At 73.2% G+C, this 200711-nt stretch carries 118 protein-coding genes, 1 tRNA gene, 1 rRNA gene and 1 riboswitch (1 of these 121 cut by a window edge); of the genes, 32 read left to right on the forward strand and 88 right to left on the reverse strand.

The genetic code is table 11. The features are described from left to right. The 19 genes from AB0D66_RS00960 to AB0D66_RS01050 form a co-directional block, all read right to left on the reverse strand. A protein-coding gene (locus tag AB0D66_RS00960; RefSeq protein ID WP_362294619.1) for a DegT/DnrJ/EryC1/StrS family aminotransferase crosses the window boundary here: on the reverse strand, positions 1 to 57 show its beginning. The gene continues 1104 nt to the left of window position 1, outside the view; only the first 57 of its 1161 coding nucleotides appear in the window; its start codon is at positions 55 to 57; its stop codon lies off the left edge, out of view. A 228-nt stretch (positions 58 to 285) separates the two neighbouring features. Beyond that, on the reverse strand, positions 286 to 1098 hold the full coding sequence (locus tag AB0D66_RS00965) for a shikimate dehydrogenase (RefSeq protein WP_362294622.1): 813 nt from the start codon (positions 1096 to 1098) through the stop codon (positions 286 to 288). After that, positions 1095 to 2348 carry a 3-deoxy-7-phosphoheptulonate synthase gene (locus AB0D66_RS00970; protein WP_362294624.1) on the reverse strand — a complete coding sequence of 418 codons (1254 nt, stop codon included), beginning with the start codon at positions 2346 to 2348 and terminating at the stop codon, positions 1095 to 1097. Before AB0D66_RS00970 ends, AB0D66_RS00965 begins: the two co-directional genes overlap by 4 nt. A gap of 1 nt (position 2349) precedes the next feature. Further along, positions 2350 to 3417, reverse strand: a complete 1068-nt coding sequence (locus AB0D66_RS00975) for a 3-dehydroquinate synthase family protein (RefSeq protein WP_362294627.1) — start codon at positions 3415 to 3417, stop codon at positions 2350 to 2352. A gap of 6 nt (positions 3418 to 3423) precedes the next feature. Further along, positions 3424 to 4767 (reverse strand): NAD(P)/FAD-dependent oxidoreductase, encoded by a 1344-nt coding sequence (locus AB0D66_RS00980; protein ID WP_362294630.1) that lies wholly within the window; start codon positions 4765 to 4767, stop codon positions 3424 to 3426. A gap of 86 nt (positions 4768 to 4853) precedes the next feature. Next, complete coding sequence (locus AB0D66_RS00985) at positions 4854 to 5630, reverse strand: arylamine N-acetyltransferase (protein ID WP_362294633.1); 777 nt, start codon at positions 5628 to 5630, stop codon at positions 4854 to 4856. A gap of 14 nt (positions 5631 to 5644) precedes the next feature. Beyond that, entirely contained in the window at positions 5645 to 16270 is a 10626-nt protein-coding gene (locus AB0D66_RS00990; RefSeq protein WP_362294636.1) for a type I polyketide synthase, read from the reverse strand. 49 nt (positions 16271 to 16319) lie between these two features. Further along, positions 16320 to 21851, reverse strand: a complete 5532-nt coding sequence (locus AB0D66_RS00995) for an SDR family NAD(P)-dependent oxidoreductase (RefSeq protein ID WP_362294639.1) — start codon at positions 21849 to 21851, stop codon at positions 16320 to 16322. A gap of 117 nt (positions 21852 to 21968) precedes the next feature. Continuing rightward, the gene (locus AB0D66_RS01000) at positions 21969 to 32792 is read right to left on the reverse strand and encodes a type I polyketide synthase (protein ID WP_362294642.1); all 10824 of its coding nucleotides are present in this window, start codon (positions 32790 to 32792) and stop codon (positions 21969 to 21971) included. Between the two features lie 36 nt (positions 32793 to 32828). Continuing rightward, the gene (locus tag AB0D66_RS01005; protein WP_362294645.1) at positions 32829 to 43553 is read right to left on the reverse strand and encodes a type I polyketide synthase; all 10725 of its coding nucleotides are present in this window, start codon (positions 43551 to 43553) and stop codon (positions 32829 to 32831) included. A gap of 30 nt (positions 43554 to 43583) precedes the next feature. Continuing rightward, on the reverse strand, positions 43584 to 60623 hold the full coding sequence (locus AB0D66_RS01010; RefSeq protein ID WP_362294648.1) for a type I polyketide synthase: 17040 nt from the start codon (positions 60621 to 60623) through the stop codon (positions 43584 to 43586). Between the two features lie 76 nt (positions 60624 to 60699). Beyond that, the gene (locus AB0D66_RS01015) at positions 60700 to 61893 is read right to left on the reverse strand and encodes a cytochrome P450 (RefSeq protein WP_362294651.1); all 1194 of its coding nucleotides are present in this window, start codon (positions 61891 to 61893) and stop codon (positions 60700 to 60702) included. A gap of 53 nt (positions 61894 to 61946) precedes the next feature. After that, positions 61947 to 62573: an NAD(P)H-dependent oxidoreductase gene (locus AB0D66_RS01020; protein WP_362294654.1), complete on the reverse strand. Its 627-nt coding sequence runs from the start codon at positions 62571 to 62573 to the stop codon at positions 61947 to 61949. A 301-nt stretch (positions 62574 to 62874) separates the two neighbouring features. Next, entirely contained in the window at positions 62875 to 63861 is a 987-nt protein-coding gene (locus AB0D66_RS01025; protein WP_362294656.1) for a Gfo/Idh/MocA family oxidoreductase, read from the reverse strand. After that, a complete protein-coding gene (locus AB0D66_RS01030; protein ID WP_362294659.1) occupies positions 63858 to 64820 on the reverse strand; it encodes a Gfo/Idh/MocA family oxidoreductase in 963 nt (320 codons plus the stop codon). Before AB0D66_RS01030 ends, AB0D66_RS01025 begins: the two co-directional genes overlap by 4 nt. 432 nt (positions 64821 to 65252) lie before the next feature. Further along, positions 65253 to 65903 carry a thymidine kinase gene (locus AB0D66_RS01035; protein ID WP_362294662.1) on the reverse strand — a complete coding sequence of 217 codons (651 nt, stop codon included), beginning with the start codon at positions 65901 to 65903 and terminating at the stop codon, positions 65253 to 65255. Between the two features lie 61 nt (positions 65904 to 65964). Next, on the reverse strand, positions 65965 to 67170 hold the full coding sequence (locus AB0D66_RS01040) for a nucleotide pyrophosphatase/phosphodiesterase family protein (protein WP_362294665.1): 1206 nt from the start codon (positions 67168 to 67170) through the stop codon (positions 65965 to 65967). Further along, positions 67170 to 67769 carry a DUF5998 family protein gene (locus AB0D66_RS01045; RefSeq protein WP_362294668.1) on the reverse strand — a complete coding sequence of 200 codons (600 nt, stop codon included), beginning with the start codon at positions 67767 to 67769 and terminating at the stop codon, positions 67170 to 67172. The genes AB0D66_RS01040 and AB0D66_RS01045 overlap by 1 nt, the downstream gene beginning before the upstream one ends. Before the next feature lie 51 nt (positions 67770 to 67820). Continuing rightward, complete coding sequence (locus AB0D66_RS01050) at positions 67821 to 70694, reverse strand: GNAT family N-acetyltransferase (protein ID WP_362294671.1); 2874 nt, start codon at positions 70692 to 70694, stop codon at positions 67821 to 67823. Positions 70695 to 70878: 184 nt separating this feature from the next. Between AB0D66_RS01050 and AB0D66_RS01055 the strand changes: the two genes are divergently transcribed. Further along, positions 70879 to 71160 carry an HPr family phosphocarrier protein gene (locus tag AB0D66_RS01055; protein ID WP_069922293.1) on the forward strand — a complete coding sequence of 94 codons (282 nt, stop codon included), beginning with the start codon at positions 70879 to 70881 and terminating at the stop codon, positions 71158 to 71160. 225 nt (positions 71161 to 71385) lie between these two features. Here AB0D66_RS01055 and AB0D66_RS01060 read toward each other — a convergent pair whose 3' ends face one another. The 4 genes from AB0D66_RS01060 to AB0D66_RS01075 all read right to left on the reverse strand — a co-directional run bounded on the left by AB0D66_RS01060 (position 71386) and on the right by AB0D66_RS01075 (position 76185). Continuing rightward, complete coding sequence (locus AB0D66_RS01060) at positions 71386 to 72063, reverse strand: GntR family transcriptional regulator (protein WP_362294674.1); 678 nt, start codon at positions 72061 to 72063, stop codon at positions 71386 to 71388. Between the two features lie 221 nt (positions 72064 to 72284). Then, positions 72285 to 73082, reverse strand: coding sequence for a M23 family metallopeptidase (locus AB0D66_RS01065; protein ID WP_362294677.1), 798 nt, complete (start codon positions 73080 to 73082; stop codon positions 72285 to 72287). A 12-nt stretch (positions 73083 to 73094) separates the two neighbouring features. Further along, a riboswitch (cyclic di-AMP (ydaO/yuaA leader) is annotated at positions 73095 to 73254 on the reverse strand. A gap of 193 nt (positions 73255 to 73447) precedes the next feature. Further along, positions 73448 to 74815 (reverse strand): pitrilysin family protein, encoded by a 1368-nt coding sequence (locus tag AB0D66_RS01070; RefSeq protein ID WP_362294943.1) that lies wholly within the window; start codon positions 74813 to 74815, stop codon positions 73448 to 73450. Positions 74816 to 74835: 20 nt separating this feature from the next. Next, positions 74836 to 76185: a pitrilysin family protein gene (locus AB0D66_RS01075; RefSeq protein WP_362294679.1), complete on the reverse strand. Its 1350-nt coding sequence runs from the start codon at positions 76183 to 76185 to the stop codon at positions 74836 to 74838. Between the two features lie 192 nt (positions 76186 to 76377). On the opposite strand from AB0D66_RS01075, the gene AB0D66_RS01080 reads away from it, so the two are divergent. Continuing rightward, a complete protein-coding gene (locus AB0D66_RS01080) occupies positions 76378 to 78834 on the forward strand; it encodes a DNA topoisomerase IV subunit A (RefSeq protein WP_362294682.1) in 2457 nt (818 codons plus the stop codon). Positions 78835 to 78942: 108 nt separating this feature from the next. After that, the gene (locus AB0D66_RS01085; protein WP_362294685.1) at positions 78943 to 80997 is read left to right on the forward strand and encodes a restriction endonuclease; all 2055 of its coding nucleotides are present in this window, start codon (positions 78943 to 78945) and stop codon (positions 80995 to 80997) included. Here the strand turns inward: AB0D66_RS01085 and AB0D66_RS01090 are convergent. Both AB0D66_RS01090 and AB0D66_RS01095 read right to left on the reverse strand, forming a co-directional pair. Then, on the reverse strand, positions 80994 to 82208 hold the full coding sequence (locus AB0D66_RS01090; RefSeq protein ID WP_362294688.1) for a GTP-binding protein: 1215 nt from the start codon (positions 82206 to 82208) through the stop codon (positions 80994 to 80996). The two genes, AB0D66_RS01085 and AB0D66_RS01090, sit on opposite strands and share 4 nt — an antisense overlap. Positions 82209 to 82222: 14 nt before the next feature. Beyond that, positions 82223 to 83374 (reverse strand): citrate synthase/methylcitrate synthase, encoded by a 1152-nt coding sequence (locus tag AB0D66_RS01095; RefSeq protein WP_362294691.1) that lies wholly within the window; start codon positions 83372 to 83374, stop codon positions 82223 to 82225. Positions 83375 to 83444: 70 nt separating this feature from the next. On the opposite strand from AB0D66_RS01095, the gene AB0D66_RS01100 reads away from it, so the two are divergent. Continuing rightward, the gene (locus AB0D66_RS01100; RefSeq protein WP_362294694.1) at positions 83445 to 84671 is read left to right on the forward strand and encodes a citrate synthase; all 1227 of its coding nucleotides are present in this window, start codon (positions 83445 to 83447) and stop codon (positions 84669 to 84671) included. Between the two features lie 107 nt (positions 84672 to 84778). Here the strand turns inward: AB0D66_RS01100 and AB0D66_RS01105 are convergent, their stop codons facing one another. The 6 genes from AB0D66_RS01105 to AB0D66_RS01130 form a co-directional block, all read right to left on the reverse strand. Further along, the gene (locus AB0D66_RS01105; RefSeq protein ID WP_362294697.1) at positions 84779 to 86386 is read right to left on the reverse strand and encodes a glycoside hydrolase family 13 protein; all 1608 of its coding nucleotides are present in this window, start codon (positions 86384 to 86386) and stop codon (positions 84779 to 84781) included. 50 nt (positions 86387 to 86436) lie between these two features. Further along, complete coding sequence (locus AB0D66_RS01110) at positions 86437 to 87312, reverse strand: carbohydrate ABC transporter permease (protein WP_362294699.1); 876 nt, start codon at positions 87310 to 87312, stop codon at positions 86437 to 86439. A 16-nt stretch (positions 87313 to 87328) separates the two neighbouring features. Beyond that, positions 87329 to 88249 (reverse strand): sugar ABC transporter permease, encoded by a 921-nt coding sequence (locus AB0D66_RS01115; RefSeq protein WP_362294702.1) that lies wholly within the window; start codon positions 88247 to 88249, stop codon positions 87329 to 87331. Between the two features lie 77 nt (positions 88250 to 88326). Beyond that, the gene (locus AB0D66_RS01120; protein WP_362294704.1) at positions 88327 to 89724 is read right to left on the reverse strand and encodes an extracellular solute-binding protein; all 1398 of its coding nucleotides are present in this window, start codon (positions 89722 to 89724) and stop codon (positions 88327 to 88329) included. A 219-nt stretch (positions 89725 to 89943) separates the two neighbouring features. Further along, on the reverse strand, positions 89944 to 90954 hold the full coding sequence (locus AB0D66_RS01125) for a LacI family DNA-binding transcriptional regulator (RefSeq protein WP_362294707.1): 1011 nt from the start codon (positions 90952 to 90954) through the stop codon (positions 89944 to 89946). A gap of 145 nt (positions 90955 to 91099) precedes the next feature. Then, positions 91100 to 95386: a discoidin domain-containing protein gene (locus AB0D66_RS01130; protein WP_362294710.1), complete on the reverse strand. Its 4287-nt coding sequence runs from the start codon at positions 95384 to 95386 to the stop codon at positions 91100 to 91102. A 230-nt stretch (positions 95387 to 95616) separates the two neighbouring features. Here AB0D66_RS01130 and AB0D66_RS01135 point away from each other — a divergent pair, with 230 nt between their 5' ends. Both AB0D66_RS01135 and AB0D66_RS01140 read left to right on the forward strand, forming a co-directional pair. Further along, positions 95617 to 97218, forward strand: a complete 1602-nt coding sequence (locus AB0D66_RS01135) for a sensor histidine kinase (RefSeq protein WP_362294713.1) — start codon at positions 95617 to 95619, stop codon at positions 97216 to 97218. Beyond that, entirely contained in the window at positions 97215 to 97913 is a 699-nt protein-coding gene (locus tag AB0D66_RS01140) for a response regulator (RefSeq protein WP_362294714.1), read from the forward strand. The genes AB0D66_RS01135 and AB0D66_RS01140 overlap by 4 nt, the downstream gene beginning before the upstream one ends. 6 nt (positions 97914 to 97919) lie before the next feature. Here AB0D66_RS01140 and AB0D66_RS01145 read toward each other — a convergent pair whose 3' ends face one another. The 3 genes from AB0D66_RS01145 to AB0D66_RS01155 all read right to left on the reverse strand — a co-directional run bounded on the left by AB0D66_RS01145 (position 97920) and on the right by AB0D66_RS01155 (position 102257). Next, positions 97920 to 99512, reverse strand: coding sequence for a cation acetate symporter (locus AB0D66_RS01145; protein ID WP_362294716.1), 1593 nt, complete (start codon positions 99510 to 99512; stop codon positions 97920 to 97922). Beyond that, positions 99509 to 99994 (reverse strand): DUF485 domain-containing protein, encoded by a 486-nt coding sequence (locus AB0D66_RS01150; RefSeq protein WP_362294719.1) that lies wholly within the window; start codon positions 99992 to 99994, stop codon positions 99509 to 99511. The genes AB0D66_RS01145 and AB0D66_RS01150 overlap by 4 nt, the downstream gene beginning before the upstream one ends. Positions 99995 to 100136: 142 nt before the next feature. After that, entirely contained in the window at positions 100137 to 102257 is a 2121-nt protein-coding gene (locus AB0D66_RS01155; protein WP_362294721.1) for a DNA topoisomerase IV subunit B, read from the reverse strand. Positions 102258 to 102704: 447 nt separating this feature from the next. Between AB0D66_RS01155 and AB0D66_RS01160 the strand changes: the two genes are divergently transcribed. Continuing rightward, complete coding sequence (locus tag AB0D66_RS01160) at positions 102705 to 102938, forward strand: hypothetical protein (protein WP_073909852.1); 234 nt, start codon at positions 102705 to 102707, stop codon at positions 102936 to 102938. A gap of 140 nt (positions 102939 to 103078) precedes the next feature. Here AB0D66_RS01160 and AB0D66_RS01165 read toward each other — a convergent pair whose 3' ends face one another. The 7 genes from AB0D66_RS01165 to AB0D66_RS01195 all read right to left on the reverse strand — a co-directional run bounded on the left by AB0D66_RS01165 (position 103079) and on the right by AB0D66_RS01195 (position 113515). Continuing rightward, positions 103079 to 104014: a serine protease gene (locus AB0D66_RS01165; RefSeq protein WP_362294723.1), complete on the reverse strand. Its 936-nt coding sequence runs from the start codon at positions 104012 to 104014 to the stop codon at positions 103079 to 103081. Positions 104015 to 104149: 135 nt separating this feature from the next. Next, entirely contained in the window at positions 104150 to 105748 is a 1599-nt protein-coding gene (locus AB0D66_RS01170; RefSeq protein WP_362294725.1) for an RNA polymerase sigma factor, read from the reverse strand. A 383-nt stretch (positions 105749 to 106131) separates the two neighbouring features. Continuing rightward, positions 106132 to 107019, reverse strand: coding sequence for a FadR/GntR family transcriptional regulator (locus AB0D66_RS01175; protein ID WP_362294728.1), 888 nt, complete (start codon positions 107017 to 107019; stop codon positions 106132 to 106134). A 189-nt stretch (positions 107020 to 107208) separates the two neighbouring features. Continuing rightward, positions 107209 to 109035: an ATP-binding cassette domain-containing protein gene (locus AB0D66_RS01180; protein ID WP_362294730.1), complete on the reverse strand. Its 1827-nt coding sequence runs from the start codon at positions 109033 to 109035 to the stop codon at positions 107209 to 107211. Between the two features lie 170 nt (positions 109036 to 109205). Then, on the reverse strand, positions 109206 to 109952 hold the full coding sequence (locus AB0D66_RS01185) for an NUDIX domain-containing protein (protein WP_362294733.1): 747 nt from the start codon (positions 109950 to 109952) through the stop codon (positions 109206 to 109208). A 102-nt stretch (positions 109953 to 110054) separates the two neighbouring features. Further along, entirely contained in the window at positions 110055 to 112043 is a 1989-nt protein-coding gene (locus AB0D66_RS01190; RefSeq protein WP_362294735.1) for a glycogen debranching N-terminal domain-containing protein, read from the reverse strand. Between the two features lie 209 nt (positions 112044 to 112252). After that, positions 112253 to 113515, reverse strand: a complete 1263-nt coding sequence (locus AB0D66_RS01195) for a DUF4192 domain-containing protein (RefSeq protein ID WP_362294738.1) — start codon at positions 113513 to 113515, stop codon at positions 112253 to 112255. 123 nt (positions 113516 to 113638) lie between these two features. Here AB0D66_RS01195 and AB0D66_RS01200 point away from each other — a divergent pair, with 123 nt between their 5' ends. Both AB0D66_RS01200 and AB0D66_RS01205 read left to right on the forward strand, forming a co-directional pair. Further along, entirely contained in the window at positions 113639 to 115798 is a 2160-nt protein-coding gene (locus tag AB0D66_RS01200; RefSeq protein WP_362294741.1) for a RecQ family ATP-dependent DNA helicase, read from the forward strand. A 215-nt stretch (positions 115799 to 116013) separates the two neighbouring features. Further along, positions 116014 to 116643: a hypothetical protein gene (locus tag AB0D66_RS01205; protein WP_362294744.1), complete on the forward strand. Its 630-nt coding sequence runs from the start codon at positions 116014 to 116016 to the stop codon at positions 116641 to 116643. 117 nt (positions 116644 to 116760) lie between these two features. Here the strand turns inward: AB0D66_RS01205 and AB0D66_RS01210 are convergent, their stop codons facing one another. The 10 genes from AB0D66_RS01210 to nrdR form a co-directional block, all read right to left on the reverse strand. Then, positions 116761 to 117414, reverse strand: a complete 654-nt coding sequence (locus AB0D66_RS01210; protein ID WP_362294946.1) for a hypothetical protein — start codon at positions 117412 to 117414, stop codon at positions 116761 to 116763. Between the two features lie 76 nt (positions 117415 to 117490). Next, positions 117491 to 118201 (reverse strand): ribonuclease HII, encoded by a 711-nt coding sequence (locus AB0D66_RS01215; RefSeq protein WP_362294747.1) that lies wholly within the window; start codon positions 118199 to 118201, stop codon positions 117491 to 117493. A gap of 496 nt (positions 118202 to 118697) precedes the next feature. Then, positions 118698 to 120395: a DUF4173 domain-containing protein gene (locus AB0D66_RS01220; RefSeq protein WP_362294750.1), complete on the reverse strand. Its 1698-nt coding sequence runs from the start codon at positions 120393 to 120395 to the stop codon at positions 118698 to 118700. A gap of 290 nt (positions 120396 to 120685) precedes the next feature. Then, the gene (locus AB0D66_RS01225) at positions 120686 to 121603 is read right to left on the reverse strand and encodes an ADP-ribosylglycohydrolase family protein (protein ID WP_362294753.1); all 918 of its coding nucleotides are present in this window, start codon (positions 121601 to 121603) and stop codon (positions 120686 to 120688) included. Between the two features lie 11 nt (positions 121604 to 121614). Beyond that, positions 121615 to 122274 (reverse strand): histidine phosphatase family protein, encoded by a 660-nt coding sequence (locus AB0D66_RS01230; RefSeq protein ID WP_362294756.1) that lies wholly within the window; start codon positions 122272 to 122274, stop codon positions 121615 to 121617. A gap of 83 nt (positions 122275 to 122357) precedes the next feature. Then, positions 122358 to 122963, reverse strand: coding sequence for a YdbC family protein (locus AB0D66_RS01235; protein ID WP_362294759.1), 606 nt, complete (start codon positions 122961 to 122963; stop codon positions 122358 to 122360). A gap of 32 nt (positions 122964 to 122995) precedes the next feature. After that, entirely contained in the window at positions 122996 to 123841 is an 846-nt protein-coding gene (locus tag AB0D66_RS01240) for an arylamine N-acetyltransferase (protein WP_362294762.1), read from the reverse strand. A gap of 145 nt (positions 123842 to 123986) precedes the next feature. Continuing rightward, a complete protein-coding gene (locus AB0D66_RS01245) occupies positions 123987 to 124667 on the reverse strand; it encodes a DUF6215 domain-containing protein (protein WP_362294765.1) in 681 nt (226 codons plus the stop codon). A 180-nt stretch (positions 124668 to 124847) separates the two neighbouring features. Next, a complete protein-coding gene (locus AB0D66_RS01250) occupies positions 124848 to 127739 on the reverse strand; it encodes a vitamin B12-dependent ribonucleotide reductase (protein WP_362294767.1) in 2892 nt (963 codons plus the stop codon). Positions 127740 to 127883: 144 nt separating this feature from the next. After that, positions 127884 to 128396 carry a transcriptional regulator NrdR gene (gene nrdR / locus AB0D66_RS01255; RefSeq protein ID WP_362294770.1) on the reverse strand — a complete coding sequence of 171 codons (513 nt, stop codon included), beginning with the start codon at positions 128394 to 128396 and terminating at the stop codon, positions 127884 to 127886. Positions 128397 to 128865: 469 nt separating this feature from the next. On the opposite strand from nrdR, the gene lexA reads away from it, so the two are divergent. Further along, positions 128866 to 129657 (forward strand): transcriptional repressor LexA, encoded by a 792-nt coding sequence (gene lexA / locus AB0D66_RS01260; protein ID WP_069922265.1) that lies wholly within the window; start codon positions 128866 to 128868, stop codon positions 129655 to 129657. 69 nt (positions 129658 to 129726) lie between these two features. On the opposite strand, the gene AB0D66_RS01265 is transcribed toward lexA, so the two are convergent. The 5 genes from AB0D66_RS01265 to AB0D66_RS01285 all read right to left on the reverse strand — a co-directional run bounded on the left by AB0D66_RS01265 (position 129727) and on the right by AB0D66_RS01285 (position 139002). Beyond that, on the reverse strand, positions 129727 to 131697 hold the full coding sequence (locus AB0D66_RS01265) for an ATP-dependent DNA helicase (RefSeq protein WP_362294774.1): 1971 nt from the start codon (positions 131695 to 131697) through the stop codon (positions 129727 to 129729). 52 nt (positions 131698 to 131749) lie between these two features. Beyond that, positions 131750 to 133606 carry an IucA/IucC family siderophore biosynthesis protein gene (locus AB0D66_RS01270; RefSeq protein ID WP_362294777.1) on the reverse strand — a complete coding sequence of 619 codons (1857 nt, stop codon included), beginning with the start codon at positions 133604 to 133606 and terminating at the stop codon, positions 131750 to 131752. 98 nt (positions 133607 to 133704) lie between these two features. Then, positions 133705 to 134403, reverse strand: coding sequence for a GNAT family N-acetyltransferase (locus tag AB0D66_RS01275; RefSeq protein ID WP_362294780.1), 699 nt, complete (start codon positions 134401 to 134403; stop codon positions 133705 to 133707). A gap of 30 nt (positions 134404 to 134433) precedes the next feature. Beyond that, complete coding sequence (locus tag AB0D66_RS01280) at positions 134434 to 136386, reverse strand: IucA/IucC family protein (RefSeq protein ID WP_362294783.1); 1953 nt, start codon at positions 136384 to 136386, stop codon at positions 134434 to 134436. 1302 nt (positions 136387 to 137688) lie between these two features. Further along, positions 137689 to 139002, reverse strand: a complete 1314-nt coding sequence (locus AB0D66_RS01285) for a diaminobutyrate--2-oxoglutarate transaminase family protein (protein ID WP_362294786.1) — start codon at positions 139000 to 139002, stop codon at positions 137689 to 137691. 422 nt (positions 139003 to 139424) lie between these two features. On the opposite strand from AB0D66_RS01285, the gene AB0D66_RS01290 reads away from it, so the two are divergent. Then, positions 139425 to 140591, forward strand: coding sequence for a hypothetical protein (locus AB0D66_RS01290; RefSeq protein ID WP_362294788.1), 1167 nt, complete (start codon positions 139425 to 139427; stop codon positions 140589 to 140591). A 160-nt stretch (positions 140592 to 140751) separates the two neighbouring features. Here AB0D66_RS01290 and hflX read toward each other — a convergent pair whose 3' ends face one another. The 6 genes from hflX to miaA all read right to left on the reverse strand — a co-directional run bounded on the left by hflX (position 140752) and on the right by miaA (position 148824). Then, the gene (hflX, locus tag AB0D66_RS01295; RefSeq protein WP_362294791.1) at positions 140752 to 142257 is read right to left on the reverse strand and encodes a GTPase HflX; all 1506 of its coding nucleotides are present in this window, start codon (positions 142255 to 142257) and stop codon (positions 140752 to 140754) included. Positions 142258 to 142365: 108 nt separating this feature from the next. Then, positions 142366 to 143805 carry a M1 family metallopeptidase gene (locus AB0D66_RS01300; RefSeq protein WP_362294794.1) on the reverse strand — a complete coding sequence of 480 codons (1440 nt, stop codon included), beginning with the start codon at positions 143803 to 143805 and terminating at the stop codon, positions 142366 to 142368. A gap of 198 nt (positions 143806 to 144003) precedes the next feature. Next, positions 144004 to 146109 carry an HD domain-containing protein gene (locus AB0D66_RS01305; protein ID WP_362294797.1) on the reverse strand — a complete coding sequence of 702 codons (2106 nt, stop codon included), beginning with the start codon at positions 146107 to 146109 and terminating at the stop codon, positions 144004 to 144006. 140 nt (positions 146110 to 146249) lie between these two features. Next, positions 146250 to 147125 (reverse strand): diaminopimelate epimerase, encoded by an 876-nt coding sequence (dapF, locus tag AB0D66_RS01310; protein WP_362294799.1) that lies wholly within the window; start codon positions 147123 to 147125, stop codon positions 146250 to 146252. Between the two features lie 34 nt (positions 147126 to 147159). After that, the gene (locus AB0D66_RS01315; protein WP_362294949.1) at positions 147160 to 147753 is read right to left on the reverse strand and encodes a hypothetical protein; all 594 of its coding nucleotides are present in this window, start codon (positions 147751 to 147753) and stop codon (positions 147160 to 147162) included. Positions 147754 to 147885: 132 nt separating this feature from the next. Further along, positions 147886 to 148824, reverse strand: a complete 939-nt coding sequence (gene miaA / locus AB0D66_RS01320) for a tRNA (adenosine(37)-N6)-dimethylallyltransferase MiaA (RefSeq protein WP_362294802.1) — start codon at positions 148822 to 148824, stop codon at positions 147886 to 147888. 186 nt (positions 148825 to 149010) lie between these two features. On the opposite strand from miaA, the gene AB0D66_RS01325 reads away from it, so the two are divergent. Continuing rightward, the gene (locus tag AB0D66_RS01325) at positions 149011 to 149226 is read left to right on the forward strand and encodes a gliding motility protein (RefSeq protein WP_362294805.1); all 216 of its coding nucleotides are present in this window, start codon (positions 149011 to 149013) and stop codon (positions 149224 to 149226) included. 23 nt (positions 149227 to 149249) lie between these two features. Beyond that, a complete protein-coding gene (locus AB0D66_RS01330; protein ID WP_362294808.1) occupies positions 149250 to 149552 on the forward strand; it encodes an antitoxin in 303 nt (100 codons plus the stop codon). Between the two features lie 88 nt (positions 149553 to 149640). On the opposite strand, the gene AB0D66_RS01335 is transcribed toward AB0D66_RS01330, so the two are convergent. Together AB0D66_RS01335 and miaB are read right to left on the reverse strand one after the other, a co-directional pair. Further along, complete coding sequence (locus tag AB0D66_RS01335) at positions 149641 to 150348, reverse strand: hypothetical protein (protein WP_362294811.1); 708 nt, start codon at positions 150346 to 150348, stop codon at positions 149641 to 149643. A 34-nt stretch (positions 150349 to 150382) separates the two neighbouring features. Continuing rightward, positions 150383 to 151900, reverse strand: a complete 1518-nt coding sequence (gene miaB / locus AB0D66_RS01340) for a tRNA (N6-isopentenyl adenosine(37)-C2)-methylthiotransferase MiaB (protein WP_362294814.1) — start codon at positions 151898 to 151900, stop codon at positions 150383 to 150385. Between the two features lie 95 nt (positions 151901 to 151995). Here miaB and AB0D66_RS01345 point away from each other — a divergent pair, with 95 nt between their 5' ends. After that, positions 151996 to 152991, forward strand: coding sequence for a TAXI family TRAP transporter solute-binding subunit (locus AB0D66_RS01345; RefSeq protein WP_362294816.1), 996 nt, complete (start codon positions 151996 to 151998; stop codon positions 152989 to 152991). On the opposite strand, the gene AB0D66_RS01350 is transcribed toward AB0D66_RS01345, so the two are convergent. Further along, positions 152981 to 153943: an ROK family protein gene (locus AB0D66_RS01350; protein ID WP_362294952.1), complete on the reverse strand. Its 963-nt coding sequence runs from the start codon at positions 153941 to 153943 to the stop codon at positions 152981 to 152983. The two genes, AB0D66_RS01345 and AB0D66_RS01350, sit on opposite strands and share 11 nt — an antisense overlap. Before the next feature lie 79 nt (positions 153944 to 154022). After that, on the reverse strand, positions 154023 to 155069 hold the full coding sequence (locus AB0D66_RS01355; RefSeq protein ID WP_362294819.1) for a LacI family DNA-binding transcriptional regulator: 1047 nt from the start codon (positions 155067 to 155069) through the stop codon (positions 154023 to 154025). Positions 155070 to 155304: 235 nt separating this feature from the next. Here AB0D66_RS01355 and AB0D66_RS01360 point away from each other — a divergent pair, with 235 nt between their 5' ends. Both AB0D66_RS01360 and AB0D66_RS01365 read left to right on the forward strand, forming a co-directional pair. Beyond that, entirely contained in the window at positions 155305 to 156558 is a 1254-nt protein-coding gene (locus tag AB0D66_RS01360) for a glycosyl hydrolase (RefSeq protein ID WP_362294821.1), read from the forward strand. A 200-nt stretch (positions 156559 to 156758) separates the two neighbouring features. Then, positions 156759 to 158855, forward strand: coding sequence for an endo-beta-N-acetylglucosaminidase (locus tag AB0D66_RS01365; protein WP_362294824.1), 2097 nt, complete (start codon positions 156759 to 156761; stop codon positions 158853 to 158855). A gap of 9 nt (positions 158856 to 158864) precedes the next feature. Here AB0D66_RS01365 and AB0D66_RS01370 read toward each other — a convergent pair whose 3' ends face one another. Next, positions 158865 to 160277 carry a HAMP domain-containing sensor histidine kinase gene (locus AB0D66_RS01370; RefSeq protein ID WP_362294826.1) on the reverse strand — a complete coding sequence of 471 codons (1413 nt, stop codon included), beginning with the start codon at positions 160275 to 160277 and terminating at the stop codon, positions 158865 to 158867. Positions 160278 to 160289: 12 nt separating this feature from the next. Further along, positions 160290 to 160994, reverse strand: coding sequence for a response regulator transcription factor (locus tag AB0D66_RS01375; RefSeq protein ID WP_362294829.1), 705 nt, complete (start codon positions 160992 to 160994; stop codon positions 160290 to 160292). Between the two features lie 261 nt (positions 160995 to 161255). Here AB0D66_RS01375 and AB0D66_RS01380 point away from each other — a divergent pair, with 261 nt between their 5' ends. The 8 genes from AB0D66_RS01380 to AB0D66_RS01415 all read left to right on the forward strand — a co-directional run bounded on the left by AB0D66_RS01380 (position 161256) and on the right by AB0D66_RS01415 (position 167578). Then, positions 161256 to 162041 carry an amino acid ABC transporter ATP-binding protein gene (locus tag AB0D66_RS01380; protein ID WP_069922245.1) on the forward strand — a complete coding sequence of 262 codons (786 nt, stop codon included), beginning with the start codon at positions 161256 to 161258 and terminating at the stop codon, positions 162039 to 162041. A gap of 119 nt (positions 162042 to 162160) precedes the next feature. Continuing rightward, on the forward strand, positions 162161 to 163012 hold the full coding sequence (locus AB0D66_RS01385) for a glutamate ABC transporter substrate-binding protein (protein ID WP_362294833.1): 852 nt from the start codon (positions 162161 to 162163) through the stop codon (positions 163010 to 163012). An 83-nt stretch (positions 163013 to 163095) separates the two neighbouring features. Beyond that, positions 163096 to 163770: an amino acid ABC transporter permease gene (locus tag AB0D66_RS01390; RefSeq protein ID WP_069922243.1), complete on the forward strand. Its 675-nt coding sequence runs from the start codon at positions 163096 to 163098 to the stop codon at positions 163768 to 163770. Then, the gene (locus tag AB0D66_RS01395; protein WP_362294836.1) at positions 163767 to 164654 is read left to right on the forward strand and encodes an amino acid ABC transporter permease; all 888 of its coding nucleotides are present in this window, start codon (positions 163767 to 163769) and stop codon (positions 164652 to 164654) included. The genes AB0D66_RS01390 and AB0D66_RS01395 overlap by 4 nt, the downstream gene beginning before the upstream one ends. A gap of 194 nt (positions 164655 to 164848) precedes the next feature. Continuing rightward, positions 164849 to 166429 (forward strand): FAD-dependent monooxygenase, encoded by a 1581-nt coding sequence (locus AB0D66_RS01400; RefSeq protein ID WP_362294839.1) that lies wholly within the window; start codon positions 164849 to 164851, stop codon positions 166427 to 166429. A 33-nt stretch (positions 166430 to 166462) separates the two neighbouring features. After that, entirely contained in the window at positions 166463 to 166549 is an 87-nt protein-coding gene (locus AB0D66_RS01405) for a putative leader peptide (RefSeq protein WP_311318651.1), read from the forward strand. 76 nt (positions 166550 to 166625) lie between these two features. Continuing rightward, the gene (locus tag AB0D66_RS01410; protein WP_362294841.1) at positions 166626 to 167189 is read left to right on the forward strand and encodes a cysteine dioxygenase; all 564 of its coding nucleotides are present in this window, start codon (positions 166626 to 166628) and stop codon (positions 167187 to 167189) included. Next, positions 167186 to 167578, forward strand: a complete 393-nt coding sequence (locus AB0D66_RS01415; protein ID WP_362294844.1) for a rhodanese-like domain-containing protein — start codon at positions 167186 to 167188, stop codon at positions 167576 to 167578. The genes AB0D66_RS01410 and AB0D66_RS01415 overlap by 4 nt, the downstream gene beginning before the upstream one ends. Before the next feature lie 5 nt (positions 167579 to 167583). Here AB0D66_RS01415 and recX read toward each other — a convergent pair whose 3' ends face one another. Both recX and recA read right to left on the reverse strand, forming a co-directional pair. Continuing rightward, a complete protein-coding gene (gene recX, locus AB0D66_RS01420) occupies positions 167584 to 168147 on the reverse strand; it encodes a recombination regulator RecX (protein ID WP_362294846.1) in 564 nt (187 codons plus the stop codon). A gap of 3 nt (positions 168148 to 168150) precedes the next feature. Beyond that, a complete protein-coding gene (recA, locus tag AB0D66_RS01425) occupies positions 168151 to 169260 on the reverse strand; it encodes a recombinase RecA (protein WP_069922237.1) in 1110 nt (369 codons plus the stop codon). 111 nt (positions 169261 to 169371) lie between these two features. Between recA and AB0D66_RS01430 the strand changes: the two genes are divergently transcribed. Genes AB0D66_RS01430 through AB0D66_RS01440 form a run of 3 tightly spaced genes read left to right on the forward strand, consistent with a single transcriptional unit; the run spans position 169372 to position 170926 of the window. Further along, a complete protein-coding gene (locus tag AB0D66_RS01430; RefSeq protein WP_362294850.1) occupies positions 169372 to 169494 on the forward strand; it encodes a hypothetical protein in 123 nt (40 codons plus the stop codon). A 23-nt stretch (positions 169495 to 169517) separates the two neighbouring features. Then, positions 169518 to 170123: a GNAT family N-acetyltransferase gene (locus AB0D66_RS01435; protein ID WP_362294852.1), complete on the forward strand. Its 606-nt coding sequence runs from the start codon at positions 169518 to 169520 to the stop codon at positions 170121 to 170123. 47 nt (positions 170124 to 170170) lie between these two features. Further along, complete coding sequence (locus AB0D66_RS01440; RefSeq protein ID WP_362294855.1) at positions 170171 to 170926, forward strand: Clp protease N-terminal domain-containing protein; 756 nt, start codon at positions 170171 to 170173, stop codon at positions 170924 to 170926. On the opposite strand, the gene AB0D66_RS01445 is transcribed toward AB0D66_RS01440, so the two are convergent. Both AB0D66_RS01445 and AB0D66_RS01450 read right to left on the reverse strand, forming a co-directional pair. Further along, positions 170880 to 171968, reverse strand: a complete 1089-nt coding sequence (locus AB0D66_RS01445; RefSeq protein WP_362294955.1) for an AI-2E family transporter — start codon at positions 171966 to 171968, stop codon at positions 170880 to 170882. The two genes, AB0D66_RS01440 and AB0D66_RS01445, sit on opposite strands and share 47 nt — an antisense overlap. Before the next feature lie 402 nt (positions 171969 to 172370). Beyond that, entirely contained in the window at positions 172371 to 172565 is a 195-nt protein-coding gene (locus AB0D66_RS01450; protein WP_069922234.1) for a DUF3046 domain-containing protein, read from the reverse strand. 81 nt (positions 172566 to 172646) lie between these two features. On the opposite strand from AB0D66_RS01450, the gene AB0D66_RS01455 reads away from it, so the two are divergent. Further along, on the forward strand, positions 172647 to 173603 hold the full coding sequence (locus tag AB0D66_RS01455; RefSeq protein WP_362294859.1) for a hypothetical protein: 957 nt from the start codon (positions 172647 to 172649) through the stop codon (positions 173601 to 173603). On the opposite strand, the gene AB0D66_RS01460 is transcribed toward AB0D66_RS01455, so the two are convergent. The 3 genes from AB0D66_RS01460 to AB0D66_RS01470 all read right to left on the reverse strand — a co-directional run bounded on the left by AB0D66_RS01460 (position 173572) and on the right by AB0D66_RS01470 (position 175521). Further along, positions 173572 to 173880, reverse strand: coding sequence for an AzlD domain-containing protein (locus AB0D66_RS01460; protein ID WP_362294862.1), 309 nt, complete (start codon positions 173878 to 173880; stop codon positions 173572 to 173574). The genes AB0D66_RS01455 and AB0D66_RS01460 overlap by 32 nt on opposite strands. Further along, complete coding sequence (locus AB0D66_RS01465; protein ID WP_362294866.1) at positions 173877 to 174584, reverse strand: AzlC family ABC transporter permease; 708 nt, start codon at positions 174582 to 174584, stop codon at positions 173877 to 173879. The genes AB0D66_RS01460 and AB0D66_RS01465 overlap by 4 nt, the downstream gene beginning before the upstream one ends. Positions 174585 to 174678: 94 nt before the next feature. Continuing rightward, complete coding sequence (locus AB0D66_RS01470) at positions 174679 to 175521, reverse strand: AraC family transcriptional regulator (protein WP_362294869.1); 843 nt, start codon at positions 175519 to 175521, stop codon at positions 174679 to 174681. Between the two features lie 80 nt (positions 175522 to 175601). Between AB0D66_RS01470 and AB0D66_RS01475 the strand changes: the two genes are divergently transcribed. Then, entirely contained in the window at positions 175602 to 180197 is a 4596-nt protein-coding gene (locus tag AB0D66_RS01475) for an ATP-dependent helicase (protein ID WP_362294872.1), read from the forward strand. On the opposite strand, the gene AB0D66_RS01480 is transcribed toward AB0D66_RS01475, so the two are convergent. After that, on the reverse strand, positions 180198 to 180905 hold the full coding sequence (locus AB0D66_RS01480) for an NAD(P)-binding domain-containing protein (protein WP_362294875.1): 708 nt from the start codon (positions 180903 to 180905) through the stop codon (positions 180198 to 180200). It abuts the gene before it with no gap. Between the two features lie 295 nt (positions 180906 to 181200). Here AB0D66_RS01480 and AB0D66_RS01485 point away from each other — a divergent pair, with 295 nt between their 5' ends. Together AB0D66_RS01485 and AB0D66_RS01490 are read left to right on the forward strand one after the other, a co-directional pair. Beyond that, positions 181201 to 181998 carry a DNA-formamidopyrimidine glycosylase family protein gene (locus tag AB0D66_RS01485; protein ID WP_362294877.1) on the forward strand — a complete coding sequence of 266 codons (798 nt, stop codon included), beginning with the start codon at positions 181201 to 181203 and terminating at the stop codon, positions 181996 to 181998. Positions 181999 to 182030: 32 nt separating this feature from the next. After that, positions 182031 to 182795, forward strand: coding sequence for an SDR family NAD(P)-dependent oxidoreductase (locus AB0D66_RS01490; RefSeq protein WP_362294880.1), 765 nt, complete (start codon positions 182031 to 182033; stop codon positions 182793 to 182795). Here AB0D66_RS01490 and AB0D66_RS01495 read toward each other — a convergent pair. The 9 genes from AB0D66_RS01495 to AB0D66_RS01535 form a co-directional block, all read right to left on the reverse strand. Next, the gene (locus AB0D66_RS01495) at positions 182743 to 182991 is read right to left on the reverse strand and encodes a hypothetical protein (protein ID WP_362294883.1); all 249 of its coding nucleotides are present in this window, start codon (positions 182989 to 182991) and stop codon (positions 182743 to 182745) included. The two genes, AB0D66_RS01490 and AB0D66_RS01495, sit on opposite strands and share 53 nt — an antisense overlap. Positions 182992 to 183177: 186 nt before the next feature. Continuing rightward, positions 183178 to 183558: a helix-turn-helix transcriptional regulator gene (locus tag AB0D66_RS01500; RefSeq protein WP_361765991.1), complete on the reverse strand. Its 381-nt coding sequence runs from the start codon at positions 183556 to 183558 to the stop codon at positions 183178 to 183180. 109 nt (positions 183559 to 183667) lie between these two features. Further along, a complete protein-coding gene (locus tag AB0D66_RS01505) occupies positions 183668 to 184201 on the reverse strand; it encodes a CinA family protein (protein ID WP_362294887.1) in 534 nt (177 codons plus the stop codon). A 29-nt stretch (positions 184202 to 184230) separates the two neighbouring features. Continuing rightward, complete coding sequence (gene pgsA, locus AB0D66_RS01510; protein WP_362294889.1) at positions 184231 to 184887, reverse strand: CDP-diacylglycerol--glycerol-3-phosphate 3-phosphatidyltransferase; 657 nt, start codon at positions 184885 to 184887, stop codon at positions 184231 to 184233. Then, positions 184884 to 186380: a 30S ribosomal protein S12 methylthiotransferase RimO gene (gene rimO / locus AB0D66_RS01515; protein ID WP_362294892.1), complete on the reverse strand. Its 1497-nt coding sequence runs from the start codon at positions 186378 to 186380 to the stop codon at positions 184884 to 184886. The genes pgsA and rimO overlap by 4 nt, the downstream gene beginning before the upstream one ends. Before the next feature lie 136 nt (positions 186381 to 186516). Continuing rightward, complete coding sequence (locus AB0D66_RS01520; protein ID WP_362294895.1) at positions 186517 to 187410, reverse strand: RodZ domain-containing protein; 894 nt, start codon at positions 187408 to 187410, stop codon at positions 186517 to 186519. 269 nt (positions 187411 to 187679) lie between these two features. Further along, positions 187680 to 190490 carry a DNA translocase FtsK gene (locus AB0D66_RS01525; protein WP_362294958.1) on the reverse strand — a complete coding sequence of 937 codons (2811 nt, stop codon included), beginning with the start codon at positions 190488 to 190490 and terminating at the stop codon, positions 187680 to 187682. 103 nt (positions 190491 to 190593) lie between these two features. Continuing rightward, positions 190594 to 191274: a response regulator gene (locus tag AB0D66_RS01530; RefSeq protein WP_362294898.1), complete on the reverse strand. Its 681-nt coding sequence runs from the start codon at positions 191272 to 191274 to the stop codon at positions 190594 to 190596. 274 nt (positions 191275 to 191548) lie between these two features. Beyond that, positions 191549 to 197080, reverse strand: a complete 5532-nt coding sequence (locus AB0D66_RS01535; protein ID WP_362294901.1) for a HAMP domain-containing protein — start codon at positions 197078 to 197080, stop codon at positions 191549 to 191551. A 166-nt stretch (positions 197081 to 197246) separates the two neighbouring features. Here AB0D66_RS01535 and AB0D66_RS01540 point away from each other — a divergent pair, with 166 nt between their 5' ends. After that, a complete protein-coding gene (locus tag AB0D66_RS01540; RefSeq protein WP_362294904.1) occupies positions 197247 to 199829 on the forward strand; it encodes a SpoIIE family protein phosphatase in 2583 nt (860 codons plus the stop codon). A gap of 16 nt (positions 199830 to 199845) precedes the next feature. Here the strand turns inward: AB0D66_RS01540 and AB0D66_RS01545 are convergent, their stop codons facing one another. The 3 genes from AB0D66_RS01545 to rrf form a co-directional block, all read right to left on the reverse strand. After that, positions 199846 to 200076, reverse strand: coding sequence for a hypothetical protein (locus AB0D66_RS01545; protein WP_362294908.1), 231 nt, complete (start codon positions 200074 to 200076; stop codon positions 199846 to 199848). Between the two features lie 296 nt (positions 200077 to 200372). After that, positions 200373 to 200448, reverse strand: a tRNA-Thr gene (locus AB0D66_RS01550). A 5-nt stretch (positions 200449 to 200453) separates the two neighbouring features. Then, positions 200454 to 200570: ribosomal RNA gene (rrf, locus tag AB0D66_RS01555) — 5S ribosomal RNA — on the reverse strand. Positions 200571 to 200711 lie beyond the last annotated feature (141 nt).

Raw genomic sequence — 200711 nt, forward strand, 5'->3', positions numbered from 1 at the left:
CTCGCTCTCGTCATACTGGGGCCACTGGGGGAATTCCGGCGCCTGTCGCACGTTCATGTTTCTCCAAGTAATGGATCTGACTCGACGCGAGTGCGAAGCGGGCGGGGCAGCGTGCCACAGGGAAAGACGCGCGCGCACGAGCACTTGTCCGTCGAGTTCGCGGAAGAGGCGCACACTCCGCCCCGTGCAGCGTCATGTGCAGTCAGAAAGAGCTGAATTACCGGTCCAATGTAGAGCTTTCTCCTGCGGCTCCGCATCCCCAGATTCGGTGGTCTCGCGGAGAATTCAGTGCAGATCGAAGAAAACTCGATAGGAATTCAGTTGCCCCTCGAGCATGTGAATGCCGTGGTGGATCCGGTGTCCCCGTGCGGACGCCTGGCGAAGGAGCCTCGTCTCACGGGGTTTCATGACGATGTCGGCCACCACGCAGTCCGGTGGCAGGGAGTCCAGCGGGAACGGCAGCGGGTCTCCCGCGTGCATGCCGAGCGGGGTGGCGTTCACGGCGAGGTCGACTCCGCTCAGCCGCGGTCCGTCCAGGGCGGCCACCCGGCCCGGCCAGCGCGCTTCGAGGCGGGCGACCAGCGCCCCGAGTTTCGCGGGGTCCCAGTCGTACACCCCCAGCCGGTCGACACCGGCCGTCAGGAGCGCCGCGGCGATGGCACTGCCGGCGCCGCCCGCGCCGACGAGCGCCGCGCGCCGGCCGCCGGGGTCGTGGCCGGCGCCGACGAGGCCCGCGACGAAGCCGGACCCGTCGAAGTTCTCGGCGAGCCAGCTGCCGTCGGCCTCCCGGCGCAGCACGTTGGCGCTGCCGACGATGTCCACGGTCGGGCCGCGCCGGTCGGCCAGCCGGGGGACGGCGACCTTGTGGGGCACCGTGATGAACATGCCGTCGAGGTTGTCCATCCGCTGCAGCCCGCGCACGACGTGCTCGAGGTTCTCCGGCCGGGCGTGCACGGGGACGACCACCGCGTCGATCCGCAGGCTCGCGAAGATCGGGTTCATCAGCGTGGGTGCCTGGACCTGGGCGATGGGGTGCCCCAGCACGGCGTACAGGCGGGTGGTGCCGGTGATGGGGAGGGCGGGGGGCAGTCCGGTCATCGCAGCGCTGCCCCGACGGGGCCGGCCGCCGCCAGTCCGGCGACGGTGGAGGCGAGCTGCCTCGACTGCTCCGCGTTGAGGCGGGGGTCGCAGGCCGTCTGGTAGCGGGCCGGCAGGTCTGCTTCGGCCACTCCCCCGCCGACGCACTCGGTGACGTCGTCCCCCGTCACCTCGAGGTGGATGCCGCCGGGGTGGGTGCCCAGCCGCCGGTGGACCTCGAAGAACCCGGCGATCTCGTCGGCGATGTGCGCGAGGTCCCGCGTCTTGTAACCGTTCGCCGAGGTACGGGTGTTGCCGTGCATCGGATCGCACTGCCAGACCACCTGGTGGCCGGTGGCGGTGACCTGCTCCACGATCGGCGCCAGCACGTCCCGGACCTGTGCGTGCCCCATGCGGCTGATCAGCGTCAGCCGGCCGGGTTCCCGGTGCGGGTCGAGGCGTCGTACGTAGGCGACGGCCGCCTCCGGGGTCGTGCCCGGACCGATCTTGAGGCCGATCGGGTTGGACAGGAGTTCCGCGAACGCGATGTGCGCGCCGTCGAGCTGGCGGGTGCGCTCGCCGATCCACAGGAAGTGCCCCAGCCCGCTGGACAGCCGGGGCACCGGGCCGGTGGTGTCCACCCGCAGCAAGGACTTCTCGTAGTCGAGCAGGAGCGCCTCGTGGCTGACGTGGACGTCGTGGAACGACCGGACCAGGGCCATCGTGCGGGTGGCGTCGGCGTGGGCCCGCAGCATCCGGTGGGGGTCGGCCGTGCGGGCCGTGAGCGTGGCCTCGACCGAGTTGACCAGGTCGCCGCGGTAGACGGGCAGTCCCCGTGCGTCGACGGGCTGGGAGCGGGGTTTGGCGTACTGGCCGGCCATCCGGGCGATCTTGACGACGGGCAGTCCGGTGCCGTCGGCGAGGACGGCGGCCATGTCCACGAGCGTGCGCAGATTGGCCCGCACGTGGGCTCCGGTGTTCCCGGCGAAGGTCTCGGCGCAGTCACCGCCCTGGAGCAGGAACGCCTCGCCGCGGGCGACCGCGGCGAGCTGCGTGCTCAGGCGGGCCGTCTCGGCCGGGGCCACGATCGGGCGGGAGCGGCTCAGCAGTTCCACCGCGTCCCTGGCCCGCCCGGGGTCCCGCCAGACGGGTTGCTGCGCGGCCGGCCGGGCCAGCGCCGCCTCCAGCCTGTCGAACAGCAGGTGGTCCACCACCGGGGCGGCGCCCGCCGATCCCTCGAGATCGGCCGGCCACTGGGTTACAAGCTTCATGTCAAACCACATCGGTCGTGGAGGCTCCGGGCACGGCGTGGCCGACGAGGTCGGCCGTCCGTGCCCGGGGCATCCGGTCCAGGACCCGCGCGACGACCTCGTGGGGCACGTCGCTGACCAGTTCCGCGCCCTTGGGGCCGTCCAGAACGAAGCCGAGTCCGGTCATCGCCTTCTTGTCGTGCCGCATCAGGTCCATGAGGACCCCGGTCTCGGCCTCGGCCGGCAGGGCGGTGGGCAGGCCGTAGTGCCGTACGACGTCGAGGTGTTCCTGCACCCGCGCCGTGTCGATCCGCCCGAGGGCTCCGGCGAGCCGGCCCGCGAAGACCGTCCCGATGGCCACCCCCTCGCCGTGGCGCAGCGCGAAGTCGGTGGCCTTCTCCAGCGCGTGGCCCAGCGTGTGGCCGTAGTTGAGCACGTGCCGCAGGCCGGTGTCGCGCTCGTCCCGCTCCACGATGCCGGCCTTGAGGGTCACGCTGGCGGTGATCTGCTCTTCCAGCGGCAGCCCGCGCAGGTCCGGCGCGCCGATGAAGTGGCAGCGGGCGATCTCGCCGAGGCCGTTCAGCATCTCCCGGCGCGGCAGGGTCGAGAGGTAGTCCGTATCGCACAGCACCGCGCTGGGCTGCCAGTACGCACCGACCAGGTTCTTGCCGGCCGGCAGGTTCACCGCCGTCTTCCCGCCGACGCTGGCGTCCACCTGGGCGAGCAGCGTCGTCGGGAGGTGGATCACGGGGACGCCGCGGTGGTAGAGCGCCGCCGCCAGGCCGACCACGTCGGTGGTGGTGCCGCCGCCGCAGGAGACGACCACGTCGGAGCGGGTGAGCCCGAAGCGCACGAACTCCCCGCACAGCGCCTCGACGGTGGCCAGGGTCTTGTCCTGCTCGCCGTCCCGGGCCGGCACGAGCAGGGTTTCCACCCCGGTGTCGGGCACCCATTCCTCCGGGCGGGCCGACACCACGACGGCCCGCCTGGCGCCCAGCCGTTGGATGGTCTCGGCGAGCGACGTGCGCACCCCCGGGCCGATGAGGACGTCGTACGCGTGGTCTGCGAGGCGCAGAGGAATGGTTGCCATCACGTTCTACCGACCCGCCGTCGCCCTGTGGACGCGCGCCGCGGCCCGCTCCTTACGGTCGAACTCGTCCAGCTGGGGATAGGCCGGGCAGCCGTACACCCGCTTGAACGGGGCGAAGGTGTCCCACTCGGTCCGCCGCCGCATTTCCTGTGCCATGGGGTTGTGCTCACTCCAGAAGTCGCCGCCGATGAGCCGGATCACGTACTTCTCCAGGGCCTCGCGCCGCGTCGTGCGGGCGGCGTCGGCGGCAACCGACACCAGCTCGCCCTCGTAGTAGGCGTGGATGAGGCGGATGTACGTGTCGTAGCCCGTCTTGAAGTAGTTGGAATAGGTGTCGAACAGGCGGCGCTCCGCCGCGGGGTCGGCCAGCGCCGCCCCGATCGTCTCGGCCGCACGGACGGCGGTGGCCGTCGCCACGAGCACGCCGCCGGAGAACATCGGGTCGCCGAAACAGCCGGCGTCCCCGACCATCAGCCAGCCGGAACCGGTGACCGTGTCCGAGTGGTAGCAGTAGTCGGTCTCGACCCTGAGGTCGGTGGTGGGGCGGGTTCCGGTCAGCCGCGCGGTGATCCTCGGGATCCTCGCCACGTGCTCCTCGAACGCCTTCTCGGGCTTCGTCGCGCGCAGCACCTGGCGCGGCATGACCGTGCCCACGCTGATGGCGTCCTTGGACAGCGGGATCGCCCAGACCCAGCCGTCGTCGTGGGCGCCGACCTGGATGTCGCCCTCGACACCGAGGTTGTGGCTCTCGTCGAGGCCCTCGTAGTGCCGGTACACCGCCACCATGCGGAGCTTCTCGAGGGTCTTGCGCAGCCCGAAGCGGTGGGCGATGCGGCCGGCGCGGCCGCTCGCGTCGACCACGTAGGCCGACCGCACCTCGCGGCTCCGGCCCTCGCGCTCGTAGCGGACGCCGGCCATGCGGTCGCCGTCCATGAGCAGCTCGGTCACGTCGGCCCCGAAGAGGACCTCCGCCCCGGCCGCCTCGGCCTGCTCGGTGAGCATCTTGTCGAACCGGGCGCGCTCGACCTGGAAGGCGCTGGGGTGCCGGCCTTCGCCCTGCTTGGTGAAGTCGGCGCGGAAGACGCCTTCAAAGAACTTCGTCTCGGTCGGGTCGATGAACTCGCCGCCGAACTTGGGGACGTAGCCCTGCGCCTCCACCGCTTCGCGCAGGCCGATCTGGTCGAACAGGCCCATCATGTAGGGCAGCAGGGACTCGCCGATGTGGAACCGGGGGAACTCGTCCTTCTCCAGCAGCAGCACGTCGTGCCCCTGCCGCGCGAGGACCAGGGCGCTCACCGCGCCGGCCGGTCCGCCGCCTATCACGATTACGTCAGCCGTCTCTCTTTCCATTTTGGGTCTCCCTTTCGTGTGCCAACTCGTTCGAATTGCATTCGGTATGAGCGGTGTTACGCGTGGGGGGTGGGAGTGCGAAAAAATCAGCTGAGCGGGCCGGACACGATGCCGTTGATCAGCGCCCGGTGCTCGTCGTCGTCCATGATCGTGCGCACTTGCTCGCGCCCGTCACGGACCGTCAGGTAGCGGCGCTGCTTCATCACGACCTGGCCGTTCTCGAACGTGCGGCCGCACAGCACTTCCTTGTCGTCGTGCCGCGCCGGATCCGAGAGGATCCCCCGGAAGCGGTCCTCGAGTTCCTTCCAGTCGTCCCATTCCCGGGCCTTCGTCGTGAAGGTGTAGACGACGCTCCACCGGGTGACCGCCCCGCGACGCTGCAGGGCGATCTCCGATCCGTGGTCGACCAGCCGGAACTGGCTTCCGTACTGGGACTGCACCGCGTCGGTGACCAGCAGCGGCTCGATGTACGAGGGGCCCGGGTAGCCGACGTCCACGAGCCACTGGTCACCGTCCAGGGAGACCAGGTTGAACATGTGCTCCACGCCGAGCCCGAAGGTGTCCCAGCCGGTGGCGGTGCTGCCCGCGATCAGCGTGGCGTCGTAGCCCAGCTCGCGCAGGAGCCTGAAGAACATCCGGTTCAGGTGGTAACACGCCCCGCCCTGCCCGTTGATGACGGTCTTCTCGAACAGCGCGTCCTCGTCGAGGTCGACGATGTCGACCCCGTCGCCGAGGTCGTAGGCGAAGCTGTTGTACGGCAGCGCCATGAGGTGGCTCTTGTGCAGCTTGCGCAGCGTCCCGATGTCCACACCGGTCTCTCCGTCACAGCCGATGCGCTGCAGGTACCTGTCTACGTCGAACATGTCGTCGCCTTTCTTCAGACGGAGATCGCTGCGGCGGCTTCTTCGCCGCACATCAGCTCGTGCAGGTACCCGGCGAGCAGACCGGGCGTGGGGTGGTCGAAGACGAGGTTGGGAGAGAGCTTCGTCTCGGTGATGTTGCGCAGCCGGTTGCGGAGCTCGATGGCGGTCAGGGAGTCGAAGCCGATCTCGAAGAGCCCCTGGTCCGCGTCGAAGTGGTACGTCGGGCTGTAGCCCAGTACGGCGGCCACCTGGGCCCGCACCAGGTCGAGCAGGACCTTCGTCTGATCGGCGGCGGACAGTCCGGTCAGCCGCTCGGACAGGCGGCGCGGGTCCTCGGCCGCGTCCGAGGCCTGCACCTGCTGTCGGCCCGCCCGTACGAGGCTGCGCAGCAGGTGGGGGACTCCCCCGCCGGCCGCGGCCTGGGTGCGCAGCGCCCGCAGGTCCAGCTTGACCGGCACCAGCAGTGCATGGCCGGTGCCGACGGCGGCGTCGAACAGGTCCATGCCCTCGACCGGGGTGATCGGCAGCAGGCCGCCGCGACGGTTCATCCGGTTGCGGGTGAGGTCGTCGATGTGCTCCGCCATGCCGTTGGTCTGCTCCCACAGGCCCCAGGCCAGCGAGAGGCCCGGCAGGCCCGCCGCCCGGCGCTCGGCCATCAGGCCGTCCAGGAAGGCGTTGGCCGCCGCGTAACTGCCGCTGCCGGCGCCCATGAAGACCGCCGAGACGGAGGAGTAGACGACGAAGGCGTCGAGGTCCAGGCCCCGGGTCAGCTCGTCGAGGTGCCGCACCGCGTCCACCTTGGGTGCGAACACCCGCGCCAGCCGCTCCGGGCTCAGCATCCCGATCACGCCGTCGTCGGTCACGCCCGCGGTGTGCACGACACCGGTCAGCGGGTGCTCTGCCGGCACGGAGGCCAGCAGGGCCTCCACCTGGCCGCGGTCGGAGACGTCACAGGCCACCACCGACACGGCGGCGCCCTGCCCGGTCAGGTCCGCGACCAGGTCCGCCATGCCCTCGGCGTCCGGACCCCGGCGGCTGGCCAGCACCAGGCTCCGTACGCCGTGCCGCGAGACCAGGTGCCGGGCGACGAGGCCGCCCAGCGAACCGGCGCCCGAGACGAGGACGGTGCCTTCCGGCCCGAACACCGCGGGGGCATCCGGAACCTGGCCGGCGGCCCGGGCGAGCCGGGGGACGGACAGGGTCGTTCCGCGCACCGCGACCTGCGGCTCGCCGCTGGCCAGGACCGCTGCCAGCGCCTGTTCCGCATCGCCTCCAGCCGGGTCGGTGTCGACCAGGATGATCCGGTCCGGGTTCTCCGCCTGCGCGGCCCGCACCAGGCCCCACACGGCCGCTCCGGCCGGGTCGGTCACCGTGCCGGCAGCGCCGGCGGGCACCGCGCCCCGGGTCGCGACCACCAGCCGCGACTCCTCCAGCCCGGTCCCGGCCAGCCAGCACTGCACGACCTCCAGCACCTGGCCGGCCAGCCCCAGCACCGCGTCCTCGCCCGCGGCGCTGCCGCCGACGGCTTCCATGACCGCCATCGCCGGGGCCGGAGCGCCCGATTCGACGTCGTCGGCCAGCGTCGCCACCTGCTCGGCGGTGGACACGGCCACCCACGTCGGGGCGGACCGCGTCCCCTGCGTCAGGGGCAGTTCGTTCCACTTCACCTGGAACAGCGCGTCGGCGCCGGGCGTCCCGGCGGCCGTCTCCAGCTGCTCGGGGGACACCACGCGGCCCACCAGCGAGTCCATCGTCACGACCAGGCCGCCGGTCTCGTCGGCCGCCTGGAACGACATCGCGTCGTCCTCGTTGCGCGCGATGCGCACGCGCAGCACGGAGGCGCCGGCCGCGTACAGCTCCAGCCCGTTCCACGCGAACGGCAGCTGCAGCTCCTGGCCGTCCCCTTCGTCTTCGACGCCGTCGGCCGCCGCCGCGGCGGCCGTCAGCATGGCCGAGTGCAGGGCCGCGTCGAGCAGCGCGGGGTGGATGCCGAACCGGCCGGCTTCCTTGCGGTGCTCCTCGGGCAGGGCGACCTCGGCGAAGAGTTCCCCGTCGCGCCGCCACACCGCCCGTACGCCCTTGAAGGCCGGGCCGTAGCCGTAGCCGATCTCGGCGAGCTGCCCGTAGCCGCTGCTGACGTCCACCTGCTTCGCGCCGGCCGGCGGCCAGGCCGCGAAGTCGAACGCGGTGGCGTTCGCCCGCACCGTGACGGCCAGCATGCCGGTGGCGTGCCGGGTCCACGTGTCGGTGCCGCCCTCGCCGGCGGCGTCCTCGCGCTGGGAGTAGACGTCCACCGTGCGCGAGCCGTTCTCACGCGGTCCGCCGACCACGACCTGGACGCGTACGCCGCCGTGCTCGGGCACCACCAGCGGCGCCTCGATCACGAGCTCTTCCAGGACTCCGCAGCCGGCCTCGTCGCCGGCGCGCACCGCGAGCTCCACCAGTCCGGTGCCCGGTACGAGGACCACGCCGCGGACCCGGTGGTCGGCCAGCCAGGGGTGGGTGCGCAGCGACAGGCGCGAGGTGAAGATGAAGCCGTCGGAATGCGGCAGCTGCACGACGGCGCCCAGCATCGGGTGGTCGGCTCCGGCGAGGCCCAGCGAGCTCGCGTCGGTCGGCTGCCCGGCCGGCCGGAGCCAGAAGTGCTGGTGGTCGAAGGCGTAGGTCGGCAGGTCCACGCGCCGGGGCTGCGCCGCCCGCGGCAGGACTCCGGTCCAGTCCACGGCCACACCGTGGACGAACAGCTCGGCCATCGAGGCGAACAGGCGGCGCGGGCCGCCGTCCTCGCGCCGCAGCGAGCCCGTCACAAGCGCCTGGGTGTCGGCGGTGTCGACGGTCTCGGTGATCGGCTGGACCAGCACGGGGTGGGCGCTGACCTCAACGAACACCCCGTGGCCCTGGGCCAGGAGGTCGGCCACGGCCGGGCCGAAGCCCACCCGTGCCCGCAGGTTGCGGTACCAGTAGCCGCCGTCCAGGATTCCGGCGTCGGCGATCCAACCGCCGGTCACGGTCGAGTAGAACGGCACCGTCGGCGCCTGCGCCTCGACGCCGGCCAGCTCCTCGGCCAGCGCGTCGCGGATGTCCTCGACGTGGCGGGTGTGCGAGGCGTAGTCCACCGCGACCCGGCGGACTCGGACGCCGTCGGCGGACAGGGCCTCAAGGGCCTCGTCCAGGGCCTGGGCGTCACCGGCGACGACCACGGAGGACGGCCCGTTGACGGCGGCGATCTCCACGCGGTCGGCCCACGGCGCGATCCGCGCGAGGGCCTCGTCCTCGGTCAGTGCGACCGAGGCCATCCCGCCGCGTCCGGCCAGCTCCGACGCGATGACCTGGCTGCGCAGGGCCACGACGCGCGCCGCGTCGTCCAGGGACAGCGCCCCGGCGACACAGGCGGCGGCGATCTCGCCCTGGGAGTGGCCGAGCACCGCGTCCGGCGTGACGCCCACGGACGACCAGACGGCCGCCAGGCCCACCATGACGGCGAAGCTGGCCGGCTGCAGGACGTCGACCCGCTCGATGAGCTCGGGGGCGCTCTCGCCGCGCAGGACCTCGGTCAGCGACCAGTCCACGTACGGCTCCAGGGCCGCCTCACACTGCGCGATCCGCTCGGCGAACACCGGGGAGGAGTCGAGCAGTTCCCGGCCCATGCCCGCCCACTGCGAACCCTGGCCCGGGAACACCCACACCAGCTTGCCCGGCGTACCCGGACCGGCGCTGCCGGAGACGACACCGGCCGCGCTCTCGCCCCGCGCCAGCGCCTTCAGCCCGGCCAGCGCCTCCTGCTCCGAACCGGCCAGGACGACCGCCCGCTCACCGAAGACCGCGCGGCCCGACACGAGCGCCCCGGCCACGTCCGCCTGCGACACCGCCTCGGCGCCCTCGACGAACTCCGCGAGGCGCTCGGCCTGACGCGCCAGCGAGCCGGCGTTGCGCGCGGAGACCACCAACGGCACCACACCGGCGGGGGCCTGCTCTTCGGTGGCGGTCTCCGCCGCCACCGCCGGCGCCTCCTCCAGGATCAGGTGCGCGTTCGTTCCGCTGATGCCGAACGAGGACACGCCCGCCCGGCGCGGGCGGCCGTCCCGGGGCCACTCGCGCGCCTCGGTCAGGAGCTCGACGGCGCCCGCCGTCCAGTCCACCTCGCTGGTGGGCTCGTCCACGTGCAGTGTCGGGGGCATGACCCCGTGCCGCAGCGCCTGCACCATCTTGATCACGCTGGCCACACCGGCGGCGGCCTGCGAGTGGCCGATGTTCGACTTCAGGGAGCCCAGCCACAGCGGCCGCTCCGGGTCACGGCCCCGGCCGTAGGTGGCCAGGAGGGCCTGGGCCTCGATCGGGTCGCCCAGGGGCGTGCCGGTTCCGTGCCCCTCGACCACGTCGACATCGGACGGGGAGAGGCCGGCGCTGTCCAGCGCCCGGCGGATGACCCGCTGCTGCGAGGGGCCGTTCGGGGCGGTCAGGCCGTTGGACGCGCCGTCCTGGTTGACCGCGCTGCCGCGCAGTACGGCCAGCACCCGGTGGCCACGCTCACGCGCCACCGACAGCCGTTCCAGGGCCACGATGCCCACGCCCTCGGCCCAGCCGGTGCCGTCGGCGCCGTCCGCGTAGGACTTGCAGCGCCCGTCGGCGGCCAGGCCGCGCTGGCGGGAGAACTCCACGAAGGTGCCGGGGGACGCCATCACGGTCGCGCCGCCCGCGAGGGCCATCGAGCACTCGCCCTGGCGCAGCGACTGCGCGGCCAGGTGCATGGCCACCAGGGAGGAGGAGCAGGCGGTGTCGATGGTGACCGCCGGGCCCTCGAATCCGAACACGTACGACACGCGGCCGGACGCCACGCTCGCCGCGGAGGCGGTGGCCGCGAAGCCCTCCAGCTCCGGCGCCTCGCCGGCGCCGGCCCCGTAGCCCTGGCTGGACACGCCGGAGAACACGCCGACGTCGGTGCCCTTGAGCGAGGCCGGGTCGATGCCGGCCTGCTCCATGGCCTCCCAGGAGGTCTCCAGCAGCACCCGCTGCTGGGGGTCCATCGCCAGCGCCTCGCGCGGCGAGATCCCGAAGAAGACCGGGTCGAAGAGCCCGGCCCCGCGCAGGAAGCCGCCCTGGGAGGTGTACGAGGTGCCCGTGCTCTCGGGGTCGGAGTCGAACAGGTCGTCCAGGTCCCAGCCGCGGTCGTCGGGGAAGTCCGACATGCCCTCGCGGCCCTCGGACACCAGCCGCCACAGACCCTCGGGGTCCGTCACTCCGCCCGGCAGGCGGCACGCCATGCCGACGATCGCGATCGGCTCGTCGGGGTCCGCGGCGGCGGCCACGGCCCGGGCGGGGGCCTCGGCCACCGTGTCCCCGAGCTCGTCGCGCAGGTAGCGGGCGAGCGCCAGCGGGGTCGGGTAGTCGAAGACCAGCGTGGCGGGAAGCTTGAGGCCGGTCTCCTCACGGAGCCGGTTGCGCAGTTCCACCGAGATGAGGGAGTCGAACCCGGCGTCCTTGAACGCCGTCTCCGCCCCGACACCGCCCGGCCCGGTGTGCCCGAGCACGAGCGCGACCTGCGCCCGCACCAGATCGAGGAGCAGGGCCTCCTGCTCTGCCGCGCCGAGCCCGGCGAGGCGGCGGACCAGCCCGCCGTCCCCGGCGGACGCCGCGCGCGCCTGCTGCCGGCCCGCGCGTACCAGGCCCCGCATCAGGGGCGGCACGCCCGCACCGGCCGCCGCGTCGGCCCGCACGCTGCGCAGGTCCAGCTTGACCGGCACGACCAGCGCCTGCCCGGACGCCACGGCGGCGTCGAACAGCTCCATGCCCTCGACGGCGGATATCGCCTGCACGCCACCGCGGTTCATGCGCGCCTGGTCGGCGCCGCTGAGGTGGGCGGTCATGCCGTTGATCTGCTCCCACAGGCCCCAGGCCAGGGACAGGCCCGGCAGGCCCGCGGCGCGGCGGCCGGCCACCAGACCGTCCAGGAAGGCGTTGGCCGCACCGTAGTTGCCCTGGCCGGCCGATCCGAAGACGCCCGAGGCGGACGAGAAGACGACGAACGCGTCGAGGTCCAGGCCGCGGGTCAGTTCATCGAGGTGGCGCACCGCGTCCACCTTCGGGGCGAACACCTTCGCCAGCCGCTCCGGGGTCTGCGCGGCGATCACACCGTCGTCCAGCACGCCCGCGGTGTGCACCACACCGGTCAGGCGGTGCCCGGCCGGCACGGAGGCCAGCAGGGCCTCCACCTGGCCGCGGTCGGAGACGTCACAGGCCGCCACCGACACGGCGGCGCCCTGCCCGGTCAGCTCGGCGACCAGGTCCGCCATGCCCTCGGCGTCCGCGCCGCGGCGGCTGGCCAGCACCAGGCTCCGTACACCGTGGCGGGTGACCAGGTGGCGGGCCACGAGCGCGCCCAGCGACCCGGCGCCCGTGACCAGGACCGTGCCTTCGGGCCCGAACACCGCGGGGGCGTCGGCGCTCTGGGCCGCCGTGCGGGCGAGCCGGGGTACCGACAGCGCCGTGCCGCGGACCGCGACCTGCGGCTCGCCGCTCGCGAGCACCGCACCCAGGACGGGGGCCACCTCGCCGTCGCCGGCGGGGTCGGCGTCGATCAGGACGATCCGGTCGGGGTTCTCGGCCTGCGCGGCACGCACCAGACCCCACACCGCGGATCCGGCCGGGTCGCTCAGCGTGCCGTCGCCGGCGGGGACCGCGCCGCGGGTGACCACGACCAGCTGCGACTCCTCCAGCCCGGTCGAGGCCAGCCACGCCTGGACGACGCCCAGGACGCGGGAGGTCAGGGCCAGGACGGCGTCCTCGCCGCCGGCGCCGCCGACGGCCTCCAGGAGCGCCACCGCGGGGGCCTGCCCGCCCTCGGCGAGAGCCGCCACGTCCGCGTCGGTGGACACCGCCACCCGGGAGGGCGCCGGCTCCGCGCCCTGGACGGCGGGCAGTTCGGTCCACTGGACCTGGAACAGCGAGTTGGCGGTCACCGTGTCCGCAGCCGTCTCCAGCTGCTCGGCGGACACCGGACGGGACACCAGCGAGTCCAGCGTCACGACCAGGCCGCCGGCCTCGTCCGCCGCCGTCAGCGACACGGCGCCGGGCCCGCCGGGCGCCATGCGGACGCGCAGCGCGGTGGCGCCCGCGGCGTGCAGGCGCAGGCCGTTCCACGCGAACGGCAGCACCGGACGCCCGGGCTCCTCGCCCGTCGTGCCCGTCCCGGCGCCGAACATGCCGGTGTGCAGGGCCGCGTCCAGCAGTGCGGGGTGGAGGCCGTACCTGGCGGCCTCCTTGTGGTGCTCCTCGGGCAGGGCGGCCTCGGCGAAGAGTTCCTCGCCGCGCCGCCACACCGTGTGCAGGCCCTGGAACGCCGGGCCGTAGCCGTAACCGCTCTCGACCAGGCCGGCGTAGAAGTCCCCGACCTCGACCGGCTGGGCACCGGCCGGCGGCCAGGCGGTGAAGTCGAAACCGGTACCGCCGGCGCCCGCCTGAGCCGTGGCGGACAGCGTGCCGGTGGCGTGGCGCGCCCAGGTGTCCGGGCCGTCGTCGATCGCGTCCTCGCGCTGGGAGTACACGTCCACCGTGCGGGAGCCGTTCGCGCCCGCGCCGCCGACCGCGACCAGTACCCGTACGCCGCCCTGCTCGGGCACCACCAGCGGCGCCTCGATCACGAGCTCTTCCAGAACGCCGCAGCCGACCTCGTCGCCGGCGCGCACCGCGAGCTCCACCAGACCGGTACCCGCGACGAGCACCACACCGCCGACGCGGTGGTCGGCCAGCCAGGGGTGCGAGCGCAGCGAGAGCCGGGAGGTGAAGACCAGCCCGTCGGACTGCGGCAGCCGTACGACGGCGCCCAGCATGGGGTGGTCGGCCGTGGCCTGTCCCAACGAGGCGGCGTCCGTGGCCTGCGCGGCCGGCGGAAGCCAGTAGTGCCGGCGGTCGAAGGCGTAGGTCGGCAGGTCCGCGTACGCGGGCCCGGCCGTCGGGGGCTGCAGAGCGCTCCAGTCCACGGCCGCACCGCGGACGAACAGCTCGGCCACGGAGGTCAGCAGGGTCTGCTCCTCCGGGCGGCCGTCGCGCAGTGCGGCGACGCAGGTCGCCTCGGCGCCCGCGGCGGCGGCCGTCTCCGCCACCAGACCGGTGAGGGCCGCTCCCGGCCCCAGCTCGACGAACAGGGTGCCGCCGTACTCCACCGCGGCCGCGATGCCCTCGGCGAACCGCACGGGCCGGCGCACGTGCCCGGCCCAGTACTGCGGGTCGGCGAGCTCACCCGGCTCGGCCAGGCGTCCGCTCACGTTCGAGACCACCGGAATCTCCGGGGTCTGCCAGTCGATGCCGCTCAGCTCCGCGGCGAACTCGGCCAGCATCGGCTCCATCCGCAGCGAGTGGAACGCGTGCGAGACCGCCAGCCGCTTCGTCTTGTGTCCCCGCTCCTTCAGCCGGGCGGCCGCGGCGAGGACCACTTCCTCCTCGCCGGAGAGGACCACCGAGGTCGGGCCGTTGACGGCCGCGATCTCCACGCCCTCGCCCAGCAGTCCGGCGACCTCCGCCTCGCCGGCCCCGACGGCGACCATGGCCCCGCCCGGCGGCAGCGCCTGCATCAGCCGGCCCCGGGCGGCGACCAGGCGCGCCGCGTCCCGCAGGGACAGCGCGCCCGCGGCGTGGGCGGCCGTGATCTCGCCGACCGAGTGTCCGATGACGGCGTCCGGGCGCACGCCCCACGACTCCACCAGCCGGAACAGCGCGCTTTCCACCGCGAACAGGCCGGCCTGCGTGAACACCGTCTGGTTGAGGAGATCGGCGCTGCCCGGCACCTTGCCCAGCACCACGTCGCCCACCGGGTGGTCGACCCACCCGGCGAGCCGCGCGTCCAGCTGCTCGCACGCCTCGTCGAACGCCTTCGCGAAGACCGGGTACCGGTCGTACAGCTCCTGGCCCATGCCCACGCGCTGCGAGCCCTGGCCGGGGAACACCCACACGGCCTTGCCCGGCGCGCCCGAACCGGCCGCGCTGCCGAGGACCACACCGGGTGCCTTCTCGCCGCGCTCCAGCGCCCGCAGACCGGCGAGCGCCTCCTCGTCGGATCCGGCGACGACCACGGCACGCTCACCGAGCAGGGCACGGCCCGTGAGTAGCGCCCCGGCCACGCCCGCCAGCGGCACCTCGCCGGCGGCGGACTCCAGGTACGACGCCAGGCGCCCGGCCTGGCCGGCCAGCGCACCGGTGCTCCGCGCCGACACCACCAGCGCCGCCGCACCCGCGGGCGCCGCCTCGGCGGTGTCCTGCGCCGCTTCCTCCTTCGGCGCCTCCTCCAGGATCACGTGCGCGTTCGTGCCGCTGACACCGAACGACGACACGCCGGCGCGGCGCGGGCGGCCGTTCGAGGGCCACTCCCGCGCCTCGGTCAGCAGCTCCACCGCGCCCTCGGTCCAGTCCACCTGCGTGGTGGGCTTCTCCACGTACAGCGTGGGGGGCATGACGCCGTGCCGGATCGCCTGCACCATCTTGATCACACCGGCGACGCCTGCGGCGGCCTGCGTGTGACCGATGTTCGACTTCAGGGAGCCCAGCCACAGCGGCTGCTCGGGGTCGCGGCCCTGGCCGTAGGTGGCCAGCAGCGCCTGCGCTTCGATCGGGTCGCCCAGGGCCGTACCGGTCCCGTGGGCCTCCACCACGTCCACGTCCGCCGGCACCAGTCCGGCGGTGGCCAGCGCCTTGCGGATGACCCGCTGCTGCGAGGGACCGTTCGGGGCGGTCAGGCCGTTCGACGCGCCGTCCTGGTTGACCGCGCTGCTCCGCAGCACCGCCAGCACCTGGTGCCCGCGCTCGCGCGCCACCGACAGCCGCTCCAGGACGACCACGCCGACGCCCTCGGCCCAGCCCGTGCCGTCCGCGCCGTCCGCGAAGGCACGGCAGCGGCCGTCGCCGGCGAGGACCCGCTGGCGGGAGAAGGCCACGAAGGTTCCGGGCGTCGCCATGACGGTCGCGCCGCCGGCCAGCGCCATCGAGCACTCGCCCTGGCGCAGCGCCTGAGCGGCCAGGTGCATCGTCACGAGCGAGGAGGAGCAGGCCGTGTCCACGGTGACCGCCGGGCCTTCGAGGCCGAGCACGTACGACACCCGGCCGGAGGCCACGCTCGACGCGCCCCCGGTCCCGGCGAAGCCCTCCAGCTCCGGCGGGATCGCACCGACACCGGCCCCGTACCCCTGGGTGAACACCCCGGAGAACACGCCGACATCGGTGCCCTTCAGGGAGACCGGGTCGATGCCGGCGCCCTCCAGCGCCTCCCAGGACGTCTCCAGCAGCAGGCGCTGCTGCGGGTCCATCACGAGCGCCTCACGCGGCGAGATCCCGAAGAACCCCGCGTCGAAAAGCCCCGCACCTTGAAGGAAGCCGCCCTGATCGGTGTACGAAGTACCCGCGTGATCGGGGTCCGGGTCGAAGAGGCCGTCCAAGTCCCAGCCACGGTCCTCCGGGAAGGACGACATCGCGTCCCGGCCCTCGGACACCAAGCGCCACAAGTCCTCCGGTCCCGTCACACCGCCCGGGAACCGGCACGCCATGCCGACGATCGCGATCGGCTCGTCGGCATGGCGCGAGCCCTGCTGACGCAGCGTGTGCAACTCGGTGGTGACGCGCTTGAGGTACTTGAGGAGTTTTTCGTCCGTGGCCATTCTTTAGTCCTTACGAAGGTTTGATGGAACCGCAAAGCATGAACTGGTGTCAGTTGAGGCCGAATTCACCGTCGATGAAGTCGAAGATTTCATCGGCGGACGCGGATTCCAGTTGCTCCGCCACCGTGGAGGCGTCCGTCGCCTCGAGCACTCCGTTGCACCTGGCCACCAAACCCTGGAGCCGCAGGGCGATACTGGATTTCTGGTCGAGGCGCAGACCGGTGATCAGCGACTCGACGTCCTCGATCTTCGCGTTCACCCGGGACAGCACGTCGTCGCTGGTCCCGAGCTCGTCCCGGAGGTAGCGCGCGATGGTCAGCGGGGTCGGGTAGTCGAAGACCAGCGTGGCCGGGAGCTTCAGTCCGGTCGCCTCGCGCAGCCGGTTGCGCAGTTCCACCGAGGTGAGCGAATCGAACCCGGTGTCCTTGAAGGCCATTTCCGCCCGGACGTCCTGCGGTCCGGCGTGGCCGAGCACGACCGCGACCTGGGCACGCACCAGGTCGAGGAGCAGGGTCTCCTGCTCCGCCGTGGCGAGTCCGGCCAGGCGGGCGGCCAGCCCGCCGTCGGTGGCGGACGCGGTCCGGGCGATCTGCCGGCCCGCCCGTACCAGGCCCCGCATCAGGTGCGGGACTCCCGCGCCGGCCGCGGCCTGGGTACGCAGCGTGCGCAGGTCCAGGTGGACCGGTACCAGCAGCGGCTGCCCGGAGGCGGCGGCCGCGTCGAGCAGCTCCATGCCCTCCGCCGCCGTCATCGCCTGCACACCGCCGCGTCCGGCCCGCGCCTGGTCGGCGCCGCCGAGGTGGGCGGTCATGGCGGTGGCCTGCTCCCACAGGCCCCAGGCCAGCGACTGTCCGGGCAGGCCCGCGGCGCGGCGGGCGGACATCAGGCCGTCCAGGAAGGCGTTCGCCGCCGCGTAGTTGCCCTGGCCGGCCGATCCGAAGACGCCGGACGCGGAGGAGAACACGATGAACGTGTCCAGGTCCAGGCCGCGGGTCAGTTCGTCGAGGTGCCGGACGGCGTCCGCCTTCGGGGCGAACACCTTCGCCAGCCGCTCCGGGGTCTGCGCGGCGATCACACCGTCGTCCAGCACACCGGCGGTGTGGATGACACCGGTCAGCGGGCGCTCGGCCGGGACCGAGGCCAGCAGCGACTTCACCTGGCCGCGGTCGGACACGTCGCAGGCCGCCACGGACACCGCGGCGCCCTGCTCGGTGAGTTCGGCGACCAGCTCCGCCATGCCCGCGGCGTCCGGGCCCTTGCGGCTGGCCAGCACCAGGCTCCGTACGCCGTGCCGGGTGACGAGGTGGCGGGCCACCAGGGCGCCCAGGGCGCCGGCGCCCGAGACGAGGACGGTCCCCTCGGTCGCGAACACCGCGGGGGCGTCGGGGATCGCACCGCCCGCCCGGACGAGCCGGGGGACGGAGAGGGCGGTGCCGCGTACGGCGACCTGCGGCTCGCCGCTCGCCAGGACCGCGCCGAGCACCGCCTGCGCTCCTTCGGCGGAGGCCGGGTCGGTGTCGATCAGGATGATGCGGTCGGGGTTCTCGACCTGGGCGGCCCGGACGAGGCCCCAGACGGCCGATCCGGCCGGGTCGCTCACCGCGCCGTCACCGGCGGGAACCGCCCCGCGGGTGACCACGACCAGCTGCGACTCCTCCAGCCCGGCCGCGGCCAGCCACGCCTGCACGGCCGCCAGCACGCGGGAGGTCAGCGCCAGGACCGCGTCGTCCCCGTCGGCGCCGCCGCCCGTGGCCTCCAGGAGCGCGGCCGTGGGCACGACGCTCTCGGCGAGGGCCTCGATCTCCTCCGCCGTGGCCACGGGAGTCCACCAGGGTTCGGTTTCCGCCCCCTCGGCCGGGGCCAGCGCGGTCCACTCCACCCCGAACAGGGAGTCGGCGACCGCGGCGGCCGCCGTCGTCTCCCCCTGCCCGACGGAAACGGGCCGGGACACCAGGGAGTCCAGGGTCAGGACGAGGCCGCCGGTCTCGTCGGCCGCCTCGACCGAGAGCGTGTCCGGGCCGGCCGGGGCCAGCCGCACCCGCAGCGCCGAGGCGCCCACGGCGTGCAGCACCAGGCCGTTCCAGTCGAGGGGCTGGCGCGGCCCCTCGGCCTCCTCCACCGCGACCTCGGCCGTCCCGGCCTGGAGGGCCGCGTCCAGCAGCGCGGGGTGCAGGCCGAACCGGTCGGCGTCCTTGCGCAGTTCCTCGGATAGGGCGACCTCGGCGAAGAGCTCCTCGCCGCGACGCCACACCGCCCGCACGCCCTGGAACGCCGGACCGTACGCGTAGCCGCGCCCGGCCAGGCCGGGGTAGAAGTCACCGATCTCGACCGGCTGGGCACCGGCCGGCGGCCAGGCCGCGAAGTCGAACCCGCTACCGGCGCCGCCGGCCCGGGCCGACTCCGCCAGCACACCCCTGGCGTGCCGCGTCCACACGTCGCCGCCCGTGGCGTCCTCGCGCAGCGAGTACACCTCCACGGTCCGCGCACCGGCCTCACCCGGACCGCCCACCGCGACCTGGACGCGTACGCCACCGTGCTCGGGCACCGCCAACGGCGTTTCGATCACGAGCTCTTCCACCGCGCCGAAGCCGAACTCGTCGCCGGCGCGCACCGCGAGGTCCACGTACGCCGCACCGGGCACGATCGCCACTCCGCCGATGGTGTGGTCGGCGAGCCAGGGGTGGGTGCGCAGCGAGAGCCGCGAGGTGAAGACGAGGCCGTCGGACTGCGGCAGCCGCACCGCCGCACCCAGCAGCGGGTGATCGGCGCCGGCGAGTCCCAGCGACTGGGCGTCGGTGGCGGATTCGCCGGGCTGGAGCCAGTAGTGCTGGTGGTCGAAGGCGTAGGTCGGCAGGTCCACGCGCGCCGTCGTGCGCGGCAGGACGCCGTTCCAGTCCACGGCGACACCGCGGACGAACAGCTCGGCCATCGAGGCGAGCAGGCGTCGCGGGCCGCCGTCCTCGCGGCGCAGCGAACCCGTCACCACGGCGTCGGTGTCGCGGTCGGCGTTGTCGACGGTTTCGCTGATCGGCTGGACCAGCACCGGGTGGGCGCTGACCTCGACGAAGACTCCGTGGCCCTGTTCCAGGAGGTCGGCCACGGCGGGGCCGAAGCCCACCTGGCCGCGGAGGTTGCGGTACCAGTACGCGCCGTCGAGGACCTCGGAGTCCCCCACCCACGTGCCGGTGACCGTCGAGTAGAAGGGAATCCTCGGGCTCTGCGCCTCGATGCCGGCGAGCGTCCCGGCGAGCGCCTCGCGGATCGCCTCGACGTGCCGGGTGTGCGAGGCGTAGTCCACCGCGACCCGACGAACCCGGACACCCTCGGCGGACAGGGCCGCCAGGGCCTCGTCCAGCGCCTCGGCGTCACCGGCGATCACCACGGACGACGGCCCGTTGACCGCGGCGACCTCGACCCGGTCCGCCCACGGCGCGATCCGCGCGACGGCCTCGTCCTCGGACAGCGCGACCGAGGCCATACCGCCACGCCCCGCAAGGTCCTTGGCGATCGCCTGGCTGCGCAGCGCCACCACACGAGCGGCGTCCTGGAGCGAGAGCGCACCGGCCACGCACGCGGCCGCGATCTCGCCCTGGGAGTGGCCCAGCACCGCATCGGGCGTGACGCCCACCGACGACCACACCGCCGCCAGGCCCACCATCACCGCGAAGCTCGCGGGCTGCAGGACGTCGACGCGCTCGAGGAGTTCGGGCTCGGCGTCGCCGCGCAGTACGTCGATCAGCGACCAGTCCACGAACGGCTCCAGCGCGGCGGCGCACTCGGCGATCCGCTCGGCGAAGACCGGCGAGGAGTCCAGCAGTTCACGGCCCATGCCCGCCCACTGCGAACCCTGGCCCGGGAAGACCCACACGACCTTGCCCGGGGCGGCCGCGGTCACGGCGCTCCCGGTGACCAGGCCGGGCGCGTCCTCGCCGCGCGCCAGCGCCCGCAGTCCGGCCAGGGCCTCGTCGGCCGATTCCGCCACGACGACCGCGCGCTCGCCGAAGACCGCACGCTCCGACACGAGCGCTCCGGCGATGTCCGCCGGCGGCACCCGGTCGGCGCCCTCGATGAACGCCGCCAGCCGCGCGGCCTGGCCGGCCAGGGAGCCGGCGCTGCGCGCCGACACCACCAGCGGCACCGCCCCGGCGTGCGCCGTCACGGGCTGCCGCGCCTCTTCGGCGGCCGGCGCCGACTCCTCGGGCGCCTCTTCCAGGATCAGGTGCGCGTTCGTCCCGCTGATGCCGAACGAGGACACGCCCACCCGGCGCGGCCGCTCGCCCCGCGGCCAGTCCCGCGCCTCGGTCAGCAGCTCGATGGCCCCGTCGGTCCACTCCACCTGCCGCGAGGGCGCGTCCACGTGCAGGGTCGCCGGGAGCACCTCGTGCCGCAGCGCCTGGACCATCTTGATCACACCGGCGACGCCGGCGGCGGCCTGCGTGTGGCCGAGGTTCGACTTCGACGAGCCCAGCCACAGCGGCTGCTCGGGGTCCCGGCCGCGTCCGTACGTGGCCAGCAGCGCCTGGGCCTCGATCGGGTCGCCCAGGGTCGTCCCGGTTCCGTGGCCCTCCACCGCGTCCACATCGGAGGGGGCGAGCCCGGCGTTGGCCAGCGCCTTGCGGATCACCCGCTGCTGCGAGGGGCCGTTGGGGGCGGTCAGGCCGTTGGACGCGCCGTCCTGGTTCAGCGCGCTGCCGCGCAGCACGGCCAGCACCCGGTGCCCGCGCTCCCGCGCCACCGACAGCCGTTCCAGCAGCACCACGCCGACGCCCTCGGACAGGCCCATGCCGTCCGCGCCGTCCGCGTACGCCTTGCACCGCCCGTCGGCGGCCAGGCCGCGCTGCCGGGAGAAGGCCATGAAGGTGCCGGGCGTGGCCATCACCATCACACCGGCGGCCAGCGCCAGCGAGCAGTCGCCCTGCCGCAGGGCCTGGGCCGCCAGGTGCATCGCGACCAGCGAGGACGAGCACCCGGTGTCCACGGACACCGCGGGTCCCTCGAAGCCGAACACGTACGAGACGCGGCCCGAGGCCACGCTCGACGCCGTCGCCGCGCCCGCGAAGGCCTCCAGCTCGGGAGCGACCGACCCGCCATTGGTCCCGTACCCCTGGGCGGAGACGCCGGTGAACACGCCGACGTCGCTGCCCTTCAGCCCGGCCGGGTCGATGCCCGCGCTTTCCAGCGCCTCCCAGGAGGTCTCCAGCAGCAGGCGCTGCTGCGGGTCCATCGCCAGGGCCTCACGCGGCGAGATGCCGAAGAAGCCCGCGTCGAAGAGGCCCGCGTCGTGGACGAAGCCGCCCTGGCTGACGTACGAGGTGCCCGCACTGTCGGGATCCGGGTCGATCAGCGCCTCCAGGTCCCAGTGACGGTTGTCCGGGAAATCGGAGACGGTGTCGCGTCCGTCGGCCACCAGCTTCCACAGGTCCTCGGGCGAGGACACACCACCCGGGTACCGGCACGCCATGGAGACGATGGCGATGGGCTCCCGCGCCTGGTCCTCGACCTCGCGAAGCCGCTTGCGGGCATCGCGGGCGTCGGCGATGGCCCTCTTGAGGTAGTCGCGGAGTTGTACCTCGTCAGCCACTGAATTCAGCTCCCAGGAAATCGATGTGTGCGAATGCTGTGGGTGGTGTGCTGGGTCCCCGCACCGTCATGCGGGCCGTACGGCCGGGCCCACCCGGGCCCGGCCGTACGGTCCGGCTCAGTCGAGCCGGTCGAAGATCGCGAACAGGTCCTCGTCACTGGCCGTTTCGAGGTCCTGGTCGGACACGTCCGCCGCTCCCGCGGCTCCGGTGGGACCGCCTGCCGTCTCGGCCGCCTTCAGCAGTTCCCGCAGGCGTACGGCGATCCGGTCCCGGGCCTCCTCGTCGGACGCCGCGGACTGGATGGCCGCGTCCAGACCGGCGAGGCCGGCCAGTACCGAGTCGGCGGGGGACGCCTGGTCGACCGCGAGCTCGTCGCACAGGTGGCGGGCGAGCGCCACCGGGGTGGGGTAGTCGAAGACCAGCGTGGCCGGAAGCTTCAGGCCCGTCGCCTCCCGCATCCGGTTGCGCAGTTCCACCGAGGTGAGCGAGTCGAACCCGGCGTCCTTGAACGCCGTCTCCGCCCGCACGCCTTCCAGCCCGGAGTGGCCGAGCACGACCGCGATCTGAGCCCGCACCAGGTCGAGCAGCAGAGCCTCCTGCTCTGCCGCACCGAGCCCGGCGAGCCGGTCGGACAGCTGCCGGCGGTCGTCGCCGGCGGCCGCCGCCTGCGCCTGCTGCCGGCCGACCCGCACCAGACCGCGCAGCAGGGGCGGAACTCCGCCACTGGCCGCCGCGTCGGCGCGCGCACCCCGCACGTCCAGCTTGACCGGCACCAGCAGGGCCCGTCCGGAGCCCAGGGCCGCACCGAACAGCTCCATGCCCTCGGCCGGCTTGAGTGCCGTGATGCCACCGCGTCCCTCACGCCGGCTCATCTGAGCCTTGGTGAGGTCGTCGATGGTGTCCCCCAGGTTGGTGGCCGTGTCCCACGGTCCCCAGGCGAGCGAAAGACCGTGCAGGCCGGCCGCTCGCCGTTGGGCCATCAACCCGTCCAGGAAAGCATTCGCCGCGGCGTATCCGCCACTACCAGCTCCCATAAAGACTGACGACGCGGAGGAGTAGACGATGAACGCGTCGAGGTCCGTGCCCCGGGTCAGCTCGTCGAGGTGCTGCACCGCGTTCACCTTCGGCGCGTACACGTGGGCGAGGCTCTCCGGGGTCAGCGTCCCGACCACTCCGGCGTCGAACACACCGGCGGTGTGCACGATTCCGGTCAGCGGGTGCTCGGCCGGCACGGCGGCCAGCAGGGCCTCCAGCTGGCCGCGGTCGGAGACGTCACAGGCCGCCACCGACACCGTGGCACCCTGCTCGGTGAGTTCGGCTGCCAAGTCCGCCACGCCCTCGGCGTCCGGGCCCTTCCGGCTGGCCAGCACCAGGTGGCGCACGCCCTGCCGGGTGACGAGGTGGCGGGCGGCCAGAGCGCCCAGCGAACCGGCGCCCGAGACCAGGACGGTGCCTTCCGGCCGGAAGAGCGCGGTACCGTCCGCGACTTCTTCGCCGGCCCGGACGAGCCGGGGGACGGAGAAGGTCGTTCCGCGCACCGCGACCTGAGGTTCGCCGCCGGCCAGCACCGCACCGAGCACCAGCTCCACGTTGCCGTCGGCAGCGGGGTCGGTGTCGAGCAGGACGATCCGGTCGGGATTCTCCGACTGGGCGGCGCGCACCAGACCCCATACCGCGGAGCCGGCCGGGTCGGTGACCGCGCCGTCACCGGCGGGGACGGCGCCACGGGTCAGGACGACCAGCCGCGACTCCTCCAGCCCGGTCCCGGCCAGCCACGCCTGGACGACCTCCAGCACGTGGGAGGACAGGGCCAGGACGGCGTCCTCGGCGTCGCCGCCGACCGCGTCCAGGACCGCCGCCTCCGGCACGCCGAGGCCCGATGCCGCGTCCTCGGCGAGGGCCGCCACGTCGTCGGCCGTGCCCACCGGCACCCACCAGGGCGAAGGATCCAGTCCGGCGTCCAGGGACAGCTCGGTCCACTCGACGCCGAACATGGAGGAGCGGCTCTCGTCCGCCGCCGCGGCGTCCAGCTGCTCGACGGACACCGGCCGGGACACGAGCGAGTCCATCGTCACCACCAGGGTGCCGGTGGCGTCGGCGGCCTCGACCGACAGCGCGTCCGGGCCGCACGGAGCGACCCGTACCCGCAGGGCGGAGGCACCGGCGGCGTGCAGGACGAGCCCGTTCCACGCGAACGCCAGCACCGGCTCGCGGGAGGCGTCCTCGGCCGCTCCGGCCGCCGCACCGAAGGTGCCGGCCTGCAGGGCAGCGTCCAGCAGGGCGGGGTGGAGGCCGTACTTGTCGGCTTCCTTGCGCTGCTCCTCGGGCAGGACGATCTCGGCGAACACCTCGTCGCCGCGGCGCCACACCGCCCGCACGCCCTGGAAGGCCGGACCGTAGTCGAACCCGCTCGCGACCAGGTCGGAGTAGAGGTTCCCGGCCTCGACCGGCTGGGCGCCGGCCGGCGGCCAGGCGGTGAAGTCGAACCCGGTACCGCCCGCGGGGGCCGATGCCGAGAGCATGCCGGTGGCGTGCCGCGTCCAGGTGTCCGCGCCGCCCTCGCGGACGGCGTCCTCGCGCTGGGAGTAGACCTCGACGGTCCGCGAGCCGGTCTCGCCCGGTCCGCCGACCGCGACCTGGACGCGTACGCCGCCGTGCTCGGGCACCACCAGCGGCGCCTCGATGACGAGTTCCTCCAGGACCCCGCAGCCGGCCTCGTCGCCGGCGCGGACCGCGAGTTCCAGCAGTCCGGTGCCCGGGAGGAGGACGACGCCGCCGATCGTGTGGTCGGCGAGCCAGGGGTGGGTGCGCAGCGAGAGCCGGGAGGTGAAGACCAGGCCGTCGGACTGCGGCAGCCGTACGACGGCGCCCAGCAGCGGGTGATCGGCGCCGGCCAGACCCAGGGAGGCGGCGTCGGTGGCCGCCTCGCCGGGCTGGAGCCAGTAGTGCTGGTGGTCGAAGGCGTAGGTCGGCAGCTCCACGTGCGCGGAGGTGGCGCCGGCGGGCAGGACGCTGCTCCAGTCCACCGGGACACCGCGGACGAAGAGCTCGGCCATCGAGGCGAGGAGCCTTCGCAGGCCCCCGTCCTCGCGGCGCAGCGAACCGGTCACCACGACATCGCCACCGGTGGTGTCGGCGGTCTCGGTGATCGGCTGGACCAGCACCGGATGGGCACTGACCTCGACGAACACCCCGTGGCCCTGCTCGGCCAGGTGGGCCACGGCCGGACCGAAGCCCACCTGGCCCCGCAGGTTCCGGTACCAGTAGTCACCGTCCAGGACGTCCGCGTCCTCGACCCACGCACCGGTGACCGTCGAGTAGAACGGCACCTTCGGTTCCAGGGCGGCGACCCCGGCCAGTGCTTGGGCGAGCGCGTCGCGGATGTCCTCGACGTGGCGGGTGTGCGAGGCGTAGTCCACCGCGACCCGGCGGACCCGGACACCCTCGCCCGACAGGGCCTCGAGAGCCTCGTCCAGGGCCTCTGCGTCACCGGCGATCACCACCGACGAGGGGCCGTTGACCGCGGCCAGCTCGACCCGGTCGGCCCACGGCTGGATCCGGGCCACGGCCTCTTCCGCGGTCAGTGCGACCGAGGCCATGCCGCCGCGGCCGGCCAGGTCCTTGGCGATGGCCTGGCTCCGCAGCGCCACCACGCGCGCCGCGTCCTGGAGGGAGAGCGCGCCCGCCACACAGGCGGCCGCGATCTCGCCCTGGGAGTGGCCCAGCACCGCGTCGGGCTCGACCCCGGCGGACGACCACACGGCGGCCAGACCGACCATGACGGCGAAGCTCGCCGGCTGCAGGACGTCGACCCGGTCCATGAGCTCGGGGGCGGTCTCGCCGCGCAGGACCGACAGCAGCGACCAGTCGACCCACGGGTCCAGCGCCGCCGCGCATTCGGCGATCCGCTCGGCGAAGACCGGCGAGGCGTCGAGCAGTTCACGGCCCATGCCCGCCCACTGCGCACCCTGGCCCGGGAACACCCACACGACCTTGCCGGGGGCGGCCGCACCTTCGCTGCCGGTCACGACGCCGGGAGCGTTCTCGCCCCGCGCCAGTGCCCGCAGCCCCGGCAGGGCCTCCTCGGCGGAGTCGGCCACGATGACCGCGCGCTCGCCGAAGACCGTACGGTCCGACAGCAGCGCCCCGGCCACGTCCGCCAGCGACACCAAGTCGGCGCCCTGGACGCTCTCGACGAGCGCGGCCAGCCGGCCGGCCTGGCCGGCCAGGGAAGCGGCGCTGCGCGCCGACACCACCAGCGGCACGACACCCGGGGGCGCCTGCTCGGCCGGGACGGTCCGCGCGGACTCGGCGGGCGCCTCCTCCAGGATGAGGTGGGCGTTCGTCCCGCTGATGCCGAACGAGGAGACGGCGGCCCGGCGCGGACGGCCGCCGCGCGGCCACTCGCGGGCCTCGGTCAGCAGCTCGATGGCGCCCTCGGACCAGTCCACCTGGGTGGTGGGCTCCTCCGCGTGCAGCGTGGGGGGCATGACCCCGTGGCGCAGCGCCTGCACCATCTTGATCACGCCCGCCACACCGGCGGCGGCCTGCGAGTGGCCGATGTTGGACTTCAGGGAGCCCAGCCACAGCGGCTGCTCCGGGTCCCGGTCCCGGCCGTAGGTGGCCAGCAGGGCCTGCGCCTCGATCGGGTCGCCCAGCGCCGTGCCGGTGCCGTGCCCCTCGACCACGTCCACCTCGGACGGGGACAGGCCCGCACTGTCGAGGGCCTTGCGGATCACGCGCTGCTGCGAAGGGCCGTTGGGGGCGGTCAGCCCGTTGGAGGCGCCGTCCTGGTTCACGGCGCTGCCGCGCAGTACGGCCAGCACCCGGTGGCCGCGCTCACGCGCCACCGACAGCCGCTCCAGCAGCACCACACCGACGCCCTCGGACAGCACCGTGCCGTCCGCTCCGTCCGCGTACGCCTTGCAGCGGCCGTCCCCGGCCAGACCCCGCTGGCGGGAGAAGGCCGTGAAGCCTCCGGGCGAGGCCATGACCATCGCACCGCCGGCGAGCGCCATCGAGCACTCGCCCTGACGGAGCGCCTGCGCGGCCAGGTGCATCGCGACCAGCGAGGAGGAGCAGGCCGTGTCCACCGTCACCGCCGGGCCTTCGAGGCCGAGCACGTACGACACCCGGCCCGACGCCACGCTGGACACCGATCCGGTGACCGCGAAGCCTTCGAGCTCCGGGGCGTCCGCACCGACGCCGTAGCCCTGGCCGGACACCCCGGAGAACACGCCGACGTCGGTGCCCTTCAGCGAGACCGGGTCGATCCCGGCCCCTTCCAGCGCCTCCCAGGAGGTCTCCAGCAGCAGGCGCTGCTGGGGGTCCATGGCGAGGGCCTCACGCGGCGAGATCCCGAAGAAGCCCGCGTCGAACTGCGCGGCGTCGTGGAGGAATCCGCCCTTGCTCGTGTACGAGGTGCCCGCACTGTCGGGGTCCGGGTCGAACAGGCCGTCCAGGTCCCAGCCGCGGTCGTCGGGGAAGAGCGACACCGCGTCCCGGCCCTCGGACACCAGGCGCCAGAGGTCCTCCGGACCGGCGACGCCACCCGGCAGGCGGCACGCCATGCCCACGATCGCGAGCGGTTCACCCGCATCGGCGGCGGGCGCCGCCGGCGCGGGCGCCACGTCACCGAACTCCTCGCGCAGGTAGCGGGCGAGGGCCAGCGGGGTGGGGTAGTCGAAGACCAGCGTGGCGGGAAGCTTCAGGCCGGTGGCCTCGCGGAGCCGGTTGCGCAGTTCAACCGAGGTGAGCGAGTCGAAGCCGACGTCCTTGAACGCCATCTCCGCCCGGACGCCCTCCGGCCCGGCGTGCCCGAGAACGACCGCGGCCTGGGCCCGGACCACGTCGAGGAGCAGGGCGTCCTGTTCCGCGGCGGTGAGCCCGGCGAGGCGCCCGGCCAGCCCGCCTTCCGTGGTGGCCGCCGCACGGGCGACCTGGCGGCCCGTCCGGACGAGGCCGCGCAGCAGGTGCGGCACTCCCCCGCCGGAGCCGGCCTGGCTGCGCAGCGTCCGCAGGTCCAGCTTGATCGGCACCAGCAGCGCGCGGTCCGCGTGCAGGCCGGCGTCGAACAGGTCCAGGCCCTCGTCCGCCGTGATCTCCAGCACGCCGCTGCGGCTGGCACGCGCCTGGTCGACGCTGCTGAGGTTCGCGGCCATGCCGAGGGTCCGCTCCCACAGGCCCCAGGCGAGCGACAGGCCCGGCAGGCCCGCCGCCCGACGGCTGGACATCAGCCCGTCGAGGAAGGCGTTGGCCGCCGCGTAGTTGCCCTGGGCGCCACCGCCGAACACGCCCGCGACGGACGAGTAGACGACGAAGGCGTCGAGGTCCAGGCCGCGGGTCAGCTCGTCGAGGTGGCGCACCGCGTCCACCTTCGGGGCGAACACCGTCGCGAGCCGCTCGGGGGTCTGTGCCGGGATCACCCCGTCGTCGAAGACACCGGCGGTGTGCACGATGCCGGTCAGCGGGTGCTCGGCCGGCACGGCGGCCAGCAGGGCCTCCAGCTGGCCGCGGTCGGAGACGTCGCAGGCCACCAGCGATACGGCCGCACCGTGTCCGGTGAGCTCGGCGACCAGCTCCTGCGCGCCCTCGGCGCCGGGACCGCGACGGCTCGCCAGGACGAGACTGCGTACGCCGTGCCGGGTGACCAGGTGGCGGGCGACGAGCGCGCCCAGCGCGCCGGTGGCGCCCGTGACCAGGACCGTGCCCTCGGGTCGGAAGACCGCGGGAGCGCCGGCGGCCTCACCTGCGGCCCGGACGAGCCGGGGGACGAAGAGCGAGGTGCCGCGGACGGCGACCTGCGGCTCGCCGCCGGCCAGTACCGCACCCAGCACCGGTTCCACGTCGCCGGGACCGGCGGGGTCGGCGTCGATCAGGACGATCCGGTCCGGGTTCTCGGCCTGCGCGGCGCGCACCAGGCCCCATACGGCCGAACCGGCCGGGTCGGTCACCGTGTTCTCGGCACCGGCGGGAACCGCGCCGCGGGTCACGACGACCAGCTGCGACTCCTCCAGCCCGGTCGCGGCCATCCAGGCCTGCAGGACGGCCAGCACGCGGGTGGCCAGGGCCAGTACGGCGTCCTCGCCGTCGCCGCCGACCGCCTCGAGGACCGCCACGGCGGGCGCTCCGGCGCCCTGGGCCAGGGCCTCCACATCGGCGGCGCCGGTGACCGGCTCCCACCACGGCGAGGGCTCGGTGCCCTCGGCCGGGGACAGCTCGGTCCACTCCACGCCGAACAGCGAATCGGCGGTCGCCGTGTCCGCCGCGGTCTCCAGCTGCTGGGCGGACACCGGCCGGGACACCAGGGAGTCCATCGTCACGACCAGGCCGCCGGTGGCGTCGGCGGCCTCGACCGTCAGCGCGTCCGGGCCCGCCGGGGCGACGCGTACGCGCAGCGCGGAGGCGCCCGCGGCGTGCAGGACGAGCCCGTTCCACGCGAACGCCAGCACCGCCTCGCCGGACTCCTCGCCGGCCGCGTCCGCCGGACCGGCGAAGGTGCCGGCCTGCAGGGCCGCGTCCAGCAGCGCGGGGTGGATACCGAACTGGTCGGCCTCCTTGCGCAGTTCCTCGGGCAGGACGACCTCGGCGAAGACCTCCTCGCCACGGCGCCACACCGCCCGCAGACCCTGGAACGCCGGACCGTATCCGAAGCCCCGCTCCTCCAGGCCGGAGTAGAAGTCCCCCACCTCGACGGCCTGCGCACCGGCCGGCGGCCAGGCCGCGAAGTCGAAGGCCCGGCCCGTGCCGGGTGCCGCCGCGACCGCCAGCATGCCGCTGGCGTGCCGCGTCCAGGAGTCCGCGCCGTCCTCGTCGACGAGGTCTTCGCGCTGGGAGTACACCTCCACCGTGCGGGAGCCGTTCGCGCCCGGGCCGCCGACCGCGACCTGGACGCGTACGCCGCCGTGCTCGGGCACCACCAGCGGCGCCTCGATGACGAGTTCCTCCAGAACCCCGCACCCGGTCTCGTCGCCGGCGCGTACCGCGAGCTCCAGCAGACCGGTGCCCGGAAGGAGGACGACGCCGCCGATCGCGTGGTCGGCCAGCCAGGGGTGGGTGCGCAGCGAGAGCCGGGAGGTGAAGACCAGGCCGTCGGACTGCGGCAGCCGTACGACGGCGCCCAGCATGGGGTGGTCGGCCGTGGCCTGGCCCAGGGAGGCGGCGTCGGTGGCCGACTCGCCCGGCTGGAGCCAGTAGTGCTGGTGGTCGAAGGCGTAGGTCGGCAGCTCCACGCGCCGGGAGGCCGTCTGCGGGAGCACGGCGTTCCAGTCGAGCGCGATACCCCGGACGAACAGCTCGGCCATCGAGGCGAGCAGGCGGCGCGGGCCGCCGTCCTCGCGGCGCAGCGAGCCGGTGATCACCGCATGGGTGCCGGCGTCGGCGTTGTCTACGGTTTCGGTGATCGGCTGGACCAGCACCGGATGGGCACTGACCTCGACGAACACCCCGTGGCCCTGCTCGGCCAGGTGGGCCACGGCCGGACCGAAGCCCACCTGGCCCCGGAGATTGCGGTACCAGTAGTCACCGTCCAGGACACCGGCGTCCTCGACCCACGTGCCCGTGACGGTCGAATAGAAGGGCACCTTCGGCGCCTGCGCGTCGATCCCCGCAAGCGTCTCGGCGAGCGCCTCGCGGATGTCCTCGACATGCCGGGTGTGCGAGGCGTAGTCCACCGCGACCCGACGAACCCGGACACCCTCGGCGGACAGGGCCTCAAGGGCCTCGTCCAGCGCCTCGGCGTCACCGGCGATCACCACCGAGGACGGCCCGTTGACGGCCGCGACCTCCACCCGGTCCGCCCACGGCACGATCCGCACGACGGCCTCTTCCTCGGACAGCGCGACCGAGGCCATGCCGCCACGCCCCGCCAGATCCTTGGCGATGGCCTGGCTCCGCAGCGCCACCACCCGCGCCGCGTCCTGGAGCGAGAGCGCACCCGCCACACAGGCGGCGGCGATCTCGCCCTGCGAATGCCCCAGCACCGCATCGGGCTTGACGCCCACGGACGACCACACCGCCGCCAGACCCACCATCACCGCGAAGCTCGCGGGCTGGAGCACGTCCACGCGCTCCATCAGCTCAGGAGCGGTCTCCCCGCGCAGAACCTCGACCAGCGACCAGTCCACATACGGCTCCAAGGCCGCCGCGCACTGCGCGATCCGCTCCGCGAACACCGGAGAGGCATCCATCAGTTCACGGCCCATGCCCGCCCACTGCGAACCCTGGCCCGGGAACACCCACACGACCTTGCCCGGCTTGGCCGAACCGGCCGCGCTGCCGGAGACCACACCGGCCGTGTTCTCGCCGCGCGCCAGCGCCTCGAGGCTGGCCAGCGCCTCCTCGTTCGAGCCGGCGAGCACCACCGCGCGGTCGGCCAGCAGCGCACGGTCCGACACGAGCGCCGCGGCCACGTCCGCCGGCGACACCCCCTCGGTGCGCTTGACGAAGGCCGCCAGCCGCCCGGCCTGGCCGGCCAGGGAAGCGGCGCTGCGCGCCGACACCACCAGCGGCACGACACCCGCGGGCGCCTGGTCTGCGGAGGCGGACTCCGCCTCCTCGGCGGGCGCCTCTTCCAGGATCAGGTGCGCGTTGGTGCCGCTGACGCCGAAGGCGGACACGCCGGCCCGGCGCGGGCGCTCGCCCCGCGGCCACTCCCGCGCCTCGGTCAGCAGCTCCACCGCACCCGCGGACCAATCGACCTGCGGGGTGGGCGCATCCACGTGCAGGGTCGCCGGAAGCACACCGTGCCGCAGCGCCTGCACCATCTTGATCACACCCGCCACACCCGCGGCGGCCTGCGTGTGACCGATGTTCGACTTCAGCGAGCCCAGCCACAACGGCTGCTCCGGGTTCCGGTCCTGGCCGTAGGTGGCCAGGATCGCCTGCGCCTCGATCGGGTCGCCGAGCGTCGTGCCCGTGCCGTGGGCCTCCACCGCGTCCACATCGGACGGGGTGAGGCCGGCTCCGGTCAGCGCCTTGCGGATGACCCGCTGCTGCGAGGGACCGTTCGGGGCGGTCAGGCCGTTCGACGCACCGTCCTGGTTGACCGCGCTGCCGCGCAGTACGGCCAGCACCCGGTGGCCACGCTCACGCGCCACCGACAGCCGCTCCAGGACGACCACGCCGACACCCTCGGCCCAGCCGGTGCCGTCGGCAGCCGAGGAGAACGCCTTGCAGCGGCCATCGGCGGCCAGGCCGCGCTGGCGGGAGAACTCCACGAAGGCGCCGGGCGTGGCCATGACGGTCGCACCGCCGGCGAGCGCCATCGAGCACTCGCCCTGACGGAGCGCCTGCGCCGCGAGATGCATCGCGACCAGGGAGGACGAGCACGCCGTGTCCACGGTGACCGCCGGGCCTTCGAGGCCGAGCACGTACGACACACGGCCCGAGGCCACGCTCGACAGCGTTCCCGTGACCCCGAAGCCCTCGGCCTCCGGCGCGTCCGCGCCGGCCCCGTAGCCCTGGGTGGACGTGCCGGAGAACACGCCGACGTCGCTTCCCTTCAGCGAGACCGGGTTGATGCCGGCCGCCTCCAGGGCCTCCCAGGACGTCTCCAGCAGCAGCCGCTGCTGGGGGTCCATGGCGAGGGCCTCACGCGGCGAGATCCCAAAGAACCCCGCGTCGAACTGCGGAGCCTCGTGGAGGAATCCGCCCTGGCTGGTGTAGGAGGTGCCCGCGTGGTCGGGGTCCGGGTCGAAGAGACCCTCCAGGTCCCAGCCGCGGTCGTCGGGGAAGGACGTCATCGCGTCCCCGCCCTCGGCCACCAGGCGCCACAAGTCCTCCGGCCCCGCAACGCCACCCGGCAAACGGCACGCCATGCCCACGATCGCTATCGGCTCGCGGGAAGCGCCGAGGAGCTGGCGGTTCTGCTTCTTCAGCGAACCGACCTCTTCGAGCGACTTCCTCAGCGCCTCGACGACCTTTTCATACGACGCACTCACTTAACTGCCCCAATCATTTCGCGGTTTCGAAGGACTTCAGTCGCCGAGCGCCATGGAGACGAGATCGTCGACGTCGAGATCGGCGATCGCCGCTCCCGCGCCGGGCTCGTCGACAGCGTCGGTTTCCAGATCGCCGTCGCCGAGGGCGACCAGCTTGACCAGGGCATCCATCAATCCGGCCTCCCGGAACCGGGCGAGCGGGAGAGAGGCGAGTGCGTTGCGCAGCCGCTCCTCGTCCACGTCCGAGTCCGTCGAGCCGCCGTCCGGGAGCAGTTCGTGGTGCAGGTGCCGGGCAAGGGCCAGCGGGGTCGGGTAGTCGAAGATCAGCGTGGCCGGAAGCTTCAGTCCGGTCGATTCGCACAGCCCGTTGCGCAGTGCCACCGATGTGAGGGAGTCGAATCCCGCTTCCTTGAACGCCGTGTCGGCGCCCACTCCGTCGGGCCCGGCGTGGCCGAGTACGACGGCTGCCTGGGCACGGACCAGGTCGAGGAGCAGTTCCTCCTGTTCCGCGGCGGCGAGCCCGGCCAGGCGGCGGAGCAGCCCGCCGTCCGTGGCGGTGGCCGTCCGCGCCACCTGCCGGCCCGCGCGGACCAGGCCGCGCAGCAGGTGCGGGACTTCCCCGCCGGCCGCTGCCTGGGTGCGCAGGGTCCGCAGGTCCAGCTTGATCGGCACCAGCAGTGCCTGACCGGACCCGACGGCGGCGTCGAAGAGCTCCGTGCCCTCCGCGGCCGCGAGGCGCAGGCCGCCGGTCCCGGCGGGCTGCTGCCACTGGCCCCAGGCGAGCGACTGGCCGGGCAGGTCCGCCGCGCGGCGGGCGGCCATCAGGCCGTCCAGGAAGGCGTTCGCAGCCGCCTGGTTGCCCTGGCCGGCCGACCCCATGAGCGCGGCCGCGGAGGAGAAGACCACGAAGGCGTCGAGGTCCAGGCCGCGGGTCAGCTCGTCGAGGTGGCGCACCGCGTCCACCTTCGGGGCGAACACCGTGGCCAGCTGCTCCGGCGTCAGCGCCGTGATCACGGCGTCGTCCGGTACACCCGCGGTGTGCACCACACCGGTCAGCGGGTGCTCGGCCGGGACCGAGGCCAGCAGGGAGCGCACCTGGTCGCGGTCGGACACGTCGCAGGCGGCCACCGATACGGCAGCGCCCTGCTCGGTGAGCTCGGCGACAAGTGCCTGCGCGCCCTCGGCATCGGCACCGCGACGGCCGGCCAGCACCAGGCTCCGTACGCCGTGCCGGGTGACGAGGTGGCGGGCCACCAGGGCGCCCAGCGCCCCGGTTCCGCCCGTGATCAGGACCGTGCCTTCCGGTCCGAACACCGCGGGAGCCTGCGCGGCTTCTCCGCCCGCCCGGACCAGCCGGGGCGCGGAGAGGGCGGTGCCCCGGACGGCGACCTGCGGCTCGTCGCTCGCGAGCACCGTGCCGAGTACCAGTTCCACATTGCCTTCGGCGGCGGGGTCGGTGTCGAGCAGGACGATCCGGCCCGGGTTCTCGACCTGGGCGGCACGGATGAGACCCCAGACGGCCGAGCCGGCCGGGTCGCTCACCGCGCCGTCACCGGCGGGAACCGCGCCGCGGGTCGCCACGACGAGCCGCGACTCCTCCAGCCCGGTCGTGGCCAGCCACGCCTGGACGACCGCCAGCACGCGGGTGGACAGGGCCAGGGCCGCGTCGTCGCCGGCTGCGCCGACCGCTTCCAGCAGCGCGACCGCCGGGACCTCGGCGCCCTCGGCGAGGGCCGCGACGTCCTCGGCCGTGGCCACCGGCACCCACCACGGGGAGGGGTCGGACCCCTCCGCCAGGGACAGCTCGGCCCACTCCACTCCGTACAGGGAGTTGGCGACGGCCGTGTCCGCCGCGGTGTCCAGCTGCTCGACGGACACCGACCCGGAGACCAGCGACTCCAGGGTCAGGACCAGGCCGCCGGTCTCGTCGGCCGCCTCGACCGAGAGCGTGTCCGGGCCGGCCGGGGCCAGCCGCACCCGCAGCGCCGAGGCGCCCACGGCGTGCAGCACCAGGCCGTTCCAGTCGAGCGCCTGGCGCACCGTACCGGTTTCCGCGACCGCGACGTCGATCGTCCCGGCCTGGAGGGCCGCGTCCAGCAGCGCGGGGTGCAGGCCGAACCGGTCGGCGTCCTTGCGCAGTTCCTCGGACAGGGCGACCTCGGCGAAGAGCTCCTCGCCGCGACGCCACACCGCCCGCACGCCCTGGAACGCCGGACCGTACGCGTAGCCGCGCCCGGCCAGGCCGGGGTAGAAGCCCTCGATCTCCACTGGCTGGGCACCGGCCGGCGGCCAGGCCGCGAAGTCGAACCCGCTACCGGCGCCGCCGGCCCGGGCCGACTCCGCCAGCACACCCCTGGCGTGCCGCGTCCACGCGTCCGCACCGACGGCGTCCTCGCGCAGCGAGTACACCTCCACGGTCCGCGCACCGGCCTCACCCGGACCGCCCACCGCGACCTGGACGCGTACGCCGCCGTGCTCGGGCACGACCAGCGGGGCCTCGATCGCCAGCTCCTCCAGGAGCCCGTATCCGGCCTCGTCGCCGGCGCGCACGGCCAGCTCCACCAGCACGGTGGCCGGGAGGAGCGCCACGCCGCCGACGGTGTGGTCGGCGAGCCAGGGGTGCGTGCGCAGCGAGAGCCGCGAGGTGAAGACCAGCCCGTCGGACTGCGGCAGCTGGACCACCGCACCCAGCAGCGGGTGGTCGGCCGTCACCTGGCCCAGCGACGCGGCGTCGGTGGCCGACTCGGCCAGCTGGAGCCAGTAGTGCTGGTGGTCGAAGGCGTAGGTCGGCAGGTCCACGCGCCGGGAGGCCGTCTGCGGGAGCACGGCGTTCCAGTCGAGCGCGATACCGCGGACGAACAGCTCGGCCATGGAGGCGAGCAGGCGGCGCGGGCCGCCGTCCTCGCGGCGCAGCGAACCGGTCACTACGACGTCGCCGCCGGTGGTGTCGACGGTTTCGGCGATCGGCTGGACCAGCACCGGGTGGGCGCTGACCTCCACGAACACCCCGTGGCCCTGGCCGAGCAGCTCCACCACCGCCGGGCCGAAGCCCACCTGCGCCCGCAGGTTGCGGTACCAGTAGCCGCCGTCCAGGATCCCGGCGTCGGCGATCCAACCGCCGGTCACGGTCGAGTAGAAGGGCACCTTCGGCGCCTGCGCCCCGATCCCCGCGAGCGTTTCGGCGAGCGCCTCGCGGATGTCCTCGACGTGCCGGGTGTGCGAGGCGTAGTCCACCGCGACCCGACGAACCCGGACACCGCCGGCGGACAGGGCCTCAAGGGCCTCGTCCAGCGCCTGCGCGTCACCGGCGATCACCACGGAGGACGGCCCGTTGACGGCCGCGACCTCCACCCGGTCCGCCCACGGCGCGATCCGCGCGACGGCCTCTTCCTCGGACAGCGCGACCGAGGCCATGCCGCCGCGGCCGGCCAGATCCTTGGCGATGGCCTGGCTGCGCAGCGCCACCACACGAGCGGCGTCCTCCAGCGAGAGCGCGCCCGCCACACAGGCGGCCGCGATCTCACCCTGCGAATGCCCCAGCACCGCATCGGGCTTCACGCCCACGGAGGACCACACCGCCGCCAGACCCACCATCACCGCGAAGCTCGCGGGCTGGAGCACGTCCACGCGCTCCATCAGCTCAGGAGCGCTCTCCCCACGCAGAACCTCGACCAGCGACCAGTCCACATACGGCTCCAGAGCCGCCGCGCACTGCGCGATCCGCTCCGCGAACACCGGAGAGGCATCCATCAGTTCACGGCCCATGCCCGCCCACTGCGAACCCTGGCCCGGGAACACCCAGACCACCTTGCCCGGGGCACCCGAGCCGGCGCTGCCGGAGACGGCACCGGCCGCGCTCTCGCCGCGCGCCAGCGCCTGGAGGCCGGCCAGCGCCTCCGCACCGGATTCGGCCACGACCACCGCACGCTCGCCGAAGACCGTACGGTCCGACAGCAGGGCCCCGGCGATGTCCGCCGGCGACACCCCGTCGGCGCCCTCGATGAACGCCGCCAGCCGCTCGGCCTGGCCGGCCAGGGAAGCGGCGCTGCGCGCCGACACCACCAGGGGCACGACACCCGCGGGCGCCTGCTCCGCCGAGAGGGACTCCGCCGGGTCGGCGGGCGCCTCTTCCAGGATGAGGTGGGCGTTCGTTCCGCTGATGCCGAACGAGGACACGCCCACGCGGCGCGGACGGCCGCCGCGCGGCCACTCCCGCGCTTCGGTCAGCAGCTCGATGGCGCCCTCGGACCAGTCCACCTTCTTCGAGGGCTCGTCCGCGTGGAGCGTGGCGGGCATGACCCCGTGGCGCAGCGCCTGCACCATCTTGATGACACCGGCGACGCCGGCGGCGGCCTGCGTGTGACCGATGTTGGACTTCAGGGAGCCCAGCCACAGCGGCTGCTCCGGGTTCCGGTCCCGGCCGTAGGTGGCCAGCAGGGCCTGCGCTTCGATCGGGTCGCCCAGCGCCGTGCCGGTGCCGTGCCCCTCGACCACGTCCACGTCGGACGGGGACAGGCCCGCACTGTCGAGGGCCTTGCGGATCACGCGCTGCTGCGAGGGACCGTTGGGGGCGGTCAGGCCGTTGGAGGCGCCGTCCTGGTTGACCGCGCTGCCGCGCAGTACGGCCAGCACCCGGTGGCCGCGCTCACGCGCCACCGACAGCCGCTCGAGCACGACCAGCGCGACGCCCTCGGAGAGCACCGTGCCGTCCGCTCCGTCCCCGTACGCCTTGCAGCGGCCGTCGCCGGCCAGGCCGCGCTGCCGGGACATGCCGAGGACTCCGATCGGCGAGCCCATGACGGCGACACCGCCGGCGAGGGCCATGGAGCACTCGCCCTGCCGCAGGGCCTGCGCGGCCAGGTGCATCGCCACCAGCGAGGAGGAGCAGGCCGTGTCCACCGTCACCGCCGGACCCTCGAAACCGAAGGCGTACGAGACGCGGCCCGAGGCGACGCTTCCCGCCGTGGCGGTCGTGACGAAGCCTTCGAGCTCGGCGGGCACGTTGGTGAGGGACTCGACGTAGTCGTGGATGGAGACGCCGGAGAAGACGCCGATGTTGCTGCCCTGGGCCGCGGTCGGGTCGATGCCGGCCCGCTCCAGAGCCTCCCAGGAGGCCTCCAGCAGCAGCCGCTGCTGCGGGTCCATGGCGAGGGCCTCGTTCGGCGAGATCCCGAAGAACCCGGCGTCGAACTGCGCGGCCTCGTGGAGGAATCCGCCCTTGGTGGTGTAGGAGGTGCCCGCGCTGTCGGGGTTCGGGTCGTAGAGGCCCTCCAGGTCCCAGCCGCGGTCGTCGGGGAAGGCCGTCATGCCCTCGCGGCGCTCCTGCAGCAGCTGCCACAGGTCCTCGGGACCCGCGACACCGCCCGGCAGGCGGCAGGCCATGCCGACGATCGCGATCGGCTCGTCGGGGTCGGCGGCGACCACCGCGGCCGAGGCGGGGGCGGTGCCGTCCGCCGCGTCACCGAGCTCCTCGCGCAGGTGGCGGGCGAGGACCACGGGGGTGGGGTAGTCGAAGATCAGCGTGGCCGGCAGCTTCACGCCGGTCGCCGCGCTGAGCCGGTTGCGCAGCTCGACGGCGGTCAGCGAGTCGAAGCCGATGTCGCTGAACCCCTTGGTCCCCTGCGCCAGTTCGGGTCCGCTGAAGCCCAGTACGGCGCTCGCCTCGTCCTGGACGATGGTCAGCAGGAGGCTCTCCTGCTCGGCCTGGGCCAGCCCGGCGAGGCGGCGGACCAGTCCGCTGCTGTCGCCGGAGGCCGCCCGCGCCGTGCGCCGGCCCGCGCGGACCAGTCCGCGCAGCAGGTGCGGGACTCCCCCGCCGGCCGCCGCCTGGCTCCGCATGGCCTTCAGGTCCAGCTTGATCGGGACCAGCAGTGCCTGGTCGGCGTGCAGGCCGACGTCGAGGATGTGCAGGCCCTCGGCCGGCGTCATCGCCAGCACACCGCCGCGGCTCATGCGCGCCTGGTCGACGGCGCTGAGGTGGGCGGTCAGGCCGTTGGTCTGCTCCCACAGGCCCCAGGCCAGCGAGAGGCCCGGCAGGCCCGCCTGGCGGCGGCCGGCCATCAGGCCGTCCAGGAAGGCGTTCGCCGCCGCGTAGTTGCCCTGGCCGGCCGACCCCATGAGCGAGGCGGCGGAGGAGAACACGACGAACGCGTCGAGGTCCAGGCCGCGGGTCAGCTCGTCGAGGTGGCGCACCGCGTCGACCTTCGGCGCGAAGACGCCGGCCAGCCGCTCCGGGGTCAGGGTCGCGATCACTCCGTCGTCCAGCACGCCGGCCATGTGCACCACACCGGTCAGGGGGTGCTCGGCGGGTACGGCGGCCAGTGCGGCCTCGACCTGGGCGCGGTCGGACACGTCGCAGGCCACGACCGACACCGCGGCGCCCAGCCCGGTGAGTTCGGCGACGAGTTCCCGGGCGCCCTCGGCGGCCGGGCCCCGGCGGCCGGCCAGCACGAGGTGCCGGACACCGTGCCGGGTGACCAGGTGACGGGCCACCAGGGCGCCCAGGGCGCCGGTACCGCCGGTGACCAGGACGGTCCCTTCGGCTCCGAAGACCGCGGGGACGTCGGGGACCTCGCCGCCGGCCCGGACGAGCCGGGGGGCGGACAGGGCCGTGCCGCGGACCGCTGCCTGCGGTTCTCCGCCGGCGAGCACCGGTCCGAGCACCGTGCGCAGGACGGACTCCGGCGCGTCGGCGGACGCCGGGTCGGTGTCGATCAGGATGATCCGGTCGGGGTTCTCGGCCTGCGCGGCGCGCACCAGGCCCCACACGGCGGAGCCGGCCGGGTCGGTGACCGTGCCGTCACCGGCGGGGACGGCGCCGCGGGTCAGGACGACCAGCCGCGACTCCTCCAGCCCGGTCCCGGCCAGCCACGCCTGGACGACGCCCAGGACGCGGGAGGTCAGGGCGAGGGCGGCGTCCTCGCCGTCGGCGCCGGCGACGGCCTGCAGGACGGCCACGGCCGGGACTGCCGCGCTCCCGGCCAGGGCCTCCACGTCGGCGGCGGCGGACACCGGCGCCCAGGACGGCGCCGGCTCGGTGCCCTGCGCCGCGGGCAGCTCGGTCCACTCCACCCCGAACAGGGAGTCGCGGCTCTCGTCGCCCGCCGCGGCGCCCAACTGGTCGGTGGACACGGGCAGGGACACCAGCGAGTCCATGGTGAGGACCATGTCGCCGGTCTCGTCGGCGGCCTGGAACGACAGCGCGTCCGGGCCGCAGGGGGCCACGCGCACCCGCAGTGCCGAGGCACCGACGGCGTGCAGCAGCAGCCCGTTCCACGCGAACGGCAGCACCTGGCGGTCGTCGTCCGGGTTGGCGAAGGCGTTGGTGTGCAGGGCGGCGTCCAGCAGCGCGGGGTGCATGCCGTACTTGCCGGCCTCATCGCGCTGCTCCTCGGGCAGGACGGCCTCGGCGAAGACCTCGTCGCCGCGCCGCCACACGGCCCGCAGGCCCTGGAAGGCCGAGCCGTACGCGTAGCCGCGCTCCAGGAGGTCGGTGTAGAAGGTCCCGACCTCGACGGGCTCCGCGCCCGGCGGCGGCCAGGCGGCGAAGTCGAACGCCTGCGCCGTCGTCCGCTTGGCGGAGGACTCCGCGAGGAGTCCGGTGGCGTGCCGCGTCCACTCGCTTGCGCCGCCCTCGCCGGCGGCGTCCTCGCGCTGGGAGTACACGTCCACCGTGCGCGAGCCGGTCGCGTTGGGGCTGCCGACCGCGACCTGCAGCCGCACGCCGCCCTGCTCGGGCAGCACCAGCGGTGCCTCGATGACGAGTTCCTCGAGGACTCCGTAGCCGAACTCGTCACCTGCGCGGACCGCGAGGTCGACGTACATCGTGCCGGGGATGATCACCACGCCGCCGATGGCGTGGCCGGCGAGCCAGGGGTGGGTGCGCAGCGACAGCCGCGAGGTGAAGACCAGGCCGTCGGACTGCGGCAGCTGCACCACAGCGCCGAGCAGCGGGTGATCGGCGCCGGTGAGGCCGAGCGAGGCCGCGTCCGTGACCGAACCGCCCATCTCGATCCAGTAGTGCTGGTGGTCGAAGGCGTACGTCGGCAGGTCCACGCGCCGGGCGGCCGCGCCGCCGGGCAGGACGGGGGCCCAGTCCAGGGCCACACCGCGGACGAACAGCTCGGCCATCGAGGCGAGCAGGCGGCGCAGGCCGCCGTCCTCGCGCCGCAGGGAGCCCGTCACCACGACACCGGTGGCGGTGTCGGCCTTGTCGACGGCCTCGGTGATCGGCTGGACCAGCACCGGGTGGGCGCTGACCTCCACGAACACGCCGTGGCCCTGCTCGATCAGCTCGGCCACGGCCGGGCCGAAGCGGACCTGTCCGCGCAGGTTGCGGTACCAGTACCCGGCGTCGAGGACGTCGGCGTCCTCCACCCAGGTGCCGGTGACGGTGGAGTAGAACGGAATCCTCGGGGCCTGCGCGCCGACCCCGGCCAGCGCCTCGGCGAGCGCGCCGCGGATGTCCTCGACGTGGCGGGTGTGCGAGGCGTAGTCCACGGCCACCCGGCGGATCCGGACGCCCTGGTCCTCCAGGGCGTCCAGCGCGTCGTCCAGGGCCTCGGCGTCACCGGCGATCACCACGGACGAGGGCCCGTTGACTGCGGCGACCTCGACCCGGTCCGCCCAGCGCTCCAGCCGTGCGACGGCCTCTTCCTCGGTCAGCGCGACCGAGGCCATGCCGCCGCGGCCGGCCAGCTGCCCGGCGATGGCCTGGCTGCGCAGGGCCACCACGCGGGCGGCGTCCTCCAGGGAGAGCGCACCCGACACGCAGGCGGCGGCTATCTCGCCCTGGGAGTGGCCGAGCACCGCGTCGGGCTCGACACCCACGGACGACCACACCGCGGCCAGACCGACCATGACGGCGAAGCTCGCCGGCTGAAGGACGTCGACCCGGTCCAGGAGTTCGGGCGCGGCGTCGCCGCGCAGCACGTCGATCAGGGACCAGTCGACCCAGCGTTCCAGCGCGGCCGCGCACTCGGCGATCCGGGCGGCGAAGACCGGGGAGGAGTCGAGCAGTTCACGGCCCATGCCGGCCCACTGCGAGCCCTGCCCGGGGAACACCCAGACGACCTTGCCCGGGGTGCCCGAGCCGGTCACCACGCCGGCCGCGTTCTCGCCGCGCGCCAGGGCCTGGAGCCCGGCCAGTGCCTCCTCGTTCGAACCGGCGAGCACCACCGCGCGCTCGCCCAGTACGGCGCGGCCCGCGACCAGCGTCCCGGCCACGTCGGCCAGCGGCACCTCGGCCGCGTCCTCGACGAAGGCGGCCAGTCGCCCGGCCTGCGCCGCCAGCGAGGTGGCGGTCCCCGCCGACACCACCAGCGGGACCACGCCGGAGGGCTGCGCCTGGGCCGCGGCGGTCTGCGCCTCCTCGGCGGGCGCCTCTTCCAGGATCATGTGCGCGTTCGTGCCGCTGGCTCCGAAGGCGGAGACGCCGGCGCGGCGCGGACGGCCGTTCTCCGGCCACTCCCGCGACTCGGTGAGCAGCTCGACCGCGCCCGCGGACCAGTCGACCTGGGGGGTCGGCGCGTCCACGTTGAGGGTCTTGGGGAGGGTCTTGTGCCGCAGCGCCTGGACCATGTTGATCACGGCGGCGACGCCGGACGCCGCCTGCGTGTGCCCGATGACGGACTTGACCGAGCCGAGCCACAGCGGCTGCTCGGGGTCCCGGCCCTGGCCGTAGGTGGCCAGGAGCGCCTGCGCCTCGATGGGGTCGCCGAGCACGGTGCCCGTGCCGTGGCCCTCGACCGCGTCCACGTCGGCCGGGGTGAGGCCCGCGCTCTCCAGCGCCTTGCGGATGACCCGCTGCTGCGAGGGGCCGTTGGGGGCGGTCAGGCCGTTGGACGCGCCGTCCTGGTTCACGGCGCTGCCGCGGATGACGGCCAGCACCTGGTGGCCGCGCTCGCGCGCCACCGACAGCCGCTCCAGCAGGACCACGCCGACGCCCTCGGCCCAGCCGGAGCCGTCGGCTCCGGCGGCATAGGACTTGCAGCGGCCGTCGAAGGCGAGGGCGCGCTGGCGTGCGAAGCCGACGAAGCCGCCGGGGGTCGCCATCACCGTGGAGCCGCCCGCGAGGGCCATCGAGCACTCGCCGCGGCGCAGCGCCTGCGCCGCGAGGTGGATCGCGACCAGGGAGGAGGAGCACATGGTGTCGACCGTCACCGCGGGGCCTTCGAGGCCGAGGGTGTAGGAGACGCGGCCGGAGGCGACGCCGCCGGCGGTGCCCAGGGCGCGCTCCAGGCTGAGGTAGCCCTCGAACCCGCTGAGGTCCGGCGCGTAGTCCTGGTGCACGACTCCGGCGAACATGCCGATGTCGCTGCCCCGCACCGAGTGGGGGTCGATGCCGGCCCGCTCGAAGGTCTCCCAGGACACTTCGAGCAGCTGGCGCTGCTGGGGGTCCATGGCCAGGGCCTCGCGCGGCGAGATCCCGAAGAACCCGGCGTCGAACTGCGCCGCGTCGCGCAGGAAGGCGCCCTCGCGGACGTACGTCGTGCCGGGGTTGTCCGGGTCCGGGTGGTAGAGGCCCTCGACGTCCCAGCCGCGGTCCTCGGGGAAGGTGGAGTAGACGTCGGTGCCCTCGGACACCACCCGCCAGAAGTCCTCCGGGCCGCGGATCCCACCGGCGTAGCGGCAGGCCATGGACACGATCGCGATGGGCTCCGAGGCTGCCGCGACGAGTGTGCTGTTCTCCTGCTGAAGCCGGGCGTTCTCCTTCAGCGAGGCACGCAGTGCCTCAACGACCTGCTGGTCGGGCGCCGACATATCCATCCTCCACGATTCGTTCACAGGCGATCAGCTCGTCTTGCCCAGGGCCCGTTGCACCAGATCGGCAACGTCCATGGCGTCGATCAGTTCCACGTCGGCGTCTGCCGCCGACGGTTCCGCTTCCGGCGCGTCCGCATCCGCGTCCGCGTCCGCCTCGGCGAGGCCGAGGAGGGTGTCCAGTACGCCGGCCTCCTTGAACCGGGCGAACGGCACGGACGCCAGGATTTGCCTGAGTTCGTCCTCCCGCTCGTCCAGGCCGTCGTCGGCCTCCCGGAGAAGTTCGGTGCGCAGGTAGCCGACCAGCGCTTCCGGCGTGGGGTAGTCGAAGATCAGCGTCGCGGGCAGCCGCAGTCCGGTGGCCCCGTTGAGGCTGTTGCGGAGGTTGACGGCCGCGAGCGAGTCGAAGCCGACCTCCTGGAAGGCCTGGCGCGGGCCGATGCCCTCCGCCCCGCTGTGGCCGAGGACGGTCGAGGCATGGCCGCGTACCAGCCGGAGCAGGATGCGGTTCTGCTCGGTCTCCGCGACCCCCCGCAGGGAGTCGGCGAGGGACGAGGCGGCCTCGCTGCTCTCGCCGTCGCCCTGCAGCGCCTGGAGCGCCTGCCGTGCCTCGGGCAGGTCGGCGAACAGGGGGCTGGTGCGCACCGAGGTGAAGGCGGGGATGAACGCACCCCAGTCCATGTCGGCCACGGCCACGAACTTCTCGTTGCCGCGCACCGCCTGCACCATCGCGGTCACCGCCAGCTGGGGGCCCATGGGAAGGACGCCGCGGCGGCGCAGTTGCGCGAGGGCCGCCTCGTCCATGCCCACGCCGATCTGGTCGAGGGCGCCCCAGGCGATCGACGTCGCCCTCAGCCCGCGGGCCCGGCGCCACTCGATCAGGGCGTCCAGGACGGCGTTGGCCGCTCCGGACGGACCCTGGCCGCCGCCGCCCCACACACCCGCGATCGAGGAGAACACGACGAACGCGTCGAGCGGCGTGTGCTCGAACAGCTCGTCCAGCCATACGGCCGTGTCCACCTTGGCCGCGAACACCTCGGCGAGGTCGTCCGCGCCGGTGTCGTCGATGGAACTGGTCTGCTGGACGTCGGCGGCGTGCACCACGGCCGTGACCGGCTGCTCGGCGGCCGACTCGGCGACCAGCCGCGCGATCGCGTCCCGGTCGGAGTCCGCGCAGGACTCCACCGCGGTGGCGAGGCCCAGCCCGGCCAGTTCGGCCCGCAGCTCCGGCAGGCATCCGTCCGCCGCCTGCGCGGTGGTCGTGATGAGGAGCCGGTCCACGCCGGCCTGGGCGAGCCAGACCGACACGTGCTTGCCGAGTCCTTCGGCGCCACCGGTCACCAGGACGGTGCCCCGGGGCTGCCAGCCGCTGTCGGCGGTGGACTCCGGTACGGGCTTGCGCACCAGCCTGCGGGTGTACACGCCCGACCGCCGGACCGCGAGCTGGTCCTCACCCGCGGCGGAGTTCAGCACTCCGAGCAGGTACTGGGCCGTGCGCGGGTCGGTCGCGACGGGCAGGTCGACCAGGCCGCCCCAGCGGTCGAGGCGTTCCAGCGCGGCGGCGCGGCCGAGGCCCCACAGCGACGCCTGCACCGGTGAGGTGAGGGTGTCGTGGATGCCGATGTTCACCGCGCCCCTGGTCAGGCACCACAGGGGCTGCGTGACGAGGTTGTCGCCCAGGGCCTGGATCAGCGCGAGCGTCGGCGCCGCGACCGCGGTCGGGTCGCTGGGGCCGCTGCCCGTCTGCTGGTCCATGGCGAGCAGGGACAGCACACCGGTCAGGTCGTGTTCGGCCAGCACGTCGGCCAGCCGCTCCGCGAGCCGCTTGCGGGTCCGCTCGGACTCGCCGACCTCCATCAGGACCGTGCCGAGTCCGAGACCGGCCAGCTCCTCCAGAAGGGTGTCGGCCGCGCCGCCGGCAGCGCGTTCGGACGGTACGACGACCAGCCAGCGGCCGCCCGGCACACCGGCGGCCTCGCGATCGAGCGGCTGCCAGGTGACGTGGTAGCGCAGCTTCTCCGCGGTCGACCTCTCGCGGCGCCTTCCCCGCCACTCGGCCAGCACGGGAACGACGGTGCCCAGCGCGGTGCGTTCGTCGGTCGAGGCCATCTCCAGCAGCTCGCCGAGCGAGTCCAGGTCGGCCTGCTCGACGGCCGCCCAGAAGTCGGAGTCCGCGCCCTCGGCCGCGTCGGCTGCCGCGCCGGCCGCTTCCGCTTCCTGCAGCCAGTAGCGCTGGCGGTCGAAGGCGTAGGTCGGCAGGTCCACGCGCCGGGGCTGCGCCGTCGGCGGCAGGACTCCGGTCCAGTCCACGGCGACACCGCGGACGAACAGCTCGGCCATCGAGGCCAGCAGCCGTCGCAGGCCGCCGTCCTCGCGGCGCAGCGAACCGGTGACCACCGCGTCGGTGTCGGTGGCGTCGGCGGTCTCGGTGATCGGCTGGACCAGCACGGGGTGGGCGCTGACCTCCACGAACACCCCGTGGCCCTGGCCCATCAGGTCGGCCACGGCCGGCCCGAAGCCCACCTGGCCCCGCAGGTTGCGGTACCAGTACCCGCCGTCGAGGACGCCGGCGTCCGCCACCCAGCTACCGGTGGCAGTGGAGTAGAACGGCACCTTCGGCGCCTGTGCGTCGATCCCGGCCAGCGCTTCTGCCAGCTTCTCGCGGACGTCCTCCACGTGCCGGGTGTGCGAGGCGTAGTCCACCGCGACCCGCCGGACCCGGACGCCTTCGCCCGACAGGGCTTCCAGCGCCTCGTCCAGCGCCTCGGCGTCACCGGCGACGACCACCGAGGCGGGGCCGTTGACCGCGGCCACCTCGACCCGGTCCGCCCACGGCGCGAGCCGTGCGACGGCCGCGTCCGCGCTCAGCGCGACCGAGGCCATCCCGCCGCGCCCGGCCAGGTCGTCGGCGATGACCTGGCTGCGCAGGGCGACCACGCGCGCCGCGTCGTCCAGGGACAGCGCCCCGGCGACACAGGCGGCGGCGATCTCGCCCTGGGAGTGGCCGAGCACGGCGGCCGGCTCGACCCCCACGGAGCGCCACACGGCCGCCAGGCCCACCATGACGGCGAAGCTGGCCGGCTGCAGGACGTCGACCCGCTCGATGAGCTCGGGGGCGCTCTCGCCGCGCAGGACCTCGGTCAGCGACCAGTCCACGTACGGCTCCAGGGCCGCCTCACACTGCGCGATCCGCTCCGCGAACACCGGGGAGGCATCCATCAGTTCACGGCCCATCCCGGCCCACTGCGAACCCTGGCCCGGGAACACCCACACGAGCTTGCCCGGCTTGCCCGATCCGGCGCTGCCGGAGACGACACCGGGGGCACTCTCGCCGCGGGCCAGTGCCTTGAGCCCGGCCAGCGCCTCCTGTTCCGAGCCGGCCACCACGACCGCCCGCTCGCCCAGCACCGCACGACCCGAGACCAGCGTCCCGGCCACCGCCGCCAGCGGAGCGCCTTCGGCGCCCTCGACGTACGCCGCGAGCCGTCCGGCCTGGCCGGCCAGGGAGCCGGCGCTGCGCGCCGACACCACCAGCGGGACCACCGCGGCGGGCGTCCGCTCCTGCGCGAGGGGCTCCGCCTCCTCGGCGGGCGCCTCTTCGAGGATCAGGTGCGCGTTCGTGCCGCTGGCTCCGAAGGAGGAGACCGCGGCCCGGCGCGGACGGCCGGCCCGCTGCCACTCCCGCGCCTGCGTCAGCAGTTCCACCGCGCCCGCGGACCAGTCCACCTGGCTGGTGGGCTCCTCCACGTGCAGCGTGGCGGGCATGACCCCGTGCTGCATCGCCATGACCATCTTGATCACACCCGCCACACCCGCGGCGGCCTGCGTGTGACCGATGTTCGACTTCAGGGAGCCCAGCCACAGCGGCTGCTCCGGGTCGCGGCCCTGGCCGTAGGTGGCGAGCAGCGCCTGCGCTTCGATCGGGTCGCCCAGGGCCGTACCGGTCCCGTGGGCCTCCACGACGTCCACGTCCGCCGGGGTGAGTCCCGCCGTGTCCAGCGCCTTGCGGATGACCCGCTGCTGCGAGGGGCCGTTCGGGGCGGTCAGGCCGTTGGACGCGCCGTCCTGGTTGACCGCGCTGCCGCGCAGTACGGCCAGCACCCGGTGGCCGCGCTCACGCGCCACCGACAGCCGCTCCAGGACGACCACGCCCACGCCCTCGGCCCAGCCGGTGCCGTCGGCAGCGGAGGAGAAGGCCTTGCAGCGGCCGTCGGCGGACAGGCCGCGCTGCCGCGAGAACTCCATGAAGGCGTCCGGGCTGGCCATCACCGTCGCGCCGCCGGCCAGCGCCATCGAGCACTCGCCCTGGCGCAGCGACTGGGCCGCCAGGTGCATCGCCACGAGCGACGAGGAGCAGGCGGTGTCCACGGTGACCGCCGGACCCTCGAAGCCGAACACGTACGACACGCGGCCCGAGGCCACGCTGGCCGCCGTACCGGTCATCAGGTAGCCCTGGACGTCCTCGGGCACCTGGTGGAGCCGCGTCACGTAGTCGTGGTGGACGATTCCGGTAAAGACGCCGATGTCGCGGCCCCTGACGGACAGCGGGTCGATGCCCGCCCGCTCCAGCGCCTCCCAGGAGGTCTCCAGCAGCAGCCGCTGCTGGGGGTCCATCGCCAGGGCCTCGCGCGGGGAGATCCCGAAGAGCCCGGCGTCGAACTGCGCGGCCTCGTGGAGGAACCCGCCCGAGCGGGTGTAGCTGGTGCCCGGGTGTGCCGGGTCCGGGTGGTACAGCCCTTCGAGGTCCCAGTCGCGGTCGAGCGGGAAGCCGGACACCGCGTCCCGCTGCTCCACGACCAGCTTCCACAGTTCCTCGGGGCTGTCCGCTCCGCCCGGCAGGCGGCTGCTCATCGCCACGATCGCGATGGGCTCGTCGGAGACCGACGCCACCGTGCCCGGGGAGGCCGCCTCCGCCTGCTCGCCGAGCAGTTCGGCCCGCAGGTGCTCGGCGAGCACGGCCGGGTTCGGGTAGTCGAAGACCAGCGTGCTGGGCAGGTTCATCCCGGTGAGGTCGCGCATGCGGTTGCAGAACTTGACCGCGGTGAGCGAGTCGAACCCGAGGCTCTTGAAGGACTGCTCCGCGTCGAAGCCGTCCGAGTCGCGGTGGCCGAGGACGAGCGCGGTGCTCTCCCGGACCAGGTCCAGCAGCACCCGCTGCTGCTCCGCGGACGCCAGCCCGGCGAGCCGGCCGGCGATCGCGTCGCCGGCGCCCTCGCCGCGGGAGACCACGCGCCGGGTCACGGCGCCGGAGGCCTGCTGCGGCGCTTCGGCGGCGTCCGCACGCCCGCCCGCGGCGGCGGGCTCTTCGGCGCCGCCGTCCGCGGCGGTCGCGGCGGTCGCGGCGGTCGCGGCGGTCGCGGTCAGGGTCAACGGGCCCAGGGCCGCAACCGGTTCACCGGACGCGTCCGCGAGTTCGAGCAGGTGGCGGCCGTCCTCGGCCGGGGTGATCCGCAGCCGCAGCGAGGCGGCGCCCTCCGCGTACACGGCGAGGCCTTCGCCGGCGGACAGGTCGCGGCGGCCCGCGCCGGGCGCCGGCTGGTCCGCGGCCGTACGGGAGTCCAGTACGCGCAAGGCGGTGTCGACGAGCGCCGGGTGCAGGGTGAACCGGGCGGCTTCGTCGGCCGGTTCCTCCGCGAGCGCGATCTCCGCGAAGACCTGCCCGTCCTGCTCCCACACGCGGGGCGCCCCCGGGAGGAGGGCCTCGCCGTCGGCGGGCGCCGACCAGGTCCGCAGGTCGAAGGACGGCTGCGGCATCCCCGGCACCAGCACGGCCCGTGCGTGGCAGGTCCAGGGGCCCTGCTGCGGGTCGAGGGGCCGGGCGTGGACGGCCGCCCGGCGGCGCCCGTCCGTACCGGGGCCGTCCACGGACACCCGTACCTGGGTGCTGCCGTGCTCCGGCACCGCCAAGGGCGCCTCGACGACGATCTGTTCGAGGCTTCCGCAGCCCACCTCGTCGGCGGCCCGGACGAACATCTCCAGGAGCGCGGCGGCCGGCACCCCGGTGGTGCCGTCCGCGGCCGCCTGGCCGGCGAAGCGGCTCCGGTGGCGCGGCGACAGCAGGCCGGTGAGCACGACGCCGTCGTCGCCGTCGTCGCCCGGCAGCTCGATGACGGTGCCGAGCAGCGGGTGGCGGGCACTGGCGGCGCCGAGGGCCTCCGCGCCGCCCGTCGGGGTCTCGTCGTTCTCGACCCAGTACCGCTGGTGCTGGAACGCGTAGGTGGGCAGCTCGGCCCCGGCCGCCGCGGCCGGGACGCCGAGCAGGGCGGCCCAGTCCAGGGCCACGCCGCGCACGTGCAGTTCCGCGAGGGCGGTCATGACGTCGTCGGCCTCCGCGCTGTTCTTGCGCAGGGTGGCGATGCAGCTCTGCTCCGGTGCGCCGAGCGTGCCGAGCGCCATCGCGGCGAGGGCCCCGCCCGGGCCGATCTCCAGGAACGTGGTCGCTCCCTGGCCGCTCAGTGAGGTGACGGCGTCGCTGAAGCGCACCGCGCCGCGCACCTGGTCGACCCAGTACCCGGGGTCGCCCAGCTGCCCGTCCGAGGCGAGCTCGCCCGTCAGCGTCGAGACGACGGGCAGGTCGCCCGGCTGGTAGGACAGGCTCTGCGCGACCGTGCGGAACTCGTCGAGCATCGGCTCCATGAGCTGGGAGTGGAAGGCGTGGCTGACCTGCAGCCTGCGCGTCTTGCGGCCGCGGCCGGCCAGTTCGGCGGCGAGGGCGAGCACGGCGTCCTCCACCCCGGAGAGCACCAGCGCGTCGGGGCCGTTGACCGCCGCCACGCAGACCGCGCCGCCCGCCGCGGCCAGCAGCGGCGCCACCTCGGCCTCGGCCGCCTGGACGGCGACCATCGCGCCGCCTTCGGGCAGGGCCTGCATCAGCCGGCCGCGCGCGGCGACCAGCTTGCCGGCGTCGGCCAGTGTCAGGACTCCGGACACGTGCGCGGCGGTGATCTCGCCGATCGAGTGGCCGGCGAGGAGGTCCGGCCGCACGCCCCAGGACTCGTAGAGCCGGAACAGCGCGGTCTCCAGGGCGAACAGGGCGCCCTGTGTGTACAGGGTCAGGTCGAGGAGTTCGCTGTCGGGCGAGCCGGGGGCGGCGAACACCACCTCGTGCAGCGGGCGCGCCGCGTGGTCGCGCAGGTGCTCCTCCACGGCGGCGCAGGCGGCGGCGAAGGCCTCGCGGAAGACCGGGAAGGCCTCGGCGAGTTCCCGGCCCATGCCGGCCCACTGGCTGCCCTGTCCGGTGAACAGGACGGCCAGCCGGCCCGGGGCGGGGGTGCCGGAGACGACCGCGGGGCTCGCGTCGCCGCGTCCGAAGGCGCTCAGGTCCGCGACGAGCCGTGCCCGGTCGGATGCCAGGACGACGGCACGCTGGTCGAGCCGGGCGCGCGTGGTGGCGAGGGCGTGGGCGGCGTCGGCGAGGCGCACGTCGGGCCGCTCGTCGAGGAACCGGGCGAGCCGCTCGGCCTGGCCGCGCAGTCCGGCGGGGGTCCGCGCGGACACCGGGACCGGCAGGAGCACACCGGTGCGCTCCGGTGCGGGCTCCGCCAGGGCGGCCGTCGGCTGCTCGGGGGCCTCTTCGAGGACGACGTGCGCGTTGGTGCCGCCGATCCCGAAGGAGGACACCCCGGCCCGGCGGGGCCGGCTGCCGCGCGGCCAGTCACGGGCCTCGGTCAGCAGTTCCACGGCTCCGGCGGACCAGTCGACGTGGGTCGAGGGACGGTCGACGTGCAGCGTCTTGGGGAGCATCCCGTGCCGCATGGCCATGACCATCTTGATCACGCCCGCGACACCGGCGGCACCCTGCGTGTGCCCGAGGTTCGACTTCACGGACCCGAGCCACAGCGGCTCGTCGCCCTGCCGGTCCTGGCCGTAGGTCGCCAGGAGCGCCTCCGCCTCGATCGGGTCGCCGAGCGTCGTACCCGTGCCGTGCGCCTCCACCGCGTCCACGTCCGCCGGGGAGAGCCCGGCGCCGGCCAGGGCCTTGCGGATCACCCGCTGCTGCGCGGGACCGTTCGGAGCGGTCAGGCCGTTCGACGCGCCGTCCTGGTTCACGGCCGAGCCGCGGACCACCGCGAGGACCTGGTGGCCCCGGCGGCGGGCGTCCGACAGCCGCTCCACCAGGAGCAGCCCCGCGCCCTCGGACCAGCCGGTGCCGTCCGCGCCGTCCGCGAACGCCTTGCACCGGCCGTCGGGCGCCAGGCCGCGCTGCCGGGAGAACTCGACGAAGGTCTCCACAGTGCCCATCACCATCACGCCGCCGGCCAGCGCCATCGAGCACTCGCCGCGGTTCAGCGCCTGCGCCGCGAGGTGCAGTGCCACCAGGGAGGAGGAGCAGGCCGTGTCGACCGTGAGGGCGGGACCCTCGAAGCCGAGGTGGTAGGCGATGCGGCCGGACGTGACGCTTCCGGAGCCGCCGGTGAGGCGGAACCCCTCGACGCCGGACGCCTGGTGCATCCGCATGCTGTAGTCGTGGCTGTTGACGCCGACGAAGACGCCGACGTCCTCACCGGCCAGCGTGGTCGGGTCGATCGCGGCCCGCTCGAAGGCCTCCCAGGAGGTCTCCAGCAGCAGGCGCTGCTGCGGGTCCATCGCCAGGGCCTCGTTCGGCGAGATGCCGAAGAACGCGGCGTCGAACCCGGCGGCGTCGTCGAGGAAGGCGCCGTGGCGGACGTACGTGGTGCCGGCGTGGTCGGGATCCGCGTTGAAGAGCCGGTCGATGTCCCACCCGCGGTCGTCGGGGAACTCGGTGACGGCGTCGATCCCGTCGGCCACGACCCGCCACAGGTCCTCGGGGCTGTTGACGCCCGCGGGGAAGCGGCACGCCATCGCCACGATCGCGATCGGCTCGTCGTCCGTCACGGCGGGCGCGACGGGCTCGGCCGGGAGCTCCCGCGTGCCGCCGAAGAGCTTGGCGCGCAGGTGGTCGGCGAGCGTCGTGGGCTTCGGATAGTCGAAGACCATCACCGGGGAGAGAGTGAGCCCGGTCGCGGCGGCGAGCCTGTTGCGCAGCTCCACCGCCATCAGCGAGTCGAATCCGGCCTCCTTGAAGGTCCGGTCGGCGTGGACGGCATCGGCGGTGGTGTGTCCGAGCACCTCGGCGGCGTGCCGCCGGACCAGTTCGACCAGCGTGTCGGTCTGCTCGGCATCGCCCAGACCGGCGATGCGCTCCCGCAGGGACGCCGGCCCGGACGGAGCGGCGGCGCGGGCGGCCGGCCGCGGCGACGGGGCCAGACCGCGCAGCAGCGGCGGAACAGCACCCTCGGCCGCCGCCGCCCGCAGCGCGGGCACGTCGAACCGGGCCGCCACCAGGGTGTCGGCGGTGCCCGCCTCGGCGCCGCCCAGCGCGGCGTCCAGCAGGGCCATGCCCTCGGTGGCGGACAGGCCGCTCATGCCGATGCGCTGGTTGCGGCGCAGGTCGGCGGCGCTCAGGTGCTCGGTCATGGCGCTGACCGTCGCCCAGTAGCCCCAGGCGAGGGAGACGGCCGGCAGGCCGAGGCCGCGCCGGTGTCCGGCCAGCGCGTCCAGGCAGGCGTTGGCCGCGGCGTAGTTGGCCTGTCCCGGGTTGCCCAGGACGCCCGCCGCCGAGGAGTACAGCACGAACGCGGCGAGGTCCAGGTCGCGGGTGAGCTCGTGCAGGTGCAGCGCCGCGTCCACCTTGGGCCGCAGCACGGTGTCGACGCGCTCCGGGGTGAGCTCGGTGAGCACCCCGTCGTCCAGGACGCCCGCGGAGTGCACCACGGCGGTGAGCGGGTGTGCGGCGGGTATCTCCCGCAGGAGCGACTCGACTTGGGCCCGGTCCGAGGTGTCGCAGGCGGCGATGGTGACGCGGGCCCCCAGCGCGGTCAGCTCCTCGTGGAGCTCCGGTGCGTGGCCGCGGCGGCCGGCCAGGACCAGGTGCCTGATCCCGTAGGCGGTGACCAGGTGCCGGGCCGTCATCGCGCCCAGCGTCCCGGTGCCACCGGTGATCAGTACGGTGCCTTCGGTGTCCAGGGGGCGCGGCTGGCGGCCGGCCTCGGGAAGCGCCCCGGCCGGCGGGACGGACACCCGCACGAGCCGCGGCACCTCCGCGACACCGCCGCGCACCCGCATCTGCGGTTCGCCGCTCAGGACCACGGCCGGCAGCGCCGGCCGGGAGGCGTCGTCGAGGTCCGCCAGGACGATCCGGTCCGGGTGCTCCGACTGCGCCGAGCGCACCAGGCCCCACACGGCGGCCGCGTCGAGTTCCGCGCAGTCCCCGGTGACGACGGCCAACCGGGTTTCGGCGAGGGCGGGTTCCGCCAGCCAGGCCTGGAGCACGGCCAGCGCCGCGTTGACCGAGGCGCGGGGGTCGGCGTCGGCCGGGGCCGTGGCGGCCGCGGCCTCGTACAGCAGCACGTCGGGGGTGGTCGCGGCCGTCCGGGTCGCCGCGGCGGCGACGTCCTCGGCGGTCGTGACCGTCACGATGTCGAGGGGGCTCGCGGCGGCGGGCAGCGCGCACGCGGTCCAGTCGACGCGGAACAGGGCGTCGTGCGTCAGCGCGCCGGCGATCCCCGCCCGTTCGGGGGAGAACGGGGTGCCGAGCACCGCTCCGACGGTCATGACCGGCTGCCCCGTGGGGTCGGCCAGCCGCAGCCCGGTCCCGTCCGCGGCGGTCCCGCCCGCCCGCACCTGCAGTGCGGAGGCGCCGGACGCCAGCAGGGACACCCCGGTCCACACGGACGGGAGGTGGCCGGCGGGGACGACGGTACGGACGGCGGCGTCCAGCAGGACGGGGTGCACCCCGTAGCGGCCCGCGTCACGGAGGGCGGCGCCGTCCAGGGCGACTTCGGTGGCGGGCCCGGAGTCCCGGGCCGTCTCCGTGGCGGCGGATCCGGCGGGAGCCAGTGCGCCGTGCGCGTGGCGCGCCCACGGCGCGTCCAGGGGGGCGTCGGCGGCGCGGGAGTAGATCTCCACCGCACGCCGTCGCGCGTCGTCGGGCTCGCCGACGATCACACGGACGCTGCGGCTGCCGCGCTGCGGCATCACGACGGGCGCGTCGACGGTCAGTTCGTCGAGTACGGGGGTGGCGGCCAGGTCGCCGAGCCGGATGGACAGCTCGACCAGGGCCGCGTTCGGTACGACGACGGTGTCGGCCAGCAGGTGGTCCGCGAGCCAGGGGTGAGCCCGGAGCGACCAGCTCGACGTGGCCATGAGGCCGGTCGAGTTGGGCATGCTCACGACCGCGCCCAGCAGCGGGTGACCGGCGGCGGCCAGACCCAGTGACGCGGCGTCGGTGGCCGATTCGGCCGCCTCGAGCCAGTAGTGCCGGTGGTCGAAGGCGTAGGTCGGCAGCTCCACGTGCGCGGAGGCGGCCCCGGCGGGCAGGACGCTGCTCCAGTCCACCGGGACACCGCGGACGAAGAGCTCGGCCATGGAGGCGAGGAGCCTTCGCAGGCCGCCGTCCTCGCGGCGCAGCGAACCGGTCACCACGACGTCGCCACCGGTGGTGTCGGCGGTCTCGGTGATCGGCTGGACCAGCACCGGATGGGCACTGACCTCGACGAACACCCCGTGGCCCTGCTCGGCCAGGTGGGCCACGGCCGGACCGAAGCCCACCTGGCCCCGGAGATTGCGGTACCAGTAGTCACCGTCCAGGACACCGGCGTCCTCGACCCACGTGCCCGTGACGGTCGAATAGAAGGGCACCTTCGGCGCCTGCGCGTCGATCCCCGCGAGCGTCTCGGCGAGCGCCTCGCGGATGTCCTCGACATGCCGGGTGTGCGAGGCGTAGTCCACCGCAACCCGACGAACCCGGACACCCTCGCCCGACAGGGCCTCAAGGGCCTCGTCCAGCGCCTGCGCGTCACCGGCGATCACCACGGAGGACGGCCCGTTGACGGCCGCGACCTCCACCCGGTCCGCCCACGGCGCGATCCGGACCACGGCCTCTTCCTCGGACAGCGCGACCGAGGCCATGCCGCCACGCCCCGCCAGATCCTTGGCGATGGCCTGGCTCCGCAGCGCCACCACCCGCGCCGCGTCCTCCAGCGAGAGCGCGCCCGCCACACACGCGGCCGCGATCTCGCCCTGCGAATGCCCCAGCACCGCATCGGGCTTCACGCCCACCGACGACCACACCGCCGCCAGACCCACCATCACCGCGAAGCTCGCGGGCTGGAGCACGTCCACGCGCTCCATCAGCTCAGGAGCGGTCTCCCCACGCAGAACCTCGACCAGCGACCAGTCCACATACGGCTCCAAGGCCGCCGCGCACTGCGCGATCCGCTCCGCGAACACCGGAGAGGCATCCATCAGTTCACGGCCCATGCCCGCCCACTGCGAACCCTGGCCCGGGAACACCCACACCACCTTGCCCGGAGCACCCGAGCCGACGCTGCCGGACACCACACCGGGCGCGGTCTCGCCCTGGGCCAGTGCCCCGAGGCGCGCCAGTGCTTCCTCGGCGGAGTCGGCCACGACCACCGCACGCTCACCGAATACCGCACGGCTCGACACCAGCGCCCCGGCCACCGCGGCCAACGACACCTCGTCGGCGGCGGACTCCAGGTACGACACCAGGCGACCGGCCTGGCCGGCCAGGGAGCCGGCGGTCCCGGCCGACACCACCAGCGGCACCGCACCCGCGGGCGCCTGCTCCTCGGAGGCGGACTCCGCCTCGGCGGGCGCCTCTTCCAGGATCAGGTGCGCGTTCGTCCCGCTGACGCCGAACGAGGAGACACCGGCCCGGCGCGGGCGCTCGCCCCGCGGCCACTCCCGCGCCTCGGTCAGCAGCTCCACCGCACCCGCGGACCAATCGACCTGCGGGGTGGGCGCATCCACGTGCAGGGTCGCCGGAAGCACACCGTGCCGCAGCGCCTGCACCATCTTGATCACACCCGCCACACCCGCGGCGGCCTGCGTGTGACCGATGTTCGACTTCAGGGAGCCCAGCCACAACGGCCGCTCCGCGTCGCGGTCCTGGCCGTAGGTGGCCAGGATGGCCTGGGCCTCGATCGGGTCGCCCAGGGACGTACCGGTCCCGTGGGCCTCGACCACGTCCACGTCCGCCGAGACCAGCCCGGCGCTGGCCAGCGCCCGGCGGATCACGCGCTGCTGCGAGGGACCGCTCGGGGCGGTCAGGCCGTTGGAGGCGCCGTCCTGGTTCACGGCGCTGCCGCGCAGCACCGCCAGCACCCGGTGGCCGCGCTCACGCGCCACCGACAGCCGCTCCAGGACGACCACGCCCACGCCCTCGGCCCAGCCGGTGCCGTCGGCAGCCGAGGAGAACGCCTTGCAGCGACCATCAGCGGCCAGGGCCCGCTGGCGGGAGAACTCCACGAAATGGCCCGGCGTCGCCATCACGGACACGCCGCCGGCCAGCGCCATCGAGCTCTCGCCCTGACGGAGCGCCTGCGCGGCCAGGTGCATCGCGACCAGCGAGGACGAGCACGCCGTGTCCACGGTGACCGCCGGGCCTTCGAGCCCGAGCACGTACGACACCCGGCCCGAGGCCACGCTCGGTGCCAGCCCCGTGGTCGCGAAGCCTTCGAGCTCCGGGGCGGACGCTGCGGCACCGGCCCCGTAGCCCTGGCCGAACAGCCCGGAGAACACGCCGACGTCGCTGCCCTTCAGCGAGGCCGGGTTGATGCCGGCCGCCTCCAGGGCCTCCCAGGAGGCCTCCAGCAGCAGGCGCTGCTGGGGGTCCATGGCGAGGGCCTCACGCGGCGAGATCCCGAAGAACCCCGCGTCGAAGAGCCCGGCCTCGTGGAGGAATCCGCCCTGGTCGGTGTAGGAGGTGCCGGTACGGTCCGGGTCCGGGTCGAAGAGGCCCTCCAGGTCCCAGCCGCGGTCGTCGGGGAAGGAGGACAGGGCGTCCCGGCCGTCGGAGACCAGGCGCCACAGGTCCTCGGGGCCGGCCACGCCGCCCGGCAGGCGGCACGCCATGCCCACGATCGCGAGCGGTTCGTCGGGGTCGGCCGCCATGACCGGCTCCGCCACCCGCCGGGTGAGACCGAGGACCTCGGCCCGCAGGCAGCCGGCCAGCGCCGCCGGGGTGGGGTGGTCGAAGACGACCGTGGTGGCCAGCCGCAGCCCGGTGCTCTCCGACAGGCGGTTGCGCAGCTGGACGACGGCCATGGAGGTGAAGCCCATGTCGCGGAAGGCACGGTCGGACGGGATGAGTTCAGGTGCCGTCCGCTGCAGCACGGCGGCTGCCTGCGTACGGACCATGTCCTCCAGCAGGGCCAGCTGCGCGCGCTCGTCCAGACCGGTCAGCCGCTCGCGCAGGGCCGCCGTGACGGCCAGGTCGGGCCGGCTCGGTCCCGCCGGGTCCTCGACCAGGGCCTTGAGGAGCGCGGGGATCCGGGTGGTGCCGGCGGTCGGCGCGGCCACCTTCAGGGCGAGCAGCGACGGGCGGTTCGTCGTCATGACGAGGTCGAACGCGGAGAGGAGCAGGGTGCGCGGTCGGTCGGTGTCCTCGTCCGCCGTGTCGCGGTCGCCGGGCCATGCGCCCCAGGCGAGGAAGGAGCCCGGCAGGCCGCGCAGCCGGCGGTTGCGGACCACCGCGTCGGCGAGGATCCCGTCGACGGCTTCGCCGGGGCGGTCACAGGCGCCCAGCAGCCCGGCGGCGCCGGATACGACGACGAAGGCGGCGGGCTCGTCCCCGGCGGTCATCTCGTCGAGGAGGAGGGCCAGTTCGGGATCACCGGCGGCGTGGACCACCGCGGTCACCGGGCCGGGCAGGCCGGCCAGGGCGTCCCGCAGCGGCTGCGGGTCGGCGCCGTCCGCGGTCACCCGGATGACGCCGGCCTCGCCGAGACCCGGCTCGGCGCCGGACGGGGCCGTGCCGGTGCTGCCGGGGGCGGCGACGAGCAGCAGGCTGCGCGCCTGGTGGACGGTGACCAGCCGGTGGGCGATCGCCGCGCCGTGCTCGGTGTCCGCGCCGGTGACCACCACGGTGCCGGAGACTCCCGGCCACGAGGCCACCTGCGGCGTGTAGACGACGGGGAGGCGGTGCAGCCGGGGAACCAGCAGGGCGCCCGCCCGCACCGCGATCTGCGGCTCCTCGGACGTGAGGGCGGCCAGCAGGAGCTCCGGGCTCAGGTCGGCGGCGTCGGCGGAGGCTTCGAGGTCGACGAGGGCGAGCGCTCCCGGACGGGTCTCCTGGTAAGAGCGGGCGGCGGCCCAGAGCGGAGCTCCGGCCAGGTCCTGCGCCCCGTCCTCCGCGGTGGCGGCGACCGCGCCGCGGGTGAGGACGACCAGGCGGCCGGCGGCGGGCTCGGTGCGGGCCGGCCAGGCGTGCAGCTGGTCCGCGAGGTGCCCGGCGGCGGCGCGGCCCGCGGCGACGGAGCCGGTCGCGTCCGCGGTGCCCGAGGGCTGGACGAGGACCGTGACCCCGGGGGCGGGCTCGCCGGCGGCCACCGCCGCCCGTACCGCCGCCAGGTCCGGGTACTGCCGTGTGCCGCTGACCCCGGCGGCGTTCAGGGCCTCGACGAGTCCGGCCGCGGCCTCCCCTGCCACCGCCCAGTCGCCGGCCGGGGACACGGGGGCCGCCGGCGTTGCAGGCGCGGTCCAGTCCAGGCTCAGGAGCCCGTCGTGGTGCCCGCTCGCCGCGTACCTCAGCCGGCTCGGCTGCTCGGCCAGCAGCCGCCGCTTGGTCTTGCCGGAGGCGGTCCGGGGAATGCCGGCGACCTCCCGGACCTCCTCGGGCACCTTGTAGGCGGACAGCTGCTCGCGGCACCGGTCGATCAGCGCGTCGGTGTCGAAGCCGGAGGCGTCCGGGACCACGTACGCGACCGGCACCTCGCCGAGCGTGTCGTGCGGCACTCCGGCCACCGCCGCGTCGGCGACGCCCTCGACGGTGCGCAGGACCGCCTCGATCTCCTCGGGGTGGATGTTCTCCCCGCCGCGGATGACGAGTTCCTTGATCCGGCCGCGGATGGCGAAGTAGCCGGCGTCGTCGCGCCGGGCCAGGTCGCCGGTCCGGTACCAGCCGTCGCGCATCGCCGCGGCGGTCGCCTCCGGGCTGTTGTGGTAGCCGACCATGACGTTCGGTCCGCTGACCCACACCTCGCCCTCCTGGCCGACCGGCACGTCGAGGCCGGTGGTGGGGTTGACGATGCGGACCCCGACGCCGGGCACGGGCAGGCCGCAGGACCCGTCGACGCGGTCGCCGTCCGGCGGGTTGATGGTGATGGCGCCGCAGGTCTCGGTGCTGCCGTAGGCGTCGACCAGCGGGACCCCGAAGACCTCCTCGAAGTCCCGGCGCAGCCGGGAGCCGGTGACCGCTCCGCCGACCAGGCCGATCCGCAGGGCGGGGGCGGAGAATCCGTTCTGCTGGGCGGCCGTCACCAGGTGGTGGTACGTGGTGGGAACGCCGGCCAGGAAGGTGGAGCCGTCCTGTGCCAGTGCCGTGATCACGTCCTCCGCGGAACTGCCGTCCATGATCCGGGCGGTGGCCCCGACCACGGTGACGGACAGGACGCACGCGATGTGCGAGAGGCTGTGGAACAGCGGCAGCGGCCAGAGCACCCGGTCCTGGTCCGTCAGGCCGGGAATCGGCACGTAGCACGAGGCGACGGACCACAGGCAGTTGCGCTGCGTCGACAGGACGCCCTTGGGCCGGCCCGTCGTACCCGACGTGTAGAACATCCAGGCCGTGTCGTCGAGTCCGAGGTCGTCCCTGGCCGCGTCGGCCGGCTCGCTGACCGCGAGTTCGTCGTACGCGTGCGCCCCCGACCGCGCGGGGACCTCGCCCGTGACCAGCAGCGTGATGCCGGAGGCCACGGCCGCCGAGCCCGTCAGCCGCTCCGCCTGCACGGGGTCGGTGATGACCACCGTGGCGCCGCTGTCGGTGAGCAGGTACTCCAGCTCGGCGAGGGACGAGGCCGGGTTGAGCGGCACGCCGATGCCGGCGGCACGCACGATCGCCAGGTAGCTCTCCACCGTGGAGACGGTGTTGCCGAGGCAGATGGCCACCCGGTCGCCGCGCTGGACGCCGAGGCCCGCCAGATGTCCGGCGAGCCGGCGCGTACGCGCCTCGAGGTCACCGTAGGTGACCGCTCGCCGGTCATCTTCGAAGGCGACCTTGCCGGGGAAGCGGGTCGCGTTCTCCATGACTGCGACAGGAAGTGGCTTGATCAGGTCGGTGCGCACTATGCCGCAGTTCCTTTCGGAGAAAAAAGGGAAAGAATTACCAGGAGACGGGCAGGCTCTTCAGCCCGAACACGGAGCCCTTGAGGCTCAGCGGCACCTCGTCGAAGGCGACGGCCAGCCGGAGGTCCGGGAACTCCCGGAGCAGGGCCGACAGGCCGACCCGCAGCGCGACGCGCGCCAGGTTCTGGCCCAGGCACTGGTGCACGCCGTAGCCGAAGGACATGTGGCCCGAGGTGTCGCGGTCGATGTCCAGCTTCGCGGGGCACCCGAACTTGGCCGGGTCGCGGTTGGCCGCGGGAAGGGACACGGTGACGGTGTCGCCCTTCTTGACGGTCTCGCCGTTCAGCTCGACGTCTTCCAGCGCGGTGCGGAAGATCTCGTACTGGTTGATGGTGATGTAGCGCAGGAGCTCCTCGACCGCGCCGTCGAGCTTCGACGGCTCGGCGCGGAGCTCGGCCATCTGGTCCTCGTGGTGCAGCAGGGCGAAGGCGCTCACGGCCAGCGCGGGCCCCGTGGTCCCGAAGCCCGCGAAGAGCAGCAGGGCGACCATGTTGCAGATCTCTTCGTCGGTCAGCTGACCGTCCGAGATGAGGCGGCTGAGGATGTCGTCCTCGGGCTGCTGCCGCTTCCGCTCGATGAGCTCGAAGAAGTAGGCGAGGGCCTGCTCGTAGGCGGGGCCGACCTCCTCCATCTTCGACTCGGGGTCGTGCATGATCTTCGGCGCGTGCGCGTAGCGGTCGCGCTCGTCGTAGGGCAGGCCGACCACCTCGCACACCACCCGCAGGGCCAGCGGCTCGGCGAAGTCCTCCACCAGGTCCGCGGTCCCGCCGCGCTCGCGCAGGACCTTGATCTGCTCGTCGGCCATCACCTCGACGCGCGAGGTCATCTGGGCCGCACGCCGGCCGGTGAACTCACCGGTCAGCAGACGCCGGTAGCGGGTCTGGTTCGGCGGGTCCATGTAGATGAACATCCCCGGGATCTCCGGGGAGTTCGGCGTCAGCTCTCCCCAGTGGGTCGTCGGGAAGTGACAGGTTTCCATGTTGTGGCTGAACCGCGGGTCGCTGAGGACCTTGCGCGCCAGCTCGTGACTGGTGGTGAGCCAGCCGACGTGCTCGTCGGGGTACACCATTTTCGCGAGCGGGCGTTCTTCACGCAGCGAATCGAATATCGCAGGAGGATCGAACTGATGGGTTCGCGCCCAGTGGTCCTCGAAGGAAATTGCGTCGCTCATGGAATCCTTCTCACTCGAGATGATGTCGGTAGCCCCGTGTGACCCGGCCGGGCCTAGGCGGCGAGCTTCTTGAGGGTTTCGTACGCCGTCGCCAGGGAGGTCTCGGCCAGCGGCCGCAGCTGCTCCATCTGCGGAACGTGCGCGGCCATCGTCAGCTCGGCGGTCACGAACGTCAGGTCGTCCCCGAGGCCGATGGACTCCAGCACCGCGCGCAGGTAGGGCTCCTGGAAGTCGAAGTCCTCGCGGGGGGTGCCGGGCGCGTACGAGCCGCCGCGCGCCTGGATGACCACGACCGACTTGCCGCTGAGCGGGCTGGTCTTCCCGGGCATGGACATGTGCGCCGGGTGGACGACGCGGTCCAGCCACGCCTTGAACGTCGACGGGATCGAGAAGTTGTGCATCGGGACGCCGAGGACGACCGTGGACGCCCCCAGCAGCTCGTCGGTGATCGCCGCCGTGAGCTCGCGCTCCTCGGCGCTCTGGCCGTGGTCGCCGTCCGGGTAGACGAGGGACTGGTGCACGGGGTGCGTGATGTGCGGAATCGGCTCGGCCACGACATCGCGGTAGGAATAGCCGCTGCCCGGGTGGCTGTTGCGCCATTCCTCGGCGAAGTAGGCCGACAGCTGCCTCGAAACGGAATCGGTTCCGATGCTCGAGTCAATGTGCAGGAGGTGCGACATCCGGGGTCCCCTTAACGATCGAAGAAGAAATGTGGGTCTACGCGTCCCGCGACAGACCGTCGATTTCGTCGATGCGTCGCGATGGGGCCGCCTTTATCCTCTGGGGCCACACTAGATCCGGCCATCTCGGCAGGACATCCCTCAGCCTGGTAGGGACGGAACGGCAACTCCACCCGCTTCGAGCACTGTTGTAGCGGAGCTCATTCATTCCCCGAGCGTATTGCGATGCAAAAGAGGAAAGGGAAAGGGAAAAGCCGCCGCCGCTCCGGAAAGCGACGACGGCTTCGACACGGCCGGAGGCTCAGGAGACGCCCGGATCGACGGGCTGGCCCGTCTGCGCGGACGCGTAGGCCGCCTCGATGACGCGCAGGGTGCGCAGCCCGGCCGCACCGTCCGGGCCGGCCCCCCGGCCTTCGGCGGCCGCGGCGAGGAACGCGCCGAGCATGGCCGCGTACAGGTCGCCGCCGCCGGACTCCCACCGCTCGCCGCCGGTGGCGACGTCGAACCCGCCGAGCAGCCGCGGGCGGGCGTTGAACTCCACGCTCGCCTTCTCGCCGATGAGGGTCATGGCCGGTCCGCTGCGGGCCGCCTCGTCGGTCGACAGGCTCCAGCTGCAGTCGATGGACGCGACCGCCCCGTTGGCGTACCGCACGGAGACCAGGGCCGCGCTCTCGACGCCCGGTGCCCCGCTGAGGACGCTGTTCGTCTGCGCGTACACCTGCTGCGCCGGCTCTCCGCCGAGGACCGCGTCGACCATGTCGAGCAGGACCGCCGCATGGGCGGCCAGCGCCCCGCGGTCCCCCGCCGCCCCGCTTCCGGGACTGTTGTAGGACCCGTGCAGGGTCGTCAGCCTGCCGAGGGCCTCGCCGTCGGCGATCCCCTCGCGCACCGCGGCGAACGCCGGGCTGAAGCAGGCCGGCGAGGCCAGGCTCAGCCCCACCCCCGCGTCCGCACAGGCGCGCACCATGGCCTCGGCGTCCGACTCCTTGGCCGCCATCGGCTGTTCGACCAGCACGTGCGCGCCGGCCTCGGCCGCCCGCTCGACCAGTTCCCGGCGGCGGTCGACCTCACTGGTGACCACCACGGCGTCGGGGCGCAGCACGAACACCTCGTCCCAGCCGCCCGCGTACGAGGCACCCAGCTCCCCGGCCACGGCCCGGCCCCGGGCCGGATCGCCCGGCGCTCCGTCGGGGTCCGCGATGACCAGGTCGACGCCGGGCATGTCGCGCAGCAGCCGGGCGTACGTCGCGGCGCGCTCATGGGCGAACGACAACACGGCGACCTTCATGCGGCGGCCCCCTTCACGGTCAGTTCCACGGCGCGGCCCGTCCAGGCGGACTCCGCGGCGGCTTGGGTGATGCGGATGGCGGCCAGGCCGTCCCGCGCCCCCAGACGCGGCTCGGGCCCGCCCGTGAACCCCTGGGCGAACTCTCGGATCATGGAGACGAACGGCGATTCCCCGAAGTGCGCGAGGTTCCCGGCCGTGCCGCCGAACCCCTGGATCTCCTGGGGCCATTCGGAGTCGTAGACCACCGTCCCGCCCGTACCCGAGACGTGGCAGGTGAGGCGGTAGGGGGGCACCGGGGTGGCCATCCACCGGCTCACGACCTGGCTGATCGCGCCACTGGCGTGGGTGAGCACGGCGGTTCCCACCCCGACGGCTCCCGTGGGGGCCGGCGCGGCGATGTCACCCTGGTAGTAGGCGTGCACCCGCACCACGTCCCCGAAGACCCACTGCGCGAGGTCGACGCCGTGCAGCATCTGGTCGGTCACGATCCCGCCCGACCGGGCGGACGCCGTCCCGCTCCAGGGCCGCGGGTGGTAGCCGGCGACGGTGAACCGGGCGACCGTGCCCGCGCCCACGCTGCCCGCCGCCACCAGCTCGCCGAGCCGGCCGTACGCCGGGGCGAACCGGACGTTGTGGGTCGGGTAGAGCCGCACCCCGGCCCGCTCCGCCGCCTCGACGATCTCCTCGGCCTCGGCGGTGGTGGAGGCCAGCGGCTTCTCGCACACCACGCCCGCGCCCACGGCGATGGCGGCCAGGGCCATCTCGTGGTGGGTGCTGGTCGGGGTGCAGATGTCCACGACGTCCACACCGTCCAGCGCTTCCTCCAGGGAACCGACGGCCCTGGCACCGAACTCGCGCGCGAGCTCCTCGGCCCGGCCGTCGGTGGAGTAGACCCGCACGGACGCCCCGACGGTGACCCACGCGTCCAGATGGAAACGTGCGATCAGTCCGGCTCCCATCAATGCCACTTCAAGTTGCCGCATGGCATCCCCAGCCTTTCTTCCCGATCGTCTTGACAGGCGACCCGGCTACGGGAGCCCTCGGCCGGGCGCAGCCCCGGCACGGCAGCCGACGCCCAGCACGTCTGAAGTCCGATCAGTCTCGCCCGCCCCACCCGGCGGGACCATCACCAGCGTGGGTAGTCTCAGCCGCCCCCTCTGCCGAGGCTTCTACGGAGGCCTCCGGTCTGAAGCCAAGATGTGGTCAACCGCCCAAGGGCGTCCCCAGCACGCTGCTGGGCTCTGGGCAATCTCAGGCGGGCATGGCTCGCCACGGATTGACGGAGATCCTCGACCGGCTTCCACGACTGCCGTCGGCCCCGGACCCGTTTCAGACGCTGCTTCCGGACTGCCGGGCGGTGTCACACGGGGCGAGGGCGAGCGTGCAGCGCGCTAGCCGTGGTTGACGGGCAGGACGTCCGGCGACAGCGCACCCGCGCGGGCCGAGGACGAGGTCATGCGCTTGCGGTGGTGGCGGCGGCAGAGGACCTCGTAGCCGATCTCCTCCGCCGGGCGGTTCACGTCGCCGACCACGACCTGTTCGCCCTCGACGACCATCTCCCCGCCCACCGTGCGGGCGTTGTGCGTGGCCCGCGCCCCGCACCAGCACAGGGCCTCGACCTGGAGCTGCTCCAGGCGGTCGGCGAGCTCGATCAGGCGCTGCGAACCCGGGAAGAGCTTCGTGCGGAAGTCCGTGGTGATGCCGAAGGCGAAGACGTCCATGTCGAGGTCGTCCACGATGCGCGCGAGCTGGTCGATCTGCTCCGGGGCGAGGAACTGCGCCTCGTCCACGATCACGTAGTCCGCCTTGCCGCCCGCCGAGATCTGGGCGACCAGGTAGGCGTACAGGTCCATGCCCTCCGGCGCCTCGACCGCCTCCGTCACCAGCCCGAGGCGCGAGGACAGCTTGCCCTCGCCCGCCCGGTCGTCGCGGGTGAAGATCACGCCCTGGAGCCCGCGCGCGTCACGGTTGTGGGCGATCTGGAGCGCCAGGGTGCTCTTTCCGCAGTCCATCGTTCCGGAGAAGAACACCAGCTCGGGCATGGAAGTACGGGACCTTTCGGGTCGTGGGCAGGAGGAAGGACGGGAACCGGTGAGGATCGGGTCAGGTGCGGATCTCGAGCAGCGGGACGAGCTGCTCGGCGGCGGTCATGGAGCCGTGCATGCCCACGAGCGCGGACTCGTTGGGCTCGTTGCGCGAGGCGGTGATGGCGGCATCGGCCTGGGCGGCCGCGACCACGTCGCCGATCCGGCCGAGCACACGCTCGTCGCACTCCCCGGGCCGCCCGAACCAGCCCAGTTCCAGGGCCTCTTCGCGGCTCGCGACCCAGAACCGGTCGCCGAGCACCTCCCGCCACACGGTCAGGACGTCGGCCTCGGCGCCCGGTACCGCGTACACGTGCCGGGCCCGGCCCTCGCCGCCGAGCAGGGCCACGCCTGCGCTCAGCTCCCAGTCCTCGTCGAAGTCGATCCGCGACTCCTCGTCGAAGGGGATGTCCACCATGCCGTGGTCGGCGGTCACGTACAGCGCGGTCCGCGGGGGCAGTTGCTCGGCGAGCCGCTGCACCAGCCGGTCCACGTACATCAGCTGGCCGCGCCAGGCGTCGGAGTCCACCCCGTGCCGGTGGCCGGCCCCGTCGAGTTCGCTGTAGTACGTGTACACCAGCGAACGGTCGCCGGCCGCGAGGCGGTCCGCCGCGAGGTCCATCCGCTCCTCGCCGGTCATCCGGCCGAGGAAGGTGCCGCCGCTCAGGGCGATCTTGGTGAGCGGGGTGGTCTGGAAGGCGGGCGAGGACACCTGCGCGGTGGCCACCCCGGCCGCGTCCGCCTGCTGGAACACCGTGGGGTACGGCTGCCAGGCCTTGGGCTGGGTCCACGGCTGCCAGCGGAGCTGGTTCATCAGCTCGCCGGTGGCCGGATTGCGCACGGCATAGCCGGGCAGGCCGTGCCGCGCGGGCGGCAGGCCGGTGCCGACCGAGGCCAGCGAGGTGGCGGTGGTCGCGGGGAAGCCCGCGGTGACCGGGCGGCCGGTGCCGCCGCGCGAGCTGCCGAGCAGGGAGGTCAGGTACGGGGCCTCGTCCGGGTGGGCCTTGATCTGCTCCCAGCCCATGCCGTCGACCAGGAACACGCAGTTCCGGTCGGCCGGGGCCAGCTCCGCGATGGCGGCGGAGAAGCCGGGGACGCCCTGGCCGGCCACGAGGGTGGGCAGCAGGTCGGCGAGCGAGCCCGTGCCGTACTCGGGGACGGGGGCGGCCGCGAGGTCCAGCAGCTCCGGCTCGTCCTGCCAGTTCTGCGCCGCGGGGTACGTCATCAGCGGGCGGAGGGGGCGGACGTGGCCGCCGTGGCTTCGGAGAGCGCCTGCGCGAAGACCAGGGTCTGGCGCACGGCCTCGGGGCCGTCGCCGGCCTCGCTGACCCGCAGGCTGAGGTCGTCGGCGGTGGAGTTGCCGGTGTAGCCGTGGTCGGAGTCGCAGTTCGGGTCGCCGCAGGCGGCCGGCTCCAGGTCGATCCGGGAGACCGCGCCCCAGCCGATGGTGAGGACGACCTCGCGGGGCAGGGTGCCGGGCGTGTAGGACTCCGGGTTGGCGACGACGCGGCTGAGCACCACGGAGGAGATGCTGGAGAGCTTGACCGACTCGGTGGAGGTGGTGGCGTACGGCGACGGGGACCCCGCGTCCGCGGCCTGCTCGTCGGTGTGGCTGACGATGAAGCGGTTGCCGGTCAGGACCAGCACGGTGACGTGGCGGCGGACCTCGTTGGAGTCGAAGGTCGTCTCCTGGTGGACCAGGTACGACGAGATCGGCTCGCCGCCCACCGCGGCCTCCACGGCCTCGGCCACGAGGGCCGGGTAGTAGCCGCTGCGCTCGATCGCCGTGCGCAGCCCCTGGGTCGTCGTACCGGATTTCGCCATGAGGCCCATCCTAAGGCCCGTACGGGGCATCCCGGCCGCGCCCGGACCCGCTCAGTAACTGGGGAGGGTCCGCGGCCCGAGATCGCCGCGGGCGGGCGGATGCGCGACGCGGACGGTGGCGCTGAGCACGGAGAGGCCCTCGGGGGCGACCACCACGGGCTCCAGGGAGACCCCGATCACCTCCGGGTGGTCGTCCACCAGCCGGGACAGCCGCAGGAGCAGCTCCTCCAGGGCGGCCGTGTCGACGGGGTCGCTGCCGCGCCAGCCGAAGAGGAGGGGTGCGGCGCGGATGGACCGGATCAGTCCGGCGGCGTCCCGGTCGGTGGCGGGGACCAGGCGGTGGGCGGTGTCCCCGAGCAGCTCGGAGGCGACGCCGGCGAGTCCGAAGGAGAGGACGGCGCCGGCGGCCGGGTCGATGACGGAGCGGACGACCGTGTCGACCCCGCGGGGCACCATCGACTGGACCACCGGCTGGAGCTCCGCCGGCTTCCCGAGCAGCGCGGTGAGCTCCTCGTACGAGCGTCTCAGCTCGGCCTCGTTCCTGAGGTCGAGCCGTACGCCGCCCAGGTCCGCCCGGTGGCGCAGGTGCGGGGCGGTGGTCTTGAGGGCGACCGGGTAGCCGAGGATCCCGGCGGCGCGGACCGCCGCGTCGGGGCTGGGCGCGGGCAGGGCGGGCAGGACCCGGACCCCGTACCGGCCGAGCAGCTCGCGGGCGTCCCACTCGGCCAGGGTGTGCACGGCTCCGCCGTCGACGTCGGCCAGCAGGGCGGCCAGCTGGGCGGCGGCGCCGGGCTCGTCGATGTCCTCGTACTCGGGCACGTGGCCGGCCTCGGCGTTGGCCCGCCGCCACTGCCCGTACCGGACGGCCTCGGCCAGCGCCTTGACGGCCCGCTCCGCTGCGGGATAGCTCGGGATCCTGCTGCCGGGAGCCGGGGCGTGGGGGGCGGACGGCGCGGGGAGGCCCCCCGGCGCCGCGCCCGGCACGTCGGGTGCGTACGGCCCGTGCGGCACGTCCGGGGCGTGCGGGGCGTGCGGGGCGTGCCGCCCGTCCGGCGCCTGCGGGCCCGGGCCCGGGCCCGGGGCGGAGCCCGAGGGGCTCGGCGGAGCGGCCAGCGCCTCGGCCAGTTCGACGAGTTCCACGTGGACGACCGCCACCGGCTTGCCGGGATGCCCGGCCACCGCGGAGCGCAGCGCGCGGGCGAGGTCTTCCGCCGGCGCCTGCTCGTTCACCCACGGGATCGCGGTGACGACGACCGCGTCGTTGGCGTCGGAGGCCAGCGCCGCGGCCAGCGCCGTACGGAAGTCCTCGGGCGAGGCCGCGGTGGTCAGGTCGAGCGGCGGCAGCGGGCGCAGGCCCTGGGTCAGGCAGGCGTCGTAGGTGAGGACCCCGAGGGACTCGGAGTTCCCGAGGACCGCGATGCGCGGTCCGGCGGGCAGCGGCTGCGAGGCCAGCAGCAGGCCGACGTCCACCAGCTCCGTCACCGTGTCGACCCGGATCACGCCCGCCTGCCGCAGCAGGGCGGAGACGGTGGCCTCGGGCAGCCGGGTGCCCGGGACCACGTGCCCGGCGGGGGTGTGGCGGCCGCCCTTGGCCACGACCACCGGCTTGACGGCGGCCGTCCGGCGGGCGAGGCGGGTGAACTTGCGCGGGTTGCCGAGGGTTTCCAGGTAGAGCAGGGCGACGTCGGTCGCCTCGTCGTCGTACCAGTACTGGAGGATGTCGTTGCCGGAGACGTCGGCGCGGTTCCCGGCGGAGACGAAGGAGGACAGCCCCTCCCCGCGGCGCAGCAGGGCGGAGAGCAGGGCGATGCCGATCGCCCCGGACTGCGTGAACAGCCCGGTCCGGCCGCGCATCGGCATCGGGGCGGGCGTCAGCGAGGCGTTGAGCTCCACCTCCGGCGCGGTGTTGATCACCCCGAAGGCGTTGGGCCCGATCAGGCGCATCCCGTACGAGCGCACCTGCCTCACGAGTTCGCGCTGGCGGGCGAGTCCGGCCGGGCCGCTCTCCCCGTATCCGGCGGACAGCACCACGAGCCCCTGGACGCCGTGGTCGCCGCAGGCCGCCACGGCCTCGGGGACCCGGTCGGCCGGGACGGCGATCACCGCGAGGTCGACGGGTGCGCCGATGGCGTCGACGGTGCGGTAGGCCCGGACGCCGTCGAGCAGGTCACGGGTGACCTCCTCGTTGACCGCGTAGAGGTGGCCGTGGAAGCCGCTGTCGCGCAGGGTGCGCAGGGCGGCGGCGCCGACGCCGCCGCCGGAGCGGCTGACTCCGATCACGGCGACCGAGCCGGGGGCGAGCAGCCGCTGCACCGAGCGGGCTTCGGCACGCTGTTCGCGGGCGCGCTGCACGGCGAGGGACTCGGCGGTGGGCTCGAGGTCGAGGGTGAGGTGGACGGAGCCGTCCTCGAAACTGCGCTTCTGCTGGTAGCCGACGTCCGTGAACACCTTGATCATTTTGGTGTTGGCGGGCAGCACCTCGGCGGCGAACCGGCGGATGCCCCGCTCCCGGGCCACCGCGCCGATGTGTTCGAGGAGGGCGGAGGCCACCCCGCGGCCCTGGTGGGCGTCCTGGACCAGGAAGGCGACCTCGGCCTCGTCGGCGGGGCCGGAGGCGGGCCGCCCGTCGGCGCCGATGCGGTCGTAGCGGACGGTGCCGATGAACTCCCCGCCGATGGTCGCCGCGAGGCCGACCCGGTCCACGTAGTCGTGGTGCGTGAACCGGTGCACGTCCCGGTCGGAGAGCCGGGGGTAGGGGGCGAAGAAGCGGTAGTACTTGGACTCGTCGGAGACCTGCTCGTAGAAGCTGACCAGCCGGCCGGCGTCGTCGGGGGTGATCGGCCTGATCCGGGCGGTGCCGCCGTCGCGCAGGACGACGTCCGCCTCCCAGTGGGCCGGGTACGAGGGGTCCGACTCGGTGGTCATGGGCCTACCTTACGGCCGGAAACCGCCTGGCAGCGTGCGCGCGGCGCATCAGGCACACGGGGGCAAAACGGTGCAAGCTGGGGAAGGTCGAACGGCGGAGGATTCGGGCCTAAGGTCGTTCCGAGCATTCCGGGCGTCGTGAGAGACTGGTCTAGACAACCGTAAGAACCTGAAGGGCATCACCATGGCAGAGCGCCGCGTCAACGTCGGCTGGGCCGAGGGCCTGCACGCTCGTCCCGCCTCGATCTTCGTCCGTGCGACGACCGCTTCCGGCGTCCCGGTGACCATCGCCAAGGCCGGCGGCGACCCCGTCAACGCCGCTTCCATGCTGGCGGTCCTGGGCCTCGGCGCCCAGGGCGGCGAGGAGATCGTCCTCGCGTCCGACGCCGACGGCGCCGAGGCGGCACTCGACCGCCTCGCGAAGCTGGTCGCCGAGGGTCTCGAGGAGCTCCCCGAGACCGTCTGACCCTTCGGGTTCGACACCCCGTCGCCCCGCACGACCGGAAACGGCCCACACGGCCCGCCCGGTCCGCACGCGGAAGCCGCGGCCCCGCCATCCGGGGGCCGCGGCTTCCGCGTTCACGCAGGGGAATTCGACGCCGCGCCGCATGAATTCGGCGCACCGAATTCACGCCACCCCGAATTCCGGCAGTGGCGCACGAATACCGCTCCTTTGTATATACGGCCCCTGTTAATGACGGCCGCTCGACATGTTTACGGCAGGTTGCGAACTGCTCACGGCCGCCCGCACCCGCGGCCGGTGCGCGCCCGCCGCCCGGTCGGCGTGGAGGGCCGCCAGCGTCCGCGCCCGCTCCGCGTCCCCGCGCGCCACCGCGTCCACGAGCGCCCCGTGCTCGGCCCAGGACTCCACCGGCCGCACCGGGGCCTCCACCACGTACATCCACGCGAGCTTGTGCCGCATCTGCGTCAGCAGCGCGATCAGGCCCGGGCTCCCGGAGGCCTGCGCGAGGGTCTCGTGGAACCAGCCGCCGAGTGAGCGCAGATCCTCGCCCTGGCCCCGCCTGGCCCGCTCCTGACCCAGCCTGACCAGGCCGCGCAGCACCTTGAGGTGGGCCTCGGTGCGCCGCCGGGCCGCGCGGGCGGCCGCCAGGGGCTCCAGCAGCATTCGCAGCTCGAGGAGGTCGGCCGCCTCCTGCTCGGTCGGCTCGGCCACACAGGCGCCCGCGTGCCGCCGCGTGGTCACGAAGCCCTCCGACTCCAGGGTCCGCAGCGCCTCGCGCACGGGGACCCGCGAGACTCCGTACCGGCGGGCCAGCACTTCCTCGGTCAGCCTGCCGCCCGGCTCGAAGACCCCGGAGACGATGTCGTCGCGGATCGCTGTGCATACCGCGTGCGCGGGAATACGCAAGACCGGACCTCCGCTATTTCCGATTCGACCGCCACCCGGCTGCCACGCCGGCCGCGCCCGCTGCCGCGCATATCCGAGACATGCCGGCGCGTGCTGCGACTCTATTGCAACACACGATGATTTCCGAGAGCGTCCGGAAATGACAATTGCGTATCCGGCGCAGCAGCACGAAGGCCCCGGCTCGGGGAGCCGGGGCCTTCGGTGAAGCGGTGGGGTGCGGGTCAGAGGCTGACGCCGTGCGAGCGCAGGTACGCGATCGGGTCGATGTCCGAACCGTAGTCGGCACCCGTGCGGGCCTCGAAGTGCAGGTGCGGGCCGCTGGAGTTGCCCGTGGAGCCCGAGAGGCCGATCTGCTGGCCGGGGGTGACCTGCTGGCCGACGGAGACGCTCAGCGAGGACATGTGCCCGTACTGGGTGTACGTACCGTCGTTGTGCTTGATCACGACGTTGTTGCCGTACGCGCCGCCCCAGCCGGCCTCGACCACGACACCGACGCCCACCGCGCGGACGGTGCTGCCGGAGGCGGCGTGGAAGTCGATGCCGGTGTGGCTGCCGGAGGACCACATGCCGCCGCCCGCCTTGTACTGCGTGCTGACGTACGAGCCGTCGAGCGGGGAGACGAAGGTGTTGAGGCGCTTGCGCTCCTCCTCGCGGGCGGCGCGCTCGGCGGCCTCGCGCTCGGCCTTCGCCTTGGCCTCGGCGAGGCGCTTGGCCTCGGCGGCCCGCTGCTTGGCGTCGGCCTCGGCCTGCGCCTTGGCGGCGGCGTGCTCGGCGGCACGCTGCTGGGAGGCGGCCTGGTCCTCGATGTCACCCGCGAGGTCCTCGGAGACGACGACCGCGCCGAGCGCGTTGTCCGAGGTGGAGTGGTTGTTGCTGTTGTCCGCGGCGAAGGCCGGAGCGGCGAGGGAGCCGACGACACCAGTGGTGGCGAGGGCGGCTATGCCGGCGTAGCCGGCGGTCTTGCGGCTCAAACGGCTGGAACCACGGTGCTTACCGGCGGCACGACTGCCAAACGCCATGAAGGGGCTGATCCTTTCCTTCCCTCTCGCCTACCGGGTTAGCTGACGGGTTCGGAGCAGGAAGGTCTCCTACGGGCCTCCTCTTGCGAGGCGGTCCGATTCACCCCAGGGACTTATGTGGGTCCCCGGCTCCCCAGGCTCGCGCCTGACGGGGACTCGGCGATCGCTGTCCGGTGCCGCGGGTGCGGCGGGTACAACTGACGGACAGCACAGGTGACGCTAGGCGGATCATCAGTCAATCGCCAAACAGACGCGCCTTTTTGTTGCGTACGCCACACCACATAAAAGCAACCTCGCCACTAAACGGACAAAAGGCCCCCTGGCGGACATGTCCGCCAGGGGGCCTTGTCGTGCCGCCGCCGGGGTCAGTTGGTGACGACGCTCACGGCGCCGATCCCCAAGGCCCGCACCGGCTCCTCGATCTGCGCCGCGTCACCCACCAGCACGGTGACCAGCCGGTCCGCGGGGAAGGCGTTCACGACCGCCGAAGTCGCCTCCACCGTGCCGGTTTCGGCGAGCCGCGCGTACAACTGCGCCTGGTAGTCGTCCGGCAGCTCCTGCTCGACCTGGTCGGCCAGGGTGCCCGCGACCGAGGCGGCCGTCTCGAACTTGAGCGGGGCCACGCCCACCAAGTTCTGCACCGCCACGTCCCGTTCGGTGTCGGTCAGACCGCCCTCGGCGAGGGTGCGCAGCACCTTCCAGAGGTCCTCGAGCGCCGGGGCGGTGTTCGGGGTGTCCACCGAGCCGCTGATGGCGAGCATCGAGGCGCCCCGGCCGTCGGCGGTGGAGCGCAGCACCTGGCCGAAGGCGCGCACGCCGTACGTGTACCCCTTCTCCTCGCGCAGCACCTTGTCCAGGCGGGACGTCAGGGTGCCGCCCAGGCAGTACGTGCCGAGCACCTGCGCCGCCCAGACCCGGTCGTGCCGGTCCGGCCCGATCCGGCCGATGAGCAGCTGCGTCTGGACCGCGCCGGGCCGGTCCACGATGACCACGCGGCCGGTGTCGTCGGCGGTAACCGGCGGCACCGCAAGGGGCTCGGCGGAGTTGCCCGTCCACGCCCCCAGGGTGTCGGCGAGGACCTCGTCCAGGTCGATGCCGGTCAGGTCGCCGACGACCACCGCGGTGGCCGTGGCGGGGCGTACGTGGGCGTCATAGAAGGCGCGTACGGCCGCGGAGTCGATCCGGGCGACCGTCTCCTCGGTGCCCTGGCGCGGGCGGGACATGCGCAGGCCCGCCGGGAAGAGCTCCTTGGAGAGCTGCTTGGCGGCACGGCGCTGCGGGTTGGCCAGCTCGTGCGGGATCTCGTCGAGCCGGTTGCGCACCAGCCGGTCGACCTCGGCGTCGGCGAAGGCCGGCGCGCGCAGGGCCTCGGCGAGCAGGCCGAGCGCCTTGGGCAGCCGGGAGGCCGGGACCTCCAGCGAGACCCGCAGGCCCGGGTGGTCGGCGTGCGCGTCGAGGGTGGCGCCGCAGCGCTCCAGCTCGGCCGCGAACTCCTCGGCGGAGTGCTTGTCGGTGCCCTCGGACAGGGCGCGGGCCATGATGGTCGCCACGCCGTCCAGGCCCTCGGGCTCGGCGTCCAGCGGGGCGGCGAGGTTGACCTCGACCGCGATCACCTGCTGGCCCGGCCGGTGGCAGCGCAGCAGGGTCAGGCCGTTGGACAGCACCGAGCGGTCGGGGGCCGGGAAGGCCCACGGCTGCGGCTCGCCGGCCTGCGGGCGCGGGTGGAAGGTCATCGTGACGGCTGCGGTGTCGCTCACTGCTCCGCCCCCTCGTTCTCGTCGTCGTTCCCGGCGGACCCCTCGGAGCCGGCCAGCGGCTCGTAGACCAGCACCGCGCGGTTGTCCGGGCGCAGCCGCGCCGCGGCCACCGCCTGCACTTCCTCGGCGGTCACGGCCAGGACCCGCTGGACGGCGGTCAGGGCCAGCTGCGGGTCGCCGAAGAGCACCGCGAACCGGCACAGTTCGTCGGCCCGGCCCGCGACCGTGCTCAGCCGGTCCAGCCACTCGCGCTCGAGCTGTGCCTGGGCGCGCTCCATCTCCTCGGCCGTCGGGCCCTCGGCGGCGAACCGCGCGAGCTCCTCGTCCACGGCCGCCTCGATGTCGGGGACCTCGACCCCGCCGGAGGTCTTGACGTCCAGCCAGCCCAGCGAGGGCGCTCCGGCCAGGCGCAGCAGGCCGAAACCGGCGGCGACGGCCGTCTGGTCGCGGCGTACCAGGCGGTTGTGGAGCCGCGAGGACTCGCCGCCGCCGAGGACGGTCAGCGCCACGTCGGCGGCGTCGCACTCGCGGGTGCCGTCGTGCGGGAGCCGGTAGGCGGCCATCAGCGCGCGCGCCGGGACCTCCTCGACGATCTCCTCGCGCAGTTCGCGGCCGATGACCTCGGGCAGCGAACCGTCGCGGGGCGGCTGCTTGCCGTCGTGCGACGGGATGGTGCCGAAGTACTTCTCGACCCACGCGAGGGTGCGCTCGGGGTCGATGTCGCCGACGATCGACAGGACCGCGTTGTTGGGCGCGTAGTACGTGCGGAAGAAGGCGCGCGCGTCCTCGAGGGAGGCGGCGTCCAGATCGGCCATGGAGCCGATCGGGGTGTGGTGGTACGGGTGGCCCTCGGGGTAGGCGAGGGCGGTCAGCCGCTCGAAGGCGGTGCCGTAGGGGACGTTGTCGTACCGCTGGCGGCGCTCGTTCTTGACGACGTCGCGCTGGTTCTCCATGGACTCGTCGTCCAGGGCGGCCAGCAGCGAACCCATCCGGTCCGCCTCCAGCCACAGCGCGAGCTCCAGCTGGTGGGTCGGCATCGTCTCGAAGTAGTTGGTTCGTTCGAAGCTGGTGGTGCCGTTGAGGGATCCTCCAGCGCCCTGGACCAGCTCGAAGTGCCCGTTGCCCGGCACGTTCGCCGAGCCCTGGAACATGAGGTGCTCGAAGAGGTGAGCCAGGCCGGTACGCCCCTTGACTTCGTGACGCGAGCCGACGTCGTACCAGAGGCAGACCGCGGCGACCGGGGTCAGGTGGTCCTCGGACAGCACCACGCGCAGGCCGTTGGCCAGCCGGTGCTCGGTCGCTGTCAGGCCGCCGGAGCCGGCCTGGGCTGTGGCCGTGTGACCCATGGGCATGTGGTCCCTTCGATACGCGATGCAGAGATTTCCGTCAGACCTGCCACTGTATGCAAGCGCGACGGCGACCGGATAAGTTCCCGGGTCACCCCCTGGGGTCGGAGTCCGGGTTGTCGGTGCCTCGGGCCACAATGGTCCGCGTCAGACCCCCAGCACACCCATTCTTGGTTAAGGAGCCGCGCAGCGATGGCCCGCCGCAGCACGAAGACCCCGCCGCCGGAGGATTTCGAGGAGAAGATCCTCGACATCGACGTCGTCGACGAAATGCAGGGCTCCTTCCTCGAGTACGCGTACTCGGTGATCTACTCCCGTGCCCTGCCCGATGCCCGCGACGGCATGAAGCCGGTGCACCGCCGCATCGTGTACCAGATGAACGAGATGGGTCTGCGCCCCGACCGCGGCTACGTCAAGTGCGCCCGTGTCGTCGGCGAGGTCATGGGCAAGCTCCACCCGCACGGTGACGCGTCGATCTACGACGCCCTGGTGCGCATGGCCCAGCCCTTCTCCATGCGGCTGCCGCTGGTCGACGGCCACGGCAACTTCGGTTCGCTCGGCAACGACGACCCGCCGGCCGCGATGCGTTACACCGAGTGCAAGATGGCCGACGCCACGTCACTGATGACGGAGTCGATCGACGAGGACACCGTCGACTTCACCGCCAACTACGACGGCCAGGAGCGGGAGCCGGTAGCCCTGCCCGCCGCCTACCCGAACCTGCTGGTCAACGGCGCGTCCGGGATCGCGGTCGGCATGGCCACCAACATGCCCCCGCACAACCTCGGCGAGGTCATCGCGGCCGCCCGCCACCTGATCCGTTACCCGCACGCGGACCTGGAGGCGCTGATGCGCTTCGTGCCGGGCCCCGACCTGCCCACGGGCGGCCGGATCGTCGGGCTCTCGGGCATCAAGGACGCGTACGAGAACGGCCGCGGCACCTTCAAGATCCGCGCGACGGTGGCGGTGGAGAACGTCACGGCGCGCCGCAAGGGCCTGGTCGTCACGGAGCTGCCCTTCACGGTCGGCCCCGAGAAGGTCATCGCGAAGATCAAGGACCTGGTCGGCTCCAAGAAGCTCCAGGGCATCGCGGACGTCAAGGACCTCACCGACCGCTCGCACGGCCTCCGCCTGGTCATCGAGATCAAGAACGGCTTCCACCCGGAGGCCGTGCTCGAGCAGCTCTACAAGCTGACGCCGATGGAGGAGTCCTTCGGCATCAACAACGTGGCGCTGGTGGACGGGCAGCCGCTCACGCTCGGCCTCAAGGAGCTGCTGGAGGTCTACCTCGACCACCGCTTCGAGGTCGTCCGGCGGCGCAGCGAGTTCCGCCGCGGCAAGCGGCGCGACCGCCTGCACCTGGTCGAGGGCCTGCTGGTGGCGCTGCTCGACATCGACGAGGTCATCCGGCTCATCCGGGACAGCGACAACTCGGCGCAGGCGAAGGAACGCCTCATCGAGCGCTTCTCGCTGAGCGAGATCCAGACCCAGTACATCCTGGACACCCCGCTGCGCCGGCTCACCCGCTTCGACCGGATCGAGCTGGAGTCCGAGCGCGACCGGCTGACGGGCGAGATCGACGAGCTGACCGGGATCCTGGACTCCGACACCGAGCTGCGCAAGCTGGTCTCCGCGGAACTGGCGTCGGTCGCCAAGAAGTTCGGCACCGAGCGCCGTACGGTCCTGCTGGAGTCGGCCGGCACGGCGGTGGCGGCCGTCCCGCTGGAGGTCGCGGACGACCCCTGCCGCGTGCTGCTGTCCTCGACCGGCCTGCTGGCGCGGACCGCGAACGGCGATCCGCTGCCGGAGGAGGAGGGTGGCGGCCGGGCCAAGCACGACCTGATCGTCTCGCAGGTCGCGGCGACCGCCCGCGCCGACGTGGGCGCGGTCACCTCGTACGGGCGGCTGCTGCGGCTGTCGGTGATCGACCTGCCGCAGCTGCCCGACACGCACGCCGCGCCGAACCTGGCGGGCGGCGCCCCGGTCTCGGAGTTCCTCTCCGGTCTGGAGGCGGACGAGAAGCTGGTCTGCCTGACCTCGCTGGACGAGTCCTCGCAGGGCCTGGCGCTGGGCACCGAGCAGGGCGTGGTCAAGCGCGTCGTGCCGGACTACCCGGCCAACAAGGACGAGCTGGAGGTCATCACCCTCAAGGAGGGCGACCGGATCGTCGGCGCGGTCGAGCTGCGCACCGGCGAGGAGGACCTGGTCTTCCTCACCGACGACGCCCAGCTGCTGCGCTACCCGGCCTCGCAGGTGCGCCCGCAGGGCCGCCCGGCGGGCGGCATGGCGGGCGTCAAGCTCGCGGAGAACGCCAAGGTGATCCACTTCTCCGCCGTGGACCCGGCGCGGGACGCGATGGTGTTCACCGTCGCGGGCTCGCACGGGACGCTGGACGACTCGGTGCTGTCCGGGAAGCTGACCCCCTTCGACCAGTACCCGCGCAAGGGCCGCGCCACCGGCGGCGTGCGCTGCCAGCGGTTCCTCAAGGGCGAGGACGTACTGGTGCTGGCCTGGGCGGGCAACGCGCCGGTCCGGGCGGCCGCGGCGAACGGCACTCCGGCCGCGCTGCCGGCCGTGGACCCGCGCCGCGACGGCTCGGGGGCCGCGCTGCCCGCCACCGTGGCGGCGCTGGCCGGGGGCGCGCTGTAGGACGCGTGCCGCCCTTCGGGTGGTACGCCCGGCAGGGGACGTACCACCCGAAGGGCGACTAGTGTTTTCCCTCTTGGCACTGGCGGTGGGGCGGGGAGAACAGAGCTGATGAGTCGTCGCGCGGGCGGAGTGATCGGGGACTGGGCGGAGGCCCAGCGCCGGATGCAGCAGACGCAGCAGATCCAGCAGCGGCAGGCCGAGCGGCGGCTGCGGGAGCAGCGGGCCGCCGACCGGCAGTACCGCGAGGCGGAGGCCCGGCGGCGTACGGAGCGGATCGAGGCCGAAGTCGCCGCCCTGCAGGGCCTGCTGGCCGCGGGATGCCGGGCACCGGCGTTCCGGATGGCCGGGCTGGTCCGGTCCGAGCAGCTCGAACCCTTCGCCCCGGGCACCCTGGCGCATCCCGTGCCGATGCCGGAGCTGCACCAGTTCCAGCAGCAGAGCGCGGGCTGGACGCTCGGCTCGAACCGGCGGGCGCAGGCCGAGCGCGAGGCGCACGCCCGGTACACGCGGGCCTGGCAGGCCGCGCACGCCGCGGAGGCGCAGCGGCTGCAGCAGTTGGCCGCGTACCGGCAGCAGTACGACCGCTGGGCGGCGGACCAGCTGGCCGCGATCCGCGCGCACAACTCGGGGCTCACCGCGCTGGCCGGGTCGCTGCGGGCCGGCGAAGCCGACGTCGTGGTGGAGTACTTCTCGGCCGCCCTGTACGCCTCCACGGCCTGGCCCGGGCAGTTGCCGAGGCAGGTGGCGGCGGCGTACGACCCGGGGGCCCGCCAGCTGGTGCTGGACTGGGAGCTGCCGGGGTACGCGGTGGTGCCCGAGGCCAAGTCGGTGCGGTACGTGCAGAGCACGGGCCAGGACAAGGAGACCGCCCGCCCGGTCGGGCAGCGGCGGGCCCTGTACCGGGACCTGCTGGCGCAGTGCGTCCTGCTGGTGGTGCACGAGCTGTACGCGGCGGACGAGTTCGGCGTCCTGGACTCCGTGGTGGTCAACGGCTTCGTGGACGCCCACGATCCGGTGACGGGCCGGGAGGCACAGCTCGTGCTCGCCACCCTGTCGGCGGCCCGGTCCGCCTTCGAAGGGCTGCGGCTGGAGCAGGTCAGCGCGGTGGACTGCCTGGTGGAGGGCTTGCGGGGGCAGTTGTCGGCGCGGCCCGACCAGCTGACCGCGGTACGTCCAGGGCGCCGGCCCGACGAGGTCGGCGGCGGGGTCGTCAGCCACGGCGGGCACGCGGGCGGCGGGCAGGACGAGCCCGACCTGTTCGAGATGGACCCGATCGCCTTCGAGAACCTGGTGGCCGAGCTCTTCCGGGCGATGGGCATGGAGGCGCTGACCACCCAGCGGTCGGGCGACGGCGGGGTGGACATCGAGGCGAACGACCCGTCCCCGATCACGGGCGGGCGGATCGTGGTGCAGGTCAAGCGCTACCGGAACACGGTGTCGCCCACGGCGGTACGCGACCTGTACGGCACGGTCCAGGACAAGGGGGCGAACAAGGGGGTGCTGGTCACCACCGCGTCCTTCGGGCCGGGGTCGTACACCTTTGCCAACGGCAAGCCGCTGGAGTTGGTTCCCGGGGACAAGCTCGTGGAGCTGCTGCACCAGTACGGGCTGCGCGGCCGCCTCGGCGGCGGCCCGGCGGGCATCCCCGCGCAGCGGGCCCCCGAGCCCGCCCCTTCCCCGGAGCACAACGTGCTCGGCATGTCGTGGTCGGGTGCGGTCGCCCTCGACGTGTGCGCACTGGTCTGCACCGGCAGCCGGGTGCTGAGCGAGGACCACTTCGTCTTCTTCAACAACCCGGGGACGCCGGACGGCTCGGTGCGCGCCCGCGCCCACACGGCGCCCGACAAGGCCGCGCTGGAGGTCACCTTCGAGGCCCTGCCCCGCGAGGCCGACCGGCTGGTCCTGGTGGCCGCGATCGACCCGGAGGCCGATCCGCACGCCGACCTGGCCGGCTTCACCGACGCCCGGATCCGGCTCCTCGACGCGGCGGGCGCGGAGGCCGGACAGCTGGAGGTCTCGGACGGCAGGGCCGGCGAGACCGCGCTCGTCCTCGGTTCCTTCCGGCGCCGGGCCAACGGCGACTGGGACTTCGTGATCGGCGGCAAGGGCTACCGGGGCGGGCTGGAGGACCTGCTGCGCGAGTACGGGGTCGAGGTCGCCTAGCCCCCGGGCTCGGGCTCGTCCTCGAAGTCGGGCTCGAAGTCGGGCTCGGACTCGGGCTCGGCCTGGCGCTCGGACTCGGCCTGGCGCTCGGATTCCCGCTCGGCCTGGCTCGGGTCCACGGCCTGCGCCCCGGCCCCGGCCGTTCCGGGCTCCGGCTGCGCGGGCCGCGCCGGCTGGGCCACGTACCGCAGCACCCCCCACATGCTCTCGGGGCCGAGCTCGTGCGGCGCCTCCTCGCGACAGGCCCCGAGCTCGCGCAGCAGGCCCGGGCCGTCGGTGCCCGAGCCGATCAGGACCAGCTGCGAGCTCCGGGGTTCGCCCCGCCCCCAGGGCTGCGGGGCGAAGCGGAGGAACCGGCCCACCGCGTGGACCTCGTACTTCTCCTCGTGGCCGGGGACGCCGAAGTGGACGAAGCCCTTGATCCGGTACAGCCCGGCGGGGCGGCGGTCGAGGAAGTCGATGAACCGGCGCGGGGAGAGGGCCTGCTCGGAGACGAACTCGACGCTCTCGTACGCCGCATGGGCGTGCCCGCTGTGGTCGTGGTCGTGGTCCTCGGCCTCCGCGAGCAGGTCCTCGAAGGAGAGCTGTCCGCGGGTCTCGGTCCACGGCCGCCGGTCGAAGAGCAGCTCCGGGTCGATCCGCCCGTGGTCGGCGCCGACGACCGGGATGCCCGGCGCGCACAGGGTGGCCAGCAGGCCCTCGATGCGGGCCCGCTCCGCGGCGTCCACCCGATCGGTCTTGTTGAGTACGACCAGGTCCGCGACGGCGAGGTGCCGGTCGGTCTCCGGGTGCCGGGACCGGGTCGCGTCGAACTCCGCCGCGTCCACGACCTCCACCATCCCGCCGTAGCGGACGGCGGGATTCTCGCTGGCCACGAGCATCCTGATCATCTCCTGGGGCTCGGCCAGCCCGCTCGCCTCGATGACGATCACGTCGATGCGGTGCACGGGGGCGGCGAGCTTGTCCAGGTACGCGTCGAGCTCGCTGCCGTCGACGGCGCAGCACAGGCAGCCGCCGCCGAGGGAGACCATCGAGTCCCCGACCTGGCCGGCCACCGACATGGCGTCGATCTCGATCGACCCGAAGTCGTTGACGACGACCCCGATCCGGGTGCCGGCCCGGTGGGCGAGGAGGTGGTTGAGCACGGTGGTCTTGCCGGATCCGAGGAATCCGGCGAGGACGACGACGGGGATGGGCTGCCTGCTGTTCACCCGGTCGATCGTAGTCAGCCCAGCGCGGGCACCGGCTGCGGCGGGGTGGGCCCGGTGTACCGGGCGGCCGGACGGATGATCTTGGAGTCGGTGGCCTGTTCCAGGATGTTGGCGCTCCAGCCCACCACGCGGGCCGCGCAGAAGGTGGGGGTGAACATCTCGCGCGGGAGCCCGCACAGTTCCATGACCACGCCCGCGTAGAACTCCACGTTGGTGTGCAGTTCCCGGCTCGGCTTGAGCTCGGCGAGGATCTCCTCGACCTGGCGCTCGACTTCGACCGCGAAGTCCACCAGGGGGCCGCCGAACCCGCGGGCGATGTCCCGCAGCATGCGCGAGCGGGGGTCCTCGGTGCGGTAGACGGGGTGGCCGAAGCCCATGATCCGCTCCCCCGCCAGGACCCGCCCGCGGATCCACGGGCCGATCCGGTCCGCGGTGCCGATGGCGTCCAGCGTGTCCAGGGCCCGGCTCGGGGCGCCGCCGTGCAGCGGGCCGGAGAGCGCCCCGATCGCGCCGGTCAGGCAGCCCGCGACGTCGGCGCCGGTGGAGGCGATCACACGGGCGGTGAAGGTGGAGGCGTTGAACCCGTGGTCGATGGTGGAGATCAGGTACCGCTCTATCGCGCGGGCCTTGACCGGGTCGGGCTCCTGCCCGGTCAGCATGTAGAGGTAGTTGGCGGCGTAGGGGAGGTCCTCGCGCGGTTCCACCGGCTCCAGCCCCTGCCCCAGCCGGTGCAGGGCGGTGAGCAGGGTCGGTACGGCGGCGCAGGCGGCCAGGGCGTCGGCGGCCCGGCGCTCCGGGCCGAGGTCGTAGACCGGCCGGAATCCGGCGGACGCGCCGAGCAGCGAGAGCGCGGTGCGCAGACCGGCGAGGGGTCCGGAGAGTGCGCAAGCCCGGGCGAGGGCGGGGAGGGCGTCCCGCACCCCGGCGGGCAGCCGGCGCAGCGGGGCGGTCTCCGCGGCGAAGGCGGCACGGGCGGCGGCGTCCACGGGCAGGGTTCCGCGGAACATCAGGTGCCACACGTCCTCGAAGCTGCGGCTCTCGGCGAGCTCGACGGCCGAGTACTGGCGGTAGTGGTAGAAGCCCTCACGGCCCCGGACGTCACCGAGTTCGGTCTCGGTGACCACGACTCCCGCGAGACCGCGGGGCACTGCGGTGGTGGTGTTCATGCATCGACCATCGATGATTGATGGAATCGTTGTCAATATTGATTGAATCAACTTACGTAAGCTGCCGTGCATGAACGAAGAGCGACGGCTCACCACCCGGCAGGCCGCCGAACTGCTCGGCGTGAAGCCGGCGACCGTGTACGCCTACGTGAGCCGGGGCCAGCTGACCAGCCGCCGCGACCCGGTCGGCCGCGGCAGCACCTTCGACGCGGCCGAGGTGGAGGAGCTCGCCCGGCGCAGCCGCCGCGAGGCGGCGTCCCCGCCCCCGGGCGAGCTCTCCGTCCGCACCTCCCTCACGCTCATCGAGGCCGACCGCTACTACTTCCGGGGCGTGGACGCCGTGGCCCTGGCCTCGCGGTACCGCTACGAGGAAGTGGCCGAATGGCTCTGGACGGGGAGCCTCGTCCACGGGGCGCGGTTCACCGCTCCCCCGGAACCGCTCGCCGCGGCCCGCCGGGCGGTGGCGGCCCTGCCCGGGCACAGCGGGCCGCTCGACCGGCTGCGGGTGGCCGTCGCCGCCGCGGCCGTCGCGGACCCGCTGCGCTTCGACCTGTCCGAGGAGGCCGTGCTCGGCTCCGCGCGCTGCCTGATCCCCACGCTGGTCGGCGCGTTGCCGGTGCTGGGAGCGGAGCAGTGGGCCGGGGACGCCCGCATCGCCCGGCGGCTGTGGTCGCGGCTCACCGCGCAGGAGCCCGAGCCGGACGCCCTGGCCGCCCTCGACCTGGCGCTGGCGCTGCTGGTCGACCACGACCTGGCCGCCTCCACCCTGGCCGTACGGGTGGCCGCGTCGGCGCGGGCCCATCCGTACGCCGCGGTGTCGGCGGGGCTCGGCGCGCTGGAGGGACCGCTGCACGGCGCGGCCGGACGCCTGGCGCACCGGATGCTGGTGGAGGTGCTGGAGCGGGGCGCGGCCGCGCCCGTGGTGGCGGAGTACCTGCGGGCCGGACGCCGGGTACCGGGGCTCGGGCACCGGCTGTACCGGGGCGAGGACCCGCGGGCACGGGCCCTGTTCGACTGGCTGGAGGGACTGCCGCAGGCGGCCCCCGCCCTGGGCGCCGCGCGCGAGGTGGCCGCGGTGATGGGCCGGCAGGGCGGGCTGCACGCGAACGTGGACCTGGCGCTGGCGGTGCTGACGGTGTCGTCCGGAATGGCGGCGGAGGCCGGGGAGACGGTTTTCGCGGTGGCGCGCACGGCGGGCTGGATCGCGCACGCGCTGGAGGAGTACCAGGAGCGGCCGCTGCGGATGCGGCCGAGCGGGCAGTACCAGGGGGCCCGCCCGCCCCGGCCGGTGCCGTGACGGACCGGGCTGCGCCTGGCCGGTGCCGTGACGGACCCGGCTGCGCCTGGCCGGTGCCGTGACGGACCCGGCTGCGCCCTGCGGGTGCCGGCGGTCCGGCCGCGGTGTCAGGTCCGCAGCCAGACCGCCGTGTCCTGCGGGAGCAGCCCCGTGTCGTCCAGGGCGGAGCTGCCCAGCAGGAGCCGGGTGTGGGCCGGGAGCGGTACCGGCTCCTCGGAGAGGTTGACCACGCAGACCAGCCCGTCGGGGCGGGTGAACGCCAGTACCCCGGGCGGGGCGTGCAGCCATTCCAGCGAGCCGCCGCCGAAGCCGGCGGCCGCGCGGCGCAGTCCGAGCGCCGTCCGGTAGAGGCTGAGCATGGAGTCCGGGTCGCCGTCCTGCCGGTCTGCGGCGTACTCCGACCAGTTCGCCGGCTGCGGCAGCCAGGGCTCGGTCCAGGGCTGCGCGGTCCAGGGCAGCGGGACCCGGCAGCCGTCCCGGCCGGGGTCGGTGCCGCCGGAGCGGAAGTGCATCGGGTCCTGGATCCGGCTGAGCGGTATGTCAGCTTCCGGCAGGCCGAGTTCCTCGCCCTGGTAGACGTACACCGCACCGGGCAGAGCCAGGGTCAGCAGGGCGGCGGCGCGGGCCCGCCGGGTGCCGAGCGCCAGGTCGGTCGGGGTCCCGAAGGCCTTGGCGGCGAAGTCGAAGCCGGTCTCGGCGCGCCCGTAGCGGGTGACCGTACGGGTCACATCGTGGTTGCAGAGCACCCAGGTGGCCGGGGCCCCGACCGGCGCGTGCTCGGCGAGCGTCTCCTCGATGGAGGTGCGCAGCCGCCGCGGCTCCCACGGGCAGCTGAGGAAGGAGAAGTTGAAGGCGGTGTGCAGCTCGTCGGGGCGCAGGTAGCGGGCGAAGCGCTCGGAGTCGGGCAGCCAGACCTCGCCGACGAAGACGGCGTCGTACTCGTCGGCGATGGCGCGCCAGGAGCGGTAGACCTCGTGCAGTTCGTCGCGGTCGATGTACGGGTGGGTCTCGCCGGGCCACGGCTCGGGCGGGCGTCCCGCCAGGTCGGGCAGGGCCGGGTCCTTCACGAGCAGGGCCGCCGAGTCGATGCGCACGCCGGACACGCCCCGCTCGAACCAGAAGCGCAGGATCTCCTCGTGCTCGCGGCGGACGGCGGGGTGGTCCCAGTTGAGGTCGGGCTGCTGGGGGGTGAACAGGTGCAGGTACCACTCCCCGTCCGGTACCCGCGTCCAGGTGGCGGCGCCGTTGAACTGCGAAGGCCAGTCCCCGGGCGGCAGTTCGCCGTGCTCTCCGCGGCCCGGGCGGAAGTGGAAGAGCTCCCGCTCGGGGCTGCCGGGGCCGGCCGCGAGGGCGGCCCGGAACCACGCGTGCTGGTCGGACACGTGGTTGGGCACGATGTCCACGATGGTGCGGATGCCCAGCGCGCGGGCCTCGCAGATCAGCTTCTCGGCTTCGGCGAGGGTGCCGAAGGCGGGGTCGATGGTGCGGTAGTCGGCGACGTCGTAGCCGCCGTCGGCGAGCGGCGAGAGGTACCAGGGGGTGAACCAGAGCGCGTCCACGCCGAGTTCGGCGAGGTAGGGCAGGCGGGCCCGGACGCCCGCGAGGTCGCCGGTGCCGTCCCCGTCGCCGTCCGCGAAGCTGCGTACGTACACCTGGTAGATGGCGGCCGTGCGCCACCAGTCGGCGGCGTCTTCGGGCAGGGGAAAGTCAGCCACGAGGGGTCCTTTCACGGGGGCGGCCGGGCGTGGCGGTGCGGATCGCGGGGTCAGCCCTTGAGGGAACCCGCCGTCAGGCCGCTCATGATGTTGCGCTGGAAGATCAGGAAGATGACGAGCGTGGGCGCCGAGGCCATCGCGAGCGCGGCGATGAGATGGTTCTCCGGGACGCCCGAGGCCAGTGAGTAGATGCCGACGTTGAGGGTCTGGAGCGCCGGATCGGGGAGGGTGAGCATCGGCCAGAGGAAGTCCTTCCAGACGCCGACGATCGCGAAGATCGACACGACGCCCAGGACGGGCCGGGACATCGGCAGGACGATCGAGCGCAGGGTGCGGACCGTGCTCGCCCCGTCGATGGCACAGGCGTCGAGGATCTCCCGCGGGATGGAGTCGAAGAACCGCTTCAGCAGGAAGATGTTGAAGGCGTTGGTGACGGACGGCAGCCAGATCACCCAGGGCGTGTTGAGCAGGTTCCGCTCGATGACCGGCATGTCGAGCACGGTGAGGTACTGCGGGACGACCAGGACGGTGGCCGGGATCATCAGGGTCGCCAGCATCATGCCGAGGACGGCCTTGCCGAGGACGGGGCGCAGCTTGGACAGCGAGTAGGCCGCCGCCACGTCGAGGACGAGCTGGAAGGCCAGCGCCCCGAAGGCATAGTAGAGGGTGTTGAACAGCAGCCTGGCGAGGTCCATCACCTTCCAGGCGGCCGTGTAGTTGGCGGTGTGCAGGGAGTCGGGCACCAGGGTCGGCGGGACTTGGGCGAACTCCTCGGTGCTCTTGAGGCCGTTCGCGACCATCCAGTAGAGGGGCCCGAGGAAGACGAGGGTGAAGCCGCCCACGACCAGGGCGAGGGCGGTCCAGTACAGGATCCTGCCCCGGGTGCGGCCCCGTTGCATCGGGGATATCAGCGTGCGCTCTGCCATGGGGACGGGCTCCTTGTCAGCTCTCGTTGTCGCGGCTGAGGCGGACGTACAGCGCGGAGAAGCCCGCGAGCAGGACGAGCAGGCACAGGCCCAGGGCCGCGGCGCCGCCGTACTGGTTGAAGTTGAAGGCGTACTGGTAGATCAGCACGACCACGGTGGTGGTCGAGCCCTCGGGGCCGGCCCCTCCGGTCAGCAGGAACGGTTCGACGAACACCTGCATCGTCGCGATGATCTGCATCAGCAGCATGAGCGAGAGGATCAGCTTGGTCTGCGGGACCGTGACGTGCCAGATCTTGCGCAGGAGCCCGGCCCCGTCGAGTTCGGCGGCCTCGTACAGCTCGCCGGGGATGCCCTGGAGGGCGGCCAGGTAGATCAGGGTCGCACCGCCCATGTTCATCCACGTGGAGGCGAGGACGACGGAGAGCATCGCGGTGTCGGTGGACTGCAGCCAGTCCTGCGCGGGGAGGTGCAGGAACTCCAGCGCCCGGTTGAACAGGCCGTACCCGGGGTCGTAGAAGTACTTGAAGAGCAGGACCGAGGCCACCGGCGGCATCATCACCGGCAGGTAGACGAGCAGGCGCAGATAGCCTCGGGCGTGGCGGAACTCGTTGAGCACCAGGGCGACCACGAACGGGATCGCGAAGCCGAGGACCAGGGCCAGCCCGCTGAAGAGCAGGGTGTTGCGCCAGGCCTGCCAGAAGTTCGGGTCCCCGAAGACGTAGGCGAAGTTGTCCCAGCCGACCCAGCGGGTGGCGCCGTTCTCGGTCTTCTGGAAGGCCAGCAGGAACTCGCGGGCCATCGGGTACCAGGAGAAGAAGGAGAAGCAGAGGACGGCGCCGATCAGGAAGCCGTGGGCCGTGAGGTTCCGCTTGACCGCCCGGCGGAACTCCGCACGGGAGGGCCGGGGCAGGGCTCGGGGCAGGGTGGGGACCGGCATCGCCGCTCGCTCCTCGGGGGTCGTCGTCTTCGCTGGCCGCGGGAGGCGGGGGTCCCGGCGGGAACCCCCGGCCGCCGCTACTGGTTGCCCAGTACCTGGTTGACCGCCTTTTCGGCGTCGCCGAGGAGCTGTGCGGGGTCCGCGTCCTTGTTGGTGAGGACCCCCGACATCACCTTGTCGAGGACCTTGTAGACCTCCTGCGCCTTCACCGGCTCCGGCTTTCCGGGCACCGGGTTGTCCAGGAACGCCTTGAAGTTGGCGACCGGCATGGTGGCGCTCGCCGCCTTCAGCCCGTCGTCCCTGGTCTTGCTGGCGCCGGTGAAGAAGGCCGGCTGCGGGAGGCCGACCGGCAGGCCGTCGGCCTTGCTGCGGTCGTACTGGAACTGGCCCTTGCCGACCGAGAGGGTCTTGAAGTTCAGCCAGGCGACGGCGGCCTTGACCTTGTCGGGCGAGCTGCCCTTCTTGATCACGTAGCCGTTGCCGCCGGCCAGGGTGGCCGCACCGCCGGGGATGGGCCCCATGCCGAAGTTGTCGTACTTGGCGCCGAGCTGCTGGACCATGTAGGTGATGTCGTCGGGCGCGGCGAGGAACATGCCGAGCTTGTCCGAGGCCATCTGCTTCTGCAGGTCACCCCACTTGAGCAGCTGGGTCTTGCCCATGCTGTCGTCCTCCCAGCGCATGGCGCGGAGGTTGTCGACGATCTGGCGGCCGGTGGCGTTGTTGAAGGCCGCCTTGCCGTCGGAGCCGACGACGTCGCCGCCCATGCCGTACATGGTGGCCGTGAAGTGCCAGCCTCCGGTGTTCTCCACGCTGTACTCGCCGAAGCCGGCCACCCCGTTGCCGAGGGCCGCGATCTTCTGCGCGGCCGCCCGGACCTCTTCCCAGCTGCGCGGCGGGGCGTCGGGGTCGAGCCCGGCCTGCTGGAAGAGCTTGCGGTTGACCAGCAGGCCCATCGTGTAGTTGCTGGTCGGCAGGCCGTAGAGCTTGCCGTCCCGCTTGAGGACGTTCAGGACGTTCTTGTCCAGGTCGCCGAGCGCGGGCACCGAGGCGGGGGTGACGTACGCCGAGATGTCCTCGGCCCCGTCGTTGTCCAGCACCTGCTGGAGATCGGTGAAGTAGGCGTAGTAGACGTCCGGCTGGGACTTGGCCTTGAGCATCGCGGTGAAGCGCGGGGGCTCCAGGCACTGGCCGGGGGTGGAGCGGCCTTCGATCGTGACGTTGGGGTACGTCTTGTTGAACTCGGCCACGTCCTCCTTCCACTCCTTGAGCTCGGCCGCCTTCGCCGCGGGCGGCATGCAGTCGATGGAGAGGGTGACCTTGGTCTTCGGGTCGAGCGGGGCGGAGGCGTCGGTGGAACCGCCGCCGGACTGGGGCTTGTCGTCGCCGCTGCTGCTCGTACCGCAGGCCGCGAGGGCGGTGACGGCGAGCGCGGAGGCGAGGGCGGCCGCGACGGTGCGGCGGACGTTGGTTCTCATCGGTGGTCCCCTTCGTGCATCGGGCAGGAGGCGTGGGGCGAGCGCGGCACACTCAACCACCACCCACAGATGAACGCAAGATCTCGCGCAGATTTCGTAATACATCGACAGACCCGGGCGGATCCCCCGGTTCCTGAACGCAAAAAGGGGCTCCGGAACGTCGGTGTGACGTTCCGGAGCCCGGGTGCAACCGCGCGGACGGCCCGCCGGCGTACCCGCCTACTCGCGCGGGGCCTGCGCCGTGGAGCCGCGGACCACCAGCTCCGGCTCGAAGAGCAGCTCGCCGGGCTGCACGGCGGCCCCCTGGATCTGCGCGGTGAGCAGCTCGACGGCGGCCCGGCCCATCGCCTCGATGGGCTGGCGGACGGTGGTCAGCGGGGGCTCGGTGCAGTTCATGAAGGCCGAGTCGTCATAGCCCACCACGGAGACCTGCCGGGGCACCTCCAACCCCCGTCGGCGGGCCGCCCGCACCGCACCCAGGGCCAGCGGGTCGCTCGCGCAGATGATGCCGGTGACCCCGCGGTCCAGCAGCCGGGACGCGGCCGCATGGCCGCCTTCCAGGGAGAACAGCGCCCGCTCCACGTGGGCTTCGGGCAGCTCGGCGCCGGCCGCGGCGGCCACCGCCTGGGCGGCCACCAGCTTGCGCAGCGAGGGCATGTGGTCGGGCGGCCCCAGTACCAGGCCGATCCGCTCGTGCCCCAGCGAGGCCAGGTGGCGCCAGGCCTGTTCGACCGCGACGGCGTCGTCACAGGCCACGCACGGAAAGCCGAGGTCCTCGATGGAGGCGTTGATGAGCACCACCGGAACCTTGCGTTCGGACAGCAGCCGGTAGTGCTCGTGGGGGGCGTCGGCCTGCGCGAAGAGACCGCCGGCGAAGACGACCCCGGACACCTGCTGCTGGAGCAGCAGTTCCACGTAGTCGGCCTCGGAGACGCCGCCGGTGGTCTGGGTGCACAGCACCGGGGTCAGCCCCTGCTGCGCCAGCGCACCGCCGATGACCTCGGCGAAGGCCGGGAAGATGGGGTTCTGCAGCTCGGGCAGGACCAGTCCGACCAGCCGGGCGCGCTCGCCGCGCAGCTGGGTGGGGCGCTCGTACCCGAGGACGTCCAGCGCGGTGAGCACGGACTGGCGGGTCGCCTCCGAGACGCCCGGCTTGCCGTTGAGCACCCGGCTGACCGTTGCCTCGCTGACTCCCACCTTCTTCGCCACTTGAGCAAGTCGTCGCGTCATGAACGCAAGACTAGCGCAAGGAATGCAAGTTCCTTGCAGTTCGATTACGGCCAGTTTGACGCACGCGAGCCCGCTTCGAAAGGGGTCGGGGCAGACGGCGGGGCGGGGCACCGGCAAGGTGCCCCGCCCCCTTTCCGACCAGCGGCTACGGCAGCTGGTTGATCCGGAACGTCGAGGTCGTGTTCCGCACGTCCACGGCGTTGTCGCTCGTCCTCAGGTTGTGGATGGTGACCTCACCGACCGCCGGCCCCTGCCCCGCCTCGGGCATCTCGTTCGCCCAGAGGCCGAAGCCTGATTTCGCGTCGAAGGCGTCCCCGCTCTTCTTCGCCCCGGTGATGGTGATGTCCCTCAGGACCGTGTCCTTGATGGGATTGACCGGCTGACCGCCGACGTACTGCGTCTGGAACATGATTCCGCTGTATGTCGGGTCGACGATGTCGACGTTGTTGATCCGGATCCCCTGGAACACCTTTGACGCCGAGAACAGCCAGATCCCCGGGAAGGTCTGCGCCCCCCAGAAGTGGCCGCCGGACCGGACGATCGAGATGTTCTCGAAGGTCGTCGGATCCGTCCCGAAGCCGTTCATCGGGTACCCGAAGTCCAGCGAGCTGATGGTGATGCCCGAGTAGACGAGGGTGTCGGCGATGTGGATGTTGCGGAAGGTGTTGTTGTAGCCGCCGTAGACGGCGACACCGGCCGCACGCCAGGTCAGGATCGACGTCAGGTTCTCGTAGACGTTGTTCTTCATGTCCGCGCCACCCGCGTCGATGGCGGAGAACAGCGCGAAGCTGTCGTCGCCGGTGGCCCGCGCCTCGTTGTTGGTCACGAGGTTGTCCGTGGAGCCGTTGGTCATGTTGATGCCGTCGGCGAACATGTTGCGGATCCGGGAGTTCTTGATGGTGATCCGGTCGGTGTTCGCGCCCCAGTACAGGCACACCATGTGCTCGTTCCAGATGTTGTCGATCGTGATGTCGGAGACGTTGGCGAAGTCGAAGACCTTGCCCGGGCCGTCGATGCGCGAGGTGTAGTTGCCGAAGTAGGCGAAGCCGGAGAAGGACGAGCCCTTCGCCGTGCCCTCCGCCCGCCAGCCGATGTCGGTGTTGTCCTGCGAGGAGGGGGCGTGGAAGCGGGTGAACCACGGCCCGGCTCCCGCCACCTGCACGGCCTTGCCGTACACCTGGAACTTGCTCGCCGTCTGGTAGTCGCCCGGCGGCAGGTAGACGCCGACGAGCTTGCCGGTGGTGTCCATCCGGACCTTGTCCAGGGCGTTCTGCACGTCCTGGTGGGTGAATCCGGCGGGCACCGCGTAGGCCGCCGGATCGGGGTTCGGGATCGCCGTGGCCTGCTCCAGGCTGACGAAGTCGATGGCGTAGGTCGAGGTGTTGGACGCGTCCTTCTGCAGGCGGATCCTGCTGCCCTGCGGGACGGTCTCGCCCAGCAGGATGTTGGCCTCGTCGTAGATGTGCCGCGGGGCGCCCGAGCCGGGCGAGTTGCCCGGGGAGGCCTCGGCGCCGTACAGCCAGGCGTACTTGGAGGTCAGCGGCAGGGTCTTCTTCAGGGTGCCGTTGACGTAGACGTTGATGGTGGAGTCGATGCCCCCGCCGCCCGGGGCGTCCGGGATGGAGAAGCGGGTGACCAGGGTGTTGGTCGCGGCCCGGGTGGTGAACTCGACGTACTCGCCGGTGGCGTCGAGGCTGACGGCCTTGCGGCCCGAGGCCTCGCCCGCGATGTCACCGATGGTGCGGTTGGGCCCGACCACGGTGGCGCCGCCGCCGACGGCGCCGTCCTCCGCCTCGTACATGTCGAAGGGCATGTTCGCCCCGCGGCCCACGAAGAACGGCTTGGTGGAGGTGTTGTTGCCGCGCTTGACCGGCAGTTCGTTGGCGTCGTCGGCGAGGACCACCTTGACGGTGTACTTGCCGTTGGCGGCCGGCCAGCTGCCGAGCGCCACCGGGGCCGAGGAGGCGCCGGCCGCGAGGGCGCCGCCGAAGGATCCGGTCAGCGTGCGGACGGTGGCACCGGCCGCGTCCTGCAGCGTGAGGGTGATCCCGTGCGCGCCGGATGCGGCCGCCACCGTGCCCTGGTTCTTCACGGTGACGCTGAAGTTCACCGGCTGCCCCGCGGAGGGGGCGCCGGGCGACCAGCTCACGGCGGAGGCGACCAGGTCCGAGCTGTCGACCGGGCGGACCACCAGCGGCCCGCCGGTGAAGGTGTTGTTGCTGTCGTTCTGTTCGACGACGGTGTTCGCCTCGTCCACCACCGCGCTCAGCGGGTACGTCCCCGCGTCGCGCGGGCCGATCCCGGCGGTGACGGTGGCCGTGGCCCCCGCGGCGAGCGCGGGCACGTTCGCCGTGCCCGCCTTCGTGCCGCCCAGCTGGAAGGAGACGGAGGTGGCCGGGGCCGGGGCCGGTCCGCTGTTCCTGACGGTGGCGGAGAGGGTCACGGGGTCCGACTCGACCGGGGCGGCCGGGGCCGCGCTCAGTGCGCTGACCTCCAGGTCGGGGTTGGGCGCCGGGACTCCGATGACCTGGAACTCGGCGATCTGCCCGTTGGAGGCGCCGGTGTTGGCCGTGAAGCGCAGCTGCACGTCCGCGACGCGGGCGGTCAGCGGGATGGTGACGGTGTTGCCGGACGCCGGGTCGAAGGCGTAGTCCTTGGCCGCGACCAGGGAGGCGGCGCCGGAAGCGCTCTGCTCCCGCCCGAGGACCTGGATGTTCTGGGTGCGGGCTCCCCATGAGCTGTCCGGGTTGAGCTTGAGGACGAGGCGGGCGAGGTCGGCGTTGGCTCCGAGCTTCACCGTGAGGGTGCTCGGGTAGGCGCCCGCCGCGCCCTCCCAGTAGGTGCTGGTGCTGTTGTCGTTGGCGTTCTCCGCGACGAAGGTGTGGATCACGGAGGAGCCGGTGATCGGCTTGCCGACGGCGAGGTTCGAGCCGCCGCCTCCGGTGCCGTTGCGGGTCACCGTGTTGCTGTCGCCCGAGCGGTTGCCCGCGGCGTCCTTGGCGCGCACGAAGTAGCTGACGGTGGCGCTCGCCGGCTGCGTGTCGGTGTAGGTGGTGGCGCTGCCCGCCACGGTGGTGCGCAGCTGGTTGTCGGCGTACACCTCGTAGCCGGTGACGCCGACGTTGTCCGTCGCCGCCTGCCAGGTGAGCTTGACCTGGTCGGCGGCGGGCTGGGTGAGGGCGAGGGACCCCGGGGCGGTCGGCGCCTGGGTGTCGCCGGTGTCCCCGGCGCGGGTGACCGCGTTGCTGTTCGGGGACTGGTTGCCGGCCGCGTCCTTGGCACGCACGTAGTAGCTGACGGTGGCGCCGGTCGGCTGCGTGTCGGTGTAGGTGGTGGCGTTGCCGGCCACCGTGGTGCGCAGTTGGTTGTTGGCGTAGACGTCGTAGCCGGTGACGCCGACGTTGTCCGTCGCCGCCTGCCAGGTGAGCTTGATCTGGCCGGTGGCGGGCTCGGTGTAGGCGAGCGAGGCCGGGGCCGTCGGCGCCTGGGTGTCGCCCGTCTGCGGTCCGTAGATCTCCAGCTCGGAGAGCTGGCCGCCCGGCTGCACGGAGTTGAGCGAGATCAGCACGCGGACGTAGCGGGTGGTGGCGGGGTCGAAGGCGATGGTCACGGCGTTGCCGCCGGCCGCGTTGAAGTCGTACCCCCGGGAGGCGGTGAGGTCGGTGAAGTCCGAGCCGTTCGCGCTGCCCTGGAGCTTCAGGGTCTGGGTACGGGCGCCCCACCCCTCGGGCAGCCGCAGGACCACGCGGTCCACGCGGACGGACGCGCCGAGGTTCGCCTGGATCCACTGGGGCAGGGCGTTGTTGGCGCTCTCCCAGTAGCTGGCGGTGTTCCCGTCGTTGGCGTTGGCCGGGAGGTAGACCTGGGTGCTGCTGCTCGCGGTCAGGACCTTGCCGAGCGCCAGGTTGGCGGAGGACTCGCCGGGGGCGCGGACCTCCAGTTCGGAGAGCTGCGCGGCCTGCCAGCCGGTGTTCGCGGTGATGGCGATCCGCACGTACCGGGTCTGGGTGGCGGGGAAGGCGACGGTCACCGCGTTCCCGTTGCCCGGGCCGAAGGTGTAGCTCGCGGAGCCGACCAGGGTGCTGAAGGAGGTGCCGTCGGCGCTGCCCTGGACGGACAGGGTCTGGCTGCGGCTCTCCCAGGCGGCGGGCAGCTTGAGGACGACCTGGTCGACCCGGGTGGTGGCACCGAGATCGGTCTGCACCCATTGCGGGAAGGTGCCGGCGGCGCTCTCCCAGTACGTCGACTGGTCGCCGTCGGTGACGCGCGCGGCCGCGTAGGCGCCGTTGGTGCTGCTCGCGGCCGCGGGGCGGCCCGCGGCGATGCTCGGACCGCCGGCGGCCGCGGCGGTCAGGGCGGGCCAGGCCGTCATCAGCAGGACTGCGGTGATGAGGGCGGCGAGTGACCGCCATCTCCAGTTGAGCCTTCTCATATGTCCTCGTCCCTCGGCATGAGTTTTCTGAACCAGGTGAGATAGGAATTTGCAGTGTGCGGTGCGAGAGTTGCAGAGCATTGCTCAGTCGTCTACTGCTCCGACCGCATTTTCATGCCGTTACTGCTTGCGCAAGCTGGGCGCAAATCACGCAAGCGATTTGCGTGCACCATGGAAATTCCGCTTGTGCCCGAGCCGACCTACCGTTGCTACTCATGCGGTTCCTCCTCATGAGCGCTCGGCGCCTCGGGCTGCCCAGACGGGCCGTCTCCCAGATCCTGCTGACCCAGCTGGCCATCGCCGCCGGGGTCGTCGTGCTGGCCACCGGGCTGTTCCTGGCGCCGCTGAGCGCGCAGCTCGACGACCAGGCCATGCGCCGCGCCCTGGCCATCGCCCAGAGCGCGGCGGCCGACCCCTCGCTCTCCGCCGACCTGCTGGACTCGGGGGCGGCCGCGGACAGCCCCGTGCAGTCCTCGGCCGAGCGGATCCGCCGGGCCACCGGCGCCGAGTACGTGGTCGTCCTCGATCTGGACGGCATCCGCCGCTCCCACCCCAGCCCCGACCTGATCGGGCTGCACGTCTCCACCGACCCCAGCGACGCACTGGCGGGCCGCGAGGTCATGGAGATCGACGAGGGGACCCTGGGCCGCTCGGCCCGCGGCAAGGTGCCGCTCCTGGCCGCCGACGGCGAGATCATCGGCGCCGTCTCGGTCGGCATCGCCTACGACAGCGTCCGGGACCGGCTGCTCGGCGCGATCCCCGGCCTGCTGGCCTACGCCGGCGGGGCCCTCGCCGCGGGCGCACTCGCCGCCTACCTGCTGTCGCGCAGGATCCACCGGCAGACCCGCGACCTCGCCTTCTCCGACATCGCCGGCCTGCTCGCCGAGCGCGAGGCGATGCTGCACTCCATCCGCGAAGGCGTGATCGCCCTCGACCGGCAGGACCGGATCCGGCTGGTCAACGACGAGGCCGCCCGCCTGCTCGGCCTGACGCCGGACGGCGCCGCCAACCTCGCCGGGCGCCCGCTGGAGGACGTCCTGGGCGCGGGGCGCACCTCCGACGTCCTGTCGGGCCGGGTCACCGGGCACGACCTGGTCACGGTCCAGGGTCCGCGCGTCCTGGTCGCCAACCGGATGCCCACCGAGGACGGCGGCGCCGTCGCCACCCTGCGCGACCGCACCGAGCTAGAGCACCTGGGCCGCGAGCTCGACTCCACCCGGGGCCTGATCGACGCCCTGCGCGCGCAGGACCACGAGCACGCGAACCGCCTCCACACCCTCCTCGGCCTGCTGGAGCTGGGCCTGCACGAGGAGGCGGCGGAGTTCGTCACCGAGGTCGTCGGGGTGCACCGCACCACCGCCGAACAGGTCACCGAGAAGGTCCGCGACCCACTGCTGGCGGCCCTCCTGGTGGGCAAGGCGACCGTCGCGGCGGAGCGCGGCGTCCCCCTGCGGCTTGCCGCGGCCACCTTCCTCCCCGACCGCCTGGTCGACCCGGGCGGCCTCGTCACCATCCTCGGCAACCTGGTGGACAACGCCCTGGACGCCGCCGCCGGCTCGACGGCGCCCCTGGTCGAGGTGGAGCTGAGCGCGGAAGGCCGCACCGCCGTGCTCCGGGTGCGCGACAGCGGCCCCGGGGTTCCTGCCGCACGCCGCGAGGAGATCTTCACGGAGGGCTGGTCGACCAAGCAGCCCAAGGCCCACCGCGAGCGCGGGCTGGGCCTCGCCCTCGTACGGCGTCTCGCGGAACGCCAGGGCGGCAGCGCCCGGGCCGGCGAGGCAGCGGACGGAGGGGCGGAGTTCTCCGTCGTACTCCCGGAGGCCCTGCGGTGAGCGAGTCCCCGATCCACGTATTGGTCGTCGACGACGACATGCGTGTTGCCCGGATCAACGCGGCGTACGTGGCGAAGGTTCCCGGCTTCGAGGTCGCGTACCAGGCCCATTCGGCGGCCGAGGCCCTGGACTTCCTCACCTCACACCCCGTGGACCTGATCCTCCTCGACCACTACCTCCCGGACGAGAGCGGACTGGACCTGGTGCGCCGCCTGCGCCAGCGCGGCCTGCGCACCGACGTGATCATGGTGACGGCCGCCCGCGACCTGGCCACCGTCCAGGCCGCCATGCGCCTCGGCGCCCTCCAATACCTGGTCAAGCCCTTCACCTTTGCGGGACTGCGCACGAAGCTGGAGGCGTACGGGACACTGCGCCGCACCCTGGAGACCGGCGGCGAGGCCGAACAGGCCGAGGTGGACCGGATCTTCGGCGCCCTCGCCACCGCCGGTTCCCCCAACGACCTCCCCAAGGGCCACTCCCCCACCACCGCGGAAGTGGTCCGCCAGGTCCTGCTCACGGCCGAAGGCCCGCTCTCCACCCAGCAGATCGCCGACCGCGCGGGCATCAGCCGCCAGACCGCCCAGCGCTACCTGAAGCTGCTGGACCGCACCGGCCGCGTCACCCTCGCCCTGCGCTACGGCGAGACCGGCCGCCCCGAACATCGCTACACCTGGCGCCCGTCCGACACCTCCTGAGCCGGCTCACACCGCCCCGGCACCGGTCAGCGACCGGACCTCGGTCTGCGCGTGCTTGCGCTCGTCCGCCTCCTCACCGGAGGTGACGGTGCCGAGCCAGCCCGCCAGGAACCCCAGCGGGATCGAGACGATGCCCGGGTTCTGCAAGGGGAAGACCTGGAAGTCCACGCCCGGGAAGAGCGATTCGGGGCTTCCGGAGACCACCGGCGACAAGACGACCAGCAGCACCGCCGGGACCAGGCCCCCGTACACCGACCAGACCGCCCCCCGCGTGGTGAAGGCCCGCCAGAAGAGCGAGTACAGCAGCACCGGCAGATTGGCCGAGGCGGCCACCGCGAAGGCCAGCCCCACCAGGAAGGCGACGTTGAGGTCCTGCGCGAGCAGCCCCAGCGCGATCGCCACCGCCCCGATGCCGACGGCCGCGACCCGGGCCACGGCGACCTCGCTGCGCTGCCTGGCGTGCCGCCGCTTGAGGGAGGCGTACAGGTCGTGCGCGACGGAGGCCGAGGAGGCGAGGGTGATCCCGGCGACCACGGCGAGGATGGTGGCGAAGGCGATGGCGGCCACGAAGGCGAACAGCACCGCGCCCCCGGTGGAGCCGGCGCCGCCGCCGAGGAAGGCCGCGAGCAGCGGAACGGCCGTGTTCCCCGAGGCGTTGGACGCCCGCACCTGGTCCGGTCCCACCAGGGCGGCGGCGCCGAAGCCGAGCACGATCGTCATCAGGTAGAAGCCGCCGATCAGCGCGATCGCCCACACCACCGACCGGCGGGCCGCCCGCGCCGTGGGCACGGTGTAGAAGCGCGACAGGATGTGGGGCAGCCCGGCGGTGCCCAGGACCAGCGCGAGGCCCAGGCTCATGAAGTCGAAGCGGGCCGTCCAGTCCCCGCCGTACTTCAGGCCGGGGCTCAGGAAGCGCAGCCCGTGCCCGCTGCGGTCGGCGGCGGTGGTGAGCAGTTGGTCGAAGTTCCCGTGGAAGCGCAGGAGCACGAGCACCGTGAGGGTGATCGCCCCGCCCATCAGCAGGACGGCCTTCACGATCTGGATCCATGTCGTGGCCCGCATCCCGCCGAAGGACACGTAGACCACCATCAGGGCGCCCACACCGATCACCGTGAGGGTCCGGGCCGTGGCCGTCGAGTTCCCGAGCAGCAGGCCGACCAGGCTGCCCGCGCCCACCATCTGCGCGACCAGGTAGAGCACGGAGACGACCACCGAGGAGGTGCCCGCCGCGATGCGCACGGGCCGCTCGCTCATCCGGGCGGCGACCACGTCGGCGAGGGTGAAGCGCCCGCAGTTGCGGACGAGTTCGGCGACGAGGAACAGCACCACCAGCCAGGCGACGAGGAAGCCCACCGAGTACAGCATTCCGTCGTAGCCGAAGAGGGCGATCAGTCCGGAGATGCCGAGGAAGGAGGCGGCGGACATGTAGTCGCCGGCGATGGCGAAACCGTTCTCCATCGGGGAGAACAGCCGACCGCCCGCGTAGAACTCCTCCGCCGACCCGTGCCGGTTCCGGCTGACCCAGGTGGTGATGCCCAGGGTCACCGCGATGAACACGCTGAACAGGATCAGCGCGAGGGTCTGGTGCTCGGTGGTCACCGGCCGGCCCCCTTCGCCCGGTTCCGCTCCTGGCCGCGCTCCTGCTCGAAGACGGTCCAGCGCAGGTCGAGCGCGGCCCGGTCCCGGCGCAGCCGCGCGTGCCGGGCGTAGGCCCAGGTCAGCAGGAAGGTGCTGAGGAACTGGCCGAGCCCCGCCACCATGGCCACGTTCACCGCGCCCGCCACGGGCCGGGCCATCAGACCGGGCGCGGCCGTGGCGGCGACCACGTAGGCGACGTACCAGAGGAAGAAACCGGCGGTCGCGGGGACGACGAACCTGCGGTAGCGGCTGCGGACCTCCTGGAAGGCGGCGCTGCGCTGCACTTCGAGGTAGATGTCGGATGCGCCGTGCGCGGGGTGCCCGCCGGGGGCCGGGTGGGGCGGGGAGGCGTCCCCTCCCTCGCCCCAGCCGACGGCCAGCGCGTCGTACCAGGGGTCGTCCAGCCGGATCGTTCCGGCATCACGACCTGCGTGCTTGTCCACCGAACTCTCCTTGTCCGCTGCCGCATTGGCCGCGTGCTCACAAGGATGTGCCGGGTTGTCGCTTTCCGGACTGGTGTCCCGTCGCTCTTCACTCCTTCAGGTGATGGAGTGAAGAGAGACGGTGTGCGAGGAGGACCGCCGGTCAGGCGTCGATGCGCGAGCGGTCCAGCGTGGCCGCGGAGCTGGTGATGAACTCCTTGCGCGGCGCCACCTCGTTGCCCATGAGCAGGTCGAAGACCGTCTCGGCGGAGTCCAGGTCGCCGATGTTGATCCTGCGCAGGGTCCGGAAGCGGGGATCCATGGTGGTCTCCGCCAGCTGGTCCGCGTCCATCTCGCCGAGGCCCTTGTAGCGCTGGATGGAGTCCTTGTACCGGATGTTCTTGCGCTGGTACTCCAGCAGCGTCTGGCGCAGTTCGTTGTCCGAGTACGTGTAGACGTACTTGTCCTGGCCCTTCTTCGGCTGGACCAGCTCGATCCGGTGCAGCGGCGGCACGGCCGCGAACACCCGGCCCGCCTCGACCATCGGACGCATGTACCGCTGGAAGAGCGTGAGCAGCAGGCAGCGGATGTGCGCGCCGTCCACATCGGCGTCGACGAGGAGGACGATCTTCCCGTACCGGGCGGCGTCGATGTCGAAGGTCCGGCCCGAGCCGGCTCCTATGACCTGGATGATCGCCCCGCACTCGGCGTTCTTGAGCATGTCCGAGACCGAGGACTTCTGGACGTTGAGGATCTTGCCCCGGATGGGCAGGAGCGCCTGGAACTCGGAGTTGCGGGCGAGCTTGGCGGTGCCGAGGGCGGAGTCCCCCTCGACGATGAAGAGCTCGCTGCGGTCCACGTCGTCGCTGCGGCAGTCGGCGAGCTTGGCGGGCAGCGAGGAGGACTCCAGCGCGGTCTTGCGGCGCTGCGCCTCCTTGTGCTGGCGGGCCGCGATCCGGGTCCGCGCCGCCGCGACGATCTTCTCCATCACCGAGCGCGCCTGCTGCTTGTCGTCGCGCTTGGTGGAGGTCAGGAACGCCTTGAGCTCCTTGGCGACGACGGCGGAGACGATCCGGGTGGCGGCCGAGGTGCCGAGGACCTCCTTGGTCTGGCCCTCGAACTGGGGTTCGGCGAGGCGGACGGTCACGACGGCCGTCATGCCCTCCATCGCGTCGTCCTTGACCACGTCGTCCTCGGCGACCCTCAGCAGCTTCGCCGAGCGCAGCACCTCGTTCACGGTCTTGGCGACCGAGCGCTCGAATCCCGAGACGTGGGTGCCGCCCTTGGGGGTGGCGATGATGTTCACGAAGGACTTGACGTTGGTCTCGTAGCCCGTGCCCCAGCGCAGGGCGATGTCCACGCCCAGCTCGCGGGTGACCTCGGTGGGGGTCATGTGGCCGCGGTCGTCGAGGACCGGGACGGTCTCCTTGAAGGTGCCCGTGCCGGTCAGGCGCAGGACGTCGCAGACGGCCTTGTCCTGGGCGAGGTACTCGCAGAACTCGCTGATGCCCCCGTCGAAGCGGAACGTCTCCTCGGTCTTGCCCGCGCCGTCGATGCCCCGCTCGTCGCGGACGACCAGGGTCAGGCCGGGGACGAGGAAGGCGGTCTGGCGGGCGCGCTGGTAGAGCGTCTCCAGGTTGAGCCGGGCTTCCTTGAGGAAGATCTGCCGGTCGGCCCAGTAGCGGATCCGGGTGCCGGTCTTGCCCTTGGCGATGCGCTTGGCCTTGCGCAGGCCGTTCGCGGGGTCGAAGGGGCTGTCGGGGCCCTGCTCGGTGAACATCCCGGGAACGCCGCGGCGGAAGCTGATCGCGTGCGTGGCGCTGCTCCGGTCCACCTCGACGTCGAGGCGGGCGGAGAGGGCGTTGACCACGGAGGCGCCGACGCCGTGCAGGCCGCCGGAGGCCGCGTACGAGCCGCCGCCGAACTTTCCGCCGGCGTGCAGCTTGGTCATGACGACCTCGACGCCGGACAGGCCGGTCTTGGGCTCGACGTCCACGGGGATGCCGCGGCCGTTGTCCCGGACCTCCACGGAGGCGTCCTCGTGGAGGATCACCTCGATGTGGTCGCAGTACCCGCCCAGGGCCTCGTCGACGGAATTGTCGATGATCTCCCAGAGGCAGTGCATGAGGCCCCGGCTGTCGGTGGAGCCGATATACATGCCGGGGCGCTTGCGGACGGCCTCCAGCCCTTCGAGGACGAGCAGGTGCCGCGCGGTGTAGTTGGAACCGTCCCGGTCTGCTCCGGACAGCAGCGCGCTGGAAGGCACGGACGTGTCGGCGGTCACGCAGTTCGCTCCTCGCTGAATTTCTTTTCTGGCCCGGTGGGGCGCAGGGGTGGCTCGGTTGCCCGTCGAAGGGTACCGAGGCCAGGTAGAGCCGATGCAACGCCACCCTCGCGCGTTCCTCAGCCTAGTCCAGATCCGCACGGATGTTCGATCCCCCGTGGGGGTGAAGGAAACATCACGTTCCCTTCCAGGCATGAACCATTTAGGGTTCGGGCACGTCCTCATGAACAACCTGGCACTCAGCCGGGGGAGGATGGAACTGCAACGAGCGAACGACTGACAACGCGAAACCGTAAAGCAACGCAATACGGCTCCTTCGCCGCCAACCGGCAACAGCCGGCCAGCTTCGGAAGGAAGTTTCGAGGAAAAGCCGCGAGCGGGAACGTTTTCGGCCTGGTTGGATGTTGACCCTGGTACGACAGCTCGTCGAGCTAGAGAAGAGGCGACGTGACTACTGTTCTGACACCCGCGACCCCGCTGACGGCCGCTGACCGATGCGACCGTTGCGGCGCCCAGGCATATCTGCGCGTCGTCCTGCTGAGCGGCGGTGAACTGCTCTTCTGCGCCCACCACGGTCGCAAGTTCGAGCCGGAACTCAAGAAGATCGCCGCGGAAATACAGGATGAGACCGAGCGGCTTACGTCCGCTCCGGCTGCCCAGGCCGAACCCGAGGACCGCTGACACAGGCCTGTTCCTCGCATCCGACGAGCCAGGACCGGCCAGGCCGGTCGACGGGCGGCATCCCCTGAGACCCAGGGGATGCCGCCCGTCCTCATATCCGCTCCCGGTGCCCGCTCCCCCGGCGGTACCGAAGCCGCGGCCTACGGCACCTGCACCGTGCGAGGGCCCGCCGCGACCCCTGGACCGGCCTCTGAGGCCCTCCCGGGGGTGGAGCCGAAGTCCTGCACCCCGACGGGCTGCGCGCCGCTCTCCGGGCCCGTCACGAAGCCGACGAGCGGCGCGATGCGCGTGTACACCCCCGGGCTGTCGGCCCGCCCGCAGCCGCGCCCCCACGACACCAGGCCGATGAGGCGCCCGTGGGCCACCAGCGGACCCCCGCTGTCGCCCTGGCAGGCGTCCTTGCCGCCGCCGTCGTCTCCGGCGCACACCATCGATTCCGCCCGGTACTGCCCGTTCAGGTCCCCCGGGTAGGCCCGCGCGCACGCCTCGTCGGAGAGCACGGTCACCCGCGCGGCACGCAGCGCGTACGCGTAGTCACCAAAGCCGCTGGTGTCACCCCACCCGTACACGGTCGCCTCGGTCCCGGGCGCGTAGGCGCCGTGGCCCGCTCCGGCCAGGGGAAGCACGTAGTGGGCGGGCAGGGACTCCGCGAGCTCCAGGACGGCCAGGTCGCCGGCGTTGCTCGCCGGGTCGTACTCCGGATTCACCCTGGCGCCGCGCACCGGGATCTCCCGGCCGTCGCTCGCCCGCAGCTCCGTACGCCCGGCGACCACCCGCAGGTCCCCCACCGACTCGACGGAGCCGCCCAGCACGTCGCGGCCCAGGCAGTGGGCCGCCGTCAGCACCTTCGCCGGGGCCACGACGACGCCTCCGCAGAACTGCCCGCCCCGCGTACCCCCGAACCGGTCACGGCTGGCCAGGGCCACGACCCAGGGGCTCTCGCCGACCTTGACCGGCTTGCCGCCGATCACCACGCTGTCCGCGGCCGCCCGGGGCGCCTGGGCCAGGGGCGCAGCGGCCACGCCCGCCGCCAAGGTCAGCGCTCCCGCCAGAGCGCGGGCAATGGGACGACGCATGAGGCCTCCTGACTCCGAGTGTGCATGACTCCACCCAGAGTGGGATGCCTGGTGGCCGTGCGCACCCGCGCGGCCACCAGCGCCCGTACCGGCCCCGGCGTCGGCCCGGTGCCGGTCCGCCGCCGGACGGGCCGGTCAGTCGAGGTAGTCGCGCAGCACCTGGGAACGGGAGGGGTGGCGCAGCTTCGACATCGTCTTGGACTCGATCTGGCGGATGCGCTCACGCGTGACGCCGTAGACCTTGCCGATCTCGTCGAGGGTCTTGGGCTGGCCGTCGGTGAGGCCGAAGCGCATCGAGACCACGCCGGCCTCGCGCTCGCTGAGGGTGTCGAGCACCGAGTGGAGCTGCTCCTGCAGGAGCGTGAAGCTCACGGCGTCGGCCGGGACGACGGCCTCGGAGTCCTCGATCAGGTCACCGAACTCGCTGTCCCCGTCCTCGCCGAGCGGCGTGTGCAGGGAGATCGGCTCGCGGCCGTACTTCTGGACCTCGATGACCTTCTCGGGGGTCATGTCGAGTTCCTTGGCCAGCTCCTCCGGGGTGGGCTCGCGGCCCAGGTCCTGGAGCATCTGGCGCTGCACGCGGGCGAGCTTGTTGATGACCTCGACCATGTGCACCGGGATGCGGATGGTGCGGGCCTGGTCGGCCATGGCGCGCGTGATCGCCTGGCGGATCCACCAGGTCGCGTACGTGGAGAACTTGTAGCCCTTGGTGTAGTCGAACTTCTCGACCGCGCGGATCAGACCCAGGTTGCCCTCCTGGATCAGGTCCAGGAAGAGCATGCCGCGGCCGGTGTAGCGCTTGGCGAGGGAGACCACGAGGCGGAGGTTGGCCTCCAGCAGGTGGTTCTTCGCCCGGCGGCCGTCCTCCGCGATGATCTCCAGCTCGCGCTTGAGCTTGGGCGCCAGCTTGTCCGCGTTCGCCAGCTTGTCCTCGGCGAACAGACCCGCCTCGATGCGCTTGGCGAGCTCGACCTCCTGCTCGGCGTTGAGCAGCGGGACCTTGCCGATCTGCTTGAGGTAGTCCTTGACGGGGTCGGCCGTGGCGCCGGCGACGACCACCTGCTGGGCGGGGGCGTCGTCCTCGTCGTCCGAGATGACGAAGCCCTTGTTCTCGCCGCCTTCCTCCTCCTCGTCGGCCTCGGCCTTGGCGGCGTCGGGACCCTCCTCGGGGGTCTCCTCGGCGCCGGCCTCGTCGGCGTCCTTCTTGGAGGCGGTCTTCTTCGCGGCCGTCTTCTTGGCGGCGGCCTTCTTGGCGGGTGCCGCCTTCTTCGCCGCCGTCTTCTTGGCCGCCGCCTTCTTCGCGGCGGGCTCGGTCCCGGGCTCCTGCGCGAGGGCGTCCGCGGTGTCCGGGTCGGCCGTCTCGGTCGCCGGGGCCGCCAGCGCGGTGGCCGCGGGCTGGGCCGCCGTGGTCTTGGCCGCCGCCTTCCTGGCCACGGGCTCGGTGGCCGTCCGCTTGGCCGGGCTCTTCGCTGCGACGCTCTTGCGGGTGGTGCGCTTGGGCGACTCCGCGGCACTGACCATCAGCGTCACACCCTCTTCCTCGAGGATCTGGTTGAGGCTGCGCAGAACATTCTTCCACTGGGTCGCAGGAATCTGGTCAGCCTCGAAGGCCCGACGCACGTCATCGCCGGCGATCTGCCCCTCGGCCTTGCCCCGCTCGATAAGCGCCATCACGGACTCGGATTCGGCGATCTCCGGCGGGAGCGTACGGGATGTGCTGGCCGACACGAACAACCTCTCGGAACGATGGGAACGGCTTCCGACCCCGGGCCTGATGGTGCTGGACCGGAGCCGACGACCACCGACTGGGGATGGGCCGGGGGCGCGGGCAGGGGCCGGGGAGCTGCACAGCACCCGCAAGGGCTGCTGTCTTCCCTCCGTCGGCCATCACCTCTTAGGTCATCGCGTGACCTCGCAGAGCGTTACGCCCAATCTTCGTGGCCCGAGTCACACCCCGTATGCGCCAATGCCGGTCATAGGGTCATACGCGCGGTTTCTGCCCCGATCGGATGCGGCACCGCACGCCGGTGTCGCCGGACCCTCCCCCGGATTCCGTCCGGGGGACCCCAGGGCCCGGCGACACGTCGTGCACCCCCGCGCCCGCGCGCGTACGCCCGTCAGTGCTCGCGCGGGGCGGGCACCACGCGCTCGACCTCCGGATGCACCGTCAGGAGCTGGCGCATGGCGCTCTCGGCGCCCGTGGCGTCGCCGGCCGCGAGGGCCTCGACCATCCGCGCGTGGTGCGCGACGCAGGTCTCGCTCGGGCGGTCGCAGGCGGTGAGGGGGCTGCCGGAGACCTGGAGCGCGGAGGAGACGATGCCGGAGAGGTGCTCGAGCATGCGGTTGCCCGCGACCTGGATCAGGAGCCCGTGGAACTCGTTGTCCGCGCGGGCGAAGGTGATCGAGTCGCCCTGGCCGAGGGCGTGGCCCATGATCTCGACCATGTCGGCGAGGCGCTGCTGGATGTCCGGGCGGCCGTGCCCGGCGGCGAGGCGGGCGGCGAGCGGCTCGATCGTCCAGCGGAGCTCGTTGAGCTCGCGGCGCTGGTCGTCGCGCTGGGGGCCGAAGGCGCGCCATTCGATGATGTCGGGGTCGAGCAGGTTCCAGTCGGCGACCGGGCGGACCCGGGTGCCGACGTTCGGGCGGGCGCTGACGAGGCCCTTGGCCTCCAGGACCCGGAGCGACTCGCGGACGACGGTCCGGGAGACCTCGAAGCGCTGGCCGATCTCCTCGGGGACCAGCGGGCGGTCCGCCCCGAGGTCGCCGGAAACGATCATCTGGCCGAGCTGCTGGACGAGTTGGCCGTGCAGGCCGCGGCCGCGGCTGCCGGCGGCGCGGCGGCCGACGCGGCTCAACTCGACGTCGGCGCCGTCCCAGTGGGGCGCTCCGACCCGGTCGGACCCGGGGGTCTCCGCGTAGGGGTAGCGATCGAGTTCGCCCGGGCCGGCGAGGCCGGAGTCGGCATGGCGGGCGGCGGTCATCATGGTGTGCGCAAGGGTACTCACGAATCCTTTGTCGGCCGTGCCTCCATCACCCTTGAGGTCTTTGGTGAAAAGCACACGAAAGGGTGATCGGTGCCACCTACGCAATTGACGACTTTCGTAAAGAACCGGGTCTTTTTCGGGGAGTTGCGGTCCGCGACACGCCAGGTGGACTCCAACGGTCCCGTACGGGCCTTCTGCGCACCGGAACGGTCACCAACGGACCCGGCTGCGCAGTCCGGTGAACCCATAGGCGCACAACAGGACCATCAGCGACAACACCAGAGCGGTGCCGACGGGTTGGGCCATCACCCGCAAGGCCCCCAGGACCAGGCGATCCGCTTCGGGCGGCCACTGCACCCAGGCCAGGCTCCGCAGCCGGGGCCCGAGTCCGGTGACCGGGTAGGCCGATGACCCCTCCAGCACCTTGCGCACCAGTGGCACCACCAGCACCGGCACGGCGACCACCGCGGCCAAGCCCGCGGTGGCGGACCGGAAGACACCGGAGGCCAGGACGCCGGCCCAGGCGCAGCCGATGAGCAGGCCGGCCCAACTCGCGGCCGGAGAGAGCCACTCCGCCGGGGTGCGCAGCGGGCCGCTGTCGAAGACGAGGGCCAGTGCGGCGGCGTCGGCCACCACCACCAGGGCGCCCAGCAGGAGGGCGAGGGCGGCGCAGACGCCGAGTTTGGCCGCGAGCAGTCCCATCCGGCGGGGCACGGTGCCGCGATCGGCGGCGAGCGCGGGGTAGCGGTACTCCTCGCCGAAGGCGAGGGCGCCGAGCAGACCCGCGCCGAGAGCGGCGGGCGGCAGCGGCAGCAGCTCGGGCCAGGCGGCGAGCATCCGGCTCTGCGGGGTGTGCCCGGCCCGGGCCATGACGAGGGCGGTCAGGACGGAGGCGACGGCGACGAGTGCAGCGGTGAGGACCGGCGTGGCGGTGCCGAAGATCCGGAGCAGCTCGTAGCGCAGCGGCCGCACGGGCCCGCCGACCCGGCGCACCGCCGAGGCGGGCCGCCGCGACCGTGCGCGCCGGGACGTCCCGCCCCAGGTCGCCTCGCCCGATGCCGCCTGGGAGGCGTGTTCGGATGCTTCCCCGGAGGCCGAATCGGACGCCGTACCGGAACCCGGCTCGGCGGCGGCCCGGGCGTGCGGGACCGGCGGCGCGGGAGCGCCCGCGTCTCCGGTCTCGTCGGCGAGGCGGTGGACCAGCACTCCGTGCTTGAACGCCGCCTCCCCGACCTCCGCGCAGCTGCTGCCGTAGACCGACAGGCGGCTGCCGCTCTCCTCGACGATCTCCACCGCACGCTGGGCGGCCCGGGCCTCCCGGCCCAGCACGTCGGCCAGCCGGGCCGCGTGCGGGGTGCGCACGGCGACCCGCGGTCGCAGCCGGGTCCGCGCGAACTCGGCCGCGTCCTGGTCGGCGATGAGCCGCCCCGCCTCGACGCTGACGACCCGGTCGGCGTGACGCACGGCCTCCTTGGCGTCGGCGGTGGTGAAGAGGACCGCTCCGCCGAGGGAGGCGTGGCCGCGCAGCAGCCCGTACAGCCAGCCGCTCTCGCGGGGCGAGAGGCCGGCGGCGGGCTCGTCCAGCAGCAGGGTGCAGGGGTCGGCGAGCAGCGCTGCGGCCAGCGCGACCCGGCGCTCCATGCCCAGCGACAGCGAGCCGAGCCGCTGGTCCCGCAGACCGGCGATCCCGACGACCTCGAGCATGGCGTCGGCCCGGGAGGCCGGCACCCCCGCGGCGGCGCAGAGCATCCGCAGCTGGTTGCGTACGGTGCGCGCGGGGTTGCCGGGGACATCGCCGAGCAGTACGCCGACCTCACGGCCGGGATGCGGGATCCGGTGCAGCGGACGGCCGCGGAAGTAGGTGACGCCGCGGCCGCGTTCGAGTTCGAGCATGAGCCGCAGTGCGGTGGTCTTGCCCGATCCCGGCTCGCCGAGCAGGGCGGTCACGCTCCCCGGGAGGACCTCGAGGGTGAGGTCGTCCACGAGGGGCGGGGCGTCGCGACGGGGGGTGCTGGTGAGTCCGATGGCCTGGAGCATCGCTTCTCTCGCGGGGTGTGAGACCGCTCTGCGGCAGCGTGAGTACCGCAAGCAAGATAACGCGATATGTCCGATTTACGGCGCAACCGGTCCGATGGAATGCCGATATCGCCGTCGGGTTGGCCCCGGATGCCGGGCACTGGCCGCGAGCCCCGGCGGCTGCCGCGCCGTCAGACCTCCGGGCGCAGCATCGGCGGGTTGAGCAGGGTGGCGCCGCCGGCCCGGAACAGCTGTGCGGGACGCCCGCCCTGACGGGTCGTCGTCCCTCCGACCGGCACCAGGAACCCGGGGGTCCCGGTGACCTTGCGGTGGAAGTTCCGCGGGTCGAGGGCCACGCCCCAGACGGCCTCGTAGACCCGGCGCAGCTCGCCCACGGTGAACTCGGGCGGGCAGAAGGCGGTGGCCAGGGAGGAGTACTCGATCTTGGAGCGGGCCCGCTCGACGCCGTCGGCGAGGATTCGGGCGTGGTCGAAGGCGAGTCCGGCGGAGGTCTCCTCCTCGGATGCCAGCAGCTCGTCGACGGGGGCCCAGCGGGCGCTGTTGGCGTCCCCGCCCGCACGGGGCGCCGGCAGGTCCGGAGCCAGCACCAGGTGCGCGACGCTGACCACGCGCATCCGCGGATCGCGCTTCGGATCACCGTACGTGGCCAGCTGTTCCAGATGGGCCCCGTTGCCCCCGCCCGGCATGGCCGGGTCGTGCGCGCACAGGCCGGTCTCCTCGGAGAGCTCCCGGGCCGCGGCACCCGCCAGGTCCTCGTCTCCGCGGACGAATCCGCCGGGCAGCGCCCAGCGCCCCTGGAACGGCTGCTCACCCCGCCGGACGACCAGCGCACACAGCGCGTGGCGCCGCACGGTGAGCACGACCAGGTCGACGGTGACGGCAAAGGGCGGAAAGGCCGACGGGTCGTAGGGCGACATGCCGCGATCATAGTCGTCTGCTTGACGATAAACAGCGCTTTGGTGACCTTGAAGCCGCCGTTCTGCGGGCCGACGACCTCCCGCCGCAGCGAGAGGACGCCCCTAACCTCCCAGTTGGAGCGCATCCGCGGCCTCCTCCACCATCCCGAGGCCGAGCCGGGTGACCCGGACGGCGAAGGGCTCCCCCGCTACGCGCAGGCCGGAGAGGCGCAGCGCCCCGAGGGGTGCGCCGGGGAGCGGGGCGAGGGCGACCGTGCCCGCCGGGGCGTCGGGCCGGATCCCGGCGAGTGCGGTGAGGACGTGGATCCCGGCCGCCGCGGCCACGGCGGCCGGGCGGCAGGCCGCCGGATGCGGGAGCGGGGCGCTGAGGGAGACGCGCTGCTCGGCCGCGAACATCTCCGGCAGCCGGTACCCGAAGGTCTCGGCCGCGTCGAGCAGGCCCCGGAGCAGGCCCGCGGCCTCCTTCTCGAAGCCCGCCTGCGCCAGTCCGGCCACCGCCACGGCGCTCTCGTACGCCCGCACCGCACCGGAGCGGTGTCCGAACGGGTTGTGGCCGGGCTCCTTGACGGCCATGCTCCGCAGCCCCCATCCGCAGTCCATGGCCGGGGCCCCGAGCAGCCGCGCCACCTGCTCGGTGCGGGCCCGGTCCAGGAGGCCCGGTGCGGGCCGGCCCCCGCCGAGGAGGCCGGTGTCGAGCAGGTGCGCGGCGGCTCCGGTGAGCCGGGGCAGCGGCCGGCCGTCGGGGTGCAGGGCCGCCGCCGGCCGGCCCCCGTCCGGACCGTCGATCCAGAACCGGGCCTGGAACCTCTCCCGCAGCGCGGCCGCCCACTGCCGCCATTCCTCGGCTCCGGGCCGTCCGCACGCGGCGAGCAGATCGGCTCCGAGGAGCGCGGCGCGGTGGGCGTGGGCCTGAGTCTCGCAACGCCGGGGTCCGGGATCGGGGTCGGCCAGGAATCCGTCGCCGCCCAGCGCTCCCCGCAGCCAGTCGAGGCACCCCTCGGCGGCGGGGAGCAGCCGGGCCACCGCGTCCTCCGGCATCCCCCACAGGCGGGCTTCGGCGAGCACGGCGGGAAAGGCCAGGGTCGCCTCCGTACCGGTGCAGCCCGGCGGGAGCTGGGGGCCCGCCCCCCGCAACGGGCCCGGGATCTTGCCCGCGTCGGGCCCGCTCCCGCCGTTCCGGCTGCGGGCCAGGATCCGCAGGGTAGCCTCGGCCAGCCCGGTCCCGAGCGGCAGCGCCATCCGCGCGGCCCACAGCGACTCCGCCGGTGCCAGGCCCAGCCGCCATGGCACCCCCGCGGCCACGAAGGCGTCGCCCGGCTCTGCGGGATCCCTGAGCAGCAGCGCCCTCAGATCCTCGACGCTGGTCCGGAACCACGCCTCGGCTCTCGGGTCGTCTCCCTCGGCCCGGGCGTCGGCGAGCGGATTGGCCACCTGTCCGGCGGGCGCCCGCGTGACGCGGTCCTGTGTGGTCCGCAGCTCGATGGTGCGCGACTCGCCGGGGCCCAGTTCGAGCACCCAGCGCAGCAGCCCCGAAGAGGCCAGCGCGTCGTCCGGCGGCGGATCAGCGGCGGTGACGGCCTGCGCCCCGCCGGTGCTCCACCGCAGGCCGGCGGCGTGCACCCCGGCGGGCAGCTCGGGCCCGGGATGCCCGGCGGCGACGGCGGCCAGCTCCGCCAGGTCGGTGCCGAGCAGCACCTCCACGGGCAGCCTGACCGGCCGGGCGGTGAAGCTGCGCAGGGTGATCCGCTCGGTGCCGTCCGCGTGCCGGACCCGCTCCACTCCGATGTCCGGGTCGGGGCCGGGCTCGGCTCCGGTGCGCACGGTCGCGGTGAAAGCGGCCCGGTCCGCGCCGAGGCTGCGCCCCTGGACGGCCACCGGGTCCCGCCCGGCGACGCGCAGCACGCAACGGGACAGCAGCCGGCGCCCGGCGCGGTAGATCCCGTCGATCCCGCGCCCCGTCAGCTGGCCGTGTACGGGCGAGATGGCCAGACAGGGCGCGGCGACGCAGATGACGGCGCCGTGCACGGGCGGCAGCTCGTGTCTGCGGGCGGCGGGCACGCCGGGTGGTCGGAGAGGTGCGGGGTGAGACATGCGTCGCCTTGTCTGCGCTCCGGTCGGTTCAGCTGGGCGGCGGCACGGCCGGGCCCCCGCCACCCTCCAGGGGAACGTCCTCACCCCCTCCCGGGTCACGGGCCGCGGCGCCGGACGCGCGCGGCCGGGGCGGGGCGGGCGCCGCACGGCGGCCCCCAGGGAGCTCCGGATGCGCCGCAGCAGGGTGCCGCCGCGAAGCGGGCGGGGGCTCACTGCCCGCTCCCCGCGGTGCGGCGGGAGTCGCGGCTCGGGGCCGGCCTGCCCCGGCGGCCGGGGGGCCGCCCGCCCGCCGGCCGGCGGCCCCGCCGGGGTTCGCGGCCGCGACGCTCCTCCCGCAGGCACTGGCGCAGTCCCTCGGGGTCGATGCCCTCGTTGCAGGCGTGGTGGAGCAGTTGGGCGAAGCGGTAGTCGGCGTCCGCCCGCAGGGCCAGGCCGAGGGTGATCCGGGCGGTCGGCTCGTCCCCGGTGGACCAGGACACCCAGCCCGCGAGGGTGAGCGGAGCCGCCGCGTGTTCGCCGTACGCGCCGACGCAGCGGCGGGCGAGGGCCCGCCACAGCCGCAGGGCGGGGCCCGCCTCCTCGTCCTCCATCCACTCGGCCGCGATGTCCCGGATCTCGCGGTCCTGGAGGCCGAGGATCAGGGCGGCCGCCTCGTCGTGGCCGAGCAGTGCGTCGTCCCGGTCGTCGGCGTGGGCGCCCTCGACGGGCGGGGCGAGGGTGATCCGCCGCATCAGCGCCCGGGCCAGTGCCAGGGTCTCGGCGCCGACCTCCTGCCGGGTCGCCCCGTCGAGGATCTTCGGCACGAGGGCGGCGGCCGCACGGTCCAGGGCCCTTTCCATCTCCGCGGCCACGGGGCCGCCCAGGGGCGCCAGCCGTCCCTCGATCTCCTTGAGCGAGCCCCGGACCTGGAGGCCGGCGAAGGTCGCCGCGGCGGCCATCACCGAGGTGCCGACCGCGGCCAGCGGGCTGCCTTCAGCAGGGCAGCAGCGCTGGTCGGGGCAGACGTAGGACCAGAAGCGGCCGGCGGAGAGGCACAGCGCCTCGAGCACCGGCACGTCCAGGGCGCCGCAGGCGAGCCTGATGCGCTGGGCGAGCGGCCGCAGCCGGGTCATCACCCGCTGCCCGCTCTCCCCGTCGAGCGGCTCCTGGCAGAGGAAGACGACGATGCCGTCGGGCTTGATCCCGCGCCGTTCGCTGCCGCGGATCAGGCAGTCGGCCACCTGCCGCGCGGTGTCCTCCCATTCCGCGGGGGTGGCCGGGATGCCGACGCGCAGCCGGCCGCCGAAACGGCCGCCCTCGCCGTGCACGGCGACCATGACGAGGGAGTCGGTGGGGTGGAAGCCGAGCATGTAGGGCAGCGCGTCGGCCAGTTCGGCCGGGCTGCGCAGGGTGATCCGGGAGTCGGTGGTGGATCCGGCGGCGGCGGTGGGCGGCCGGTCGGACGGGTTGCGTGATGCGCGTTCGTTCGTCATGCCCCGAAGGTCCCGCGCAAGATCCGATCGCGAAAGCCCTGTGGATAACCAATTCAAGTTTCAACATCCACAGGTCCAGAGCGGCATTGGCGCGATGTCAGAGGCATCGGGTTGCATGGGGGCATGAACGCAGACCTGAGGTCCTCGGCCGACTCCGTACTAGCCCGCCTCGTGGGCGACCCCACGGGCACGGCTCGGCTGCGCGAGGACCAGTGGCGGGCGATCGAGGCGCTGGTCGCGCACAAGCGCCGGGCGCTGGTGGTGCAGCGCACGGGCTGGGGCAAGTCCGCGGTGTACTTCGTCGCCACCTCGCTGCTGCGGGCGAGCGGCGCCGGACCCACCGTGATCGTCTCCCCGCTCCTCGCGCTGATGCGCAACCAGGTCGAGGCCGCAGCCCGCGCCGGCATCCGCGCCCGCACCATCAACTCCGCCAACCCCGAAGAGTGGGAGGGCATCCAGGCCGAGGTCGCGGCGGGCGAGGTGGACGTCCTGCTGGTGAGCCCGGAGCGGCTCAACAACCCCGACTTCCGCGACCAGGTCCTGCCCAAGCTCTCCGCCGCCACCGGACTCCTCGTGGTGGACGAGGCCCACTGCATCTCCGACTGGGGACACGACTTCCGCCCGGACTACCGCAGGCTGCGCACCATGCTGGCCGATCTCCCGCCGGGCGTCCCGGTGCTGGCCACGACCGCCACGGCCAACGCCCGCGTGACCGCCGACGTCGCCGAGCAGCTCGGCACCGGCGCCGGCACGGACGCGCTCGTGCTGCGCGGCCCGCTGGACCGCGAGAGCCTGAGCCTGGGTGTGCTCACGCTGCCGGACGCGGCGCACCGGCTGGCCTGGCTCGCCGACCACCTCGGCGACCTGCCCGGCTCCGGGATCATCTACACACTGACGGTCGCGGCGGCCGAGGAGGTCACCGCGTACCTGCGCCACCGCGGGCACACCGTGTCCTCGTACACGGGGAAGACGGAGAACGCCGACCGGCAGCAGGCCGAGGACGACCTCCAGGCCAACCGGGTCAAGGCACTGGTGGCCACCTCCGCCCTGGGCATGGGCTTCGACAAGCCCGACCTCGGCTTCGTCGTGCACCTGGGCTCCCCCTCGTCCCCCATCGCCTACTACCAGCAGGTCGGCCGCGCCGGCCGCGGCGTGGAGCACGCGGAGGTCCTGCTCCTGCCCGGCCGGGAGGACGAGGCGATCTGGCAGTACTTCGCGTCGGTGGCCTTCCCGCCCGAGGAGCAGGTGCGCCGCACGCTGGACGTACTCGCCCAGGCGGGCCGGCCGCTGTCGCTGCCCGCCCTGGAGCCGCTGGTCGACCTGCGCCGCACCCGGCTGGAGACGATGCTCAAGGTCCTGGACGTGGACGGCGCCGTGCACCGGGTCAAGGGCGGCTGGACCTCGACCGGCGAGCCGTGGGCCTACGACGCCGAGCGCTACGCCTGGGTGGCCCGCCAGCGGGCCGCGGAGCAGCAGGCCATGCGCGACTACGCGGCGGCCACCGGGTGCCGGATGGAGTTCCTGCGCCGCCAGCTCGACGACGAACAGGCCGCCCCCTGCGGCCGCTGCGACAACTGCGCCGGGGCCCGGTTCACGGCGGACGTGTCCACCGCCGCGCTGGACACCGCCCGCGGTGAACTCGGCCGCCCGGGCGTGGAGCTGGAGCCGCGCAAGATGTGGCCGACCGGACTCGCGGCGGTCGGCGTCGACCTCAAGGGCCGCATCCCGGCAGGGGAACTGGCCTCCACGGGCCGGGCGCTCGGCCGGCTCTCCGACATCGGCTGGGGCAACCGGCTGCGCCCGATGCTCGCCCAGCAGAGCCCGGACCAGCCGATCCCGGACGACGTCGCCCAGGCCGTGGTGGCCGTCCTCGCCGACTGGGCCCGCGGGCCGGGCGGCTGGGCCTCGGGCGCCCCGGACGCGCCGGCCAGGCCGGTGGGCGTGGTCGCGCTGCCGTCGCGGAGCCGGCCCCAGCTGGTCGGCTCCCTGGCCGCGCGCATCGCGGAGGTCGGGCGGCTGCCGCTGCTCGGCACGATCGAGTACACCGACCAGGTCCCGGAGTACGGCCTGCCCTCCTCCAACAGCGCCCAGCGGGTACGGGGACTCCACCAGGCCTTGAGCGTGCCCCCGGCCCTGGGGGCCACGCTGGCCGAGGCAGCGGGACCGGTGCTCCTCGTGGACGACCGCGCGGAGAGCGGCTGGACCCTCGCCGTGGCCGCCCGGCTGCTCCGGCGGGCGGGCGCGAAGGGGGTGTTCCCGCTGGTACTGGCGCTTCAGCCCTAGCCGAATGCGTCATCTCCGGCCTGACGGGGCAAGGATATGAACGGCATACCGGCGAATTCCGGTCGGCGGCTCCAATTGCTCGTTGCCGCATGCTCGCGGGCCACGCGAGAATTGGAGTGCTCCCGCCCGGCTCCCCGGCATCCTCCTGGGCCGTGCTGCGGCGCGCCCACACTCCAGCCGTGCCCGTCCGCGGGCGTGTACCCGAAGGGAGGACCGTGACCTTCGGATTCGCCCCGCCCTCGACCACGTCCCTGATCATGGCAACCGGCGGCGCCAGCCGGCACGGCCGGCTGCTGGAACCCGCTGAGTGGACGGCAGCAGGCATCCCCCTGCTCCGCAACCCCCGCGAGGTCGTCAGCGGCCTGCACTCCCGGCACAGCCCCGTGGCCTCGACGGCGGTCATCGCCGTCCTCGGCCCGGAGGAGCAACTCGTCGCGAGCGCCTCCTTCGTGCAGCGGTCGGCCACGGCCGACGGCTGGGAATACCGCAACGCGCTGCTGTCCCGCCTGCGCCGGGTCATCCCGCACGACCTGCGGCGCCGGACCCCGGTGCGCACGGCGGTGCTGCTCTACTGCCGCGAGGGCGACGAGCGGTGGACCGAGGAGGACGGTGCCTGGATGTGGGGGCTGCGCGACGCCTGCACCCTGCACGGGCTGCGCTGCGGCGCGTACATCACGCTGACCCGCGAGGGCTGGCAGGTCCTGGGCGAGGGCCGGGGCGGCCGGCGGCCCAGCTCGGACTCACGTCCCGACCGGCTCGGCGACACGGCGGCCGAGTTCGCCCCCGTCGCCCTGCACACCGGCGGCGGCGCGGCCGAGGCACTGCGCCGGACCGCCGCACGCTGAGCCTCGTCCGGCCCGCGGGCCGGACGGGTGCGTACGGCGCATCGGCCTTCGGGCTTCAGCGGGGCCGGCCCACGGCCCGCCCCGCCCCACCCCTCGGACGTGCCGGGATACGGGACGTCAGACGCCCGCACCCAGCACGGTGTTGATCTGCTGCGGATCGCCGCACACGATCAGCAGTGCAGCGGCACGCGTGAGCACGACCGGCAGGAAGCCCGCGACCGTGTCGACCGCTCCGCCGTTGGCGGCGAAGACGACGACGGGACGGCCCCCGGCGCGCTGGGCCTGAGCGGCGTCCGCGTAGAAGACGTCGTCCCCGGCGTCGTGCAGGGCCCAGTACGCGGCCTCACCGAAGGACAGCTCGTGAGCGGCCCACGGGTGCGGGTCGCCGGTGGTGAGGACGAGGATGTCACCGGGTGCGCGCCCGGTGTCGAGCAGCAGGTCCACGGCCTCTTCGGCCGCGTCGAGCGCACCTTCGGCGGAGGCCGGGATCAGCTGGATCTGCGGAACCGCCGCCGAGACGGACGGAGCCGCGGGGGCGGCGGGTACGGATCCGGGGGCGGCCTGCGGCGCACGCTGCGCGGGCGGGGCGGCGGGCCTGGGGGCGGCGCCACCCGCGCGGCTCGCCGCCACGGGGGTAGGACCGGGGCGTCCGGGCAGCGGGACGGCTGCGGGACGCGGACCAGGTACGGGGCGGGGGGTCTGCGCGGTGCGGCTCGGCGCCGGCGTGACGCGGGGACCCTGGGCACTCTCGTGAATCTGAGGCTCCTCGATGGCGTGGTGAGAGGCGTGACGTGATGACTATCAAACACCGGTACGAAACGTACCGGCCGGTGGCACGTGGGTGCGATCAGAAATCGAAGCCGAGTTGGCCTCCGTTTTCCAGCTCCATCGACTCCTCGCTGCGGCGCACCTTCTTGAGGTGGCGCCACTGGGGAAGCGCGTCGAGGTACGACCAGGAGAGCCGGTGGTAGGGGGTGGGTCCCAACTCCCGCAGTGCCTCCTTGTGCACGGGCGAGGGATACCCGGCGTTGGCGGCGAAGGCGAACTGCTCGAAGCCTCCGCCCAGGCCGCCGAGTTCGGCCATCATCCGGTCGCGGCGGACCTTGGCTATGACCGAGGCCGCCGCGACGGCGACGCACGACTGGTCGCCCTTGATCACCGTACGGACCTGCCAGGGTGCGCCGAGATAGTCGTGCTTGCCGTCCAGGATGACCGCGTCGGGCCGCACCGGCAGGGCGCCCAGGGCGCGCTCCGCCGCGAGCCGCAGGGCGGCGGTCATCCCCAGCTCGTCGATCTCCTCCGGGGAGGCGTCGCCGAGGGCGTAGGCGGTGACCCAGGTCTCCAGGACGCCGACGAGGGCATCGCGTCGCTTGGGTGTGAGGAGTTTGGAGTCGGTGAGCCCTGCGGGCGGCCGGCGCAGACCGGTGATGGCCGCGCACACGGTGACGGGACCGGCCCAGGCCCCTCGTCCGACTTCGTCGACCCCGGCGATGACCTTGGCGCCGGTGGTTGCACGGAGGGAGCGTTCGACGGTGTGGGTGGGTGCTTCGTACGGCATGGCGCCAGCAAGGGTACGCCGCCCCGCGCCGCCTGCACACCCCGCCCCGGGTCGGGCCCGGCTCCGGCCGCCCCGCCGGCCCCCGGCCGCCCCACTCCCGGTACCGCGCCACGGCTTTCACACCGGGCGGCGCGGGCCCGCCTCGGCGGTGGCCTCCGTGCCGGTCGCACCCGCCCGGCGCACCGTCCCTTCGCTCTCGCACACCCTCGCTCGGCCTTCCGGCACGGCCGGAGCACCCTCCACGACGGCTCCGCACCAGCCCCTTCGATCACCCACCGCACCAGCACTCTGATCAGCAGCCGGGCCCGCGCACAGGCTCCGGAGCGGACGGCTCCGCTCGTCACGGGCCGGGCACAGGGTCGCAGTCGTGAAGGAGTGGCCCGGGACCGCGCGGCACGTCCGCACCCGTCCGCACCCGGCCGCCCCAACACCGCCCCGAGAATCGCCCGTTCGAGTCGAGGGCCCGGGCACCCGGGGCGGCGCCGCGTACGGCCGGCTAGTACTCGCTGCGGCTGCCGAAGGTCCCGAGGCGCGAGCAGACCTCGCTCGAAGCCGTCAGCGGCCGCTCACGCAGGATCTGCCGGGCCCGGTGCTCACCGAGGCTCATGGCGTACCAGGGGACGTCCCCGACCCTGGAGATCTCCCTGCCGATGCCGCGCAGGGCACAGGAGCGCTGGGGCTCGGGCAGCCGGTCGAGGGCCGGCGCGGCGTCCGCCGACAGGCTCTGGAAGTAGGCCAGGTCGATCTTGCCGTCCGCCTGGAAGCGGGCCACGTTGCGCTCGGCGACCATCCCGTCCGGGGACAGCAGGCCGAAGGCCAGGACGGCAGCCGCCGCGCTCCCGGCGATCACGCGCGGCAACCAGCGGGCACCGAACACCCCGGCGGCCATGATCAGCACCAGGACCAGGCCCAGCCAGATCTCCATCGCCGCCACGGACACCCGCAGGATGGTCAGCCCGTACGCGTCCACGTAGAGGTCCATGCGGCGCAGCGCGGAGGCGACGACGACCAGCGTCAGCGCGCAGAGCACCCCGAGGACGACACGCACGAAACGGCGGTCGCCGGCGCCGGAGCGCGGGGCCCAGCGCAGCGCCAGCGCGATCACGACGAGGGTGAACAGGGTGGCCCAGAGCAGCTGCCAGAAGCCCTGCCGGGCGTACTCGGCGTACGTGAGGCCGGTGCTCTCCAGGACCTTGTCGTAGCCGCCGAACAGGACGGCCAGCTGCACGGCGTTGAAGCCCGCGAAGAGCAGGTTGAGCACGACGAGCGGAAGCGCCCACTCCACGCGGGAGCGCGCCTTGCCGGGAGTCACCTTGATCCGGTCCCAGCGCAGCGGGGCGGCTGCCGCGCGGGCGGCGGCCACCGCCAGGAGGCAGCCGAACAGGAAGAGGACGATCCGGATCGGTCCGTCCTCGATGGAGATGTCGGGTGTCAGCCCGCCCAGCAGATCGGCGAAGGCCGCGTCGGCGGAGGCGAACAGCGTGCCGAAGAGGAGCAGGAGGACCGCGGCCACGGCCACGGCCTTGGCCACGGGAAGCCAGCGGTCCTTGTTGCCGCCGCCGCGCGAGCGCAGGCCCGCCCACGCCCATCCGAGCCCGGACACCGCCGCCTCGAAGACACCGAGCGGGCTGAGCAGGACCCCGGGCCAGGTGCGGCTGCCGTGCAGGGCCAGCGCACCGAGCAGCAGGGCGGCGAGGATCGCGAGGGTGGAGGGCCAGGCCGAGTCGCGCAGGGCGGGCACGGCGAGGAGGGCGAGGCAGCCGATCGCCCAGACCAGGGTCCAGGGGCGGGCGGTACGACGGGCCGCGCGGGCGGCGGCGTATGCGGCGACCACGGCGGGTACGACGGCGAGCAGCAGGCCGGGGCCCATGCCGTCGCCGAGGAGCAGGGCGGCGGCGAGGCCGGCGACCAGCGTCGCGGCGAGGGTCACGCCGCCGATCGGGGCGGCCTCGGCGGGCCGTATCCGGACCACCCACTCGGGCGGCGCGGCGGCCGCGGCCCGGGCGGCGGCGGTCCGCTGCCAGGCCTGCTGCCGTTGCCAGGCCTGCCATGCGGCCGCGTCGGCCGGGGTCCCGGTGCCCGTGGGCGGGGCGGGCGCGGCCGGTGGCGGCGCCTGTCCGGCGGCCGGGCCCTGGGCTGCTGCGCCCTCGGTCCGGCCCGCGGCCTCGTCCACCCCGTCGGTGCTCTCTGACATCGGGTTCCCCTCCCCTGTCGCCCGCCCCTGGTTCAGGTGGGGCGGCAGAGCGGACAGCGTAGGCCGGAGCGCGCAAGTTTTGAACAGGATCAAAAGAGCCTGTGGCAGGACCGTGACAATCGGAACGAGAGGATTCGCCCTGCTCGGAAGCCCGTCCGGTCCCTTGCCCGGGCCTCCGTCCGAGGCCCCGCCTGCCCCTCCGTCCGAGCCCCCGTCCCGACCCGCCGAACCCTGCGCGGCTCCGCCCGCCGCGACTGACGCGACCACCCCGACCGCCGCGGTCGATGCCGCTAGCGCGCCACCGTCTCCGGCAGCCAGGCCGGCAGGGCCTCGGTGCGCTCCAGCCATGCGGCCGGCAGCACCTCGTCGCCGCGGGCGCCCAGCACGCCGCCGACGATCGCGCAGGTCGTGTCGACGTCTCCGCCCACCTGCGCCGTGGTCCAGAACGCCCGCTCGTAGTCGTCCAGCGAGCGCGCCGCCGACCACAGGGCGAACGGCACCGTGTCATGGGCGCTCGTGCGCCGCCCGCAGCCCAGGACCGCCGCGACGGTGGTCGCGTCGCCGTAGTCCAGCATGTCGCGCGCCCGGCGGATCCCGGCGCCCACGGCGCTGCGCGGCACCAGGGCGATCACCCCGTCCAGCAGGTCGGCAGCCTTCGGCGGGCCGGCCGGGGCCGCCGCGAGCGCGGCCGCCGCGGCGACGGCCATGGCCCCGCAGACTGCCTCGCGGTGCTGGTGGGTGGTGTAGGCGGAGATCTCCGCCTGGTGCGTGGCCTGCTCGGGGTCGTCCGCGTACCAGGCGCCCAGGGGAGCGATCCGCATGGCCGCGCCGTTGCCCCAGGAGCCCTGGCCGTTGAACAGTTCGGCGGCGAGCGTGCGCCAGTCCTGGCCTTCCCGGACCAGGCGCAGCATCCGGTTCACGGCGGGCCCGTAGCCGCGGTCGAAGTCGTGGTGGTGGGCGAAGGAGCTCGCCAGCGCGTCCTGGTCGATGCGTCCGTGCTCGGCGAGCACGGCCACCACCGAGCAGGCCATCTCGGTGTCGTCGGTCCACTGCCACGTCTCGGTGCCGACGGGCAGTTCGCGCCGCTTGAGGAGGGGGTAGTTCACGGGGACGAAGTACTGGGAGCCCAGGGCGTCCCCCAGGGCCAGCCCGCGGAGGCTGGACAGGGCGCGTGCGTAGCGCCGTTCGGAAGTGGAGTCAGGCGTCATCGCGGGTCACTCTAGCCGTCCAGGTCGTAGGGCTCAGGTGTGGTCCACCGCTCAAATGGGCGGTCCATCCGGTACCGGCCGTCCGGGCCCAGCACGAGCGTCCGGAATGCGCCGTTCTCGGGATTGGACAGGGCCTCGAACTCGGCCACCGACCAGTGGAACCACCGCATGCAGAACAGTCGCATGGTCAGCCCGTGCGTCACCAGCAGCACGTTCTGCGGATGGTCCGGGGCCTCGAAGCTGCGGTAGAGGCTTTCCAGGAAGGATCCGACGCGGTCGTACACGTCGGCGCCGGACTCGCCCTGTGCGAAGCGGTAGAAGAAGTGCCCGTAGGCGTCCCGGTACGCCTTCTGGAGCCGTACGTCGTCCCGGTCCTGCCAGTTCCCCCAGTCCTGCTCGCGCAGTCTGGGCTCTTCGCGCATCCGGACCCGCGTGGGGTCCAGCCCCAGTTCCCGGAAGGTCTGCAGGGTCCGGCGGTACGGGGAGACGTACGCGCTGATCGTCTCGTTGCCGAAGAGCTCGCGCAGCCGTACGCCGACCGCCGCGGCCTGCTCGCGGCCGGTCGTCGTCAGCCGCAGGGCGTGGTCGGGCTCCCGTTCGTACACCGAGTCGTCGGCATTCCCCTCTGATTCCCCGTGCCGGACGAGGACGATGCGCCGTGGTCGAACCATTCCACGACCCTATTCGGCCATTGGCGGGCCCACCGACCGGGCACGCCGGTCGGCCCGCCCGATCGTCCTACCGTCATACCGGCTCAGACGGTCCAGGAGGGTTCGAGGTCGACGACGTCACCGGTCAGGGCCTCGACGTCGGCCTGGATCTGGGCGCGCAGGGAGAGCCGCTCGACCCGCTCCTGCCGGTACTTGCCGTGCTCGGCGGCCGCGTGCCACATCGACAGCACCAGGAACTCCCGGCCGGGGGCCTCGCCGAAAAGGCCCCTGATCATGCCGGGAGAGCCCGCCATGGCCGGATTCCACACCTTCTCCTGCATGAGGGCGAAGTGGTCGACCCGCCCCTCACGGACCCGGGTGTGCGCGACCCGGACCACGTCGGCATCGGTGAAGCGCGGCTCGAAGCCGGTCTTCACGTCGAAGCGGTGGTCGAAGAGGGTCACGCGCGGATCGGTGTAGGTGCCGTTCTGCGCGGCGGCCAGCCGGTCGTGGCTGCGGGCCATGAAGGAGTCGTAGAAGGAACGGCTCTCCCAGAACGCGAAGACGTGCGCGACCCCCTGCCGGCCCCGGCTCCAGCCGCCGCCCTGCCCCCGGAATCCCGGCTCGCCCGGCAGCCCCGCCCATTTTCGCTGCCCCCGCTCGAACCCGCGTCGGTCCGTCACCGTGCAGCGAATCCACTTGACCAGCACGGCGCCATCGTACGGTCCCGGCGCGGCCCGGGTCAGTCCCCGGCGCGGTGGATCCGCACCAGTTCGGCCGCATCCCGCTCGGGCAGCCGAAGGCCGAACTCCCGGCCGATTAGGCCGGGCAGCGCCTCCGGAGCGACGGTGTCCCGCTCCTCCCGCCCGTCGGGGTGCAGGCGCACGAGCTCGCGCCCGACCAGCGTCCGGCGCAGGTCGTCGCCCGGGTGCTGGACGATGGCCCGCCCGATGAAGGCGGAGCGGGGATGGGTGGAGCTGTAGTGGTTGAGCAGGACGTAGTCGACGGGGTGGTAGCGCTGCGGGGAGAACGCGTACAGGTCGCGCCAGGTTCCGCCGCGGAGGAAGCACAGTACGAGGACGCCGTCCGGCTCCTCCCGGACGCGGTACGTCCACGCCCCCTGCCTCACCTCGGCTCCCGGGCGCCCCAGCGGAACGGGCTCGCGGGGCCCCTGGTAGCCGAACCCGGCGTCGCACAGCCAGGGTTGCCCCTCGACGGTGACGACGAGGACGGCGTGCGTCACCGGGGTCAGGGCGTCGCCGCGGGTGCGGTTGCGGGCGCCTCGTCCCGATACCTCGAAGCCGATCCGCTCCAGGGCAGCGGCCAGCAGCGAGTTCTGCTCGTAGCAGTACCCGCCGCGGCCGGCATGCACGAGCTTGTCCTCGATTGCCTTGACGGCCAACTCGACGGGGCGGCCGAGCATGACGTCCAGGCTCTCGAAGGTGATGGCGCCGGTGTGGGCCCGGTGCACTGCGTACAACGTCTCGAGGTCCGGCCGGAGTTCCCCGCCTCCCCCGCCCCTGCTCTCGCCGCGTATCCCGATCCGCGCCAGATACGCGTCGAGATCCAGCTCGTCACCACTCCACATGGCTCCCCCGTTCCCCGTGATCCGTTCACACCCGCACAATGATCGTCATGACGCCCCGCACCTCCCGACCCGGCCCCCGCGCCCCGTCCCCCACTGACAGGAGCGGCAGGGCGGCAAGGCGGCAGGCCGGCGAAGTGTCGTTTCCTCAGCCCGCCCAACCCGGGACCGTGGGCAGCACCCGCTCCGCCGTGCGGAGGAGTGCCGCGTCATCGGGCAGCCCGCCGTCCGCGCGCCAGATGACGACCTCGAAGCAGCCGCCGCTGTCCCGCGCGTCCTTCGCTACGAGCACGTAGCGGGCGATGCCGCCGGAGCCGGTCCAGGCCTTGCCGCCGCCGACGGAGAGGGAGAGGGTCCGCTCGGAGCCGAGGACCGCGGGTCGCCCCAGGACCGTCGTCTTCTGCGCCGTGCCGCCCAGGAGGCCGGCCACGCCGGTGACCGGGACGCGGTCGTGCGAGGCCGACAGCTTCACGTGGTACGTCTTGAGCTGGATGCGCGCCACCGGAGTGGCGATCTTCTCCCCGCCGACCGGGGTGGACCAGGACACGCCGCCCGTGGCGGTCAACGCGCTCTCCTCCGGCGTTCCGAGGAGCACCGGAAGGTCGGGGCGGTTCAGCGCCGCGCAGAGCTGCCCTCCGGAGAGGTATCCCGCCGGCAGGTCCTCGTCCTCCGTGTTCGAGCAAGCGGCCGGCCTGCGGTCGGAGCTGCCCTGCCCGGTCTCCCCCAGGGCCCACGCGCCCCCGAGGAGCCCGCCGACCACCACCACCGCCGCGACGGCCTGCGCCCCCGCGTTGATGCCCTGCTTCGATACGGCCACGCCGTCGGCCATGTCCCCACGCTCCCCCGCACGCGATCCGATGCGCGCTCGCGGAGACTAGCCGGTGATCGTTTGGCAGGGAACCGAAAAGCTCCCCGCGGCGGACGCGGGGAGCCAAACGCCGAGGGCGGCGGGGCCCGGTAACGAGCCCCACCGCCCTGAACTGCTGTTTCACGCCCAGCCGGCGCGCTGTCAGCTGCAGCCGCTGGTGGAGCCGCAGCCCTCGCAGATGTAGCAGGAGCCGGCGCGCTGCATCTTCGTACCGCAGGAGAAGCACAGCGGGGCGTCGGCGGAGACGCCGAGCTGCATCTCGACCAGTTCGGCGTTGCTGTGCGCCGTCTTCGGAGCCGGGAGCGGCACGGCGGGCGCGACCGGCTTCGGGGCCGACGGCACCGCGGCGAGCGGGGCCGACTGCGCCAGGGACTCGGTGTCCAGCTCCTCATCGAGGGGCTCGTAGGAGCCGGTCTCCAGGTGGCGCTGGCGCTCCTCGGCGGTGTGGATGCCGAGGGCCGAGCGGGTCTCGAAGGGCAGGAAGTCCAGCGCCAGGCGGCGGAAGATGTAGTCGACGATCGACTGCGCCATCCGCACGTCCGGGTCGTCCGTCATGCCGGCCGGCTCGAAGCGCATGTTGGTGAACTTCGAGACGTAGGTCTCCAGCGGCACGCCGTACTGCAGGCCGACCGAGACGGCGATCGAGAAGGCGTCCATCATGCCCGCGAGGGTCGAGCCCTGCTTGGACATCTTCAGGAAGACCTCGCCCAGACCGTCGTCCGGGTAGGAGTTCGCGGTCATGTAGCCCTCGGCGCCACCGACCGTGAAGGAGGTGGTGATGCCCGGGCGGCCCTTGGGGAGGCGCTTGCGGACGGGGCGGTACTCGATGACCTTCTCGACGGCGGCGCGGATGGTCTCCTCCGTCTTGGCGGTGACCTCCTCCTTCTCCTCCTCCTTCTTCTTGGCGGAGAGGGGCTGGCCGACCTTGCAGTTGTCGCGGTAGATCGCGAGCGCCTTGACGCCCATCTTCCACGCCTCGAAGTAGATCTCCTCGATCTCCTCGACGGTCGCCGTCTCCGGCATGTTGACCGTCTTCGAGATCGCGCCGGAGATCCAGGGCTGGATCGCGGCCATCATGCGGACGTGGCCCATCGCGGAGATGGAGCGCTCGCCCATCGCGCAGTCGAAGACCTCGTAGTGCTCGGGCTTCAGGCCCGGGGCGTCGACGACCACACCGTGCTCGGCGATGTGGGAGACGATCGCCTCGATCTGCTCCTCCTGGTAGCCCATGCGGCGCAGGGCCTGCGGCACGGTGCCGTTGACGATCTGCATCGAGCCGCCGCCGACGAGCTTCTTGAACTTGACCAGGGCCAGGTCCGGCTCGACACCGGTGGTGTCGCAGGACATCGCCAGACCGATGGTGCCGGTCGGCGCCAGGACGGAGGCCTGGGAGTTGCGGAAGCCGTTCTTCTCACCGAGGCGCAGGACGTCCTGCCAGGCCTCGGTCGCGGCGGCCCAGATCGCGTTGTCCAGGTCCTCGGTGCGCGGCGCGACGGCGTTGGCGTCGGAGTGCTGCTTCATGACGCGCTTGTGCGACTCGGCGTTGCGGGCGTAGCCGTCGTACGGGCCGACGATGGCGGCCAGCTCGGCGGAGCGCTTGTAGGCGGTACCGGTCATCAGCGAGGTGATCGACGCGGCGAGGGTGCGGCCGCCGTCCGAGTCGTACGCGTGGCCGGTGGCCATCAGCAGGGCGCCGAGGTTGGCGTAGCCGATGCCCAGCTGGCGGAAGGCGCGGGTGTTCTCGCCGATCTTCTGCGTCGGGAAGTCCGCGAAGCAGATGGAGATGTCCATCGCGGTGATGACGAGCTCGACGACCTTGGCGAAGCGCTCGGCGTCGAAGGACTGGTTGCCCTTGCCGTCGTCGTTCAGGAACTTCATCAGGTTGAGCGAGGCGAGGTTGCAGGACGTGTTGTCCAGGTGCATGTACTCGCTGCACGGGTTGGACGCGGTGATGCGGCCGGACTCGGGGCAGGTGTGCCAGTTGTTGATCACACCGTCGTACTGGATGCCCGGGTCGGCGCAGGCCCACGCGGCCTCGGCGAGCTTGCGGAAGAGCGCCTTGGCGTCGACCTTCTCGATGACCTCGCCGGTCATGCGGGCACGCAGGCCGAACTGGCTGCCGTTCTCGACGGCCGTCATGAACTCGTCGTTCACGCGGACGGAGTTGTTGGCGTTCTGGTACTGGACGGACGTGATGTCGTCGCCGCCCAGGTCCATGTCGAAGCCCGCGTCGCGCAGGGCGCGGATCTTCTCCTCCTCCTTCACCTTGGTCTCGATGAAGGCCTCGACGTCCGGGTGGTCCACGTCCAGGACGACCATCTTCGCCGCGCGGCGGGTGGCGCCGCCCGACTTGATCGTTCCTGCGGACGCGTCGGCGCCGCGCATGAAGGAGACCGGGCCGGAGGCGTTGCCGCCGGAGGAGAGGAGCTCCTTGGAGGAGCGGATGCGGGAGAGGTTCAGGCCGGCGCCGGAGCCGCCCTTGAAGATCATGCCCTCTTCCTTGTACCAGTCGAGGATCGACTCCATGGAGTCGTCGACGGCCAGGATGAAGCAGGCGGAGACCTGCTGCGGCTGGGGCGTGCCGACGTTGAACCACACCGGGGAGTTGAAGCTGAAGATCTGGTGCAGCAGGGCGTAGGTCAGCTCGTGCTCGAAGATCTCCGCGTCGGCGGGCGAGGAGAAGTAGTCGTTGTCCTCGCCGGCCTTCGTGTACGTCTTCACGATCCGGTCGATCAGCTGCTTCAGACCGGTCTCGCGCTGCGGGGTGCCGACCGCGCCGCGGAAGTACTTGCTGGTGACGATGTTGACCGCGTTCACCGACCAGAAGTCGGGGAACTCGACACCACGCTGCTCGAAGTTGACCGAGCCGTCGCGCCAGTTGGTCATGACGACGTCACGGCGCTCCCAGCTCACCTCGTCGTACGGGTGCACGCCGGGGGTGGTGTGGATGCGCTCGATACGCAGGCCGCCCTTGGCTGCCTTGGTCCCCTTGGCGCGGGAACCACGTGCCGAGCTGCTCGCCGTCTCTGTCATGCCAGGCCTCCCATATGCGGGCAAAAACGCCCTAAAGTGCCAGCGTTATTCCGCGGCACGGTGCTGTGTCTCTGTATCTACGTCTCTTCGCGCGACTGACCGGCCACACCGCGGAGCGCGAGCGCCGCGGGGAGGGCCGTCCGGTCAGTCGGCGGCGGAGGCGGGCACGGGGACCGATCCGGTCCCACCGGGCCCGCACTCTTCGGGGTGAGGCCGCCGCTCGCGCAGTTCCGCGATGGCGGTCTCGAAGTCTTCAAGGGTGTCGAACGCTTTGTAAACGGACGCGAAGCGCAGGTACGCGACCAGGTCGAGTTCCTGCAACGGGCCGAGTATGGCCAGACCCACGTCGTGGGTGGTCAGCTCGGCGCTCCCGGTGGCGCGCAGCGCCTCCTCGACCCGCTGGCCGAGCTTGGCGAGGGCGTCCTCGGTGACCGGCCGCCCCTGGCACGCCTTGCGCACGCCGGAGATGACCTTGGTACGGCTGAAGGGTTCGGTCACCCCGCTGCGCTTGATCACCATCAGCGAGGCCGTCTCCACCGTCGTGAAGCGACGGGAGCAGTCGGGGCACTGACGGCGCCGGCGGATCGACGTGCCGTCGTCCGTGGTGCGGCTGTCGACGACGCGGCTGTCGGGGTGCCTGCAGAAGGGGCAGTGCATGGTTCCCTCACCCTCCCTCTTGGCACGACTGAATCACCTCACGAGGCCCCGGAACGACCGAGACGGGCTCTGCCGGGGGCTCGTGGAGCAGCCACCAGCATATGCGATGTCCGGACCCTCAGCGGACCCGGGGACCACAACTTCTGGGCGGCTGCGCTCATCCAACCACTAGATCTTGGGTTGTGGTGGATTTACCCGGCTCCGCGTGTCGCGGCGTCCGATAGGCGGATACGAGGCCTTTCGGTGCCACACTGGGCGCTGACCCGGAGGGCCTTGATCCGACCGGGAAGGGTACCGTAAGCAGCGAACGCCGGGCCGAACCCGCGTTCGGCCAGCCGATCGCCCATACACCTCTCGATTTGCCCACGCGGGACGATCTGCGATTTTTCACTCGAACGTGTGTTTGGCGCAACCTTTCGAAAGCAACTACCGTTGTCCAGCTAGGGAGAACATTTCGAGAGGGGCCGACGTGACCACGACCGCAGACAGTGCCGCCATCACTGCCCAGAACCGCTCCCAGAGCCGACTTGAGCCGGTGCATGCCATGAACGACGCAAACCTGAACCCGGAGGCGGAGCCCGTACGCCCCGCACGCTCGCTGCCAGGTCGACCTCCAGGCATCCGCGCCGACAGCTCCGGGCTCACGGACCGGCAGCGGAGGGTCATCGAGGTCATTCGCGACTCCGTGCAGCGGCGGGGTTACCCGCCGTCGATGCGGGAGATCGGCCAGGCGGTCGGCCTGTCCAGCACGTCGTCCGTCGCCCACCAGCTGATGGCCCTGGAGCGGAAGGGCTTCCTGCGCCGCGACCCGCACCGCCCCCGGGCCTACGAGGTGCGCGGCTCCGACCAGCCCAGCTCGCAGCAGACGGACACCACCGGCAAGCCCGCCGCCTCCTACGTTCCCCTGGTCGGCCGGATCGCAGCCGGCGGCCCGATCCTCGCCGAGGAGTCGGTCGAGGATGTGTTCCCGCTCCCCCGCCAGCTCGTGGGTGACGGCGAGCTCTTCGTCCTCAAGGTCGTCGGCGACTCGATGATCGAGGCGGCCATCTGTGACGGGGACTGGGTCACGGTCCGTCGCCAGCCGGTGGCGGAGAACGGCGACATCGTCGCCGCGATGCTGGACGGCGAGGCCACGGTCAAGCGCTTCAAGCGCGAGGACGGCCACGTCTGGCTCCTCCCGCACAACTCCGCCTACCAGCCGATCCCCGGCGACGAGGCGACCATCCTCGGCAAGGTCGTCGCCGTACTGCGTCGGGTCTGACCCCGCCGCCTCCGTCCAGCCCCCGGGATCCACTGCGCCGGTCCCGGGGGTTGCCCTTGTCCTCGCGAACTACTTCCCGTCGGCCTGCGCGGACGCGTCGATGGCGGCCAGCGAGCGGCGGGCCTGGTTCCGGTCCGTGGTGTACCAGAAGTCCGGCAGCGTGGCCCGCAGGAAGCTCCCGTACCGAGCCGTGGCCAGGCGGGGATCCAGGACCGCGACGACGCCCCGGTCGCCCATGGCCCGCACGAGACGCCCCGCGCCCTGGGCCATCAGCAGCGCGGCATGCGTGGCCGCGACGGCCATGAACCCGTTGCCGCCGTGCTCCTCCACCGACTTCTGCCGGGCGCTCATCAGCGGATCGTCGGGACGCGGGAACGGAATCCTGTCCATCACCACCAGCTGGCAGCTGGGGCCGGGCACGTCCACGCCCTGCCACAGTGACAGCGTCCCGAACAGGCACGTCTTCGGGTCGGCGGCGAACGCCTTGATCAGCTCACCGAGCGTCTCCTCGCCCTGGAGCAGGATCGGGTTGTCGAGCCGGCCGCGCAGTTCCTCGGCGGCCGCCTTGGCCCCGCGCATGGAGGAGAAGAGTCCGAGGGTGCGTCCGCCGGCGGCCTCGATCAGCTCCGCGAGCTCGTCCATCATGTCGCCGCGGGTGCCCTCGCGGCCCGGTGTGGCCAGGTGCTTGGCGACGTAGAGGATGCCCTGCTTCGGGTAGTCGAAGGGCGAACCGACGTCCAGGCCCTTCCACACCGGCGCGTCGTCCCCCTCCACCCCCTCGGGGGCCAGGCCCATGGAGGCCGCGACGCCGTTGAAATCGCCGCCGAGCTTGAGGGTCGCCGAGGTCAGGACCACGGAGCGGTCCTCGAAGAGCTTCTCGCGCAGCAGGCCCGACACCGACAGGGGGGCGACCCGCAGCGTGGCGCCGAAGCGGTCGTGGCGCTCGTACCAGACGACGTCGTACTCGGAGCGGTTGGTGATCCGCTCCGCCACGCCGTGGATGCTCTCGACCGCGGCGAGGGCCTGCTTGCGGACGGCGTCCTCGTCGTGGACGGACTTGTCACGGGTCGCGCCGATCGCCGAGATCACGTTGCGCGCCGCGTCCCGCAACGCCATCAGGGCGTAGCCGAGGTCCTCGGGGGTCTCCTCCAGCCGGCCGGGGAGCGCCAGCTCCATGACCCGCTCGAAAGACTCCGAGGCGGTCTGCAGGGAGTCGGCCGTCTTCTCGTCGACCAGCTTGGCCGCCCGCTTCACCGCCCGGTTGACCTGCCCGGGGGTGAGCTCGCCGGTGGCGACGCCGGTCACCCGGGAGACCAGTTCGTGGGCCTCGTCCACGATCAGCACCTCGTGCTGCGGCAGCACGGGCGCGCCCTCGATGGCGTCGATGGCCAGCAGCGCGTGGTTGGTGACGACCACGTCCGCGAGCTTGGCCCGCTCGCGGGCCGCCTCGGCGAAGCACTCGGCCCCGTACGCGCACTTCGTCGCGCCCAGGCACTCGCGCGAGGACACGGAGATCTGCGACCAGGCCTTGTCCGAGACGCCCGGCGTGAGGTCGTCGCGGTCGCCGGTCTCGGTCTCGTCCGCCCAGTCGCGCAGGCGCAGCAGGTCCTTGCCGAGCTTGCTGGTGGGGGTGGCCGCCTCGAACTGGTCGAAGAGGCCCTCCTCCTCGTCCTGCGGAGCACCCTCGTGCAGGCGGTGCAGGCACAGGTAGTTGGAACGGCCCTTGAGCATGGCGAACTGCGGGCGGCGGCGCAGCTGCGGATGCAGGGCCTCCACCGTCCGGGGCAGGTCGCGCTCGACGAGCTGCCGCTGGAGCGCGAGGGTCGCCGTGGCCACGACCACGCGCTCGCCGTGGGCGAGCGCCGGCACCAGGTAGCCGAGGGACTTGCCGGTGCCGGTGCCGGCCTGGATGAGCCGGTGGGAGTTGTCGTCGATCGCTTCGGCGACGGCTTCGGCCATGGCCACCTGGCCGGGGCGCTCCGTACCGCCGACGGCGGAGACGGCGGCGTGCAGCAGGTCGGGGAGGGAGGGCTTCGTCATAGCACTGCCAACCCTACGGGGCGCCACCGACAGCGACCGCACCGGCGAGGATTCATGGCTGGTACAAGGGGTTGGGGACGGTGCCGTGCTGCACGGCGTGGGGGCGGACGGGGCGGTCGCGGTAGCCGTCCTCGTAGAGCCGGTTCCGGTTCAGGCAGAGCCGTACGATGCGCTCGCCGAGCAGGTCGAAGAGCTCGTAGCGGTCCTTCAGCTCGGGGAACCGGGCCTGGTGGCGGAGGATCTCCGCCCGTACGAGCGACCAGAACTCGCCCTCCGGGACCCCGAGGCGGTCCTCGCACAGGGCCGCGAGGTAGCGGAAGACGCCGACGAAGAGCCCGGAGTGGATGAACTGGGGCAGGAAGTCGGCGGGCTCGGTGAGCAGCACCGCCCGGACCTCGTCGGGCAGGGAGGCCAGCTCGGGCAGGGGTTCGGCGGCGATGTTGACGTCGTCCACAAAGTCCTTGACCGCGAGCCGGACCGGCACGTCGTGCTCGTCGAAGATCACGATGGCGTTCTCGCCGTGCGGGGAGAAGACGGTGCCGTAGCGGTAGAGGAAGTGCAGGAGCGGTGGCAGCAGGGCGGCGAAGAGGCGCTGCAGCCAGACGCTGGGGGTCAGCCCGGACCGGGCGACGAGCTCGGCGGTGAAGGACCGGCCGCGGGGGTCGGTGTGCAGGAGGCACGCCAGGGTGCGGGCGCGCTCGCCGGGTGCGAGGCGTCCGGTCAGCGGCTCGCGCCAGATCGCGCCGAGGAGCTCCTTGTACTGGTAGGGGACCTCGGGGAGTGCGTCGTAGACGGGGTGGCGGACGGTGACGGAGGCGACCTCGCCCAGCAGGACGACCCCGCATTCCTCGCGGAGGAAGGGGTCGGCGTCGCGGAGGGAGTGGATCCACTCGGTGACGGCGGGGGCCGCGAGGGCCAGATCGCTGGGCAGGCCGCGCCAGACCATGGTGTTGAAGACGGAGAGCGGGAGCTTGACGCTGTGCCGGTCGGGGCGGGTGAGGTTGAGGAAGGTGCGGATCGACTGCTGGGGCAGCCGCATGTCGGGGTCGGCGGGCAGGGGTACGAGGGCGCCGTTGGCGAGTGCGGGGGCGAAGAGCGGGAGGACGACCTCGTCCCACTGCCAGGGGTGGACCGGCAGGTAGAGGTAGTGGAGCGGGTCCAGCCCGCGGTCGCGCAGGGCCTGGTCGAAGCCGGCCCGGGTTGCGGGGTCGAGCTCGGCGGCGTAGAGGCGGGCGGGCTCCTCCAGGCCGGCGGTCCCGCGGTACGCGGCGAGCGAGGTGTGGGCGGCGAGCCAGGGCAGCCGCTGCCGGGTGCGGGCCTCCGGCGCCCAGGCCGCGGCGTCGGCGGAGGAGAGGCCGATGCGGCCCTTGTTGAGGACCAGCCAGGGGTGTCCGGTCTGGTGGCCTTCGAGGTGCGCGTAGTCCAGGTCGGCGAGGACGTCGGCGGTGAGCGCGGTGTGGTCGATCCGGGCGTCGGCGGCGAGGGTGGCGCTGAGCTCGCGGACGAGGTGGCCGAGGGTGGCTCCGTCGAGGCCGAGGAGCGCCCGGGAGCGGACGAGGAAGGCGTACGGGTCCCCGAAGGAGGTCGGCGGCCGCGTGGAGGGGGCGGGCGGGGTGAGGGTGATCGTGTCGGGGTCGACGTGCCAGCTGCCGTACGAGCGGCGGCGGGCGCGGAAGCCGAGGAGGCTGCCGTCGTCCAGGGTCAGGATCCACGCGTCCTGGGCCGCGACCGGGGTGGGCTCGGGGCTGATGATCTCCTCGTAGGCGAACTCGGCGAGCATCTTGGCGAGCAGGCGGCGGGCGGCTCGGTCCCAGGTCGCGGCGGTCAGCTCGGGTGGTGTGCAGGGGTGTTGGGGCGACGGCGGCAGCGGGGATTCCGCGGAGTCGGGGGCTGCGGGGAAATTCGGCACGGGACTCCTCGGAGATCGGGAACTTTGCTGCGTGGCGCAGAGTTTTCGAAGGGAGAGGTGCGAAGCGGCGATGACCGTCGGGACGCGCGGGGCGGCACTCAGAGGAGATTGCGCAGCGCCCGCTCCCGGACCATCAGGGCGGCGCGCTTCTCGGGCAGGTCGATTTCGGTGTGGCAGCGGAAACCAGAGCTCAGGAAAGCCGATACGGAGGGGGTGTTGCGGATGTCCGGTTCCGCGATGACGCGTGTACAGCGAGGGCGGTTGTCGAGCACCAGGTCGGCGACGGCGCGCAGCAGGGCGGTGCCCAGACCGCGGCCGCGGTTCGTGCCGTCTCCGATGAGCAGGTGGATACCCGTGTCGTGCGGGCGCGCCGGGTAGTGGCGGGAGAGCGGGTCGAGGTCGGCCCGGTAGATCTCCCAGTAGCTCATCGGTGTGCCGTTGAGGAGGCCGAGGCAGGGGATGCTGCGGCCGTCGCCGTTGAGTTGGGCCCGCAGGTGGGCGGCGGTGACCTCGGCGGGACCGGCGAGTTCCCAGTAGGCGGCCACTGCGGGGTCGTTCATCCAGCCGGTGAGGAGCTTGAGGTCGCGTCCCGGTCGTACGGGTTCCAGGCGGAAGGCTCCGGCGGCGGTGCGGATGCTGCCCCAGGTGGCCGGGGAGTCGAGGAGGTCGGCTTCGGCGAGCAGGGGGAGCAGCCCGGCGGGGAGCCGCAGTTCGAGGGTGTCGTCGAGGGCGCGGCCCGTGCCGGTGGCGTGGGTGGTGGAGCCGGCAAAGGCGGCGGGGGCGTCTGTGGTGGGCATGGGGCTCTTCCCCGCGTCGGTTCCGACGCGTCAATCGTGGAGGGGGTTGGTGATGGTGACGTAGACGGACTGGGTGTCCACGGGTCCGACGAGTTCGTCGAGGCCGCCCAGGCGGGTGAGCAGGTTCGCCTTGCAGCGCAGCGTGGGCGAGTCGAGCAGCTTCGCGGGGAGCGGGCCCAGGCCTGCGGCCTTGCCGAGGAAGCGGCGGAAGGCGGCGAGGAGCACGCGTTCGTCGGCGAGCCGCTGGGATCCGAAGGCGCCGATCAGGCCGAGCACGTTGTTGATGCCGAGGTAGTAGGCGAAGCGTTCGTCGGTGACGGCGTCGGAGACGAAGGTGTCGCTGAGGCTGCCGATTCCGGGGAGCCGGCGCTCCAGCTGCGTGCGGTGGGACTCGCGGAAGTAGTAGCCCTGGTTGTCGCGGTAGCGGCCGCCGACCGGCCAGCCGGCCGGGTCGAGGAGGACCAGGGTGTTCTGCTGGTGCGCTTCGAGGGCGATGCCGGCGAGCGCGTCGAAGGCGAGGACCGGCAGGACCACGTGGTCGAGGTAGCGCAGGAACCACTCGGCGGCGACGGCGGAGGTGGTGTGTCCGGTGGCGGCGGCCAGGGCGCACACGATCTCGGCGAGCCGGGAGCTCGTGGTGGTCCGGCCGGGCCAGGGGCGGGGTGAGGTGAGCGCGGCGATGCAGACGGCGTCGTCGCCTGAGCGGAAGGGGTTGTGGCGCAGCAGGGCGTCGAGTCCGGGGACGGGGGTGCCGTCCGGGGCGTCGACGGCGACCCAGGCAGGGTCGCGGACGATGTCGAAGCCGGGGTGGGCCGCCTGCCATTGCTCGGCGAGGCCGGTGCGGAGCAGCCGGTGCACTTCGACACCGCGGTGGAGTTCCTTGCGGAGGTTCTCGCGGCGGGAGTTGGTGATGCGCAGGCCCAGGGAGAGCTTGAGCATCGCGGGTGAACCGGGTCGGTGGACGGTGCGGACGGAGGAGGTGGGGTACCAGGGGGCGCCGTGGGGGCCGAGGTCGTGCAGGAGTCCGGCGTCGCGGAGGGCGGCGACGGCGGGCCGCTGGAGCAGGTCGCGGGCCTGCCAGGGGTGGAGGGGAAGGGGGGTGGTGCCGTCGGGGAGCGGAAGTCCGGGGGCGAGGCGGCCCAGGAGCTGGGGAGCGGAGACGGGGCGGCCCCGCTCGGTCCAGGCGGATTCGGTGGCGAGCGCCGAGGGCTCGATGGCGAACCAGTGCAGGGGGAAGGAGCCGTGGAGTTCGGGTGAGTAGCCGCGTACTTCGGCTTCGGAGAGTCCTTCGCGGCTCTTCGGGTCCGGCTGGAGGGGGTGACCGAGGAGGAGGGACTGTTCGGCGGTCAGGAAGCGGTCCACGCCGATGGGGGCGGGGGCGGCCGGGCGTTCGCGCCGGTCGGCGATGAACTCAGCGGTGCGGCGGACCGAATCGGCGACCCGGCCGACGAGGTCGGCGCTGCCTCGGACTGCTCCGGTGTGCGCGTCAGCGCCGGGGCCCGGGGTGGTGCCCGGGCTGGGGGTGGCGCCTTCGCGGGCGATGAGGGCGGCCACGGTGACGGCGTCCAGGGCGCGGGCGGTGGCCGGGGCGCCGGCCAGGCGGGCCGGGCCGAAGCGGTGCCAGCCGGTGGCGGACCAGTACCGGACGGGGACGAGCAGCGCCGAGCCGGAGGCGGGGAGCGGGATGCGCAGGGGGATCCCGGCGGGGCCGTCGGGTCGTCGGATAGCGGCTTCGCGGATCCAGCAGCGGAGCAGGTTCTCCACCGCCGCGGCCTCTGCGGCGATGGCCGGGTCCGGGTGGTCCAGCGGATCGGGGCCGCCGCTCGGGACCGCTCCGGCGGGAACCGCCCACCCGGTCCGGGGTCGGGGCGTGCCGTCCTTCTGCCGTGGCACGGTGGGCGCCGCCCCGACACCGGCCCCGGAACCCTGCGGGTGCGAGGCTCCCCCGGCGGCGGCCGCGATCCCCGGCTGCGGCTGCTCCACCGGGCCGACGGGGGGCGTCGGGGGCACGGCCGGGGCCGATTCCGGGGGCAGGGGGCTGGGCTCGGCTTGGGGAAACCCCTGCCCATGGGCCTCGGCCGGGCCCAGGGCCGAGGCATGCGCCTGCCCCGAAGCCGCGGCCTGAACCTGGGCGGGGCACGCCTCCGCGGGGCCGCCGACCTGGGCTTGTCCCGGGGCCGGGGCCGGGGCCGGGGCTGGGGCCTGGCCATGCACCGGGTCCTGGCCAAGCCCCGAGGCCAAGGCCTGCCCGTGCGCCGGGGGCTGGCTGTGGGCCGGGGTCGGGGGCTGGCCCAGCTCCGAGGCCCAGGTCTGCCCGTGCACAGGAGCCTGGCCATGACCCGCGGCCGGGGTCTGGCCAAGCTCCGAGGCCAAGGCCTGCTCATGCGCCGGAGCCTGGCCATGAGCCGCGGCCGAGGTCTGGCCCTGTACCGGAGCCGGGGCAGCGCCGTGGGCCGGGGTGTCGGCCTGCGCCTTGCCCAAGACGTGGGCCGGGGTCTGCCCGTGGGCCGGAGCCTGGCCGAGAGCCGGGGTCGGGGCCTGGCCAGGCTCCGAGGCCCAGGTGTGCCCGTGCGTCGGAGCCTGGCCATGAGCCGCGGCCGGGGTCTGGCCCTGTACCGGAGCCGGGGCAGCGCCCTGGGCAGGGGCGTCGGCCTGCGCCCTGGCCAGGCTGTGGGCCGGGGTCTGCCCGTGCCCCGAAGCCGGGGTGTGCCCGTGGGCCGACTCCGGGGCCGGGGCGCGCCCCGGAGCCGAGGCTGTGCCGTGGGCCGGAGCCTGGCCGAGCGGTGGAGCCCACGGCTGGCCCTGGGCCGGGGGCTGGGCCGGTCCCTGGGTCGGGGTCGGGGGGTGGCCCGGAGCCCAGGCCTGGCCTTGAGTCGGGGTGGGGGCTGGGGGGTGCGTCGAGGCGTGGGCTTGGGATGGAGGCGGGGGCGAGGGTTGCCCTTGGTGCGGGCCTTGGGGCGGGGTTTGAGCGTGTACCGGGCCCTGCGCCGGGGCTTGGGGTGGGGATTGGCCGGGTGCCGGGGGCAGGGCCGGGGCTTGGGGTGGGGATTGGCCGTGCGTCGGGGCCCTGGTTGGGCCTTGGGGTGCGGTGTGACCGTGCGCCAGGCCTGGGGGTGAGGATGGGGGCGGGGCTTGGCCGGGTGCCGGGGGCAGGGCCGGGGCTTGGGGTGGGGCTTGGCCGGGTGCGGGGGGCTGGGCCTGGGCTTGGGGTGGGGGCTGGGTGGGCGGGGTTGGGGGTGGGGTGGGCTGGTGGGGATCGGGCATCGGGGGTCCTCGGGGTGCGGGTCAGGGGGTCCGGCGGGCGGCGGACGGGATGGCGTCGGCCAGGCGGTCGAGGACCGCCGCGGCCTGCTCGTCGGTCAGGGTCAGTGGGGGAAGCAGGCGGACGACGCTGTTGTGGCGGCCGCCGAGTTCGACGATCAGGCCCCGGTCCAGGCATTCCTGGCGGACGGCCTCGGCGAGGGCCGGCGCGGCCGATCCGGTGTCGGGGTCGACGAGTTCGACGCCGATCATCAGGCCCCGGCCCCGTACGTGCCCGATGCACGGGTGCGCGGCGGCCAGGCCGCGCAGCGCCGTCAGCATCCGCTCGCCCAGGGCGCCGGCGCGCTCGGCGAGGCGGTTCTCGCGGACGAAGGCGAGCGTCGCGGTTCCGGCGGCCATGGCCAGCTGGTTGCCTCGGAAGGTGCCCGCGTGGGCGCCCGGGGCCCACACGTCCAGGCCCGCCCGGTAGACGATCACCGCGAGCGGCAGGCTGCCCCCGATCGCCTTGGACAGGACCATCACGTCGGGCACCACCCCGGCGTGGTCGACGCCCCAGAAGGCCCCAGTCCGGCCGACGCCCGTCTGCACCTCGTCCGCGATCAGCGGGATCCCCCGGGCCGCGGTGATCTCCCGCATCCGGCGCAGCCAGGCGTCGGGGGCCGGGATGACCCCGCCCTCGCCCTGGACCGGTTCGAGGATCATCCCGGCGGGTGCGGGCACCCCGCCCTTGGGGTCGTCCAGCAGGTTCTCCGTCCAGCGGGCGCCGAGTTCGGCTCCCTCGGCGCCGCCGACTCCGAACGGGCAGCGGTGGTCCTGCGGATACGGCAGCCGGGTCACCCGTACGTCCTGGGCGCCGCCCGAGGCGTCCAGGGCTCCGGCGGTCATCCCGTGGTAGGCCCCGGTGAAGGCGAGCAGCCCGGAGCGGCCGGTCGCGGTGCGGACCAGTTTGAGGGCGGCCTCCACGGCGTCCGTGCCGGCCGGTCCGCAGAACTGGATCCGTGCGTCGGCGGCCAGTTCGGGCGGCAGGTTGGCGAACAGCTCGGTGGTGAAGGCGTCCTTGACCGGAGTGGCGAGGTCCAGCACGTGCAGCGGGGCCCCGGAGTCGAGGACTGCGCGGATGGCCTGGAGGACGACCGGGTGGTTGTGCCCGAGGGCGAGGGTCCCGGCCCCGGAGAGGCAGTCGAGGTAGCGGCGCCCGTCCGCGCCCTCGATGGTCAGCCCGCGGGCCCGGACGGGGACGATGGGCAGCGAGCGCGCATACGTCCGGGCGGCGGACTCCCGTTGTGCCTGCCTGCGCAGGATGCCGTCCGCGAGCACCGGGCCGCCGGCTCCCGGCAACCGGCTTCCCTGCACCGGTACCTGGGCCTGCGATACCTGGGCCTGTGGCACCTGGGCCTGTGGCACCTGGGCTTGGGGTGTCCGGCCCTGAGGTTCCAGGTGCTGGGGCACCTGGAGCGGGGGTGGCTGCGGCGGTGTCTGTGCGGCGGCCGCGGCCGCCGCCGGCTCGGTCAAAGCCACGAGTGTCGGTCCTCCCGCACGGAGTGCTCTTCCGGATTGCGCCTCGAACACGAGCGCTGCCCGCCCATCCCCCGTACGTACCAACGACGCCGGCGGCGACGGATCACGGGTGGGTCCAAGATCCTTGCCCGCCGGGCGGGGACGGCCGGGGAACCGCCGCCCCGGGCTGTGCCGTCCCCAACCTCGGCGGCATAGTGGGGGACTGCACTCCACGCCTCGAATCCACCAGGGGGACGAACGACATGCGACCGAACCGACCGGTCACCGCGATCCTGTGCGCGGCCGCGCTCGCGCTGACCGCCGCCTGCGGGCCCGGCGACGGGGAGGCCGGCGGCGACGCCAAGCCGACCGTGGCGGCGAGCCTTCCGGGCACGGACGGGATCAAGATCCCGGACCAGCTCAAGGACAAGCTCAAGGAGCACGGCATCGACCTGGAGAAGTGGAAGGGGGGCGCGTGGAAGAACTGGAAGAAGGAGGACTGGCTCCGCGAGGCGGGCGACTACATCAACCCGATCATCGAGGACCTGTGGGACCCGGACCGCATGCGTGACGCGGAGCAGCCGAAGCAGCCGGCCGTCGACCCGGACGCGGGCAAGGACCAGGGCGTCACCGACCCGGCCCCGGCGCCGGTGGCGGCCAAGGCGGCGAAGCCGCCCTACCACCAGAGCGTTCCGGAGGCCGGCAAGGTCTTCTTCGACGGGCCCGAGGGCTCGATGGTCTGCTCGGCGACCGTGGTCAAGGACCCGGCCCACCCCGGCAAGTCCAACCTGGTCTGGACGGCGGGCCACTGCGTGCACGCGGGCAAGTCCGGCGGCTGGTACCGCAACATCGCCTTCGTCCCCTCGTACAACAACGCGGGCAAGCCCGCTGCGCAGCTCAAGGGCGCGCCCCGCGAGCAGGTGGCCCCGTACGGCGTCTGGTGGAGCGACTGGGCGCAGACCTCGGACCAGTGGATCGCGACCGGCGGTCCGACCGGCGGCGCGGGCGCCCCGTACGACTTCGCGGTGCTGCACGTGACCCCGGAGAAGGGCAGCGGCAAGTCCCTGGAGGAGACGATCGGTTCGGCGCTCCCGGTGGAGTTCGCCGCTCCCGCGGTGCCGAAGGTCGCGGGCATCACGGCCACCGGCTACCCGGCGGCCTCGCCGTTCGACGGGCAGAAGGCCTACCAGTGCGCGGACAAGCCGGGCCGGCTGTCGCTGACGGCGAACGACCCGGTGATGTACCGCATCGGCTGCACCATGACGGGCGGTTCCTCCGGCGGCGGCTGGGTCGCGGCGGGTGCTGACGGCAAGCCTGCGCTGGTGTCGAACACCTCGATCGGCCCGGCCAAGGCGGGCTGGCTGGCCGGACCCCGGCTGGGTCCGGAGGCGAAGGGCATCTTCGACGCGGTGAGCGGCAAGTTCAAGTAGCGGCCCACGTCCAAGTGGCAGCCCACGTCCGAGTGGCAGCCGAAGTTCCTGGCAGCCGCAGCAGCCCCGGGTGCGAGCAGCCCGCGGCACCCGGCACCCGGAACGGCCGAGGCCCCCTGCGTCGCAGGGGGCCTCGGCCGTTTTCACACGTGTGCGTGCGTCACCGCTTGGCGAGCGCGTACGGAGCCAGGTCCGCCGCCAGCTCCTGGTGGACGCGCACCTTGATCAGGGTGCCGTCGGGGGTGTGCTCCTCGGAGAGCACCTCGCCCTCGGCGTGCGCCTTGGCGACGAGCGAGCCTCGGGTGTACGGCACCAGGGCCTCCACCTCGACCTCGGGCCGCGGCAGCTCGGAGTCGATGAGCGCGAGGAGTTCCTCGATGCCCAGGCCCGTGCGCGCCGAGACGGCGATGGAGTGCCGCTCGATGCGCAGCAGCCGCTGCAGGACCAGGGGGTCCGCCGCGTCCGCCTTGTTGATCACCACGATCTCGGGCACGTTCACCGCGCCGACCTCGCGGATGACCTCGCGGACCGCCGCCAGCTGCTCCTCCGGCGCCGGGTGCGAGCCGTCCACGATGTGCAGGATGAGGTCGGAGTCGCCGACCTCCTCCATCGTGGAGCGGAACGCCTCGACGAGGTGGTGGGGCAGGTGCCGGACGAAGCCGACGGTGTCGGCCAGGGTGTAGACCCGGCCGCTCGGCGTCTCGGCCCGGCGCACGGTCGGGTCGAGGGTGGCGAACAGTGCGTTCTCCACCAGTACGCCCGCGCCCGTGAGGCGGTTGAGGAGGGAGGACTTGCCGGCGTTGGTGTAACCGGCGATGGCGACCGAGGGGACCTTGTTGCGGCGCCGTTCCTGCCGCTTGATGTCGCGGCCCGTCTTCATATCCGCGATCTCCCGGCGCATCTTCGCCATCTTCTCGCGGATCCGTCGCCGGTCCGTCTCGATCTTGGTCTCACCGGGGCCTCGGGTGGCCATGCCGCCACCGCCGCCGCCACCCATCTGCCGGGACAGCGAGGCACCCCAGCCGCGCAGGCGCGGAAGCATGTACTGCATCTGCGCGAGTGCGACCTGTGCCTTGCCCTCTCGGGACTTGGCGTGCTGGGCGAAGATGTCCAGGATGAGGGCGGTCCGGTCGACCACCTTCACCTTGACGACGTCTTCGAGGGCGATGAGCTGGCCGGGGCTGAGCTCGCCGTCGCAGACGACGGTGTCGGCGCCGCTCTCCATGACGATGTCGCGCAGCTCGCGGGCCTTGCCGGAACCGATGAAGGTGGCCGGGTCCGGCTTGTCGCGGCGCTGGATCACACCGTCGAGTACGAGGGCACCTGCCGTCTCGGCGAGGGCGGCGAGCTCCGCGAGGGAGTTCTCCGCGTCGTTCACCGTGCCGGAGGTCCAGACACCCACGAGGACGACGCGCTCCAGGCGGAGCTGTCGGTACTCGACTTCGGTGACGTCTTCGAGCTCGGTGGAGAGGCCGGCCACGCGGCGCAGGGCCGCGCGCTCGGAGCGTTCGAACTGCTCGCCGTCGCGGTTTCCGTCGATCTCGTGGCTCCAGGCGACGTCCTCTTCCATCAGGGCATCGGCCCGAAGGCTCTCGGTGAAGCTCTGCGACTCGCGCACGTCCTGTGCGTCCCGCGCGTCCTGGGAAGGGGAAGAAGAGGAGGTCATTGGATCCTTACGTCGATTCGATTCGGATAGCTGACACGTCCAACGTGTCAGACCGCCCCGGGATTCCCGAACGGCCCTGTCGATGGTGACATGCCCGCTGCGGGCGGGTCACACGCTTTTCCCGCTCCATTCCGGGTGGCCGGGCATCGCGGGGGTGGTCTTCCCGTACAGCCACGGCTCCAGGAAGGCGGCCAGGTCCCGCCCCGCCACCTGCGAGGCCAGGCGTACGAAGTCCTCCGTGCCCGCGACCCCGTCCTTGTGCTCCGCCACCCAGCGGCGCTCGAGGCGATCGAAGGCCTCGGTGCCGATCTCCTGGCGCAGTGCGTAGAGGATCAGTGCGGCCCCGTCGTAGACCACCGGCCGGAACAGGCCGATCTTCTCGCCGGGCGCGGCGGCCTTCGGCGCGGCCGGCGGGCCTCCCGCGGCCCGCCACTGGTCGGAGCGCTGGTACGCCTCGCGCATGCGCCGCTCCAGGGAGTACTTGCCGAGACCGTCCGCGTACAGGGCCTCGTACCAGGTGGCGTGCCCCTCGTTGAGCCACAGGTCGGACCAGGTGCGGGGGGCGACGCTGTCGCCGAACCACTGGTGGGCGAGCTCGTGGACCATGACGGACTCCACGTACCACTCGGGATAGCCCTCGCCCGAGAACAGGCTGTGCTCGAAGAGCGAGAGGGTCTGCGTCTCGAGCTCGAAGCCGGTGGTGGCGCGCGCGATCAGCACCCCGTAGTTCTCGAAGGGGTAGCGGCCGACCCGCTCCTCCATCCACGCGATGTGGCCGGCGGTCTTCTTCAGCCAGGGATCCAGCCTCTTGCGGTCGGCGGCGGGCACCACGTCGCGCAGCGGCAGGCCGTGCGGGCCGGTGCCGTGGACGACCGCGGAGCGCCCGACCGAGACCTGGGCCAGTTCGGTGGCCATCGGGTGCCGGGTGCGGTACGTCCAGGTCTTGGAGGAGCCCGTGCGCAGGGCGGCCGCGACGGGCACTCCGTTGGTGACGACCGTGAGCGCCTCCGGGGCCGTGATCCGGAAGGTGAAGAAGGCCTTGTCGGCGGGGTGGTCGTTGCAGGGGAAGACCCGGTGGGCGGCGTCGGCCTGGTTGGCCATGGCCAGGCCGTCCTCGGTGGGCACCCAGCCGCCGTCCGCGCGTCCGCGCGGGTCGCTGGTGTGCCGGACGGTGATGTGCAGCGGCACGTGCGCGGTGACCGGCCGGGCGGGCGTCAGGACGAGGTCCTCCCCCACGCTCTCGAACCGGGCGGGCTCGCCGTTGACCTCGGCGGACGCCACCTTCCCGTGGGTGAAGTCCAGGTTGATGCGGTCCAGCGGCTCCAGTGCGCGGGCGTGGATGACGGTGACGGCGTCGAGGGGGGTGCGGTTGTCCTTGTACGTGAAGGAGAGGTCGTACGAGAGCACGTCGTACCCGGGGTTCCCGAGCTCCGGGAAGAGCCGGTCGCCGATGCCCAGCGGGGTCGGCGGGGGCAGGACGGCGGCGACGAGGGTGAGGGAGGCCGCGGCCAGCAGGGCGGCGCGCAGGCGCGGGGAGGTGAGCTGCATCCACCACCGCATACCAGCGTCCGCCGCACGGTCGGGCACGGCGCGCGACGGGGCCACCCGAACGGGACCTTCCGGCGCGGACGCGGGCTAGCCGCGGGCCGCCCCCGTGGCACGGCCGCACGGGGTGGACGGGCCGGGTGGACGGGCCAGGTGGACGGGCCGCCCTTCCGGCCCGGCCCGATCGGCGCGAGTGACGGCCTAGGCGCGGCTGACGTCGTACACGCCGGGCACGTTCCGCATCGCCCGCATCAGGGCGGGCAGGCCGGCCGCGTCGGGCAGCTGGAGGGTGTAGGAGTGCCGGACCCGCTGTTCCACGGGGGGTTCCACGGTCGCGGAGACGACCTCGACCCCTTCGCGGGCGATGGCCTCGGTCAGGTCGGCCAGCAGATGGGGGCGGCCGAACGATTCGGCGAGCAGCGTGACCCGGCAGTCCGCCGTGGCCCGCCAGTGCACGGCGACGGAGGTGCGGCCCACCGCCCGCATCTGGGCGACCGCGGCGCAGTGGACGCGGTGCACGGTGACGGCCCCGCCCCGGACCACGAACCCGGCGACCGCGTCCGGCGGCACCGGGGTGCAGCAGCCGGCGAGCCGTACGGGGGCGTTCGGCAGGTCGGCGACCGCGTTGGCCCCGCCGCCGCGCGCCCCGACCACCGACAGGGGTGCCCGGGCGGCCGAGGTGGTGGCCATCGCGCGGTCGGGATGGGCGTCGAGCCAGCTGCTGATGGCGATCCGGGCGGCGGGGGTCCGGGCGTGGTCCAGCCATTCGGCGGCGGGGCCGGAGGAGGCGTCCTGGGCGAGCAGCAGCTGCACGGTGTCGCCGTCGGACAGCGGGGAGGACAGGGAGGTGAGGCGCCCGTTGACGCGGGCGCCGATACAGCCGTGGGCCGCCTCGCCGTGCTGCGCGTAGGCGGCGTCGATACAGCTGGCCCCGGCGGGCAGGCCCAGCGTCCCGCCGTCGGCCCGGAAGACGGTGATCTCGCGGTCCTGGGCCAGTTCGGCGCGCAGGACGCTCCAGAAGGTGTCCGGGTCGGGCGCGGACTGCTGCCAGTCGAGCAGCCGGGACAGCCAGCCGGGCCGCGTGGGGTCCACGCGCTCCTCGTACGGATCGGCGGCGGCCGGCGCCCCGGCAGCGGCGGCGGCCGCGGCGGGCGCCGTGGCGTACGGGTTGCCGAGCGCGACCACGCCCGCCTCCGCGACGCGGTGCATCTGCCGGGTCCGCACGATGACCTCGGCCACGTGGCCGTCGGGGGTGGCGACGGCGGTGTGCAGCGACTGGTAGAGGTTGAACTTCGGGGTGGCGACGAAGTCCTTGAACTCCGAGACGACCGGGGTGAAGCAGGTGTGCATCTCGCCCAGCACCGCGTAGCAGTCGGCGTTCTCGCCGACGAGGACGAGGATGCGGCCGAAGTCGGAGCCGCGCAGCTCGCCGCGTTTGAGGGCGATCCGGTGCACCGAGACGAAGTGCCGCGGCCGGACCTGCACTTCGGCGGCGATCCCCGCGTCGCGCAGGACGGTCCGTACGGAGTCGGCGATGGCGGGCAGCGGGTCGCGTTCTCCGGCGTGGGCCGCGATGAGCGCGCGGGTGCGCTCGTACTCCTCGGGGTGCAGGATGGCGAAGACGAGGTCTTCCAGCTCGGTCTTGAGGGCCTGGACGCCGAGCCGTTCGGCGAGCGGGATGAGGACGTCGCGGGTGACCTTGGCGATGCGGGCCTGTTTCTCGGGTCGCATCACTCCGAGGGTGCGCATGTTGTGCAGCCGGTCGGCGAGTTTGATGGACATCACGCGGACGTCGTTGCCGGTGGCGACGAGCATCTTGCGGAAGGTCTCGGGTTCGGCGGCGGCGCCGTAGTCGATCTTCTCGACCTTGGTGACGCCGTCGACGATGAAGCGGACCTCGTCGCCGAACTCCTCGCCGACCTGATCGAGGGTCACGTCGGTGTCCTCGACGGTGTCGTGCAGGAGGGAGGCCGTCAACGTGGTGGTCTCGGCGCCGAGTTCGGCCAGGATCAGGGTGACGGCGAGCGGGTGTGTGATGTACGGCTCACCGCTCTTGCGCATCTGGCCGCGGTGCGAGGTCTCCGCGAGGAGGTAGGCGCGCCGCAGAACGGACAGATCGGCGTCCGGATGGTGGGCGCGGTGTGCCTCCGCGACGTGGCCGATGGCGTCCGGGAGGCGGTCGCGGGACGTCGGCCCGAGCAGGGCGGCGCGTCCGAGCCGGCGCAGATCGAGCCTGGTCCGGCCGCGTCTGCGGAGCTCAGGGCGCGCTTCGGGGTGTGCTTCGGGGTTCGTGGCCTCTGCACTCATGGGCACCTCCGGCGGCTTCGACCGGCGGTGGTGGGCATGGGGTGAGCCCTCAGGGCCGGTGCCTGATGTTACCGACCCCACCACGTGGCGCAGTCCGCCTCTCGCTCAGCGTGAAATGGATCACCCATTAGAGGGAAGCTTCAGGCGAAAGCCGTTTCGGTGAGCCAGGCCGCCTCGAACTCGCCCGCGGCCACGATGACGGCCGGTCCGGTCATGTCGATCCGCCCGTCGGGGTGCTCGGTGATGAGCAGGGTCCCGCCGGGGAGGTCGACGGTGTAGGTGGCCGGGTCGCCGGTGGCGGCCGGGTCCGCGCCGTCGCGGCGGATGGCGGCCACGGCGACGGCGCAGGCGCCGGTGCCGCAGGAGCGGGTCTCGCCGGAGCCGCGCTCGTGCACGCGCATGGCGACGTGGCGGGGTCCGCGGTCGACGACGAACTCGACGTTGACGCCGGTCGGGTAGGCGGACGCGGGGCTGAACGGCGGGGCGGTGTGGAGGGTTCCGGCGTCGTCGAGGCTGTCGACGAAGGCCACGGCGTGCGGGTTGCCCATGTTGACGTTGCGCGCGGGCCAGCTGCGCTCGCCGACGGAGACGGTGACCTCTCCCTCGGGCAGGACGGCCCGGCCCATCGCGACGGTGACGTCGCCGCTCTTGTCGAGGTGGACGTGCTTGACACCGCCCCGGGTGGCGATCGCGAGGTCACCGGGCTCGACGTGGCCGGCGTGCTGGAGGTAGCGGGCGAAGACGCGCACGCCGTTGCCGCACATCTCGGCGATGGAGCCGTCACTGTTGCGGTAGTCCATGAACCACTCCGCTTCGCCGGCCAGGTGGGCGGCGTCGGGGTGGGCGGCGGACCGCACCACGTGCAGGACGCCGTCGCCGCCGAGGCCCGCCCGCCGGTCGCACAGCTTCGCGACGGCGGACGCGGACAGCCCGATGGCGTTGTCCGGGTCCGGAAGGATCACGAAGTCGTTCTCCGTGCCGTGGCCCTTGAGGAAGGAGAGGCTGTTGTGCGTCACCCGCCCATGGTACCGATCCCCTGGTCACGGGCGGTCAGCGGAGCCGCGCCACCCGGTACACCGCGAGGGCTACGAGGGCCAGCGCGGCCACGGCGTACAGCCCGGCCACGCGCCAGTCGGGCCGGCGGCCGCTGCCCCGGGCCGGGAGCCCGGGCCACGTGTAGCCGACGCGGCGGGCGGCCATCATGCCCCAGCCGCCGGCGCAGCAGCTGATGAGGAAGCCGAGCATGGCGACCACGGCTCCGCCGTCGCCGAACTCGAAGGCGAGCGGGAAGGCGAACATCAGCGAACCGGCGGCGCCGAGCATCACGATGGGGGCGATCTGCCACAGGCGCAGGCGGCGCTGTGGACGCAGCTCGACCTCGAACTCCGGCCCGCCCACCTCGATGCCCGCGGTGTCCGGCGCGTCCGGTCCGTCGGGCGTCAGCCCCGCCGGGTCGGCGGGCAGCCCGAGCCCGGCGGCTTCGGACCCCGCTCCGATTCCGGTTCCGATTCCGGTTCCGATTCCGGTTCCGATTCCGGTTTCGCTGCCGCTCCCGTTGCCGTGCTCGTCCGACCGGTGGAGAAGCTTCGGGTCCGCTTCCCGCCGGGTGTTGCCCTGCCCGGTGTCACGAGGGCCGGCCTCCATCGCCACGCGCCCTCCCCACTCGGACCCAGTACGCCGCCATGCACTGCCGGTGACCGCACCGCCAGGAGTTTGATGATGGCACGCCGCCGACCCCCGGACGGGCGCCCGGGGCGTCCCGATGCCATCACGTGATCAGGCTGTGACCGCTCGTTCGACCAACCTCTGCGCGATCCCGGGGAGTTCCCCCCGGTCGGCGGCCGCTCCGCTGAGCCAGTGCACCCGCGGGTCGCGGCGGAACCACGAATCCTGCCGCCGGGCGAACCGCTTCGTGGCGCGCACGGTCTCGGCCCTGGCCTCGTCCTCGGTGCACTCCCCGGCGAGCGCGGTGAGCACCTGCTGGTAGCCGAGCGCCCTGGAGGCGGTGATTCCGTCACGCAGGCCCCGGGCCTCGAGGGCGCGGACCTCGTCCACCAGCCCGTCCTCCCACATCCGGTCCACACGCAGCGCGATCCGCTCGTCGAGCTCGGGCCGGGCGACGTCCACACCGATCTGCACGGTGTCGTAGACGGACTCGTGGCCGGGCAGGTTCGCGGTGAAGGGGCGGCCGGTGATCTCGATGACCTCCAGCGCGCGGACGATCCTGCGGCCGTTGCTGGGCAGGATCGCCTGTGCGGCGGCCGGGTCGGACGCGGCGAGGCGGGCGTGCAGGGCGCCGGGGCCGCGCAGGGTGAGCTCCCCCTCCAGCCGGGCGCGGACCTCGGGGTCGGTGCCGGGGAACTCCATGGCGTCCAGGGCGCCGCGCACGTACAGGCCGGATCCGCCGACGAGGACGGGCGTACGGCCCTGCGCGAGGAGCTTGTCGATCTCGATGCGGGCCAGGCGCTGGTACTCGGCGACGTTGGCGGTCTCGGTGACGTCCCAGATGTCGAGGAGGTGGTGCGGGACCCCGCCCCGTTCCGCGGTCGTCAGTTTGGCGGTGCCGATGTCCATCCCCCGGTACAGCTGCATGGAGTCGGCGTTGACGACTTCCCCGTCGAAATGGCGGGCCAGGGCGACGCCCAGATCGGACTTTCCGGCCGCGGTGGGTCCGACGACGGCGATGACCCGCGGTGCGGGGGCTGCTTTCCTCACCGCCCCAGTCTCGCAGCCCCCGGTCAAGACACGCTCATGTACCCGATCGGGTGAGGTGACGGGGCGGGGACGGGGTCGTTGCCCTGGCGAGGTTACCGGCCGGAGTGCGCCATGCGGCGTACGTCCGGCAGGCCGGTCCGGCCGGGGCGGAACTTCACTCACACGAGTAACGTTATGGGAGTAGACATGGGCGTTTTTGATCGGTTTTTTCGTCGTAAGGACGAGGTTGCGACCGAGGAGGTCGCTGCCGAGGCCGTGACGGCGGAGTCCGGTACGGCCGCCGAGGCCGAGGCCGAGCCGGCGGTTGCGGAGGCTCCGGCGGCGGAAGCCGTGGAGATCCCGAAGCAGCAGTCGGCCGAGGTGGCCGTGGACAGCGAAGCCGGCGAGGGCGCCCGTACGTAGCGACCGCCAACGGAAGGTGACCCATGGGCCTGCTGGACAATCTGAAGGCCAAGCTCGCTCCGGCGAAGGACAAGGTCGGCGACCTCGCCCAGAAGAACGAGGGCAGGATCACCGAGGGTCTGGACAAGGTGGCGAAGGCCGTGGACTCCAAGACCCACGGCAAGTACAGCGACCGGATCACGAGCGGCAAGGGCAAGGCGAAGGACGCCCTGGGCAAGATCGCGCACAAGGACGCCGGCGGGCCGACGCCGCCCGGCGGGCCGACCCCGCCGCCCGGCGGGCCGACCCCGCCGCCCGGCGGCCCGACGCCGCCGCCCGCTTCCTGACGCGGTGACGACGGAGGGGCGCGGGACCGGCTGATGCCGGTCCCGCGCCCCTCCGTCGTTCCGGAAGGCGGGTCCCCACCCGCGGCGGCTAGGACCAGGCCGCGACGAAGTACCCGACCCCGTACGGCGCGTCCTCGTACAGCAGCCGCCCGTCGAGCCCCGCGCCCTCGGCGGCGCCCGCCAGGACCTGCCAGGGGGCCCGTCCGGCGGCCAGGAGCTCGGCCGCGAGCTCCGCGTCGAGGGCGGCGAGCGCGGCCACGTCGGCGGCGCCCAGCGCCCGGCCGGCCGCCGCGTCGAAGGCGGCGGCGCGCTCGTCGAGGTAGCCGGGGGCCTTCAGCGTCCGGCAGGCGCTGCCGTCGCCCATCACGAGCAGGGCGACGCGGGCTTCGCGGGCGGCCAGCTCGCGGCCCGTCTCCAGGCACCGCCCGGTGTCCAGCGGCTGCGCGACCCCCAGCCCCTCGACGGGGGCCGCGCCCCAGCGGGCGCGGCGCAGCAGCCAGGCGCCCACGGCGAGCGAGGGGGGCAGCAGGCGGGGCCCCTCCTCCCCCTCGCCGAGGTGTACGTCGGCCTCGACGCCGAATCCCCGGAAGGAGCCGCGGGCACCCTGCGGGTAGGACCCGAGGTGGTCCCGGTCGGCGGCTCCGACGACGACGAGCAGGTCGGGCCGGGAGGCGGCGAGCACCGCGAGCGCGTCGGAGCAGGCGGTGCGGGCGTCGCCGAGTTCGGCGGCGGCCCCCGCGGCGACCTCCGGCACGAGCAGCGGCGGGGCGGGACAGACGGCAGCGGCTACGAGCATGATCCGCAGCCTAGCCGCCGTCCCCGGCCGGCGGTCAGTCGATCGCGCAGCCCGAGGTGGCGGCGGGCAGCGGGGCCGGGACGCCCAGGGTCGGGATCCCGAGCATGACCCCGGCGGGCTGGGCCGGGGCGGCGTTGCGCTTCTCCCAGGCGTCGCCGGCGCGGGTGCGGCGCACGGCCGGGGTCGGGCCCTCGGCCAGCAGGTGGTGCGGGGCGGCGTAGGTGATGTCCACGGTGACCACGTCACCCGGCCGGACCTCCGCGTCCGGCTTCGTGAAGTGGACCAGGCGGTTGTCGGCGGCGCGGCCCGACAGGCGGTGGGTGGCGCCGTCCTTGCGGCCCTCGCCCTCCGCGACCATGACCTCCAGCGTGCGGCCGACCTGCTTCTTGTTCTCCTCCCAGGAGATCTCCTCCTGGAGGGCGACCAGGCGCATGTAGCGGTCCTGCACGACCTCCTTGGGGATCTGCCCGTCCATGTCGGCGGCGGGGGTGCCGGGCCGCTTGGAGTACTGGAAGGTGAAGGCGCTCGCGAAGCGGGCCTCGCGCACCACGTGCATCGTCTGCTGGAAGTCCTCCTCCGTCTCGCCGGGGAAGCCCACGATGATGTCGGTGGAGATCGCGGCGTGCGGGATCGCGGCGCGGACCTTCTCGATGATCCCGAGGAAACGCTCCTGCCGGTACGACCGGCGCATCGCCTTGAGGATCGGGTCCGAGCCGGACTGCAGCGGCATGTGCAGCTGCGGCATCACGTTCGGGGTCTCGGCCATCGCCGCGATCACGTCGTCCGTGAAGTCGCGCGGGTGCGGGGAGGTGAAGCGGACCCGCTCCAGGCCCTCGATCTGCCCGCAGGCGCGCAGCAGCTTGCTGAAGGCCTCGCGGTCCCCGAGGTCGGAGCCGTACGCGTTGACGTTCTGGCCGAGCAGGGTGATCTCGGAGACGCCCTCGGCGACCAGGGCCTCCACCTCGGCGAGGATGTCGCCGGGCCGGCGGTCCTCCTCCTTGCCGCGCAGGGCCGGGACGATGCAGAAGGTGCAGGTGTTGTTGCAGCCGACGGAGATCGAGACCCAGGCGGCGTACGCGGACTCGCGGCGGGTCGGCAGAGTCGAGGGGAACGCCTCCAGCGACTCGGCGATCTCGATCTGCGCCTCCTCCTGGACGCGGGCGCGCTCCAGCAGCACGGGGAGCTTGCCGATGTTGTGCGTACCGAAGACGACGTCGACCCAGGGGGCCCGCTTGACGATCGTGTCGCGGTCCTTCTGGGCGAGGCAGCCGCCGACGGCGATCTGCATGCCGGGCCGCTTCGTCTTCATCGGGGCCAGTCGGCCGAGGTTGCCGTACAGCTTGTTGTCGGCGTTCTCGCGGACCGCGCAGGTGTTGAAGACCACGACGTCGGCGTCGCCGTCGGAGCCCTCGGGCGCCCGGACGTAGCCGGCGCCCTCGAGCAGACCGGAGAGCCGCTCGGAGTCGTGCACGTTCATCTGGCACCCGTAGGTGCGCACCTCGTATGTTCCCTTGACGTCCACTGCCGTGCTCCGGTCGCTGCTGCTGGTCATGGAACAAGGGTAGGCGGTGCCCGGAGGCCCTCCGGCCGCCCGGGGCGGCGGCCCGCGCCGTGACAGGACGGCGGGCGGGTGGCAGGATCGCGGCCATGCCTCACGTACCGCCCCGGATCAGCAGGCGCCACGCCCTGCGGGCCCTGGTGGCCGTACTCGCCCTGCTCGGCGTCCTGGTCTGGTGGCTGAAACCCTTCGGGGAGCCGGAGCTCAAGGGGGAGCTGACCTTCAGCACGGGCGTCAGGACCGGGGTCTACCACCGGTACGGGGAGCTGCTGGAGCAGCAGCTCCGCCAGGACATGCCCGGGGTTCGGGTGCGGCTGGAGACCAGCGAGGGCTCGCAGCAGAACCTCCAGCGGCTGGCCGCCGGGGAGGCGGATTTCACGGTGGCGACGGCGGACGCGGTGGCCAAGTACCGGCAGGACGGCAAGCCCGGCGCCGACTCGCTGCGCGGGGTCGCCCGGCTCTACGACGACTACGTGCAGCTGGTGGTGCCGGCCGGGTCCCCGGTGCAGTCGGCGCGGGACCTGCGGGGCAAGCGGGTGGCGATCGGCCAGCCGGGATCCGGGGTGCGGCTCATCTCGGAGCGGCTGCTGACGGCGGCCAGGCTGGACCCGGTACGGGACATCACCCCGGTGTCCATCGGCATCGATACCATGCCGGCCGAGCTGGAGGCGGGGCGGATCGACGCCTTCTTCTGGTCGGGCGGGCTGCCGACGAACGCGGTGCGCGAGCTGTCGGAGCGGTTCGACATCAGGCTCGTGCAGCTCGGCGACCTGGTGGAGCAGCTGCAGGGCAGCGGAAGCCCGGCGCGCTACTACCGGGCGGCGGTGATGCCGCAGGACGCGTACGCGCGGGCGCGCAACACCAGCGCGGTGGCCACCCTGGCCGTGCCGAACCTGCTGGTGACCACGGAGGGCACGGACCCCGGGCTGACCGAGCAGTTCACGCGGACGGTGATCCTCAGCCGCGACGGCATCGGGAGCGAGGTGCACGCCGCGCAGCTGGTGGACCTGCGGACCGCGATCTACACCGATCCCCTGGACCTGCACGAGGGCGCGCGGCGCTACTACCGCTCGGTCAAGCCGTAGCGGTCGGGGTGCCGGCCTGGGGCAGCAGCATGGCCGCCGCGGCGGCCGCGCCGATCAGGCCCGCGTGCGTGCCCAGGGTCGCCGGGACCACCTTCAGGCCCTGCACGAAGGACAGCGTGGCGTAGTCGGCGAGATGGCCGCGGATCGGGGCGAAGAGGGTCTCGCCGGAGGCCGCGACGCCCCCGCCGATGACCGCGATGTCCGTCTCGACGAGGGTCGCGGTGGCCGCGATGGCCGCCGCCAGGGCGCGGCCCGCTCGGTCGAACGCGGCCAGGGCGACGGGGTCCCCGGCCTCGGCGGCGGCGGCCACGCCCGCCGCGGTGGCATCGCCCCCGGGCTCCGCCGGGGTCCAGCCCTGGGCCCGGGCCCAGGCGGCGATGGCGGTGCCGGAGGCGATCGACTCCACGCAGCCGCGGCTGCCGCAGACGCAGGGGTCGCCGTCGAAGGCCACGCTGATGTGGCCGATGTGGCCTGCGTTGCCGGTGGGGCCGGGGTGGAGCTGGTTGTTCAGGATGAGGCCGCCGCCGACCCCGGTGGAGACCACCATGCACAGGGCGTTCGCGTGGCCCCGGGCCGCTCCCAGCCAGTGTTCCGCCGCGGTCATCGCCACGCCGTCACCGGCCAGCACGGCGGGGACGGCGGCTCCGCGCGCCGCGAGCTCCTCCGTGATCCGGTCGTGGACCGGGAAATCCCGCCACGCCCCGATGTTGACCGGGCTGACCGTCCCCCGGGAGGAGTCCACCGGGCCCGCGCTGCCGATGCCGCAGCGGACCGCGGAGGACCACTGCGGGGAGCCGGACAGCTCGGCGATGACCTCGGTGACCGCCGCCATCACGGCGTCCGCGTCCGCGCCGCGCGGGGTAGGACGGCGGGTGGTGGCCGTCATCGTGCCGTCGGGGTGCACGAGCGCCCCGGCGATCTTCGTCCCGCCGATGTCGATCGCCACCGTCAGGCCTGCGGCCGAGGCGCCGGCGCGCGGCGTGGGGAACGGGGCGGTGGGAGTGGTCACGGTGGCGGCTCCAGGCAGGGGGTCAGGATTCAGTATGCGCCGCCGGCGGCGCCGTACTCTCGCGCGGCTCCAGCCGCGGCTGCTCGCTGGTGCGCACCGCGGGGGGCCGTCCCGCGAGGACGGCGAGGAGCTCCTCGGCGGCGAGCCGGCCGAAGCCCGCGGTGTCCCGGACGAGGGCGGTGAGCCGGGGGTGGGTGACCCGGCACAGCGCGGAGTCGTCCCAGGCCACCATGGAGAGCCGGCCGGGTACGGGGATGCCGAGCTCGGCAGCGACCGCGATCCCGGCGACGGCCATCACGTCGTTGTCGTAGACGAGTGCGGTGGGGGGCTCCGGCTCGGCGAGGACCCTGCGGGTGGCCGCCGCGCCCTCGGCGTCGGAGTAGTCGGTGACGACCGAGCGCACCCGGCCGGGGCCCAGCCCCCGGCGCGCGGCCTCGGTGCGCAGCGCCTCGATCCGGCGGGCCGTGTGGGCGAGGTCGGGGAGGCCGGCGACGTGGACGATCCGGCGGTGGCCGAGCCCGTGGAGGTGGTCCAGGATCCTGGTCATCGCGCCGGCGTCGTCGGCCCGGACCGAGGAGACGGCGGCCTCGGCCCGGGAGAGGTCCCCCTCGCCCACCACGACCGCGGGCAGGGCCAGCTCGCCGAGCAGCGCGGGTCGCGGGTCGCGGGTCCGAGGGTCGACGACGAGGACGCCGTCGACCCGCCGCTCGGCCCACCAGCGGCGGTAGACGGCGCATTCGGCGTCGATGTCCTCGACGACCTGGAACAGCAGCGCGGTCCGGGCGGCGGAGAGGACCTCCTGGATGCCGGAGACGAGCTGGAGGAAGAAGGACTCGACGCCGAGGGTGTGCGCGGGGCGCGCGAGGACCAGTCCGACGGCTCCGGAGCGTTCGCCGGACAGGGCCCGGGCGGCGCTGTTGGCCTGCCAGCCGAGCTCTTCGGCGACGCGGCGGATGCGGGCGCGGGTGTCCTCGGAGACGCCCGGCCGGCCGTTCAGCGCGAAGGAGACGGCGCTCTCCGACACCCCGGCGCGGCGGGCGATGTCCTTGATGGTGGGTCTGCGGGCCATGCCTGCCTCGTCCTTGGGCGACCGCGGGAATTACCGCTGTCCCATTCCGCGCGCCGCACCGCGGCCAGTCGCGGCTAAAGCGCATTAGTTCCCCCAGGGTCGGATGGCCGCAACCCCTGTGTCAACAGGGCTGAAGCGCATAAGTACACCCCCCTGGGGCCCTGTTGACTTTCCCCGTCCGCCCCGGCAGGTTGTGGCTCGCCCGGTGAATTCCTCAGGACTCCAGGGACGCCCAGTGCCCGACCACGCGCTCCGTTTCGGTGCCAACTACACGCCCTCCCGCGGCTGGTTCCACCACTGGCTCGATTTCGACCTCGACGAGGTCAGGGCGGATCTCGACTCCCTCGCCGCACTCGGTCTGGACCACGTCCGCGTGTTCCCCCTGTGGCCGGTGTTCCAGCCGAACCGGACGCTGATCCGGCCGCGCGCCGTGGAGCAGCTCGTCGCGCTCGCCGACGCGGCCGCCGAACGCGGCCTCGACATCGCGGTGGACGGGCTCCAGGGGCACCTGTCGAGCTTCGACTTCCTGCCCGCCTGGACCCGGACCTGGCACCGGCGCAGCCTCTTCGCCGACCCGGAGGTGGTCTCCGGCCAGGCGGAGTACCTGCGCACGCTCGCCGCCGCCCTCGCGGACCGGCCCAACTTCCTGGGTATGACCGTCGGCAACGAGATCAACCAGTTCTCCGACGACCCCCACCCCGACCCCGATCGGATCACCCGGGAGCAGGCCGCGCACTGGCTGGAGCGGATGCTCGCCGCCTGCGAGGAGGGCGCGCCCGGGCGGTTCCACGTGCACGCCGAGTACGACGCCGCCTGGTACCGCGACGGGCACCCCTTCACCGTCGGCCAGGCCGCGCGGCTGGGCGCGGCCACCGCCGTGCACTCCTGGGTGTTCAACGGCACCGCCCAGCGCCACGGCCCGACGGGGACGGCCACCGAGCACCACGCCGCGTACCTGATCGAGCTGTCCAAGGCCTGGGCGCTCGACCCGCACCGCCCGGTGTGGCTCCAGGAGGTCGGCGCCCCCGCCCCGCTGATCGGGGCCGGACGGGCGGCCGCCTTCACCGAGGCCACCGTGGCCAACGCCCTGGACTGTCCGGACCTGTGGGGCGTGACCTGGTGGTGCTCCCACGACGTCTCCCGGGAGCTCGCGGACTTCCCCGAGCTGGAGTACGGCCTGGGCCTGCTCACCAACGACCGCCGCACCAAGCCCGCCGGGGCCGCCGTCGCCCGGATCGCCGCCCGGTGGCGGGGTCGCGCGCACCGTCCCGCCGTGCGGTCCACCGCGCTGGCGGTGGACGTCGGCGGGGCGGACGCGGCCCCGCGGCGCTCGGTGTGCGCGCCCGGCGGCGCGTTCTTCGAGGCGTGGGCGGCGCTCACCGCGCAGGGGGTCCGGCCGGCGGTGGTGCTGGCCGAGCTCGCCGAGGACCCCGCGCACCTGTCCGCGCGCGGCATCACCGAGGTGCTGCGCGTTCCCGAACCGACCTGACGCCCCGCGGAGGAGCCGCCATGACCGAGAGCGAAGCCTTGAGACGCGCCGCGCTAGGGCGCGACGGGTTATGGCGCGACGGATCCCGACGCGCCGCGTCACAGCCCGAGGCGTTACAGCCCGACGCGGCACAGCACGACGCGTTACGGCACCACGTGTCACACCCCGACGCGTTACGGCACGACATGTCACGGCCCGACATGTCACAGCCCGACGCGTCGCGACCGACCCGGCGCACGGTCCTGGCAGCCGGGGCGGGGGCCGTCGCTCTCACCGCCGGGTCCGCAACGGCTCCGGCCGCCGCCACAGCGGCCCCGGGCGGCACGGCCGCCACACCCGCCCCCGCCGATCTGGCCCCGTACGCCTCCTACTGGTTCCCCGACTCCCTCCCCGAGGGCTCCCCCGGCCCCGGGATCGTATGGCGCTCGCTCAAGCGCTGGACCCCGCAGAGCGACCCCGACCTCGCCCACAACACCGCGACCGTGCCGCTCGCGCCGCGCTTCACCCCGGTCCCGCCGCACCCGGACGCCCGCGCCGGCCAGGCCCGGATCGCCTCGCTCGTCTCCTTCGGCCCCACCGCGCAGAACCCCTCGCAGGGCTCGGCCACCGCCGACTCCTACGCGCTGACGCACTGGGCGTACATCGACGAGCTGGTGTTCTGGGGCGGCTCCGCCGGCGAGGGCATCGTGCTCGCGCCGAACGCTCCCGTCGTCGACGCGGCCCACCGCAACGGGGTCCGGGTGCTGGGCAACGTGTTCCTGCCCCCGGCGGCCTACGGCGGCGACCTCCAGTGGACCCGCGACCTGGTCCGCCAGGACTCCCTCGGCCGCTTCCCGATCGCCGAGCAGCTGGTGCGGGTGGCCGCGGCGTACGGCTTCGACGGCTGGTTCGTCAACGCCGAGACCGAGGGCGGGGACAGTGAACTCGCCACCCTCGTGCGGCGGTTCCTGCGCGCGCTGCGGACGGCCGGCGAGCCGCACGGGCTGCGCATCACCTGGTACGACGCGATGAACACCACCGGGCGCGTCGGCTGGCAGGGCGCGCTCAACGAGCTCAACCAGGAGTTCTTCGAGGACCGGGCCGGCCGGGTCTCGGACACGATGTTCGTGGACTTCCGCTGGACCCCGCAGACCCTGGCCGCCTCCGGCGCGCTCGCCGACCGGCTGGGCCGCTCCCGCCACGAGCTGTGGGCGGCGGTGGACACCGAGTCCCGCGGCTGGGATTCCGCCGTCCGCTGGGACGCGATCGTCCCGCGCGAGGGCGGCCACGTCGTCAGCTTCGGCTTCTACCGGCCCGAGTGGACCCGCAACCACCTCACCGACCGCTCCCCCGGCGCCTTCCACCGCGCCGACGACCGGTTCTGGACGGGCAGGTCCCTCGATCCCTCCCGCCCGGACCCCGAGGACCCCTGGCGGGCCCCGGCCACGGCCGTCGCCGACCGGGCCACGGTCGCCTCGCTGCCGTTCGCCTGTTCCTTCAACACCGGGCACGGGGAGCGCTGGTACGAGGAGGGCGAGGTCGCCTCCGACACCCCCTGGAGCCACCTCGGGCTCCAGGACCGGCTGCCGGGACGCCGCTGGGTCGTGGACACCGCCGGGCCGCGGCCCGCCGTGACCCTGGACTTCGCGCGTGCCTGGCGCGGCGGCTCCAGCCTGCTCGTGGCCGGCCCCCTCACCGCCCCGGCCGCCGTGGGCCTGCACGCGACCCGCTGTCGGCTGACCCGGTCCTCGGTCCTGGAGCTGGTGCACGCCACCGAGGCGGGCCCGGTCGCCGTGGAGGTCGGGGTGGCCACCCGCGAGCCGGCGGCTCCGGGCGAGCCCGTCCCGTACACCTGGTTCCGGGCGCAGACCCTCGGCGCGGGGCGGGCCTGGCGCCGGACCCGGGTCGGGTTGTCGGCACTGGCGGGCAGGACGGCGTACGGGCTGGCCGTACGGATCACGGGGCTCGGGAAGGAAGCCGTGGCGTGGCGGCTCGGGATCCTGTCGGTACGCGACACCGCCGCCGGTCGGCGCCCGGCGTCTCCTGCCGCCCTGACCGTGGACGCCGCGGCCCGCCACGAGGACCGGGCCCGGCTCCGCCTGTCGTGGCGGCGGGCAGCCGGGCCGGTACGGCAGTACACGGTGTCCCGGGTGCTGCCCGACGGCACCCGCCGCTTCCTCGGGGGCACCTGCGGCACGGCCCTCTACCTGCCCGCCGTCGAGCGGGTCGGCCGGGAGCGGGCCACGGTCCTCGAGGTGCGGGCCGTGGACGAGCTGTACGCGGCCTCCCTCCCGGCCCGCACCACCCTGACCTGGTAGAAGCGCAGGTCAGGCGGCGTGCGGTGCGGTGCGCGGCACCGCCACCGTCACCCGCAGCCCGTGCGGCGGGTTCGTCTCGTAGGAGAGGGACCCGCCGCCCGCGGCGAGCAGCGCCCGGGAGATCGACAGGCCGAGCCCGGACCCCTTGACGTTCTGGTGCCGGCCGCTGCGCCAGAACCGGTCGCCGATGCGGTGCAGCTCGTCCTCGGTGAGGCCGGGGCCCCGGTCGGCGACGACCACGCGGACGGTGCGTTCGAGGACCGAGACCGATACCTCGACTTCCTCTCCCGTGGGGGTGAACTTCAGGGCGTTGTCGATGACGGCGTCGAGCGCGCTGGACAGTGCGATGGGGTCGGCCCAGCCGGTGACGGCGGAGCGGCCCGTCCCGGTGAGCCGTACGCCCTTCTCCTCGGCGTACGGCCGCCAGGCGGCGACCCGCTCGGAGGTCAGCGCACCGATGTCGGTGAGGCTGATCTCGGCGGAGGCGTGCTCGGCCAGCGCCAGGTCCAGCAGGTCGTCCAGGACCTGGGTCAGGCGCTTGCCCTCGGCACGCACGGAGGCGATCTCCTCGTTGCCCTCGGGGAGTTCGAGGGCGAGCAGCTCGATCCGCAGGAGCAGCGCGGCGAGCGGGTTGCGCAGCTGGTGGGAGGCGTCCGCGACGAACGCCCGCTGCTGCTCCAGTACCTCTTCCACGTTGTCGGCCATCTCGTTGAACGAGTGGGCCAGACGCTGGAGTTCCGGAGGTCCTCCGGCGGCCGCGACGCGCGAGTTCATCCGCCCGGTGGCGATGCCGTGGGCGGCCGCGTCCAGGGTCTGCACGGGCTTGAGGACCCAGCTGGTGAGCCGCAGGGCGGCGCCGAAGGCGACCAGCATGGCGGCGGCGAGCCCGCTCGCGATGAGCAGCCAGCCCCGCAGGATCCGGCTGCGCATCTCGGCGGTGGGCGATTCGGTGGCGACGACGGCGACCACGTCCCCGTCGAGGACCACCGGGGAGGCGACGAGGAGTCTGGCGTGGGTCTGCCAGGGCCATACCTGGCCCGGGTCGTGGCTGCGCCGCCCGGCCAGTGCCTCCTTGAAGGCGTCGCGGCCCTCTCCGGACTCGGGGAGCTGCCACCAGCCGGGGGCCCGGGCCATGGCGTTGTCGTCGCGGTAGAAGATGCCGACGCGGATGCCGTACACGTCCTGGTAGCGGGCGAGTTCGTGCTGGAGGGTCGCGATGCGCTCGTCGGCGCCGCTGGATCCGGCGCCCTCGGCGTCGATGACGAACTGGGCCAGGGCGGCGAAGCGGGCGCTGTCGTCGATCCGGTCGACGACCACCCGCTGCTGCTGTCCGGCGGCCAGGCTCACGGCGAGCGGGAAGCCGAGCGCGAGGAGGATGCCCGCCATCAGGACGACGAGCAGCGGGAGCAGCCTGGCGCGCACGGAGCGGGTTCCTTAGGGGGTGGTGGGGGCGACGAGCCGGTAGCCCACCCCGCGGACGGTCTCGATGAGGGCGGGCATGCGCAGTTTGGAGCGCAGCGAGGCGACGTGGACCTCGAGGGTGCGGCCCGTCCCCTCCCAGCTGGTGCGCCACACCTCGCTGATGATCTGCTCGCGGCGGAAGACGACGCCGGGCCGCTGCGCGAGCAGGGCCAGCAGGTCGAACTCCTTGCGGGTGAGCGGCACATCGGTGCCGTCGACGCTGACCCGGCGGGTGGGCAGCTCGATGCTGACGGAGCCGAGCCGGACCGTGGTGGGCGTCCCGGTGCCGGTGGCGGCGGCCTCTTCGGAGGCGCCGGTGCGCCGGGCGACCGCGTGGATGCGGGCCAGGAGTTCGCCGGTGTCGTAGGGCTTGACGACGTAGTCGTCCGCGCCCATGTTCAGGCCGTGGATGCGGGAGCGCACGTCGGCCCGTGCGGTCACCATGATGACCGGCGTGGCGGTGCGCTTGCGGATCTTGCCGCACACCTCGTAGCCGTCCTGGTCGGGCAGTCCCAGGTCGAGCAGGACGACGCCGAAGGGCGGGGCTCCGGCGGGCAGCAGGGCCTGGAGGGCCTCCTCGCCGTTGCGGGCATGGGTGACCTGGAAGCCGTGCCGGGCGAGGATCGCGGACAGGGCGGCGGCGACGTGGTCGTCGTCCTCGACGAGCAGCAGTCTCATGTCGTCCCCCTCTCCTTCTCTCGGTCTTCGGCTCCCGTTCAGGGCCACCTTGCATCCATGCTGATGCGGAGTCCCACGTCAAGGGGGTTCCGGCTCGGCGCGCCTTCCGTTATGCACCCGGTACGAGCAGATCGCGGGGGCGCACGGAGCGTATCCGGACGAGGCCCGATCGTTATGCTCAATTCTCCCTCAGATGTGGTGACGGTGTGGACGCATCGTCACTACTGTCCTCCCAACCGAGGAGGACGGAGCAAGAAGCCGATGAGCGGAGTATCAGTGACCAAGGACGTGCAGGACGCGGCCGGCGCCGCGGACGACCTGGTCGTACTGAGCAACGTCAACAAGCACTTCGGCGCGCTGCACGTGCTTCAGGACATCGATCTGAGCATTGCCCGCGGTGAGGTCGTCGTGGTGATCGGTCCTTCGGGATCGGGCAAGTCCACGCTGTGCCGGACCATCAACCGGCTGGAAACCATCGACTCGGGCACCATCACGCTCGACGGCAAGGAGCTGCCCTCTGAGGGCAGGGAACTCGCCCGGCTGCGCGCCGACGTCGGCATGGTGTTCCAGTCGTTCAACCTCTTCGCGCACAAGACGGTGCTCCAGAACGTGATGCTGGGCCAGCTCAAGGTCCGCAAGACGGACCAGGCGGCCGCCCACGCCAAGGCGGTGGCCCTGCTGGACCGGGTGGGCGTCGGCTCGCAGGCCGACAAGTACCCGGCGCAGCTCTCCGGCGGCCAGCAGCAGCGTGTGGCGATCGCCCGCGCGCTGGCCATGGAGCCGAAGGTGATGCTGTTCGACGAGCCGACCTCGGCGCTCGACCCGGAGATGATCAACGAGGTGCTGGAGGTCATGCAGCAGCTCGCCCGTGAGGGGATGACCATGGTGGTCGTCACGCACGAGATGGGCTTCGCCCGCTCGGCGGCCAACCGGGTCGTCTTCATGGCCGACGGCAAGATCGTCGAAGAGGCCACGCCCGAGCAGTTCTTCAGCAACCCGCGCAGCGACCGGGCGAAGGACTTCCTGTCGAAGATCCTGCACCACTGAGGTTCCGGGTCTGGTAGTCATCCGGTGACGGACCACCGGCGGGCGGCTCGCGCTGCCCGCGCGTGCGGTCGTACGCGTCGCTCGTCGTTCAACAACGTCTCATCCGAGGGAAGTTCACCATGAAGATCTCCAAGGCCGTTGCGGCCGCGGCCGCGGCCGTCGCTCTCGCCCTGACCGCGACCGCCTGTGGCGGCGGCAGCGACAAGGGTGCCAGTGACGGCGGTGCGTCCGGTGACGCCAAGAACAAGATCGTCATCGGCATCAAGTTCGACCAGCCGGGCCTGGGCCTCAAGACCCCGGACGGCAAGTACACGGGCTTCGACGTCGACGTCGCGACGTACGTGGCCAAGGAGCTGGGCTACCAGCCGAACCAGATCGAGTGGAAGCAGGCGGTCAGCGCCGAGCGCGAGAACCTGATCTCGAACGGCGACGTGAAGCTGGTCGTGGCGAGCTACACGATCAACGACAAGCGCAAGGAGAAGGTCGACTTCGCCGGCCCGTACTTCCTCGCGCACCAGGACCTGCTGGTCCGCGCCGACGACACCTCGATCACCAAGGCCGAGGACCTGAACAAGAAGAAGCTCTGCTCGGTCACCGGCTCGACGTCCGCGCAGAACGTCAAGACCAAGCTGGCGCCGGAGGCCGACCTGCTCGAGCAGGGTGGCTACTCGGACTGCCTGACCGGTCTGGAGAACAAGAAGGTCGACGCCCTCACCACGGACAACTCGATCCTGGCGGGCTACGCGGCGCAGGACAAGAACAAGGGCAAGTTCAAGCTGGTCGGGCTGAGCCTGAGCAACGAGCCCTACGGCATCGGCCTGAAGAAGGGCGACAAGGACCTTCAGACCAAGGTCAACGCCGCGCTGAAGAAGATGGTCGCGGACGGCGCCTGGGAGGCGGCCGTGCAGAAGAACTTCGGCCCGGCCAACTACAAGAGCGAGCCTGCCCCGCAGATCACCGAAGGCAGCTGATTCATCGGTGAGGAGCGTCGCCGCCCGCCTGTCACGGGCGGCGGCGCACCTCACCGGCCATCCTGGGGAGAGCGCAGGGCATCGTGTTCGATTTTCTTGATTCCGGGCAGTACGACGTGCTCGGAGCCTTCTGGGTGACGGTTCAGCTCACCCTCTACTCGGCGGCCGGATCCCTGATCTGGGGCACCGCCCTGGCCGGGATGCGGGTCAGCCCGGTCCCGCTCCTGCGGGCCTTCGGCACCGCATACGTCAACCTGGTGCGCAACACGCCGCTGACCGTGCTGATCATCGCCTGCTCGCTGGGCCTCAGCCAGACCCTCGGCATCGAGCTCGGCGGCGACACCTTCAAGGAGACCGGCTTCCGGCTCGCGGTCCTCGGACTGACGGCCTACACCGGAACCTTCGTCTGCGAGGCGATCCGCTCGGGCATCAACACCGTGCCCGTCGGCCAGGCCGAAGCGGCCCGCGCGCTCGGGCTGAGCTTCTTCCAGGTGCTCACCCTGATCGTGCTCCCCCAGGCCTTCCGGGCGGTCGTCGCGCCGCTCACCAACGTACTGATCGCCCTCACCAAGAACACCACGGTGGCGGCGACCATCGGCGTGGCCGAGGCGGCCCTGCTGATGAAGGAAATGCTGGAGAACGAGGCGGACGCGCTCTTCGCGGTGTTCGGGGTCTTCGCCCTGGGCTTCGTCCTGCTGACCCTGCCCACCGGCCTGCTGCTGGGCTGGGTGGCCAAGCGAGTGGCGGTGAAGCGATGACCTCCGTGCTGTACGACACCCCGGGCCCCAAGGCCAAGGCACGCAACTGGATCTACAGCGGCATCTTCGTCGTGCTGTTCGGGCTCGCCCTGTGGTGGGCGCTGTCCCTGATGGCCGAGAAGGGCCAGCTCGACGCCGACAAGTGGACCCCCTTCGTCACCGACGGCCAGATCTGGACCACCTTCCTGATCCCCGGCCTGCTGGAGACCCTGAAGGCCGGCGCGATCGCCATGGTGATCGCGCTCCCGCTGGGCGCCCTGCTGGGCATCGGCCGACTCTCCGACCACGCCTGGGTGCGCGGCCCGGTCGGCGCGGTCGTGGAATTCTTCCGCGCCATTCCCGTACTGATCCTGATGGTGTTCGGCAGCCAGCTGTACGTGCAGTTCACCGACATCCCCTCGGAGCACCGGCCGCTCTACGCCGTGGTCACGGGCCTGGTGCTCTACAACGCCGCCGTCATCGCGGAGATCGTCCGGGCGGGCGTGCTGTCCCTGCCCCGCGGCCAGACCGACGCGGCCAAGGCGATCGGCATGCGCAAGGGCCAGACCATGGCCTACGTGCTGATCCCGCAGGCCGTCACCGCGATGCTGCCCGCCCTGGTCAGCCAGCTCGTGGTGATCCTCAAGGACACCGCCCTCGGCGGCTCCCTGCTCGGCCTCGGCGAGCTGCTGTCCATGAACCGGCAGATCTCGGCGAACTACAGCAACACCATCGCGACCCTCTTCGTGATCGCGCTGATCTACATCGTCGTGAACTTCGCCCTCACCTCCTTCGCCTCCTGGCTCGAAGGCCGGCTGAGGAAGTCCACGAAGAGCACCGGCGCAGTGGTAGGCGTGAACGACGTCAACGACATGGCCACCGGCGCCAACACCGGGGGCGCCTGAGCCGAACCCGTTCCGGGTGCGGAACCCCCCGGCGGCCTGACATAGGGTCAGTCATAGTGCGTAGCCAGTGTGGTGCGGCGGAACTCTTTCCGCCGCACCACACGGCGTTGCCACGACCGGCGTCACTTGACGCAGGCACCTCCAGTGGGTTGCATACGTTCTGTGATCACATACCGGACATCGGGAGCCGCGCCATGGACCCGGTGATCGTCGTCGGCGCGGGGCCCGTAGGACTGTCCCTGGCCCTTGCCCTGGCCGGCCAGGGCGTGCCCACCGTCGTGCTCGACGAAGGGCCCGGCAAGGACGAGCCCCGCCCGGCCCGGACCGTCGTCCTGCACGCCGACACGGCGGCCATGGCGCACCGGCTGGGCTGTGCGACGCTGCGCGACGAGGGGGCGTACTTCGCCGCCTGGCGCACCATGCGGCGCAGCCGGCCCGCCCAGCGGATCACCTTCGACGACGGCCCGCCCCCGCTGCACCTGCCGCAGCACGCCCTGGCGCGCGGGCTGCGCGACGCCGCCGGCGCGCACCCGCTCGTGCAGCTGATCACCGACAGCCGGCTGGACTCCCTGGAACAGGACGACCGGGGGGTCACCGCGCACACCCGGGGCGCCGAGACCACGTGGTGGCGCGGGAGTTACCTGGTCGGCTGCGACGGCGCCCGGTCCACCGTGCGCAAACTGCTCGGCATCCGCTTCCCGGGGCGCACCGCCGTGGAACGGCACGCCGTGGCCGCCCTGCGCACCGAACTCCCCTGGCCCGGCGAGGCGTTGCTGCACCGCAACCCGCCGCAGGAGGTCACCTCCCGGCCGCTGCCCGACGGGGTGTGGCGGCTGGACTGGCTGCTCCCCGCCCGCGGGGAGCTGGTCACCCCCGACGCGCTGGTGACCCTCGTGCGGGACACCCTCGCGGTGTGGTGCGGGGGCACGACTCCCCCGTACGACCTCCTGGACACCGGGGTGCACACGCTGCACCACCGCCTCGCGCGCCGCTGGCGCGACGGCCGCGCCTTCCTCGCCGGGGACGCCGCGCACCTGCTGGGCGCCCTCGGCACGCAGGGGGTCGAGGAGGGGCTCCGGGACGCGGAGAACCTCGCGTGGAAGCTGTCCCTGGCCTGGCACCAGGGGGCCTCGGAGGCGCTGCTCGACAGCTACGAGGGCGAACGGCGCAAGGCGGTGGCCGCACGGCTGCGCGCCGCCGACCAGGCGATGCCGGCGCTGCGGGCCGGGGGCACCCTGCGCACGTACCTGCCCGGCTCCGCGCGGTCCGCCGAATCGCTCCTGACCGACGGGCACCTGGGGCGGGGGCCGCTGGGCGCGGCGCCGTCCTACGCCCCGCCGGTGGCCGTGCGGGAGGTCCCGACGGCCACGGAACCGGGCGGTCCGGTGCAGAACGTGCCGGTGACCGCCCCCGACGGAGCCACCGTGCCGCTGCGCGACCTGCTGGGCCGGGGCCGGCTGCTGGTGGTGCTGGTCGCGCCGGGCACCGGGGTCTGGGACCGGCGCCACTGGCTCGGCGCCGGTCTGATGCCCCGCCTGGCGGCCGCGGTGAGCGCACTGCCCGTCCGCACCGAGCTGCTCGTCGCGGACGGCTACCCGGGCGCCCCGGCGCACACCGTGCTCCTGGTCCGGCCGGACGGGCATCTGGCGGCGACCTTCGCGGGGGTGCGTCCGGCGGAGCTGTACGAGGCGGCGGACGCGGTCCGGGCGGGCGCGCCCGCCTCCCGGGTGCCGGCGCCTTCGGCCGCCACGCCCCCGATCGTGGTGATCGATTGACCGGCTCGTGGCGCTCGTGGTTCACTCGCGGACATGACCGGCAATGACGTACGCCTGTGGCGGAGGGTCCATATGGACCTGCTCCGCTACGCGGGCTGCGTGTGTCGCCCTTCCTGCTGATTCGCCCTTTCCTCCGCGCGCCCCGTGCCGATGCAGGCCTGCGCGCATTCCGCGAACCCAGGAACGGTCCCCCTCCATGTCCGCATCCGCGCAGTCCACGCTGTCCGCACCCGCATCCGCGCACGCCCCACAGCCCGCAGCCGCCGGCGGCCCCACGGCCGCCGAACTCCTCGACTTCGCCCTGCGCACCGCCGCCGATCCCCAGATCGTGTCCTCGCTGCCGCTCGACCCCGAGGGCCGCACCTGGATCCGGCTGGACGGGCCTTCGGGCAGCGAGGCGTGGCTGATCGGCTGGCCGCCGGGGACCGGCACCGGCTGGCACGACCACGCCGAGTCCCGGGGGGCGTTCGCCACCGCCCGGGGCCGGCTCACCGAGCATGCGCTGGCCGTACGCCTGCCCGCGGAGGGCTGGCAGTCACTGGAGCTCGCGCCCGGGCTGGACCGCAGCCGCAGCCTGGCCGCGGGGAGCGGGCGGGCCTTCGGGGAGCACCACGTACACGAGGTCCTCAACGAGTCCACGGCCGAGCACGCGGTCTCGGTGCACGCGTACTATCCGCCGCTTCCGCTGATCCGGCGCTACAGCCGCAGCGGCCCCGTGCTCAGCCTGGAGCACGTCGAGCGTCCGGCGGACTGGCAGTGAGCGCCCCGACCGGCATCGACGAGCTGCTGGAGCGGGTCCGCTCGGGCTACACGCGGCTGGACGCCCAGGAGGCGTACGACGCCTCCCGCGCCGGGGCCCTCCTGGTGGACATCCGCTACCAGGCCCTGCGGGAGCGCGACGGACTGATCCCGGGCGCGCTCGTGGTGGAGCGCAACGAACTGGAGTGGCGCCTGGACCCCCAGGGCAGCCATCGAGCCCCCGAGGCCGACAGCCACGACCTGCGGGTGGTGGTGATCTGCAACGAGGGCTATGCCTCCAGCCTCGCCGCAGCCTCCCTGCACGCCCTGGGCCTCCACCGCGCGACGGACCTGACCGGCGGCTTCCAGGCCTGGAAATCGGCGGGCCTGCCGGTGACCGACCCGTCCTGAGACCCCTACCCCGGGTACTCCAGACCGTCGGCGTCCTCGCCCTCCGCCTCCAGGGCGCGGCGGACCACCCGCAGGGCCATGCCCTCCGGGTATCCCTTGCGCGCGAGCATTCCGGCAAGGCGCCGGATCCGCTTGTCGCGCTCCAGCCCCCGGGTGGCGCGGAGCTTGCGCTCCACGAGCTCGCGGGCGGTCTGCTCCTCCTGGTCGGAGTCCAGCAGTTCCAAGGCCTCCGACACGAGGGTGGCGTGCACCCCCTTGGTCCGCAGTTCCTGCGCGAGGGCACGGCGGGCCAGGCCCCGGCCGCGGTGCCGGGACTCGACCCAGGCCCCGGCGAAGGCGGCGTCGTCGATCAGGCCCACCTCCTCGTACCGGGAGAGGACCTGTTGGGACACCTCCTCGGGGATGCCCCGCTTCTCCAGGGCGTCCGCGAGCTGGCGCCGGGTCCGCGGGCTCCCCGTGAGCAGGCGCAGGCAGATCGCCCGCGCCTGCTCCTCGGGGCTCTGGGGCGGCAGTTCCTGGCGGTCTTCACGGCCGCCCCGGTCCCTGCCGCCCCTCTCCTGCTCCCGCACGGGTCAGCTCTTGGCCACGGCGGCCTTGGCCGTCGTCTTCGCCTTCGTGGCGGGCGCGGGCACGGCCGCGGCCTCGGCGGGCGCGGCAGCAGCGGCCTCGTCCGCGGCGGCGTCCTTGCGGACCCCCACGCCCAGCTTCTCCTTGATCTTCCGCTCGATCTCGTTGGCGAGATCCGGGTTGTCCTTCAGGAAGTTACGGGCGTTCTCCTTGCCCTGGCCGAGCTGGTCGCCCTCGTACGTGTACCAGGCGCCGGCCTTGCGCACGAAGCCGTGCTCCACGCCCATGTCGATCAGGCCGCCCTCGCGGCTGATGCCCTGGCCGTAGAGGATGTCGAACTCGGCCTGCTTGAACGGGGGCGCGACCTTGTTCTTGACGACCTTGACGCGGGTGCGGTTGCCGACCGCGTCCGTGCCGTCCTTGAGGGTCTCGATACGGCGGATGTCGAGGCGGACGGAGGCGTAGAACTTCAGCGCGCGGCCACCGGTGGTGGTCTCCGGCGAGCCGAACATCACACCGATCTTCTCGCGGAGCTGGTTGATGAAGATCGCGGTGGTCTTGGACTGGTTGAGCGCACCGGTGATCTTCCGGAGCGCCTGGCTCATCAGGCGGGCCTGGAGACCCACGTGCGAGTCGCCCATCTCGCCCTCGATCTCGGCGCGCGGCACCAGGGCCGCCACGGAGTCGATGACGATCAGGTCGAGGGCCCCGGAGCGGACGAGCATGTCCACGATCTCCAGCGCCTGCTCGCCGGTGTCCGGCTGCGACAGGATGAGGTTGTCGGTGTCGACGCCGAGGGCCTTCGCGTACTCGGGGTCGAGCGCGTGCTCGGCGTCCACGAAGGCGACGGTGCCGCCGGCCTTCTGCGCGTTGGCCACGGCGTGCAGGGTCAGGGTCGTCTTACCGGAGGACTCCGGCCCGTACACCTCGATCACGCGGCCGCGGGGCAGCCCGCCGACGCCGAGGGCGATGTCCAGCGCGGTCGACCCGGTGGGGATGACCTCGATGGGGTCGTTCGGCTTGTCGCCGAGGCGCATGACCGCACCCTTGCCGAATTGCCGTTCAATCTGTGCGAGCGCGGCGTCGAGAGCCTTCTCGCGGTCGGTGCCTGCCATGGGTTCCACCCGGTTTGCTTGAGTCGATCGCTTCACGCCATTGACGCTAATGCCTGCCACTGACAATGCGCCTCCACGACCGGTTCGGCTGTGGATAACCCATCAGAATGGATGTTCGATTTCCCTGTCAAGCGCACCACGCCGCCCCGCCACCGCGCCGCCCACCCTGCCCGCTCCGCACGCCGCACGCCGCCCGCCGCCCGCCCCGTACGTGCCATCGTGGACATCAGGTGAAACGACCACCGGAAGGAAGGGTCATGGCCGTCGAAGTCCGCCCGGCGTCGGTCTTCGAGGACGTCCGCACCCTGGTCGGCCCGAAGTCGCCCGGAGCCAACGTCTGCTGGTGCCTGAGCCACCGGATCCCCTCGAAGCTCAACAACGACCCGCGCGGGCCGGCCCGCGGCGAGTACGTCGCCGGCCTGTGCCGCGGGCGGACCCCGCCGGGGGTGATCGCCTACGACGGCGGCGAGCCGGTCGGCTGGGCCGCGGTGGCGCCGCGCGCGGACACCTCCTTCGCGCACAGCCGCAAGATCCCGCACGTCGACGACCTGCCGGTCTGGTCCCTGTGGTGCATCCGCGTCCGCCCGGGCCACCGCAAGCAGGGGATCTCCCACGCCCTCATCGCCGGCGCGGTCGAGTTCGCCCGCGCGCACGGGGCGCCGGCGGTCGAGGCCTACCCCCTGGACAACGGCGGCGCCAAGGTGGACCTGACGATGGCGTACGCCGGGCTCCGGAAGAACTTCGAGCGCGCCGGGTTCACCCGCGCCGCCGACACCTCCTCCGTACTGGCCGGCCATCCCCGCGTCCTGATGCGGCTCGACCTGCGCGACCACCCCGTCGCCCGCCAGGGGCGCCTCAACTGACAACCACTGGTTGACAGTCGCGCGACTGTCAACCTAGGGTTGCACTCATGACGAACCCTTCCGTGGAACCTGTTCGCATGACCAATCCGGTCCGCCTCGACGACCTGATCGAGGCCATCAAGAAGGTCCACACGGACACCCTGGAGCAGCTCAGCGGCGCCGTCGTCGCCGCCGAGGCCCTAGGCGACGTGGCCGACCACCTCATCGGCCACTTCGTGGACCAGGCCCGCCGCTCGGGTGCCTCCTGGACCGACATCGGCCGCAGCATGGGCGTCACCCGCCAGGCCGCCCAGAAGCGCTTCGTGCCCAAGGCCGACAAGGAGGGCGACCCCGGCCTCGACCCCAGCCAGGGCTTCGGCCGGTTCACCCCCCGCGCCCGCAACGTCGTGGTGGTCGCGCAGAACGAGGCCCGCGCCGCCGGCAACAGCGAGATCCGCACCGAGCACCTGGTCCTCGGCCTGCTCTCCGAGCCCGAGGGGGTCGCGGCCTTCGCCCTGACCGCCCAGGGGGTCGAAGCCGGCGCCGTGCGGACCGCGGCGACCGCCGCCCTGCCCCCGGCAGCGGCGGACGTCCCCGACCTCATCCCCTTCGACGCGTCCGCGAAGAAGGCCCTGGAGCTCACCTTCCGCGAGGCCCTGCGCCTCGGCCACGGCTACGTGGGCACGGAGCACATCCTCCTCGCGCTCCTGGAGCAGGAGCACGGCGAGGGCGTGCTGACCGGCCTCGGGGTGGACAAGGACGGCGTCGAGGCCACCGTCACCGAAGCCTTGGCAGCCGTACTCGGCGGCGAGGACGGGAAGTAGAGGCGTCGGCGTCCCGCGTCAGCTCGTACTTCTTCACGTACGCGCCGAGGAACGCCTGCAGCGTGGCGATGGCCGGGATCGCGATGAGCGCCCCGACCGCGCCCAGCAGGGCCGTGCCCGCGACGACCGATCCGAAGGCCACCGCCGGATGGATGTCCACGGTCTTCGAGGTCAGCTTCGGCTGCAGGACGTAGTTCTCGAACTGCTGGTAGACCACCACGAACCCGAGGACGTACAGCGCGTACCAGGGGTTGACGGTGAAGGCGATCAGCATCGGGAGCGCGCCCGCGAGGTAGGTGCCGATGGTGGGGATGAACTGGGAGACCAGCCCCACCCACACGGCGAGCGCGGGCGCGTACGGCACCCCGAGGATCACCAGCAGGATGTAGTGCGCGATGCCGGAGATCAGCGCCATCAGCCCGCGCGAGTAGAGGTAGCCGCCCGTCTTGGTGACGGCGATCTCCCAGGCGCGCAGCACCTCGGACTGCTTGGCGGGCGGCAGTACGGAGCACAGCGCGCGCCGCAGCCGCGGCCCGTCGGCGGCGAAGTAGAAGGAGAACAGCCCGATCGTCAGCAGCTTGAAGAGCCCGCCGAGCACGGTGGCGGACACGTCGAGCACGCCGGTCGCGCTGTTCTGCACGTACTTGCGCAGCCAGTCGGAGCGCAGCAGGCTGTCCTGGATCTCCAGCCGGGACAGCTCGGTGTGGAAAGTGGTGTTGATCGAGTTGATCACCGAGTCGAGGTAGCGCGGGAAGCCCTCCACCATCTCGATGATCTGCCCGGCGAGCATCGAGCCGAGCAGCGTGAGGAAGCCCGCGGCCGCGACGAAGACCGCGAGGAACACCAGGAAGGTGGCGAGCCCGCGGCGCATTCCGCGGGCCGCCATCCGGGACACCGCGGGTTCGATCGCGAGCGCGAGGAAGAACGCGATCAGGATGTTGACGAGCAGCCCGATCAGCTGGTGGAAGGCCCAGCTGCCGAGCTGGAAGCAGGCGACGAGGGCCAGTACGAGGACCACGGCGCGCGGCAGCCAGCGCGGCATCCGCGCCTCGTCCCCGGCGGGGGCCGCCGCCGCCGCGCCGGCCGCGGGAGCCGGGGGGATCGCGTCCCCCGCGGCCCCGGCCTGCGCGCTCCCCGACCCGGCCGACGCGACGGCGTCGGCGGGCCCGGCAGCTCCGGCGGGGCCGACGGGCGGTATCCCGGGTCCGGCGGGCTCGGCCTGCGCGGCGGGGTCGGCCGGCCGCGGCGGGGTCACGCCGTGGGCGTCTGCGGGCTGATCGGGTGTCGTCTCATCACTGGGTGCCACACAGCCAAGTCTGTCCCACCGGCGGCCCGTACCACGAAGCGGTGCCTCGCGCGCGCTCGCGCGGGCCGGCCCGCGGGGCGCGGGCCCGGGCCGCGCGGCCCCGCCCGCCGAGCGGCGGGTTCGGGCCCCCGGCGGGCGTCAGCGCCGCGAGGCCGGCACGTCCATCGCCGAACACACGGCGCGCCACACGTCCTTGGCCTCCCAGCCGGCGTCCAGCGCCTGGTGGACGGTCCGCCCGCCGAGCTCCGCCATGACGTGGTCCCGCGCGAAGGAGTCGGCGTACCCCGCTCCGAAGTGGTCGGCCATCCGCTCCCAAAAAATCGTCAACCGCATGCCTCCAGTATCCCGCCCCGGGAGAGTGCACCGGCCTCGTTCGGGCCTCCCGGCCGCTCCCCCGCGTCCTACGTTGCACGCATGTCTGGAGACGAAGCTTCCCCGCCGGGCCCGCTCGCCCGCGCCGAGCAGTTCATCTGGCTCACGGCCCGGGTGTTGGAGCAGCGGCGGTTCGCGTTCCACTTCCTCGGGGGAGATGCCGACCCGGTGGACACCGCCCTCGGCTCCTACCTCAACGACGACGGGGGCTACGGGCACGCCCTCGATCCCGATCTGCGCGGTCCGCTCAGCCAGCCGCTGCACACCGCGCACGCGCTGCGCGTCCTGGACGGCCTGGGCCGCTGCGGCGGGCAGCGCATCGAGCGGCTGTGCCGCCACCTGACCGGGGTCTCCACCGCGGAGGGCGCCCTTCCGGTGGTCGCGCCGGCCCCGCGCGGCTACCCGGCCGCCCCGTACCACCCGACGTACGACGATCCGCCGGGCGAGCTGCTGACCACGGGCCCGGTCGTCGGCCTGCTGCACCGCAACCGGATCTGGCACGCCTGGCTCTTCCGGGCCACGGACTTCTGCTGGGACCGGATCGAGGGCATGCGCCACTCCCACCCGTACGAGGTCCAGAGCGCGGTGGCATTCCTCGACGGCGCCCCGGACCGGGCCCGCGCCGCGGCGGCCGCGGACCGGCTGGGGCGGCTGGTGCGGGAGCGGGACCTCGTGGTGCTGGACCCGTGGCGCCGCTCGCAGCACGCCCTGTTCCCCGGCTACGCGCCGGGCGAGCACCTGTACGCGTACGACTTCGCCCGCCGCCCGGAATCGCTGGCCAGGAGCTGGTTCACCGACCGGGAGACGGCCCGGGCCCTGGACTTCCTGGCCGCCGAGCAGCAGGCGGACGGCGGCTGGCCGGTGCGCCGCCGGGCCTGGGCGCCCGGCAGCTCGCTGGAGCGGCGGCCGATCGCCACGCTGGAGGCGCTGCTGACGCTGCGCGCGTACGGGCGCCTGCCGGCCGGGGTCAGCCCCCGAGGGCCCGTACCCCCGCGGTGACGACGACGGCGGCCGCGACCACGAGCAGGAACGGCGCGCGCAGCAGCAGGGCGAGCCCGGCGGCCGCGAGCCCGGCGGCGCGGGCGTCGATGACGAGCGCGCTGCCGGTGCTGAAGGTCTGCTGGGCGGTGAGCGCGGCGAGCAGGGCCACGGGCAGCAGGGCGGCGAGCCGGCGCACGAGCGGCCGCTCCAGGGCCCCGGCGGGCACGAGCAGCCCGGCGAGTTTGACGGCGTAGCAGCCGACGACGGTCAGTCCGATGGCGATCCAGACGTTCACGAGCGGCGTCCCTTCATCCACAGCACGGCGGGCGCGGCCAGCGCGGCGATCAGCACGGGCACCCCGGCGGGCAGCAAGGGCAGGAAGCCCAGCCCGAGGACGAGCGCGAGGGCGGCGACGGCCCGCTCGGTGGCGGTCTTGAGCATCGGCGCGAGGAGGGCGAGGAACACGGCGGGCCCGGCGGCGTCCAGCCCCCACGCGGCCGTGTCCCCGATGGCCTCGGCACCGAGCGCGCCGAGCAGCGTGGTGAGGTTCCACAGGACGTAGAGGCTGAGCCCGGTGACGGTGAAGCCGAGCCGGGCGGACCTGCGGTCCGGCTGGGCCAGCGCGACGGCGGTGGTCTCGTCGATGACCCAGTGCGCGGCGAGCGGCCGCACGGCCCGCGGGAGCGCGAGCAGCTGAGACAGCCGCAGCCCGTAGAAGGCGTTGCGCGTCCCGAGGAAGAAAGCCCCGGCGGCGGCGGTGAACGGGTTGCCGCCCGCCGCCAGCGCCCCGACCAGCGCGAACTGCGAGGCGCCGGTGAAGACGAGCAGGCTCAGCACACAGGCCTGGAGCACGCTGATGCCGGCCCCCGCCGCGGTCACCCCGAACGCGAACCCGGACAGGCCGACGGCCACGCCCACCCCGAGGGCGTCGCGCACGACGGCGGCGCGCGGCCGCCCCGGTCCCTCCGGGTTCTCCCGCGTCTCCGGCTCTGTGATCATCCGCTGTTCTCCCACGCCCCGAAGCTATGCGGGGCACTGCCGGGCCGTCTTGTACGTTCTTGCGCGCGCCCGGGGCAGGTGGCCGAGTCCGCCGCTACGCCCGACCCGCCGCCCGCTCCCGCCGGTAGGCGCCCGGGGGGACCCCCACGATGCGGGTGAAGTGCCGGTTCAGGTGCGGCTGGTCGCTGAAGCCGACGGCGACGGCCGCCTCCGCGGGCGGGGTCCCGGCGTCGAGCAGCCGGCGCGCCCGCCGGACCCGGGCGTCGGTCAGCCAGGTGTGCGGCGGCATCCCGTACCGCTCCCGGAAGGCCCTCAGCAGGGCGAACGGGCTCGTCCCCAGCTCGGCCGCGAGCTGCTCCAGCGACGGCGGATCGGCCATCCGGTCCTCCAGTACGGCCCGGGCCCGCTCGGCGTCGGCGAGGGCCGCGCGGCGCAGCGTACGGGCGGGCAGCGGGCCCGCGTGGCGGCTGAGCATCCGCGCCACCACGCCCCGCAGCAGCGTGTCGGCGGCCAGCGCGTTCCCGGACTCGGCGGCCCGGTGGACCTCGGCGATGACCCGGGAGCCCTGCGCGTCGGCGACCATGTCGGCGGTGAAGCCCGGGGTCCCGCGCAGCGTGCCGATCTCGGCGGCGACCTCGGTGATCAGGCCGCGGGAGGGGTAGAGGGTGGCGTAGGCCCAGCCCTCGGGCACCCCGGCGCGGGCGGTGTGCGCCACCTCGGGGTTGATCAGCACCACGCTGCCGGGCCCGGCCCGCACGGTGCCGCCGGGGAGGCCGATCTCCTCGACGCCGCCGGTGACGGCCGCGATGACGTAGCCGTCGTGGGCGTGGCGCGGGAAGGTGTGGCGGACGTAGTGGGCGCGCAGCAGGTCCAGCCCGGGCAGTTCCGGGTACCGCCAGTGCCGGGCCCATTCCCGGCGCCCCTCGTCCGTCCCCATCATCCCATTCTGCGCCCGCCGGGCCGGGGGTGTCCGCGCAGGTCCGGGCCGTTGTCAGTGCCGGGGTGCACGATGGGGGCATGTCCGGCACTGACAACGGCCTCGCCTCGTTCTCCCCCGCGACCCGCTCCTGGTTCACGGGGGCCTTCCGTACGCCCACCGCCGCCCAGGAGGGCGCCTGGCGGGCGATCGGGCAGGGCTCCGACGTCCTGGTCGTGGCGCCCACCGGTTCGGGCAAGACGCTGGCCGCCTTCCTGGCCGCCCTCGACCGGCTGGCCTCGTCCCCGCCTCCGGCGGAGGCGAGGAAGCGCTGCCGCGTGCTGTACGTGTCGCCGCTGAAGGCCCTGGCCGTGGACGTGGAGCGCAATCTGCGCAGCCCGCTGACCGGGATCCGCCAGGAGTCCGTGCGCCTCGGTCTGCCCGAGCCGGAGATCCGGGTCGGGATCCGTTCGGGCGACACCCCGCCCGCCGAGCGCCGGGCGCTGGCGACCCGACCGCCGGACATCCTCATCACCACGCCCGAGTCGCTGTTCCTGATGCTGACCTCGGCCGCCCGGGACGCCCTCGCGGGGATCGAGACGGTCATCCTGGACGAGGTGCACGCCGTGGCCGGGACCAAGCGCGGCGCCCACCTCGCCCTGTCCCTGGAGCGGCTGGACGAGCTGCTGCCGCGTCCGGCGCGCCGGATCGGCCTGTCGGCGACGGTCCGGCCGGTGGACGAGGTGGCCCGGTACCTCGCGCCGCGCGGCCGGGTGGAGATCGTGCAGCCGCCGTCGGACAAGGAGTTCGACCTGTCGGTGGTCGTCCCGGTGCAGGACATGGGCGAGTTGGGCGGCTCTCCCGCCACCGAGGGCCGGGAGGGCGGGGACAAGCCCTCCATCTGGCCGCATGTGGAGGAGCGGATCGCGGATCTGGTGCAGGCGCACCGCTCCACGATCGTGTTCGCCAACTCCCGCCGCCTCGCCGAGCGGCTGTGCAACCGGCTCAACGAGATCGCGTACGAGCGCGCCATGGGCGAGAAGCTCCCCGAGGGCGCTCCTCCGGCGGAGGTCATGGCGCAGGCGGGCGCCGCCCACGGCGCCCCGCCGCTGCTGGCCCGCGCGCACCACGGCTCGGTGTCCAAGGAGCAGCGGGCGCTGGTGGAGGAGGACCTGAAGGCGGGCCGGCTGCCCGCCGTCGTCGCCACCTCCAGTCTGGAACTGGGCATCGACATGGGCGCGGTGGACCTGGTGGTGCAGGTGGAGTCCCCGCCCTCGGTGGCCTCCGGGCTCCAGCGGGTGGGCCGTGCCGGGCACCAGGTGGGCGCGGTCTCCACCGGCGTGGTCTTCCCCAAGTACCGGGGCGACCTGGTGCAGGCGGCCGTGGTCACCGAGCGGATGCGCACCGGCGCCATCGAGTCCCTGCGCATCCCGTCGAACCCCCTGGACGTCCTGGCGCAGCAGCTGGTCGCGATGGTCGCGATGGACACCTGGCAGCTGGACGACCTGCTCGCGCTGGTCCGCCGGGCGGCGCCGTTCGCCGCGCTGCCGGAGTCGGCGTTCACGGCGGTGCTGGACATGCTGGCGGGCCGCTATCCCTCGGACGCGTTCGCGGAGCTCAGACCGCGGGTGGTGTGGGACCGTGTGGCCGGGACGATCACCGGCCGGCCCGGCGCGCAGCGCCTCGCGGTCACCTCCGGCGGCACCATTCCCGACCGCGGCCTCTTCGGCGTCTTCCTCGCCGGATCCGACCCCAAGAAGGGCGGCGGCCGGGTCGGCGAGCTCGACGAGGAGATGGTCTACGAGTCCCGCGTGGGGGACGTGTTCACCCTCGGCACGACCTCGTGGCGGATCGAGGACATCACCCGGGACCGGGTCCTGGTGACCCCGGCGCCCGGGGTGCCGGGCCGGCTGCCGTTCTGGAAGGGCGACCAGCTGGGCCGCCCGCTCGAACTGGGCCGCGCGGTCGGCGCGTTCCTCCGCGAGCTGGGCGCCCTCTCGGACGAGGACGCCCGGCTGCGGCTGCTGGCGGCCGGGCTGGACGCGTGGGCCGCGCAGAACGTGCTGGCGTACCTCTCCGAGCAGCGCGAGGCCTGTGGTCACGTGCCGGACGACCGGACCATCGTGGTCGAGCGGTTCCGCGACGAGCTCGGCGACTGGCGGGTCGTCATCCACTCCCCCTTCGGCGCCCAGGTCCACGCCCCGTGGGCGCTGGCGCTGAGCGCCCGGCTCGCCGAGAAGTACGGCATGGACGCGCAGGTCATGCACGCCGACGACGGGATCGTGCTGCGCCTGCCGGACGCCGACCTGCTCTCCATGGACCTGCTGGACCACGACCCCGCCGCACCGGCGCCGTTCGAGTTCGACGACGAGCAGGCCCCGCTCGGCGCCGCCGATGTCGCCTTCGACCGCGGCGATGTCAACCAGCTGGTGACCGACCAGGTCGGCGGCTCGGCCCTGTTCGCCTCCCGCTTCCGCGAGTGCGCGGCCCGCGCCCTGCTGCTGCCGCGGCGCAGCCCGGGCAAGCGCACCCCGCTCTGGCAACAGCGCCAGCGGGCCTCGCAACTGCTCCAGGTGGCCTCGGAGTTCGGTTCCTTCCCGATCGTGCTGGAGGCCGTACGCGAGTGCCTGCAGGACGTCTTCGACGTGCCGGGCCTCACCGAGCTGATGGGCGACATCGAGGCCCGCCGGGTGCGGCTGGTCGAGGTCACCACGCCCGAGCCCTCGCCGTTCGCCCGTTCCCTGCTGTTCGGCTACGTCGCCCAGTTCCTCTACGAGGGCGACTCGCCCCTCGCCGAGCGCAGGGCCGCCGCGCTGTCCCTGGACTCCCGGCTGCTGGCCGAGCTGCTGGGCCAGGCGGAGCTGCGCGAGCTGCTGGACGCGCAGGTGCTGGAGGAGCTGGAGCGCGAGCTGCAGTGGCTCACGGAGGACCGGCGGGCCAAGGACACCGAGTCGGTGGCCGACCTGCTGCGCCTGCTGGGGCCGCTGACCGATGCCGAGCTGGCCGAGCGCGGGGCGGAGCCCGCCTGGGCGCCCGAGCTGGCCGCCGCGCGCCGGGCGATCCGGGTCCGGATCGGCGGCACGGACCACTGGGCGGCGGTCGAGGACGCGGGCCGGCTGCGCGACGCGCTGGGCACCGCGCTCCCGGTCGGTGTCCCGGAGGCCTTCACCGAGCCGGTCAAGGATCCGCTGGGGGACCTGCTCGCCCGGTACGCGCGCACCCACGGGCCGTTCACCACGGCCGCCGTCGCCGACCGCTTCGGCCTGGGCCCGGCGGTCACCGAGGGCGCCCTGCACCGGCTGGCGGCCGCCGGCCGGGTGGTCGAGGGCGAGTTCCATCCCGCGGGCATCGGCCGTGAGTGGTGTGACGCGACGGTGCTGCGCAGGCTCCGCCGCCGTTCTCTGGCGGCGCTGCGCCAGGAGCTGGAGCCGGTCCCGCCGGCCTCGCTGGCCACGTTCCTGCCCCAGTGGCAGCACCTGGGCGGAGCCCTGCGCGGCATCGACGGCCTCGCCCGGGCCGTCGAGCAGCTCCAGGGCGCCCCGGTCCCGGCCTCGGCGCTGGAGCGCCTGATCCTCCCGTCCCGGGTCAGCGGCTACTCCCCCGGCCTGCTGGACGAACTGACCACGGCGGGCGAGGTCGTCTGGGCGGGGGCCGGAGCCCTCCCGGGCAAGGACGGCTGGATCTCCCTGTACCTGGCGGACGCCGCCCCGCTGCTCCTCCCCCCGCCGCACCCGCTGGAGCTCGGCCCGCTCCACCAGGCGGTCCTGGAGTGCCTCTCGGGCGGGTACGGCCTGTTCTTCCGGCAGATCGCCGAGTCGGTGCGGGCCGCGTCCCCCGAGGCCTCCGACCTCGCGCTGTCGGAGGCGGTGTGGGACCTGGCCTGGTCGGGCCGGCTCACCAATGACACCCTGGGCCCGCTGCGGGCCCTGCTCGGCTCGGGCCGCACGGCCGGTTCGACGGCCCACCGGGCCCGGCGCACGGTCCCGCGCGGCCGGTACGGCACGCTCAGCGCGACCGTGTCCCGCACGGGCCCGCCCACCGTCTCGGGCCGCTGGTCCCTCCTGCCGTCCCAGGCCCCCGACCCGACCCACCGGGCGCACGCGCTCGCCAGGACCCTGCTGGACCGGCACGGGGTGGTGACCCGGGGCGCGGTCGCCGCCGAGGGCGTGGAGGGCGGGTTCAGCGCGGTCTACCGCATCCTGTCGGCCTTCGAGGACAGCGGCCAGGCCCGCCGGGGCTATGTGGTCGAGGGTCTCGGCGCGGCCCAGTTCGCGATGGACGGCGCCGTGGACCGGCTGCGGGCCGCCGAGCGGACCCCGCCCCCGCTGGCGGCCGTGGTCCTGGCGGCCGCCGATCCGGCGAACGCGTACGGGGCGGCCCTGCCCTGGCCGGAGCCCCCGTCGGGGGCCACCCACAAGCCGGGCCGCAAGGCGGGCTCCCTGGTGGTCCTGGTCGACGGCGAGCTCACCCTGTACCTGGAGCGTGGCGGCAAAACCCTCCTCGCCTGGCCGGACGCCGGAGACCCGCGCCTGGAGGCGGCCGTCGCGGCCCTGGCCGCCGCGGCCCGGGCGGGCACCCTCCCGGCCCTGACGGTGGAGCGCATCAACGCCTCGCCGTCGCTGACCTCGCCCCTCGGCCGGGCCCTGGAGGTCGCCGGGTTCCATGCCACCCCGAGGGGGCTGCGGCTGCGGAACTGATCAGCGGACCACCTTCATCCCGAAGCGTGCGCCGCCGAGTGCGAACTGGACCGCGCTGTGCATGTGGGCGTACATCTCCATGCCCCGGGAGGAGACGATCGGGCCGAGGTCCAGGACGTCTCGCCACCCGTAGGCCCGCAGCAGCTCAGTGACCTGCTGCTTCGCGGCGGCGTCCTCGCCGGCGACGAACATGGTGTGGTCGCCTCCGCCGATCCCCTGCGGGTTCACCACGGTCTCCTGCTCCTGGGTGACGCCCGCCTTGACCACGTGGGCCTGCGGCACGGCCCGCTGGATGCGTTCGCCGAGGCTGTCGAAGTCCACCGGGTCGAGGGCCGGCATGACGCCCCACGGGGTGGGCCAGGGGTGGGCGCGTTCCGGGTTGTAGATGAACGGAACGGCGTAGTCCATGACGGTCTTGCCGGTCAGGTGCCCGCCGATGCCGCTCAGGACCCGCACCGCGTTGGCTCCGTCGATCCCGTTGATGACGAGGTCGGCGCCGGCCGCCGCGTCGGCGAAGGGCGCGAGCTCGATGCCGGGGTAGTCGGCGAGCCACTGCCCGAACGGTTCGATGCCCATGAAGTCCGGCTCGGTCCGCCCCAGCGTGGCCTCCGAGTCGCGGGTGCCCACGACCACCTCGTGGCCGAGTTCCAGGAGCCTGCGGGCGTGGGCGCGGCCACCGCCGCCGGTACCGAGGACTGCGATCTTCACGCGGGGACTCCGTTCTCGCACGGGAACCGCCGGCTGCCCCGGGGGTCGCCCGGCAAGGAGCCTGACCAAGGTGGCCGGGAAAAACCGCAGGACCCGCCGGTGCGACCCGAACCGGCGGGAGCGGATCGCCGAAGTGGCCGAGGAGCCGAGGAGCCGCGGAGCTCACCGCCGCGACGCTTCCCGTCCCGCGCCGGGCCCCGGCCGTGCCCCCCATCCCTCCCTGACCCGCGCCTGAAACCGCGCCCGAATCCGCGCCCGGAGCCTCCCGACCCGCCTCCGGCGGGACAATGGCGTCATGCCCGAAGGAGACAGCGTCCTGCGTGCGGCGGCCCGCCTGCACACCGCCCTCGCCGGCAGGACCCTCACCCGCAGCGACCTGCGCGTCCCCCGGTTCGCCACGGCCGACCTCACCGGCCGCACCACGCTCGACGTCACCCCGCGCGGCAAACACCTCCTCGCCCGCTTCGAGGGCGGCCTCACCCTGCACAGCCACCTGCGCATGGACGGCGCCTGGCACGTCTTCCCGGCCGGCGCGAAGTGGCGCGGCGGGCCGGACTACGAGATCCGGGCGATCCTCGGCACCGCCGAGCACACCGCCGTCGGCTACCGCCTGCCCGTCCTGGAGCTGATCCGCACCGCCGAGGAGGACCGGGTCGTGGGCCACCTCGGCCCCGACCTGCTAGGCCCCGACTGGGACCCGGACCGGGCCGCCGCCAACCTCCTCGCCGCCCCCGACCGCCCTCTCGGCGAGGCCCTGCTCGACCAGCGCAACCTCGCCGGGATCGGCAACATCTACAAGGCCGAGGTCTGCTTCCTCGCCCAGGTCACCCCCTGGACGCCGGTCGGCGCACTCCCCGCGGCCACGGTGACCCGCCTCGCCTCGGCGGCCCAGCGCCTGCTGGCGGCGAACATCGGCGACCGGCCCGCCCACCGCAACACCACCGGCAGCCGGCTGCGCGGCCAGGACCTCTTCGTGTACGGCCGCGCCCACCGCCCCTGCCTGCGCTGCGGCACCCCGATCCGCGAGGCGCCCCAGGACGACCGCCCCACCTACTGGTGCCCCCGCTGCCAGACGGGCCCCACACCCGGTTGACGGACCGTCAGATCCACTCGTACGGTCCCGGCATGCCCACAGCCTCGTACGACCTCACCGGCCGCACCGCCCTGATCACCGGCGCGGCGAGCGGCATCGGCCGCGCCACCTCCGTCGTCCTCGCCGGGGCGGGCGCGCACGTGCACTGCGCGGACCGCGACGCACAGGGGCTCGCCGAGACGGCCGCCCTCGTGGCCAAGGTCGGCGGCGCCGCCACCGTCCACCCCCTCGACGTCACCGACCGCAACGCCCTGCGGGCCGCCGTCAGCGCCGCGGGCCCGCTCGACATCGCCGCCGCCATCGCCGGGGTCATGCACACCAGCAGCGTCCTGGAGACCGCCGACGAGGATCTCGACCGGGTCCTGGACATCAACTTCAAGGGCGTCCTGCGCACCTGCCAGGAGGCCGCCCGCTCCATGATCGCCTCGGGTCGGCCCGGCTCGATCGTCACGATGGCCTCCGGGGCCGTGGACGCCGCCCAGCCCGGCCTGCTCTGCTACAGCGCGGCCAAAGCCGCCGTCGTCCAGCTGACCAAGACGCTCGCCACCGAGGCCGGGCCGCACGGCATACGGGTCAACGCCGTCGCCCCCGGCTGGATCCGCACCCCGATGACCGGCCGGCACGGCGCCGAGGTCCAGGAGCAGACCGAGGCGGTGATGGCCCGCATGTCCCCGCTGCGGCGGGTCGGCGAGCCCGAGGACATCGCCCAGGCCGTGCTCTACCTGGCCTCGGACGCCTCGTCCTTCATGACGGGCCAGATCCTGCGCCCGAACGGTGGAGTGTCGATGCCCTGGTAGCCCCCGCCGCGCCGGAGGCCTTGCGCCGCACCGGGCCGGGCACGCAGTGCACCGGCAGCAGCCCCAGCCCCCAGCCGCCCACGGCCACCGCGCCCTCCACGGGGCCGGACTCCGCGGGCGCCAGCACCAGCCGCAGCACGGCCCACCACCACAGCAAGCCCACACCCCACGCGAAGGCTGTCGTTAACGGCCTCACGGCTACCTCCCTGGGGGCACCCCCGGACGAAGTCTGGGGGAGGGCCGGAGCCCGGACCGCACCATCCTCCCGCACCCGCCCCCGGCCCGCACCCAGAACGACCTGCCCCGCAACGGCCGGGAGCCCCGGCCGGCGCCTAGGGCACCGACCGGGGCTCCGGCCACACTCACACGCTCACGCACTCGCTCACGCGGCTACGACATTCACCGCTTCCGCAGGCGCCTTGATGGTCACCCGCTCCGGTCCGGCCGTGACCGAAGCCATGGAGACCGAATTGAGCATCGGGCGGACCGGTACACCGACCGGTTCGCTTGCCGCGGCCGACTGTGCCAGCTCGGCCAGCGACAGTTCATCGCTGACTTCGCGCATCAGCTCGGACATCCGTACGTCCAACGCGTCGCAGATCGCGGAGAGCAGCTCGGAGGATGCCTCCTTCTGCCCCCGCTCCACCTCGGAGAGATAGCCGAGCGAAACTCGGGCCGACGAGGAGACTTCGCGCAGAGTACGGCCCTGGCGCTGGCGCTGCCGACGCAGCACGTCACCCAGCAGGCGACGGAGCAGAATCATCGGTGGCTCCCTCCTCTGACCGTGTAGCCGCATCCTTCACGCCCCACCGTACCGCCTCGCGCCGCGGCCGTGCGGGGAGCGATGTCGTGTTCACTCAGGGCTGCAAACATCAAATCCCCCCGTTCTGTTCCGTATCCTGCCCCCGCGCATTCTCACGGAGTTGGCTTGAGAGAAGTTCGAGCACTGTCCGTGCACTCTCCATACGGATTTCCGCCCGGGAGCCGTTCAACCTCAGCCGGACCGTTTTCCTGACCTCCGGTCCCGCCACGGCCACGAAGACGGTGCCCACCGCCTGCCCGTCCTGCGGGTCGGGGCCGGCCACTCCGGTGGTCGCGATTCCCCACGACGCGCCCATCACGCTCCGCACCCCCGCCGCCATCTCCGCCGCGACCTGGGCGTTCACCGCGCCTTCCGCCTCGAGCAGCGCGGCGTCCACGCCGAGCACCCGGTGTTTGAGCTCCGTCGTATAGGCCGTGACCGAGCCGCGGAAGGCCCGGGAGGCTCCGGGGACGGCGGTCAGCTCCGCGGCCACCAGACCGCCGGTCAGGGATTCGGCGACGGCAAGGGTCTGGTCACGCTCCGCGAGCAGCCGCAGCACCTCCGTGGCCGCCGCGACCCCACCGGCCGCCCCGGACGCGTCCACCGCCTCCGGGGAACCCCCTGCCGCGTCCCTCACCTGGCGGCCGCCTCCGCCGCGAGGCCCTTGCGGCGCAGGACGACGGCCTGCCGGATGTAGTCCAAACCGGTGACCACGGTCAGCACGACGGCGAGGGCCATCACCCAGAAGCGCAAGGTCGCCAGCGGGCCGGTCAGCGCGAGCACGTACATGCCCACGGCCGTGCCCTGCGCCAGGGTCTTGAGCTTGCCGCCCCGGCTGGCCGGAATCACGCCGTAGCGGATCACCCAGAAGCGCAGCAGCGTGATGCCGAGCTCACGGCCGAGGATCACCCCGGTCACCCACCACGGCAGGTCGCCGAGCCAGGACAGGCAGATCAGCGCCGACCCCATGATCGCCTTGTCGGCGATGGGGTCGGCGATCTTGCCGAAGTCCGTGACCAGGTTGTACGTCCGGGCCAGGTGCCCGTCGAAGATGTCCGTGATCATGGCGACGGCGAACGCCGCCCACGCCCAGGCCCGCCAGGCCGGGTCGTAGCCGCCCTCGGCGAGCAGCAGGAAGACGAAGCCCGGCACCAGCACGAGCCGGATCATCGTCAGGATGTTGGCGATGTTCCACAGGCTGGCCTGATTGACCGCCGCGACTCCCAGCTTCGCGCCGGGCGCGGGCCGGCGGCCGGTCCCGCCCGCCGCAGATGCCGGGACTCCGGTCATCCGGCCGCCTCCTCAAGATCCGTGCCCAGGGGCTCGGCCACCAGGTCCACACCCAGGGTGCCGACCACCTTGGCCGTGACGATACGCCCGGGGACCAGTCCCGCGCCGTCCGTGAAGACGACCTGCCCGTCCGTCTCGGGGGCCTGGTGGGCGGCGCGCCCGTAGGCGCCCTCGCCGTCCTCGGCCTCGTCGAGCGGGACGACCGTCTCGACGAGTACCTCCAGCGTCTCTCCGATCCGCTCCTCCGCGCGCTGCGAGGTGAGCTCCTCGGCGAGCCGCTGCATGTGGGCGAGCCGCTCGGCGATGGTCTCCTCGTCCAGCTTGCCGTCGTACGTGACGGCCTCGGTGCCGTCCTCGTCGGAGTAGCCGAAGACGCCGATGGCGTCGAGGCGGGCGTGGGTGAGGAAACGCTCCAGCTCGGCGAAGTCCGACTCCTTCTCGCCGGGGAACCCGACGATGAAGTTGGAGCGGACGCCGGCCTGCGGGGCCTTGGAGCGGATGGTGTCCAGCAGCTCCAGGAACCGGTCGGTGTCGCCGAAGCGGCGCATGGCGCGCAGCACGTCGGGGGCCGAGTGCTGGAAGGACAGGTCGAAGTACGGCACGACCTTGGGGGTCGAGGTCAGTACGTCGATCAGGCCGGGCCGCATCTCGGCGGGCTGGAGGTAGCTCACGCGGACGCGCTCGATGCCGTCGACCTCGGCCAGCTCGGGCAGCAGGGTCTCCAGCAGGCGGATGTCGCCGAGGTCCTTGCCGTACGAGGTGTTGTTCTCGGAGACCAGCATGATCTCCTTGACGCCCTGCTCCGCGAGCCAGCGGGTCTCGCCGAGCACGTCGCTGGGGCGGCGGGAGATGAAGGAGCCGCGGAAGGACGGGATGGCGCAGAAGGAGCAGCGCCGGTCGCAGCCGGAGGCCAGCTTGACCGAGGCGACGGGGCTCTTGTCCAGGCGGCGGCGCAGCGGCGCGCGCGGCCCGGAGGCGGGCGCGAGCCCCTCCGGCAGGTCGGCGGGGGCCTCGGCGACCGGCTCCTGGGCGTGGCCCGGGAGCGCCACCGCGGCGTCCTGGCGCTCCGCCGGGCTGATCGGCAGCAGCTTGCGCCGGTCGCGCGGGGTGTGGGAGGCGTGGATGCCGCCGTTGAGGATGGTCTGCAGGCGGTCCGAGATGTCGGCGTAGTCGTCGAACCCGAGCACGCCGTCCGCCTCGGGGAGCGCTTCGGCGAGTTCCTTGCCGTAGCGCTCGGCCATACAGCCCACGGCGACGACGGCCTGCGTCTTGCCGTGGTCCTTCAGATCATTGGCTTCGAGCAGGGCGTCTACGGAGTCCTTTTTGGCGGCTTCGACGAAGCCGCAGGTGTTGACGACGGCTACGTCCGCTTCGGCGGCGTCCTCGACGAGCTCCCAGCCATCCGCCGCCAAGCGGCCTGCGAGCTCCTCCGAGTCCACCTCGTTACGGGCGCAGCCAAGAGTGACAAGGGCGACGGTACGGCGTTCGGGCATGGACTCAAGACTACTTCGTCCCGGCGGCGGCACCCGCCCCACGCCCCTCACAGCAAGATCCCCGGGGCCTGCGGCAGGTGCCGCGCAGCGCCCCGGGGATCCGGATCAAAGCGTTCCGCCCTAGGGCGGACTCGGGTCAGCCCGGCTGGGGCTGGCCCTCGAGGGGGTCTTCCTTGGTGTATGTGAGACGTTCCACCTGGCCCGGCTGGAAGTCGTCCTTGATCTCCTTGCCGTTCACGAAGAGCTTCACGGCCCCGGCATCGCCGAGCACGAGGTCGACGGACTCCTTGTCCGTGAAGGTCTTGGACTCACCCTGGGACAGGGTGCCGTCGAACAGGAGCCGGCCGTTGTGGTCCTTGGCCGAGATCCAGCTCTCGCCGGTGTCGGCCGTCAGGACGACCGTGACGAGGTCCTTGGGCGCGGCGGCGATCGCACTGTCGGAAGGCTCCGGCTTGGGAGCCTGCGGGGTCGGGGACTGCGACGCGGCCGGCTTGCCGCCGCTCTGCTTGGGGGCAGGCTGCGGGGCGGAACCTTCCGCCACCGGCTTCTTGGCCTTGTCATCGCCACCGCCGAAGGCGGTGAAGCCGACGAAACCGATCACGGCGACGATCGCGGCGACCATGGCGGCGGTCCAGTTGGGCCGCTGCCGCTCGGGGCGGAGGCGCTCGGCCTCGAACATCGGCGCGGCGGGGGTGGGTGCCGGCCGGCCGCCGTGGGCCGCGTCGTAGCTCTCGACCAGGGGTGCCGGATCGAGGTGGACGGCGCGGGCGAGCGTACGGATGTGGCCGCGGGCGTAGACGTCGCCGCCGCAGCGCGTGAAGTCGTCCTCTTCGATCGCGTGCACGATCGGGATGCGCACGCGGGTGGTGGAGCTGACCTCGTCGACGGTGAGCCCGGCGGCGATCCGGGCCTTCTTGAGAGCCGTCCCGATGGAGGGACCTTCGACGGCACGTTCGACGATGCGGTCCTCGGACCGGTCGTCGGTCGAAGGCCGCTCTTCTTCGGGGGAGTTGGCGTTGCCGATGGACACGAGGGCGCCTTTCGAGCGTGTAGCCACCTGCTGGATGTCCAGTCTAGGGGGGTGACGAAAGGGTGGAGCAACCGGAGGGTGCACTTCATACGCCATCCGAATGGCGCGGAGGCCTCCGCCGGTGCGGCGGCGCTGCGCCGTGCCCGATGCCGTGCACGGTGCCGCCACCTCTCTTCAACTGGACGCGGGCCCAGGGGAAACGGTTGCCCGGGATATCCCCCGCGTTTCCCGGCGCGCCCGCGGCCTCACGGGCGGTCCTCCCCGCGGCCTCACGGCTGGTCCTCCCCGCGGATGACCGCGAGCGCCCCGTCCAGCTCGTCGGCCTTCAGCAGCACGTCACGGGCCTTGGAGCCCTCGCTCGGGCCGACGATCCCGCGCGACTCCATCAGGTCCATGAGCCGGCCCGCCTTGGCGAAGCCCACCCGCAGCTTGCGCTGGAGCATCGAGGTCGAGCCGAACTGGGTGGAGACGACCAGCTCGGCCGCCTGGCACAGCAGGTCCAGGTCGTCGCCGATCTCCTCGTCGATCTCCTTCTTCTGCTTCTGCCCGACGGTCACGTCGTCCCGGAAGACGGGCGCCATCTGGTCCTTGCAGTGCTGGACGATCCCGGCGATCTCGTCCTCGGTCACGAAGGCGCCCTGGAGCCGGACGGGCTTGTTCGCGCCCATCGGCAGGAACAGCCCGTCGCCCTTGCCGATGAGCTTCTCGGCGCCCGGCTGGTCCAGGATGACCCGGCTGTCGGCGAGCGAGGAGGTGGCGAAGGCGAGGCGCGAGGGCACGTTCGCCTTGATCAGGCCGGTGACCACGTCCACCGACGGCCGCTGGGTCGCCAGCACCAGGTGGATGCCGGCCGCGCGGGCCAGCTGGGTGATGCGGACGATGGAGTCCTCGACGTCGCGCGGGGCCACCATCATCAGGTCGGCGAGCTCGTCGACGATCACCAGGAGGTACGGGTAGGGGCTGAGCTCGCGCTCGCTGCCCGGCGGCAGTTTGATCTTGCCGTCCCGGATGGCCTGGTTGAAGTCGTCGATGTGCCGGTAGCCGAAGGCGGCCAGGTCGTCGTAGCGCAGGTCCATCTCGCGCACGACCCACTGGAGGGCCTCGGCGGCCCGCTTGGGGTTGGTGATGATCGGCGTGATGAGGTGCGGGATGCCCTCGTAGGCCGTCAGCTCCACCCGCTTGGGGTCGACCAGCACCATCCGGACGTCCTCCGGGGTCGCCCGGACCATGATCGAGGTGATCAGGCAGTTGATGCAGGAGGACTTTCCGGAACCGGTGGCACCGGCGACGAGCACGTGCGGCATCTTCGCGAGGTTGGCCATGACGTAGCCGCCCTCGACGTCCTTGCCCAGGGCGACCAGCATGGGGTGGTCGTCCTCGGCCGCGTCCGCCAGCCGCAGGACGTCGCCCAGGTTGACCATCTCGCGGTCGGTGTTCGGGATCTCGATGCCGACCGCGGACTTGCCCGGGATCGGGCTGATGATCCGCACGTCCGGCGAGGCCACGGCGTAGGCGATGTTCTTGGCCAGCGCCGTGATCCGCTCGACCTTCACCGCCGCGCCGAGCGTCACCTCGTAGCGCGTGACCGTCGGCCCCCGGGTGAAACCGGTGACCTGCGCGTCGACCTTGAACTCGGTGAACACGTTCGTCAGCGAGGCGACCACCGCGTCGTTGGCGGCGCTGCGGGTCTTGCCCGGCCCGCCGCGCTCGAGCAGGTCCAGCGAGGGCAGCGCGTAGGTGATGTCCCCGCGCAGCTGGAGCTGCTCGGCGCGCGGCGGCAGCGCCTGGGCCTGCGGCGGGGCCTTGGTCAGGTCGGGTACCGCCAGCGTCCCGGAGGCCGCGGCGGTGGTGTCGTGCGGGCTCCCGGCCGTCTCGGCGGCCGGGGCGGCCGGCGCGGCCGCGGCGGGCCGCGGCGTGGGCCGCTCCTCGCGGGCGGGCGGCACCGGAGCGGTGGACTCCGTGCCTTCGCGGTCCGCGGAGATCCCCTGCGTGAGGTCGGCGACCAGCGGGGACGGCGGCAGTCCGCCGTAGACCACCCCGTCCAGCGCGGCGGCGGCCGCCGCGGCCACGTCGACGGCGTCCATCTCGCGGTCCATCGCCGGCCGGGCCGCGGCCCGCCGCGGCCTGCGCCGCCGGGCCAGGGCCTCCTCCTCGGCGGCGTCCGCCGCACCGGGCTCCTCCCCCGCCCCGGTACGGGCCCGCCAGCGCTCCGGATCGTGCCGGTCGGCCGCGCCCCCGCGCTCCCCGTACCCCTCGTCGTATTCGTTGGGGGCGATGATCCCGAGCCGGATCCCGAGCCGCCGCAACCGCTCCGGGATCGCGTTGACCGGGGTCGCGGTGACCACGAGCAGTCCGAAGACGGTGAGCAGCACCAGCATCGGCACGGCGAGCGGCGCGCCCATGGTGAAGATCAGGGGCTTGGAGGCGCCCCAGCCGATGAGCCCGCCCGCGTTCTGCATCGCGGTGGTGCCCTCGTCGCGGCCGGGCGCCCCGCAGGCGATGTGGACCAGGCCCAGCACCCCGATGACCAGGGCGGAGAGCCCGATCCCGATGCGGCCGTTGGCGTCGGTCTGCTCGGGGTGGCGGATGAAACGTACCGCCATGACGCCGAGCAGGATCGGCACGAGCAGATCCAGTCGTCCGAAGGCGCCGGTGACCAGCATCGTGACCAGGTCCCCGACGGGACCGCTCAGGTTCGACCAGGTTCCGGCGGCGACGATCAGCGCGAGGGCGAGCAGCAGCAGCGCCAGGCCGTCCTTGCGGTGGGCCGGGTCGAGGTTCTTGGCACCCTGCCCGATCCCGCGGAAGACGGCGCCGACCGCGTGCGCGCAGCCCAGCCACAGGGCCCGCACCAGCCGCACCACACCCCCGGTCGGGGACGGCGCGGACTTGGGCGCGACCTTCTTGACCGGCGCGCGCCGGGCGGCCGCGGCCTTCTTCGCGGGGGGCTTGCGCGCGGGAGCCGCCTTCTTCGCCGGCGCCGGGGTACGGCCGGTGCGGCCCTTCGCGGTGCCCGCTGTGCTCGGGGAACCCTTGCCGGACGTACGTGAGGCCATGGGCCCGAGATTACCGGTGTCCATGCCAGTGGACACGCGTGCCCACCCCTTCACCCGTTCGTGTCGCCGGTTCTGTCGGCGCTTTGACGCACCGCCAGACCTGACGCGCCACCAGGCGGGTCGGCCCTCAGCCCTGCAGGGGCAGTACGGCTCCTCCGCCGGCCCCCGGCTCCAGCGCGTCCAGCGCCCGCCGCAGCCCGGTCAGCTTGCGCTCCAGATGGGCCGCGGTCGCGACCACCGCCGCCTCGGCCGAATCCTCGCCCAGCTGCTTGGTCAGCGCCTCGGCCTGCTCCTCGACCGCGGCGAGCCGCGCGGAGAGCTCGGCCAGCAGTCCGGCCGTCTCCTTGCTGCCGTCCACGCCGTTCGTACCGCCGCCCTCCAGCTGGAGGCGCAGCAGCGCCGCCTGCTCGCGCAGCTGGCAGTTCTTCGTGTACAGCTCCACGAAGACCGAGACCTTGGCCCGCAGCACCCACGGGTCGAAGGGCTTGGAGATGTAGTCCACCGCGCCCGCCGCGTAGCCGCGGAAGGTGTGGTGCGGACCGTGGTTGATCGCGGTCAGGAAGATGATCGGGATGTCCCGGGTCCGCTCCCGCCGCTTGATGTGCGCGGCGGTTTCGAATCCGTCCATCCCCGGCATCTGCACATCCAGCAGGATGACCGCGAAATCGTCCGTCAGCAGCGCCTTGAGCGCTTCCTCCCCCGACGACGCCCGGACCAGTGTCTGATCGAGCGCGGAGAGGATGGCCTCCAGCGCCAGCAGATTCTCCGGCCGGTCATCGACCAGGAGGATCTTGGCCTTCTGCACCATGCCCTGTCCTCCTCGCCCCGGCATGGGGCCTCCCCGGCTCCGGGCTCCGGCCTGTGCGCCGGGCCCCGCCCCAGAGGACGGCATCCTTGCGCCGTCCGTCCTTGTGCCGGTCATCGTAGCCCCAGTCCTGAGATCGCCACACCCTGTCACCAAGATGTCACTGTGCACGAAGCAGAAACGTGGTGGGAGAGCAGAAGGTTCCCCGTCCGCCGCCCTCCCACACCGCTTCGGGCATACTCCGTCGGCAATCGTCGCCGATCCGCTCGGCGGGCGGTCACTTCCCGCGCATCCACTGCTCCATCACCGACAGCAGGTAGTCGGGGTCGACCGGCTTGGTGACGTAGTCGGAAGCACCGGAGTCGATCGCCTTCTCCCGGTCCCCCTTCATCGCCTTCGCCGTCAGCGCGATGATCGGCAGCCCCGCGAACTGCGGCATCCGCCGGATCGCCGAGGTCGTCGCATAGCCGTCCATCTCCGGCATCATGATGTCCATCAGCACGACCGTCACGTCGTCGTGCTGTTCCAGGACCTCGATGCCCTCCCGCCCGTTCTCCGCGTACAGCACCGCCAGCCCGTGCTGCTCCAGCACGCTGGTCAGCGCGAAGACGTTGCGCACGTCGTCGTCCACGATGAGCACCTTCTCCCCGTGGAAGTCGTACGTCCGCGGCACGACCGGGAGCTCCTCCTCGGCACTGCCCCAGCCGTCCTCGGCGCCCGCCACGCCCGGCTGCCCCGGCACGGCCGTACGCGGCTCCAGGTCGCTCAGCGACTTGCGCCGGCGCCGGAACAGCGCCGCCCCGCCCTGGCCCGGCTCGGAGCCCGGCAGGGCCGAGCGCTCCGCCCGGCCGGGAGCGGCCTGCGCCGGAGCCGTCGGCGAGGGCGCCGCGGGGGAGGCGGGCAGCGCGGGCCGCGCCTCGTCGGAGGGCCTGCGGTACAGCTCGGCGCGGGCCCCGCCGGGCGTGGGCGGCGCGTACCCCTGCGGGGGCAGCTCGCTCGGGTGCAGCGGCAGGTACAGCGTGAAGGTGGAGCCGCGGCCGGGCTCGCTGGCCGCGTGGATCTCCCCGCCGAGCAGCCGGGCGATCTCCCGGCTGATGGACAGCCCCAGCCCCGTGCCCCCGTACTTGCGGCTCGTCGTGCCGTCGGCCTGCTTGAACGCCTCGAAGATCACCAGCATCTTGCTCGCGGCGATCCCGATGCCGGTGTCGGTCACCGAGAAGGCGATCAGGTCCGCGTCGGCCTCCCGCAGCGAGCCGGCCTCCAGCAGCTGCTCCCGGATCGCCGTCGGGACATCGGCCCCGGCCGGCCGGATCACCAGCTCCACCGCGCCGGTGTCGGTGAACTTCACCGCGTTGGACAGCAGGTTGCGCAGCACCTGGAGCAGCCGCTGCTCGTCGGTGTGCAAGGTGGCCGGCAGCTCCGGGGAGACCCGCACCGAGAAGTCGAGCCCCTTCTCCGCGGTCAGCGGCCGGAAGGTGGCCTCCACGTAGTCCACGAGCTGGACCAGCGCGATCCGCGTCGGCGAGACGTCCATCTTCCCGGCCTCGACCTTCGACAGGTCGAGGATGTCGTTGATCAGCTGGAGCAGGTCCGAGCCGGCGCCGTGGATGGTCTCGGCGAACTCCACCTGCTTGCCCGACAGGTTCTCGTCCGCGTTGTCGGCGAGCAGCTTGGCCAGGATCAGCAGCGAGTTGAGCGGGGTCCGCAGCTCGTGCGACATGTTCGCGAGGAACTCGGACTTGTAGCGCATCGAGACCGCCAGCTGCTCGGCGCGCTCCTCCAGGACCTGCCGGGCCTCCTCGATCTCGGTGTTCTTCACCTCGATGTCCCGGTTCTGCTGGGCCAGCAGCTCGGCCTTCTCCTCCAGCTCCGCGTTCGCCGCCTGGAGGGCCTTCTGCCGGTTCTCCAGCTCGTCGGAGCGCTCCCGCAGCTGCTCGGTCATTTCCTGCGACTGCTTCAGCAGCATCTCCGTCTTGGAGTTGACGCTGATGGTGTTGACGCTCGTACCGATCATCTCGGCGATCTGGCTGAGGAAGTCCTTCTGGATCTGCGTGAACGGCGTGAAGGACGCCAGCTCGATGACGCCGAGCACCTTCCCCTCGAAGAGCACCGGCAGCACGATCACGTGCGCGGGCGGCGCCTCGCCGAGCCCCGAGGAGATCTTCAGGTAGCCCGGCGGGGTGTTCTCGACCAGGATCGTCCGCTTCTCCTCCGCGACCGTCCCGATCAGCCCCTCCCCCGGCCGGAAGGACGTGGGCACCTGGCCTCCGGCGTACGCGTAGCTCCCGCGCATCCGCAGCTCGTACGAGCCGTCCGTACCGCCCTCCGTACCGATCTCCTTGGTACCGCCGGCCGGCAGGGCCAGGAAGAAGGCACCGTGCTGCGCCGAGACCACGGGCGTCAGCTCGCTCATGATCAGCGAGGCGACGTCGTCGAGCTCCCGGCGGCCCTGCATCAGGGCGGAGATCCGCGCCAGGTTGCCCTTGAGCCAGTCCTGCTCCTTGTTGGCCAAGGTGGTGTCGCGCAGGTTGACGATCATCGTGTTGATGTTGTCCTGGAGGACCTGGATCTCGCCCGCGGCGTCCACGTCGACCTTCAGGCTGAGGTCGCCGCGGGTCACCGCGGTGGCCACCGCCGCGATCGCGCGGACCTGCCGGGTGAGGTTCCCGGCCATCTCGTTCACGGACTCCGTCAGGTCCCGCCAGGTGCCGTCCACGTCCCGGACCCGGGCCTGGCCGCCCAGGATGCCCTCGGTACCCACCTCGCGGGCCACCCGCGTCACCTGGTCGGCGAACGAGGACAGCTGGTCGACCATGGTGTTGATGGTGGTCTTGAGCTCCAGGATCTCGCCGCGCGCGTCGATGTCGATCTTCTTGGTCATATCGCCCTTGGCGATGGCGGTCGTGACCATGGCGATCTGCCGCACCTGGCCGGTGAGGTTGGAGGCCATGAAGTTCACCGAGTCGGTGAGGTCCTTCCACGTACCCGAGACACCCGGTACGTGCGCCTGGCCGCCCAGGCGGCCCTCCGTACCCACCTCACGGGCCACGCGCGTGACCTCGTCGGCGAAGGACGACAGGGTCTTCACCATGGTGTTGACCGTGTCGGCGAGCTGGGCGACCTCGCCGCGCGCCTCGACGGTGACCTTCTTCGTCAGGTCGCCGTTGGCCACCGCCGCCGAGACCTGCGCGATCCCGCGCACCTGCGCCGTCAGGTTCCCGGCCATGGTGTTGACGTTGTCGCTCAGGTCCTTCCAGATGCCGGTGACCCCGCGCACGCGCGCCTGGCCGCCGAGGATGCCCTCGGTGCCCACCTCGCGCGCCACCCGCGTCACCTGCTCCGCGAACGAGGACAGCTGGTCCACCATCGTGTTCACGGTGGTGACCAGCTCGAGGATCTCGCCCTTCGCGTCGACGGTGATCTTCTTGGAGAGGTCGCCCATGGCCACCGCCGTGGTCACCTCGGCGATGTTGCGCACCTGCGACGTCAGGTTGTTGGCCATGAAGTTGACGGACTGGGTGAGGTCCTTCCAGGTGCCGGAGACGCCCTTCACCTCCGCCTGGCCGCCGAGGATGCCCTCGGTACCCACCTCCCGCGCCACCCGCGTCACCTGCTCCGCGAAGTTCGAGAGCTGGTCGACCATCGTGTTGAGGGTGTTCTTCAGCTCCAGGATCTCGCCCCTGGCGTCCACGTCGATCTTCTGCGACAGGTCACCGCGCGCCACCGCCGTGGCGACCTGCGCGATGTTGCGCACCTGCGAGGTCAGGTTCCCGGCCATGCCGTTCACCGAGTCCGTCAGGTCACGCCATACGCCGGCCACGCCGGGCACCTGCGCCTGGCCGCCGAGCCGGCCCTCGGTGCCCACGTCCCGCGCCACCCGCGTCACCTGCTCCGCGAAGGCCGAGAGCTGGTCGACCATCGTGTTGATGGTGTTCTTCAACTCCAGGATCTCGCCCCGGGCGTCCACGTCGATCTTCTGCGACAGGTCACCGCGCGCCACCGCCGTGGTCACCTGGGCGATCTGGCGCACCTGCGAGGTCAGGTTGCCGGCCATGAAGTTGACGGAGTCGGTGAGCTCCTTCCAGGTGCCGGACACCCCCTCGACCCGGGCCTGGCCGCCGAGCCGGCCCTCGGTGCCCACGTCCCGCGCCATCCGCGTGACCTGGTCGGCGAAGGAGGACAGCTGGTCCACCATCGTGTTCACGGTGTTCTTCAGCTGGAGCATCTCGCCGGAGACGTCCACGGTGACCTTCTGCGACAGGTCGCCGTTGGCCACCGCCGTCGTCACCTGCGCGATGTTGCGGACCTGGCCGGTGAGGTTGCGGAAGGCGGTGTTCACCGAGTCGGTGAGGTCCTTCCACGTACCGGCCGCACCCGGCACCTGCGCCTGACCGCCCAGCTCACCCTCGACGCCGACCTCACGGGCCACACGCGTCACTTCCGCACCGAAGGACTGGAGCTGGTCCACCATCGTGTTGACGGTGTTCTTCAACTCCAGCATCTCGCCGGCCACGTCGACCGTGACCTTCTGCGACAGGTCGCCGTTGGCCACCGCCGTCGTCACCTGCGCGATGTCCCGCACCTGCGTGGTCAGGTTGCGGAAGACCGTGTTCACCGAGTCGGTGAGGTCCTTCCACGTACCGGCCGCACCCGGCACCTGCGCCTGGCCGCCCAGCAGGCCCTTGGCGCCGACCTCGCTGGCCACACGCGTGACCTCGTCCGCGAAGGTCCGCAGGGTCTCCGTCATCTGATTGATCGTTTCGGCCAGCTGCGCGACCTCGCCGCGCGCGCTCACCCGTACCTTCTGCGACAGGTCGCCGTTCGCGACCGCCGTCGTCACCTGCGCGATCCCGCGCACCTGAGCCGTCAGGTTGCCCGCCATCGTGTTGACGGAGTCGGTCAGGTCCTTCCACACACCGGCGACCCCGGGCACCTTCGCCTGGCCGCCCAGCTCCCCCTCCGTACCCACCTCGCGGGCGACGCGGGTCACCTCGGAGGAGAAGGAGGACAGCTGGTCCACCATGGTGTTCACGGTGTTCTTCAGCTGGAGCATCTCGCCGGCCACGTGCACGGTGACCTTGCGCGACAGATCGCCCTTGGCCACCGCCGTCGTGACGAGAGCGATATCACGCACCTGAGCGGTGAGCCGGTACGCCATCGTGTTGACGGAGTCGGTCAGATCCTTCCAAGAACCCGACATTCCGCGCACCTGGGCCTGGCCGCCGAGCTTGCCCTCGGTACCCACCTCCAGCGCCACGCGCGTCACCTCGTCGGTGAACGCGGACAGCTGGTCGACCAGGTTGTTGACCGTACGCCCGACCTTCAGGAACTCCCCGCGCAGCGGGTGCCCCGCGCCCTCCGTGGCCTGGGTCCGCAGATCCATCCGCTGGTCCAGATCGCCCTCGGCCACCGCCGACAGCACCCGGCCCACCTCGGACACCGGCCGGGCCAGGTCGTCCACCAACTGGTTCGACGCGTCGATCGCGGCCGCCCAGGAGCCCTCACAGGCACCGGTTTCCAGCCGTTCGCTCAGCTTGCCCTCGCGGCCCACCATCCTGCGGACCCGCGACAGCTCCCCGGTCAGGTGCAGGTTGCGGTCGGCGACCTCGTTGTAGACGGCGGCGATCTCCGCCATCACGCCCTCGCCGGACACCGTCAGCCGCTTGCGGAAGTTCCCGTCCCGCATCGACACCAGGGCCGTGAGCAGCCTGTTCAGAGCGGCGGTATCGACCTCGGTCGTCCCCCCGCGCCGGGACCGACCGCCCTTCGGCCGCGTTCCCGTACGCCGCACCGCTGCGCCAGACTCCACCGTGTCCCTCCCGAAAGGGTCGACCGCTGTTCCACCGGGCTACGAGTGTTCCTGCCCAGCTCTTCAAGCCTGCCCAGTGTTTCACCCTGGCCGAACCCGGCCATAACACTTCGGCACCATCGCACACCCGCCGTACCCTGCGGGGGGAATCCCAGACGACGGCACCATGCCGACCGCGAAGGTAAGTAACCTGGCACCCGATGTCCAACCGCGTCGAAGGAGACCAGTGATCACGGCACGGGCGGCTGCCAGCTTCGACCCCCTCGGGCGCTCGGTCGCCGCCGCCCGCGCGTTCGTCCGCGACACCCTGCAGGGATGGGGCTTCGCGGACATCGTCGACGACGCGGTGGTCCTCACCAGCGAGCTCGTCACCAATGCCGTGGTCCACGCCGGAACCCGGGCCGAGGTCCTGTGCCTGCGCGCCGAGGACGGCGTGCGCGTCGAGGTCGCCGACCGCTACCCGGAGCGCGAGCTCCCGCTCCAGCACCCCGGCGAACGCCCCTACGCCGACCCCGACCGCGAGAACGGCCGCGGCCTGATGCTCTGCGCCGCCCTCGCCACCCGCTGGGGCGTCGAGTACACCGCCACCCACAAGCACGTGTGGTTCCGCCTGGACCTCCCAGACCGTCCGGTCGGTACCCGCTCCGCGGGCCCCGTCGTCCCCGACCAGCTGCTCCCCCTCGCCGACAGCCGGGTCCGCGTCGCCGTCCTGCAGATCGACTCCGCCGGCGCCGTCTCCGCCTGGAACGAGGACGCCGAGCACGTCTTCGGCTACCCCGCCGAGAAGGTCGTGGGCCGCCCGCTCGCCGAGCTCGCCGCCTGGCCCCAGACCCCCGGCACCGGCACCGGCATCGCCGAGGCACTGGGCCTGTCCCGCTGGGAGGGCAGTTACGGGATCCGCGGCTCCGACGGCCGCGTCATCCCCGTTTACGCCTCCCACCTCCGGGTACGCGACGCCCATGGCGAACCCTCCATCGTCTGCCTCCTCGTGCATGACGACGAGCGCGCCCTCCTCCAGACCCCGGTACGGATCCCGGCCGACGGCGGCCACCTGACCGAGCCCCGCCCCGCCGACCCGTTCGAGGTCTTCATCGGCTCGCCCGCCCCCGACGACCTCGACGGCCTCCTCCAGCGCACCGTCGAGCGGGCCCGCGACCTCCTCGACGCCGACGCCGCCTTCCTGCTCCTCGCCACCGACGACGAGACCGAGCTGGAGGTCCGCGCCACCACCGGGCTGCCCTCCACCCGCCAGCGCTTCGCCCGCGTCCCCGTCGAGGCCGGCACCAACCGGTACGGCTCGGCCCGCATGCCCGCCGTCCACGACGACCTCGCCTCCGTCCCCGGAGCCGTCCCGCTCCTGGAGTCCACCGGCATGCGGTCCGTGGTGACCGTCCCGCTGAAGGTCGAGGGCCGTCTCACCGGCTCTCTCGGCGTCGCCGCCGAGGTCCCCGGCCGCTACTCGAACGAGGAGGCCCTGCGCCTCCAGTTCGCCGCCGACCGCATCGCCCTCGCCGTCGAGTCCGCCCGCCTCGGCGAACTCGAGCGCCTGCGCCGCGGTTCGCTCTCCTTCCTCGTCGAGGCCTCCGACCTGCTGGCCGGCACCCTCGACCGCGACCAGACCCTCGCCCTCATGGCACAGATGACCGTCCCCACCCTCGCGACCTGGTGCGCCGTCTACACCATCGCCGACCAGTCCTCGGATCCGTACCTCTCCTACGTGCTGCACGAGGACGAGGAGCGCATCGACGGCCTCAAGGCCCTGCTCTCCCGGGTCAGCCCGCCCGAGCCCGTCCGCGGGGCCGGCGCCCGCCCGTGGCCGGAAACGGCTCTCGCGGTCGGCGGCGAGACCGTCGTGCTCCCGCTGATGGCCCGCAACCGCGTGATCGGCATGCTCACCCTCGGCAAGCCCAGCGAGGAGCACTTCCGCCAGGAGATCCTCGAACTCGCCGAGGACCTCTCCCGCCGGGCCGCGCTCGCCCTCGACAACGCACGGCTCTACTCCGAGCGCACCGCCATCAGCCGCTCCCTCCAGCGCAGCCTGCTGCCGCCCGGCTCCCCCGCGATCCCCGGCATGGAGGTCGAGGTCATCTACCGCGCCGCCGGCGAGGGCAACGAGGTGGGCGGCGACTTCTACGACGTCTTCCCCATCCGCGAAGGCGCGTACGGCTTCGCCATCGGCGATGTCTGCGGCACGGGCCCGGAGGCGGCCGCGGTCACGGGCCTGGCCCGGCACGCCCTGCGCCTGCTGGCCCGCGAGGGCCTGGGCGGACCCGCCGTCCTCGAACGCCTCAACGCGGCCATCCTCGACGAGGGCGCCCGCAGCCGCTTCCTCACCCTCCTCTACGGCGAGCTCCACCCGCAGCCGGACGGGGGCGCGCTGATGAAGGTCGTCTGCGCCGGCCACCCGCTCCCGCTGCGCCTGCGCCCGAACGGCGAGGTGCTCCCGGCCGCCGAGCCGCAGCCCCTGCTGGGCGTGATCGACGACCTCGACCTGTACGAGCAAACGCTGACCCTCGACCCGGGCGACGTGCTGCTCTGCGTCACGGACGGCGTGACCGAACGCCGCGAGGGCAGCCGCATGCTCGGGGACGACGGCCTTGCCGAGGTCCTCACGACCTGCACGGGCCTGACCGCGGGTGCGGTCGCCGCCCGGGTCCTGCGCGCGGTGGAGCGCTTCGCCGCCGAACCCGCCTCGGACGACATGGCGATCCTCGCGTTCCGTGTCCCGCAGCAGCGCGAGGGCGACTGAGGACCCTGCCGTCCCCTTATCGCTCGTGCCGCCGGGGCCTCGGCCGCGTCGACAGGATCATGAAGGACGGGGCCGCCATCTCGGTGGCCAAGGGCAGTCTGTCGTTGCCGACCTGGGGGCCGGCGTGCTCCGGTGCGGTCAGCGGCTGGACGGGCGTGGACGTGGCGCGGACGCCGGCATCGGCCGTCACGGGCGGCACGGGCGTCACGATCTTCGAAACGAGGCGTCGGATCCCTGCGATGCTCATGCGACGTCCCCTTCCGCCAGGGCCTGCACGATCCTCAGAACGAGGCGTCGAATCCTTGCGAGGCGCATGATCGGGGTCCTTTCGCAGCTCGAGGGGCTCGGACTGCGGATGCGGCGAGGAGGCCGTCTGCCTCCCGCTCCCTCATCCGTGATCCCATTGCGCCCCACGCCACGGCCACGGTCACGACCCGGAAAGTCGGGGCTTGACAGGAGGTCCGCCCCGGCAGGTACGGGCACCCCGCCGGCTGCGCCCAAAACGAAGAAAGGCCCCCGCCACAAGGCGGGGGCCTTTCTCTTTGGAGCCCTTTAACGGAATCGAACCGTTGACCTTCTCCTTACCATGGAGACGCTCTACCGACTGAGCTAAAAGGGCGGGTTGTTCGGCGGCGTCCTACTCTCCCACAGGGTCCCCCCTGCAGTACCATCGGCGCTGAAAGGCTTAGCTTCCGGGTTCGGAATGTAACCGGGCGTTTCCCTAACGCTATGACCACCGAAACACTATGAAATTTGAACGCTGGCTATGGACACAGCTGTTCGTTATTTCAGAACTAACACAGTGGACGCGAGCAACTGAGGACAAGCCCTCGGCCTATTAGTACCAGTCAGCTTCACCCGTTACCGGGCTTCCACATCTGG

Source organism: Streptomyces sp. NPDC048270 (assembly GCF_040652335.1).
Taxonomy (GTDB): domain Bacteria; phylum Actinomycetota; class Actinomycetes; order Streptomycetales; family Streptomycetaceae; genus Streptomyces.

What these genes read in the sequence shown, in the direction of transcription:
- AB0D66_RS00965 (WP_362294622.1), bottom strand. Translation starts at nt 1,098, where the DNA reads ATGACCGGACTGCCCCCCGCCCTCCCCATCACCGGCACCACCCGCCTG.
- AB0D66_RS00970 (WP_362294624.1), bottom strand. Translation starts at nt 2,348, where the DNA reads ATGAAGCTTGTAACCCAGTGGCCGGCCGATCTCGAGGGATCGGCGGGC.
- AB0D66_RS00975 (WP_362294627.1), bottom strand. Translation starts at nt 3,417, where the DNA reads ATGGCAACCATTCCTCTGCGCCTCGCAGACCACGCGTACGACGTCCTC.
- AB0D66_RS00980 (WP_362294630.1), bottom strand. Translation starts at nt 4,767, where the DNA reads ATGGAAAGAGAGACGGCTGACGTAATCGTGATAGGCGGCGGACCGGCC.
- AB0D66_RS00985 (WP_362294633.1), bottom strand. Translation starts at nt 5,630, where the DNA reads ATGTTCGACGTAGACAGGTACCTGCAGCGCATCGGCTGTGACGGAGAG.
- AB0D66_RS00990 (WP_362294636.1), bottom strand. Translation starts at nt 16,270, where the DNA reads ATGGCCACGGACGAAAAACTCCTCAAGTACCTCAAGCGCGTCACCACC.
- AB0D66_RS01005 (WP_362294645.1), bottom strand. Translation starts at nt 43,553, where the DNA reads ATGTCGGCGCCCGACCAGCAGGTCGTTGAGGCACTGCGTGCCTCGCTG.
- AB0D66_RS01010 (WP_362294648.1), bottom strand. Translation starts at nt 60,623, where the DNA reads ATGGAGAACGCGACCCGCTTCCCCGGCAAGGTCGCCTTCGAAGATGAC.
- AB0D66_RS01015 (WP_362294651.1), bottom strand. Translation starts at nt 61,893, where the DNA reads ATGAGCGACGCAATTTCCTTCGAGGACCACTGGGCGCGAACCCATCAG.
- AB0D66_RS01020 (WP_362294654.1), bottom strand. Translation starts at nt 62,573, where the DNA reads ATGTCGCACCTCCTGCACATTGACTCGAGCATCGGAACCGATTCCGTT.
- AB0D66_RS01025 (WP_362294656.1), bottom strand. Translation starts at nt 63,861, where the DNA reads ATGAAGGTCGCCGTGTTGTCGTTCGCCCATGAGCGCGCCGCGACGTAC.
- AB0D66_RS01030 (WP_362294659.1), bottom strand. Translation starts at nt 64,820, where the DNA reads ATGGGAGCCGGACTGATCGCACGTTTCCATCTGGACGCGTGGGTCACC.
- AB0D66_RS01035 (WP_362294662.1), bottom strand. Translation starts at nt 65,903, where the DNA reads ATGCCCGAGCTGGTGTTCTTCTCCGGAACGATGGACTGCGGAAAGAGC.
- AB0D66_RS01040 (WP_362294665.1), bottom strand. Translation starts at nt 67,170, where the DNA reads ATGACGTACCCCGCGGCGCAGAACTGGCAGGACGAGCCGGAGCTGCTG.
- AB0D66_RS01045 (WP_362294668.1), bottom strand. Translation starts at nt 67,769, where the DNA reads ATGGCGAAATCCGGTACGACGACCCAGGGGCTGCGCACGGCGATCGAG.
- AB0D66_RS01050 (WP_362294671.1), bottom strand. Translation starts at nt 70,694, where the DNA reads ATGACCACCGAGTCGGACCCCTCGTACCCGGCCCACTGGGAGGCGGAC.
- AB0D66_RS01055 (WP_069922293.1), top strand. Translation starts at nt 70,879, where the DNA reads ATGGCAGAGCGCCGCGTCAACGTCGGCTGGGCCGAGGGCCTGCACGCT.
- AB0D66_RS01065 (WP_362294677.1), bottom strand. Translation starts at nt 73,082, where the DNA reads ATGGCGTTTGGCAGTCGTGCCGCCGGTAAGCACCGTGGTTCCAGCCGT.
- AB0D66_RS01070 (WP_362294943.1), bottom strand. Translation starts at nt 74,815, where the DNA reads ATGACCTTCCACCCGCGCCCGCAGGCCGGCGAGCCGCAGCCGTGGGCC.
- AB0D66_RS01075 (WP_362294679.1), bottom strand. Translation starts at nt 76,185, where the DNA reads ATGGGTCACACGGCCACAGCCCAGGCCGGCTCCGGCGGCCTGACAGCG.
- AB0D66_RS01080 (WP_362294682.1), top strand. Translation starts at nt 76,378, where the DNA reads ATGGCCCGCCGCAGCACGAAGACCCCGCCGCCGGAGGATTTCGAGGAG.
- AB0D66_RS01085 (WP_362294685.1), top strand. Translation starts at nt 78,943, where the DNA reads ATGAGTCGTCGCGCGGGCGGAGTGATCGGGGACTGGGCGGAGGCCCAG.
- AB0D66_RS01095 (WP_362294691.1), bottom strand. Translation starts at nt 83,374, where the DNA reads ATGAACACCACCACCGCAGTGCCCCGCGGTCTCGCGGGAGTCGTGGTC.
- AB0D66_RS01100 (WP_362294694.1), top strand. Translation starts at nt 83,445, where the DNA reads ATGAACGAAGAGCGACGGCTCACCACCCGGCAGGCCGCCGAACTGCTC.
- AB0D66_RS01110 (WP_362294699.1), bottom strand. Translation starts at nt 87,312, where the DNA reads ATGGCAGAGCGCACGCTGATATCCCCGATGCAACGGGGCCGCACCCGG.
- AB0D66_RS01115 (WP_362294702.1), bottom strand. Translation starts at nt 88,249, where the DNA reads ATGCCGGTCCCCACCCTGCCCCGAGCCCTGCCCCGGCCCTCCCGTGCG.
- AB0D66_RS01120 (WP_362294704.1), bottom strand. Translation starts at nt 89,724, where the DNA reads ATGAGAACCAACGTCCGCCGCACCGTCGCGGCCGCCCTCGCCTCCGCG.
- AB0D66_RS01125 (WP_362294707.1), bottom strand. Translation starts at nt 90,954, where the DNA reads ATGACGCGACGACTTGCTCAAGTGGCGAAGAAGGTGGGAGTCAGCGAG.
- AB0D66_RS01130 (WP_362294710.1), bottom strand. Translation starts at nt 95,386, where the DNA reads ATGAGAAGGCTCAACTGGAGATGGCGGTCACTCGCCGCCCTCATCACC.
- AB0D66_RS01135 (WP_362294713.1), top strand. Translation starts at nt 95,617, where the DNA reads ATGAGCGCTCGGCGCCTCGGGCTGCCCAGACGGGCCGTCTCCCAGATC.
- AB0D66_RS01165 (WP_362294723.1), bottom strand. Translation starts at nt 104,014, where the DNA reads ATGCGTCGTCCCATTGCCCGCGCTCTGGCGGGAGCGCTGACCTTGGCG.
- AB0D66_RS01180 (WP_362294730.1), bottom strand. Translation starts at nt 109,035, where the DNA reads ATGCTCCAGGCCATCGGACTCACCAGCACCCCCCGTCGCGACGCCCCG.
- AB0D66_RS01185 (WP_362294733.1), bottom strand. Translation starts at nt 109,952, where the DNA reads ATGTCGCCCTACGACCCGTCGGCCTTTCCGCCCTTTGCCGTCACCGTC.
- AB0D66_RS01190 (WP_362294735.1), bottom strand. Translation starts at nt 112,043, where the DNA reads ATGTCTCACCCCGCACCTCTCCGACCACCCGGCGTGCCCGCCGCCCGC.
- AB0D66_RS01195 (WP_362294738.1), bottom strand. Translation starts at nt 113,515, where the DNA reads ATGACGAACGAACGCGCATCACGCAACCCGTCCGACCGGCCGCCCACC.
- AB0D66_RS01200 (WP_362294741.1), top strand. Translation starts at nt 113,639, where the DNA reads ATGAACGCAGACCTGAGGTCCTCGGCCGACTCCGTACTAGCCCGCCTC.
- AB0D66_RS01215 (WP_362294747.1), bottom strand. Translation starts at nt 118,201, where the DNA reads ATGCCGTACGAAGCACCCACCCACACCGTCGAACGCTCCCTCCGTGCA.
- AB0D66_RS01220 (WP_362294750.1), bottom strand. Translation starts at nt 120,395, where the DNA reads ATGTCAGAGAGCACCGACGGGGTGGACGAGGCCGCGGGCCGGACCGAG.
- AB0D66_RS01225 (WP_362294753.1), bottom strand. Translation starts at nt 121,603, where the DNA reads ATGACGCCTGACTCCACTTCCGAACGGCGCTACGCACGCGCCCTGTCC.
- AB0D66_RS01230 (WP_362294756.1), bottom strand. Translation starts at nt 122,274, where the DNA reads ATGGTTCGACCACGGCGCATCGTCCTCGTCCGGCACGGGGAATCAGAG.
- AB0D66_RS01240 (WP_362294762.1), bottom strand. Translation starts at nt 123,841, where the DNA reads ATGTGGAGTGGTGACGAGCTGGATCTCGACGCGTATCTGGCGCGGATC.
- AB0D66_RS01245 (WP_362294765.1), bottom strand. Translation starts at nt 124,667, where the DNA reads ATGGCCGACGGCGTGGCCGTATCGAAGCAGGGCATCAACGCGGGGGCG.
- AB0D66_RS01250 (WP_362294767.1), bottom strand. Translation starts at nt 127,739, where the DNA reads ATGACAGAGACGGCGAGCAGCTCGGCACGTGGTTCCCGCGCCAAGGGG.
- nrdR (WP_362294770.1), bottom strand. Translation starts at nt 128,396, where the DNA reads ATGCACTGCCCCTTCTGCAGGCACCCCGACAGCCGCGTCGTCGACAGC.
- AB0D66_RS01265 (WP_362294774.1), bottom strand. Translation starts at nt 131,697, where the DNA reads ATGACGAAGCCCTCCCTCCCCGACCTGCTGCACGCCGCCGTCTCCGCC.
- AB0D66_RS01275 (WP_362294780.1), bottom strand. Translation starts at nt 134,403, where the DNA reads ATGCCCACCACAGACGCCCCCGCCGCCTTTGCCGGCTCCACCACCCAC.
- AB0D66_RS01290 (WP_362294788.1), top strand. Translation starts at nt 139,425, where the DNA reads ATGCGACCGAACCGACCGGTCACCGCGATCCTGTGCGCGGCCGCGCTC.
- hflX (WP_362294791.1), bottom strand. Translation starts at nt 142,257, where the DNA reads ATGACCTCCTCTTCTTCCCCTTCCCAGGACGCGCGGGACGCACAGGAC.
- AB0D66_RS01300 (WP_362294794.1), bottom strand. Translation starts at nt 143,805, where the DNA reads ATGCAGCTCACCTCCCCGCGCCTGCGCGCCGCCCTGCTGGCCGCGGCC.
- AB0D66_RS01305 (WP_362294797.1), bottom strand. Translation starts at nt 146,109, where the DNA reads ATGAGTGCAGAGGCCACGAACCCCGAAGCACACCCCGAAGCGCGCCCT.
- AB0D66_RS01315 (WP_362294949.1), bottom strand. Translation starts at nt 147,753, where the DNA reads ATGGAGGCCGGCCCTCGTGACACCGGGCAGGGCAACACCCGGCGGGAA.
- AB0D66_RS01325 (WP_362294805.1), top strand. Translation starts at nt 149,011, where the DNA reads ATGGGCGTTTTTGATCGGTTTTTTCGTCGTAAGGACGAGGTTGCGACC.
- AB0D66_RS01330 (WP_362294808.1), top strand. Translation starts at nt 149,250, where the DNA reads ATGGGCCTGCTGGACAATCTGAAGGCCAAGCTCGCTCCGGCGAAGGAC.
- AB0D66_RS01335 (WP_362294811.1), bottom strand. Translation starts at nt 150,348, where the DNA reads ATGCTCGTAGCCGCTGCCGTCTGTCCCGCCCCGCCGCTGCTCGTGCCG.
- miaB (WP_362294814.1), bottom strand. Translation starts at nt 151,900, where the DNA reads ATGACCAGCAGCAGCGACCGGAGCACGGCAGTGGACGTCAAGGGAACA.
- AB0D66_RS01345 (WP_362294816.1), top strand. Translation starts at nt 151,996, where the DNA reads ATGCCTCACGTACCGCCCCGGATCAGCAGGCGCCACGCCCTGCGGGCC.
- AB0D66_RS01355 (WP_362294819.1), bottom strand. Translation starts at nt 155,069, where the DNA reads ATGGCCCGCAGACCCACCATCAAGGACATCGCCCGCCGCGCCGGGGTG.
- AB0D66_RS01365 (WP_362294824.1), top strand. Translation starts at nt 156,759, where the DNA reads ATGTCACAGCCCGACGCGTCGCGACCGACCCGGCGCACGGTCCTGGCA.
- AB0D66_RS01375 (WP_362294829.1), bottom strand. Translation starts at nt 160,994, where the DNA reads ATGAGACTGCTGCTCGTCGAGGACGACGACCACGTCGCCGCCGCCCTG.
- AB0D66_RS01380 (WP_069922245.1), top strand. Translation starts at nt 161,256, where the DNA reads ATGAGCGGAGTATCAGTGACCAAGGACGTGCAGGACGCGGCCGGCGCC.
- AB0D66_RS01385 (WP_362294833.1), top strand. Translation starts at nt 162,161, where the DNA reads ATGAAGATCTCCAAGGCCGTTGCGGCCGCGGCCGCGGCCGTCGCTCTC.
- AB0D66_RS01395 (WP_362294836.1), top strand. Translation starts at nt 163,767, where the DNA reads ATGACCTCCGTGCTGTACGACACCCCGGGCCCCAAGGCCAAGGCACGC.
- AB0D66_RS01400 (WP_362294839.1), top strand. Translation starts at nt 164,849, where the DNA reads ATGGACCCGGTGATCGTCGTCGGCGCGGGGCCCGTAGGACTGTCCCTG.
- AB0D66_RS01405 (WP_311318651.1), top strand. Translation starts at nt 166,463, where the DNA reads ATGACCGGCAATGACGTACGCCTGTGGCGGAGGGTCCATATGGACCTG.
- AB0D66_RS01410 (WP_362294841.1), top strand. Translation starts at nt 166,626, where the DNA reads ATGTCCGCATCCGCGCAGTCCACGCTGTCCGCACCCGCATCCGCGCAC.
- recA (WP_069922237.1), bottom strand. Translation starts at nt 169,260, where the DNA reads ATGGCAGGCACCGACCGCGAGAAGGCTCTCGACGCCGCGCTCGCACAG.
- AB0D66_RS01430 (WP_362294850.1), top strand. Translation starts at nt 169,372, where the DNA reads ATGTTCGATTTCCCTGTCAAGCGCACCACGCCGCCCCGCCACCGCGCC.
- AB0D66_RS01435 (WP_362294852.1), top strand. Translation starts at nt 169,518, where the DNA reads ATGGCCGTCGAAGTCCGCCCGGCGTCGGTCTTCGAGGACGTCCGCACC.
- AB0D66_RS01440 (WP_362294855.1), top strand. Translation starts at nt 170,171, where the DNA reads ATGACGAACCCTTCCGTGGAACCTGTTCGCATGACCAATCCGGTCCGC.
- AB0D66_RS01445 (WP_362294955.1), bottom strand. Translation starts at nt 171,968, where the DNA reads ATGCCGCGCTGGCTGCCGCGCGCCGTGGTCCTCGTACTGGCCCTCGTC.
- AB0D66_RS01450 (WP_069922234.1), bottom strand. Translation starts at nt 172,565, where the DNA reads ATGCGGTTGACGATTTTTTGGGAGCGGATGGCCGACCACTTCGGAGCG.
- AB0D66_RS01455 (WP_362294859.1), top strand. Translation starts at nt 172,647, where the DNA reads ATGTCTGGAGACGAAGCTTCCCCGCCGGGCCCGCTCGCCCGCGCCGAG.
- AB0D66_RS01465 (WP_362294866.1), bottom strand. Translation starts at nt 174,584, where the DNA reads ATGATCACAGAGCCGGAGACGCGGGAGAACCCGGAGGGACCGGGGCGG.
- AB0D66_RS01470 (WP_362294869.1), bottom strand. Translation starts at nt 175,521, where the DNA reads ATGGGGACGGACGAGGGGCGCCGGGAATGGGCCCGGCACTGGCGGTAC.
- AB0D66_RS01475 (WP_362294872.1), top strand. Translation starts at nt 175,602, where the DNA reads ATGTCCGGCACTGACAACGGCCTCGCCTCGTTCTCCCCCGCGACCCGC.
- AB0D66_RS01485 (WP_362294877.1), top strand. Translation starts at nt 181,201, where the DNA reads ATGCCCGAAGGAGACAGCGTCCTGCGTGCGGCGGCCCGCCTGCACACC.
- AB0D66_RS01490 (WP_362294880.1), top strand. Translation starts at nt 182,031, where the DNA reads ATGCCCACAGCCTCGTACGACCTCACCGGCCGCACCGCCCTGATCACC.
- AB0D66_RS01500 (WP_361765991.1), bottom strand. Translation starts at nt 183,558, where the DNA reads ATGATTCTGCTCCGTCGCCTGCTGGGTGACGTGCTGCGTCGGCAGCGC.
- pgsA (WP_362294889.1), bottom strand. Translation starts at nt 184,887, where the DNA reads ATGACCGGAGTCCCGGCATCTGCGGCGGGCGGGACCGGCCGCCGGCCC.
- rimO (WP_362294892.1), bottom strand. Translation starts at nt 186,380, where the DNA reads ATGCCCGAACGCCGTACCGTCGCCCTTGTCACTCTTGGCTGCGCCCGT.
- AB0D66_RS01525 (WP_362294958.1), bottom strand. Translation starts at nt 190,490, where the DNA reads ATGGACACCGGTAATCTCGGGCCCATGGCCTCACGTACGTCCGGCAAG.
- AB0D66_RS01530 (WP_362294898.1), bottom strand. Translation starts at nt 191,274, where the DNA reads ATGGTGCAGAAGGCCAAGATCCTCCTGGTCGATGACCGGCCGGAGAAT.
- AB0D66_RS01540 (WP_362294904.1), top strand. Translation starts at nt 197,247, where the DNA reads ATGCCGACCGCGAAGGTAAGTAACCTGGCACCCGATGTCCAACCGCGT.
- AB0D66_RS01545 (WP_362294908.1), bottom strand. Translation starts at nt 200,076, where the DNA reads ATGAGCATCGCAGGGATCCGACGCCTCGTTTCGAAGATCGTGACGCCC.